204 protein-coding genes, 11 tRNA genes, 1 other RNA gene, 5 pseudogenes and 1 riboswitch (2 of these 222 cut by a window edge) are annotated in these 226,769 nt (G+C 70.3%); of the genes and pseudogenes, 122 read left to right on the top strand and 99 right to left on the bottom strand.

Annotated features, from left to right (window positions below; translation table 11 throughout):
- Positions 1-166, top strand: the final stretch of a protein-coding gene (locus tag ABZ939_RS06345; RefSeq protein ID WP_361849878.1) for a nuclear transport factor 2 family protein. 239 nt of this gene lie to the left of the window's left edge; the window shows 166 of its 405 coding nt (coding positions 240-405); its start codon lies off the left edge, out of view; the stop codon is at positions 164-166.
- Here the strand turns inward: ABZ939_RS06345 and ABZ939_RS06340 are convergent.
- From ABZ939_RS06340 to purS, 5 genes are all read right to left on the bottom strand, one after another.
- On the bottom strand, positions 154-984 hold the full coding sequence (locus ABZ939_RS06340; RefSeq protein WP_361849876.1) for a M23 family metallopeptidase: 831 nt from the start codon (positions 982-984) through the stop codon (positions 154-156). The genes ABZ939_RS06345 and ABZ939_RS06340 overlap by 13 nt on opposite strands.
- Before the next feature lie 24 nt (positions 985-1,008).
- Entirely contained in the window at positions 1,009-1,515 is a 507-nt protein-coding gene (locus ABZ939_RS06335) for a helix-turn-helix domain-containing protein (RefSeq protein ID WP_361849871.1), read from the bottom strand.
- Positions 1,516-1,628: 113 nt separating this feature from the next.
- A complete protein-coding gene (purL, locus tag ABZ939_RS06330) occupies positions 1,629-3,878 on the bottom strand; it encodes a phosphoribosylformylglycinamidine synthase subunit PurL (protein WP_361849869.1) in 2,250 nt (749 codons plus the stop codon).
- Positions 3,878-4,558, bottom strand: a complete 681-nt coding sequence (purQ, locus tag ABZ939_RS06325) for a phosphoribosylformylglycinamidine synthase subunit PurQ (protein ID WP_361849867.1) — start codon at positions 4,556-4,558, stop codon at positions 3,878-3,880. The genes purL and purQ overlap by 1 nt, the downstream gene beginning before the upstream one ends.
- The gene (gene purS, locus ABZ939_RS06320; protein ID WP_137994413.1) at positions 4,555-4,800 is read right to left on the bottom strand and encodes a phosphoribosylformylglycinamidine synthase subunit PurS; all 246 of its coding nucleotides are present in this window, start codon (positions 4,798-4,800) and stop codon (positions 4,555-4,557) included. The genes purQ and purS overlap by 4 nt, the downstream gene beginning before the upstream one ends.
- 324 nt (positions 4,801-5,124) lie before the next feature.
- Between purS and ABZ939_RS06315 the strand changes: the two genes are divergently transcribed.
- The 8 genes from ABZ939_RS06315 to ABZ939_RS06280 all read left to right on the top strand — a co-directional run bounded on the left by ABZ939_RS06315 (position 5,125) and on the right by ABZ939_RS06280 (position 9,607).
- Complete coding sequence (locus ABZ939_RS06315; RefSeq protein WP_361849865.1) at positions 5,125-5,478, top strand: Lsr2 family protein; 354 nt, start codon at positions 5,125-5,127, stop codon at positions 5,476-5,478.
- A 112-nt stretch (positions 5,479-5,590) separates the two neighbouring features.
- Positions 5,591-5,662: transfer RNA gene (locus ABZ939_RS06310), tRNA-Gly, on the top strand.
- Between the two features lie 79 nt (positions 5,663-5,741).
- Positions 5,742-5,817: transfer RNA gene (locus tag ABZ939_RS06305), tRNA-Gly, on the top strand.
- Positions 5,818-5,977: 160 nt separating this feature from the next.
- The gene (locus ABZ939_RS06300) at positions 5,978-6,898 is read left to right on the top strand and encodes an ABC transporter ATP-binding protein (protein WP_361849863.1); all 921 of its coding nucleotides are present in this window, start codon (positions 5,978-5,980) and stop codon (positions 6,896-6,898) included.
- Entirely contained in the window at positions 6,895-7,659 is a 765-nt protein-coding gene (locus ABZ939_RS06295; protein ID WP_361849861.1) for an ABC transporter permease, read from the top strand. The genes ABZ939_RS06300 and ABZ939_RS06295 overlap by 4 nt, the downstream gene beginning before the upstream one ends.
- An 18-nt stretch (positions 7,660-7,677) precedes the next feature.
- Positions 7,678-8,904 carry a histidine kinase gene (locus ABZ939_RS06290; RefSeq protein ID WP_361849859.1) on the top strand — a complete coding sequence of 409 codons (1,227 nt, stop codon included), beginning with the start codon at positions 7,678-7,680 and terminating at the stop codon, positions 8,902-8,904.
- The gene (locus ABZ939_RS06285; protein WP_361849857.1) at positions 8,901-9,509 is read left to right on the top strand and encodes a response regulator transcription factor; all 609 of its coding nucleotides are present in this window, start codon (positions 8,901-8,903) and stop codon (positions 9,507-9,509) included. Before ABZ939_RS06290 ends, ABZ939_RS06285 begins: the two co-directional genes overlap by 4 nt.
- A 22-nt stretch (positions 9,510-9,531) precedes the next feature.
- Positions 9,532-9,607 (top strand) — tRNA-Gly (locus tag ABZ939_RS06280).
- 44 nt (positions 9,608-9,651) lie between these two features.
- On the opposite strand, the gene ABZ939_RS06275 is transcribed toward ABZ939_RS06280, so the two are convergent.
- The 6 genes from ABZ939_RS06275 to ffs form a co-directional block, all read right to left on the bottom strand.
- Positions 9,652-10,563, bottom strand: a complete 912-nt coding sequence (locus ABZ939_RS06275) for a phosphoribosylaminoimidazolesuccinocarboxamide synthase (RefSeq protein WP_361849855.1) — start codon at positions 10,561-10,563, stop codon at positions 9,652-9,654.
- 103 nt (positions 10,564-10,666) lie between these two features.
- Entirely contained in the window at positions 10,667-12,127 is a 1,461-nt protein-coding gene (locus ABZ939_RS06270; RefSeq protein WP_361849853.1) for a N,N-dimethylformamidase beta subunit family domain-containing protein, read from the bottom strand.
- Positions 12,128-12,298: 171 nt separating this feature from the next.
- The gene (locus ABZ939_RS06265) at positions 12,299-14,227 is read right to left on the bottom strand and encodes a hypothetical protein (protein ID WP_361849851.1); all 1,929 of its coding nucleotides are present in this window, start codon (positions 14,225-14,227) and stop codon (positions 12,299-12,301) included.
- 216 nt (positions 14,228-14,443) lie between these two features.
- Positions 14,444-15,694 carry a phosphoribosylamine--glycine ligase gene (gene purD, locus ABZ939_RS06260; RefSeq protein ID WP_361849849.1) on the bottom strand — a complete coding sequence of 417 codons (1,251 nt, stop codon included), beginning with the start codon at positions 15,692-15,694 and terminating at the stop codon, positions 14,444-14,446.
- 61 nt (positions 15,695-15,755) lie between these two features.
- Entirely contained in the window at positions 15,756-17,885 is a 2,130-nt protein-coding gene (locus ABZ939_RS06255) for a DNA polymerase III subunit gamma and tau (protein ID WP_361849847.1), read from the bottom strand.
- Positions 17,886-17,930: 45 nt separating this feature from the next.
- Positions 17,931-18,029: signal recognition particle sRNA small type (gene ffs, locus ABZ939_RS06250), an RNA gene on the bottom strand.
- A 108-nt stretch (positions 18,030-18,137) separates the two neighbouring features.
- Between ffs and ABZ939_RS06245 the strand changes: the two genes are divergently transcribed.
- Positions 18,138-18,225 (top strand) — tRNA-Ser (locus ABZ939_RS06245).
- Between the two features lie 206 nt (positions 18,226-18,431).
- Complete coding sequence (locus ABZ939_RS06240) at positions 18,432-19,862, top strand: PA14 domain-containing protein (RefSeq protein WP_361849845.1); 1,431 nt, start codon at positions 18,432-18,434, stop codon at positions 19,860-19,862.
- A gap of 70 nt (positions 19,863-19,932) precedes the next feature.
- Here ABZ939_RS06240 and ABZ939_RS06235 read toward each other — a convergent pair whose 3' ends face one another.
- The 3 genes from ABZ939_RS06235 to ABZ939_RS06225 form a co-directional block, all read right to left on the bottom strand.
- Positions 19,933-21,630, bottom strand: a complete 1,698-nt coding sequence (locus ABZ939_RS06235) for a hypothetical protein (protein WP_361849843.1) — start codon at positions 21,628-21,630, stop codon at positions 19,933-19,935.
- Positions 21,631-21,998: 368 nt separating this feature from the next.
- Positions 21,999-22,928, bottom strand: a complete 930-nt coding sequence (locus ABZ939_RS06230; protein WP_361849841.1) for a hypothetical protein — start codon at positions 22,926-22,928, stop codon at positions 21,999-22,001.
- A gap of 151 nt (positions 22,929-23,079) precedes the next feature.
- Positions 23,080-24,321: a helix-turn-helix transcriptional regulator gene (locus tag ABZ939_RS06225; protein ID WP_361849839.1), complete on the bottom strand. Its 1,242-nt coding sequence runs from the start codon at positions 24,319-24,321 to the stop codon at positions 23,080-23,082.
- Between the two features lie 197 nt (positions 24,322-24,518).
- Here ABZ939_RS06225 and ABZ939_RS06220 point away from each other — a divergent pair, with 197 nt between their 5' ends.
- On the top strand, positions 24,519-25,283 hold the full coding sequence (locus ABZ939_RS06220; protein ID WP_361849837.1) for a DUF4232 domain-containing protein: 765 nt from the start codon (positions 24,519-24,521) through the stop codon (positions 25,281-25,283).
- Between the two features lie 31 nt (positions 25,284-25,314).
- On the opposite strand, the gene ABZ939_RS06215 is transcribed toward ABZ939_RS06220, so the two are convergent.
- Together ABZ939_RS06215 and ABZ939_RS06210 are read right to left on the bottom strand one after the other, a co-directional pair.
- Positions 25,315-25,878: a hypothetical protein gene (locus tag ABZ939_RS06215; RefSeq protein WP_361849835.1), complete on the bottom strand. Its 564-nt coding sequence runs from the start codon at positions 25,876-25,878 to the stop codon at positions 25,315-25,317.
- Positions 25,879-26,047: 169 nt separating this feature from the next.
- Positions 26,048-26,767 (bottom strand): TetR/AcrR family transcriptional regulator C-terminal domain-containing protein, encoded by a 720-nt coding sequence (locus tag ABZ939_RS06210; RefSeq protein WP_361849833.1) that lies wholly within the window; start codon positions 26,765-26,767, stop codon positions 26,048-26,050.
- A 127-nt stretch (positions 26,768-26,894) separates the two neighbouring features.
- On the opposite strand from ABZ939_RS06210, the gene ABZ939_RS06205 reads away from it, so the two are divergent.
- The 4 genes from ABZ939_RS06205 to ABZ939_RS06190 all read left to right on the top strand — a co-directional run bounded on the left by ABZ939_RS06205 (position 26,895) and on the right by ABZ939_RS06190 (position 32,052).
- Complete coding sequence (locus ABZ939_RS06205; protein WP_361849831.1) at positions 26,895-28,445, top strand: DHA2 family efflux MFS transporter permease subunit; 1,551 nt, start codon at positions 26,895-26,897, stop codon at positions 28,443-28,445.
- A gap of 293 nt (positions 28,446-28,738) precedes the next feature.
- Positions 28,739-29,086 carry a hypothetical protein gene (locus ABZ939_RS06200; protein ID WP_361849829.1) on the top strand — a complete coding sequence of 116 codons (348 nt, stop codon included), beginning with the start codon at positions 28,739-28,741 and terminating at the stop codon, positions 29,084-29,086.
- A 36-nt stretch (positions 29,087-29,122) separates the two neighbouring features.
- Entirely contained in the window at positions 29,123-29,782 is a 660-nt protein-coding gene (locus ABZ939_RS06195; protein ID WP_361849827.1) for an ABC transporter ATP-binding protein, read from the top strand.
- Positions 29,779-32,052: an FtsX-like permease family protein gene (locus ABZ939_RS06190; RefSeq protein WP_361849825.1), complete on the top strand. Its 2,274-nt coding sequence runs from the start codon at positions 29,779-29,781 to the stop codon at positions 32,050-32,052. The genes ABZ939_RS06195 and ABZ939_RS06190 overlap by 4 nt, the downstream gene beginning before the upstream one ends.
- A 77-nt stretch (positions 32,053-32,129) precedes the next feature.
- Here the strand turns inward: ABZ939_RS06190 and ABZ939_RS06185 are convergent, their stop codons facing one another.
- Positions 32,130-33,323: an MFS transporter gene (locus tag ABZ939_RS06185; protein ID WP_361849823.1), complete on the bottom strand. Its 1,194-nt coding sequence runs from the start codon at positions 33,321-33,323 to the stop codon at positions 32,130-32,132.
- An 89-nt stretch (positions 33,324-33,412) separates the two neighbouring features.
- Here ABZ939_RS06185 and ABZ939_RS06180 point away from each other — a divergent pair, with 89 nt between their 5' ends.
- The 5 genes from ABZ939_RS06180 to ABZ939_RS06160 all read left to right on the top strand — a co-directional run bounded on the left by ABZ939_RS06180 (position 33,413) and on the right by ABZ939_RS06160 (position 38,801).
- Positions 33,413-34,420, top strand: a complete 1,008-nt coding sequence (locus ABZ939_RS06180) for a DUF5937 family protein (RefSeq protein WP_361849821.1) — start codon at positions 33,413-33,415, stop codon at positions 34,418-34,420.
- Positions 34,421-34,615: 195 nt separating this feature from the next.
- Positions 34,616-35,668 (top strand): aldo/keto reductase, encoded by a 1,053-nt coding sequence (locus tag ABZ939_RS06175; protein ID WP_361849819.1) that lies wholly within the window; start codon positions 34,616-34,618, stop codon positions 35,666-35,668.
- Positions 35,669-35,819: 151 nt separating this feature from the next.
- Positions 35,820-37,010, top strand: coding sequence for a winged helix DNA-binding domain-containing protein (locus tag ABZ939_RS06170; protein WP_361849817.1), 1,191 nt, complete (start codon positions 35,820-35,822; stop codon positions 37,008-37,010).
- Between the two features lie 154 nt (positions 37,011-37,164).
- A complete protein-coding gene (locus ABZ939_RS06165; RefSeq protein ID WP_361849815.1) occupies positions 37,165-37,590 on the top strand; it encodes a YciI family protein in 426 nt (141 codons plus the stop codon).
- 2 nt (positions 37,591-37,592) lie between these two features.
- Positions 37,593-38,801 carry a sigma-70 family RNA polymerase sigma factor gene (locus tag ABZ939_RS06160; protein ID WP_361849813.1) on the top strand — a complete coding sequence of 403 codons (1,209 nt, stop codon included), beginning with the start codon at positions 37,593-37,595 and terminating at the stop codon, positions 38,799-38,801.
- Between the two features lie 87 nt (positions 38,802-38,888).
- On the opposite strand, the gene ABZ939_RS06155 is transcribed toward ABZ939_RS06160, so the two are convergent.
- Complete coding sequence (locus ABZ939_RS06155) at positions 38,889-40,349, bottom strand: MFS transporter (protein ID WP_361849811.1); 1,461 nt, start codon at positions 40,347-40,349, stop codon at positions 38,889-38,891.
- A gap of 64 nt (positions 40,350-40,413) precedes the next feature.
- On the opposite strand from ABZ939_RS06155, the gene ABZ939_RS06150 reads away from it, so the two are divergent.
- Positions 40,414-41,070 (top strand): TetR/AcrR family transcriptional regulator, encoded by a 657-nt coding sequence (locus ABZ939_RS06150; protein ID WP_361849809.1) that lies wholly within the window; start codon positions 40,414-40,416, stop codon positions 41,068-41,070.
- Here the strand turns inward: ABZ939_RS06150 and ABZ939_RS06145 are convergent.
- Both ABZ939_RS06145 and wrbA read right to left on the bottom strand, forming a co-directional pair.
- Positions 41,067-41,675, bottom strand: a complete 609-nt coding sequence (locus tag ABZ939_RS06145) for a rhodanese-like domain-containing protein (RefSeq protein WP_361849807.1) — start codon at positions 41,673-41,675, stop codon at positions 41,067-41,069. The two genes, ABZ939_RS06150 and ABZ939_RS06145, sit on opposite strands and share 4 nt — an antisense overlap.
- Before the next feature lie 170 nt (positions 41,676-41,845).
- Positions 41,846-42,454 (bottom strand): NAD(P)H:quinone oxidoreductase, encoded by a 609-nt coding sequence (gene wrbA / locus ABZ939_RS06140; RefSeq protein WP_361849805.1) that lies wholly within the window; start codon positions 42,452-42,454, stop codon positions 41,846-41,848.
- A gap of 164 nt (positions 42,455-42,618) precedes the next feature.
- Here wrbA and ABZ939_RS06135 point away from each other — a divergent pair, with 164 nt between their 5' ends.
- Positions 42,619-43,410 carry a TetR family transcriptional regulator gene (locus tag ABZ939_RS06135; protein WP_361849803.1) on the top strand — a complete coding sequence of 264 codons (792 nt, stop codon included), beginning with the start codon at positions 42,619-42,621 and terminating at the stop codon, positions 43,408-43,410.
- Here the strand turns inward: ABZ939_RS06135 and ABZ939_RS06130 are convergent.
- Positions 43,382-44,167, bottom strand: coding sequence for a TetR/AcrR family transcriptional regulator (locus ABZ939_RS06130; protein WP_361849801.1), 786 nt, complete (start codon positions 44,165-44,167; stop codon positions 43,382-43,384). The genes ABZ939_RS06135 and ABZ939_RS06130 overlap by 29 nt on opposite strands.
- Positions 44,168-44,323: 156 nt before the next feature.
- On the opposite strand from ABZ939_RS06130, the gene ABZ939_RS06125 reads away from it, so the two are divergent.
- From ABZ939_RS06125 to ABZ939_RS06110, 4 genes are all read left to right on the top strand, one after another.
- Positions 44,324-46,594, top strand: coding sequence for an excinuclease ABC subunit UvrA (locus tag ABZ939_RS06125; RefSeq protein ID WP_361849799.1), 2,271 nt, complete (start codon positions 44,324-44,326; stop codon positions 46,592-46,594).
- 358 nt (positions 46,595-46,952) lie between these two features.
- Positions 46,953-47,528 carry an alpha/beta hydrolase gene (locus ABZ939_RS06120; RefSeq protein ID WP_361849797.1) on the top strand — a complete coding sequence of 192 codons (576 nt, stop codon included), beginning with the start codon at positions 46,953-46,955 and terminating at the stop codon, positions 47,526-47,528.
- A gap of 222 nt (positions 47,529-47,750) precedes the next feature.
- A complete protein-coding gene (locus ABZ939_RS06115; RefSeq protein WP_361849796.1) occupies positions 47,751-48,344 on the top strand; it encodes an HhH-GPD-type base excision DNA repair protein in 594 nt (197 codons plus the stop codon).
- 115 nt (positions 48,345-48,459) lie between these two features.
- A complete protein-coding gene (locus tag ABZ939_RS06110; protein ID WP_361849794.1) occupies positions 48,460-50,022 on the top strand; it encodes a M28 family metallopeptidase in 1,563 nt (520 codons plus the stop codon).
- Between the two features lie 207 nt (positions 50,023-50,229).
- On the opposite strand, the gene ABZ939_RS06105 is transcribed toward ABZ939_RS06110, so the two are convergent.
- Positions 50,230-51,798: a helicase HerA-like domain-containing protein gene (locus ABZ939_RS06105; RefSeq protein ID WP_361849792.1), complete on the bottom strand. Its 1,569-nt coding sequence runs from the start codon at positions 51,796-51,798 to the stop codon at positions 50,230-50,232.
- 97 nt (positions 51,799-51,895) lie between these two features.
- On the opposite strand from ABZ939_RS06105, the gene ABZ939_RS06100 reads away from it, so the two are divergent.
- On the top strand, positions 51,896-52,192 hold the full coding sequence (locus ABZ939_RS06100) for a type II toxin-antitoxin system VapB family antitoxin (protein ID WP_009067182.1): 297 nt from the start codon (positions 51,896-51,898) through the stop codon (positions 52,190-52,192).
- A 115-nt stretch (positions 52,193-52,307) separates the two neighbouring features.
- Positions 52,308-52,940 carry a LytR C-terminal domain-containing protein gene (locus ABZ939_RS06095; RefSeq protein WP_361849790.1) on the top strand — a complete coding sequence of 211 codons (633 nt, stop codon included), beginning with the start codon at positions 52,308-52,310 and terminating at the stop codon, positions 52,938-52,940.
- 7 nt (positions 52,941-52,947) lie between these two features.
- Here ABZ939_RS06095 and upp read toward each other — a convergent pair whose 3' ends face one another.
- Positions 52,948-53,583 (bottom strand): uracil phosphoribosyltransferase, encoded by a 636-nt coding sequence (gene upp, locus ABZ939_RS06090; protein ID WP_361849788.1) that lies wholly within the window; start codon positions 53,581-53,583, stop codon positions 52,948-52,950.
- An 87-nt stretch (positions 53,584-53,670) separates the two neighbouring features.
- Between upp and ABZ939_RS06085 the strand changes: the two genes are divergently transcribed.
- The 8 genes from ABZ939_RS06085 to ABZ939_RS06050 all read left to right on the top strand — a co-directional run bounded on the left by ABZ939_RS06085 (position 53,671) and on the right by ABZ939_RS06050 (position 58,476).
- On the top strand, positions 53,671-53,868 hold the full coding sequence (locus ABZ939_RS06085) for a hypothetical protein (protein WP_361849786.1): 198 nt from the start codon (positions 53,671-53,673) through the stop codon (positions 53,866-53,868).
- A 229-nt stretch (positions 53,869-54,097) separates the two neighbouring features.
- Positions 54,098-54,631, top strand: a complete 534-nt coding sequence (locus tag ABZ939_RS06080; protein WP_361849784.1) for a hypothetical protein — start codon at positions 54,098-54,100, stop codon at positions 54,629-54,631.
- 155 nt (positions 54,632-54,786) lie between these two features.
- Positions 54,787-55,215, top strand: coding sequence for a tRNA adenosine(34) deaminase TadA (tadA, locus tag ABZ939_RS06075; RefSeq protein ID WP_361849993.1), 429 nt, complete (start codon positions 54,787-54,789; stop codon positions 55,213-55,215).
- A gap of 56 nt (positions 55,216-55,271) precedes the next feature.
- A tRNA-Ser gene (locus ABZ939_RS06070) sits at positions 55,272-55,356 on the top strand.
- A gap of 455 nt (positions 55,357-55,811) precedes the next feature.
- A complete protein-coding gene (locus ABZ939_RS06065) occupies positions 55,812-55,976 on the top strand; it encodes a hypothetical protein (RefSeq protein WP_175439350.1) in 165 nt (54 codons plus the stop codon).
- 23 nt (positions 55,977-55,999) lie between these two features.
- Positions 56,000-56,293, top strand: coding sequence for a Dabb family protein (locus ABZ939_RS06060; RefSeq protein ID WP_361849782.1), 294 nt, complete (start codon positions 56,000-56,002; stop codon positions 56,291-56,293).
- 159 nt (positions 56,294-56,452) lie between these two features.
- On the top strand, positions 56,453-57,328 hold the full coding sequence (locus ABZ939_RS06055; protein ID WP_361849780.1) for an RNA polymerase sigma factor SigF: 876 nt from the start codon (positions 56,453-56,455) through the stop codon (positions 57,326-57,328).
- 245 nt (positions 57,329-57,573) lie between these two features.
- Positions 57,574-58,476, top strand: coding sequence for an RNA polymerase sigma factor SigF (locus tag ABZ939_RS06050; protein ID WP_361849778.1), 903 nt, complete (start codon positions 57,574-57,576; stop codon positions 58,474-58,476).
- Between the two features lie 193 nt (positions 58,477-58,669).
- Here ABZ939_RS06050 and ABZ939_RS06045 read toward each other — a convergent pair whose 3' ends face one another.
- The gene (locus tag ABZ939_RS06045; protein WP_361849776.1) at positions 58,670-59,008 is read right to left on the bottom strand and encodes a hypothetical protein; all 339 of its coding nucleotides are present in this window, start codon (positions 59,006-59,008) and stop codon (positions 58,670-58,672) included.
- Positions 59,009-59,078: 70 nt separating this feature from the next.
- Here ABZ939_RS06045 and ABZ939_RS06040 point away from each other — a divergent pair, with 70 nt between their 5' ends.
- On the top strand, positions 59,079-59,357 hold the full coding sequence (locus tag ABZ939_RS06040; RefSeq protein WP_361849774.1) for a hypothetical protein: 279 nt from the start codon (positions 59,079-59,081) through the stop codon (positions 59,355-59,357).
- 55 nt (positions 59,358-59,412) lie between these two features.
- Here the strand turns inward: ABZ939_RS06040 and ABZ939_RS06035 are convergent, their stop codons facing one another.
- The gene (locus ABZ939_RS06035; protein WP_361849772.1) at positions 59,413-59,796 is read right to left on the bottom strand and encodes a hypothetical protein; all 384 of its coding nucleotides are present in this window, start codon (positions 59,794-59,796) and stop codon (positions 59,413-59,415) included.
- Positions 59,797-59,922: 126 nt separating this feature from the next.
- Here ABZ939_RS06035 and ABZ939_RS06030 point away from each other — a divergent pair, with 126 nt between their 5' ends.
- Genes ABZ939_RS06030 through ABZ939_RS06020 form a run of 3 tightly spaced genes read left to right on the top strand, consistent with a single transcriptional unit; the run spans position 59,923 to position 61,329 of the window.
- Positions 59,923-60,870 (top strand): helix-turn-helix transcriptional regulator, encoded by a 948-nt coding sequence (locus ABZ939_RS06030; protein ID WP_361849770.1) that lies wholly within the window; start codon positions 59,923-59,925, stop codon positions 60,868-60,870.
- Positions 60,833-60,943, top strand: coding sequence for a DUF397 domain-containing protein (locus tag ABZ939_RS06025; protein ID WP_361849768.1), 111 nt, complete (start codon positions 60,833-60,835; stop codon positions 60,941-60,943). Before ABZ939_RS06030 ends, ABZ939_RS06025 begins: the two co-directional genes overlap by 38 nt.
- Before the next feature lie 2 nt (positions 60,944-60,945).
- Positions 60,946-61,329: a hypothetical protein gene (locus ABZ939_RS06020; protein ID WP_361849766.1), complete on the top strand. Its 384-nt coding sequence runs from the start codon at positions 60,946-60,948 to the stop codon at positions 61,327-61,329.
- A 15-nt stretch (positions 61,330-61,344) separates the two neighbouring features.
- On the opposite strand, the gene ABZ939_RS06015 is transcribed toward ABZ939_RS06020, so the two are convergent.
- A complete protein-coding gene (locus ABZ939_RS06015) occupies positions 61,345-61,683 on the bottom strand; it encodes a DoxX family protein (RefSeq protein WP_361849764.1) in 339 nt (112 codons plus the stop codon).
- 1,223 nt (positions 61,684-62,906) lie between these two features.
- On the bottom strand, positions 62,907-63,137 hold the full coding sequence (locus ABZ939_RS06010) for a hypothetical protein (RefSeq protein ID WP_361849762.1): 231 nt from the start codon (positions 63,135-63,137) through the stop codon (positions 62,907-62,909).
- A gap of 276 nt (positions 63,138-63,413) precedes the next feature.
- Between ABZ939_RS06010 and ABZ939_RS06005 the strand changes: the two genes are divergently transcribed.
- The 3 genes from ABZ939_RS06005 to ABZ939_RS05995 all read left to right on the top strand — a co-directional run bounded on the left by ABZ939_RS06005 (position 63,414) and on the right by ABZ939_RS05995 (position 67,192).
- Entirely contained in the window at positions 63,414-63,857 is a 444-nt protein-coding gene (locus tag ABZ939_RS06005) for a MarR family transcriptional regulator (RefSeq protein ID WP_361849760.1), read from the top strand.
- A 15-nt stretch (positions 63,858-63,872) separates the two neighbouring features.
- Positions 63,873-66,287 (top strand): MFS transporter, encoded by a 2,415-nt coding sequence (locus ABZ939_RS06000; RefSeq protein ID WP_361849758.1) that lies wholly within the window; start codon positions 63,873-63,875, stop codon positions 66,285-66,287.
- 101 nt (positions 66,288-66,388) lie between these two features.
- Positions 66,389-67,192 (top strand): YceI family protein, encoded by an 804-nt coding sequence (locus tag ABZ939_RS05995; protein WP_361849756.1) that lies wholly within the window; start codon positions 66,389-66,391, stop codon positions 67,190-67,192.
- Positions 67,193-67,239: 47 nt separating this feature from the next.
- Here the strand turns inward: ABZ939_RS05995 and ABZ939_RS05990 are convergent, their stop codons facing one another.
- The 13 genes from ABZ939_RS05990 to ABZ939_RS05930 all read right to left on the bottom strand — a co-directional run bounded on the left by ABZ939_RS05990 (position 67,240) and on the right by ABZ939_RS05930 (position 81,852).
- On the bottom strand, positions 67,240-68,016 hold the full coding sequence (locus ABZ939_RS05990; protein WP_361849991.1) for a TetR/AcrR family transcriptional regulator C-terminal domain-containing protein: 777 nt from the start codon (positions 68,014-68,016) through the stop codon (positions 67,240-67,242).
- A gap of 42 nt (positions 68,017-68,058) precedes the next feature.
- Positions 68,059-69,582 (bottom strand): MFS transporter, encoded by a 1,524-nt coding sequence (locus tag ABZ939_RS05985; protein ID WP_361849754.1) that lies wholly within the window; start codon positions 69,580-69,582, stop codon positions 68,059-68,061.
- 77 nt (positions 69,583-69,659) lie between these two features.
- A complete protein-coding gene (locus tag ABZ939_RS05980) occupies positions 69,660-71,843 on the bottom strand; it encodes a glycosyltransferase family 39 protein (RefSeq protein WP_361849752.1) in 2,184 nt (727 codons plus the stop codon).
- Entirely contained in the window at positions 71,840-73,099 is a 1,260-nt protein-coding gene (locus ABZ939_RS05975; protein ID WP_361849750.1) for a bifunctional glycosyltransferase family 2/GtrA family protein, read from the bottom strand. The genes ABZ939_RS05980 and ABZ939_RS05975 overlap by 4 nt, the downstream gene beginning before the upstream one ends.
- Before the next feature lie 26 nt (positions 73,100-73,125).
- Complete coding sequence (locus tag ABZ939_RS05970) at positions 73,126-74,646, bottom strand: HAMP domain-containing sensor histidine kinase (RefSeq protein ID WP_361849748.1); 1,521 nt, start codon at positions 74,644-74,646, stop codon at positions 73,126-73,128.
- 7 nt (positions 74,647-74,653) lie between these two features.
- Complete coding sequence (locus tag ABZ939_RS05965; protein WP_361849746.1) at positions 74,654-75,391, bottom strand: response regulator transcription factor; 738 nt, start codon at positions 75,389-75,391, stop codon at positions 74,654-74,656.
- A gap of 40 nt (positions 75,392-75,431) precedes the next feature.
- Complete coding sequence (locus ABZ939_RS05960) at positions 75,432-76,331, bottom strand: amidohydrolase family protein (protein ID WP_361849744.1); 900 nt, start codon at positions 76,329-76,331, stop codon at positions 75,432-75,434.
- Positions 76,318-76,653 (bottom strand): antibiotic biosynthesis monooxygenase, encoded by a 336-nt coding sequence (locus ABZ939_RS05955; protein WP_361849742.1) that lies wholly within the window; start codon positions 76,651-76,653, stop codon positions 76,318-76,320. The genes ABZ939_RS05960 and ABZ939_RS05955 overlap by 14 nt, the downstream gene beginning before the upstream one ends.
- 65 nt (positions 76,654-76,718) lie before the next feature.
- Positions 76,719-77,564, bottom strand: a complete 846-nt coding sequence (locus ABZ939_RS05950; protein ID WP_361849740.1) for a DUF2797 domain-containing protein — start codon at positions 77,562-77,564, stop codon at positions 76,719-76,721.
- Positions 77,565-77,725: 161 nt separating this feature from the next.
- Entirely contained in the window at positions 77,726-78,637 is a 912-nt protein-coding gene (locus tag ABZ939_RS05945; protein ID WP_361849738.1) for a Bro-N domain-containing protein, read from the bottom strand.
- A gap of 128 nt (positions 78,638-78,765) precedes the next feature.
- Positions 78,766-79,131 (bottom strand): PH domain-containing protein, encoded by a 366-nt coding sequence (locus tag ABZ939_RS05940; RefSeq protein ID WP_361849736.1) that lies wholly within the window; start codon positions 79,129-79,131, stop codon positions 78,766-78,768.
- 86 nt (positions 79,132-79,217) lie between these two features.
- A complete protein-coding gene (locus ABZ939_RS05935) occupies positions 79,218-80,546 on the bottom strand; it encodes a hypothetical protein (protein WP_361849734.1) in 1,329 nt (442 codons plus the stop codon).
- Positions 80,547-81,438: 892 nt separating this feature from the next.
- Positions 81,439-81,852, bottom strand: coding sequence for a hypothetical protein (locus ABZ939_RS05930; protein ID WP_361849732.1), 414 nt, complete (start codon positions 81,850-81,852; stop codon positions 81,439-81,441).
- Positions 81,853-82,358: 506 nt separating this feature from the next.
- Between ABZ939_RS05930 and ABZ939_RS05925 the strand changes: the two are divergent.
- Positions 82,359-82,746: pseudogene (locus ABZ939_RS05925) on the top strand (site-specific integrase); the annotation flags it as partial.
- 66 nt (positions 82,747-82,812) lie between these two features.
- Here ABZ939_RS05925 and ABZ939_RS05920 read toward each other — a convergent pair.
- From ABZ939_RS05920 to ABZ939_RS05910, 3 genes are all read right to left on the bottom strand, one after another.
- Positions 82,813-83,307, bottom strand: a complete 495-nt coding sequence (locus ABZ939_RS05920) for a signal protein (RefSeq protein WP_361849730.1) — start codon at positions 83,305-83,307, stop codon at positions 82,813-82,815.
- A 349-nt stretch (positions 83,308-83,656) separates the two neighbouring features.
- Positions 83,657-83,729: transfer RNA gene (locus ABZ939_RS05915), tRNA-Arg, on the bottom strand.
- A gap of 229 nt (positions 83,730-83,958) precedes the next feature.
- Positions 83,959-84,049, bottom strand: a tRNA-Ser gene (locus ABZ939_RS05910).
- A 211-nt stretch (positions 84,050-84,260) separates the two neighbouring features.
- On the opposite strand from ABZ939_RS05910, the gene ABZ939_RS05905 reads away from it, so the two are divergent.
- Together ABZ939_RS05905 and ABZ939_RS05900 are read left to right on the top strand one after the other, a co-directional pair.
- On the top strand, positions 84,261-84,686 hold the full coding sequence (locus tag ABZ939_RS05905; protein ID WP_361849728.1) for an SSI family serine proteinase inhibitor: 426 nt from the start codon (positions 84,261-84,263) through the stop codon (positions 84,684-84,686).
- 159 nt (positions 84,687-84,845) lie between these two features.
- Positions 84,846-88,556, top strand: a complete 3,711-nt coding sequence (locus ABZ939_RS05900) for a PAS domain-containing protein (protein WP_361849726.1) — start codon at positions 84,846-84,848, stop codon at positions 88,554-88,556.
- A gap of 253 nt (positions 88,557-88,809) precedes the next feature.
- Here the strand turns inward: ABZ939_RS05900 and ABZ939_RS05895 are convergent, their stop codons facing one another.
- The 8 genes and pseudogenes from ABZ939_RS05895 to ABZ939_RS05860 form a co-directional block, all read right to left on the bottom strand.
- A complete protein-coding gene (locus ABZ939_RS05895; RefSeq protein ID WP_361849724.1) occupies positions 88,810-90,462 on the bottom strand; it encodes a long-chain fatty acid--CoA ligase in 1,653 nt (550 codons plus the stop codon).
- Between the two features lie 121 nt (positions 90,463-90,583).
- On the bottom strand, positions 90,584-91,129 hold the full coding sequence (locus ABZ939_RS05890) for a SigE family RNA polymerase sigma factor (protein WP_361849722.1): 546 nt from the start codon (positions 91,127-91,129) through the stop codon (positions 90,584-90,586).
- A gap of 214 nt (positions 91,130-91,343) precedes the next feature.
- Positions 91,344-92,510, bottom strand: coding sequence for a lipid-transfer protein (locus ABZ939_RS05885; RefSeq protein WP_361849720.1), 1,167 nt, complete (start codon positions 92,508-92,510; stop codon positions 91,344-91,346).
- Positions 92,511-92,701: 191 nt separating this feature from the next.
- A pseudogene (locus tag ABZ939_RS05880) lies at positions 92,702-93,082 on the bottom strand (MaoC family dehydratase); the annotation flags it as partial.
- Positions 93,079-94,107 carry an acyl-CoA dehydrogenase family protein gene (locus tag ABZ939_RS05875; protein ID WP_361849718.1) on the bottom strand — a complete coding sequence of 343 codons (1,029 nt, stop codon included), beginning with the start codon at positions 94,105-94,107 and terminating at the stop codon, positions 93,079-93,081. The gene ABZ939_RS05875 and the pseudogene ABZ939_RS05880, both read right to left, overlap by 4 nt.
- A 1-nt stretch (position 94,108) precedes the next feature.
- Positions 94,109-95,032 carry a bifunctional MaoC family dehydratase N-terminal/OB-fold nucleic acid binding domain-containing protein gene (locus tag ABZ939_RS05870; RefSeq protein WP_361849716.1) on the bottom strand — a complete coding sequence of 308 codons (924 nt, stop codon included), beginning with the start codon at positions 95,030-95,032 and terminating at the stop codon, positions 94,109-94,111.
- Complete coding sequence (locus ABZ939_RS05865; protein ID WP_361849714.1) at positions 95,029-96,207, bottom strand: acyl-CoA dehydrogenase family protein; 1,179 nt, start codon at positions 96,205-96,207, stop codon at positions 95,029-95,031. Before ABZ939_RS05865 ends, ABZ939_RS05870 begins: the two co-directional genes overlap by 4 nt.
- A gap of 232 nt (positions 96,208-96,439) precedes the next feature.
- Entirely contained in the window at positions 96,440-96,748 is a 309-nt protein-coding gene (locus ABZ939_RS05860; RefSeq protein WP_361849712.1) for a hypothetical protein, read from the bottom strand.
- Positions 96,749-97,088: 340 nt separating this feature from the next.
- Between ABZ939_RS05860 and ABZ939_RS05855 the strand changes: the two genes are divergently transcribed.
- From ABZ939_RS05855 to ABZ939_RS05845, 3 genes are all read left to right on the top strand, one after another.
- Entirely contained in the window at positions 97,089-97,961 is an 873-nt protein-coding gene (locus ABZ939_RS05855; protein ID WP_361849710.1) for a bifunctional DNA primase/polymerase, read from the top strand.
- 1,445 nt (positions 97,962-99,406) lie between these two features.
- Complete coding sequence (locus tag ABZ939_RS05850) at positions 99,407-100,306, top strand: ETEC_3214 domain-containing protein (RefSeq protein WP_361849708.1); 900 nt, start codon at positions 99,407-99,409, stop codon at positions 100,304-100,306.
- Positions 100,307-100,668: 362 nt separating this feature from the next.
- Positions 100,669-101,709, top strand: a complete 1,041-nt coding sequence (locus ABZ939_RS05845) for a hypothetical protein (protein ID WP_361849706.1) — start codon at positions 100,669-100,671, stop codon at positions 101,707-101,709.
- 144 nt (positions 101,710-101,853) lie between these two features.
- On the opposite strand, the gene ABZ939_RS05840 is transcribed toward ABZ939_RS05845, so the two are convergent.
- From ABZ939_RS05840 to ABZ939_RS05825, 4 genes are all read right to left on the bottom strand, one after another.
- The gene (locus ABZ939_RS05840) at positions 101,854-102,060 is read right to left on the bottom strand and encodes a hypothetical protein (protein WP_361849704.1); all 207 of its coding nucleotides are present in this window, start codon (positions 102,058-102,060) and stop codon (positions 101,854-101,856) included.
- Positions 102,061-102,108: 48 nt separating this feature from the next.
- Positions 102,109-102,222 carry a DUF6233 domain-containing protein gene (locus tag ABZ939_RS05835; RefSeq protein ID WP_361849702.1) on the bottom strand — a complete coding sequence of 38 codons (114 nt, stop codon included), beginning with the start codon at positions 102,220-102,222 and terminating at the stop codon, positions 102,109-102,111.
- A gap of 482 nt (positions 102,223-102,704) precedes the next feature.
- Positions 102,705-102,789, bottom strand: a tRNA-Ser gene (locus ABZ939_RS05830).
- A 123-nt stretch (positions 102,790-102,912) separates the two neighbouring features.
- The gene (locus ABZ939_RS05825; RefSeq protein WP_361849700.1) at positions 102,913-104,307 is read right to left on the bottom strand and encodes a trypsin-like peptidase domain-containing protein; all 1,395 of its coding nucleotides are present in this window, start codon (positions 104,305-104,307) and stop codon (positions 102,913-102,915) included.
- Between the two features lie 177 nt (positions 104,308-104,484).
- On the opposite strand from ABZ939_RS05825, the gene ABZ939_RS05820 reads away from it, so the two are divergent.
- From ABZ939_RS05820 to ABZ939_RS05810, 3 genes are all read left to right on the top strand, one after another.
- Positions 104,485-105,306: a glycerophosphodiester phosphodiesterase gene (locus tag ABZ939_RS05820; RefSeq protein WP_361849698.1), complete on the top strand. Its 822-nt coding sequence runs from the start codon at positions 104,485-104,487 to the stop codon at positions 105,304-105,306.
- A gap of 73 nt (positions 105,307-105,379) precedes the next feature.
- Positions 105,380-105,982, top strand: coding sequence for an ATP-binding protein (locus ABZ939_RS05815; RefSeq protein ID WP_361849696.1), 603 nt, complete (start codon positions 105,380-105,382; stop codon positions 105,980-105,982).
- Positions 105,983-106,371: 389 nt separating this feature from the next.
- The gene (locus tag ABZ939_RS05810; protein ID WP_361849694.1) at positions 106,372-107,340 is read left to right on the top strand and encodes a DUF5926 family protein; all 969 of its coding nucleotides are present in this window, start codon (positions 106,372-106,374) and stop codon (positions 107,338-107,340) included.
- Between the two features lie 213 nt (positions 107,341-107,553).
- Here the strand turns inward: ABZ939_RS05810 and ABZ939_RS05805 are convergent, their stop codons facing one another.
- Both ABZ939_RS05805 and ABZ939_RS05800 read right to left on the bottom strand, forming a co-directional pair.
- Positions 107,554-108,126 (bottom strand): hypothetical protein, encoded by a 573-nt coding sequence (locus tag ABZ939_RS05805; RefSeq protein ID WP_361849692.1) that lies wholly within the window; start codon positions 108,124-108,126, stop codon positions 107,554-107,556.
- 249 nt (positions 108,127-108,375) lie between these two features.
- Entirely contained in the window at positions 108,376-109,056 is a 681-nt protein-coding gene (locus ABZ939_RS05800) for a bifunctional DNA primase/polymerase (protein WP_361849690.1), read from the bottom strand.
- A 381-nt stretch (positions 109,057-109,437) separates the two neighbouring features.
- Between ABZ939_RS05800 and ABZ939_RS05795 the strand changes: the two genes are divergently transcribed.
- Both ABZ939_RS05795 and ABZ939_RS05790 read left to right on the top strand, forming a co-directional pair.
- The gene (locus ABZ939_RS05795; RefSeq protein ID WP_361849688.1) at positions 109,438-110,964 is read left to right on the top strand and encodes a PP2C family protein-serine/threonine phosphatase; all 1,527 of its coding nucleotides are present in this window, start codon (positions 109,438-109,440) and stop codon (positions 110,962-110,964) included.
- 103 nt (positions 110,965-111,067) lie between these two features.
- Positions 111,068-112,552, top strand: coding sequence for an aminopeptidase P family protein (locus ABZ939_RS05790; RefSeq protein ID WP_361849687.1), 1,485 nt, complete (start codon positions 111,068-111,070; stop codon positions 112,550-112,552).
- A 108-nt stretch (positions 112,553-112,660) separates the two neighbouring features.
- Here ABZ939_RS05790 and ABZ939_RS05785 read toward each other — a convergent pair whose 3' ends face one another.
- Positions 112,661-113,098, bottom strand: a complete 438-nt coding sequence (locus ABZ939_RS05785) for an ATP-binding protein (protein ID WP_361849685.1) — start codon at positions 113,096-113,098, stop codon at positions 112,661-112,663.
- A gap of 220 nt (positions 113,099-113,318) precedes the next feature.
- Here ABZ939_RS05785 and ABZ939_RS05780 point away from each other — a divergent pair, with 220 nt between their 5' ends.
- The 9 genes from ABZ939_RS05780 to ABZ939_RS05740 all read left to right on the top strand — a co-directional run bounded on the left by ABZ939_RS05780 (position 113,319) and on the right by ABZ939_RS05740 (position 123,168).
- The gene (locus ABZ939_RS05780; protein ID WP_361849683.1) at positions 113,319-114,122 is read left to right on the top strand and encodes a hypothetical protein; all 804 of its coding nucleotides are present in this window, start codon (positions 113,319-113,321) and stop codon (positions 114,120-114,122) included.
- A gap of 114 nt (positions 114,123-114,236) precedes the next feature.
- The gene (locus tag ABZ939_RS05775) at positions 114,237-114,989 is read left to right on the top strand and encodes a YcnI family protein (RefSeq protein WP_361849681.1); all 753 of its coding nucleotides are present in this window, start codon (positions 114,237-114,239) and stop codon (positions 114,987-114,989) included.
- 28 nt (positions 114,990-115,017) lie between these two features.
- Positions 115,018-115,749 carry an SCO family protein gene (locus ABZ939_RS05770; protein WP_361849679.1) on the top strand — a complete coding sequence of 244 codons (732 nt, stop codon included), beginning with the start codon at positions 115,018-115,020 and terminating at the stop codon, positions 115,747-115,749.
- The gene (locus ABZ939_RS05765) at positions 115,746-116,231 is read left to right on the top strand and encodes a copper chaperone PCu(A)C (protein WP_361849677.1); all 486 of its coding nucleotides are present in this window, start codon (positions 115,746-115,748) and stop codon (positions 116,229-116,231) included. The genes ABZ939_RS05770 and ABZ939_RS05765 overlap by 4 nt, the downstream gene beginning before the upstream one ends.
- A gap of 24 nt (positions 116,232-116,255) precedes the next feature.
- Positions 116,256-118,274: a copper resistance protein CopC gene (locus tag ABZ939_RS05760; RefSeq protein ID WP_361849675.1), complete on the top strand. Its 2,019-nt coding sequence runs from the start codon at positions 116,256-116,258 to the stop codon at positions 118,272-118,274.
- 44 nt (positions 118,275-118,318) lie between these two features.
- Positions 118,319-119,548 carry an iron uptake transporter deferrochelatase/peroxidase subunit gene (efeB, locus tag ABZ939_RS05755; protein WP_361849989.1) on the top strand — a complete coding sequence of 410 codons (1,230 nt, stop codon included), beginning with the start codon at positions 118,319-118,321 and terminating at the stop codon, positions 119,546-119,548.
- A gap of 28 nt (positions 119,549-119,576) precedes the next feature.
- Positions 119,577-120,512: a prephenate dehydratase gene (gene pheA, locus ABZ939_RS05750; protein ID WP_361849673.1), complete on the top strand. Its 936-nt coding sequence runs from the start codon at positions 119,577-119,579 to the stop codon at positions 120,510-120,512.
- Positions 120,513-121,075: 563 nt separating this feature from the next.
- Positions 121,076-122,365, top strand: coding sequence for a serine--tRNA ligase (gene serS, locus ABZ939_RS05745; RefSeq protein ID WP_361849671.1), 1,290 nt, complete (start codon positions 121,076-121,078; stop codon positions 122,363-122,365).
- Positions 122,362-123,168, top strand: coding sequence for an HAD family hydrolase (locus ABZ939_RS05740; protein ID WP_361849669.1), 807 nt, complete (start codon positions 122,362-122,364; stop codon positions 123,166-123,168). The genes serS and ABZ939_RS05740 overlap by 4 nt, the downstream gene beginning before the upstream one ends.
- A gap of 120 nt (positions 123,169-123,288) precedes the next feature.
- Here ABZ939_RS05740 and ABZ939_RS05735 read toward each other — a convergent pair.
- The 3 genes from ABZ939_RS05735 to lpdA form a co-directional block, all read right to left on the bottom strand.
- A tRNA-Ser gene (locus ABZ939_RS05735) sits at positions 123,289-123,373 on the bottom strand.
- Between the two features lie 165 nt (positions 123,374-123,538).
- On the bottom strand, positions 123,539-124,156 hold the full coding sequence (locus tag ABZ939_RS05730; RefSeq protein ID WP_361849667.1) for a rhomboid-like protein: 618 nt from the start codon (positions 124,154-124,156) through the stop codon (positions 123,539-123,541).
- A 95-nt stretch (positions 124,157-124,251) separates the two neighbouring features.
- On the bottom strand, positions 124,252-125,655 hold the full coding sequence (gene lpdA, locus ABZ939_RS05725; protein WP_361849665.1) for a dihydrolipoyl dehydrogenase: 1,404 nt from the start codon (positions 125,653-125,655) through the stop codon (positions 124,252-124,254).
- Between the two features lie 126 nt (positions 125,656-125,781).
- Here lpdA and ABZ939_RS05720 point away from each other — a divergent pair.
- Positions 125,782-126,444, top strand: a pseudogene (locus ABZ939_RS05720) (FCD domain-containing protein); the annotation flags it as partial.
- Between the two features lie 164 nt (positions 126,445-126,608).
- Positions 126,609-127,865: an MFS transporter gene (locus tag ABZ939_RS05715; protein ID WP_361849663.1), complete on the top strand. Its 1,257-nt coding sequence runs from the start codon at positions 126,609-126,611 to the stop codon at positions 127,863-127,865.
- A 126-nt stretch (positions 127,866-127,991) separates the two neighbouring features.
- Here the strand turns inward: ABZ939_RS05715 and ABZ939_RS05710 are convergent, their stop codons facing one another.
- From ABZ939_RS05710 to ABZ939_RS05695, 4 genes are read right to left on the bottom strand one after another with little or no spacing between them, the layout of a single operon-like run.
- Positions 127,992-128,711, bottom strand: a complete 720-nt coding sequence (locus tag ABZ939_RS05710; protein WP_361849661.1) for an ABC transporter permease subunit — start codon at positions 128,709-128,711, stop codon at positions 127,992-127,994.
- A gap of 14 nt (positions 128,712-128,725) precedes the next feature.
- Positions 128,726-129,637, bottom strand: coding sequence for an ABC transporter ATP-binding protein (locus tag ABZ939_RS05705; RefSeq protein WP_361849659.1), 912 nt, complete (start codon positions 129,635-129,637; stop codon positions 128,726-128,728).
- Entirely contained in the window at positions 129,634-130,530 is an 897-nt protein-coding gene (locus tag ABZ939_RS05700) for an ABC transporter permease (protein ID WP_361849657.1), read from the bottom strand. The genes ABZ939_RS05705 and ABZ939_RS05700 overlap by 4 nt, the downstream gene beginning before the upstream one ends.
- On the bottom strand, positions 130,527-131,492 hold the full coding sequence (locus ABZ939_RS05695; protein WP_361849988.1) for an ABC transporter ATP-binding protein: 966 nt from the start codon (positions 131,490-131,492) through the stop codon (positions 130,527-130,529). Before ABZ939_RS05695 ends, ABZ939_RS05700 begins: the two co-directional genes overlap by 4 nt.
- 248 nt (positions 131,493-131,740) lie before the next feature.
- On the opposite strand from ABZ939_RS05695, the gene ABZ939_RS05690 reads away from it, so the two are divergent.
- From ABZ939_RS05690 to ABZ939_RS05660, 7 genes and pseudogenes are all read left to right on the top strand, one after another.
- Positions 131,741-132,586: a M24 family metallopeptidase gene (locus ABZ939_RS05690; RefSeq protein ID WP_361849655.1), complete on the top strand. Its 846-nt coding sequence runs from the start codon at positions 131,741-131,743 to the stop codon at positions 132,584-132,586.
- On the top strand, positions 132,586-134,364 hold the full coding sequence (locus ABZ939_RS05685) for an SDR family oxidoreductase (protein ID WP_361849653.1): 1,779 nt from the start codon (positions 132,586-132,588) through the stop codon (positions 134,362-134,364). The genes ABZ939_RS05690 and ABZ939_RS05685 overlap by 1 nt, the downstream gene beginning before the upstream one ends.
- Before the next feature lie 32 nt (positions 134,365-134,396).
- Positions 134,397-134,573 (top strand): annotated as a pseudogene (locus ABZ939_RS05680) (metal-dependent hydrolase); the annotation flags it as partial.
- Positions 134,574-134,598: 25 nt separating this feature from the next.
- Positions 134,599-135,519: a MerR family transcriptional regulator gene (locus tag ABZ939_RS05675; RefSeq protein WP_361849651.1), complete on the top strand. Its 921-nt coding sequence runs from the start codon at positions 134,599-134,601 to the stop codon at positions 135,517-135,519.
- Between the two features lie 153 nt (positions 135,520-135,672).
- Entirely contained in the window at positions 135,673-136,215 is a 543-nt protein-coding gene (locus tag ABZ939_RS05670) for an RNA 2'-phosphotransferase (RefSeq protein ID WP_361849986.1), read from the top strand.
- 63 nt (positions 136,216-136,278) lie between these two features.
- Entirely contained in the window at positions 136,279-137,181 is a 903-nt protein-coding gene (locus ABZ939_RS05665; RefSeq protein ID WP_361849649.1) for an LLM class flavin-dependent oxidoreductase, read from the top strand.
- Positions 137,182-137,333: 152 nt separating this feature from the next.
- Positions 137,334-138,194, top strand: a complete 861-nt coding sequence (locus tag ABZ939_RS05660) for a Cof-type HAD-IIB family hydrolase (protein WP_361849647.1) — start codon at positions 137,334-137,336, stop codon at positions 138,192-138,194.
- A 45-nt stretch (positions 138,195-138,239) separates the two neighbouring features.
- On the opposite strand, the gene ABZ939_RS05655 is transcribed toward ABZ939_RS05660, so the two are convergent.
- From ABZ939_RS05655 to ABZ939_RS05640, 4 genes are read right to left on the bottom strand one after another with little or no spacing between them, the layout of a single operon-like run.
- Positions 138,240-139,952 carry a GAF domain-containing protein gene (locus ABZ939_RS05655; protein ID WP_361849645.1) on the bottom strand — a complete coding sequence of 571 codons (1,713 nt, stop codon included), beginning with the start codon at positions 139,950-139,952 and terminating at the stop codon, positions 138,240-138,242.
- 20 nt (positions 139,953-139,972) lie between these two features.
- Entirely contained in the window at positions 139,973-143,512 is a 3,540-nt protein-coding gene (cydD, locus tag ABZ939_RS05650) for a thiol reductant ABC exporter subunit CydD (protein WP_361849643.1), read from the bottom strand.
- Between the two features lie 15 nt (positions 143,513-143,527).
- Complete coding sequence (gene cydB / locus ABZ939_RS05645) at positions 143,528-144,532, bottom strand: cytochrome d ubiquinol oxidase subunit II (protein ID WP_361849641.1); 1,005 nt, start codon at positions 144,530-144,532, stop codon at positions 143,528-143,530.
- An 18-nt stretch (positions 144,533-144,550) separates the two neighbouring features.
- Positions 144,551-146,059, bottom strand: a complete 1,509-nt coding sequence (locus tag ABZ939_RS05640) for a cytochrome ubiquinol oxidase subunit I (protein ID WP_361849639.1) — start codon at positions 146,057-146,059, stop codon at positions 144,551-144,553.
- 207 nt (positions 146,060-146,266) lie between these two features.
- On the opposite strand from ABZ939_RS05640, the gene ABZ939_RS05635 reads away from it, so the two are divergent.
- A complete protein-coding gene (locus ABZ939_RS05635) occupies positions 146,267-146,647 on the top strand; it encodes a cyclophilin-like fold protein (protein WP_361849637.1) in 381 nt (126 codons plus the stop codon).
- Between the two features lie 51 nt (positions 146,648-146,698).
- Here ABZ939_RS05635 and hisC read toward each other — a convergent pair whose 3' ends face one another.
- A complete protein-coding gene (gene hisC, locus ABZ939_RS05630) occupies positions 146,699-147,796 on the bottom strand; it encodes a histidinol-phosphate transaminase (RefSeq protein WP_361849984.1) in 1,098 nt (365 codons plus the stop codon).
- Between the two features lie 378 nt (positions 147,797-148,174).
- On the opposite strand from hisC, the gene ABZ939_RS05625 reads away from it, so the two are divergent.
- The 3 genes from ABZ939_RS05625 (at position 148,175) to ABZ939_RS05615 (ending at position 151,720) form a co-directional block, all read left to right on the top strand.
- Positions 148,175-149,281: a LacI family DNA-binding transcriptional regulator gene (locus ABZ939_RS05625; RefSeq protein ID WP_361849635.1), complete on the top strand. Its 1,107-nt coding sequence runs from the start codon at positions 148,175-148,177 to the stop codon at positions 149,279-149,281.
- 252 nt (positions 149,282-149,533) lie between these two features.
- Positions 149,534-150,736 carry a metallophosphoesterase gene (locus ABZ939_RS05620; protein ID WP_361849633.1) on the top strand — a complete coding sequence of 401 codons (1,203 nt, stop codon included), beginning with the start codon at positions 149,534-149,536 and terminating at the stop codon, positions 150,734-150,736.
- 159 nt (positions 150,737-150,895) lie between these two features.
- A complete protein-coding gene (locus tag ABZ939_RS05615) occupies positions 150,896-151,720 on the top strand; it encodes a hypothetical protein (protein WP_361849631.1) in 825 nt (274 codons plus the stop codon).
- Positions 151,721-151,803: 83 nt separating this feature from the next.
- Here the strand turns inward: ABZ939_RS05615 and thiC are convergent, their stop codons facing one another.
- A complete protein-coding gene (gene thiC / locus ABZ939_RS05610) occupies positions 151,804-153,576 on the bottom strand; it encodes a phosphomethylpyrimidine synthase ThiC (protein WP_361849629.1) in 1,773 nt (590 codons plus the stop codon).
- A riboswitch (TPP riboswitch) is annotated at positions 153,570-153,717 on the bottom strand. It overlaps the preceding gene by 7 nt.
- Positions 153,718-153,788: 71 nt before the next feature.
- On the opposite strand from thiC, the gene ABZ939_RS05605 reads away from it, so the two are divergent.
- Positions 153,789-155,135, top strand: a complete 1,347-nt coding sequence (locus ABZ939_RS05605; protein ID WP_361849627.1) for a YibE/F family protein — start codon at positions 153,789-153,791, stop codon at positions 155,133-155,135.
- A gap of 42 nt (positions 155,136-155,177) precedes the next feature.
- On the opposite strand, the gene ABZ939_RS05600 is transcribed toward ABZ939_RS05605, so the two are convergent.
- The 4 genes from ABZ939_RS05600 to ABZ939_RS05585 all read right to left on the bottom strand — a co-directional run bounded on the left by ABZ939_RS05600 (position 155,178) and on the right by ABZ939_RS05585 (position 157,470).
- Positions 155,178-155,612, bottom strand: a complete 435-nt coding sequence (locus ABZ939_RS05600; protein ID WP_361849982.1) for an SsgA family sporulation/cell division regulator — start codon at positions 155,610-155,612, stop codon at positions 155,178-155,180.
- A gap of 138 nt (positions 155,613-155,750) precedes the next feature.
- Entirely contained in the window at positions 155,751-156,521 is a 771-nt protein-coding gene (locus ABZ939_RS05595; RefSeq protein WP_361849625.1) for a helix-turn-helix domain-containing protein, read from the bottom strand.
- 280 nt (positions 156,522-156,801) lie between these two features.
- Positions 156,802-157,020 (bottom strand): DUF5326 family protein, encoded by a 219-nt coding sequence (locus ABZ939_RS05590; protein ID WP_361849623.1) that lies wholly within the window; start codon positions 157,018-157,020, stop codon positions 156,802-156,804.
- Positions 157,021-157,152: 132 nt separating this feature from the next.
- Positions 157,153-157,470, bottom strand: a complete 318-nt coding sequence (locus ABZ939_RS05585; protein ID WP_361849621.1) for a cupin domain-containing protein — start codon at positions 157,468-157,470, stop codon at positions 157,153-157,155.
- A gap of 51 nt (positions 157,471-157,521) precedes the next feature.
- Here ABZ939_RS05585 and ABZ939_RS05580 point away from each other — a divergent pair, with 51 nt between their 5' ends.
- The 5 genes from ABZ939_RS05580 to ABZ939_RS05560 all read left to right on the top strand — a co-directional run bounded on the left by ABZ939_RS05580 (position 157,522) and on the right by ABZ939_RS05560 (position 161,377).
- The gene (locus ABZ939_RS05580; RefSeq protein ID WP_361849619.1) at positions 157,522-157,899 is read left to right on the top strand and encodes a phage holin family protein; all 378 of its coding nucleotides are present in this window, start codon (positions 157,522-157,524) and stop codon (positions 157,897-157,899) included.
- Positions 157,900-157,908: 9 nt separating this feature from the next.
- Positions 157,909-158,397: a low molecular weight protein-tyrosine-phosphatase gene (locus ABZ939_RS05575; RefSeq protein WP_361849617.1), complete on the top strand. Its 489-nt coding sequence runs from the start codon at positions 157,909-157,911 to the stop codon at positions 158,395-158,397.
- Positions 158,394-159,728: a cystathionine gamma-lyase gene (locus ABZ939_RS05570; protein WP_361849615.1), complete on the top strand. Its 1,335-nt coding sequence runs from the start codon at positions 158,394-158,396 to the stop codon at positions 159,726-159,728. Before ABZ939_RS05575 ends, ABZ939_RS05570 begins: the two co-directional genes overlap by 4 nt.
- Positions 159,729-159,965: 237 nt before the next feature.
- On the top strand, positions 159,966-160,862 hold the full coding sequence (locus ABZ939_RS05565; protein WP_361849613.1) for a LysR family transcriptional regulator: 897 nt from the start codon (positions 159,966-159,968) through the stop codon (positions 160,860-160,862).
- A gap of 35 nt (positions 160,863-160,897) precedes the next feature.
- Positions 160,898-161,377 (top strand): NUDIX hydrolase, encoded by a 480-nt coding sequence (locus ABZ939_RS05560; RefSeq protein WP_361849611.1) that lies wholly within the window; start codon positions 160,898-160,900, stop codon positions 161,375-161,377.
- Positions 161,378-161,471: 94 nt separating this feature from the next.
- Here ABZ939_RS05560 and ABZ939_RS05555 read toward each other — a convergent pair whose 3' ends face one another.
- Entirely contained in the window at positions 161,472-162,647 is a 1,176-nt protein-coding gene (locus ABZ939_RS05555) for a globin domain-containing protein (protein ID WP_361849609.1), read from the bottom strand.
- A 107-nt stretch (positions 162,648-162,754) separates the two neighbouring features.
- Positions 162,755-162,868: pseudogene (locus ABZ939_RS05550) on the bottom strand (hydrolase); the annotation flags it as partial.
- A 107-nt stretch (positions 162,869-162,975) separates the two neighbouring features.
- Between ABZ939_RS05550 and ABZ939_RS05545 the strand changes: the two are divergent.
- From ABZ939_RS05545 to ABZ939_RS05530, 4 genes are all read left to right on the top strand, one after another.
- Complete coding sequence (locus ABZ939_RS05545; protein ID WP_361849607.1) at positions 162,976-163,503, top strand: DUF2269 domain-containing protein; 528 nt, start codon at positions 162,976-162,978, stop codon at positions 163,501-163,503.
- Positions 163,504-163,508: 5 nt separating this feature from the next.
- Positions 163,509-164,372: a GNAT family N-acetyltransferase gene (locus ABZ939_RS05540; protein WP_361849605.1), complete on the top strand. Its 864-nt coding sequence runs from the start codon at positions 163,509-163,511 to the stop codon at positions 164,370-164,372.
- Positions 164,373-164,450: 78 nt separating this feature from the next.
- The gene (locus tag ABZ939_RS05535; protein WP_361849603.1) at positions 164,451-164,909 is read left to right on the top strand and encodes a MarR family transcriptional regulator; all 459 of its coding nucleotides are present in this window, start codon (positions 164,451-164,453) and stop codon (positions 164,907-164,909) included.
- Between the two features lie 31 nt (positions 164,910-164,940).
- Positions 164,941-165,393, top strand: coding sequence for a GNAT family N-acetyltransferase (locus ABZ939_RS05530; protein ID WP_361849601.1), 453 nt, complete (start codon positions 164,941-164,943; stop codon positions 165,391-165,393).
- A gap of 113 nt (positions 165,394-165,506) precedes the next feature.
- Here the strand turns inward: ABZ939_RS05530 and ABZ939_RS05525 are convergent, their stop codons facing one another.
- Together ABZ939_RS05525 and dnaB are read right to left on the bottom strand one after the other, a co-directional pair.
- Positions 165,507-166,889 carry a serine hydrolase domain-containing protein gene (locus ABZ939_RS05525; protein WP_361849599.1) on the bottom strand — a complete coding sequence of 461 codons (1,383 nt, stop codon included), beginning with the start codon at positions 166,887-166,889 and terminating at the stop codon, positions 165,507-165,509.
- Positions 166,890-166,967: 78 nt separating this feature from the next.
- The gene (dnaB, locus tag ABZ939_RS05520; protein WP_361849597.1) at positions 166,968-168,455 is read right to left on the bottom strand and encodes a replicative DNA helicase; all 1,488 of its coding nucleotides are present in this window, start codon (positions 168,453-168,455) and stop codon (positions 166,968-166,970) included.
- A 424-nt stretch (positions 168,456-168,879) separates the two neighbouring features.
- Between dnaB and ABZ939_RS05515 the strand changes: the two genes are divergently transcribed.
- Entirely contained in the window at positions 168,880-170,217 is a 1,338-nt protein-coding gene (locus ABZ939_RS05515; protein ID WP_361849595.1) for an MATE family efflux transporter, read from the top strand.
- A 72-nt stretch (positions 170,218-170,289) separates the two neighbouring features.
- Here the strand turns inward: ABZ939_RS05515 and rplI are convergent, their stop codons facing one another.
- The 4 genes from rplI to rpsF all read right to left on the bottom strand — a co-directional run bounded on the left by rplI (position 170,290) and on the right by rpsF (position 171,996).
- The gene (gene rplI, locus ABZ939_RS05510; RefSeq protein WP_315894947.1) at positions 170,290-170,736 is read right to left on the bottom strand and encodes a 50S ribosomal protein L9; all 447 of its coding nucleotides are present in this window, start codon (positions 170,734-170,736) and stop codon (positions 170,290-170,292) included.
- An 18-nt stretch (positions 170,737-170,754) separates the two neighbouring features.
- Complete coding sequence (gene rpsR / locus ABZ939_RS05505; RefSeq protein WP_005315025.1) at positions 170,755-170,991, bottom strand: 30S ribosomal protein S18; 237 nt, start codon at positions 170,989-170,991, stop codon at positions 170,755-170,757.
- A 58-nt stretch (positions 170,992-171,049) separates the two neighbouring features.
- The gene (locus ABZ939_RS05500; RefSeq protein ID WP_361849593.1) at positions 171,050-171,631 is read right to left on the bottom strand and encodes a single-stranded DNA-binding protein; all 582 of its coding nucleotides are present in this window, start codon (positions 171,629-171,631) and stop codon (positions 171,050-171,052) included.
- Positions 171,632-171,705: 74 nt separating this feature from the next.
- Positions 171,706-171,996: a 30S ribosomal protein S6 gene (gene rpsF / locus ABZ939_RS05495; RefSeq protein ID WP_004950685.1), complete on the bottom strand. Its 291-nt coding sequence runs from the start codon at positions 171,994-171,996 to the stop codon at positions 171,706-171,708.
- A gap of 284 nt (positions 171,997-172,280) precedes the next feature.
- On the opposite strand from rpsF, the gene ABZ939_RS05490 reads away from it, so the two are divergent.
- The 3 genes from ABZ939_RS05490 to ABZ939_RS05480 all read left to right on the top strand — a co-directional run bounded on the left by ABZ939_RS05490 (position 172,281) and on the right by ABZ939_RS05480 (position 174,956).
- Entirely contained in the window at positions 172,281-172,580 is a 300-nt protein-coding gene (locus tag ABZ939_RS05490; protein ID WP_361849591.1) for a hypothetical protein, read from the top strand.
- A 128-nt stretch (positions 172,581-172,708) separates the two neighbouring features.
- Positions 172,709-173,827, top strand: coding sequence for a peptidoglycan bridge formation glycyltransferase FemA/FemB family protein (locus ABZ939_RS05485; protein ID WP_361849589.1), 1,119 nt, complete (start codon positions 172,709-172,711; stop codon positions 173,825-173,827).
- A gap of 97 nt (positions 173,828-173,924) precedes the next feature.
- A complete protein-coding gene (locus tag ABZ939_RS05480; protein ID WP_361849587.1) occupies positions 173,925-174,956 on the top strand; it encodes an alanine racemase in 1,032 nt (343 codons plus the stop codon).
- A gap of 18 nt (positions 174,957-174,974) precedes the next feature.
- Here the strand turns inward: ABZ939_RS05480 and ABZ939_RS05475 are convergent, their stop codons facing one another.
- A complete protein-coding gene (locus ABZ939_RS05475; RefSeq protein ID WP_361849585.1) occupies positions 174,975-176,471 on the bottom strand; it encodes a glycosyltransferase 87 family protein in 1,497 nt (498 codons plus the stop codon).
- 124 nt (positions 176,472-176,595) lie between these two features.
- Positions 176,596-179,322 (bottom strand): transglycosylase domain-containing protein, encoded by a 2,727-nt coding sequence (locus ABZ939_RS05470; protein ID WP_361849583.1) that lies wholly within the window; start codon positions 179,320-179,322, stop codon positions 176,596-176,598.
- A 369-nt stretch (positions 179,323-179,691) separates the two neighbouring features.
- Here ABZ939_RS05470 and ABZ939_RS05465 point away from each other — a divergent pair, with 369 nt between their 5' ends.
- From ABZ939_RS05465 to ABZ939_RS05455, 3 genes are all read left to right on the top strand, one after another.
- Positions 179,692-180,381, top strand: a complete 690-nt coding sequence (locus tag ABZ939_RS05465; protein WP_329118437.1) for a helix-turn-helix transcriptional regulator — start codon at positions 179,692-179,694, stop codon at positions 180,379-180,381.
- 47 nt (positions 180,382-180,428) lie between these two features.
- Entirely contained in the window at positions 180,429-181,511 is a 1,083-nt protein-coding gene (locus ABZ939_RS05460) for an inositol-3-phosphate synthase (protein WP_361849581.1), read from the top strand.
- A 76-nt stretch (positions 181,512-181,587) separates the two neighbouring features.
- Positions 181,588-182,847 (top strand): MFS transporter, encoded by a 1,260-nt coding sequence (locus tag ABZ939_RS05455; protein WP_361849579.1) that lies wholly within the window; start codon positions 181,588-181,590, stop codon positions 182,845-182,847.
- 74 nt (positions 182,848-182,921) lie between these two features.
- On the opposite strand, the gene ABZ939_RS05450 is transcribed toward ABZ939_RS05455, so the two are convergent.
- Positions 182,922-184,364, bottom strand: coding sequence for a CCA tRNA nucleotidyltransferase (locus tag ABZ939_RS05450; RefSeq protein WP_361849577.1), 1,443 nt, complete (start codon positions 184,362-184,364; stop codon positions 182,922-182,924).
- A 179-nt stretch (positions 184,365-184,543) separates the two neighbouring features.
- Between ABZ939_RS05450 and ABZ939_RS05445 the strand changes: the two genes are divergently transcribed.
- The 7 genes from ABZ939_RS05445 to trxA all read left to right on the top strand — a co-directional run bounded on the left by ABZ939_RS05445 (position 184,544) and on the right by trxA (position 194,019).
- Entirely contained in the window at positions 184,544-186,826 is a 2,283-nt protein-coding gene (locus ABZ939_RS05445) for a DUF6049 family protein (protein ID WP_361849575.1), read from the top strand.
- A 45-nt stretch (positions 186,827-186,871) separates the two neighbouring features.
- Complete coding sequence (gene murJ / locus ABZ939_RS05440) at positions 186,872-189,079, top strand: murein biosynthesis integral membrane protein MurJ (RefSeq protein WP_361849573.1); 2,208 nt, start codon at positions 186,872-186,874, stop codon at positions 189,077-189,079.
- Positions 189,080-189,197: 118 nt separating this feature from the next.
- On the top strand, positions 189,198-190,901 hold the full coding sequence (locus ABZ939_RS05435) for a protein kinase family protein (protein ID WP_361849571.1): 1,704 nt from the start codon (positions 189,198-189,200) through the stop codon (positions 190,899-190,901).
- A 24-nt stretch (positions 190,902-190,925) separates the two neighbouring features.
- On the top strand, positions 190,926-191,630 hold the full coding sequence (sigM, locus tag ABZ939_RS05430) for an RNA polymerase sigma factor SigM (protein ID WP_361849569.1): 705 nt from the start codon (positions 190,926-190,928) through the stop codon (positions 191,628-191,630).
- Positions 191,627-192,532: an anti-sigma factor gene (locus ABZ939_RS05425; protein WP_361849567.1), complete on the top strand. Its 906-nt coding sequence runs from the start codon at positions 191,627-191,629 to the stop codon at positions 192,530-192,532. The genes sigM and ABZ939_RS05425 overlap by 4 nt, the downstream gene beginning before the upstream one ends.
- Before the next feature lie 127 nt (positions 192,533-192,659).
- On the top strand, positions 192,660-193,634 hold the full coding sequence (gene trxB, locus ABZ939_RS05420; RefSeq protein ID WP_361849565.1) for a thioredoxin-disulfide reductase: 975 nt from the start codon (positions 192,660-192,662) through the stop codon (positions 193,632-193,634).
- 49 nt (positions 193,635-193,683) lie between these two features.
- The gene (gene trxA, locus ABZ939_RS05415) at positions 193,684-194,019 is read left to right on the top strand and encodes a thioredoxin (RefSeq protein WP_361849563.1); all 336 of its coding nucleotides are present in this window, start codon (positions 193,684-193,686) and stop codon (positions 194,017-194,019) included.
- Between the two features lie 77 nt (positions 194,020-194,096).
- Here the strand turns inward: trxA and ABZ939_RS05410 are convergent, their stop codons facing one another.
- The 9 genes from ABZ939_RS05410 to rpmH form a co-directional block, all read right to left on the bottom strand.
- The gene (locus tag ABZ939_RS05410; protein WP_361849561.1) at positions 194,097-194,714 is read right to left on the bottom strand and encodes a GNAT family N-acetyltransferase; all 618 of its coding nucleotides are present in this window, start codon (positions 194,712-194,714) and stop codon (positions 194,097-194,099) included.
- 164 nt (positions 194,715-194,878) lie between these two features.
- Positions 194,879-195,994 carry a ParB/RepB/Spo0J family partition protein gene (locus tag ABZ939_RS05405; RefSeq protein ID WP_361849559.1) on the bottom strand — a complete coding sequence of 372 codons (1,116 nt, stop codon included), beginning with the start codon at positions 195,992-195,994 and terminating at the stop codon, positions 194,879-194,881.
- The gene (locus tag ABZ939_RS05400; RefSeq protein WP_361849980.1) at positions 195,991-197,067 is read right to left on the bottom strand and encodes a ParA family protein; all 1,077 of its coding nucleotides are present in this window, start codon (positions 197,065-197,067) and stop codon (positions 195,991-195,993) included. Before ABZ939_RS05400 ends, ABZ939_RS05405 begins: the two co-directional genes overlap by 4 nt.
- A 289-nt stretch (positions 197,068-197,356) precedes the next feature.
- Positions 197,357-198,073 (bottom strand): 16S rRNA (guanine(527)-N(7))-methyltransferase RsmG, encoded by a 717-nt coding sequence (gene rsmG / locus ABZ939_RS05395; protein WP_361849557.1) that lies wholly within the window; start codon positions 198,071-198,073, stop codon positions 197,357-197,359.
- A 115-nt stretch (positions 198,074-198,188) separates the two neighbouring features.
- Complete coding sequence (locus tag ABZ939_RS05390) at positions 198,189-198,701, bottom strand: R3H domain-containing nucleic acid-binding protein (protein WP_361849555.1); 513 nt, start codon at positions 198,699-198,701, stop codon at positions 198,189-198,191.
- A gap of 13 nt (positions 198,702-198,714) precedes the next feature.
- Positions 198,715-200,010 (bottom strand): membrane protein insertase YidC, encoded by a 1,296-nt coding sequence (gene yidC, locus ABZ939_RS05385; protein WP_361849553.1) that lies wholly within the window; start codon positions 200,008-200,010, stop codon positions 198,715-198,717.
- A 3-nt stretch (positions 200,011-200,013) separates the two neighbouring features.
- A complete protein-coding gene (gene yidD / locus ABZ939_RS05380) occupies positions 200,014-200,340 on the bottom strand; it encodes a membrane protein insertion efficiency factor YidD (RefSeq protein ID WP_361849551.1) in 327 nt (108 codons plus the stop codon).
- Positions 200,337-200,708, bottom strand: a complete 372-nt coding sequence (gene rnpA, locus ABZ939_RS05375) for a ribonuclease P protein component (protein ID WP_361849549.1) — start codon at positions 200,706-200,708, stop codon at positions 200,337-200,339. Before rnpA ends, yidD begins: the two co-directional genes overlap by 4 nt.
- A gap of 21 nt (positions 200,709-200,729) precedes the next feature.
- Positions 200,730-200,867: a 50S ribosomal protein L34 gene (gene rpmH, locus ABZ939_RS05370; protein WP_005482975.1), complete on the bottom strand. Its 138-nt coding sequence runs from the start codon at positions 200,865-200,867 to the stop codon at positions 200,730-200,732.
- Positions 200,868-201,251: 384 nt separating this feature from the next.
- On the opposite strand from rpmH, the gene dnaA reads away from it, so the two are divergent.
- From dnaA to ABZ939_RS05310, 12 genes are all read left to right on the top strand, one after another.
- Positions 201,252-203,030, top strand: a complete 1,779-nt coding sequence (dnaA, locus tag ABZ939_RS05365) for a chromosomal replication initiator protein DnaA (RefSeq protein WP_361849547.1) — start codon at positions 201,252-201,254, stop codon at positions 203,028-203,030.
- A gap of 840 nt (positions 203,031-203,870) precedes the next feature.
- Positions 203,871-205,001 (top strand): DNA polymerase III subunit beta, encoded by a 1,131-nt coding sequence (gene dnaN, locus ABZ939_RS05360; protein WP_015034855.1) that lies wholly within the window; start codon positions 203,871-203,873, stop codon positions 204,999-205,001.
- A 109-nt stretch (positions 205,002-205,110) separates the two neighbouring features.
- Entirely contained in the window at positions 205,111-205,989 is an 879-nt protein-coding gene (gnd, locus tag ABZ939_RS05355) for a phosphogluconate dehydrogenase (NAD(+)-dependent, decarboxylating) (RefSeq protein ID WP_361849545.1), read from the top strand.
- Positions 205,990-206,045: 56 nt separating this feature from the next.
- Positions 206,046-207,167, top strand: a complete 1,122-nt coding sequence (gene recF / locus ABZ939_RS05350) for a DNA replication/repair protein RecF (protein WP_361849543.1) — start codon at positions 206,046-206,048, stop codon at positions 207,165-207,167.
- A 4-nt stretch (positions 207,168-207,171) separates the two neighbouring features.
- Complete coding sequence (locus tag ABZ939_RS05345) at positions 207,172-207,723, top strand: DciA family protein (protein ID WP_361849541.1); 552 nt, start codon at positions 207,172-207,174, stop codon at positions 207,721-207,723.
- 357 nt (positions 207,724-208,080) lie between these two features.
- On the top strand, positions 208,081-210,129 hold the full coding sequence (gyrB, locus tag ABZ939_RS05340) for a DNA topoisomerase (ATP-hydrolyzing) subunit B (RefSeq protein ID WP_361849539.1): 2,049 nt from the start codon (positions 208,081-208,083) through the stop codon (positions 210,127-210,129).
- 41 nt (positions 210,130-210,170) lie between these two features.
- Positions 210,171-212,798, top strand: coding sequence for a DNA gyrase subunit A (gyrA, locus tag ABZ939_RS05335; RefSeq protein ID WP_361849537.1), 2,628 nt, complete (start codon positions 210,171-210,173; stop codon positions 212,796-212,798).
- Between the two features lie 105 nt (positions 212,799-212,903).
- A complete protein-coding gene (locus tag ABZ939_RS05330) occupies positions 212,904-213,485 on the top strand; it encodes a DUF3566 domain-containing protein (protein WP_361849535.1) in 582 nt (193 codons plus the stop codon).
- 95 nt (positions 213,486-213,580) lie between these two features.
- Positions 213,581-213,654 (top strand) — tRNA-Ile (locus ABZ939_RS05325).
- A 147-nt stretch (positions 213,655-213,801) separates the two neighbouring features.
- Complete coding sequence (locus ABZ939_RS05320; RefSeq protein ID WP_003958712.1) at positions 213,802-213,936, top strand: DLW-39 family protein; 135 nt, start codon at positions 213,802-213,804, stop codon at positions 213,934-213,936.
- A 156-nt stretch (positions 213,937-214,092) separates the two neighbouring features.
- Complete coding sequence (locus tag ABZ939_RS05315; RefSeq protein ID WP_361849533.1) at positions 214,093-216,006, top strand: VWA domain-containing protein; 1,914 nt, start codon at positions 214,093-214,095, stop codon at positions 216,004-216,006.
- Positions 216,003-217,358 carry a hypothetical protein gene (locus tag ABZ939_RS05310; RefSeq protein WP_361849531.1) on the top strand — a complete coding sequence of 452 codons (1,356 nt, stop codon included), beginning with the start codon at positions 216,003-216,005 and terminating at the stop codon, positions 217,356-217,358. Before ABZ939_RS05315 ends, ABZ939_RS05310 begins: the two co-directional genes overlap by 4 nt.
- Before the next feature lie 78 nt (positions 217,359-217,436).
- Here the strand turns inward: ABZ939_RS05310 and ABZ939_RS05305 are convergent, their stop codons facing one another.
- Together ABZ939_RS05305 and ABZ939_RS05300 are read right to left on the bottom strand one after the other, a co-directional pair.
- Positions 217,437-218,780: a serine/threonine-protein kinase gene (locus ABZ939_RS05305; protein WP_361849529.1), complete on the bottom strand. Its 1,344-nt coding sequence runs from the start codon at positions 218,778-218,780 to the stop codon at positions 217,437-217,439.
- Between the two features lie 60 nt (positions 218,781-218,840).
- A complete protein-coding gene (locus tag ABZ939_RS05300; RefSeq protein ID WP_361849527.1) occupies positions 218,841-219,389 on the bottom strand; it encodes a DNA-binding protein in 549 nt (182 codons plus the stop codon).
- Between the two features lie 129 nt (positions 219,390-219,518).
- On the opposite strand from ABZ939_RS05300, the gene ABZ939_RS05295 reads away from it, so the two are divergent.
- Together ABZ939_RS05295 and ABZ939_RS05290 are read left to right on the top strand one after the other, a co-directional pair.
- Positions 219,519-219,591: transfer RNA gene (locus ABZ939_RS05295), tRNA-Ala, on the top strand.
- A gap of 504 nt (positions 219,592-220,095) precedes the next feature.
- Positions 220,096-220,464 carry a DUF6344 domain-containing protein gene (locus tag ABZ939_RS05290; RefSeq protein WP_361849525.1) on the top strand — a complete coding sequence of 123 codons (369 nt, stop codon included), beginning with the start codon at positions 220,096-220,098 and terminating at the stop codon, positions 220,462-220,464.
- 75 nt (positions 220,465-220,539) lie between these two features.
- Here the strand turns inward: ABZ939_RS05290 and ABZ939_RS05285 are convergent, their stop codons facing one another.
- The gene (locus ABZ939_RS05285; protein WP_361849978.1) at positions 220,540-221,292 is read right to left on the bottom strand and encodes a DUF5324 family protein; all 753 of its coding nucleotides are present in this window, start codon (positions 221,290-221,292) and stop codon (positions 220,540-220,542) included.
- A 168-nt stretch (positions 221,293-221,460) separates the two neighbouring features.
- Here ABZ939_RS05285 and ABZ939_RS05280 point away from each other — a divergent pair, with 168 nt between their 5' ends.
- Positions 221,461-221,988: a peptidylprolyl isomerase gene (locus ABZ939_RS05280; protein ID WP_361849523.1), complete on the top strand. Its 528-nt coding sequence runs from the start codon at positions 221,461-221,463 to the stop codon at positions 221,986-221,988.
- A gap of 111 nt (positions 221,989-222,099) precedes the next feature.
- Positions 222,100-222,966, top strand: a complete 867-nt coding sequence (locus tag ABZ939_RS05275) for a rhomboid family intramembrane serine protease (protein ID WP_361849521.1) — start codon at positions 222,100-222,102, stop codon at positions 222,964-222,966.
- Positions 222,967-223,249: 283 nt separating this feature from the next.
- Here ABZ939_RS05275 and crgA read toward each other — a convergent pair whose 3' ends face one another.
- Positions 223,250-223,504 (bottom strand): cell division protein CrgA, encoded by a 255-nt coding sequence (crgA, locus tag ABZ939_RS05270; RefSeq protein WP_329118500.1) that lies wholly within the window; start codon positions 223,502-223,504, stop codon positions 223,250-223,252.
- 151 nt (positions 223,505-223,655) lie between these two features.
- Here crgA and ABZ939_RS05265 point away from each other — a divergent pair, with 151 nt between their 5' ends.
- The 5 genes in view from ABZ939_RS05265 to ABZ939_RS05245 are tightly spaced (at most 55 nt apart) and all read left to right on the top strand, a layout consistent with a single transcriptional unit that may run on beyond the window.
- Entirely contained in the window at positions 223,656-224,423 is a 768-nt protein-coding gene (locus tag ABZ939_RS05265; protein WP_361849519.1) for a DUF881 domain-containing protein, read from the top strand.
- 19 nt (positions 224,424-224,442) lie between these two features.
- Entirely contained in the window at positions 224,443-225,135 is a 693-nt protein-coding gene (locus ABZ939_RS05260; protein ID WP_361849517.1) for a class E sortase, read from the top strand.
- Positions 225,136-225,190: 55 nt separating this feature from the next.
- Entirely contained in the window at positions 225,191-225,358 is a 168-nt protein-coding gene (locus tag ABZ939_RS05255) for a hypothetical protein (RefSeq protein ID WP_361850007.1), read from the top strand.
- On the top strand, positions 225,358-225,996 hold the full coding sequence (locus ABZ939_RS05250) for an aminodeoxychorismate/anthranilate synthase component II (RefSeq protein WP_361849515.1): 639 nt from the start codon (positions 225,358-225,360) through the stop codon (positions 225,994-225,996). Before ABZ939_RS05255 ends, ABZ939_RS05250 begins: the two co-directional genes overlap by 1 nt.
- A protein-coding gene (locus ABZ939_RS05245; RefSeq protein WP_361849513.1) for a class E sortase crosses the window boundary here: on the top strand, positions 225,993-226,769 show its 5' portion. It continues 324 nt past the right edge of the window; 777 of the gene's 1,101 nt are visible here — the first part of the coding sequence; the start codon lies at positions 225,993-225,995; its stop codon lies beyond the right edge, outside the window. Before ABZ939_RS05250 ends, ABZ939_RS05245 begins: the two co-directional genes overlap by 4 nt.

The following is a 226,769-nucleotide window of genomic DNA, read 5'->3' as shown; positions in this document are numbered from 1 at the left end:
TGGGCACGTCATGGCGACGCACAAGTGGTACGGCGACCGCGGTGATCGGGGCATCGAGATGCACGGCGGGATCTTCTTCACCATCGTCGGCGGCAAGATCACCGACGGGGACGAGTGCGTGCAGGACATCGACGAGTCCGACGCCTTCTGGGGTCAGGCCGAATAGGCGGACTCCCGCCCCGCCACGAAGGTCTCACCGTTCCCCGGCACACCGACACCGCGCCAGGTGAACGGAATGCCCTGGGCCGTGTCCAGGTCCGGGCCGTCCATCAGCTGGAAGTGCACGTGCGGCTCGGTGGAGTTGCCGGAGTTCCCGCACCGGGCGAGTTCCTGACCGGTCACCACCCGGTCGCCCGCGCGCACGGTGAGCGAGCCGCGCTTCAGGTGCGCGTACATCGCGTACGTACCGTCGCCGAGGTCGAGGACGAGATGGTTCCCCGTGACGCGGCGCGCCCCGGACAGACCGCGAACGGTGGACTCGACCAGCATCAGGTAGACCAGGGCGAGCAGCGAGTTACGGCTGAGGTGGTCGCGCTGTCCGTCCTCGGCGTGCACGACGGTCGCGTCGGCGACCGCGAGCAGCGGCGCGCCGAAGCCCGGGAAGTCCTCGCTCCGGCGGAAGACCGGCCACAGCCGGGCGAAGGAGGGACGGGGACGCGCCTCGTCCTCCTCCACGATGTCGATGGCGTACGTCTGGCCGAACTGGTGCGTGCCGTGGCTGGGTGTCCGGTCCGCCGGACTGTTGAGCGCGGACCAGCGGCCGGTGACCGGCGGCGCCACCTCGACCGTGGCCCGCGGCGCCGCCGCGACCCGCCTCCCGGCGGTCCTGGCGAGCGTGATCCCGAGCGCCGCTCCGGCGATCGCCGGCAGCCAGCCCGCCCAGTACGGATACGGCAGGTCGACGAAGATCGAGGCCAGCGCCTGCACGACGAACACCAGCCACAGCATGCGGTGGAGGACCACCGCGGCCTTGCGCGAAGACATGAACGTTCCCCCTGTGAGTCCCGGTTACGGACGGGCGGCGGTGAGGACCACCAGGAGCGGGACGACCCGGGCTCCCGGCACCTCGTAGCGGCCGCGTCCGGTGGTGTGGAGCCAGCCCGCGCCGGTCAGTTGGCGCAGGTGGTGGTAGATCTGGCCGGTCGTGCCGATCTCCTCGAGCTCGGCCAGCTCGGCGGCCGTGCGCCGGCCGCCGAGGATCTCCCGCAGCAGCCGGAGCCGTACGGGATGACCGAGCGCGGCGAAGGACTCGGCGCTCTCGGCCCAGTCCTCGTCGAGCAGCCGCTCGGTGAAGGCGCCGAACTGCCACTCGTACCGCTCCTGGGTCGGCAGTCGGACCGACCCCGTGAACAGCACCGCGCCGTCCTCGCCCTGCGCGCCCGCCTCCGCGAGCTGCGCCTTGAGCCCCTCAAGCGCCCAGAAGGTGGTGTCGACGACCTCGGGCGCGGGGCGCCCCGCGCCCTCCAGGGCCGCCATCCGCCGTTCCAGCTCGGCGACCCGCTCTTCCAGCTCCATGTTTGCAGATTACGTAATTACGTAATCTCGCGCAAGAGAGGAACGACGAAGCCCCCGCCCGGACCAAGAAGATCCCGACGGGGGCTCCCGTACGCGATGCGTACCGCGCCGGCTCAGGCCAGCAGGCCCGGGATCGTCGCCTCGTGGACGGTGCGCAGCTCCTCCAGAGAGATGCTGAACTCGCCCTGCACGTCGACCTCTTCGCCGTCCACGACACCGATCCGGGTGGCGGGCAGACCCCGCGCGCCGCACATGTCGGTGAAGCGGAGCTCCTCGCTGCGCGGGACGGCCACGACCGCACGGCCGGCCGACTCGCTGAAGAGGAAGGTGAAGGCGTCCAGGCCGTCCGGCACGACCAGGCGCGCGCCGGTGCCGCCGCGCAGGCAGGACTCGACGACCGCCTGGACCAGACCGCCGTCGGACAGGTCGTGCGCCGCGTCGATCATGCCGTCGCGGGAGGCCGAGATCAGAATCTCGCCGAGCAGCTTCTCCCGGTCGAGGTCCACGGCCGGCGGCAGACCGCCGAGGTGCTGGTGGATCACCTCGGACCAGGCCGAGCCGCCGAACTCCTCACGCGTGTCGCCGAGCAGGTAGAGGAGCTGGCCCTCTTCCGCGAAGGCGATCGGCGTACGGCGGTTGACGTCGTCGATCACACCGAGCACGGCCACGACCGGCGTCGGGTGGATGGCGACCTCGCCCGTCTGGTTGTACAGCGACACGTTGCCACCGGTGACCGGGGTGCCCAGCTGGAGACAGCCGTCCGCGAGACCACGGGTGGCCTCGGCGAACTGCCACATCACGGCCGGGTCCTCGGGCGAACCGAAGTTCAGGCAGTCCGAGATCGCCAGCGGCTTGGCACCGGAGGCGGCGACATTGCGGTACGCCTCCGCGAGCGCGAGCTGCGCACCCGTGTACGGGTCGAGCTTCGCGTACCGGCCGTTGCCGTCCGTCGCCATCGCCACGCCGAGATTGGTCTCGGCGTCGATGCGGACCATGCCCGCGTCCTCGGGCTGCGCGAGGACGGTGTTGCCCTGCACGAACCGGTCGTACTGGTCCGTGATCCAGGACTTCGACGCCTGGTTCGGGGAGGAGACCAGCTTCAGGACCTGGTCCTTCAGCTCCTCGCCGTTCTGCGGCCGGGGCAGCTTGTTCGCGTCGTCGGCCTGGAGCGCGTCCTGCCACTCCGGGCGGGCGTACGGCCGGTGGTAGGTCGGGCCCTCGTGGGCGACCGACCGCGGCGGCACGTCGACGATCTGCTCGCCGTGCCAGAAGATCTCCAGGCGCTCGCCCTCGGTCACCTCACCGATGACGGTGGCGATGACGTCCCACTTCTCGCAGATCTCCAGGAAACGGTCGACGTGCTCGGGCTCGACGATCGCGCACATGCGCTCCTGCGACTCGCTCATGAGGATCTCCTCGGGCGAGAGCGTCGCGTCACGCAGGTGGACCCGGTCGAGCTCGACGCGCATACCGCCGGAGCCGGCGGAGGCCAGCTCGGAGGTGGCGCAGGAGAGGCCGGCGCCACCCAGGTCCTGGATGCCCGCGACCAGCTTCTCCTTGAAGATCTCCAGGGTGCACTCGATGAGGAGCTTCTCCTGGAAGGGGTCGCCGACCTGGACCGCGGGGCGCTTCGTCGGCTTCGTGTCGTCGAAGGTCTCCGAGGCGAGCACGGAGACGCCGCCGATGCCGTCGCCACCGGTACGGGCGCCGTAGAGGATCACCTTGTTGCCGGGGCCGGAGGCCTTGGCGAGGTGGATGTCCTCGTGCTTCATGACACCGATGCAGCCGGCGTTGACCAGCGGGTTGCCCTGGTAGCACTCGTCGAAGACGACCTCGCCACCGATGTTCGGCAGGCCCAGGCAGTTGCCGTAGCCGCCGATGCCCGCGACGACTCCGGGGAGCACGCGCTTGGTGTCGGGGTGGTCGGCCGCGCCGAAGCGCAGCGGGTCGACGACCGCGACCGGGCGGGCACCCATGGCGAGGATGTCGCGGACGATGCCGCCGACGCCGGTGGCCGCGCCCTGGTAGGGCTCGATGTACGAGGGGTGGTTGTGCGACTCGACCTTGAAGGTGACCGCGTACCCCTGGCCGACGTCGACGACGCCCGCGTTCTCACCGATGCCGACGAGCATGGCGTCGTTCTCGGGGGTCTTCTCGCCGAACTGCTTCAGGTGGACCTTGCTGCTCTTGTAGGAGCAGTGCTCGGACCACATGACGGAGTACATGGCGAGCTCGGCACCGGTGGGTCGGCGGCCGAGGATCTCGCGGATGCGGGCGTACTCGTCCTCCTTGAGGCCGAGCTCCTTCCAGGGCTGCTCGCTGTCCGGCGTCTCGGTCGCGTGCTTGACCGTGTCCAGAGTCATCAGGCGTTGACCAGCTTCTTGAGGATCGAGGTGAAGAAACCGAGACCGTCGGTACGGCCCGTACCGATCAGCGGCTCGACGGCGTGCTCGGGGTGCGGCATGAGGCCGACCACGTTGCCCGCGGCGTTGGTGATGCCCGCGATGTCACGGAGCGACCCGTTGGGGTTCATGTCCAGGTAGCGGAAGGCCACCCGCCCCTCGGCCTCCAGCTCGTCGAGCACACGCTCGTCGGCGACGTAGCGGCCGTCCATGTTCTTGAGCGGGACCTGGATCTCCTGGCCCTGCTCGTAGTCCACGGTCCAGGAAGTGTCCGCGTTCTCCACCCGCAGCTTCTGGTCGCGGCAGATGAAGTGCAGGTGGTTGTTGCGCAGCATCGCGCCCGGCAGCAGATGGGCCTCGGTGAGGATCTGGAAGCCGTTGCAGATACCGAGGACGGGCATGCCCGCCTTCGCCTGCTCGATGATCGTCTCCATCACCGGCGAGAAGCGGGAGATGGCTCCGGCCCGCAGGTAGTCGCCGTAGGAGAAGCCGCCGGCCAGGACCACGGCGTCGACCTGCTTGAGGTCCTTGTCGCGGTGCCAGAGCGAGACGGGCTCGGCGCCCGCGAGGCGGGCGGCGCGCAGCGCGTCCTGGTCGTCGAGCGTTCCGGGGAACGTGACGACGCCGATGCGTGCGGTCACGACTCCACCTTCACGGTGAAGTCTTCGATCACGGTGTTGGCAAGGAAGGTTTCGGCCATCTCATGGATGCGGGCGAGGGCGGCCTCGTCGACCGGTCCCTCCACCTCCAACTCGAAGCGCTTTCCCTGGCGGACGTCGGCGATTCCGTCGAATCCCAGGCGGGGCAGTGCACGCTGCACCGCCTGCCCCTGAGGGTCGAGGATCTCCGGCTTGAGCATGACGTCGACTACGACGCGTGCCACTGGCACTCCCGGTGGTGTGTTGCGTGGGCGGTTCCCTCAGCGTACCTGCCTCCAAATTCTACGCGGGTAGAAGTCTGGAGGACCCTACAAAGGGACCCAAAGACCCTCACGGAAAATTCAAGTGAAATATTGCGCGGCCCATTGCGGTGGGACACGCTGATGCAATTGGCTGGGCTTCACAATGCGACGCCTACCGCTGTACAAAGGAATACAGAGGAAAGCAGCATTGCGCCGGGGCAGCCGTAAAGCCGGTGTCGCCGCACGTCAGAGGCGTAACACACGCCGACACGACACGGCGGACCGACAGGGAAAGGACCGATATCCGTGGCTCAGCGAGTAGTGGTCACTCTCTTCGACGACATCGATGGCGGAGAAGCGGCGGAAACGGTTGCGTTCGGGCTCGACGGGAAGACGTACGAGATCGACCTGAATCCCGCCAATGCAAAGAAACTGCGCAAGGCGCTGGCGCCCTACCTCGCGGCGGGCCGGAAGCTGACGGGCAAGGCCGCGGCCGCCCGCGCCGGCGGCTCGACCGCCTCCGTGGCTTCGTACAAGCACACAGCCCTGGCCCCCGACCCGGCGGCGGTCCGCGCCTGGGCGCAGTCCAACAAGATGGACGTGCCCGCCCGCGGACGCATCCCGAAGCGGGTCTACGAAGCCTTCCGCGAAGCCAGTTGAGCCGGTGACCTGACACCCGGCCAGGAACCGAGTTGCGCTGCACCCCCGCCGATCGGCTAGAGTCTGGATCACGCCGAGGGGCGAGGCCGCAGGGCCGAACCTCACGCAGCGTGCGGGTGTAGTTCAGTAGCAGAACATCCCCCTTCCAGGGGGAAGGCGCAGTGTGCAATTCCTGTCACCCGCTCTGCATCGCATTACCGATCGCTCCAGAGGATCAGGTACAGTGGTGCTCGCACCGCCCGGTGAAAGCCGGTCGGAGGCATGCGGACGTGGCTCAGTTGGTAGAGCATCACCTTGCCAAGGTGAGGGTCGCGAGTTCGAATCTCGTCGTCCGCTCCAGATCGAAGGCCCGGTTCTCACGAACCGGGCCTTCGTCGTGTCCGCGCCCTCGACCGGGCCTTCGTCGTGTCCGCCCACGATCGGGCCTCCTGACATTTGTCATGCGCAGCGATGACAGCGCGCACTGCCGACCGGCTCCCTCCGCCGGAAGGCTGAAGTCATGACCAACGTGATCGAGGCCGAGGGCCTGCGCCGGAGCTACTCCGGCGGCTTCGAAGCCGTCAACGGAATCTCCTTCGCCGTCCCCCAGGGCGAGATCTTCGCCCTGCTCGGGACCAACGGAGCCGGCAAGACCTCCACCGTCGAGCTCCTGGAGGGCCTCGCCGCACCGAGCGGCGGCACCGTCCGGGTCCTCGGCCACGACCCGTACCGGGAGCGGGCCGCCGTCCGGCCCCGGATCGGAGTCATGCTCCAGGAGGGTGGCTTCCCCTCCGACCTGACCGTGGCCGAAACCGTACGGATGTGGGCGGGCTGCACCAGCGGCGCACGGCCGACGGCCGAGGCGCTGGACGAGGTCGGCCTCGGCTCCCGCGCCCGGGTGCGGATCAAGCAGCTCTCCGGCGGCGAGCGGCGGCGCCTCGATCTCGCGCTCGCGCTCCTCGGCCGCCCCGAGGTCCTCTTCCTCGACGAGCCGACCACCGGACTCGACGCCGAGGGCCGCCGCGACACCTGGGAGCTGGTGCGGGCGCTGCGGGACGGGGGCACCACCGTGCTCCTCACCACGCACTACCTGGAGGAGGCCGAGTCCCTCGCCGACCGGCTCGCGATCATGAACCAGGGCCGGATCGTGCTCTCCGGCACCCCGGCCGAGGTCACCGCCGCACGGCCCGCCCGCATCCGCTTCGTCCTCCCCGAGGGCGTGGCGCCCGGCCGGCTCCCGCTCTCGCTGAAGGCCGCGGCGGACGGGCAGCGCGTGGAGATCCGTACGCACGCCCTCCAGGACGCGCTCGGCGAACTCCTCGGCTGGGCCCGCGAGGCCGGAGTGCGGCTCGACGGACTCGACGCCCGCTCGGCCTCCCTCGAAGAGGCGTTCCTGGAGATCGCCTCCCGTACCGACGACGCCCTGGAGACTGCCCGATGAACGCGACCGCACGCCGGATGACCGCCCTGGGGCGGGCCGAACTCACCCTCCTCGGGCGGAACAAGAACAACCTCTTCATCGCCCTCCTGATGCCGCTGCTGATGATCTTCGTGCTGCGGTCCTCGCTCTCACAGATGGGCACGGACGAACTGCCGCTCGGCATGGCGGGCGCCACCCTTATCGGCGGGACCGGGATGGTCCTCGTCCTCGTCGTCTACATGGGCCTCGTCTCCGCCCTCGTGGCCCGGCGCGAGGAACTGGTCCTCAAGCGACTGCGTACGGGCGAGGCGACCGACCTGGAGATCCTCGCCGGCGCCGCGCTCCCGTCCGGCGCCATCGCACTCGCCCAGTGCGCCGTGCTGACCGTCGGCGGCGCCCTCGCCCTCGACGTACCCGCGCCGCGCCGCCCGGACCTGCTCGTGCTCGGACTGCTCGCCGCCGTCGCGCTGCTCGCCGGACTGGCCGCCGCGACCACCGCCATCACCCGCAACGTCGAGAGCGCGGGCCTCACCACCCTGCCGTTCTTCCTGATCTCCGCCATGGGCTCGGGGCTGATGGTCCCCCGCGACGTCCTTCCGGACCTGGCCGCCGATCTCTGCCAACTGCTGCCGCTCAGCGGGGTCATGGAGCTCGTCCGCGCCGGCTGGCTAGGCGTCGGCGACACCAAGGACCTGCTGACCGCCCTGCTCAACACGCTGGCCTGGGGCGTGATCACCGTGTTTGCTGTCCGACGGTGGTTCCGCTGGGAACCGCGGCGCTAACAGAGGGGGGCCGGACGGATGTCCAGGCTGACGGGGTGGTGGAGCGGCCGCAGCAGTGCGGCCAAGGTCGAGCTGTACACCCGGTGGAGCTTCCACTTCTTCGCGCTGATCGAGATCGGCGCCATCGGTCTGGTGCCGTTCTCGCACGCCGGGAACGACCCGCTCGCTACCCCCCTCGCCCTGGCGCTCTCGCTGCTGGTCTGCGGGCACGCCGTGCTGACCGCCGTGCTCTCCTCGCGCGCCCTGGACTGGGTCCTGGACCGGCGCGATCGGCCGGTACGCCTCGCGACCGCGCTGATCGCCCTGACGGCGGCCGGTTCGCTGATCGTGATCGCACTGCGGGCCACGGGGGTGCTCGCGGACATCGGGGTCGCCGCCGCCGCCGTCACCGGCCCGGTCACGTTCACCCTGGGCAGCCTCGCGCTGTGCGTGAGACGGCCCCGGCGGATGGTGTACGTGGCCCCGGCCGCCGCGCTCGCGACCGGCGCCGCCGTCGCGGCCATGGGGATCGACCCCGCGGAGGCGTTCGGCTACGCGGTCGGGATCCTCCTGGGCGGTGGCGGACTCGTCGCCGCCTGCGGATTCTCCGCCTGGCTGATGAAGATCGTCTGGGAGCTGGAGAGCTCCCGCGATCTGAAGGCCCGCCTCGCCGTCGCCGAGGAACGCCTCCGCTTCGGCCGCGACCTCCACGACGTCATGGGCCGCAACCTCTCGGTCATCGCCCTCAAGAGCGAACTCGCCGTCCAGCTCGCACGGCGCGAACGCCCGGAGGCCGTGGACCAGATGATCGAGGTGCAGCGGATCGCGCAGGAGTCCCAGCGGGAGGTACGGGACGTGGTGCGCGGCTACCGCGAGGCGGATCTGCGCGTCGAGCTGGAGGGCGCACGCGGGGTGCTCGGCGCCGCCGGGATCGACTGCGCGATCGATCCCGTGACGATCGAACTGCCCGGCACGGTCCAGTCGGTGCTCGGCTGGGTGGTCCGGGAGACCACGACGAACGTGCTGCGGCACGGGGATGCCCGGCAGTGCACCATCTCACTGCGGGAGAAGGACGGTTCGGTGCTGCTCACGGTGCGGAACGACGGCGTACGGGAAGGGGCGGCGATGGGACACGGCTCGGGCCTGACCGGGCTGCGGGAACGGCTCGCGACGGTGGACGGGACTTTGGAGGCGGGCCCGGACGACGGCGGCACGTTCCGCGTGGCGGCGCTGGTCCCCGTACCGCGACAGGGGGAGGCGTCGTGACCGTACGCGTACTCCTCGCCGACGACGAGCATCTGATCCGGGGCGCGCTCGCCGCGCTCCTCGCCCTGGAGGAGGATCTCGTCGTCGTCGCCCAGGCCGCCACCGGGCCCGAGGCGCTCGCCATGGCACGCGCCCATCGCCCCGACGTCGCCGTCCTCGACCTGCAGATGCCGGGCCTCGACGGTGTGAGGGTCGCCACATCACTGCGGGACGAACTGCCCGACTGCAGGACCATGATCGTGACCAGCCACGGCCGCCCCGGACACCTCAAGCGGGCGCTCGCGGCCGGCGTGCGGGGCTTCGTGCCCAAGACCGTCAGCGCCCAGCGACTGGCCGAACTCATCCGTGCCGTGCACGCCGGAAACCGCTATGTGGACCCGGAGTTGGCCGCCGACGCGATCGCCGCCGGGGACTCCCCGCTGACCGCGCGTGAGGCCGAGGTCCTGGAGCTCGCCGCCGACGGGGCGCCCGTCGCGGAGATCGCCGAGCGGGCCTCGCTGTCCCAGGGGACGGTCCGGAACTACCTCTCCTCGGCCGCCGCGAAGCTCGGCGCCGAGAACCGCCACACGGCGGTGCGTCTCGCCCGGGAGAAAGGTTGGGTATAGTTGGCTCCGCGCTACGGCGCATGCGGACGTGGCTCAGTTGGTAGAGCATCACCTTGCCAAGGTGAGGGTCGCGAGTTCGAATCTCGTCGTCCGCTCCATGAAAGAAGCCCCCGGTCGATCCGACCGGGGGCTTCTTCGTGTCCTACTGCCAGTGGTGGCCGGTCAGCAGCTCGTACGCCTCGATGTACTTGGCGCGCGTCGCGTCCACGATCTCCTGCGGGAGTGCCGGCGGCGGCTGCTCGCTCCTGCGGTCCCAGCCGGAGGCCGACGAGGTCAGCCAGTCGCGGACGAACTGCTTGTCGTACGAGGGCTGCGCGCGGCCCGGCTCCCAGCTCGCGGCCGGCCAGAAGCGCGAGGAGTCCGGGGTCAGGACCTCGTCGGCGATGATCAGCCGCTCGCCGTCCTCGGTCGACTCGAAACCGAACTCGAACTTGGTGTCCGCGAGGATGATCCCGCGCTCACGGGCGATGTCCCGGGCCCGGCCGTAGACCGCGAGGGTCGTCTGGCGCAGCAGGGCGGCGGTCTCCGCACCGACCTGGCGGGCGACCTCCTCGTAGCTCACGTTCTCGTCGTGGTCGCCGACCGCGGCCTTGGTGGCGGGCGTGAAGATCGGCGCGGGCAGCTCGGAGCCGTCGCTGAGGCCCTCGGGGAGCGCGAGGCCGCAGACCGTACGGGACTCCTTGTACTCGACGAGGCCGGAGCCGGTCAGATAGCCGCGGGCGACGCACTCGACCGGCACCATCTTCAGCGACTTGCAGACGAGGGTGCGGCCCTCCCAGTCGGCGGGGGCGCCGGCCGGGACGTCGGTGGAGATGACGTGGTTGGGGACCAGGTCGGCGAGCCGGTCGAACCACCACAGGGACAGCTTGGTGAGGACCCGCCCCTTGTCGGGGATCTCGGTCGGCAGCACCCAGTCGTACGCGGACATGCGGTCGCTGGCCACCATCACGAGGTCGCCCGCCTCGTTCTGGTAGAGCTCACGCACCTTGCCCGTGTGGAGGTGGGTCAGGCCCGGGACCTGAACAGGTTCGGGCTTTTCTACGAATCCGGACACGGTTCCTCCGCGTAGGTTGATCCAGGAACGGTTCGATTCTCTCGCACCGGGCGCGCCGCTCGGCGAGCGGCCCCTCGAACACCCTGGTCAGTCCCTCTTCTGATCAGTCCCTCTTACAGATCCGGTCGAGGAGATTCGCGGTGGCGCGCTGGATCCGCTGATCGACATGGCCCGGCCGGTCCAGAGCGGGCGACCAGGCGAAGGTGCCGGAGGCGAAGACCCAGGCTCCGGACGGCGCCCGGTAGAGGGAGGTCTCCTGGTGACGCAGGGCGCCGTCGCTGTCCTGGTAGGGCGAATGGGCGAGCAGGATGCGGCCCTGGTGCTCGGGGAGCGCGGTGCGCGGGAAGTAGCGGTCGGCCTCGCCCGCGACCAGGCCGGGGATCTCGTCACCGTCCCCGGCGCCGGTCGCGTCCCAGAGCCAGTGCTCCGCGTTCCGTACGACCAGAGGGTGCGGCTCCGGGACCCGTCCCGCGTACTGGATCCCCAGCAGCTGCTGCTCCGGGCGGTCGATCTCGCGCCAGAGGGTGGGGCGGCCGGGGCCGCGGCGCTTTCGGCAGGTGAGCAGACGGTCGGGGACGCCGGACGGCGAGGGGCCGAGCTCCACCTGCCAGTACATGGTGTTGGCGGAGAGGAAGACGAGCGACGTGCCCTGCTCACGGGCGAGTTCGACGGTCCGGCGCATGGGGACCGACCAGTACTCGTCATGGCCGGGGAAGACCAGACCCCGGTAGCGGGTCGGGTCGACGCGGCCGGCGTGCAGATCGCGCGTCTCGGCGTACGCGAGGTCGTAGCCGTACCGCTCGGCCCAGCGGATGAAGTCGTAGGCGTGACCGACGTGGAGCGGCAGTCCGGCGCCCGCGTAAGGGCGGTCGAAGGAGACCGTGATCGCCGCGTCCTCCTCCCCGAGGAGCCGGCCCTGCTCGTCCCACGCGTGGTAGAGGCTCGCGCCGGTGCGGCCGTCCTCCGGGTAGAGGTTGTACGCCTGCCAGGTCACGTCCGGGAGGACGAGGAGGAGGTCGGCGGGGTGGTTGTCGCGGACGGTGAAGGGGATGTGGGAGCGGTAGCCGTCGGCGGTGGTGAGCACGGCGACGTACGCGCCGATCGACCAGAGGGACGGGATCTGCAGGCGCCAGGACTGCCACCAGTGGTGACAGGAGACGGTCCGGTCGGCGGTGAGCGGGGCGGGCTGGACGATGCCGGAGAGGCGCGGGCTCGTGGTGATCTTGGCGGCGCCGTCGCCCGCGTAATGACCGATCCGGTAGATGTCGACCGAGAACTGCTGCGGCGGGTCCACCGTGATGTGGAAATCGATCGCCTCGCCGGGCGCGACGGCCCCGTTGGACGCGAAGCCCTTGATCTGGCTACGGACGTCGTCGGCGGTCCGGGGGCCGCCGCTGCCACCGCGGGCCAGGGTCTCGTCGGCGTACCAGGGGACGACCTGCCCGGTGTCGTCGAAGTAGTTCTCCGAACCGCGCAGCCAGGGCAGGGGTCCCTGCCCGAAGGGGTCCGAGACGGCGTGGGCGAGCGCGCCCGATTCCCACCGCCTGATCTGCTCCGCCCCCATGCCGCACCCCTCCCTCGACTCCCCCGCGCGTCGCTTGCCTTCGATGAACTGTCACATGCTGCTGTCAGTGCCGGTCCCCAGCACATCACATAACGCACGCACTCCGTCACCGTTCGTCGCGAATTGACGTGAACGGAACGCGAGCTTCCGGGGGCTGCGGGCCGGGGAACGTCAGACGAGGCGGACGGGCTTCTCGGGGCGGACGCCGGTCTCGGTGAGCCAGGTCCGCAGAGGCTCGGCGTCGCCGTCCTCGACGAGGGCGAGGACGCGGGCGGCCAGATCGGTGTTCCGCTCGCCGCCGACGAGGAGCGCGGGTCCGTCGAGCCAGTCGAGGCCGGGGGCGGCGCCGGCGGTGTCGACAGCGGCGCAGCAGACCATCGCCGTCACATGGTCGGCCAGCAGGTCCCGCCCGGTCCGGGGCGGCTGCAGCGGGAAGAGCGGCAGGGTGTCCATGCCCGGGGCGGCGGCGTGCGGCGCGGGTACGGGAACGGCGGGCCTGGCCGCCTCCTCGCGGGCCACATGAGCCGTGAGAGCGGCGGCGAGCGCATCGGCGGCCGGGTTGCCGACGCCGGGATCGGCGGCGTCGGGGTCGTCGGCGGAGCCGGGGGCGGGCTCGGCGGGGCCGGGCTCGGCGGGGCCGGGCTCGTCGGGACTGAGGGGCGCGGTGGGGCGCTCGACGGGGCCGGGGGCCGTGGGGCCGGGGCCGGGGGCCGTGGGGCCGGGGCCGGGGGCCGTGGGGCTGGGCTCGGCGGGGCCGGGGGCCGTGGGGCCGGGCTCGGCGGGGCCGGGGGCCGTCGTGGCTTTCGGGTGGGTCGAGAGGTGGGACATCACGCGGGTCAGGGTGGGGCCGTCGACGGCCGCGGGGCCGGTGCCGGCGCCCGTACTCGTACCCGTACCGGCAGGGAGGACGCCCAGTTCGTCGAGGACCTGATGGAGACGGGCCGCGTCGGCGCGCCACTTACGGTCGACAACCTCTTCCGGGTACTGGTCCCAGTCCACCGGGGCCCAGTCCGGGCCGGCCTCCGCCGGGCCGCCGTGGAAGAGACGGGCGGCGAGCAGCGAGGCGGCCTCGTCGACGGCGCCGGGCTCTTCGAGGAGATCGCAGGCCGGGCGCTCGCCGAGCCGGGAGGCGAAGCCCTCGGCGAGGCGGTCGCGGCGGGAGAGTTCGGTGAGGGCGGAGACCACGCCCACGTCCAGGCGCGCGGGCCAGCGGCCCATCCGCCAGGCCGGCAGTGCGACCCTCGTGAGCAGCCGGTCCCAGCCCGCGTAGGCGAGGCCGACCTGCTCCTGGGCGACGATCCGGACGCCGTAGTCCACAGCCTGTGCACGCTCGGAGCCGGCCACGGCGACACCCCGCTCCATCTCGGCGGCGTGCCCGCGACTGAGGCGCAGCAGCACCCGGGCGACGCGCCCGATCCCATGGGCGCCGAGCCTGCTGACCGGGTCGAGCCCGCTGCGGCGCGGTGCGGCCACGGCGGCGTCGAGGCCCTGCACGAAGCGGCGGGCCGCGGCTATGTCGGGGTGGGCGGCCGGAGCCGTACCAGCGACGACGGGGGCCAGGACCGCGCGCAGCTCGCCGACGCGCATCCACCACAGGAAGGGCGAGCCGATGACGAGGACGGGCGCGTCGGTGGAGCGCCGCAGTCCCGCCGTACGGCCGGAGCCGTGTGCCGGATGCGTGCGGTCCTCGAGCCAGCTGTCGCAGTCCGGCGTCAGGGCTATCGCGGAGGGCGCCGGGACGCCGAGCCGGTCGGCCAGGTCCCGGACCATCCGGTAGAGATCGGGGGCCGCGGTCTCGGCGAGCTCCACGGTCGGGGTGACGGCGGGCCGGGAGCGCGCGATCACCAGCGCGACGGCCGCCGTGGCGAGCAGGACGACCAGCGCGAGCGCGGTGGTCACCCAGCGGGCGGTGTCCCAGCCGGCCCCGGTCATGCGACCGGTGACCCCTCCCGCGTACAGGATCACGGCCGCGGCGGCCGGGAGCAGCGCGACGCCCAGTGCCCTGCCGCGGACCCGGAGGACGGCGAGGGCCCGGGTGCGCGCGGCGCGCGCACCCATCTCCTCGCCGACAACGGAACCAGTACCGGACACGCCGTACATCACCCCCTCCTGTCCTCGTCGGGACTGCCTGTGGCGGTGTTGCTCACTCCCCCACTGTGGCACCCGCCACTGACATCGCAATGCCGGTGGGCCAAGTGCCGGAACGCCTTCGCCGCACCCTAGTTGGGGCTTCGGCGGGCGTCATCCGGATGGCTCAGCCGTCACTCGATGGAATGGCTTTGGGTAAAGGTGATGACGTTCGGGGCGGTTAGAGGTTCACTCCCCCGCGGCCTTGCGCGCGATGTCCGTACGGTGCTGCGAGCCGTCCAGCCGGATCCGGCCGACCGCCTCGTACGCCCGCTCGCGGGCCTCCGCCAGGTCCTTGCCGGTCGCCGTGACCGACAGGACGCGGCCGCCGGCGCTCACGATCGCCTCGCCGTCCCGCTTCGTCCCGGCGTGCAGAACGTACGCGTGCGGGGCATCCTGCGCAGCGACCTCGTCGAGACCCTGGATCGGGTCACCCGTCCGCGGGGTCCCCGGGTAGTTGTGCGAGGCGACGACCACGGTCACGGCCGCGTCCTCGCGCCAGTTGAGCGGCGGCTCGTTGTCGAGGGTGCCGTTGGCGGCGTTCAGCAGGACGCCCGCCAGCGGGGTCTTGAGCCGGGCGAGAACGACCTGGGTCTCCGGGTCGCCGAACCGGGCGTTGAACTCGATGACCCGTACGCCACGGCTGGTCATCGCCAGACCCGCGTACAGCAGCCCCTGGAACGGCGTGCCGCGGCGGCGCAGCTCGTCGACGGTGGGCTGCAGGACGGTGTCCATGACCTCGTCGACCAGCTTGGGGTCGGCCCAGGGCAGCGGCGAGTAGGCGCCCATGCCCCCCGTGTTCGGGCCCTCGTCGCCGTCGAGCGCGCGCTTGAAGTCCTGCGCCGGGCTGAGCGGGAGGACGGTGACACCGTCGGTGATCGCGAAGAGGGAGACCTCGGGGCCGTCCAGGTACTCCTCGATGACAACCCGGCCGCAGGCGAGCGCGTGGGCCCTCGCCTCTTCCAGGTCGGAGGTGACCACGACACCCTTGCCGGCCGCCAGACCGTCGTCCTTGACGACGTAGGGAGCGCCGAAGGCGTCGAGCGCCTCGTCGATCTCCTCCGGGGTGGTGCAGACGTAGCTGCGGGCGGTCGGGACGTTGGCCCCGGCCATGACGTCCTTGGCGAACGCCTTGGAGCCCTCCAGCTGCGCCGCCTGCTCGGACGGGCCGAAGCAGGGGATGCCGGCCGCGCGCACGGCGTCGGCGACTCCCGCGACGAGCGGGGCCTCCGGGCCGACGACGACCAGGTCCGCCTGGAGACCGGCGGCGAGCCGTGCGACGGCGTCGCCGTCCAGCTGGTCGACGGGGTGCAGCTCGGCGACCTCCGCGATTCCGGCGTTGCCGGGCGCGCAGTGCAGAGCGGTGACGTCGGGATCGAGGGAGAGAGAGCGGCACAGGGCGTGTTCGCGGGCGCCGCCGCCGATGACGAGGACCTTCACGCCAGCCAGGGTAGCCCGCGTGGCCGGATGTCCCTTGTGCGGGCCACCGAGCGAGACGGTCCTACTCGTTCGTGTATTCCTCCACAACCGTGGCTCCGAGCTCGCGAACGATCAGCTCGTGGCCGGAGAGGGCGGAGTCGACGAGGTCGGGGTCGTCCTCCTCGGGCACGTCGTCCTCGGGCGCGACGGGCGGCGGCGCGTGGTGGACCGGCGCGGGGGCCTGGGGCTGGTTCTGCGGTACGGCGGCAGGCGCGGGCGCCTGCTGGACCGGCGGCGCGGGCGGCTGCGGACTCTGGTGCTGAGGCTGCTGCTGGGGCTGCTGCGCGGGAGCCCACTGCTGCTGCGGGGGCGCGGCCGAAGCGGGGGCCTGGGTCGGACGTCCGCCGCCGAAGTTGCCGGCGGCCGGGGGCGGCGTGGCGCCGCCCGAGGGGTCGATGATCGCCTCGATCTTCCACTGCACGTTGAACTGCTCGGCGAGCACCTGCCGCAGGACGTCCTCGCTGCCGCTGCTCGCGAAGTTGTCGCGGGCGCCGGCGTTGAGGAAGCCGAGCTGGAGGGTGGTGCCGTCGAACCCGGCGACCTGGGCGTTCTGGCTGAGCAGGATCCAGGTGAAGCGGCGCCGGTTCTTGACGGCGTCGAGGATCGGCTGCCACATGTTCCGCACCTGGGCGGCGCCCTGCGCCATGTCACCGGCGACGGGAGCCGGGGTCGGTGCCGGAGCGGCGGGGGCGGTCGGGGCGGCCGTCGGCCGGGGCGCGGGGGCGGAGGCTCCCGGCCAGGCGCCGGGGGCGGGGGCGGACGCGGGGGCGCCAGGCGTGGCGGCCCCGGGCCAGGCTCCGGGGCGGGGACCTTCGGCGACCGGCGCGGGCTGCTGTGCGGGAGCCGGCGGAGCGGCCGGGGCGGGCTGCGCGGGTGCGGGAGCCTGCTGGACCGGCGGGGGCGGGGCCACCGGAGTGTGGGCCTCGGGCCCGGGGACGTACCCCATGGCGGGCGCGGGCGCACCGGTGGTGAAGACGGGCGCCGGGGCGGCCGCGGCGCCGCGCTCCAGGCGGTCGAGCCGGGCCTGGAGCGACCGCTCGTCGTCGAAGGCGGCGGGCAGCAGCACGCGCGCGCAGATCAGCTCCAGCTGCAGCCGCGGCGACGTGGCCCCGCGCATCTCGGTCAACCCCGTGTTGACGAGGTCGGCCGCCCGGCTGAGCTCGGCCGCGCCGAACACAGACGCCTGCGCCTGCATGCGCTCCACGACGTCCACGGGGGCGTCGATGAGCCCCTTCTCGGCGGCGTCGGGCACGGCGGCGAGGATCACCAGGTCCCGCAGCCGCTCCAGGAGGTCGGCGACGAAGCGCCGGGGGTCGTTGCCGCCCTCGATGACCCGGTCCACGACCTCGAACGCGGCCGCACCGTCGCCGGCGGCGAACGCGTCCACCACCGAGTCGAGCAGGGACCCGTCCGTGTACCCGAGAAGAGAGGTCGCCATGGCGTATGTCACACCGTCGGAGGCGGCTCCGGCGAGCAGCTGGTCCATGACGGACATCGAGTCACGCACGGAGCCGGCGCCGGCGCGCACCACGAGCGGCAGCACGCCGTCCTCGACGGGGATGCCCTCGCGCCCGCAGACCTCGCCCAGGTAGTCCCGCAGGGTGCCGGGGGGCACGAGCCGGAACGGGTAGTGGTGCGTACGGGACCGGATCGTCCCGATGACCTTCTCGGGCTCGGTGGTGGCGAAGATGAACTTGAGGTGCTCCGGCGGCTCCTCGACCACCTTCAGCAGGGCGTTGAAGCCCGCCGAGGTGACCATGTGCGCCTCGTCGATGATGTAGATCTTGTACCGGCTCGCCGCGGGCCCGAAGAATGCCTTCTCCCGCAGGTCACGGGCGTCGTCCACACCACCGTGCGAGGCCGCGTCGATCTCGATGACATCGATCGACCCCGGCCCGTTCCGCGCCAGGTCACGGCAGGACTGGCACTCCCCGCAGGGCGTGGGAGTGGGACCCTGCTCACAGTTCAGACAGCGCGCGAGGATGCGCGCACTGGTCGTCTTGCCGCATCCGCGGGGCCCGCTGAACAGGTAGGCGTGATTGACCCGGTTGTTCCGCAGGGCCTGCTGCAACGGGTCGGTGACATGCTCCTGCCCAATGACCTCGGCGAAGGACTCGGGGCGGTAGCGGCGGTACAGCGCGAGAGACGACACGTATACGAGGTTATAGGCGCCCACCGACAACCCGGCCATCCCGGGAACGCAAGCGCCCCCCACGCACCCGCCAGAGCCGACCTACCCTTGCTGCCTTCCGGCCCTGGGGGAGTTCAGTCAGATAGCGCCACGTGAGGGGCTCCGCCAAGGGTACCCGATTCCGGGGGCCTCTCGATCCCCCGCTCCCGATCACGGGAAGCTCCTCTGGATCACGTTCGCGAGCACCCCTCAGCGTCTTGTATTGTTTGCCGCGGAGGATTCGCCTAGTGGCCTAGGGCGCACGCTTGGAAAGCGTGTTGGGGGCAACCCCTCACGAGTTCGAATCTCGTATCCTCCGCCAGTGCCTCACCGGGCACGATGTCGAAGGGCCCCACCGTTCGCGGTGGGGCCCTTCGACGTTTCCCGTCTCAGTCGGTGCGCGCCCTTCGACGTTTCCCGGCTCGGTTTCCTCCGGGCCCCTCATGTCGTCGGGCCCGCCGTGCAACCTTCATCCCGGCTCACGTGTCTCCACGCTGTACGTCTCCCCGCACAGCGTGAAAGGCCCCCGTGCACCAGAAGAGTCTCGTCGCCGCCCGGACCGGTGGCGCCATGGCCGCCGTCGTCCTCGGCAGCTTGCTGGTCGCCGCCCCCCAGGCGGCAGCCGCCGACGTCACCTGCTCGGCGAACGTCTTCAAGCGGACGTTCTACAAGAACACCTCGTTCTCCGGCTCCCCCGTGAAGACCGACTGCGACAGCGCCGTCAGCGAGAGCTGGTCCGGCAGCCCGGCCTACGGGGTGCCGTCGAACAACTTCAGTGTCCGCTGGTCGGTGACCCGCGACTTCGGCTCCGGCGGCCCCTTCACGTTCGCCGCCTCCGCCACCGACGGTGTCCGCGTCTACCTGGACGGCGTCCGCAAGATCGACCTGTGGAAGGGCACCGGCGACACCGCCCGCTCCCAGAGCGTCAACCTCACCGTCCCCGCCGGCAAGCACACCCTCCGCGTCGACTACCTGAACTGGACCGGCGCCGCGAAGGTCAAGTTCACGTACACGCCCAGGACCGCGGCCGTGTACGACAAGACGAAGCCACTCTTCCCCACCGGCGTGACGACCGCCTACAACACCACGACCCGCAAGACGACCGTCTCCTGGTACGCCAACAAGGAGATGGACCTGGCGAGTTACTCCCTGTACCGGCGGCCCGTCGGCTCCAGCACCTGGACGAAGGTCACCACGACCGCCGCCCGCAGCCACACCGACCCCCTCGTGAATCCCGACGACCGCACGCCCTACTACTACGCGGTTCGCGCCCACGACAAGGCGGGCAACGTCTCGCCGGGCAGCGCGGCGGTCATCGTCCGGCCACTGCCCGTCGTCACCTCACTGACCGGCACCTACGACAAGGCGACCGGCAAGGTCACCCTGAAGTGGCCCCTCAACACCGAGCCGCACTTCAGCCACTACACGGTCCTGAGCAACGACAAGGTGGAGGGCTCATACGTCTGGGTCCCGCTCGGCACCACCACGGGCAACACTTGGACCACCGGCCCCGTCACCCCCGACGGTGAGTGGCGTCACTACCGCGTCCTCGTCACCAACGACGGCGGCACCACCACCTACAACCCGCACTGGCTGGACGCCAACGCCCCCCATGAGCTCTGGCTCGGGATCCCCGACGGGATCGCCCCCGCCTACGCCCCCGACCTGACCCTGGGCACGTGCGCGGGCGGCGTCCGGGCGACCGCTTCCGACTCCACTCCGGCGCCGATCCGCGACTTCATCGGCCTCGAGATCGAGCGCCGCGAGGCGGGGACGGACACCTGGGCGGTCGCCCTGCACCAGGGCTACGACCCGCGCACCGCCACCGCCACGGCCACCGTCTGCGACCCGCTGCCCGCCGACGGGCGCACCTACGAGTACCGGGCCCGCACCTATGACGCGGCCGGGAACTACTCGCCGTACAGCGAGATCCGTGCCGTGACCGTGCCGGTCGGCTGACGCACGATGCCGAAGGGCCCCACCGTTCGCGGTGGGGCCCTTCGACGTTTCCCGTCTCGGTCAGTGCGCGCTACGGGTTGCAGCTGGTCCCCGCGGTGGGGTTGGTGCACGTGTCGGATCCCGAACCGCCGTCGTTCGTGTTCGTTCCGGGGCCGCCGTCGAGGTTGTCGCGGCCGGAGTTGCCGAACAGAGAATCGTTGTCGGCGCCGCCGGCCAGTGTGTCGTTGCCGCTGTCCCCGGAGAGGTTGTCGGCACCGCCCCCGCCGTCCACCTGGTCGTTTCCGCTGCCGGCAACGACCGTGTCGTCGCCGGACCCGCCGCAGACGAGGTCGTTGCCGCTACGGGCGTCCACGATGTCGTTGCCGGCGCCCGCGATGATCACATCGCGCCGTGAGGTGCCCTGGATCGTGTCGTTCCCGGACGTCCCCACGATCGTGGCGGGCTGACCGAGGCACGTCTGGGTGACGGTGGTGTCCTCCGTGTCGGTGTTGTTCACCGTGTTCGAGTCCGGCACGGACCCGGTCACCGATGCGGTGTCGGTGAATGTGCCCACGGCGGTGGCCGTCGCGGTGATGTGCACCGTCGTGCCGGTTCCGGACGCGAGCGTGCCGATCTCACAGGTGACCACTCCGGGACTGGTCTCGCTGCAGGCGTTGGAGTCCGCCGACGTGAAGTCGAGCTGCGCCGGAAGCGTATCGGTGAGAACGACGTCCTCGGCCTGGTCCGGGCCGTTGTTGGTGACGGTGAGCGCGTACGTCACGGTGTCGTTGATCGTGGCCGGGTCGCTGCCGGCGTCGGACTTCGTGACCGCCAGGTCGGCGTCCGGCGGGACGACGCCGGTCTCGATCTTCCCGATCTGGTTGGCCTGGTTCTCGGCGAACCACATGTTGGCGTCGGGCCCGGCGGCGATACCGCGCGGCGCGCTGTTCGCGGTGGGCGTGGCGTACTCCGTGATGGCCCCGGCCGTGGTGATCCGACCGACCCGGCTGCCGTCCGTCTCGGTGAACCACAGGTTCCCGTCGGGCCCGGCGGCAATACCCTGCGGGAAGGAGTTCGCCTGCGGCAGGGGGTACTCGGTGATGGCCCCGGCCGTGGTGATGTTCCCGATCCGATTGCCCTCGGTCTCGGTGAACCACAGGTTCCCGTCAGGCCCGGCAGCAATGGCGAACGGGTTGCTGCCCGCGTTGGGCAGGGGGTACTCGGTGATGGACCCGGCCGTGGTGATCTTCCCGATCCGTTGACCGAGTTGCTCGGTGAACCACATGTTCCCGTCCGGCCCGGCGGCAATACCGGTCGGGAGGCTGCCCGCGTTGGGCAGGAGGTACCTGGTGATGACCCCGGCCGTGGTGATCTTCCCGATCCGGTTGCCGCCGATCTCGGTGAACCACAGGTTCCCGTCAGGCCCGGCAGCGATGAAGGCCGGACTGCCCCCACTGGGCAGCGGGTACTCGGTGATGGCCCCGGCCGTGGTGATCTTCCCGATCCGGTTGCCCAGGATCTCGGTGAACCACAGGTTCCCGTCCGGCCCGGCAGCGATACCGGTCGGCCTGCTGTTCGCGTTGGGCAGGGGGTACTCGGTGATGGCCCCGGCCGTGGTGATCTTCCCGATCCGGTTGCTGTTCTGCTCGGTGAACCACAGGTTCCCGTCGGGCCCGGCAGCGATATCGATCGGCGTGCTGTTCACGGTGGGCACGGGGTACTCGGTGATGTCTCCGACCGCGGCCTGGGTGGGGGCCACGGCCATGGACAGGCTGATCAGAGCGCCCACGAGTACGGAACCCAGCCGGCGCGCCAAGTGGGGGCGCCGGCGTGGAACTGTCCGTGGCGGAGGATCGCCCAGGGTGGTCACGGGCATGGCAGCGGCACCTTTCGGCCAGGAGACGGAGGACGGGCCGCGAAGACGGGGTAGGGGTCCGAGCACAGCCCAGGGCGCCGCCGAGCGGTCCGCGGTCACGGCAGGGGCGGCATGCTGCGCTTGTGCGGCCATGACAGTCGTACCAAATCCCTGACGAACCATCAGCTCTCGGCGCGGGGATACGACGTAAGCGCCGACCGGCTTCCGTCGTCCGGAGCAACTGAACGAAGGGCCCCACCTTTCACGGGGGGCCCTTCGACGTCTGTCGGTGGAACGGTGGGTCAGGAGCCGCAGAACGACATCGTCCGTACGTATCCGCCGAGATTCTCGTCGTCGGTGCCCAGGAGGGCGTCGGTGGAGCCGGGCAGGCACTCCACCGCCTCGATCTTGTACTGCGGGAACGTCCCGAGCACGGTCGGGGAGGTGGCGAGCGCGACCCGTACCCGGCCCGTCGGCGAGACGGTCACCCGGCCCGCGTCGCTCACCGCGGAGTCGAACGGGCCGTCGTCGCCGGCGTCCGCCGCCGAGCTCGCGATGATGCGGCCGGAGCCGGTCACCGAGAGGTCGGAGATGTGCCGGGTGGCCCCATCGGTCGGGTACGGAGCCAGGTAGGACCGGCGCGTGACGGCGCCGAACAGCGGCTGACCCCACGGGGCGAACGTCAGAGGCGCCGCGTACAGCGTGGCCGGGCGGTCCGCGCCAGTGCCCCGGTCCGCCCACAGGGCGGCGAGCTTCCCGTTCTGGGCGACGAGCGCGAAGCTCTCGAAGTCGTCGCCCTCGCCGATGGCCGGCAGCGGCGTGTAGTCGACGACCGTCGCCGTCCCGCCGTCGACCTTCAGACGGAAGACGATGCCGCGGCCGGTCAGCGCCAGGTACTCCCCCGGCATCCCGGGGATGGACTCAATGGCCTCCAGGTCAACGGGCTCCGGACCGTCCCACGCGATCGGGGAGATGCCGTAGGAGCCCTCCCAGTGGGTGACCCGGGACAGCCGCTGCTGACCGGTCCGCTTGTTGTCGTGCACGACGAGCACGTGCACCCCCGTACCGTCGCCGGTCCGGCCCTCGTACGCGATACCGCTGACACCGCTGCGGGCGTCGACGCCGACCTTCTGCCAGGCGCCGTCCGCACCGGCCGGGGCGGTGCCGAGCACCACCGTCAGCGCGGCCGCCGCGGTCAGCCAGGCCGTGCGCCGCATCATCGGGAGTCTCACAGGGTCGCTCGCCTTCTTCGTACGGTCGGACGCGAGGTCACGCGCCGCCCGTCAGGCTATTGATCATGGTGAGCGCGCATCGGCGGCGCTTCCCCCGTTCGGCGGAGCGCGCGGGCGTACTCACGCCACCGACGCGCGCCCTGCCCCGTCGTCACCCGGCCTGGAACGGCTCCCAGGCGCTCGCACCGAGAGGGAACTGGTACGTCGGCAGCTTCGCCGCGGCGCTCGTGGTGAAGGGCCGTCCCTTGTCGTCCAGCCGGAGCAGGCCGCTGCGACCGCCGCTGCTCCACTCCAGCTCCAGGTACCACCGCACGCTTCGGCCGCGCGTGTGCGCGGTGATCCTCAGTACCTGCGGGTCGCTCGCGGACACCTTGAAGGGGAAGTCCGATGCCGGCACGAACCGGTCGCCCTGGTACCCCGCCACGGGGACGGGCCGGGGCCGGGCCGCGTCCAGGTTGATGTCCAGGCTCTGCAGGCGTGCGTCTCCGCCGCAGCCGACGCCCATCACGTAGGCGTTGCCCGCCAACGGCTCGGAGACGCCGACCGTCCGCACGTGCAGGGCCTTGAGGACGACCGTCTCGTCACCGATCCCCTGAAGGGCCACGTCGATCACCATGTCGCCCCCGGGAACCCCGGACAGCGCGGTGACCCAGCCCCGCGCCTCCAGCTCTGAGGGCGGTGGCGGCATGACCTTCGGCGGCTGGTCCACCACATAGACCTGGCTGCACGGGTCCTTCCAGACGTACGGGTCGACGTCCGCCGTCAGGGGGGCCTGGGGGGCCCGCGGCCTCGCGTCGAGCTGGTCACGGGCAGGGGGAGCGTCCGGCGCGCTGGACCAGAGGGTGGTGGCGGTGACGGCAGCGGTGACGGCGACGATGAGGGCGATTGCCGCCGCTGCGGCGGCGGCCAGCGGCCACCGACGACGCCGAGGGCGGGGCACGGTGGGGGCGGGGGTGGCGGGCTCCTGGGGCTCGGGGAGGTCCTGGGGCTCCTGGGGCTCGGGGAGGTCCTGGGGCTCTTGGAGGTCCTGGGACTCCTGGAGGTCTTGGAGGTCCTGGGACTTCTGGAGGGCCTGGGACTCCCGGAGGTCCTTCTTCTGGTCCTGCGGATCGCCGGGCTGCGCGTTCGCGGAGGCGGCCTTGGCCCGGCGCCGGGCTTCGTCCGCCACGATCCAGATCCGGTGCAGCCGCAGCAGTTCCTCACGGCTCGCCCCGCACCGCCGCGCGATCTTCTCCACCGGAGCGAAGTCCGTCGCCACGGCGTCGCTGTTGCAGTAGCGGTGCACGGTCGACGGACTCATGTGCAGCTGCTTGGCGAGGGCGCCGTAGCTGAGCCCGGACCGTTCCTTCAACTCCCGCAGGAAGCCCGCCAGGTCCTCGCCGTCCGTCCCCACCCCGAGTGGTCCCTTCCGTTCGCCGTGCCGTTCGACGTCCCAGGTGCGCGTTCCAGGGGGATCGTGTTTCCCGAGGTCAACCCTGCTGCCGGCATTCGCGCGTACGACATTGTCCCCAGCTGCTGGTGCGAATGCGAAGGCGGCGCACAGGGTGATCAATCGTCAGCATCACTCATTCAACGGGGGAACGACTCACCATGCGTACTTTCAGCATCCGCCGCACCGCCCTCGCCGTCGGCCTCATGGCCGCCGCACTAGCCACCTCCGCCTGCGGGGGTACGGAGACCGGCAAGGCTCTTTCGTCCGACACGTCGACGGCGACCGCTTCGCCCTCGGCCGCCGGTGGGTCGAGTGCCGGGGCCACCGACTCCGACGGTACGAACGGCGGAATGAACGCCGGTACGAACGGCGGTTCCAGCACCAGCGGCAAGCAGAGCACGGGCGCGAGCAGCGGCACGGGCGCGAGCAGCAGCACGGGCACCGGGGGTCGGCAGGCCACCGAGGGCGCTCAGCGGCCGAGCGGCAGCCAGGCCAGGGTGGTCACCTGCACCGGCGACAACACCAGGGTCGTCGTCAACCGGCCGGCCCGCCCCATCAACCACCTGCTGCTCACCGCCACCAACATGGGCTCCGTCGCCTGCGACCTCTACAGCGCACCGCTCCTGCGCTTCGACGACGAGCAGGCCGCCACCGCCATCGACGACAGCACCCGGCAGCAGAGCGTGATCCGGCTCGCCCCGGGCCAGTCCGCCTACGCCTCCGTCGTCCTGATGGCCGAGCGCACGGGCGACGATGTCCACGGCCGCACCACGGCCCGGCTCGGGGTGCACTTCGCCGCGCGCGACGCGTCCGGCTCCGTCGGCCGGTCGGTGCCCCTGGCCCTCCCGGCCGACACGTACAAGACCGACGACGCCAAGGTCACCCACTGGCTCAGCAGCCTCGACGAAGCGCTGGCCTACTGAGCCGCCCCATCGAGCCGACTATTGAGCCGACCTATTGAACCGGGCAGGGGCGGTACTCGAGGCTCAGTTCGCGGTCGACGGCGTAACTGGTGCGCATCGAGGCGTCGGTGACCTTCTCCCAGGAGCCGTACTTGGCGTGGAGCTGGTCCGCCGTGGGGCCGAGGGGGTTGCCGTACTTGGCGAGGTTCCGCTGCTCCAGGATGCGGACCTCCTCGGGCGTCATGCCGGCGCGGGTGATCTCCTTGGCCTGGTTGCGCATGTCGACCAGTTCTCGGGCGATCTCCTCCTCGGAGGCTCCCGCCGCACGCATGTTGGCCTCGGTGCGGTGCATGTCCTCCAGGAGGTCGTGGTACCGCATCCGGGTCCTCTGGGCCTCGACCTTTTCGTCCATGGGCAGGACACGGATACGGCACACGACCGGGTCCGTACTCGGACAGGGGTCGTCGGCGGCGACGGGGCGGGCGAGCGGGGCGGTGATGATCGAGCCGCAGCTCTCCCCCGCGGCGGCCACGGAGGAGGTGGCGATGGTCAGCAACGCGACGGCGGCCACGAACGGGACGAGGGCCCGGCGCGGCAGCGAAGTGGGAATGCGCATGCGCGCATCCTTGGGGGTGCGGCCGCGCCGGTTCACGCAGCCACACCGGTGATCACTCCTACGGGGCGGCCGGTGAGCCGGGGCGGTGTCAGCGCGGGGGCCGGGTCAGCCGGAGCGGGTCACCACAGGAGAGGATTCAGCACAGGAGCGGTGCCAGCACAGGAGCGTGTCAGCGCGCGAGTCGTAGGGCCAAGCCGTCCAGGACGACCTCCAGGCCGTAGGCGAACTTGGAGTCGCGGATCTGGACCGGATCGAGGGCCAAGGACGCCGCGTAGGCCTCGGTCAGGTGGTCGTGGCCTTCCGCCGCCTGCTGGGCGGCCGGGGTGAGGCGGGCGATGAAGTCCGCCTCCGTCCCGCCGGAGCGGGCGACCGTCGTGAGCCAGGCCGCCTCCGTCGTACTCATGCCGATGACGTACGTCAGGAGCGTGTCGATCGCCCGGTTCGGCTCGGGGAAGCCGATGTTGGTGAAGAGGGCGGCCAGTCGCTCGGAGTACGCCATGAGGTTGGGGCCCAGATAGGCGAGGCCCGCCTGGCCCAGGACCGAGGTCAGCCAGGGGTGACGCAGGGCCGTCGCGCGGAACGAACCGGCGGCCTCGGTCGCGGCGGCACGCCAGTCCGGGCTGTCGACGGGAGGTACGGCGATCTCGCCGACGACCTCGTCCACCGCGAGCTCCATCAGCTCGTCCTTCGTCGCGACGTGCCGGTAGAGGGACGTCGCGCCGGCGTTCAGGCGGGCGCCGAGCTTGCGCATGCTCAGCGCCTCGATGCCGTCGGCGTCCAGCATGACGATCGCCTCGCGGACGATCCCGGCGCGGCTGAGCGCGGGCTGCTCGGACGCGGCCTGCTGCCGGGCCCACACGGACGGGATCGGGTTCGTCTTGGCGGCCATGACCCTCCTTCGTAGTGCGTACAGCGTTCGCATCCAGCGTACAGGAGCGAGGGGTTGCGCACGGCGTACGCGTCTGCGTACAGTGTTCGCACCGAAGGAACACCGTGCGCAGCCGAGAGGAACCCCCATGGAAACCGTCCGTAATCCACGCCGCTGGTGGATCCTCGTCGTGCTGTGCCTCAGCACGCTGGTCCTTGTCGTCGACAGCATGGCGCTGACGGTCGCGGTGCCCTCGATGACCGAGGACATCGGCGCGAGCGCCCAGGACATCCAGTGGATCCTCGACTCCTACATCCTGGTCTTCGCCGGACTCCTGCTCACGTCCGGAAGCCTCGGCGACCGGTTCGGCCGGCGGAAGGTCATGATCATCGGCCTGCTGCTCTTCGGTCTGGCGTCACTGGCGGCGACCTTCTCCAACGACCCCGGTGAGGTCATCGCCGTACGCATCGCGATGGGCGTCGGCGGAGCGCTGATCATGCCCTCGACGCTGTCGATCCTCATCACCGTCTTCGAGGAGGACGAGCGCAGCAAGGCGATGGCGGCGTGGGGTTCGGTGTCCATGCTCGGCCTCGTCGGCAGCCCGGTGCTCGGCGGCGTGCTCATCGACCACTTCTCCTGGCAGTCGATCTTCCTCATCAACGTCCCGGTCGTCGTGCTGGCCGTCATCGCGGCCCTCACCCTCATGCCGGAGTCGAAGGGCCCGTGGCAGAAGCCGGACCCGCTCGGCGCGGTGCTGTCCGCGGTCGGCATGACCGCCCTGATCTGGTGGATCATCGAGATCCCGCAGCACGGCGCCTTCGAGGGCCGGTCGGCGATCACTCTGGTCGTGGCGGTCGCCTCCCTCGCCGGCTTCGTGATCTGGGAGAACGTCACCTCCTCCCCGATGGTCCCGCTGGTCCTCTTCAAGCACCGCAACTTCAGCGGCGGTTCGCTCTCGCTGACCCTCGTGCAGATCGGCAACGGCGGCCTGCTGCTGGTCCTCACCCAGTACCTGCAGTTCGTGCTCGGCTACTCGCCGGTGAAGGCGGGCCTCGCGTTCATGCCGCTGGCCGTCGCCGCCCTGATCGGCAACGCCGCCGGCGCCGGGCTCGCCGCGAAGATCGGCTACCGCTTCCTGGTCCTCGGCGGGCTGCTCACCATGGCCGGCTCGTTCGCCCTGCTGACCACGGTCGACGCCTCCTCCGGCTTCACCGTCCCGGCAGTCGCCCTCGGCCTCCTCGGCCTCGGCGCCGGCCTGGCGATGCCGGCCGCGGTGGGCGCCCTGATGGGCACCATCCCGGCGGAGAAGGCGGGCGTCGGCTCGGCCCTGAACGACACCATCCAGCAGGCCGGCACCGCGCTCGGCATCGCGATCCTCGGCTCGCTCCTGTCGAGCCGCTTCGCCACGGAGATGCCTGCTGGCGCCCCGGAGCAGGCGAAGCACTCGATCGGCGGCGCACTGGCCGCGGCCCAGGGCGACGCCGGCCTGATCAACGCGGCCCGCGAGGCCTTCACGACCTCGATGTCGGCGACCTTCACGATCAGCGCGATCGGCGTCCTGGCGGCGGCGGTACTGGCGGCGGTGGTCATGCGGGACACGAAGCCGGCGGCGAAGGAGACGGAGGCGGCGGCGGAGACGGCGGAGGCTTCGGAGGGCGCGGAAGCCGGTACGGCGCCCAAGGCGGAGCTCGTCGCCTGACGGCACCGGTCACCTCGACCGCCTCCGCGGACGCAGAACGCACGGACGCTTGCATGGCCCTGACCGGGAAACCGGCCGGGGCCTTCGGCGTTGTCAGGGCTTCCGGTGTGGTGATGTCACCGGTTCGGGGGTTCCGGGGCGGCAGAGACGTTACACCGGGTGATGCTCTCCGTAATCACTGCAACACTTTCCGCAACACCCGCGTTGGGTGCTCTCAAGCTGGAGGAAGCGTGCGGAAGTTGGCGACGGTTGCGGTGGCTGCGGGGTTGTTCTTGGGTGGGGCGGGGGTTGCTGTGGCGGATTCCTGGCACCACCCCGCCGCCCTCACGACGACCGGCGCGTGGTTCTCGGACTGGTCCTACACCTGGGAGCCCAAGGGGCGGAACCACGGCGGCTTCCACTTCAAGGGTGACCTCATCGACAGGAAGCCCGAAGACGGACACAACGTGTACGTGCAGGCCAAGGTCGAGGGCTACAGCTGGAATCGCTTCAACGGAACTCAGAAGAAGACCGTCCATCTGGACAAGACCGTCTACGACGGAGCGGCCCAGTACACGAGTACTGCGGACATTCGCGTCTGTCGCGATCGAGGCTCCCTGCGGCCGGACAACTGCTCGTACCTCAAGTCGTACCAGCGCTAGCAGTCGACAGCCACTGCACCCGGGAGTCGCACCACTATGAACGCCATTCTCCGCGCCAAGGGCGTGGATCTCTTCTACGGGACGCACCAAGCAGTCAGCGGTGCGGACTTCTCGCTGAGGCGCGGGGAGGTGACGGCGATCATGGGGAGCAGCGGCTCCGGGAAGTCATCACTGCTGTACTGCCTGGCCGGGGTGCTCGCACCCACGCGCGGCACCGTGGCTTTCGACGGAGTCGCGTTGCCCTCGCTGAGCGACGAAGAGCTGAGCACCCTACGTCGGGAACGGTTCGGATTCGTCTTTCAGTACGGGGAGTTGTTGCCCGAGCTGACGGTCGAGGAGAACGCCGCACTTCCGCTGCGGCTCGCCGGTCAGCGCAAGGCGCCCGCGCATGCGGCCGCCGGGGAGGTCCTCGGGCGGCTCGGGATGACCGAGCTGCTGCAACGCAGGACCTCCCAGCTCTCCGGCGGACAGAGCCAGCGGGTCGCCGTTGCCCGGGCTCTGGTACACCGGCCGGACGTGGTGTTCGCCGATGAGCCGACCGGCGCGCTCGACAGCGTCAACGCCTCTACCGTGCTGGAGGAGTTCCTGCGGCTCGCACGGGACCAGGGCACGGCCGTGGTCATCGTCACCCACGACGCGACGGTGGCCGAGCACGCCGACAGCCGATACACGATGGCTGACGGGATCTTGAAATGAACCCATTCGTGCTCGGAACGCGGCTGCTGTGGCGTGGCGGACGCAGGAGCCGGGTCCGGTTCCTGTTGATGACCATCGGCTGCGCGCTCGGAATCGCCTGCCTGGCCGCCGTCCTCACCATCCCGGCGATCCTCGCAGCCCACGACAACCGGGCTGCCGCCCGTCATCCGCAGGTGGTGCTCGAAGCGGAACGCCCACCGGCGGCCGACGAAACCTTCGCCATGGCCCCCCTCGTGGACTCTTACGGATCCCAGCCGCTCCGCCGGGTCTTCGTCGCCCGCCCGTCTTCCGGTCCTTCCCCGGTCCCCCCTGGCGTGGATCGCCTTCCCGCCCCCGGCGAAGTGCTTGTCTCACCCCGGCTACGGGACGAACTAGCGCACCATGCCACCCTGGCAGGGCTGCTGCCCGGCCGGGTCGCCGGGACGATCGGGCCAGCGGGCCTGACGGGACCAGACGAGCTCTTCGCATACATCGGCAGCACCCGTGCCCAACTTCCTAAGGCGCGGACGGTGGACTACTTCGGGTCCAGATGGCCGCCATACACGGTGGTGGATTCATCCACCCTCGACATCCTTCGGTTCACGCTCGCCTGTGTCGTCCTGCTGCCTCTCGCCGTGTTCCTCTCCGTGTGCGCCCGGCTCTCCGCCGAGTCCCGCGCCCGCAGACTCGCGGCGCTGCGGCTCGTAGGCATGAGCGTCAAGGACACCCTGCGGGTCAACGCCGGCGAGACGGTGTCGGCCGCCTTCCTCGGGGCGCTGCTCGGCGTCGGCGGCTACCTCGTCGTCAACGAGATCACGGCGAGGATCGGCCTGCCCGGTCTCCACTGGTACCCCGCTGACGGCCGTCCAGAGGCCACCACGCTCGCTGTCTGCCTGATCCTCTGCCCCGCCCTTGCCTGGCTCGTCGGACGCCATAGCGCCCGCGCGGCCGCGCTCACGCCGCTCAACGTCCGGCGCACCGCCGAACCGAAGCCGCCCCGGATGTATGGGATGCTGCTCCTCCTCCCCGGGCTCGGCGTCATCGGCGGCTACTGCCTCCTCAGTGTCCTGGGGAAGGATCCCTCCGGCGGTTCTGCCAACACCCTTCTCATTCCCGCCGCCGTGCTGCTGACCGGGGCCGGGCTGGTCTTCGGTCTGCCACCTATGACGATGTGGCTCGCCCGCCGACTCGCCCGCACCACACGGTCACTCCCGATGGCGCTCGCGATGCGCCGTGCCGAAGTGGAACCGGGTGCCTCCCTGCGCGTGGTCACTGGACTCGTCCTCCTTGTCTTCGCCACCTCTCTGACCCAGGGTGTACTGGTCGAGCTCGACCAAGTCAGCCGGCGTACGGCGCCGGTGCAGGAGTACGACGTGGCACGCGAGGCGCTCACAGAGGAGCAGACCAAGAGGATGACCCAAGCCGAAGGCGTGCGAGCCTACGCGGTCACTCTTTCCTCCTGGACACCCCCGGACAGCACCAGCCGGCCTTCGCTCCACGCCGTGGTCGCCACGTGTGCCCAACTGAATGCCTTTGTCGAGTGGTCGAGTGATTGCGTCGACGGAAAGGTTCTCCGCCTTCGCGACGCAACGCTCTCGACGAACGTGCATGCGCGACCCGGCAGCAGCTTCCCGTTCCACCTCAAGAGCAGGGTGCTCACCGTCAGCGTCCCAAGCGAGCAGGTGAGTCTCAGCGTGTTCGATCCTTCCGCCTTCGGGGCGGATGTACTGATCCCGCCTGCCCTCATTCCCGCCCACGAGCTCCCGGCTGACTCCACGCTCGTTCTCCTCAGCGACGCGGATCCCGGTGCCATCCGCACCACACTCGACGCAATCGGCACCATCGCCCCCCTCGCCGAGGTCCGACCCGTCGGCGTCGTCATCACGTCCCTCCACCAGCTCACCGTCATCCGCAGCCTCCTCGCCGCCGGCATGGTCCTCGGGCTCGTGATCAGCGTCGCCGCGTTCGTCGTCTCCGTTGCCGACCGGGCCATGGAGCGGCGGGGGCAGGTTGCCGCGCTTGCGTTGCTCGGGGCCAAGGCTGCGACGTTGAGGGCGGCGCAGTGTGTGCAGGTCGTCGTGCCGCTCGCGGTCGGGCTCGGGGCGGCCGTTGTCACCGGGTGGCTGGCCGAGTCGAGTTATCTGATCACCGGGGGCGGGGCCGTGCACTGGGACTGGAGTGGGCTGCCGCTGTTGCTCGTCTGCTGTCTCGGAGTCCTGCTCGCCGCCGCGGCCGCCTCGCTGCCGCTCGTACGGCGTCATGTCGACCCGGAGCACATCCGGCGCGATTGACCAGACAGCGGCCTTCGGCGGAAGTCGCCCTCCGGTGCCGGGAGCCCGCCGACTCCGGAGGCAACCGCGGGCCCCGCTCACGCCGCCAGTGCGTGGTCCGTGCGGGCGGTGACCCGGCCCGTCAGGGCCAGGGTCGCCGCCGCGGCCAGGACGCCCGCCACCAGGGCCGTCCACCAGAGGAACGCCGGGCCCAGGCCCGTGTAGAGCGTGACGCCCAAGGTGAGCGCGCCGAAGCGGGCGACGCCCCAGGTCCAGCTGAAGGCGCCCTGGTAGCGGCCGCGGGCGTGGGCCGGGGCCAGGTTGGCGATGATCGACGCGGCGATGCCCGCGACCACCACCTCGCCCAGGGACCAGACGACCACCGACACCGTGAAGCCCACGACCCCGTCCGCGAGACCCGTCAGAGCCACGCCGACCGCGATCAGCACACTGCCCGCGCACTGGACCCTGAGCTGGGGCAGGCGGGCCAGCCGGGCCGTGACGAAGGGCTGGAGGGCGACGACCAGGATCGCGTTGACCGCCGCCATCGCCCCGTACACCGCCGGAGAGAGACCGCTGTCGTGGACGGCGAGCGGCAGGGCGACCTCGGTGAGGGAGTAGACGAAGAGCTCGAGTCCGAAGAGGGGCATGAGCACGAGGGCCAGCCGGTCCCGGAACACCACGCCGTAGCCGATGCCGTCCTTCTCGCCCCCGGCCGCCGCCTTCGCGCGCGGCGGCTCGCTCAGCCGCGTCGCCACGACCAGCGCGTAGATCAGCATCGTCCCCGCGTCCACCGCGAACAGCAGCCAGTAGCCCTGCGCCGCCAGGAAGCCGCCGAGCACGCCCGCCACCGCCGTACCGATGTTGACGCCCCAGCCGAACAGGGCGTACGCGCGCTGCCTGCGCTCCGCGTCGACGGCGTCGGCCATCAGCGCGTACGCGGCGGGACCGACCAGCGCGCCCGTCGAGCTGATCAGCAGCGCCGCGGCGGCCATCGTCCACACACCCGGCGCCACGAAGAGCGCGCCCTGCGCCGCGGCCGAGCCGACGAGCCCGATCAGCATGGTCGGGCGGCGGCCGACGCGGTCGGCGAGGACCCCGCCCACCGCCGGGCCGAGCAGATTGCCGGCGCCCAGGGCTCCGAGGACGTACGTCGTCTCGGCGCCCGTGACCTCATGCGCGGCGAGGAAGAAGACGAGGAAGGGCGTGACCATGAAGCCGAGCCGGTTGATGACGGTGCCGGCGAAGACGGTCCACACGGTGGGCGGGAGTCCGCGGAAGGAGGAGAGCATGCGAGGACCATGCGCCCGGGACACCGCGACCAGGTATTGATTAAGCTCAGACCGAATCCATCAACGGTCTACGGTGTGGGGGCGCGCGCATGGAATCCGGGCTCAACTTCTCGGCGGCGGACCTGGCGCAGACCCGCTTCGCGGTCTCCCCCATGTGGGAGGTCGTCACCAGCTTCCGGCTGCTCAGAGACGCCACCGACCCTCCGCTGCACCGGCGTTGGGCCGCACAGGTACGACCCCGGCTCGCGCAGGCGGGACTCGACAGCGGCTGGCTGGCCGAACTGATCCCCGGCCACGGCTATCTCGCCGACTTCCTCAATCCGACCCCCGCCACCCCCTTCCCCACCCTCGCCGCCGAGCTGGACGCCATCCGCGCCTCCACCCCGGAACAGGTGCGCCAGGACCTGGACATCCTCCGGACCAAGGACCCGGCCGACCACCGCCCATCGCCCCGGCTCAGACTGCTGCGCGAGGCCCCGGACGTGGCCCTGGAAAAGGTGACCGCCGAGATCGAGACCTACTGGGAACTCGCCCTCGCCCCCTACTGGGCCCGCATCCGCCAGCTCCTCGAAGCCGATGTCTTCCACCGCGCCCGACAGGTCGCCGAGCACGGCTCGGCGCGCGTCCTGAGCGAACTCCACGAGACCGTCCGGTGGGACGACGACACCCTGCACCTGGTCCGCCGCCACTGCGCCACGATGACCCGCGATCAGGTCGGTTCGGGGCTGCTGCTCGTCCCGTCGGCGTTCGCCTGGCCCCGCGTACTGACCCGCGCGGTGGCGCCGGATCCGCCCCAGCTCGCCTATCCCGCCCGGGGTGTCGGCAACCTCTGGGAGCCGCGCACGAACGCCGCGACCGACGCCGTCGCCGCCGTGCTCGGCCGCTCCCGCACCCTGCTCCTCACCGAGCTCGACACTCCGTCCTCCACCACCCAACTCGCCGCCCACTGCGGCCTGTCGGCCGCCGGCGTCTCCCAGCACCTCACGGCGCTGCGCAACGCGGGCCTCGTCACCGCGCACCGCAGCGGCCGCTCCGTCCTCTACGCCCGCACCTCGGTCGCGGACGCCCTGCTGACGCCGTCGGGGGAGCCCGTGTGAGTCGTAGCTGAGTCGTATGAGCCGTGTGAGGCGTACGGCCCGTACGGCTCATACGACTCGTGCGGCCTGTGCGTACCCCGTCGTGCTACGGGACCGGGTGCGGTTGCCCTCCGTACTTCCTGGCGTCCACGCGACCCGGGCTTGCGCTGGAGTGGACTCCAACTCCTAGAGTCACGCGCCGAGAAGGAGGTCTACATGCGCTATCGCGTACTCGGCGGGACCGGCATCGAAGTGAGCACGTACTGCCTCGGCGCCATGATGTTCGGCTTCGTCGGCAACCCGGATCACGACGACTCCGTACGGATCATCCACGCCGCCCTCGACCAGGGCATCAACTTCGTCGACACCGCCGACATGTACTCCGCCGGCGAGTCCGAGGAGATCGTCGGCAAGGCGCTGCGCGACCCCCGGCGCCGGGAGGAGACCGTCCTCGCCACCAAGGTCCACTTCCAGATGGGCGAGGGCCGCAACCGCAGCGGCAACTCGCGCCGTTGGATCACCCGCGCCGTGGAGGACAGCCTGCGGCGGCTCGGCACCGACTGGATCGACCTCTACCAGGTGCACCGGCCCGATCACCGCACGGACGTCGAGGAGACGCTCGCCGTCCTCGGCGACCTCCAGACCCAGGGCAAGATCAGGGCGTTCGGCTGCTCCACCTTCCCCGCCGAGGAGATCGCGGAGGCGCACCACGTCGCCGAGCGGCGCGGGCTGCGCCGTTTCTGGACCGAGCAGCCGCCGTACTCGATCCTCGCGCGTGGTGTGGAGCGGTCGGTCCTGCCGACGGCGCAGCGGTACGGGATGGGCGTGCTGACCTGGAGCCCGCTGGCGTCCGGGTTCCTCACCGGGAAGTACCGCAAAGGGCAGCCGATCGACCTGGCCAACGGGCGTGCCGCGCTCGCCCCGCACCGCTTCGATCCGACGCTCCCCGAGAACGCCGCCAAGCTGGACGTCGTCGAGGAACTCATCGCCCTGGCCGAGGAGATCGGCTGCTCGCTGCCCGAGCTGGCGATGGCGTTCGCGGCCGCGCACCCGGCGGTCACGTCCGTGATCATCGGACCGCGGACGATGGAGCAGCTGCAGGGCCTGCTGAAGGGTGCGTCCCTGACGCTGACGGACGAGGTCCTGGACCGCATCGACGCGATCGTGCCGCCGGGGAAGGATCTCTACCACCCTGACGCGTGGAGCCCGGCGGTCCTGACGGACGCGTCCTTGCGGCGCCGGCCGGTGGCGGACCGCGCGGCGGGCTGAGCGGGGTAGCACTGCGCGGGGGGGGCGCGGGAGCGGTGACAGCGCGTACGTGGAGATCGACGCGGGGCACGTCGTGTTCTTCGAGAAGGAGGACGAGTTCGTCAAGCAGGTGACGGACTTCCTGTCGGTGTGAGGCGCCATGCTTACCCGCATGGCTGCGAAGAAGCGTGTGATCACGGCGGACGAACGAAGGGCCCGGCTCGCCGTACGGCACCGGCTGGCCGGGGCGGCGCGGGCGGAGAGCGTGGAAGAGGTGGCGGGGTCGCTGGTGGCCCTGCACGCGACCGACCCGGCGAGCGTGTTCCTCACGGTGGGGGCGCGGCTGCGCGGGAAGGCGGGCGCCGAAGGGCCGGTACGTGAGCTGGAACGGGCCCTGTACGAGGACCGGACGCTGACCCGGATGCACGGGATGCGGCACACGATCTTCGTCTTCCCGACCGACCTCGTCCCCGCCGTGCACGCCTCCACCACGCGTGACGTCGCCACCCGCGAACGCGCCATGCTGCTCAGGGACCTGCGCAAGGGCAGCGCGTACGACGAGGAGTGGCTGGCGGAGACCGAACGCCTGCTGACCGAGGAACTGGCGGCGCGGGGCGAGGCCACCGGCGCCGAGCTCGGCACGGCCGTCCCGCGGCTGCGCGTGCAATACGTCTACGGGGTCGGCACGCGCCAGGAGGGAGACCAGCCGCTCTCCAGCCGGCTGCTGCGGGTCCTCGGCATGGAGGGCCGGATCGCCCGCGGCCGGCCACAGGGCACCTGGACCTCCAGCCGCTTCCGCTGGACGCTCACCCCGGAACGCCCCGACCCGAGCGACGCGGACGCCCACGCCGAACTCGTACGGCGGTGGCTGGCGACCTGCGGGCCGGCGACCGAGGCCGACCTGAAGTGGTGGACGGGGTGGAAGGTCACCGACGTCCGCAAGGCGCTGGCCGCGATCGGCGCGGAGGCGGTGGAGCTGACGGAGGGCACCGGCTACGTCCTGCCGGACGACACCGCTCCCGTACCGGATCCGGAACCGTGGGCGGCGCTGCTGCCCTCGCTGGACCCGACGGCGATGGGCTGGCAGCACCGCGACTGGTACACCGATCCGGCCCACAAGACGGTGCTGTACGACCGCAGCGGGAACATCGGCCCGACGGTGTGGTGGAACGGCCGGGTCGTCGGCATGTGGGCCCAGCGCCCGGACGGCGAGATCGTCCACCGCCTGCTCTCCGACGTGGGCGCGGAGGCCGGTTCGGCGATCGCTGCGGAGGCGGAACGGCTGGCGGGCTGGGTCGGCGACGTACGGGTGACACCGCGCTTTCGCGCGCCGCTGGAAAAGGAGCTGTCGGCCGGCGGGTGAGACGCCGTTCCCGCCCCCAACCCGGGGGCGTGGTTCGTGCGGGTGGAATACGAGAAGAATTCGGAACGGACTCCGCGAGGTGTCGAGAATCGACGCCCGGCTCCGACGTCCCCTGTGAAAGGCAACGGAGAAGCCACGAGCGAAGGAGGACGTCATGAAGTACCTCGTCATGGTGCAGGGCTCCCAGGTCGACTACGACGCCATGACCGGCAAGGGCTCCGAACAGAGCCCCGTCTGGAGCGAGCAGGACCTGAAGGCGATGTTCGAGCACATGGGGTCGATCAACAACGACCTCGCCGAGTCCGGAGAGCTCGTCGACGCCCAAGGGCTCGTCGAGCCGGGGCGGACCCGCTTCGTGAGCGTCGACAAGGACGGCCGGCCGGTGATCACCGACGGCCCGTACGGGGAGACGAAGGAGCTGCTCGCCGGGTACTGGGTGCTCGACTGCGCCGACCTGGACAGGGTCACCGAGATCGCGGCACGCGTGGCCCGGTGTCCGCAGCCGGCCGGGGCCCCGGAGTACCCGGTGGTGATCCGTCAGATCGACGAGCGCCCCGCGTCCGAGTTCCTCACCACCTGAACGTGCACGAGGAGGACGCCGTCGAGGACCTGCTGCGCCGGCACGCGCCGCAGGTCCTCGGCGCGCTCGTGCGCCGGTACGGACACTTCGACGCCGCCGAGGACGCGGTGCAGGAGGCCCTGCTGGCCGCCGCCCGGCAGTGGCCGGAGTCGGGAACGCCCGCCAATCCGCGCGGCTGGCTGATCCGGGTGGCCGCACGGCGGCTGACCGACCAGCTGCGGGCGGACGAGGCGCGGGCCCGGCGAGAGGCGACGGCCGCACGCCTGGAACTCCGCGAGACCCGGGCCGCCCCGTCCGACGACGACACGCTGACGCTCCTCTTCCTCTGCTGCGACCCGGCGCTCCCACCGGCCGCGCGGATCGCGCTGACGCTGCGCGCGGTCGGCGGCCTCACGACCGCGGAGATCGCCCGGGCCCATCTCGTACCGGAGGCGACGATCGCGCAGCGGATCAGCCGGGCGAAGGCGAAGCTCCGCGACCACCCGTTCCACCCTCCCGGCCAGGACGACCGGGACGCCCGGCTGGCCACCGTCCTCCAGGTCCTCTACCTGATCTTCAACGAGGGCTACACCGCCACCTCGGGCCCCACGCTCCACCGCGCAGACCTGGCGCGCGAGGCGATCCGGCTGACCCGGGCCGTACGCCGACTGCTGCCCCGCGAGGGCGCGGTGACCGGTCTGCTGGCCCTGATGCTCCTGACGGAGGCCCGCAGCGCGGCCCGCACCGGTCCGCACGGCGAGCTGATCCCCCTGGACGAACAGGACCGCACGCGCTGGGACGCCGCCGCGATCAGCGAGGGCACGGCCCTGGTCGAGGAGGCCCTCACGGAGGGCCCGCCCGGCCCGTACCAGCTCCAGGCGGCGATCGCGGCCCTCCACGACGAGGCGGCACGCCCCGAGGACACGGACTGGCCGCAGATCCTCGCCCTCTACGACCTGCTGGTCGCCCAGGCCCCCGACCCGATGGCGGAACTCAGCCGCGCGGTGGCGGTCGCGATGGTCCACGGCCCCGAGTCCGGCCTCACCGAACTCGCCGCCCTGGAACCCCGCCTGAAGCACCACCACCGCCTCGCAGCGGTCCGCGCCCACCTCCTCGAACGCACCGGAGCGACCGAAGCCGCCCGCACCGCCTACGAGGAAGCGGCCCGCCTCACCCTCAGCATCCCGGAACGCCACTACCTCCGGACGAGGGCGGCCCGGCTCGGTTCGTGAACGGGTCCGAGAACGGGTCGGTGAACGGCTCTGAGAACGGGTCGGTGAACGGCTCTGAGAACGGGTCGGTGAACGTCCGAGAGCGGGTCAGTGAACGTGCGGGCCGCCGGTCAGGCGGGGCTTGCCTCGGGGGACGAGGGCGGGGGCCGTCAGGGCCGTCGCCGTGGCGAGTGCGGTGCAGAGGGTGAAGGCGGCTGTGAAGCCGGTCGTCCCGTGCCCCTGGATGCTGGTGGCCGCGAGGGTGGAGACCAGGGCCACGCCGATCGAGCCGCCCACCTCGTGGAAGGTGTTGACGATGCCGGAGGCGAGGCCGGCTTCGTGGGGTTCGATCAGGCCCAGGGCCGTGGTGGTGGCCGTGACGAAGACGGCGCCGAGGCCGAGGGCGGCGAACGAGAGGGCCGGGAGGAGCGTCGCCCAGGCGTTGGTGCCGGGGGTGACGAGGGCCAGGGGGAGGCAGCCGAGGGCGGCGATCGTCATGCCGGCGGTCGCGCAGGTGCGCGGGCCCGCCGAGCCCACCAGGCGGGAACCGAGGTGGGCGCCGACGGCCGTGGTGACGGCGACCGGGAGGAAGACCAGGCCGGTGCGGAAGGCGCTGAAGCCGTGGAGTCGCTGCAGCTGGACCGAGCCTAGGAAGAAGAAGGCGATCAGCAGCGCGGTCGCGACGAGCATCAGGAACGAGCCCGCGAGGACCGGGCGCCTGCCGAACATCCGCAGGTCCATCAGCGGGGCGCGGCTCGCCCGTTCGACCGCGGCGAAGATCCCGTACAGGAGGAGTGAGCCGAGCAGGGGCAGGAGCGTGGCCGTGGACGTCCAGCCGGTGTCGCCCGCCTGGACCAGGCCGTAGATGAGGGAGCCGGTGGCGGCCGTGACCAGCAACGCGCCCGGGATGTCGAGGCGGGCGGGGGTGCGGACGGAGGCGGGCACGATCGCCGGGAGTGCGGCCAGCAGGGCGAGGCCGACGGGGACGTTGACGTAGAAGATCCAGGGCCAGCCCGGTCCGTCGGTCAGCGCGCCGCCGAGCAGGACGCCGACGGCGGAGCCGGTGCCGCCGATGGCGGCCCACACGCCGAGGGCCTTGGCCCGTTCGGCGCCGTGGAAGGAGGTCGTGACCAGCGCGAGGGCGGCCGGGGAGAGCAGCGCGGCGCCGACGCCCTGGGCGATACGGCCGCCGATCAGCATCGGGGCGTTCACGGCCAGGCCGGACAGCAGGGACGCGGCGGTGAACAGGGCGAGTCCGGCGAGGAGGGTGCGGCGGGCGCCGAGGGCGTCGGCGAGCCGGCCGCCGAGCAGCATGAGCCCGCCGAAGCAGAGGGTGTACGCGGTGACCACCCAGGTCAGTGAGGTGCGGGCGAGGTCCAGGTCGGCGGCCATCTTCGGCAGCGCGACGTTCACGACGGTGACGTCGAGGATCAGCATGAACTGGGCCACGCAGATCAGCGCGAGGGCCGTCCAGCGGCGCGGATGCGCCGTGGCGTGATCGTGGGCATGGGCGTGATCGTGAGCATGGGGATAGGCGTGGGCGTGGGTATGAGGCTCGGCGTGAGTCATATGTGAACTGTACTGTTCAGTTCAGTTGAACTCAACGGTACAGTTGTTTCGGTACGCTCGGCTCATGAGTGACCGCACCTCGAAGCCCGCCCCCTCCGGGCCACGCGCCGCCCGCAAGAGGGAGGCGATCGTGCACGCCGCCCGCGGTCTCTTCCTCCGCGAGGGCTTTGGGGTCGGCATGGACGCCATCGCCGCCGAGGCGGGCGTCTCGAAGGTGACCGTCTACAACCACTTCGGCAGCAAGGAAGCACTCTTCACCGCCGTCGTCGCCGGCGCGCTCGACGAGCCCCTGCGGACCGGCACCGACGACACGGGACCGGACCTCGCACGCCTCGCCGACTCCGACGACCTGCGCGCCGCGTTCGTCGCGGCCGCCCACGCCTGGGTCCGGGCCGTCCGCGCGAACGACGAGGTCCGCGCGCTGCGCGCCCTCGTCGCGGCCGAGCTCCACCGCTTCCCCGAACTGGGCCGCGCCTGGCGCGAACACGGCCCGGCCGGCCACCACCCCGCCGTCGCCGACGCCCTGCGCACGCTCGCGGACCGGGGCCGGCTGGAGATCCCGGACCTGGAGGTCGCGGTCATCCAGCTCTACTCGCTCCTGGTCTTCCCGCAGATGGTCTTCGACCAGTACGGCACGGAGCTGAGCGAGGACCTCACCGAGCGGCTCGTCCGCGACGGGGTGGACATGTTCCTTCGCCGGTACGCGCCGACGAAGTCCTAGCGCCCGCTCAGCCGCTCCAGCGTCGCGTCGAGGCCGATCCCGCCCACCACGCCCCGGTTGTACGGGAGCTTCCCGAGCACCACCGCCATGCCGCAGGTGTTCGTGAGCGCCGAGAAGACGAGCCCGCCGGCGACGCCCGCCGACAGCAGCTGCCAGGCCGGGTGCAGAAGCAGCCCCAGGGCCAGGCCGATCAGCACCAGCGAACCGGCGACGAGCCGCACCTGGCGTTCCATCGCCCACACCGGCTTCGCCGGCGCGCCCGCCGGACGGACCAGCTCATGACCGCGCGCCGCCCAGCCGCCGGTGCCGCCGGCCAGGTCCAGCGTGGTGACGCCGCGCGCGGAGAGCTGGGCGCGGGCTGCTGCGGACCGGCCCCCCGACTGGCAGACGATCAGCAACTCGCCCCGCCCGGCCGCCTCCTGGAGCGCGGGCACGGCCCGGCCGAGCTGGTCGAGCGGCACGTTCAGCGCACCGGGCAGGTGGCCCGAGGCGTACTCGGCCGGGGTGCGGACGTCGACGACCGTCAGCTCGTCGAGGCGGGCGCGGGCCTGGTCGGCGTCGAGGGAGTCGGGAGTGGAGGAAGGGTTCGCGGCGGGAGGGTTCATCGGCAGGTGTCTTCCTTGCTCGTCGACGGCCCCCCGCACGAGAAGCAACGTACCCCCCGTACGCCCGCCTCCCCGACCGCGCAACAAGAACGCAAAGAAAGACCGGGACCCCGCGTCGCACGGAGTCCCGGCCCTCGTCGAGCAGAGAACGGCAGAGCCGCCCAGGGGCGTCAGTCGACCGCGAGGCCCTTCAGGCGCTTGGCGATCTTCGTGAGCCGGGCGCCCTGGTAGCGCGCGGCCTGGAGCACGTTCTCCTCCGGGGCGCCGTTCGCCCCCGGGTGCGCCGTGCCGTAGGGGTTGCCGCCCGCCGCGTAGACCGCCGGGTCGGTGAAGCCGGGCGAGACGATGACCGAGCCCCAGTGGTGGAAGGTGTTGTAGAGCGCGAGCAGCGTCGACTCGTTGCCGCCGTGCAGGTTGTGGGCGCTGGTGAAGGCGGTCGCCGGCTTGTCGGCCATGACGCCCTGCTGCCACAGGCCGCCCGTCGTGTCGACGAACTGCTTCAGCTGCGCGGCGACGTTGCCGAACCGGGTGGGCGAGCCGAGCGCGTAGGCGTCGGCCCACTCCAGGTCGTCGAGCGTGGCGATCTCGACGTCGCCGGTGGCGTCCACATGGGCGCGCCAGGCCGGGTTCGAGTCGATGGCGGCGTCGGGGGCGAGTTCGGGCACGCGGCGCAGCCGGACCTCCGCGCCGGACTTCTCGGCACCCTCGGCGACGGCCTGGGCGAGCTCGTGCACGTTCCCCGTGGCCGAGTAGTAGATGACAGCAACCTTGACGGACATGACGAGCCCCTTAAGCGGATTCTGTTCCGGTTCAACGAGTCAGAGCCTAAGTGGATACGGATCCACTTCGCAAGGGGAACCCGCGAAGAACCGGATAGCGCTCCGTTATGCTCGGTGTCACGGGCGGACCGAGGGGGCTTGGGAACGAAGGGCAGGCGGACGAGATGAGCGCGAAGAAACCAGGATCGGGATCAGGCCCGGAAGAGCCGGTACCGAGCGCACGACCGGAAGAGCCGGTACCAGGCGCAGGACCGGAAGAGCCGGGACCTAGCGCACGCCCGCAGGTCGAGCCCGTACCGGGCGCAGGACGGGGACACGTACCCGGACCGGGCCCGAGGCAGGGCGCCTCCGCCGGCCTCCCCGGGATCACCCTCCTCCCCACCACCGGCCGCGCCGCCCCCGAGCGCGCCGACGCCGCCCGCAACCGGCGCAAGATCCTCGACGCGGCGGCCCGGATCGTCGCCGAGGTGGGGCCGGGCGCCGTCACCATGAACCAGGTCGCCCACGCCAGCGGCATCGGCGTCGGCACGGTCTACCGCCGCTTCGGCGATGTGGCCCAGCTCCTGTGGGCCCTCCTCGACGACCGGGAACGGCAGTTCCAGGAGGCGTACATGGGCGGCCCGCCCCCGCTCGGCCCCGGCGCCCCCGCCGACGAGCGGCTGCACGCCTTCCTCGAGGCCCTCGTCGACCGGGTCATCGAGCAGCGCGAACTCCTGCTCGCCGCCCAGGCCGCCGCCCCCAGCGCGCGCTACACGAGCGGCGCGTACCTCGCCATGCACACGCATGTCGCCCTGCTGCTCTCGCGGCTGCGGCCCGAGGCGAACGGCGCGCTCCTCGCCCATCTCCTGCTCGCACCGTTCTCGCCGAGCCTCATGCACCACCTGTCGGTCGAGCAGGAGCTCTCCGCCGACGAGCTCAAGGCGGGGCTCAACGCGCTGCTGAACCTCGGGCGATGAGCGCGGCGAGCCCGTCCAGTACGCGCGCGAGGCCGAAGGCGTAGGCGTGCCCGGCGTCGTACAGACCCTGGTACGCCACAGCTGACGCCTCCCCCACCCGCGTCGCCAGCGGGAAGCGGTCCGGGTCGAGCATCCGGTTCAGCAGCGGCTCGTGCGCGGCCCACCACTCGTGGTCGGACAGCACGCTCTCCCGCTCGACGGCCCGCGCGTCCAGCTCCGTCCGCGCCACTGTCTGTACGAAGCCGAGGACGTGCGTCAGCGCCGAGTCCATGGCCACGTCGTCGAGCCCCAGGCCCTCGAAGGCGCCGAGCTCGTGCTCGTACTTGGTCATCACCCCCGGCCCGAGCGGCGGCCGGTGGACCCGCAGCTCGGCCAGCCACGGGTGGTTCAGATACAGCGCGCGGTTGGCGTCGGCGACCGCCGTCACGCGCTCCCGCCACGGCTCGTCCGCCGCGAAGGCGGCCCGCGGCATCCGCAGGAAGACGGCGTCCAGCATCAGGTCGAGCAGCTCGGCCTTGCCCGGAACGTAGGTGTAGAGCGTCATCGGGGTGACGCCGAGCCGCAGGGCGACCGCGCGCATGGTGAGCGCGTCGAGCCCACCCTCGTCGGCCAGACCGGTCGCCGCTTCGACGACCGCGTCGACGGTCAGTCCCTGCCGGGGCCCGCGCCGGCTTCCCGGAACCTCCGAGCCGTCCCGCCACAGCAGCTCCAAGGTCCGCGCCGGATCGCCCGCGCCGCTGCTCCGCTCCTTCGCCATGCCACCCATTTTCGCAGGTCAGAACCTGGCCAGAACCAGGTCAGAACCAGGTTGGGACGAGGTCAGCACGGGGCCAGGACCTCGATCCCACTTACTTTGTACGCTGTATAGAGTACCGTGTACGGAGATTGGGACCACCATCGGAGGGCGCACACCATGACCACCCCCGCCGCAGCGGACAGCCACCACGTCATCCAGGTCCGCGGAGCCCGGGAGAACAACCTCAAGGACGTCTCCGTCGACCTCCCCAAGCGCCGCCTCACCGTCTTCACCGGCGTCTCTGGCTCCGGGAAGTCCTCGCTCGTCTTCGGCACCATCGCCGCCGAGTCGCAGCGCCTCATCAACGAGACCTACAGCGCCTTCCTCCAGTCCTTCATGCCGAGCCTCGGCCGGCCGGACGTGGACGGACTGCACAACCTCAGCGCCGCGATCGTCGTCGACCAGGAGCGGATGGGCGCCAACTCCCGCTCCACGGTGGGCACGGCGACCGACGCGTACACGATGCTGCGCATCGTCTTCAGCCGCCTCGGCACCCCGCACATCGGCACCTCCGGCGCCTTCAGCTTCAACCTGCCCGAGGGAATGTGCCCGCGCTGCGAGGGCGCCGGTCAGATCTCCGACGTCGACGTGGACGAGCTCGTCGACCGGACCAAGTCCCTGAACGAGGGCGCCATCACCGTGCCGGGCTACGCGGTCGACTCCTGGATGTGGCAGATCATGGCCCACTCCGGTTTCTACGACCCCGACACGAAGCTGCGGGACTTCACCGAGCAGGAGTGGCAGGACCTCCTCCACAGGCCGTCCTGCAAGGTGAAGGTCGGCAGCAACAACTTCACCTACGAAGGCCTGGTGGTGAAACTCCAGCGGACGGTCTTGTCCAAGGACCCCGACGCCATGCAGGCCCACATCCGGGCCTTCGTGGACCGGGCCGTCGTCTTCCGCACCTGCCCCAAGTGCGAGGGCACCCGCCTCACCCGGGCCGCGCTGTCCTCCCGTATCGACGGGGTCAACATCGCCGAGTGCTCGGCGATGCAGATCAGCGACCTGGCGGAGTTCGTCCGCCGGATCGAGGACCCGTCCGTCGCCCCGCTCCTCGCGAATCTGCGCGAGCTCCTCGACTCACTCGTGGAGATCGGCCTCGGCTACCTGAGCCTGGACCGGGCCTCCGGCACGCTCTCCGGCGGCGAGGCACAGCGCGTGAAGATGGTGCGCCACCTGGGCTCCTCGCTCACCGACGTCACCTACGTCTTCGACGAGCCCACCACCGGACTGCACCCGCACGACATCCAGCGCATGAACGACCTGCTGCTGCGGCTGCGCGACAAGGGCAACACCGTGCTGGTCGTGGAGCACAAGCCGGAGGTCATCGAGATCGCCGACCATGTGGTGGACCTGGGCCCGCGGGCGGGCTCGGCGGGCGGCGAGATCTGCTACTCCGGCGACGTACCCGGCCTGCGCACCTCCGGGACGCTGACCGGCGACCACCTCGCGCACCGGGCGAAGCTGCGCCCCGAGGTACGGCCCCGGACCGGCTCGCTCTCCATCGAGGGGGCGACCCAGCACAACCTCCGGAACGTGAGTGTGGAGATCCCCACGGGCGTCCTGACGGTCGTCACGGGCGTGGCCGGCTCCGGCAAGTCCTCCCTCATCCACGGGAACCTGCCGGGCCGGGAGGGTGTAGTCGTCGCCGACCAGTCCCCGATCCGCGGCTCGCGCCGCTCGAACCCGGCGACGTACACGGGACTGCTGAACCCGATCCGTACCGCCTTCGCCAAGGCCAACGGGGTCAAGGCAGCGCTCTTCAGCGCCAATTCGGAGGGCGCGTGCCCGAAGTGCAACGGGCTCGGGCTCGTCTACACCGACCTGGCGATGATGGCGGGCGTCGCCTCGGTCTGCGAGGAGTGCGAGGGCCGGCGCTTCACCAGTGAGGTGCTCTCCTACACCCTCGACGGGAAGAACATCCACGAGGTGCTGTCGATGTCGATCGAGGAGGCGTACGAGTTCTTCACGGCGAAGGGCCAGGCGCGGACGATCCTCGGCCGCCTGAACGACGTCGGCCTCGGCTACCTCCGCCTCGGCCAGCCCCTCAACACCCTCTCCGGCGGCGAGCGCCAGCGCCTGAAGCTGGCGATCCACATGGCCGAGAAGGGCGCGGTCTACGTCCTCGACGAGCCGACCACGGGCCTCCACCTGGCGGACGTCGACCAGCTCCTGGCGCTCCTGGACCGGCTCGTGGAGGCGGGCAACACGGTGGTGGTGATCGAGCACCACCAGGCGGTCATGGCCCACGCGGACTGGCTGATCGACCTGGGGCCGGGCGCGGGCCACGACGGCGGCCGGATCGTCTTCGAGGGCACCCCGTCCGAACTGGTCGAGAAGGCCGACACCCTGACGGCACGTCACCTCAAGGCGTACGTCGGCGCCTGAGGCCCCACCGGGCCCGGCCACCTCCGGCCGGGCCCGAAAGGGCACGGGCCCCGCATGACACGTGCCTGAAGGAGCCCGCCCCGCGCGACGCGTGCCCGGAAGGCGCGTGCCCCGCATGACACGTGCCCGGAGGCGCGTGCCCCGCGCGACCATCACGCTGCCCGGAGGAACGTGCCCCGTATGGCACCTGCCCGGAGGCGCGTACCCCGCGCAACCCGTCCCGCCTGCCTGGAAGGCGCGTGCCCACGCGCGGCCCGTCCCGCGTGCCCGGAAGCCCCGCGCCCCGCGTGGCCCGTCACGCGTCCACGGGCTGGAATCACCTGGACCCGTCCCGGCCCCCCGTCGCACCATCACCCCCATGGCGACCTTCCTCCTCCTCCACGGCTTCCAGAACCATCGCCCGCCCGGCCACTGGCACCACTGGCTCGCCGGCCGCCTCGCCGAGCGCGGCCACGAGGTCCGCTACCCCCAGCTCCCCGAGCCGGACGCGCCGGTCCTGGAGGACTGGCTGGCCGCGCTGCGCGTGCAGCTCGACCCCCCGCGCAGCGGCGAGTTCGTCGTCGTCGCACACAGCCTGTCCGTCCTCCTCTGGCTGCACGCGGCGGCCCGCACCCCGGACGGCCTCCCCGTCGACCGGGTCCTGCTCGTCGCCCCGCCCTCCCCCGCCGTGACGGCCTCCATCCCGGAGATCGCCGCCTTCGCCGAGGGCCTCGACCTCGCCGCCGTACGGCTCAAGGCCCCGGCCCGGCTCGTGTACGCGGCCGGGGACCCGTACTGCCCCGAGGGCGCCGACGTGCACTACGGCACCCCGCTCGGCCTCGACACGGACGTCGTCCCGGGCGGCGCCCACCTCACCCCGGACTCCGGGTACGGGGAGTGGCCGTCTGTCCTCCAGTGGTGCGAGGACCCGGAGACGAGGCTGCGGGCGCGGTAGCCGCCTCGCCCTACCGCGCCCACCTGCCCTCCGGTCGGCCCTCACCACCGTGGTCGGCGGTGCGGCCGGCGGGGCGCCTTCCAGGCCGGAGCGGACAACAGCCCCCGCACCCTCCGCGAGAACGCCTGGTACTACGTCCGGCCCCTCTCCCGCTCCGCGCGCGGCTGACCGTATCGGGTGACCGGCCGTGCGGTGCCCCGGCGTGGGCGAGATCATCGATTCATGACCATCGAGATCCACCTCGCCCAGCAGCCCGAGGCCGACGAGTTGCTCGGCCGCTCCCCGCTCGCCGCGCTCGTCGGCATGCTGCTCGATCAGCAGGTGCCCATGGAGTGGGCGTTCTCCGGGCCGTACACGATCGCCCAGCGGCTCGGCGCGGACGACCTCGACGCGGGGCAGATCGCCGCGTACGACCCCGAGGCCTTCGGTGCGCTGCTGTCCGACAAGCCCGCCGTGCATCGCTATCCGGGATCGATGGCCAAGCGGATCCAGCAGCTGTGCCAGTTCCTCGTCGACGAGTACGGCGGTGACGCCGAGGCCGTCTGGGCGGACGCGGAGACCGGGAAGGAGCTGCTGGCCCGACTGAAGGCGCTGCCCGGTTTCGGCGTGCAGAAGGCGCAGATCTTCCTCGCGCTGCTCGGCAAGCAGTACGGCGTGCGCCCCCAGGGCTGGCGGGAGGCGGCGGGAGCGTACGGCGAGACCGGTTCGTACCGTTCGGCCGCCGACATCACCGGGCCGGAGTCGCTGGCGAAGGTCCGCGCCTTCAAGCAGGAGGCGAAGCGCGCCGCAAAAGAGACCAAATCGTCCGGTAATTGAGCGGCCCGGATGTCAATCCTGCTAAATGTGACATGAATTGTCGCAGGACTGTTCACAGGAAGCCCCCGAGATCGCTAACTTCCCCTCAACCTCGTTCGCATCGGGAAGGACCTCTGTGAACGCATCCTCTCGCAGAGCCGCGGCCACCCTGGCCGCAGCCGCACTCGCGACCCCGCTCCTGCTGGCCGCCGCTTCCCCCGCCACCGCCACTCCGGACCCCGGGGCCAAGCCCGCCCGGGACGCCGCGCAGCTGGCGAAGAAGCTGGTCCGCGAGACGTCCGGCAAGGACGCCTACAAGCACCTGCAGAAGTTCCAGGCGATTGCCGACTCGGCCGGCGGTCACCGCGCGGCCGGCTCGCTCGGGCACGACGCCTCCGCGGCGTACGTGTACCAGCAGCTCAAGAAGGCCGGATACAACGTCTCGTACCAGAAGTTCGACTTCATCTACACCGAGACGCTGGCCCAGAAGGCCGCCGTCATATCCCCGGCGCCCCGCGACATCGCGATCGCCGCGATGACGTACACCAAGTCGACGCCGGTCGGCGGCATCAAGGCCGACCTGGCCGCCGTCCCGGTCGACGCCGATGGCACCACCGGCTGTGAGCCGGGCGACTTCGCGTCCTCGACCTTCACCGGCAAGATCGCCCTGATCAAGCGCGGCGGCTGCACCTTCGCCGTGAAGCAGGAGAACGCCGCCGCGGCGGGCGCCGCGGGCGCGATGATCTACAACAACACCGACGGCGCGCTCTCCGGCACGCTCGGCGACCCGGCGGCCGGCAAGATCCCGACCGGTGGCATCACCAAGGCCGAGGGCGAGAAGCTCGCCGGCGACCTCGCCGCGGGCCCGGTGAACATCTCCTTCGAGATCCGTCAGCTCTCGGAGAAGCGCTCCACCAACAACGTCATCGCGGAGACGAAGGGCGGCAACGCCGCCAACACCGTGATGCTCGGCGCGCACCTCGACTCCGTGACCGCCGGCCCCGGAATCAACGACAACGGCTCCGGCTCCGCCGGTCTGCTCCAGGCCGCCCTGGAACTGGCCGAGTCGAAGTCGAAGGTCCGCAACAAGGTCCGCTTCGCCTGGTGGTCGGCCGAGGAGAACGGCCTGCTCGGCTCCGAGCACTACGTCGCGAACATGAGCGAGCTGGACAAGAAGGAAGTCAAGCTCTACCTCAACTTCGACATGATCGCCTCGCCGAACTACGGCCTGTTCGTGTACGACGGCGACAACTCGGACAACGTCGGCGCGGGCCCCGGCCCGGAGGGCTCCGCCCAGCTCGAGCGCGACATCAACGAGTTCATGGACAAGCGCGGCCTCCCGCACGAGGGCACCGACTTCACGGGGCGCTCGGACTACGGCCCGTTCATCGAGATCGGCATCCCCTCGGGCGGTACGTTCACGGGCGCCGAGGGCATCAAGACGGCGGCGCAGGCGGCCAAGTTCGGTGGAACGGCGGGTGTCGCGTACGACGTGAACTACCACGCGGCCGGTGACAACCTGTCGAACATCAACATGACGGCCTTCGACGCCAACATCGACATCATCGCCAACGCCGTGGGCACCTACGCCCACGACATCAGCTCCCTGAAGAAGCCGGTCGTCTCCACCCCGACGGACGGCGACGCCGGCAGCGGCGGCGGCCTCCACGACGGCCACGACCACGAGGTCACGGAGTAACACCGTTCGGACCCCGGCCCTCCAGGGGGCCGGGGCCCTAAGGGGCTGCGCGCGAAGCTGCCGCAGCGCAGGGGTCCGGGGCGCAGCCCCGTCCCGTCGTCCTCCGGCGCGAAGCTGCCGCAGGGCGGGGGTTCGGGGGCGCAGCCCCCGGTCTCGTCAGAGTTTCGGGAAGGGGCGGGGGGGAAATCCCCCACCCCGCCCCTTCCCCTACCTCCTCCGGCGCGCCGTGCCGAAGAGCGACCGGGAGATCTCCCGCCCCAGCTGCGTGCCGATCGACCGCGCCAGGGAGGTGAAGATCCCGCTCCCCACCACCTGCTCGGCGAGCGACTCGTCCTTCTTGGGAGCCGTACGGCCCCCCTTCGCGGCCTCCGCCTTCTCCGCCTCAGCCTTCTCCGCCGCCCCCACCGCCGCCGCCTCCGCGGCCCGCTGCTCCGCCGTCAGCTTCTCGTACGCCGACTCCCGGTCCACCGCCTCCGCGTACCGCCCGTACAGCGGCGACCCCTTCACCGCCGCCTCCAGCGCCCCCGCCTCGATCGGGCCCATCAGCGACTCCGGCGCCCGCAGCCGCGTCGCCGCCACCGGCGTCGGCGCGCCCGACTCGCTCAGCACGGTCACCACCGCCTCGCCCGTCCCGAGGCCCGTCAGGACCTCCTCCAGGTCGTAGGCCGAGTTCGGGAACGTCCGTACCGTCGCCTTCAGCGCCTTCGCGTCGTCCGGCGTGAACGCCCGCAGCGCGTGCTGCACCCGGTTGCCCAACTGCGCCAGCACGTCCGACGGCACGTCCTTCGGCGTCTGGGTCACGAAGAACACCCCGACCCCCTTCGAGCGGATCAGCCGCACCGTCTGCGTGATCGACTCCAGGAACGCCTTCGACGCCCCCTTGAACAGCAGATGCGCCTCGTCGAAGAAGAACACCAGCTTCGGCTTCTCCAGGTCCCCCACCTCCGGCAGATCCCCGTACAGATCCGCCAGCATCCACATCAGGAACGTCGAGAAGAGCTGCGGCTTGTCCTGCACGGCCGGCAGCTCCAGTACGGACACCACCCCGCGCCCGTCCGGCGCCGTCCGCAGGAACTCGCCCGTGTCGAACTCCGGCTCCCCGAAGAACCCGCCCGCGCCCTGCTGCTCGAACGCGGTGATCGCCCGCAGGATCACCCCGGCCGTCACCGTGGACAGCCCGCCGATCCCCTTCAGCTCCGGCTTACCGGTGTCCGAGACCAGGAAGGCCACCACCGCCCGCAGATCCTTCAGATCCACCAGCTCCAGGCCCTTGGAGTCCGCGTAGTGGAAGATCAGGCCGAGCGACTGCTCCTGCGTCTGGTTGAGCTGGAGCACCTTCGACAGCAGCACGGGACCGAAGCTGGTGACCGTCGCCCGCACCGGGATTCCCGCGCCGATGCCCCCGAGCCCGTAGAACTCGCAGGGGAAGCCCTTCGCCGCCCACTCCTGCCCCACCTCCCCGGCCCGTCCGCGGACCTTCTCCCCCTCCACGCCCGGCGCCGAGATCCCGGAGACGTCTCCCTTGATGTCGGCGAGGAAGACGGGCACCCCGTTCGCCGACAGCTGCTCGGCGATGAGCTGGAGCGTCTTCGTCTTGCCGGTGCCGGTCGCGCCGGCGACGAGGCCGTGGCGGTTGAGCATCGGGAGCGGGATACGGATCTGCGCGTCCGGGTGACACGTCCCGTCCCACAGCAGCGCCCCCAGATCGAGCGCGGCCCCGGTGAAGGCGTATCCCGCCGAGATCTCGGCGGCCGGAGACTGTTCGCTCACGCTCATCGGAGGACCCCATATCCGGGTTTGTGGCGTTTTGCCCCAGCATCCCACTGCGTTCGCGTGGCTGCGCCGGGAGCCGCTTGCCCGGTAGGCTTTCCGTGTGATCTTCAAGCGCATCGGAAACGGCCGGCCGTATCCCGACCACGGCCGGGAAAGCACCCGGCAGTGGGCGGACGTCGCCCCGCGCCCGGTCCGCCTCGATCAGCTGGTCACCACCAAGGGCCAGCTGGACCTGGAGACGCTGCTCGCCGAGGACTCCACCTTCTACGGCGACCTCTTCGCGCACGTCGTGAAGTGGCGGGGCGACCTCTACCTCGAGGACGGGCTGCACCGCGCGGTGCGCGCGGCGCTCCAGCAGCGGCAGGTGCTGCACGCCCGCGTCCTGGAGATGGACTGACGATCCGCCGGTCGGCCCCACAGGACCGACCCCTTTCGGGGACTCTTCCCCCATCCGGACGCGATCACATGATCATCCAGTAGGCAACCTCGACCAGCGGCATTACGCTGCGTCCATGAGCATGCTCACACCCCCCGGAATGGGCGGAAAGTACCGCATCACGGGGGACAAGTACCCTCGCATGCGCCGCCCTCGGCACCGGCGCAGGATCGTCCTCGCGGCCGGGGCCGCCGTGGTCGCGCTCGGCGCGGCCGGCTGGGGGACGCTGCAGCTCGTCGACGTGTTCTCGGGCGGCGACGACGACACGAGGACGACGGCCGGTCACCGCACCGACTGCAAGCCCGCCGCCAGGACGACGACGGCACCCGTCGCCGCGCTGCCCAAGCCCGCGCAGATCACGGTGAACGTCTACAACGCGACCCCGCGCAGCGGCCTCGCGAAGTCGACCGCCGACGAGCTCAAGAAGCGCGGCTTCGTCATCGGCAAGATCGGGAACGCCCCCGCCGCGTACGACAAGAAGGTCCCAGGGGCCGGGATACTGCTCGGCGCTCCCAAGGCCACCCAGGGCGCTTTCACCGTCCTGGGCACCCAGCTGAAGGGCGCCACGACCAAGACGGACACGCGCGCCACGGCGGACGTGGACCTGATCATCGGGACCGCGTTCAAGAACCTGGACCCGAAAGCGACGGCGGACGCGGCCCTGGTCGCTCTCAACAAGCCCAAGCCCGCGCCCACCGGTAAGTGCTGAAGCCGTACTAGTCGGCGGTGCCGTACATGCGGTCGCCCGCGTCACCGAGGCCCGGCACGATGTAGCCGTTCTCGTTGAGTCGCTCGTCGACCGAAGCCGTCACGACGGTCACCGGCGTGCCCGCCAGCTCGCGCTCCATGACCTCGACGCCCTCCGGGGCGGCGAGCAGCACGACCGCGGTCACATCGTCCGCGCCGCGCTTGATCAGCTCCTGGATCGCCGCGACGAGCGTGCCGCCGGTCGCCAGCATCGGGTCCAGGACGTACACCTGGCGGCCCGAGAGGTCCTCCGGCATCCGCGTCGCGTAGGTCGACGCCTCCAGCGTCTCCTCGTTGCGGATCATGCCGAGGAAACCGACCTCGGCGGTCGGCAGGAGCCGCACCATGCCGTCGAGCATGCCCAGGCCGGCGCGGAGGATCGGGACCACCAGCGGCCGCGGGTACGACAGCTTCACGCCGGTCGTCGGCGTCACGGGGGTCTCGATGTCGACCTGCTCGGTGCGCACGTCCCTGGTGGCCTCGTAGGCGAGCAGGGTGACCAGCTCGTCGGCCAGCCGGCGGAAGGTCGGGGAATCGGTGCGCTTGTCGCGCAGCGTGGTGAGCTTGTGGGCGACCAGCGGGTGATCGACGACGTGGAGACGCATGGGTCCAACAGTAGCCCGCACTGGCTTCAACCCACGCCGTGGAGGGAAGGTGGTGGCACAGGACCCGTCCGTGGGGTGGTGTGGCCCATGCCCGACCCGCAAGACCCGGCCGACGCACAGGGCGGCGAGACGCCGCCGGAGACCGACGCGGAGCGCCGCAGGCGCCGCGCCCAGTTCCTGCGCGAGCTGCACGAGGCGAAGGCGCTGCGCGAGCGCGTCCAGCCCCGGCGCGCGCGGGCGGCCAGGATGCGCCAAGCCATGCGGATGCGGACCTTCCGCTGGTGACGGCCGCGGCGCCCGCCCACCGCGCGTGCGCCGTCTGTGCGCCGGGGCCGTGCGCCGGTGCCACGCGCTGTTCGGGCGTCCACCCGTTCGCCGTCTCGATCAGACTGATGCACGACGCAAGAGCCGAAGACCTCTCCTGAAGCCGCTGTTTCTGCCACGATGCCGATTGGGCGGGGCACCAGGAGCGCACCGCCGGATCGTCACACCTCTGATCAGTGGGAGAGTCACGGTGTACTTCGCCGCACTGCTCGCGCGCACCGAAGACGGGTGGGAAGCGAGCGACACAGAGCTCGACGATGTGGAGACCCTGTCGGATCTGACCGAACTGGCCCGCGAGGCCGCGGTCGACGACGACACGGTGATCGTCTTCATCGAGGAGGAGGACGCCTGGTTCGGGCTCCTCCGGATCGAGGGCGAGGACGACCCTCGCATCTACGTGTCGGACGGGGCGGCCGCCGCCCGCTCCTCGTACGGGGAGATCCTCACCAAGGAACTGCTCGGCGACGACCAGGACGGCGACGCCGACGACCTGGACGCGCTCGACCTCGACGGTACGGAGGACGGCGAGCCTCTCGACCGTGAGGACGACGACGAGGACACGGGCCCGGCCGCCGACGCCGTGCCGGCCGCGCCGGTCGGCGACCGGCTGATCCTCGCGGATCTCGGCCTGTCCGAGAAGAGACTGCTGGCGCTGGAGAGCGACGTGCTGGCGGAGATCGCGGACGCGCTGGGCGCCGCGGAGGTGCTGGAGACCGTTCGCTAGTGACAGAGGCAGTACCCGACCCCGTATCCACCCCCGACTCCGGCCCCGACCCCGTATCCACCCCCGACCCCGACCCCGGTCCGGGACACGGCCCCGGGCCCGGTCCCGTACCGGATCGGACGCCCGATCCCGTACGGGACCCCTGGCGGGAGACCATGCGGCTCGCTCTCGCCCAGGCCGAACAGGCCGTGCCGACCGGTGACGTACCGGTCGGCGCGGTCGTGCTGGCCCCGGACGGCACGGTCCTCGCCGTCGGGCACAACGAGCGCGAGGCAACCGGCGACCCGACCGCCCACGCCGAGATCCTGGCCCTGCGCCGGGCCGCGGCGAAGACCGGCGAGTGGCGGCTGACCGGCTGCACGCTCGTCGTGACCCTGGAGCCCTGCGTGATGTGCGCGGGGGCGCTCGTGCAGTCCAGGGTCGACCGGGTGGTGTTCGGCGCGCTCGACGAGAAGGCGGGCGCGGCCGGTTCGCTCTGGGACCTCGTACGGGACCGGCGGCTCAACCACCGTCCCGAGGTGATCCACGGCGTTCTCGGCGAGGAGTGCTCGGCGCAGCTCACGGCCTTCTTCCGCACCCGCTGACCTGCACGGCGATATGGATTTCATCGCTGGGGCCTCTTTGGGCTAAGCTCTCTCTCGGTAGCGTGTCCGAGCGGCCGAAGGAGCTCGCCTCGAAAGCGAGTGTGGCGCAAGTCACCGAGGGTTCAAATCCCTCCGCTACCGCTTCGATCGAAGGGCCCGGTGCGATGCACCGGGCCCTTCGGCGTACTCCCCTTCGGACGGACCTCCTGACAGGTCCCCTGACAGGTCTCCTGACGGACAGAAGGCCCCGGCCGCGCCTGTGCGCGCGGCCGGGGCCTCTTCGTCGGACGGGGGGAGCGGCATCGGGGGGACAAGCCGCTCCCCCCGATGAGAACCGGTCCTGCAAGTCCTGCGCCGCGGTCAGGGGGGAAGCTCGCGGCGTGGACCCCGCAGTGAGGGCCGGTTCCTCGGCCCCGCGGATTCCTGCCAGATCCGCCGGGCTCGACATCCATACTGCTCTGCCGTCACCCTTCCGGGGGGCGGCAAAAGGCCCCGATCTCAGGGTCCTTGGTCCATAAAGACCCGGTGAAGTGGCTGAAGTGGCTCGGTTAGACTCACGCGTCCACGCAGGGGTGCAGACAGGGGAGGCGCGGCAGATGGCGCAAGCGAAGAAGGTCGCGCTGTACGCGCTCGTGGTCTTTGTGCTGTACACGATCATCAATTCCCCCGACAGGGCCGCCGATCTCGTCCAGGTAGGGTTCGAGGGCATATCGTCCGCCGCACAGGGCGTCGGCGAGTTCATGACCGAACTCGTCAACTAGAACCACCGACGAGGAGTCCTGCTGTGATCCGCCATCTGGTCCTGTTCAAGCTCAACGAGGGCATCGCGAAGGACGACCCGCGTGCCGTGGCCGCCGCGGAGGCGTTCGACGGGCTGGAGAAGGAGATCCCGGAGCTGAGCTTCTGGGAGTGCGGCTGGAACGTCTCCGAGCGGCCGATCGCGTACGACTTCGCCATCAACTCCGCCGTCGACGACGCCGATGCGCTCCAGCGCTACCTGGACCACCCGGCCCACCAGGCGGGCGTCGCCCTGTGGCGTGAGATCGCCACGTGGGTGATCGCGGATTACGCGTTCTAGCCCTCCGCCTTCCAGCCCCCCGCCGTTCACGGCGGGGGGCTTTTTGTCGCCAACACGAGGCTATGCGGTGCTTGCACACAGTGGACATGTCTTGTGATGCTATGACCGCTTTTGACGGATGAGTTGACCGTAGTTGACCAGCTAAGGGGTGGCGTGAACGTGCCGGCCAGTACAGCGCCTCAGGTCCCGCCCCAGAACGAGGCCGGCGACCCGGACGCCCCGCGCCCGCGGCCGCAGCCCACTCGGCCCCAGAGCACCCGGCCCCAGTCCAGCCGGGGCGCCGACACCCGCGCGCTCACCCAGGTGCTCTTCGGGCAGCTCAAGGGGCTCGAGCCGGGCAGTCCGGAGCACGACCGGGTGCGCGGGGCGCTGATCGAGGCGAACCTCCCGCTCGTGCGCTACGCGGCCGCCCGCTTCCGTTCCCGCAACGAGCCGATGGAGGACGTCGTCCAGGTCGGCACCATCGGCCTGATCAACGCCATCGACCGCTTCGACCCGGACCGCGGCGTCCAGTTCCCGACCTTCGCCATGCCCACCGTCGTCGGCGAGATCAAGCGCTACTTCCGCGACAACGTGCGGACCGTGCACGTACCGCGCCGACTCCACGAACTGTGGGTCCAGGTCAACGGAGCCACCGAGGATCTGACGACCGCTCACGGGCGCTCCCCCACCACCGCCGAGATCGCCGCGCGGCTGAAGATCGGCGAGGACGAGGTACTGGCCTGCATCGAGGCGGGGCGGTCGTACCACGCCACCTCGCTGGAGGCCGCCCAGGAGGGCGACGGGCTGCCCGGACTGCTCGACAGGCTCGGCTACGAGGACCCGGCGCTCGCCGGCGTCGAACACCGGGATCTCGTACGGCATCTGCTCGTCCAGCTGCCCGAGCGCGAGCAGCGGATCCTGATGCTCCGTTACTACAGCAACCTGACGCAGTCCCAGATCAGTCAGGAACTCGGCGTCTCGCAGATGCATGTGTCAAGGCTCCTCGCCCGGAGCTTCGCCCGATTGAGATCCGCAAACAGGATCGAGGCGTAGCTGAAACGGGTAGACCGGTTCGGAGCAGTTCTGACGGGCTTTCCGGCGGCCCAAATGCCGTACACCCCTTGTTTCCTGCGGATATTCACCCACGCCATGTCGACATGTCACTACAGCGTGTTGCCGACATGTGACATTCTGCTGGAACCGCGTTTGCCGCAGCCCCGCCTCCGGTATTCAGGTGGAGGCTGCGTTCCTCCGATGGTCGTGGCCGCCGCGACCGTCCGCGACCTCAAGGGGGTGGCATGTCCGCAGAACAGGGCAGCTCGAAGGTGCTTACGCTCACGCCCGCGCAGACGCCGGTACCGATGCCGGTCCAGCCGACGGCTGAGAGTGCCGAGCCCGCCGCGCCGCTTGTTGTCACGCCGGAAGCCATCGACACCCGCACGCTCTCCCGCTCCCTCTTCCTCCGGCTGCGCGCCCTGGACGACGCAGGCGCCGCCGCGGACAGCCCGGAGCGGACGTACGTCCGCGACACCCTGATCGAGCTCAACCTGCCGCTCGTTCGGTACGCGGCCGCCCGGTTCCGCTCCCGCAACGAGCCGATGGAGGACATCGTCCAGGTCGGCACCATCGGCCTGATCAAGGCGATCGACCGCTTCGACTGCGAACGCGGCGTGGAGTTCCCGACGTTCGCGATGCCCACGGTCGTCGGAGAGATCAAGCGCTTCTTCCGCGACACCTCGTGGTCCGTGCGCGTCCCGCGCCGGCTCCAGGAGCTGCGCCTCGCGCTGACCAAGGCGAGCGACGAGCTCGCCCAGAAGCTGGACCGCTCCCCGACCGTTCCCGAACTCGCCGCGGTGCTCGGGGTGTCGGAGGAGGACGTCGTCGACGGCCTGGCCGTCGGCAACGCGTACACCGCCTCCTCGCTCGACTCGCCCTCCCCGGAGGACGACGGCGGCGAGGGCTCCCTGGCGGACCGGCTCGGGTACGAGGACACGGCCCTGGAGGGGGTCGAGTACCGCGAGTCCCTGAAGCCCCTGCTGGCCAAACTCCCACCCCGGGAGCGGCAGATCATCATGCTGCGGTTCTTCGCCAACATGACGCAGTCGCAGATCGGCGAGGAGGTCGGCATCTCGCAGATGCACGTCTCGCGCCTGCTCACGCGGACGCTGGCGCAGCTGCGGCAGGGCCTGATCGCCGACTGAGAGGTTCGCCGGCTGAGGTTCAGCCACTGAGATTCTCCAGCTGAGGTTCACCGGCGAAGTTCGCTGTTCCCGTTCCAAACTGACGACTCGTCAGCAAGACTGGCGCCATGCGGCGACAGAGGTCACTTCTGACAGTGGTCGCGCTCTGCCTCGGTGGGGCGCTGACCGCGTGCGGCGGAGGAGAGGGCGAGGGCTACGCGGCGGTCGGCGCGGGCTCCACCCCGAAGGACGCAGTGCGGCCGTCGGGATCGGTCACGCTGATCCCACTGGACGGCAGCCCGTCTGCGAGCGGCACGACCTCCAGCACGTCGTCGCCGTCACCACGACCACCCGGTACGACCCCGGGCGCGACCCCGGCACCGCCCGGCAGCGGTACGGGGACGGACTCGGGCGCGGGCGCGGGTACGGGTACGGACACGGGTACGGGCAGGGGCACGGGTACGGGTACGACCCCTGGGACCTCGCGCCCCGGTACGACGCCCGGCACACCCCCGCCGCGCACCGCGACCGCGCCGCCCCCGGGTACGACCACACCGGCGCCGCCTCCTTCCCCCGCGCCCAGCACTCCCGGCACCCCCGCCACGCTCGCCCTCTCCGCTCCCGTGCTCGCGGACACGGACAAGCGGTGGTGCGAGCGGGTTACCACGACGTTCCGCAACACCGGAGGCACAGCGGCCACTTCGGGCACCGTCACCTTCGCCACCCACATCATCGGCGCGCTCGGCATCGACTGGGCGACGATCGAGTCGGCCCAGCCCCTGCCCGCGCCCATCGCGCCCGGAACGGCGAAGACCCAGACGTATACGGTCTGCGTGGACTCCTGGCGGGTGCCGCTGGGCATGCACGTCGACACCCAGAAGGTCACCGCGACCTGGAAGTGACCCCGGCTCCGTCGAACACCGACAGCAGCAGCTCGGCGACCTCACGCAGTCGTCTTCACCGGTCCGGCGGGCCACCATGTCGCTCCCCCAGATGCCGCCTCAGCAGCACGTTCGCGTCCGTCTCCGCGCTCCAGTCGAACCGCAGCCGGGCGGCGGTCCGCTGCTCGGCCAGCTCGGCACACTCCGCACAGTCGGGTACGGGGACGGGCGGCCGACTCAGCTCGTACGCCGCGCCGGCCCGCTCATTGGCGGCCCGCACCCCCGCGCTCAGCCGCTCGGCCGCCGTGGCCGGGCGGACCCGCTCGGGATCCGCCTGCCACTCCCGCCCGCCGCCGACGGGGCGGAGCATCGCGTAGGGCCCCGCGTTGCCCCGGTACTCGCCGACCTTGCGGGCGGCGGGGTCGTAGACGAACCCCCCGCATTCCATGTGCCCTGCCATTCCTCAGCTCCTCACCCGATCGGGCGACTACTCTCTGTGCCCCAAGCGTTGCTCAATGGGAAGACCGGCCACAACGCTGATCGCGTGCCACTGGCCCACTGTCACGAGGGACATGAGGGGGACGGAGTGAGCCGACGCAACGCCACCGGGGGTACGGCCGCCACGACGGCGGGCGTCTTCGGCGAACTGCTCAAGCACTACCGGGAGTCGGCCGGCCTCACCCAGGACGGCCTGGCACGCCAGATCCCGTGCGACCGCTCGCACGTGGCCCGGGTGGAGGCGGGGACGCGGGTCCCGCAGGACACGTTCGCGAAGGCGTGCGACGAACTGCTGGGGACGGGAGGGGTGTTACTGCGGCTGTGGGGGCGGATCGACTGGTATCCGCAGGTGGAGCACCCGGATTGGTTCGAGCGCCGGGCTCGGATGGATGCCGAGGCGGTGGCAGTACGTGCGTACCAAACGCAGGTGATGCCCGGCCTGTTGCAGACGCCGGAGTACGCGAACGCTCTGTTCGCCCGTCGCCTCAGGGCCGCCGATGAGGTGAACGAGCGTGTTCGGGCGAGGCTGAGCCGCCAGCAGCGCTTCCTCGACCCTGACGGTCCGCTGTACATCGCGGTTCTGGACGAGAGCTGCCTGCGCAACGTCGTGGGGGGTGCGAGCGTGATGCGCGACCAGTGCGCGTATCTGCTGACTGTTGGTCAACTAGGGAACATCCGCGTCCAGATCGCTCCGTCCGACCGGCCCGGCATCGATCGTCCCGACGCCTCGATGTCTCTGATCCACCTGCCAGGCGGGCAGCAATGGGTCTACTCGGAATCGCTCGACCGTGGCCATCTCAGCGATGATCCGACCCTCTATACGCGGCACGCCCAGACCTATGATGTGCTCAGGGCGGACTCGCTGTCGGCCCGCGAATCTGCCGCTCTGATCAGCGACATGATGGAAGGGTACGGGCACCATGCAGAAGCACGATCTGACTGCACCGACCTGGGTGAAGAGCAGCTACAGCGGCGCCAACGGCGGCGATTGCGTCGAGGTGGCCCCCGGATTCCCCGGCCTCGTCCCCGTGCGTGACAGCAAGGTTCCGGACGGGCCCGCCCTCGTCTTCGAGCGTGCGGCGTGGGACTCCTTCGTGAGCGCCCTCTGATCATGGAGAGCACGAAGGTCCTCTCCATCGGGCTGCACCCCCGCTCCCTCGACTACAGCACGCTGCCCGACGGCGTCGACGAGGTGTCGCTCACCGCACGGATCGAGGCCGGGAACGCCGCGCTGCACGAGGCGGGGTTCGATGTCGTGACCTGCCTCGTCGAGCCCTCCCCGGACGGCGCCGAGGCCGCGGTGCGGGAGCAGCTGAAGAACGGGTCGTTCGGACTGGCGATGATCGGTGGTGGCGTGCGCATGATTCCCGAGCACACCCTGCTGTTCGAGCGGCTCGTGAACGTCCTCACCGAGGCCGTGCCCGGCATCCGGCTCTGCTTCAACACATCGCCGGAGACCACGATCGACGCGTTGCGGCGCTGGATCGAGCCGTAGTCGGGCACCTCGGGCTCAGGCGAGGAGCAGGGCGGCGACGACCGGGGCCACGTACATCAGCGGCCAGGCGACGTGCGGGTACGAGCGGGCGCGGATCACGGTGATGACGGCTCCGGCGAAGTAGAGGACGATGCCGATCCCGGCCGCCAGGCCGATCGCCGGGACCCACAGGCCCACCACAAGGCCCGCCGCGCCGGCTGCCTTGGCGAGTCCGAGCCAGGTCCACCAGCTGCGGGGGACGCCGTACTCGGTCAGCGGCTCGACGACCCACGGGGCCTTGATGAAGATCGAGAGGGCCGAGAAGCCGACCATGAACGCGGCGACGGCGGTGACGACGATGTAGGTGGTGGACATCGGGAACGCTCCTCGGTTCGGATGGCTGCGAGCGTTTCTCGCTCGCACACCCCACTGACGGAGCGCGCCGCACACGTGTGACAGGTCGGGCGCCTTTTCTTCGGGGGCTTTCCGTCGCTCGGGGCCCACGGGCCGAACGCCCTGGCGAGCTTCTGGCTCGGCCGCCCTCGCTCCGAGTGTGGCGGGCTCCACCGGCCCCTCAAGGGCGCTCCTTCGTCGCGTCGCTGCGCGATGGCCTCCGGCCACCCTTGACCGTCCGGCTCCACCCGCCTTTTCACACTCGGAGGGCGGCCGGGGGGCGTGGCCACGCGGGAGCACGGTTCATGGCCGGGCAGGGATCGGCGCGTGCGGCCGCGTGGGTGGGACTGCGCGGCAGTTGAATGGGGCGGCCCGGCGGCGCTCAGCGTCCGACGGCCGGTGGGCGGCCGGGCCTCATGCCCCGCTGGTCACTGCCCGGTGGGGGGTGGAATTGCCCCCTAAACCTGAAGGGAGCCGAGGGCTGGGGCGGGCGCGTGTGAGCTGGAGAGCGTGCAGCTTCCGGGATCGGAGCGGCAATGCCCGGGAGGAGCCGGGCTCAGAGTTTGCGGGGTCGCGGGGGTCAGGTGTCCCTGCGGGCGGATTCCCGGCTGTCGGTGTGTGCATAACTGCGCCCTACTCGCGGTAACTTCCCCGGATCGGGGCTCACGAGGCTCTTTCGGGTCCTGCTGAGCGAACTCGGCGGACTTAGTGTCGCTCCAGGCGGCAACTCCGCCCTTTCCGTCCCGGCGGGCCGGTAAGGGGGAATTCCACCCACCGAGAATGACCAGCGGGGCATGAGGCCCGGCTGCCCACCCGCCGTCGGACGCTGAGCCGGTGCCGGGCCGCCCCATTCAACTGCCGCGCAACCCCACCCCACGCCCGCAGGCGCCAAGCAGAGCCGCACCGCCCCCGGGCTGGACGCGTGGCCACGCCCCCCGGCCGCCCTCCGAGTGTGAAAAGGCGCCCGTCCTCGGGCGGTCAAGGGTGGAGCGCAGCGGAATCGGCGGAGCCGACGCGACGTAGGAGCGCCCTTGACGGCCCGGGGACGGGCGCCACACTCGGAGCGAGGGCGGCCGACCCAGAAGCCCACAGGGGCCATGCCCCCGACCGCCCCGGAAACCCGAAGCCCACGAGGGCCAGGCGCACGGCCAGACCCCGTCAGCCCAGGCTCCCGTCAGCCCAGGCCGCGCCCAGCCCAGGCCCCCTCAGCCCAGGGCCAGCCAGGCCACTGCCGCCAGGACCACGATCGCGGCGATCACGCCGACGATGAGGCCCACCCGGGGGCCGGAGGACTGGGGTGCCGCCGCCTGGCGGCCGCCGCCCTGCGGGGCGCCCTCGTCGACGAAGGCGCGGAACATCTGGGTGCTGCCGGCGGGGTCGTAGTTGCCCTCGGAGCCGGGGCCCTGACCGTACGGAGCTTGGGGGTTGTGTGCCATGAGCCAGGACCCTAGCGAACCCCGGGTTCAGGCCCCAAGCCCCGGCCCCGCCCGAGCCCGTTCCGGCACCGATCCCCCGCACGGCCCCACTCCCCTCCCCACCGCTTCCTCACCGCCCCTACTCCCCTCCCCACCCTCCCGCGCTCCCACCCCACCGCCCCCTTTGCCGATTCTTTAGCGCCGTTTGACCGATTTAGTTTGCCTGAAGCAACCATCCATCTCTATGGTTGCCCTAAGCAACAAGATGCATCGGGTCATCGGGGTCATGGGGTCACAGTGGACAAGCCGAACCGGTACGAGAACCTCGCCCGTCAGGTGAGCGCCATCGGCGCGGTCAAACGCGGCATGGCCCGCTCCCTCCCCGCCGACTGCCCCGGCGGCTCGGCCATCGTCCTCGCCCTGCTCAAGCAGGACGGGGACATGCGGATGAGCCGGCTCTCGGAGCGGATGGGCGTCGACATGTCGGTCAGCAGCCGGCACGTCTCCCACGTCGTCGACCGCGGCTGGGTCGAGCGGCTGCCCGACCCGGCCGACCGGCGGTCCCGCATCCTGCACCTCACCGCCGAGGGCAGGGAGAAGCTCGCCGAGCTCGACCGCCGGCTGACCGCCATGCTCACCCGCAACCTCGCGGACTGGTCCGACGAAGACGTCGAACTGCTCACCACCCTGCTCGCCCGCCTCCGCGACTCCTTCGGGGACTGTCGGGCCCACCACGCGTAGAAGCAAAGGAAGTTCATGGCCACGACCACCCCTGCCCCGCCGAAGGAGGCGGGCGGCCACGCCCCCGCCGGGGCGCCCATGACGCACCGGCAGATCATGGAGGCGCTCTCCGGGCTGCTGCTCGGCATGTTCGTCGCCATCCTGTCCTCGACGATCGTCTCCAACGCCCTCCCGCAGATCATCACCGACCTCGGGGGCGGCCAGTCCGCCTACACCTGGGTCGTCACGGCCGCTCTTCTGTCGATGACCGCGACCACCCCCCTGTGGGGCAAGCTCGCGGACCTCTTCTCCAAGAAGCTGCTGGTCCAGATAGCTCTGGTCATCTACGTCGCCGGGTCGGTCGTCGCCGGTCTCTCCCAGAACACCGGCATGCTCATCGCCTGCCGCGTCGTCCAGGGCATCGGGGTCGGCGGTCTGACCGCCCTCTCCCAGATCATCCTGGCCGCCATGATCGCCCCGCGTGAGCGCGGCCGGTACAGCGGCTACCTCGGCGCCACCTTCGCCGTCGCCACCGTCGGCGGACCGCTGCTCGGCGGTGTCATCACCGACACCGACTGGCTCGGCTGGCGCTGGTGCTTCTACGTCGGCGTGCCCTTCGCGCTGATCGCGCTCCTCGTCCTGCAGAAGACCCTGAAGCTCCCCGTCGTGAGGCGCAAGGTCAAGGTCGACTGGGCCGGTGCCTTCGTCATCAGCGCCGCGGTCTCCCTCCTCCTGCTCTGGGTGACGTTCGCGGGCGACAAGTACGACTGGATGTCCTGGCAGACGGCCGCCATGGTCGGCGGCTCCGTCGTCCTCGGCGCGCTCTTCGTGTTCGTCGAGTCGAAGGCCGACGAGCCGATCATCCCGCTGCGCCTCTTCCGTAACCGCACCATCACCCTGGCCTCGGTCGCCTCGCTCTTCGTGGGCGTCGCGATGTTCGCGGGCACGGTCTTCTTCAGCCAGTACTTCCAGCTGGCCCGCAACGAGTCGCCGACCATGTCCGGTGTCCTCACCATCCCGATGATCGCGGGCCTGTTCGTCTCGTCGACCGTCTCCGGCATGGTCATCACCAAGACCGGCAAGTGGAAGGCCTGGCTGGTCAGTGGCGGTGCGCTGACGACCGGCGGGCTGGGTCTGCTCGGCACGATCCGCTACGACACGGAGTACTGGCACATCGCGCTCTTCATGGGCGTGATGGGTCTCGGCCTCGGCATGATGATGCAGAACCTGGTGCTGTGCACGCAGAACCAGGTGGCCCCGGCCGACCTCGGCTCCGCCTCCTCCGTCGTCACCTTCTTCCGCTCGCTCGGCGGCGCGATCGGCGTCTCGGCGCTCGGCGCGGTGCTGGCCCACCGGGTCACGAACTACGTCCAGGACGGCATGGCCGCGCTCGGCCCGAAGGCCGCGGGCATGAGCGGCGGCGGTTCGGGCGGCGGAATCCCGGACATGGACAAGCTGCCGGCGCCGATCCGTACCGTCATGGAGGACGCCTACGGCCACGGTGTCGCCGACGTCTTCCTCTACTCGGCGCCGTTCGCGCTGCTCGCCTTCCTGGTGACGCTGTTCATCAAGGAGGTCGCCCTGAAGAGCAGTTCGAGTGACTCGGCCGACGCGGTCGATGCGACGGACGCGACCCCCGTGACGGCTGAGCAGCCGGCCACCAAGGCGGCCGTCGCCGTCTCCACCGGCCTCACCATCAGCGGCACGGTCCGTACGGCCGAGGGCACGGACGTCGCCGGTGCGACGCTCACCCTGATCTCGCTCGGCGGGCAGCAGCTCGGCCGCGCGGTCGTCGGCGGCGAGGGCCGGTACGCCTTCGACGCCCCGGGCGCCGGATCGTACGTACTCATCGCCTCCGCCGACGGCTTCCAGCCGCAGGCGTCGACGGTCGTCGTGACCGACGGTCCGCTCGCCCACGACGTGCTCCTGACCGGCACCAGCGGGCTGACCGGCTCGGTGACCGCCGCGGACGGCGGCGCGCCCGTGGACGGCGCGATGGTCGTGATCACGGATGTACGGGGCGAGGTGCTGGCCACCGGGAAGTCCGGCGCGGACGGCGGCTTCGCCTTCGGCGAGCTGGTGCCGGGCGCGGTCACGGTCGCGGTCACCGCGGCCGGTCACCGCCCGCAGGCGCTGCCCGTCGAGATCGGCGGCCAGGGCGTGACCCGGCTCGACGTGGCCCTCGCGGCCGGGGCGGTCGTCCACGGGACGGTCCGCGCGGGTCTCGACCACCGTCCGCTGGCGGACGCGCGGGTGACCCTGGTCGACGCCGCCGGGAACGTGAAGGCGTCGGCGACGACGGACGCGGAGGGCGCGTACGCCTTCGCGGACCTGGACACCGGCGAGTACACGCTCATCGCGACCGGCTATCCGCCGGTGGCGGGACGGCTGACCGTGACCGGCGCCGGGGTCGACGGCCACGACATCGAACTCGCCCACCCGGGCGAGTGACCGACCCCCGGCCGCGCTTCGAGCGGAGGCGCGACCGGGTCCGGGGCGGCAGGCAGGGGACGGCCTGCCGCCCCGTTGTTCTTGGAAGAGTGAGGGTACGGATGGGACTGCACGCACAGGTACGGACCCGCGACGGGTGGCCGGTCCAACACGCGGTGGTGACCGTGACGGACGGATCGGGCGGACAGGTCCTGCGGGCGGCGGCGGACGGGGACGGAGTCGTCCGGGCGGAGGCCGCGCTGGCTCCGGGCCCGTACACGGTGGTGGTGACCGCGCTCGGCTACGCGCCGGACGCGCGCACGGCCCTGGTGGGCGGCGCCGGGCGGGCGGAGGTGGGGACGGTCGTGCTGGCCCGCTCGGGCGGTACGGAGCTGCCGCCGCCGGGCACGTGGACTCTGGACGCGGCGCACTCGTCGGTGGGGGCGGTGGCCCAGCACCTGGGGATCTCCAGCGTCCACGGCCGGTTCACGGAGTTCACCGGCCGGGTCGAGATCGCGCCGGACGTCCTGGCGTCACGGGTGGAGGCGGTGATCGCGGCCGGGTCCGTCGACACGGGCAACGGCCTGCGGGACAAGCACCTGAGGTCCGAGGACTTCCTGGACGTCGACCGCTTCCCGGAGATCACGTACCGCAGCTGGGCGCTGAAGGCGGCGGGCCCGGACCGGTGGACCGTGGAGGGCGAGCTGTCCCTGCGGGGCGTCACGCGGGACGTGCCCCTGGATCTCACCTACCTGGGCACGGGCGCCGATCCGTGGGGCGGGGTGCGGGCGGCGTTCCGCGCGGAGGCCGAACTGCGGCGCGAGGACTTCGCGATGAACTACAACCAGGTGGTGTCGGCGGGCATCGCGGCGATCGGCGCGACGCTGCGGGTGACCCTGGACATCCAGGCGGTACGGGAGGACTGAGGCCTCCCCGCGACATCAGGAGAGGTCGCCCGCCCGCACGCGCGACGTCAGGAGAGGTCGCCCGCCTCGCGCGCGACCATGACCTCGATGCCGGCGACCAGCACCTCCAGGGCGTAGTCGAAGTCGCGGTCCCAGATGTCGCTGACGCTGCCGTGCGAGGCCCGTTCGTCGAGGATCTCCGCCATCGGTTCGAGCACCTCGACGAACTGCGGATCGTCGCGGAAGGCCTTGATCGACTCACCGTAGAAGTCGTCCTGCGACATGCCCGCCTCGGTAGCCCGGCGCTCGAATTGCGCCTCGATCGTCCCGTAGCCGTACACGAACTGGAAGACCGCCGACATCGCGCTCGGCTGCCGGTGCAGCGGCAGGCCGGTGTCCCTGACAGCGTCCTGGATCTTCGTGCCCACGGCGATCGCGTTCGGACCGATGTTCAGGTACTGGCCCGCGCACGGCGACATCCACGGGTGGCGCACCAGCATCCGCCGGTAGTCCAGGGCGAGCACCCGGACCCGGTCCTGCCACCCCCCGGCGGCGTCGACCGCGTCGAGGTCGATCTCCCCGTACACGGAGTCGACGGCGTACTCGATGATGTCGTCCTTGGTGTCCACGTACCAGTACAGCGACATCGCCGTGACGCCCAGCTCCGTCGCCAGCTTGCGCATCGAGAGGCCGGCCAGGCCGTCCTCGTCCAGCATCCGGATCGAGGTCGTCACGATCCGGTCGCGGTCGAGGCCGGCCGGGCCGCCTCCGCTGCGCGGGGTCCGCTGTTCGAGCCACACGCTGGAACCCGCCGGGTTCTTGGCCCGGTCGGCGGCCTTGACCATCGCGTTCCTCCGTGAGCTCACCTGTCGCGGTCCGTCACCATGCTATGCAGCCGCTGCCTTCTTCTCGGACCGCTCCGCCCTCCGCAGCAGCGCCGCCGCGAGCAGGCCGCCCGCGAAGACGGCGATCGCGCCGACCAGCTGGCTGGTCTGGAGTCCGGAGGCGAAGGCGTCGGAGATCTCCGCCCGTTCGGCGTCGCTTCCGGCCGCCGCGAGGGCCGCGGGCAGCGAGGTCGCGGTGACGGTGACGAGCGCGGCGAACCGGGCGTTGAGCACGGCGCCGAGGACGGCGACACCGAGGCCGTTGCCGAACTCGGCGAGGGTGCCGTTGATGCCGGCGCCCACGCCCGCCTTCTCCGGCGGGATCGCGCTCATGATCGCGTTGGCCATGGCCGGGGAGGAGACGGCGATGCCGCCGCCCATCAGGACGAGGCCGAGGAGCATGCCCCAGTAGCTGCCGTCCGTACCGCCGCCGAGGACCGCGATCGAGGTGAGACCGCCGGCGACCAGGGTCATGCCCAGGACGACGGCCGCCGGGGTGCCGATCTTCATGACCAGCTTCGGGCCGACACCGGTCAGGTTGAGGCCCACGATCGTCAGCGCGAGGGGCGCCATCCGGAGACCCGCCTCCAGCGGCTCGTAGCCGAGGACGAACTGCAGGTGCTGGGTGAGCAGGAAGAGCGAGCCGCCCATGCCGAACACGACCAGGAGCGAGCCGCCGATGGCGCCGATGAACTTCTGGTTGCGGAAGAAGTGCATGTCGAGCATCGGGTACGGGGTGCGCAGCTCCCAGAGAGCGAAGGCGCCGAGGACGAGGGCACCGATGGCGGCCGGGACCAGCACCTCGGCGGAGGTCCAGCCGTGCTCGGGGCCGGTGATGATCGCGTACACGACGGCGGTCATACCGATCGTGGAGAGCAGCGCGCCGAGCAGGTCGGGGCGCTCGCCCTGCGGGTTCTTGGACTCCGGTACGAGCTTGAGGACGGCGACCAGGCCGATCAGCGCCACCGGGATGTTGATGAGGAAGATCATTCCCCACCAGAAGTGGTTCAGGATCACGCCGCCGATGAGCGGTCCTGCGGCGAAGCCGAGCGAGCTGACGGTGGACCAGAGCGCGATGGCCTTGACCCGCTCGGAGTCGTCGAAGATCTGCATGACGACGGCGAGGGTGGTGGTCATGAGCAGCGCGCCACCGACGCCCATGCCGGCCCGGGCCGCGATCAGCTGCGCGGTGGAGTCGGCGAGTCCGGCGGCGAGGGAGCCGAGGCCGAAGAGCGCGAGTCCGACGGCGAGGAGCTTCTTGCGGCCGTAGCGGTCGGCGGCGTTGCCCGCGGTGAGCAGCAGGCCGGACTGGACGAGCGAGTACGCGTTGATCATCCACTGGATGTCGGTGGTGGACGCGTGGAGTTCGGAGGTGAGTGAGGGGATCGCGACGCTCAGGACGGTGTTGTCGAGCAGCACGGTGAGCTGGGCGAGGCAGATGACGCCGAGGATCAGCCAGCGCTGCGGATGTCCGCCGGGGGTGGCCTTCCCGGCGGTGGGTTCGTTCGCGGCGGTCGTCGCCGTCATGGGACAGCACTCCTTGTACGGTGTACGGGACTAGGTCTCGTACACCGTACAAGGCTCTCTCTTACGCTGTATAGCGATTACTTCTTCTGCGTCAGGTCGTACAGCGTGGTGCCGTCGACGGTGACCTGCTCGAAGGTGGCCGTGACCCACGCGGAGATCTCCGAGTTGCCACCCATTCCGCCGCCGCCACCGCCACCACCACCGCCGACGAAGTAGTGGATCTTCCCCTCGGCCACGTACTGCTTGAACTGGGCGAGGGTCGGGGACGGGTCGCTGCCGTTGAAGCCACCGATCGCCATCACCGGCTTTCCGGTGGCGAGCTGATAACTGGCCGCGTTCTGCGCGCCGATGGCCGCCGCGACCCAGGTGTAGTCGTCGGCGCCCTCGAGGAGGGCGGCCTTGGTCCTGGAACCTACGGTCGCGCCGTTGAGCAGACCGCCCATGCCGCCGCCACCGCCACCCTCCATGCCCGGACGACCGGTGCCCTGAGGCGCGTTGCCCTGAGGTGCCGTGCCCAGGGGCGGCGTACCGCCGGGAGCACCACCGGGCATCTGGCCACCCTGGCCTCCAGGCATCTGACCGCCCTGACCGCCGGGGGCCTGACCCCCCTGGCCACCCTGGCCGCCCTGGCCGCCCGGCATCTGGCCGCCCTGACCGCCGGGGCCGCCGCCCGCCTGGCCGCCGTCGGGCATCCCGTACATCGCGCGCGGCCCGCCGCGCCCGCCGCCGGGGCCGCCCATCGCGCCGCCCGCCGGACCCGCCGTCACGATCGACCCCTGGTGGCCGGTGCCCAGCGTCTCCAGCGTGTACGCGAACGGTCCCGCGAGCCCCGCCGCGATCCCGAGCCCCGCGATCCCGAGCCCGATCCGCCGGTCGAGGCGTCCGGCGAGCAGCAGCCCGAGCGCGGCGGCCGAGCCCGCGATCAGGACCGCCCAGCGCAGCCAGGGCATCCAGTCCGGTGTCCGGCCGAGCAGGACGTACCCCCACACCGCCGTCCCCGCGACCGTCACCGCGAGCGCCGCGGAGGCCAGGAACCGCGAGCGCTCCTCCCACAGGACGCTCGCGCCCATGCCGACGAGCGCCGCGACGTACGGGGCCAGGGCCACCGTGTAGTACTCGTGGAAGATGCCGGCCATGAAGCTGAACACGCCCACGGTCATCAGCAGCGAACCACCCCAGACCAGGAACGCGGACCTGGCCGTGTCCGTGCGCGCCGCACGCCAGGTGATCACCAGGCCGGCCACCAGCAGGATCAGCGCGGCCGGGAGCAGCCAGGAGATCTGACCGCCGACGGCGTCGTTGAACATCCGCCCGACGCCCGTCTCGCCCCAGCCGCCGCCCTGGCCTCCGCCACCGCGGCCCCCGCCGCCGACGCTTCCGGTCTCGTTGCCGTTGATCCGGCCCAGACCGTTGTAGCCGAAGGTGAGCTCCAGGAAGCTGTTGTTCTGCGAGCCGCCGATGTACGGGCGGGAGGACGCCGGCCACAGTTCGACGACGGCCACCCACCATCCGGCGGAGACGATCATCGCGAGCCCGCCGAGGGCCAGTTGGCCGATCCGGCGGCCGAACCCGGCCGGTGCGCACACCGCGTACACGAGCGCGAGCGGCGGCAGGATCAGGAACGCCTGGAGCGTCTTGGCGAGGAAGGCGAGACCGAAGGCGACGCCCGCCCACACCAGCCACTTCGTCGCACCCTGCTCGAGCGCCCGCAGGACGCAGTACACGGCGACCGTCATCAGCAGGGCCAGCAGCGCGTCCGGGTTGTTGAAGCGGAACATCAGCGCGGCGACCGGGGTGAGCGCGAGCACCACGCCCGCGAGCAGCCCGGCTCCCGCGCCGAACCGGCGCCGCACCGCACCGTAGAGGACGGCGACGGTCGCCACCCCCATCAGCACCTCGGGCAGCAGGATCTGCCATGACCCGAGCCCGAAGAGCCGCACGGACAGCGCCATCGGCCAGAGCGCAGCCGGCGGCTTGTCGACGGTGATGGCGTTCGCCGCGTCGAGCGAGCCGAAGAAGAACGCCTTCCAGCTCTCGCTGCCGGCCTGGACGGCGGCGGAGTAGAAGGAGTTGGCGTAACCGGAGGCGCTCAGGTTCCAGAGGTAGAGCAGGGCGGTGGCAAGGAGGAGGGCGAGGAACGCGGGGCGCACCCAGGGCGCGTCCTCGGCCCGCCCGCGCCAGAGGCGGGTGAGACGGCCGGGCGGCGCGGCATGGGCCGCCGGCGCGCCCGGCGCGGAAGGCAGGTCGTAGGTGGTGGTCATCGGGTGTTCCTTGAGAGGGAGGTGTCCGGGAAGACCCAGAGCCGGAAGAGGAGGAAGCGCACGACGGTCGCGGCGAGGTTCGCCACGATCAGCACGGCGAGTTCGGTGGAGTGGGCGGGATCGCCGGTGGCCGCGCCGAGCGCGGCGAGCGAGCCGCTGGTCAGGGCGAGGCCGATGCCGAAGACGACGAGCCCCTGCGCCTGATGGCGGACGGCCCGGTCCCGGCCCCGCACGCCGAACGTGAGCCGCCGGTTGGCGGCGGTGTTGGCGACGGCGGACACCAAAAGGGCGGTCGCGTTGGCGAGTTGGGAGCCGATGCCGAGCCGGAACGCCGAGTACAGCGCCACGTAGAACAGCGTGGACAGCGCGCCCACGACACAGAAGCCGACCAGCTGCCGGGCCAACCCGCGCGGCACTCCCGCGAGTTCACGGTCCCGGGGGTCGTCGCCGAAGGGCCGGGCGAGCCGGTCGAGCGGCAGCGAGCCGGTGGCGAGCGCCCGCCCCACCCGCCAGACGCCCTTCAGGTCGTCAGTGGCCGTCCGCACGAGGTGGACGGTGGAGTCGGGATCGTCGACCCAGTCGACGGGCACCTCGTGGATGCGCAGCCCGGCCCGCTCGGCGAGCACGAGCATCTCGGTGTCGAAGAACCAGCCGGTGTCCTCGACCATCGGCAGCAGACGCTGCGCGACCTCCCCGCGTATCGCCTTGAACCCGCACTGCGCGTCGGAGAACCGGGCGGCGAGCGAGCCCCGCAGGATCAGGTTGTACGCCCGCGAGATGAACTCCCGCTTCGGCCCGCGCACGACGCGCGAGGAGCGGGCGAGCCGGGAGCCGATCGCCAGATCGGAGTGGCCGGAGATGAGCGGTGCCACGAGCGGCAGCAGGGCGTTCAGATCGGTGGACAGATCCACGTCCATGTAGGCGAGGACGGGCGCGTCCGAGTGCGACCAGACGGCACGCAGCGCCCGCCCCCGCCCTTTCTGCTCCAGCCGTACCGAGCGCACCTCGGGCAGCGACCCGGCGAGGGTCGCGGCCACCTCGGGGGTCCGGTCGGTGGAGGCGTTGTCGGCGACCGTGATGCGGAAGCCGTACGGGAAGGTGCGGGAGAGGTGGTCGTGGAGCCGCAGGACGCACGGCTCCAGGTCCTTCTCCTCGTTGTAGACGGGAATCACCACATCGAGGACGGGCCGCCCGGCCATGCCCACCGGCAGATGCTCCCGGGCGGGGAGGGCGCCCGCGATCGTTTGGGTTCGCATGGCACAGACACTCGCCGGGCCCGCTGTCACGGCTGTGTGATGAGCCTGTGCCCCGCCTGTGAGTCGGACTGCGCGTCGAGCGGCAGACGCACGACGAAGACGGTCCGCCCCGGGACACTGGTGACGTCGACGTCCCCACCGTGGGCCGTGGCGACCGCGCGGACGATGGCGAGGCCGAGCCCCGTGCTGCCGGCGTGCCGTGAGCGGGAGGCGTCTCCCCGCGCGAACCGTTCGAACACGGAGGGGAGGAGCTCGGGCGGGATGCCGGGCCCGTCGTCCTCGATCTCGACGAGGGCGCGGCCGTCCTCCGCGCGCACGCGTGCGGTGACGGTCGTGCCCGGTGGCGTGTGGGTCCGGGCATTCGCCAGCAGGTTGACCAGGACCTGGTGAAGACGGGCGCCGTCGCCGCGTACCGTCGCCGGAACCCCGCCCTCGCCGGAGAGGTGGAGCCGCCACTTGTGATCGGGACCGGCCGCGCGGGCATCGGACAGCGCGTCCACGACCAGGGGAACGAGATCGGTGCTCTCGTACGAGAGCGGGCGTCCTGCGTCGAGCCGGGCGAGGAGCAGGAGGTCCTCCACCAGACCCGTCATCCGGGTCGCCTCGGACTCGATCCTTCCCAGCGCGTGCCGGGTGTCGGGCCCGCACTCCTCCCGGCCGCGCCGGGTCAGCTCCGCGTACCCCCGGATCGAGGCGAGCGGCGTGCGCAGCTCGTGGCTGGCGTCCGCGACGAACTGCCGTACCCGTGTCTCGCTCTGCTGACGGGAGTGGAGCGCGGAGTGGACATGGTCGAGCATCCGGTTGATGGCCGCGCCGACCTGCCCGACCTCGGTCCGCGGATCGGCCTCCTCGACCCGGTGGTGGAGGGCCACCTCCCCGCTGTGGAGGGGGAGTTCGGAGACCTGGGTGGCGGTCGCGGCGACCCGCCGCAGCGGCCGGAGCGCGATCCCGACCAGTGCGCCGCCGGCGAGCGAGGCGGCGACGAGGCCGGCTCCGGTCACGCTCACCTCGACGAGGATCAGGGTGGAGAGGGAGCCCTGGAGCTCGCTCAGCGGCAGCCCGACGAGGAAGTCGCCGTTGCCCCCGGAGACGTACTCCACCCGGTAGTCGCCCAGGCCGGGCAGCTCGACGGTGTGCGGCCGGCCGTCGCGCGGGGTGGTGGCCAGGGCGGCGCGCTGCGCCTCGTCGAGCGGGCTGCTGGTGTCCTTCGGCCCGTACCCGTCCTGCTCGACCTCGGCGAAACGGTCGGCCTCGCCCAGCGTGCCGCCGTCCACGACCACCGCGCCGACCGTACCGAGCGGGGCGCCGGGCCCGAGGACGAAGGCGAGCGGGTCGCGGCCGGGATCCTGGGCGGTGGCGCGCAGGGAGGGAGGCGGGCCCATGGCCCGGGCCGACACGTTCCGCAGCTGCCCGTCGGCCTGGTCGTAGAGGTACGAGCGGTACGCGATCGTCGTCACCGTCCCGATCACGGCCGCGACGATCGCGATCAGGGCGACGGCGGAGACGACGAGCCGGGTACGGAGCGACCAGGAGCGGGGTCGGCGCATCTGCGTGCTACTCCCCCGGCTTGATGAGATAGCCCGCCCCGCGCCGGGTGTGGATCATGGAGGGCCGCCCCGCGTCGATCTTCCGCCGCAGGTAGGAGATGTACAGCTCGACGACATTGGCCTGGCCGCCGAAGTCGTACGACCAGACCCGGTCGAGGATCTGCGCCTTGCTCAGCACCCGGCGCGGATTGCGCATGAGGTAGCGCAACAGCTCGAACTCGGTCGCGGTGAGATGGATCGACTCGCCACCGCGGGTGACCTCGTGGCTGTCCTCGTCCAGGGTCAGATCCCCGACGACGAGGAGCGACTCGCTGCGCGCCTGCGCCGCGCCGGAACGCCGGATCAGCCCGCGCAGCCGCGCCACGACCTCCTCCAGACTGAACGGCTTGGTGACGTAGTCGTCGCCGCCCGCCGTCAGACCGGCGATACGGTCCTCGACGGCGTCCTTGGCAGTGAGGAACAGCACCGGCACGTCCGGCTGCTCGCGCCGCAGCCGCCCGAGCACGGAGAGCCCGTCCATGTCGGGCAGCATCACGTCGAGGATCACCGCGTCGGGCCGGAACTCCCGCGCCGCGCGCAGGGCCCCGGCCCCGTCGCCCGCGCTGTGCACCTGCCAGCCCTCGTACCGCAGGGCCATGGAGAGGAGCTCGGCGAGCGACGCCTCGTCGTCCACGACGAGAACGCGGACGGCAGAGCCGTCGGGCCGGAGCATGTCGGTACGCCCGCGGGGCTTGGTCGCAGTCATACGGCCACGCTCGCCGGGCGTACTGAGAGGCCCCTTTCCCTTACCTGTGAATTCCCTGAGAAACCTGAGGGAAGAGCGCGGCGCCGTTCGCGCACAGCACCCGGCGCATCCAGTCGTCCCCGAGCCCGAGCCGTTCGAGGGCGTGGAGCTGGTGGGCGTACGGATAGGGAATGTTCGGGAAGTCGGAGCCGAGGAGGATCCGGTCCCCGAGATCACGCAGCCGCGGGAGTTCGGCGACGGGGAAGGGCGCGAAGCGTTCGCCGAAGTCGGTGAAGGCCATGGTGGTGTCGAGGTGGACGCCGTCGTACCGCTCGGCGAGGTCGAGGAAGTCGGCGTACTCGGGCATCCCCATGTGCGCGATGATCAGCCGCAGCCGGGGATGGCGAGCGAGCAGCCGTCCGACGGGCCCGGGCCCGGTGAACTTCCCGGGGGCGGGCCCGGAGCCGCAGTGGATGACGACCGGCACGCCGGCCTCCGCGATCAGGCCCCAGCTCTCGTCGAGGAGCGGATCGTTGGGATCGAAGTCCCCGACCTGAAGATGCACTTTGAAGACGCGTGCCCCGCCGTCGATCGCCCGGCGGACGTATCCGGCCGCGGTCCCGTCCGGCTCCGGGTAGAGAGTGGCGGTGTGCAGACAGCCGGGCGTACGGGCGGCGAAGTCGGCGGCCCAGCCGTTGAGCCACGGGGCCATGCCGGCCTTGTGCGGGTAGAGCATCGAGGTGAAGGCGAGGACGCCGAACTCGCGGAGCAGGTCGACCCGGCGGTCCTCCTCCTCGCGGTAGGTGATGGGCCACTCCGTGCCGGTCAGAGGGCCGACGGCGTCGAAGTACGCCCAGACCTTGTCGAGGACGTTCTGGGGCATGAAGTGGGTGTGGACGTCGACGAGCCCGGGAATCCCGAGCCGCCGGACGAACTCCCGGGGGTCGTCATCCCTTGTCAAAGCCGTAACTCCGCTCGACCTTCCCAATGTGGACGCTGTAGCTCTCGTACCAGTGCTTCCGGCCGTGCCGCTTGGCCTCCTGGTGCTCGGCGTTGTCCCGCCAGGCGTCCAGGGACTCGAGGTCGCGGAAGTAGGCGACGGTGATGCCGATGCCGCCGGGCGTGCGGGCGGCCTCGTAGCCGAGGAAGCCCGGGAGGCCCTTGACGATCTCCTGCATACGGGCGCTGGTCTCGGCGTATCCCTCGGGGGCGTCGGGACGGATCGAGGTGAAGACAGCGGTGTAGTAAGGCGGTTCGAGGCCCGCCACCAGGTTCGGGGTCATGTGGATCACCCTGCGCCGGCCGGACGGGGCGTGTCCATACGGATCCCCGGAAGGGATCCAAGTCTTTACTCCGGGAACAGTCCGTCCTGGACGTCGTTGTTCGCCTTCTTCACGAGCACGGTGACGGACGTCCCGCCGGGGTCCGCCGCGACGAGCCGCCATCCGCGGACGAGACGGGTGTCGAGCGCGAGGCAGCGCCCTTCGGAGTCGAGAAGGTGCAGGTCGGGCCCGGCGGCGGCGAGCAGACGCCCGGCGACGACACCCTCGTCGTGGAGCTCGGTGACGGTTCCGTAGAGCGGGGCGAGACCCTCGAGCCCGAACGCTTCACCGTGGTCGTACGCCCGGAACTCCAGCCGCTCCAGGGTCTCGGCCCATCCGGCGAGCCCGGTGGCCCGCCCGTACAGCTCCTCGATCTCCCGGCGGCGCGCGTCGGGGGCGGGCAGGGCGTGCCGTACGGCGCGCTTCTGGGCGTACGGGATCCGGTCGGGCACCTTCAGGGCGTGCCGCAGCAGCTCCTCGGTCCGCCGGGCGGCCATGAGCGGCCCGCGCCCGAGCCAGCTGAAGGCGACGGCCCCCTGCTCCAGGAGCCTGGCGTCGCCCCGCTCCTCGGCGGTGATCCCGACCTTGGTCATCCCGGGCCCGAACCAGGCGAGGTACACGCGGTACGTCCGCGGATCGTCGGCGATCGTGTCGGCGGCGACCGAGTGGGCCCGGTCGAGCCGCGCGCATTCGGGGCACTGCCCGCCGGTGGCGCGGGCGGGCACGGTCGCGGCGAGGGGGCAGGGGTTCCCTCTGGCCCCGGGACACAGCCGCTGCCCGACGGCCCGGAAGGCGATCTGCTGCCCGTACGCGAGCACGGACACCCGGCCGCCCTCCCAGCGGAGCCCGGGCACACCCCCGCTCCACCGCATGCCGGCACACCGCCACACCACGTGCTCGCTCCACCCCCTCTGTCGTCGGCTGCCCAGTCTGGCAGTCCGCTAGGGCAGCCGGGGGCTGGCAGTCCCCCACGGCAGCCGGGGGCCGACCAGGGCCTGTCCCGCGGACCCGGCCATGATCCGCCGGGCAGGCCCTAGGGCAGCACGAAGATCCTCGCCCCGTCGCCGGCGACCCCGCTCTGCCGCATGCACCCGCGCTCGACGAGCAGCCCGACGCAGTCCCGCACGCGCTCGACAGCGAGCCCGGTCCGCTGCGCGATCTCCTCCAGCCGATACCGCGCCCCACCGCGCACGAGCGCGGGCGCGAGATACGCGGCGACGGCGTGCACGTCACCGGTGACGGCGAGGCTGTCGGCCTGCCAGGAGGCGAGGAGCTCCTGGGGGGTCATCGCGGGCCGGGTGCGCTGGGCGGGAACGGCTAGCTGCTCGAGGGAGTCGGCGATGCGGGAGAGCGCTTGGGCGGCGGCCTGCTGCGAGCGGTTGGTCTCCCGCATGAGCGCGATGCGCTCGCTCTCACGAGCGGCGAACTCCTCGTCCATCCGCAGGTTCCGCTCCTCGAGCCGCACGAGGATGTCGGCGACGGCCTGGGGCATGACGTATCCGGAGTGCACGGGAGACGCTTCGAGGGCGTAGGAACCGTCACGCTGGATGGTGGCGATGACGTCGGAGACCCAGGCTTTGAAGGGGGCGCACTCGGGCTTGGTGCAGGCGTTGACAAGCTGGACCAGGCCCTGCAGGTCCACTACCTTCATTGATTTCTTAAGCCCGTGACCTGCGATGTTGCGGGCGGCGTCTGCTCCACAGACGGCGCTTGCAAGATCGCCCAGCACTCGCTGGCGTCCCTCTTCCACATGCGCGAGAACCGCCTGGCGGGTGTTCACGTATCCCAGATGCCTGGCGGCATCGACGGCCGGGAACCAGTGCGTCCCGTCCGGCATCGTCAGCCTCCGTACACGCGCGCCCGTCGCCGCGTACACGAAGTCGTTGATGTCGATCGCGTCCTTCTTCTGCCCGTACTGCTCGTCCTGCCTGTACTGCTCGTCCATCGAGCATCACCTCCACGGGGGAAGCTAGGCCGATGGCATATTCAATTGTCATGAAATCAGGGGACGTTCACCCAAAAGAGAAGGCCCCCGGGAACCCCGGGGGCCTCACGCTCCTCGCGCCCGTAGGACTACCGCGCGACGAACTGCGTCAGGATCGCCTGCACTTCGTAGATGTCCACGCCCTTGGTGAAGGTCTTCTGGACGGGGACGGAGTTGCCGGAGATCCAGATCTTCAGCTCGGCGTCCAGGTCGAACGTGCCGGCCGTCTCCACGGCGAAGTGGGTGATGCTCCGGTACGGGATCGAGTGGTACTCGACCTTCTTGCCGGTGATGCCCTGCTTGTCGACGAGGACCAGCCGGCGGTCGGTGAAGAAGATGGTGTCGCGGATCAGCAGATACGCGGCGTGGATCTGCTCCCCCTGGCCGAGCAGTCGCGCGTACTCCTGCTGCGCCTGCGCCGGATCGATCTTGTGCGCGTTCCCGAACAGCGCCATACCCAACCCCCACGATCAGAAGAGAGAACGATCTTCAGACTTTATCCCGCACGGACGTTCGGCCGCCCCGGGCCTTCCGAACCCGGTCAGCGGCTCGCCTTCACGACGTTCGACGTCGCCCCGCGGAACGAGTCGGTCGCCTCGAAGTGGGCGCGGAAGTATCCGCGCCGCGCATCGGCGATGTCGGCCGAGAACGCGTGGCCGCTGCCGGACCAGTGGGCCTCCGTCGTGACCAGGTCCGTCCACTTCACGCCGTCACGGGAGAACTGGATGTGCACCGGGATCGTGGCGGGCGTCCAGCCGTCGGGGAAGTCCATCGCACCCTCGACGTGAACGCCGCGGTCCTGCGTGCGAGTGGCCGAGAACGAGGTGAAGACCGAGGCGCGGAGAACCTTGATCTGGGCGCTGCTCGTGGAGGCGGGGGCGACGAACGGGTCGTCGCTGTGCGACGACACGCGGAAGGTGCCTGTCTCGTACGGCGCGTGGGTGAAGGTGACCTTGCCGTCCTCACCCGTGGTGAAGTAGCCGACGCCGGCCGACTGACCGCCGGCGGAAGGCTCGAAGAGCACCCCACCGCTCTGGCCCGCGAAGGGCATCCAGCCCTGCGGGGTCTCACGCTCCAGCGTCGCCGTGAGGGTGACTTCCTGTCCGAAGTCGATCGTCCGGGCCTCCGCCGGACTCTGGACGACCCAGCGCGTGGCCGCTTGCCGGACGTCGATCTGGATCGGCGCGGCCTCGCCGTACAGCACGGACGGGCGCTCGTTGACGTACCGGTAGACGGCCTGGACCGGCGCCACGGAGTTCACGGTGACCGTGCCGGAGAAACGTCCCTCCGCGTCTGTGCGGACGGTGTTCTCCGTCCAGTAGTCGACGTCGAGGTCCACCGGGTGGTCCACCAGGGGCTTCAGCTCCCGGGTTGCCGGCCAGCGGCCCTTCAGGACTCCGTCCACCCGCACCTGACGGTGGTCGATGTCGATCTCCGTGCGATCCGTGCGCACGTCCTCGAGCACCGCCGCGACGTAGTAGGCCAGAGTGCCCGCGGAGTTCTTCGTGATGCGGTCGCCGTCGGCGTCCGTGGCCTCGATATGGACGGTGTACTGCCCCAGCTCGGCAAGGCTCAGCGGCTGCTTCGTGTGCCACACGCCGTTGTCCGGGGTACCGGAGGCGAGGCCGAACGCGTCGTTCTCCACGACGGCGACCTCCTGCTGCGTGGCGGCGGAGACGATCCGGGCCCTGATCCCCGTGATGGCACTGTCGGAGCCGATGCCGACGGCCAGCGTGCCCAGGTCGTCCGAGACACTGCTCGCCCACCGGACGTCCGGAGCCTGCCCCTCGGCGGCGTGCGCCGTCGTGGTGCCGCCCAACAGGAATGCGGCGGCGCCGACGGCGGCCCAGGCCGCGCGTGTTCTGAACATCAAATCCCCCCAGGGATGCGTCGAAAGACCGCGCCCCTCCACAGCTCTGCGGTGGCGGTCGCGGTTCAACGGCATTCCTATCGCACGGCTGCGACATCGATCCCGCGAGTTTCCGCCGGACGCCGGCGCTGCGTCGCCGCTGCAGGGACCCAACGCAAGAGGCCCCGGACAATCGTCCGGGGCCTCTCAGGCTGTGCACTCGGCAGGATTCGAACCTGCAACCTTCTGATCCGTAGCTCTAGCGGGTTCGGTCAGTGACGGCTATTCCGGCCGCTACCGAGCCCCGGAGGGGCCCTACCGGACGCGGGCGATTGCTGGGGTTGCGGTACCTGGCTGCTGTACCGCAGGATCCAGACGGGGGTGACCATGGAACGGCATGTGCTGGAATCGCTGTTGGCTGGTGACGACGAGGCGTCCGTGATAGCTCTGGCCCTCCTCCGCAGCGGCGCCACCTACAGCGTGGGAGACCGGGCACAACCCGCTGGCGCGCATGCTGGAGTCTTCAAGCGCCGACTTCAGCGCATGCGGATGCACGGATTCGAACCTCTTGGGCTGGAACGAGCAGTGCAGCTCGTCCGCGAACATGGCCAGCCCGTGCGCACAGGGCTGATCGATACTGCCGATCGGACATGGACCTCCCTGCTCTTCCTCACCGAGGACGGCAGCGCACTGGTGGCCTGCGCCAGCTGGCCCCGGTTTGTCAGGGAACCACCGCTTTTAGGAGAGCGGTAGACCCATTGTTGGCCCAACCTGCGTACGGGCATGGGGCGTTGCGCCAGAGTGCGGGCCTCGCCGATACCCCTCGTTCCCCGTGCGTCCCCGCCCGATCTGGCACGCGTGTGGGACGCGACCGTGGAGCTGCCGCCCAGGTTTTCACGTTCAACTCGTCTACCTAGGGCTGATCCTTCTGAATCTGGTTCCACAGCTCTCGCATCTGAGTGAAGGGTGGCTTGGGGTTTGGGATCCTTTCTTGGCGCTGCCAGGCTCCTAACCATTCCAGTGCATGCCTGACGGCCTCTCGCATGGAGTTGCGGTTCATCAAGCCGGGCTCGAATGTATTCAGGGCCCACCAGAAGCCCAAAATTTCGAGGACATCGAGCAGGCGAGTCCGCAGAATTTCATCGCGGAGAGAGCGGGCAGCCACCTCGGCCGGACCAAAGAAGTCATCAAACGTAGCGTTCCACTCGCTATGCTTGGCCGCCGCCATGGTCCCGGTCCACGCGATGCGGTCTCTGCCGCGGACGTTATTGAACTCATCCGGCATAATGCTCAAGTGGTGGCGGATTCGGATCAGCTCGCTCGCCAATGAGGCGACCGCGTCAGTCTCCGCCAGCTCACGCCGCGCGCTCGCGGATTTCTTCTGCTGATAAATGGTGGCAATGAACGATAGGGCCGCCCCAATAAGGGCGCCCCCTAGGCCAAAGGCTGCAGTGATCCAGTCACACAGTCACGAGGATCCCGTCCAGCTACTGCAGTGCGTACCGCTGAACGGGTGCCCCTCCAGATCAGCGGGTGGCCCATCGGTTGGCCAGAACTTCCACCTGTATCCACCCTGGCCCCCAACTCCCATCCCGTCTGCCGGCACCCGCGTACGGAGCCCCCGCCATCCCGGAGCCTGAGCGCCCCCGCCGGAGGCATGTCGGTGACAGACGGAACCGCGGGCCGTTGGGGCTCGACTCATGCCCTTGGGCCTATCCCGCCTTGCAGGGGCGGGCGTCGGCGCAGCGCGCGCGGAGCGGGCAGAAGGCAGGAGCGGCGCCCCGGGCGGAGCCGGGAAGCCCGCCCGGCGGAGCGGAACGCGAAGCCGGGTGCGATTTCCTGCCGCTGCCCGCTGTCTGTCTCAAGGCGCTCCGGATGCGCCGTGCTCAGCAGCTCGGGGACCAGAAGGCCGCCGGGGAGCTGTGGCAGGACACCCGCGGGCTCGTCTTCACGACGAAGCACGGCCCCCCGATCGAGCCGAGGAACCTGACCCGGATGTGCGCCCTGCAGGCCCGTCGCGCCGGCCTCCGCGCGATCCCGCTCCGGAACACCCGGCACACGTGCAACTCGCTCCTGGTCGCGCTCAAGGTCCACCCGAAGGTGGCGCATCCTTCGGCATTCACAGAGCGCGATGACGATGGAGGTCTACGCCGAGGCGAGCGAGGAAGAAGTTCGATCCGCTATCGGCAAGCTGTCCGACGCAATGCGCGGCACCGGCTGAGCCGCCCAAAGCCGCCGCAGCGCAAGACCCCGTGGAGCGTCCCCGAGGTCTTCGCTTTACGCTGGCCTACTTCGATGAGGCCGCGACAGTCAGCGTGTAGTCCACACCGGTCGAGAAGTCACCCGACTGCCCGCGGATCGCCAGTGAATGCGTCCCGGGAGCCAGCGGGGGCAGTTGGACCCACAAGCCGCACCCCGTCGTTATGAAGCGGCCTTCCTCTCCGGTGACCGCGTTGCCTTGAGCGCTCTCCACCGTGATCGAGTCGCCTGTGTAGGTCGACGGCTCGACCGCCTTGCCGTCCAGGAGCACCGTCCCCTCCGCCCTGAAAATGAAGGCCGCACAGTCAGAACGGTCTCCGATGAGATTCACGACGGGGAAAGCGATGGGACGACCGCCGGGAACGGCGCACACGCGCTCGACCTGACTTCCGAAGGTCCCAGCCAGGAACCACACATCCTGCGGTTGGTTGCGCTCGCACTCACTTCCGTCCTGGTCGGCAACAGGGTTGGTCACCTCGGGCTCCGACGCTGCCCATGTCCACCATCGGCCCTGCAGTTCCACGCGAGAGAGGCGAGCGTTCGCCGTCGCTGTCGCCGTCGCCGAGGACGCGGGGGCGGCAGGCCGTGCCGATGCCTGCCCCACCACATCCACCGGGGCTGCGGTGGTCTTCGTCCCGCACCCCGCCAACGCCGCCAGCACTACGGCGGTCATCCCTGCCAATCCAGCCCTGAACCTCATACGAGCCCCTCCCCACCGTGTGCGCCGCCTTGTCTCCATAGCCAGCGCGACATGAGCGGACACCCTATCCACGGGCGGGACCGGGCTCCCGGGTGAGCCCCGTTGCTGTACTTCACTGCTGTACCGCCCAACGCAAGAGGCCCCGGACTCTCGTCCGGGGCCTCTCAGGCTGTGCACTCGGCAGGATTCGAACCTGCAACCTTCTGATCCGTAGTCAGATGCTCTATCCGTTAAGCTACGAGTGCTTGTGCTTCCCGGCTTTTTTTCTTGCCGGTCGGCGTTGCGTGGACAACATTACATGACCTGCGCCGTAGCGCGAAATCCATTAGCCAGACCCCCTCTGACCTGCGAAAACGCCACCTGGGGGCTTCTCCCTGGCTTCGCCCTGTCCGCCGGTCGGGTGACCCCTGCGGGCCCACCAGGAGCGGAAACGGCCGAAGCCCCGGCCGTGTGGGCCGGGGCTTCGGGGTGGGGCGGAGGCGGAGGGATTTGAACCCTCGATGGGCTTTAAGACCCAAACCGCATTAGCAGTGCGGCGCCATAGACCGGACTAGGCGACGCCTCCATGCACCTCGCGCGCCGCGCGGGCGCGAGTGGTGCGTGCAGATGATGACACAGGCGAGCCGCGCGTCACCAATCGCTTCTCACCGTACTAGCCCTCCGGGGCCGAGAGCAAAGCCCCTCGGCCCATCCCGGTTGCGCAACGAACGGCAGTACGGAGCGTTAGAGGAGTCGGGCCCGAGCCCACGGCCCCCACCCGTCTCCCTGGAGTTCGCATGCTGCGCCGCCTCGTACTCGCCACCCTCGCCACCACCGCCGCGGGCGCCGCCGGGATCGGGCCGGTGCCGCCGCTCCCCCTGCTGTCGGCGCCCGACGCGCTCACCGTGACGATCAGCAAGAGCGGGCACCCGGGCGCCGACGGTACGTACCGGCTCGACTGCGACGGCACGCCCGGCGGCGACCACCCGGCCGCCGCCCGCGCCTGCGCGCGCCTCGCCACGCTCGCGAAGGAGGGGAAGGACCCCTTCAAGCCGGTCGCCAAGGATGCCCTCTGCGCACAGAAGTACGGCGGACCCGTCCTCGCCCGCGTCACCGGCGACTGGCGGGGACGCGCCGTCGACGCCCGCTTCTCCCGGGCCGACGGGTGCGAGATCGACCGCTGGGAGAACCTGGAGCCCGTACTACCCCGCGTGCGGGGATGAGGTGAGGATGACGTTCGGATGTTGCCGGGGGCATGAGACCTCCCCCCGGGACCACCTGGGCTGCCCTTAGACTCCTTCCAGTGACAGGCTGCGGCCCGAGGGGCAAGATGGGGCCGGCCAGCCGGGCAAGGTGCAGTGGGTCAGGGAGGAAGCGTCGTCGTGAGCAGCAGGCCATCCCGAGGCGCTGCTCGCCTCGCAGCCATACTTGACGCCCTCCCCGACGGCCTCGTGCTCGTCAACTGCAACGGCACGGTCGTCAACGCCAACACCATCGCCCTCGGCATGTTCGAGACCCCCGGCACCGCCCTCGTCGGGCGCGGGCTGCTCGATCTGCTGCCCGGCTTCGACTCGCGGCTGATCCCCGGCTCCATGCGGCGCCCCGAGGGCGCCGACGAGCAGGGCCGCACCAAGCCGACCCGGATGATCGCCCGGCGTACCGACGGCAGCGAGTTCGCCGTCGAGGTGACGAGCGCCAGCCTGGAGGACGGGCGCGAGGCATACGACTCGTACACCGCCTACACCGGCGACGAGCTCCTCATGCTCGTCGTCCGCGACCTCACCGGCACGCTCGACACCGAGGCCGAACTCGCCCGCTCGCAGCGCCAGACCGAGATGATCCTGCGCGCCGCGGCCGAGGGAGTCGTCGGCACGGACACCGACGGGCGGGTCGTCCTCGTCAACCCCGCCGCCGCGCAGATCCTCGGCTTCCGCGCCAGCGATCTCGGCGGCAAGGAGCTGCACCCGCTGATCCTGCACTCGCGGGCGGACGGCGAACCGTTCGCGTACGAGGACTCGCCGCTCGCCGACACTCTCAAGTCGGGGCGCAAGCACCGCGTCCGCGGACAGGTGCTGTGGGCGAAGAACGGTTCGCGGGTGCCGGTCGACCTGACGACCGCGCCGGTACGGGACGGGGACCAGCTCGTCGGCGCGGTGATGACCTTCACCGACCGCCGGCCGTACGAGCAGCTCACCGAGGAGCACGCGGCCGAGCTGGCCGGCCTCACCGAGAAGCACGCCGCCGAGCTCGCCGAACTCACCGAGAAGCACGCCACGGAGGCGGAGCGGCAGAAGGAGCGGTACGAGGCCCTGGCCGCCCGGCACGAGCAGCTCACGGCCGTCCTCGGCGAGTCCCTGCGCGGGCCCCTGGAGGAGCTGCGTACGGAGCTCTCCACGCTCGCCGCCGACGACGCGGGCCAGCTGTGGCCGGAGGCCAACCAGCTCCTGCACCATCTCGCGGCCGGGTACGCCCGGATGACCACCCTCGTGGACAACGTCCTCGGCTATCAGCGGCTGAACGCCGGCGCCGAGACCCTCGGCAAGTCCGTCGTCCTGCTCGACGGGGTCGTCACCGCGGGTGTCGACGGGGCCGTGGAGCTCATCGGGCCGGGCCGGGCCCAGTTCGCCGTGCACGCGCCGCCGATCGAGGCCGAGGTGGACGCGGCACGGCTCGCGACCGCGCTCGCGCATCTCGTCGCGGACGTGGCCGGGGTCGACTCCACCGGCAAGGCCCGGGTCGTGCCGGGCGCGGGATACGCCGACTCGACGATCGTGGTGGCGGCGGCGCAGCGCGGCGACGTCGTACGGATCGAGGTGCGCGGGCCGTACGCCGGCGGCGACCCGGTCCACCAGCCCATCGTCCGCGGAATCGTGGCCGCGCACGGCGGTGTGGTGCAGACGCACGAGGTGCCGGGGACGAGCGGCAGCGCCTACGTCCTGGAGGTGCCGCTCGGCGCCGGCAAGGGCACGGTGGCCGCGCCGCCCGCCCCCGAACCGCAGCCCGAGTCCGACGGCGCTCAGGCCGGTGGGGCGCTCGCGCTGCCCGCGCAGGCCTCGGACACCCAGGGCGGCGGACGACGGCGCGCCCGGCGGGCGTCCACCGATGCCTTCCTGGAGAGCGCGGTGGCCCCGGATGCTGGTGCTGTCGAGCCGACCGGCCGTCGCCGCGGCCGTACGGAGGAGGCTCCGGCCGCCCCCGCCGAGCTGATCCCCGCCCAGAGCGCGGGCGCCACCAGTGGCGTCGAGCCGACCGGGCGCCGACGCGGCCGGCCCGCCGAGGGCTCTGTCGTGACGGCCGCCGAAGGCGCGCAGGGACGTGCCGCGCTCGGGGACGCCGTTCCGCCCCAGGGCGTTCCCGTACCCGCCCAGGGCGCTCCCGCCGAGGCCACCGCCCTCGCCCGGGCGGCCCTGCCCGCGGTGGCGAGTGGCGATCAGGCGACCGAGGACCGGCCCACCGGCCGGCGGGCGCGTCGGGCGCTGGCCGCGCAGGAGCGGACCGCGGCTGCCGAGGCCGGGCCGCGTACGCCGTTCGCGCTGCCCCCGGCCGACGCGGACCGCGCTCCGGAGGCCCAGCCGCAGGCCGTACCCGCACCGCAGCCCATGCCCGCACCGCAGGCGATGCCTCTCCCCCAGCCGATGCCGGTCAGCGACGAGGGACAGCACGACGCCGCGCGGTCGGCGCCGGACGCCGACCACACGCCGCCACAACCCCACCCGCTGCCCGCGGCGCCGACCGGTCGTCGCCGGGGGCCCGGCGTCGCCGACGAGACGCGTACCGGCACCGGATCCGTACCGCTGCCTCCGGAGGTCCCCGCACCCGCCGCGCCGAAGGACGCGACGCAGAACGGGCGGGCCTTCAGCGTCCGGACGCTCGGGCAGGGCGTGCCCTTCGCCCAGCAGATCGCCGTGCAGCAGAACGGTGCGCAGCAGACCGGCGGTGCGCAGACCGGCGGTGCGCAGGCCGGCGGTGCGCAGGCCGGCGGGGTACAGCAGCAGACCGGCCAGAGCAACGGCTCCGGGCGGCGGCGCAAGCTCGCCACCCCGCCCGAGGGCGACCGTCCGGTCCCGGCCTCCGCGCCCGTAACAGCGACTCCGGCCCCGGCCGGGGCCCCGGCTCACCCTTCGACTCAGACTCCGGCTTCGGCGCCGACTTCGGCTTCGACTGCGGCTGCGGCTTCGGCGGAACCGGTCGCGAAGCCGCACCCACAGTCCAAGCTCGCCCCGCTCGCTCCGGCGGCCCCCGAGGGCCGTGCCTACGCCATAGGAGCGCCCGCCGAGGGCGCCGCCGAGGGCCCCGAGCCGCTCGACGGTCCCGGCGGGGCGGTCGAGGTCGCCAACAGGCCGCTGCCGCAGCCCATCGACGACGAACTGCCCCCGGAGCCGCTGGACAACCCGCGCCGACTGCTCGTCTGGCCGGCGCCCGACGTCTCCACGCAGCAGGCGCTGAGCGACCGCGGCTACCGCCCAGTGATCGTCCACTCCCGCGAGGAGGTCGACGCCCAGATCGCCGCCTTCCCGGCCGCGCTCTTCGTCGACCCGCTGACCGGGCCCATCACCCGGACCGCGCTCCAGTCGCTCCGCCAGGCCGCCGTCGCCGCCGAGGTGCCCGTGCTGCTCGCGGCCGGGCTCGGACAGGCGACGCGGGAAGCGGCGTACGGCGCCGACCCCGCCGTACTCCTCAAGGCGCTGGCGCCCCGCGACAGCGAGCAGCACCCGTCGCGGGTGCTGCTCATCGAGGAGAACGAGGACATCGCGCAGGCACTCGCGGCGACCCTGGAGCGGCGCGGCATGCAGGTGGCGCGGGCGGCGACGGACACCGAAGCGGTCACGATGGCTGCCCAGATCCGGCCGAACCTGGTGGTGATGGACCTGATGCAGGTACGCCGCCGCCGGGCCGGAATCATCGACTGGCTGCGGGCGAACGGTCAGTTGAACCGCACGCCGCTCGTCGTCTACACCTCCGCCGGACTGGACGAGGAGGAGCTCCCGAAGCTGTCCTCGGGCGAGACGGTCCTCTTCCTCGCGGAACGCTCCACGAGCAACGAGGTGCAGGCTCGAATCGTCGACCTGCTCGCAAAGATCGGCACCAACTAGCCCCGTAGGGCCAGTTGGTGCCGATGAGGGGCCAGAGCTCGGGTCAGTGCTCGGGCCAGGACTCGGGTCGTGCTCACGCCGGGGCCCGCGTCTCGCTCGGGCCAGGGCCCGGGTCGGGGACCCCGGTCTCGCTCGGGCCAGGACCCGGGTCTCGCTCGGGCCAGGACTCGGGTCGTGCTCGGGCCGGGGCCCGGGTCGGTGCTCAAGCCAGAGGTCGCGCCCGAGCGTCGGCCAGAGCCGCGTCAGAGCTGGGTCAGAGCTGGGTGACGTCCAGCTCGCCCTCCGCGTACTGCCTGCGGATCACCTTCTTGTCGAACTTGCCCACGCTCGTCTTCGGCACGGCGGGCACGATCGCCCAGCGCTCCGGGAGCTGCCACTTGGCGATCCCGCCCTCGGTGGCGAGGAAGTCCTTCAGCGCCTCGTAGTCCGCCGTGGCGCCGTCCTTCAGGACGACGGTCGCGAGCGGGCGCTCGCCCCACTTCTCGTCCGGTACCGCGACGACCGCGGCCTCGGCGACCTCGGGGTGAGCCATGATCGCGTTCTCGAGCTCGACGCTCGAGATCCATTCGCCACCGGACTTGATGACGTCCTTGGCGCGGTCGGTGAGCGTGAGGAAGCCTTCCGGGCTGATGACGCCGACGTCGCCGGTCTTCAGCCAGCCGTCCTCGCTGAACTTGTCGGCGGGGCGGATCGGCTCGCCGTCGACGCCGCCGAAGTACGAGCCCGCGATCCAGGTGCCGCGCACCTCCAGCTCACCGGCCGACTCGCCGTCCCAGGGCAGGTGTTCGCCGCCGGGGCCGACCAGCCGGGCCTCGACGCCCGCCGGGAAGCGGCCCTGCGTGACGCGGTACGGCCACTGCTGCTCCTCGGTCAGGCCGGCCGGCGGGTGGGCCATGGTGCCGAGCGGGGAGGTCTCCGTCATGCCCCAGGCGTGGCAGAGGCGGACGCCGAGCTTGTCGTACGCCTCCATGAGGGAGGGCGGACAGGCCGCGCCGCCGATGGTGACCTGCTTCATGGAGGAGAGGTCGCGCGGGTTGGCGGTGACCTCGGCGAGCAGGCCCTGCCAGATGGTGGGGACGGCGGCCGCGTGGCTCGGCTTCTCGCGCTCGATCATCTCGGCGAGCGGGGCGGGCTGCAGGAACCGGTCCGGCATCAGCATGTTGATGCCGGTCATGAAGGTCGCGTGCGGCAGACCCCAGGCGTTGACGTGGAACTGCGGGACGACGACGAGGGTCGTGTCCTTGTCCGTCAGGCCCATCGACTCGGCCATGTTGACCTGCATGGAGTGCAGATAGATGGAGCGGTGGGAGTAGACGACACCCTTCGGGTCGCCGGTGGTGCCGGAGGTGTAGCACATGGCGGCGGCCGAACGCTCGTCCAGCTCGGGCCAGTCGAAGGTCGTCGGACGGCCCGCGATCAGCTCGTCGTAGTCGTGCACGCGGGGCGCCACGCCGTCCAGGACGGAGCGGTCGCCCGGGCCCGCGACCACGATGTGCTCGATCGTCGGCAGGTGCGGCAGCAGCGGCGCGAGGAGGGGGAGCAGGGAGCCGTTGACGAGGACGACCCGGTCGGCGGCGTGGTTGACGATGAAGACCAGCTGCTCGGGGGGAAGCCGCAGGTTGAGGGTGTGCAGCACCGCGCCCATGGAGGGGATCGCGAAGTACGCCTCGACATGCTCGGCGTTGTTCCACATGAGGGTGGCGACACGCTGGTCGCCGGTCACACCGAGCTCGTCGCGCAGGGCGTTCGCCAGCTGGGTCGCGCGGGCTCCCGTCTCCGCGAAGGTGCGGCGCTGCGGCTCGGGCTCACCGGTCCAGGTGGTGATCAGTGACTTCCCGTGGATCGTCATCCCGTGCTTCAGGATGCGGGTCACGGTCAGCTGTACGTCCTGCATGGTGCTCAGCACGGCGTCCTCCCGGTGGGCGCTACGTGGCAGTAAGGGTGTGGAGATTCTGCGCACGTACCGCGCGGTATGTCACTACCCGGGAGTACGAAAATTGCCAGTGACTACTGGCAGAGGCCGGCCGTCACCGTACGGGGGCAAGCTCGGGGTCCTCACGGAGCTTGCCCAGCGCACGGGACACGGCGCTCTTGACCGTGCCGATCGATACGCCGAGCACCTCCGCCGTCTGTGCCTCGCTGAGGTCCTCGTAGTACCGCAGGACGACCATCGCCCGCTGGCGGTCGGGGAGCTTCATGACCGCGCGCCACATGGCGTCGTGCAGCACCTGCTGCTCGGCCGGGTCCGGCTCGGGCAGCCCGGCGGGCTCCGGCAGCTCCTCGCAGGCGAACTCGTCGACCTTGCGCTTGCGCCACTGGGACGTCCGGGTGTTCACCAGGGCCCGGCGGACGTAGCCGTCCAGGGCCCGGTGGTCCTCGATCCGCTCCCACGCGACGAACGTCTTGGTGAGGGCCGTCTGCAGCAGGTCCTCGGCGTCGCTCGGGTTGGCGGTGAGCGAGCGCGCCGTGCGCAGGAGAACGGGCCCGCGGGCCCGTACGTACGAGGAGAACGACGGGTAGCGGGCGGCCGTGGAGGCGCCGACGCAGACGGGGCCGGAGGGTGGCGGAGTCATGACTCCACGCTAGGAGTGGGTACTGGGCGGCGGATCGGCCCCAGGTCCCGAACCGCACTCCCCCTCAGGTTGTAGGGGTGGGGATGGCTGGACCTCCTGAAGGTGGAGGCCCGGGGAGGGGGAACTCAGGGTCGATGGGGGGACCCGGGGGCGGCCCGGCCCGGCGCCGGCGGCGGGCGGCGGTTGGCGGCGACGGGCGGCGGTCGGCGGCGGCTCAGTCGTCCGTGCCCAGGATCAGTCCGGACGTGGGGACCCCGGTGCCCGCCGTGACCAGTGTCCTGGCCACGCCGGGTATCTGGTTCACGGACGTGCCCCGCACCTGCCGCACGGCCTCCGCGATGCCGTTCATCCCGTGCAGATACGCCTCCCCCAACTGGCCCCCGTGGGTGTTCAGCGGCAGCGCGTCCGCCGCGACGAAGTCGGCCGCCTCGCCCCGCCCGCAGAAGCCGAACTCCTCCAGCTGCATGAGCACGAACGGGGTGAAGTGGTCGTAGAGGATGCCCACGTCGATGTCGCCGGGTGCGAGGCCCGAGGTCCGCCACAGCTGCCCGGCCACCACTCCCATCTCCGGCAGACCGGTCAGGTCGTCGCGGTAGAAGCTGGTCATCGCCTCCTGGTTGCGGCCGGCGCCCTGGGCGGCGGCGACGATCACCGCGGGTGGATGGCGCAGGTCGCGGGCGCGCTCGGCCGAGGTGACGACGATCGCCTGTCCGCCGTCGGTCTCCTGGCAGCAGTCGAGGAGCCGGAGCGGCTCGACGATCCAGCGCGAGGCGGCATGGTCGGCGAGGGTGATCGGTTTGCCGTAGAAGTAGGCGGCGGGGTTACGGGCCGCGTACCGGCGGTCGGTGACGGCGACGTGGCCGAAGGCGTCCGGGGTCAGCCCGTAGGTGTGGAGGTAGCGCTGGGCGATCATGGCGACCCAGGAGGCCGGAGTGAGCAGTCCGAAGGGAAGCTGCCAGCCGAGCGCGGCGCCTTCGGCGGAGGGCTCGCGCTGCTGGACCCCGGAGCCGAAGCGGCGCCCCGAGCGTTCGTTGAACGCCCGGTAGCAGACCACGACGTCGGCGACCCCGGCGGCGACGGCGAGGGCTGCCTGCTGGACGGTGGCGCAGGCGGCCCCGCCTCCGTAGTGGATGCGGGAGAAGAAGGACAGCTCGCCGATGCCGGCCGCCTGGGCGACGGTGATCTCGGGGCTGGTGTCCATCGTGAACGTGACCATGCCGTCGACGTCGGCGGGGGTGAGCCCGGCGTCGTCGAGGGCCGCGTGCACGGCCTCGACGGCGAGCGTGAGCTCACTGCGGCCGGAGTCCTTGGAGAACTCGGTCGCCCCGATGCCGGCGATGGCGGCCCGGCCGCCGAGACGGTCGGCCTTGCGGATACTCATGCGCCCGCCCCTTTCGGCTCCGGTCGCGACGTCGACTTCGGGTCCGACTTCGGGTCCGACTCCGGCTGCGACTTCAGGTCCGACTTCGGGTCCGAATCCGGGTCCGACTCCGGGTCCGACTCCGGCTGCGACTTCAGGTCCGGCGTCGACCCCGTCGTCATCGACCCCATCGTCATCCGCCCCGGCGCCGAGCCCGGCAGGTCGAGCGTCACCGTGCCCGTGACGTGGTGACCGAGGCCGTTCGCGCCGATCACCCGCACTTCGGCCGTGGCCCCGTCGACCTCCGTCACCGTCCCCGTCAACGTCATCGTGTCACCCGGATAGTTGGGCGCACCCAGCCGTATCGCCACCTTCCGGAGCACGGCCCCCGGACCGAAGTGGTCGGTGATGTACCGCCCCACCAGGCCGTTGGTCGTCAGGATGTTCATGAAGATGTCCGGAGAGCCCTTCTCCCTCGCCAACTCCGCGTCGTGGTGCACGTCCTGGTAGTCGCGTGAGGCGACCGCCCCGGCGACGATGAGGGTGCGGGTGATCGGAATGGTCAGCGGTGGCAGCTCGTCCCCGGCCTTCACGACATGTCTCCGTTCGCGATCATGTCGCCGAGTTCGGCGAGGAGTTCGGTGCCGCAGCCGAGATACGCGTCGAGCTGCCTGCCCCACAGGAAGTGCCGGTGGACGGGGTGGTCGAGGTCGGCGCCCATGCCGCCGTGCAGATGCTGTCCCGCGTGGACGACCCGTCTGCCCGCCTCCGACGCCCACCAGGCGGCGGTCAGCGCGTGTTCGGCCGCCGGCAGGCCCTGGTCGTGGCGCCAGGCCGCCTCGTAGGCGGTGACCCGGATCGCCTCCGTGTCCATGTAGGCGTCTGCGGCACGGAGTTGGACGGCCTGACGGGTGGCCAGCGGGCGCCCGAACTGCTCCCGTACCGAGGTGTACGCGACGGCCCGGGCCAGGGACCCGGCGCAGACCCCGGCCTGCAGCCCGGCGAACGCAACCCGGGCCGCGGTCAGCACGTCCGCGCAGGCTCCGGCGCCGCCGATCCGCTCGCCGCGGGCGCCGTCGAGCTCGAGCCGCCCGGCGGCCCACGGGGCGGTGAGCTCGACGGGCACCACCGTGACCTCGGCCGTCGGGACGAGGCGGAGGGTTCCGTCCTCGTCCGGTACGAGGACGTGCGTGGCGTCCCTGAGCCAGGGCACCCACTCCACGCTCCCGCTCAGAGTGCCGTCCTCCTCGGCACGCACATGTCCGGCGGGCGGGAAGGCCCCGGTCACCACCGTCGTACCGTCCCGGAGCCCGGGCAGCAGCCGCTCGCGCTGCTCGTCCGTGCCGTGCCGGGCGACAGCGAGGAGGCCGTACACACAGCTCGCGGTGAATGGCACCTGCGCCGTCGTCCGCCCCTGCTCCTCGGCGATCAGCACCAGCCCGAGGAGCCCGGTCTCCTCGACCGCGCCCGGCAGTCCGGCCGCGCACAGGGCCTTCCACAGCTCGGCGTCCGTGCCCGCGCCGGCCGCCGTGAGGCGCTCGTGCGTGGCGAGATCGCCGAAGATCCGAGCCGCCAGCTCCTGGGCCGCGGCCTGCTCCTCCGTCGGCGTGAAGTCCATCTCAGCCCTCGCCCCCGTCCTGCGCCCGGAACACCGGCAGCTCCAGCTCCGCGTCCACGCGGAGGAACTCCAGCCGGACCGGCATCCCGATCCGGACCTTGTCGTACGGCACCCCAACCACGTTGCTGACCATCCGAACGCCCTCGGCCAGTTCGATCAGGCCCACCGCGTACGGGCCCGCCGCGTCAGCGGCATGCTCGGGCAGAGTGAAGGCGGGGAAGGGCGGGTGGTGCATCACCACATACGAGAAGACGGTGCCGGAGCCGCTCGCCTCGACGGTGTCCCATGCGCGCGAGCCGCAGGCGTTGCAGCCCGGCAGCCAGGGGAAGCGGAGGGTCGCGCAGTCGCCGCAGCGCTGGATGAGCAGCCGGTGCGCGGCTACGTCTTCCCAGAACCCGGCGTTGTCCCGGTTGATCACGGGGCGGGGCCGCTTCCCCTTCGGTTTCGGTGCCCCGGGCGTGTACTTGAGGATGCGGAAGCGGTGGGTGCCCGCGAGCTCGCCGTCCGCCCGGACGTCCATCCGGGTCGTGACGAAGTACCCCGTCCCGAGCTTGGTGGTCTTGCGCTCCGACACCGACTCGATCACCGCGTCGAAGGTGATCGCGTCGCCGGGCCGCAGCGGCCGCAGATACTCCTGCTCGCAGTCGGTGGCGACCACGGAGGTGTATCCGGCGCCGTCGAGAAGGGCGAGCAGCTCGTCGTACGCGTCGGAGCGGCCGGTGTGCCCGGACAGGCCGCCCATCGTCCACGCCTGGAGCATGGTCGGCGGGGCGACGGCCTCCGGTCCGGCGTAGGCCGGGTTCGTGTCGCCCATGGCCTCGCACCAGTGCCTGATCATGGGCTCGTTGACCAGGTCCTTGCCGGTGCCCGCGGTGGCGGCCGCCCGCCCCTCGTACGTCTTCAGCCGGTCGTGGATGTCGTTCACCGCCGCCCCCGATCCCTCTTCGTACCGCTCATGCCGAGCCGCATCGTCGCGACGATCTCGCGCTGCACCTCGCTCACCCCTCCCCCGAAGGTGTTGATCTGCGCGGCGCGGTTCATCCGCTCGAGCTCACCGCCGTCGAACTCCCCCGGCGACCCCGCCCTCACCAGTCCCGCCCCGCCCGCGATCTCCTGACATATTCGGTACACCTCCACCGCCGATTCGGTTCCCGCGAACTTCACGCCGCTCGCGTCGCCGGGGGCCAGCCGGCCGGCCCCCACATCCCCCACCAAACGCCAGTTGAGCAGGCGCGTTGCCGCGAGCCTGGCATGCGCTTCGGCGGCCCGGATCCGTATCCACGGCTCGTCAATGCGGCGCCGCCCCGTCACCGGATCGGGTGTGGCGGCCCGGCGGAGCGCGGACGTGTAGAAGTCCTCGGCCTGCATGCCGATCGCGGCGAGCGCGACCCGCTCGTGGTTGAGCTGGTTGGTGATCAGTCCCCAGCCGCCGTTCTCCTCCCCGACCAGGTTCCCGGCCGGGACGCGGATCCCGTCGTAGTACGTCGCCGTCGTCGTGAGTCCGCCGACGGTCTCGATCGGCGTCCACGAGAACCCCGGGGCGTCCGTCGGGACCAGGACGATGGAGATGCCCCGGTGCTTGGGGGCGTCGGGGTCGGTGCGGCAGGCGAGCCAGATCCAGTCGGCGTTCTGGGCGTTGGAGGTGAAGATCTTCTGCCCGTCGATGCGCCAGGAGTCGCCGTCCCGTACCGCCTTCGTACGGAGCGAGGCCAGATCGGTGCCGGCCTCCGGCTCGCTGTACCCGATGGCGAAGACGGTCTCGCCCCGCAGGATCCGGGGCAGGATGGTCGCCTTCTGCTCCTCGGTGCCGTACCGCATCAGAGTCGGGCCGACGGTGTTGAGCGTGACCATGGAGACGGGCGCGCCGGCCCGGTAGGCCTCGTCGAAGAAGACGAACTGCTCGTCGGGGCCGCGGCCCTGCCCGCCGTACTCCTCAGGCCAGCCGAGCCCGAGTAGGCCGTCGGCGCCGATCCGGCGGAGGAGCCGGCGCTGGCCGGCCGTATCGGTGGGGGAGGGTGGGCCGTCGGGCATCACGTCGCGGAAGTACGCGCGGAGTTCGGCGCGCAGCCGGAGCTGCCGCTCGGTCGGGGCGAGGTGCACGGCGACGGCCTCCCGGGGGAACGACTAAGTTTTCTGACTGTCCGTCAGATGCGGGAGTCGTGTCAAGGTCACGGACGCGGAGGCGGAACGGCCGGCGGGCAGGGAACGCCCCCGAACACCCGGAACACCCGAAACATGCGGAACGGCCTGTACGGCGGCACCGAAGTGCCGCCGTACAGGCCGTCGTTCACCCCTCAGTCATCCCCCCCGTCGGGCCGGCCCCAGCCGCCGGCTAGCCCCACCAGGGGTAGAAGTTGACGACCGCGTTCGACTGGTCGATGGCGGTGAACCCGGAGCCGTTCACACTCGCCGTGTTGTTCTGGTTCGAGGCACCCGAGCCGGTGGCCACCTGCTGCGTAGTGGTCGAGTTGCCGAAGTTGTCGCCACCCACGCCGCTGCCGACGATGCCGGCGACGCTCGTGTTCGATCCGTCGTCCGCGAAGCCGCCGTTGTCGGCGTGCGCCACACCGGTGAAGAGCGCGGCAGCCAGGGGCAGCGCGGCGGCAGCGGCGAGAACGCGGGCGGTACGGATGCTTGCCATGTGTTTTCCTCCAGGAACGGAAGTGCGGCTGAAGTGCTGAAGCACTGAAGTACGGCTTGCTCCAAGGCAGTTGGCCGACCGCCCCGGTCGTTGTGCTCGACGTCGCGACTCCAGAGTTGCCCACACAATCCCCGGCGAACCACCCTTCAGCAGCCGATTCCCCCTCAAGCGTGATGACAAGTCGATAAACCCCCTTCGCGCCCACAAAGGCGCAGCTCACGGCGGCCGGGGCGGGGCCGCTCCGCCGAAACCGCGCACCGCAAGGGGGGAAGCGTTCCGGCAGATTTTCAGCCAATCTGCCCCTCTTCCCTTCTTCGAACGCATGTACGAAACTGAAGCCATGGCCACCTCCGACCGGCGCTCCGCCACCCTGGCCCTTGCCCACGCGCTGTCCGCGGCAGAGCGCGGGCTCCCTGTCATCCCCCTGTCCGCCACGAAGCTCCCCGCCCTGCGCTCACCCCACCGGGACGACCCGCACCCGGTCGCCTGCCACGGGGAGTGCGGCCGGCCGGGGCACGGCGTACACGACGCGACCACCGACCCCGCCGCCGTACGGGCCCTGTTCGCCGCCGCGCCCTGGGCCACCGGCTACGGCATCGCGTGCGGGCGCCCGCCGCACCACCTCATCGGCGTCGACCTCGACGTCAAACACGCGGACGCACCCGCGGACGCCACGGCCGAACTGCGCCACCTGGCGCTCCAGCACCTGTTCACCCTCCCGCCCACGGTCACGGTCCTCACCCCGAGCGGCGGCCGTCACCTGTGGCTGACCGGCCCACCGGACGTCGTGGTCCCGAACTCGGCGAGCCGTCTCGCCCCCGGCATCGACATCCGCGGCGCCGGCGGCTACCTGGTCGGACCGGGCTCGGTGACGGCCAGGGGCGCGTACCGGCTCGCCCCGGGCAGCGCGGACCTCGACCCGGCGCCCTGCCCACGCACCCTCCTGAACCTGATCGCGCCCCCCACACCACCCCCACGCCCCCACCACGACCCCGCCGGCCCACGCCACGGCCGGGGCCTGATCCACTTCGTCCTGACGGCCCACGAGGGCCAGCGCAACACGCGCCTGTTCTGGGCGGCCTGCCGGGCCTACGAGAACGGCCTCGGCGACTCACTCACCGACGCGCTCACGACGGCGGCGATCCGCACAGGCCTGACCGAACGCGAGGCCCGCGCCACAATCCTCTCGGCGGCCCGCCTCTCGGGCGCGTGATCCGGGGCCCTCTCGGGCGGCCGATCCGGGGCCCCTCTTGGGGGGACCGGGGGGCCGCCCGTCCGGCGCATGATCTGGGGCCCTCTGCGCGCGTGATCCGGAACGAACGCGGAGGGCGGGCCCCGGAATCCGGGGCCCGCCCTCTGACCTGCTACTTCTCTGACCTGCAAGCGGTGGGTGTGGGATTTGAACCCACGGTGACTCGCGCCACGACGGTTGGAGACGTCCAGCACTCGATCGAGCACGGCAAGCGGCGATGGCCATCCGGCTGGACACAGCCGGAACAGCGGCAGTGCGGGAGAAGCTGGGTATCGCACCGTCGGCTACGGCGGGCGTACGTGAGTCGGTGCGGGCGTTCCACCGAGCGCGGCACCTACCCAGCCTTGCCGAGCGGATCGCGGCTATGTACGTGCTCGCGGTGGGCTTCGTGCTGTGAGTGAACGCCGTGCAAGCTGCGGCCCCAGTGCTGCCAAGAGCCATGGCCCGGAAAGCGCAGAACCTCATCGCCCACGTGACACAGGCGCCGTCACTGAGCGCGCCGATCAAGATCGCCGAAGCGACAGCGCTCACGTTGATCGCTCTCATGATGGCGGCCGTGATCTGCGCGGTGGCGATTCAGCTCTTCCGCTTCGCTTTCCTGCGGGGCGCGTGCACCTTCCGCCCCGCGGTTGCATCCCTGGCCGTGATCAGGGCTTGTAGGTCCGTATTCGGGGCTGTTGGCCCTCAGCGGACCGAGGGTCTGTGGGACATCGCCTCCTCAATGGAAATCGTCAGGAAGGAGGTGCGCCGAGCCCACCGCGTCCGGGGGCAGCCTGCTGCGCCGCGGCGGCCGAGTACGCATGGCACGGGCCCATGCGCTGAGCGTCATCAAGCGCTTGGACGCTGCAGAGGCCCGGAGCGACGTGGACGGCGATTGAGCGCTCCCAGAACTCGTCGCGCTCCTGGACCAGGTCGCCGAACGCTACGTGGAGGGGCGGCTCGGCGGGCTCCTCGATGAGGAGAGGCTCAAGGACTTTCCCGCAGGCCGCGATAGGGAGGCTCTGCGCCTTGGGCTGCTTGCTGTCGCTGGGCTCGGTTCCGTCGGTGCAGGGCTCCTCGCATTGTCGGATCTGGTGACGGCTGTCCTGATCGTGAGTGTGGGCATTCTGGGTGTGGCGCTGCCCTACCGCCGCAACCCAAGGGGTGGGATCGAACTGCTCGGGCTGTGGCGGCCGTGACCGCATGCTTCCCAATGGAGCGAGGGCTGCAGGGCGTCAGTGAACCGCGGCCGTGGGTGGGTCGGGCGGTCCGCTGAGCTAGCAACTTTCGGCCGGCCGGGCAGCCTTGTCCCTGGCACCACACGCCGCATACCCAGCCCGATGCAACCCTCCGGCCCCATTCGCCCGCCACGCCAAGCTTGGGCCGAGTGGCCTACGCCGAAGCGGGGAGTGCGGCACTCTTCAGCGATGAACCCCGATCCTGGCCCCTGGTACAGCACCACGCTCAACGTCTGGACGCTGGCGGGAACCCTTGTCGCTGTCATCACTCTCTTCAAGGCGGTCCCTGCGGGGTGGCGTCTCACCCTCGGGCGCCGCCGGCACCTGATAGCCCAGCTCCGGAAAATCGCCCCGGGAGTCCGACACGACTACGTGGAGGGCCTGCTTGGACAGCCGAAGTGGCAGTCCACCATGACCTGTACACGGTTGGGCACCCCGCTCAATGAGGAGGCGGACGAGGAGGACCGGGACGTCGAGGTCACCGTCCGAACCTGGCCTCTTTCAAGGCTGGGCTATTTGGTCACCTGGTCCGAGAACGACGCGGTGGTCATGTACGGCATCACGACGACGAGCTGGTGGTTCCGTCCTCGCGTCGTCATCGGCGAAACCCGTATCCGCCTCGGCAAGTCGCCCCTTTCCGACCTCGGCCAGCCGCTGCATCACCGCGCATGGCTGGGGAACCGCAGGTTCGGCTACCTGGAGGAGCACTACTTCGGCAACCCGGGCGGGTATCGGAGCTGGTACGTGGGAGTCAACGACATCGGCGTCCGTCCCGTGGCTCCCAGGCTCGGTGACATCGAGCCCGAGGACAACCAACTGCCGGAGCAGAAGCGGGACGCTTACCGAGCCGCAGCAACGATCAACACCGTCGTCATCAGCGGTGTCGCCCTCTACGAGGAGCTGCAGGAGGCCACGTTCTCGTTCTTCGGCACCTCGCTCGGAGTCAACCAAGACCTGGTCCGGCTGACGGATCCTAGCTACTACGTGATCGACAGCCGGATCAGCCGGTTCTACGTCCTCGTACAGAACTGGTGGTGGGGCCGTCGGCTCAACCGTTTGGAGCAGCGGACGCACACGTCGCTCAGATGAGAAACAACCGTCCCACCAGCGTGGTCGGGACGCGTTGGCGAGTAGCCGTATGTCGGGCGGCGTGAGGCCCGGCGACCATCCTTGCGGCGTGGCATGCGCCGCGACTCCAGTCGCCCGGCCAGTCCTCGAGAGGAGATGCCTTCCGCACCCTGCGCTCCACCCCGTGCCTCGGTCGGCGATCAGATCGGTTACTGAGTAGGACCGAGCTGAACCTGCCGCCATCAGGACGGGGTTGGGCTGAGTGCGATGGTGTCCGGGCTCGCAGTTGAGTTCAAGTCACTGTCCTGGAAGCAACGTTGAGCGGCGAGCAGAAGATCTGCTAGAAAATCGACTTCGCAGTCCGTTGGACCCCTGGGGGAACGATGACCTCAGCACCGCCGCCGCCCGTTCCACCGCCCTACGGTGATGTCCCCCCGCCGCAGGCCCTGCCGCCGGCCAGAGTGCCCTGGTATCGAAACTCGACCATCATTGCCGCCTTGATCCCGACAGTAATCTTCGGCGGTATCACGGTATGGCAGAACGGACAGAACAACGAGTCGAATGCCAAGAGTGCCGACATGGCGTCATCCGGCGAGGCACGCGAGAAGCGCGACGAAGACAAGGAAAAAGCAATTGCGGCTGGGCCGCCGGTCTCCATCACGGCAGGCGAGTCCGAATGGCTACCCGTTCAGTATGTCTTTCCTCAACCCACGCGCAACTTGGGGGAGATGGATGGTCACGCCAAATGGGATGCCAAGTACGGCGAGTGGCTCCGGAAGAACCAGGCTCGACCGATTGGCCTCTATTCTGTGCGGCTCACCATTGCCGCACTTCGAGACGAAACAACCATCATTCAGGACTTCAAGCTGAAGGACCGTGACTGCCCCAACACGGTCCACAACACGGTTGAGGATGCGCTCAACGCACCGCCGAACATCCATGGCACGCTGGTCGACCCGCTGCCGGTGGGCGGATCGGGAGAGGACGTGCAACGGACCGTCATCGGGTTCGAGGTAAGCCAGTACGACACGGTCGCACGCTCGGTATGGAAAGGCTACCCGGAGCCAATCACTTCAGACACCGGGATGACCGGCTATGAGATCAAATTCGGAAAGAGGGTCTCCGAGCGTCCAGTGGTGCTGGAGCAGAAGGATGCGCGCACTTTCGACATCTATTTCGCCTCCGGTGCGGATTGCACCTTTGGCGTAGAAGTCAATGTTACGAGTGGCTCAGACGATGTCTGGATTCCCCTCAAGGTCGGCGCGTTCGGCCAGCTTCGAGCCTCTATCGGGGGCGGGCACTCTTCGTATGAGACCTTCGCCAGACCGAAGCCCTCCGGACGGGGAATGGAACTGGCAAACCCGAAGGAAGGCTATGTTCCGGTAATTGAGGTAACTGGAGATGACGTTTCCCCTGGCGCATAGGCCGCCTGCTTCGACCTACCTGCGGAGGGGTTCACCACCCATCAACCCGAGCTTCAGGCGGGCGGGCTGGAGCGAGGTAGAGAGACGGGCCGCACGCCGCGCCGGCCTTGATGAAGTAGGGCGAGCGTTACCGCGCGCTGAGGATCAGTCGGTTGCGGGCGGCTCCGGGTGCCGGACGCGCTTCTTCAGCTCCTTCTCGACGTCATACCGAGGCTGCTCGGTCGCCTCGGCATGCGCCGTGATCGCGGCCTGTACCGCGACCGCGGTCTCCATAGTCAGCTCCTTGGCCTGGATCTCCGTCCACGCCATCTCTTCCAGCTGGATCAACTCGTCACTCAGTTCGATCGCCACGGCCGGATCGTAGAACCAGGCTCTGACATTCCAGCGGATTGGCGCGGCTCAGTCGAGGACACCGAGGTCGGAGTCTGGCCGGCAGATCTCGCACGCCCGGATCCCGCCCGACGCGATGGCCTGGAGGGCCTGCTCGCGGGTGAGGGGCTGGGTGCTGAGCAACGCTCTCCGGTACGCCGTGGAGCGCGGCACCCTTCCGGCCAATCCCTTGGGGCGGGTCGACTGGACTGCTCCCGACAAGGACGACGAAGTCGACCTCCGCTACGTCCCCAACCCGGACCAGGCCGCCAAGGAAGCCAAGACGCCCCTCGCCGACGTGCCGTACTACCTCCGCCACGCTGGAGTGTCCCTCTGGATCAATTCGGGCGTCGACCCGATGGAGGTCGCTCAGCGAGCTGGTCACAGTCTCACGGTGCCTTCCGCTTCTACGCCAAGATCCTCAAGGGTCAGCAGTCCCGGGCGAACGAGCTGATCGAGAAGGGGCTGAGTGGCGGGTGAGCCCCAGGATCCTGGCCCACAGATGGCCCATACGCACTGGTCAGCGCCGGGATTCCGCCGATCCAGGGTGAGACAGGCTGAGCACAGAGAGCGGGCCCCGGATTCCGGGGCCCGCCCTCTGACCTGCTACTTCTCTGACCTGCAAGCGGTGGGTGTGGGATTTGAACCCACGGTGACTCGCGCCACGACGGTTTTCAAGACCGTTCCCTTAGGCCGCTCGGGCAACCCACCCACGCCCCGCCTCACCTGCTGCGGAGCGGGCAACAGCCTACCGGCTGGCCGCTCCGGGCGTGGAGGGCCCGCGAAAGGGGCTGCCGAGTCGCTCGGCAGCCCCGGGGAACCGGTCGGTCGCGGTCAGTTGTCGCCCGTGCGTTCGCCGAGGGTGACCGTGGTCTTCGCCGTCTTGCCGTCACGCTCGTAGGTGATCTCCACCGAGTCGCCCGGCTGGTGCGTCCAGATCTCGCTGATCAGCGTCGGGCCGCTGTCGATCTGGCGGTCTCCGAAGCCGGTGATCACGTCGCCCGCCTTCAGGCCGGCCTTCGCCGCCGGGCCGCCCGCGGTGACGGAAGGAGTGCCACCCGCGCCCTCGTCCGCGATCGTCGCCCCCTCGCCCTTGTCGGCCATGTTCACGGTCGCACCGATCACCGGGTACACCGGCTTGCCCGTCTTGATCAGCTGCTCGGCCACGTTCTTGGCCTGGTTGACCGGGATCGCGAAGCCGAGGCCGATCGAGCCCGCCTGGGACTGGCCGAAGCCGCTGCCGGTCGACTGGATCGCCGAGTTGATGCCGATCACCGCGCCGCTCGCGTCGAGCAGCGGGCCGCCGGAGTTGCCCGGGTTGATCGAGGCATCCGTCTGCAGGGCGCTCATGTACGAGTTCTTGCCGCCGGAGCCGTCGCCCGAGGCGACCGGACGGTTCTTGGCGCTGATGATGCCGGTCGTGACCGTGTTCGACAGACCGAAAGGCGCACCGATCGCGATCGTCGAGTCGCCGACCGCCACCTTGTCGGAGTTGCCGAGCGGCAGCGGAGTCAGCCCCTCCGGTGCCTTCTTCAGCTTCAGGACGGCCACGTCGTAGCCCTCCGCCCGGCCCACGACCTCCGCGTCGTACGTCTTGCCGTTCGAGAAGGTCGCCGAGAGCGTGCCGCCCTCCGCCGCCGACGCCACCACGTGGTTGTTGGTGACGATGTGGCCTTCCTTGTCGTAGACGAAGCCGGTGCCCGTACCGCCCTCGCCCTCGCTCTCGCCGCCGCTGCCGCCGGACTTCGCCTGGATGGTCACGACGCTCGGCAGCGCCTTGTTCGCCACCGCGGCGACCGTGCCCGGGTCACGCTTGAAGGCCGCCGGGGAGTCCCCCGCGGAGACCGTCGTCGAGCTGATCCCCTCGTCACCGCGCTCGGCCGCCCAGTAGCCGATGCCGCCGCCCACACCGCCGGCCACCAGTGCGGCCACGAGGACCGCCGCCACGAGACCGCCGGTCCTCTTCCGCGGGGCCGCCGGTGCCGGAGGAACGGGCTCGCCCCAGGACGGCACGGCCGGCGGGGGCGGAGGCCAGCCACCCGCGCCCGCCGGGGCGCCGGCACCGACCGGGACCTCCGCCGGAGGGGGCACGGGCAGCGGCGCGGTGGCCGGCTCGGAGGCGTCCACGGCAGGAGGTACGGCAGGGGCGGGAGGCGTCGGAGGGGCGGGAGGGACGGACGGGGCATTCGGGTCCGCCGGAACCGCGCTGCCCTCGTTCTCGGTGCTCACAGCTCTCTCCTCGTTCACTGCACAGGTGGATGCCATCACTAGGGTGCTGCGAACAGCTTTTCCCACAGGGCGTCAGGCCACTGTAAGCCGGAGCTGTGTGTCCGCACCCAATTCTTTATATACGGACAGAACGGACGCGATCCCGTACGGCCGCCCCGCCAATGGCACCATGACGCGGTGACCCACGCACGGCAGCACACGAACCGCGTCCCCGTCCAGGTGATCGCCCACCGCGGAGCCTCCGAGGACGCCCCGGAACACACCCTGGCCGCTTATGTGAAGGCCATCGAGGACGGCGCCGACGCCCTCGAGTGCGATGTCCGGCTCACCGCCGACGGCCACCTCGTCTGCGTCCACGACCGACGCGTCGACCGCACCTCCAACGGCCGCGGCGCCGTCTCCGCCCTGGAGCTCGCGGACCTCGCCGCGCTCGACTTCGGCACCTGGAAGGGGCGCGAGGAGGCGGGCGAGAGCCCGGACTGGAGGGACCCCGAGCTCACCTCCGTACTCACCCTGGAACGTCTCCTGGAGCTGGTCTCGGACGCGGGACGGCGCGTCGAGCTCGCCATCGAGACCAAGCACCCCACTCGCTGGGCGGGCCAGGTGGAGGAGCGGCTGCTCCACCTCCTCAAGCGCTTCGGCCTCGCGGAGCCGGCCGCCCCCGAAGACTCCCCGGTACGCGTCATGAGCTTCTCGCCGCGCTCGCTCAGCCGGATCGCGGCCGCCGCGCCGACCCTGCCCATCGTCTCGCTGTCGCAGTTCGTCACCCCACGCCTGCGCGACGGACGGCTGCCGGCGGGCGCGCGGATCGCCGGACCGTCGATCCGGATCGTCCGCCACCACCCCACCGTGATCCTTCGGCTCCAGAAGGCCGGACACCAGGTCCACGTGTGGACTGTGGACGATCCGGAGGACGTGGAGCTGTGCGAGCGGCTCGGCGTGGACGCGATCATCACCAATCGCCCGAAGCAGGTGCTGTCCCAGTTGGGCCGCGTTTGACCCGTTCTCCCCACCCGTATCGGGCCTTACAGGGAGTGCACCGGCGCGTTCGGCTCGTACTCGATCGTCACGAGTGCGTCACCGGAGGCTCATTGGCCGGTTTCCGGTCCAGGCCATTGGGGCATTCACACCGTGGCGTGGGGCAAAGGAGGTCTCGGGGGTGGCGTTGGTGGTGGCACAGGAGGTGCCCACGTCGTCGAGCATGGCCGTACCCCATGGCCCTGCGGGCGTGGGTAAGGCGCGACACCGTATGCGGGAGCAGTTGAGCCGCAGCGGGATGTCCGAATCGGTCGTCGACGATGCGGTACTGATCCTTTCCGAGCTGCTCAGCAATGCCTGCCGGCACGGCAGGCCGCTGGGACGGGCCGATGTGGGTGACGGGGATGTCCGAGCCGCGTGGCGCGTCGACGCGGCGGGTGGCCTGACGGTCGAGGTGACGGACGGCGGTGGTCCTACGCGACCTGTTCCGTCGACGCCCTCGGTCACCGCTCGCGGCGGCCGTGGGCTGAACATCATCAGCGCGCTGGCTCAGGACTGGGGCGTACGGGACAGCGCGACGGGCGAGGTCACGGTCTGGGTGGTCGTCACCGAGGGCCATCGGCGCGAGGACTTCGCGGCGAGGGTCGGCGGCGGCTCGGGCTTCGAGTTCCTGGACGCGTACGACGACCTGGACTGAAGAAACCGAAGACCGGACAGCCCGCTCCGACAGGACCAGGACCAGGACCAGCCGCAGGCCCGGCAGCGGGCAGCGGGCAGCGGGCAGCGGGCAGCGGGCAGCGGGCAGCGGGCAGCGGGCAGCGCAACAGGCCGGGCCGCGGCCCGGACACGGACTGCGCGAACAGGCCGGGCGACGGACCGGACACCGGGCAGGGCGAACAGGGCGGCCAGCCGCCCCGACAGCCCGCGCGAACAGGCCGGACATCGGACCGCGCAGCGGCCCGGACAGCGAACTGCCCCGGCCTGAGCCCCACATCGCTTCCGTACGGCTAGGCTCGCCCGACACAGAGCCGTGCATCGAGCACGGCCCTGCACCAAGCACTGCCGCTATCGGGAGAAAGCCACACCATGGCCAAGAAGCGCCCCCAGACGAAGGCCGCCAAGGCACAGGTCACGAACGGGGAGATCCCGGTCGTCGGTGCGCGCGAGCCGTGCCCGTGCGGTTCGGGCCGCCGCTACAAGGCGTGTCACGGCCGGGCCGCCGCACACGCCGTGACCGAGCTCGTCCAGCGTCCCTTCGAGGGACTGCCCGGCGAGTGCGACTGGGTCGCGCTGCGCGAGCTGGTGCCCGCCGCCACCGTCCCGCTCACCCTGAAGGACGGGCTGCCCGAGGGCGTGCCGTCCGTGACGCTCGCGACCGTGCTGCCGATGGCGTGGCCGGCGCTGCGCCGCGACGACGGCTCCGTGCTGCTCGCGCTGCAGAACGACTCCTCCTCCGGCGATCTCGCCCGCGATCTCGCCGACACCCTGCAGCGCGCCCTGGAGGCGGAGCCCGGCACCCCGGTCGCCGGTCGCCGCGTGCCCGCCGAGGGTCCCCGCCTGCAGGACCTGCTCGACCCGAACGGCGATTTTGCGCCGGTCGTGCACGAGGGCTTCGAATTCTGGATTCCGGAGTCCGCCGACAACTCCAACCCCGAGGTCACCGCCTCCCTGGAGCGCGCCAACGCCGCCGCGATCCCCACCGTCAAGCTGACCGGTGTGGACTCCGCGTATTGGTGCGAGACCCCGGACAAGAACCACCTGCGCTGGGTCATGCCGCACCCCGAGGAGAAGCTCCTCGACGCGCTCGCCCGCCTGCACGCGGCCGGCACCTCCTCCCTCGGCGACGGCACGCGGCTGGTCGGCTCCTTCCGGGCCCACGGCCTGATGGTCCCCGTCTGGGACCTGCCGACGTCGATGGGCGCCGACGAGTGCGAGAAGCCGGCCGCCGAGTTCGCCGAGCGGCTGGCCGCGGCGCTCGCCTCGGACGCCCCGCTGACCCCGGAGGAGCGCCGGGCGCGCGGCGGTCTCACCAACCGTCAGGTCACTCTCAGCTGACCTCCGGGGTGGCTGTGGTGACTGACAGACCGATCAGTCGGTGACTTCCGCCACAACTCTCCGGCGCGGTCAGGTAAATCCCTGTCCGAATAACCGAGATCGAATTTGCGAACCGCAGATCTCTTGTTACGGTTCTAGAAGCCCGGTCGCTGGTGCATCCCCCGTCGCCAGCGATCGGGCCTTCTCATGCCCGGACGGATCCCGTCCCGCGGCTCAACTGCCGCCCGCACCCGCCGCATTGCTCCCCGACCGCAGCAACAGCGGAGTACTGTCGCCCTCTCCCGCGCCCGCGAATTCTGCCACCGCCGAATACGCCGAAGCCGCACCCCGGGCGCGTTCCCTGGGCGTCTCGCAGGCCCCCGGTTCGTCCTGTGCGGGAACGGCGCAGCGCACTTGTACGGTCCGCCCGGCGGGGCCCATCAGGGTGAGTACGGCGTCCAGCCGCTGGCCGGTGGCGTTGCGGTAGTACGTACGCGCCCAGGTGTCGGGCTCCTCCGTGAGGACGCAGGTCTGCGCCTCGATCCCGTCGGGGGAGGTCAGTTCGGGTCCGCAAAGCGAGGTGCGACGGGGAAGCTCCGCGGGCGAGGGCTGCGTCACGGCCGTGGGCGGGGCGGTGGGCTGCTCCGCGGGTGCGCCGAGGCCGAGCCCCGGCAGCAGGCCGCCGTCGGCCTTCGGCTTCGCGTCGTCGCCGGGCACCGGGCCGGCCGCCTGACCCGCCAGGGCGACCAGCGGCAGCAGCGTGGCACACACCACGGCGGCCCCGAGCCCGATCATGCGGAGATTCATGGGACCCACCTGCCCGGCTGGCTGCGACTCGTGAACGGTGGGCCGAAGATATCGGCGGATCCGGGGCGCGCGGCGCGCCGCGCGCCCATATCCCGTACAAGTCGGGCAGCCTCACACCCGTTCGGGTGATGGGGGCGCGTCGGCTACGACTCCGGCGCCCGCCTGTCAGTCGGCACGCGCCCGCCCGCCGGTCAGCGCCCGCCCGCCGGTCAGCGCCCGTCCACCGGCCAGCACGCGCCCGTCCACCGGTCAGTACGCGAGCCTGCTGCCGCCGCCCGGCGCGCCCGTGCTCGCCTCCACCAGCGCGTCCACCACCGCCTCCACGTCCGGCAGCCACGGCCTGGCCGAGCCCGCCAGCGGGGCGCGCTCCCAGCGCACCTGCCCCGTCCCCGCGACCGAGGGCGGCAGCAGGAGGTAGCCGCCCTCGCCGTGGAAGCGCAGCGAGCTGGGCACGCTGTCCTTCGCGTAGAGGAGTTCACCGAGCTGTTCGAGGCTGTACGGGGCGACCAGCAGCGACCAGCGGGTCGGCGTCGCCACCACAGGGCCGAGCCGCATGCCCATGATGTCGAGGGCGGCCAGGGCGCGTGCGCCCGCGACGGCCGGCAGGCTCACCGCGCAGGGCGCCGTGCCGCCGGTGGCCAGGACGACCGGAGCCTCCGGGCGCCGGGTCCACCACCAGCGGATCATGCGCTCGTCGGTGGTGGCCGCGAGCAGTCCGGGGTCGAAGGGGTGTGCGCCGGGGACGACGCACTCAGGGTCGGGGCAGGCGCAGCCGACCCCTCCGGACGTACGCGTCGTCGTCTTCAGCCCCACGCCGGGCAGTACGGGCCAGCCCCATTCGGTGGCGCAGGTGAGCGCCGCGTCGAGCTGGACGGTCCTTTCCTTGCGCCGGAACCGGAACCTGCGTCGCCTTCCGAGGATCTCGCGCATGAGCGCTCGTTCCTTTCCGTTGAACGCCGAATCCACATCACACCACGTGCAGATCTCTTCACCGTGCGTATCAGCGCGTACAAGGTCGGCGGTTCACCGCCCCGTGCGGTGGGGCGGGAGGGGCCGAGCTGAGGCTCGTCGTCCACTCGAGGGGCGCGGCCTGCGGCGGTGAGGACGCCCAGGCACCCTGCCAGGTTCCGGGGCTGCTTCAACTGCCCCTGGCCATCACCGTCTACGTACCCATCACGTTCAAATCAACGCGCTTTCAAACGACGCCAGTCGACCGCAAATGGTGCACGGTGGGGGTAATTTTCAGCCAACTTGGCCTGCACTTCAACCCTTCTGTCAAACACCACAGACACCACAAGTCCCGTGGGGACAATGCTGGACATCGCTCCTCTTGTGCGTGTACATGTGGATGCATTGCTAGCGGCGCAGATTGACATGGGGGTTTGCGATGCTAATGAGCGAAACGCACCGGTCGGAAAGCCGGTCGACATGAGCGCCCCACACCTGCCGAAAGTGGCCGGAATCGATTCCACGGTTCCTTCGCCCGCGCACACTACCGCGCCCGTTCCGCCCGTCATCCCGACCGCCGCGCCCCTCCCTGGCATCCCCGGCGAGATGATCCAGGACCGGCTGGCCAGCTGGGTCTCCGATCTCACCACCCTCCACGAACTCACCGAACGCCTGGTCACGACCGGTTCGCTCGACGAGGCACTGCGCGAGGTGCTCCGCGCCGGCGCCGCCCTCGTCGGAGCCCGCCGCGGCATGGCCGTCCTCGAACCCGCCGACGGACTCGGCCCGGCCTCCACCGTCGGCCTCGGACTCGCCCACGCCGAGCTCGGCACCATCGAGACCGTGCCGCGCAGCGCCACCTCCTACGGCCGCATCCTCGACGGCCTCCCCGAACCGGCCGGCTCCCGGACGGTCCCCGACCCGATCGCGGTCCCCGACCTCCTCGGCGAGGCCGAGCTCGACCCGCGCCACCGCGAGGTCGCCGCCAGGCTCGGTTACGCCGCCAGCTACGCCCTCCCCCTCGCCACCGAGGCCGCCGGCAAACTCGGCGCCGTCGTCTGGCTGTACGACGAACCCGCCGAACCCGTCGAACGCCAGCGCCACCTCGTCGGCCTCTACGGCCGGTACGCCACCGAACACCTCGCCCGCCTCCTGGAGCTGGAACGCGCCCGCGTCCAGGTCGCCACCGTCGCCGAGGAGTTGCTGCCCAGCCGCCTCCCCCGGGTCCCCGGCGTCCAGCTCGCCGCCCGCCACCGCACCGGCCCCCAGGGCGGTGGCGACTGGTACGACGCGCTGCCGCTGCCCGAGGGCGCCCTCGGGCTCGCCGTCGGCTCCGTGTCCGGGACCGGACCGAGTGCGCTCGCCGCCATGGGACGACTGCGCGCCTCCCTGCGCGCGTACGCGGTCATGGAGGGCGAGGACCCCGTCGCCGTCCTCTCCGACCTGGAACTCCTGCTCCGGCTGACCGAGCCCGCCCGCTCGGCCACCGCGCTCTTCGCCTACTCCGAGCCGAAGCAGCGCAAGCTCGTCCTCGCCGGAGCCGGACACACCCCGCCGCTGATCATCGGCGACCACCGCACCGAGTTCGTCGAGACCTCCCTGTCCGCGCCCCTCGGGATGCTCGCCTGCTGGGAGGCGCCCAGCATCGAGATCGCCCCAGCCCCCGGAGAAACGGTGCTGCTGTACACCGACGGGCTGCTGCGCCGGACCGGCGACCCGATGGACCGGGCCTTCGCGCGGCTCCACGCGGCCGCCGCGAGTGTGCCGAAGGCGGACCGCACCGACCCGGGCGCCATCGCCGACCACGTACTGCGGACCCTGCTGCCCGAGGGCCTCGACACCGCCGGGGCCGGGGAGGACGTGGTCCTGCTCGCCGCCCGCTTCGAGTGACCGGTATGTGACTCAGCGGTAATGGGTCTTCCGGCCCTGGGCCCCCTTCCGTACGACCGTACGATGGTGGGGGTTCAGTGTCGTACCAAGAGGAGGCAGACCCGTGGCCGAGGAGCTCACCCCGGAGACCCCGGAAGCTGAGTTGAACCTTGCTGCTGACGCAGCGGGCGAGGAACCGATCAAGCAGCGCAAGAACGGCCTGTACCAGGGCGTCTCCGACGAGCTCGCCGAGAACATGAAGTCCGGCTGGGCCGACACCGAGCTGCACGACCTGCGGCCGATCGCGCAGGCCGAACACACCGCCGCCCGCCGCGCCGCCCTGTCCGCCCGTTTCCCGGGCGAGCGCCTGGTGATCCCGGCCGGCAACCTGAAGACCCGCTCGAACGACACCGAGTACAGCTTCCGCGCCTCCACCGAGTACGCCTACCTCACCGGCGACCAGACCCAGGACGGCGTCCTCGTCCTGGAGCCCGTCAAGAGCGGCCACCAGGCGACGATCTACCTGCTGCCCCGCTCCGACCGCGAGAACGGCGAGTTCTGGCTCGACGGCCAGGGCGAGCTCTGGGTCGGCCGCCGCCACTCCCTGACCGAGGCCGAGCAGCTGCTCGGCATCCCGGCCAAGGACGTCCGCGAGCTGACCGCCGCCCTCAAGGAGGCCACCGGCCCGGTCCGCAACGTCCGCGGCCACGACGCCGGCATCGAGGCGGCGCTGACCGACAAGGTCACCGCCGAACGCGACGAGGAACTGCGGGTCTACCTCTCCGAGGCCCGCCTCATCAAGGACGCGTTCGAGATCGCCGAGCTGCAGAAGGCCTGCGACTCCACCGCCCGCGGCTTCGAGGACGTCGTCAAGGTCCTCGACAAGGCCGAGGCCACCAGCGAGCGCTACATCGAGGGCACCTTCTTCCTGCGCGCCCGCGTCGAGGGCAACGACGTCGGCTACGGCTCCATCTGCGCCGCCGGCCCGCACGCCACCACCCTGCACTGGGTCCGCAACGACGGCCCGGTCCGCTCCGGCGACCTGCTGCTCCTCGACGCCGGCGTGGAGACCAACGAGCTCTACACCGCCGACGTCACCCGCACCCTGCCGATCAACGGCCGCTACACCGAGCTCCAGCGCAAGATCTACGACGCCGTCTACGAGGCGCAGGAGGCCGGCATCGCCGCGGTCAAGCCCGGCGCCGGCTACCGCGACTTCCACGACGCCGCCCAGCGCGTGCTCGCGGAGAAGCTCGTCGAGTGGGGCCTGGTCGAGGGCCCGGTCGAGCGCGTCCTGGAGCTCGGCCTCCAGCGCCGCTGGACCCTGCACGGCACCGGCCACATGCTCGGCATGGACGTCCACGACTGCGCCGCCGCGCGCACCGAGGCCTACGTCGACACCACCCTCGAGCCGGGCATGTGCCTGACCGTCGAGCCGGGCCTGTACTTCCAGGCCGACGACCTGACCGTGCCGCAGGAGTACCGCGGCATCGGCGTCCGCATCGAGGACGACATCCTCGTCACCGAGGACGGCAACCGGAACCTCTCCGACTCGCTGCCGCGCCAGGCCGACGAGGTCGAGGCGTGGATGGCCGCCCTGAAGGGCTGACCTCTTCATCCGTACGAGAACGGCCCCCGTCGACGCGATCGGCGGGGGCCCTTCTCGTACGAACGTCACTCGTCACTCGTCACCGTCACAGGTCACAGCTCGCAGGTCTCAGGTCAGCGCGAGAGGGGCGTCGGCCCGCCATTTGACGATCTTGTCGAAGCTGACGAGCGCCCCGCCCCGGCCCGTACGGCCGAAGTGGACATGGTCGGCCAACTCCTCGATCAGCCGCAGCCCGCGGCCGTTCTCCGCATCCGGGGCGGCCGGAAGCGGCGAGCCGGAAAAGCCGGGACCCGAGTCCGCCACCTCGATCCGACAGGTCTCGCCGTCCAGATAGGCGGTGACCCGGTACGCCTCCGACGCCATGCCCGAACCGGTGTCACCACCGTGCTCGACGGCGTTCGCGCACGCCTCTGTCAGGGCGACCGACAACTCGTACGACACGTCCGGATCGACGCCCGCGGTCTCCATCGTGCCGAGAAGGAGTCGCCGGGCGAGCGGAACGCTCGCAGCCTCACGCCGCAGATGGAGAGACCACCAGATGCTCATGCTTCAGCCTCCTGGCTGCGGCTCGACATGCTGCGGCGCGACATACCGATACCTATTGCCGCCCTAAGGGGTCCGTAAGCCCCTGGGGAGCACAAGAGCCCTCATTCGGCGGATGTGGGCACGCCGTAGGCCGGTGTATGTCAGGCCCGAAGGCAACAAAGGGTGATCTTCCGGACCTGCCGTATGGCGGGCGCGGGCCTGGTGCGATGATGGGCCCGCCATGTCTGCCCCCGCGCTCGCACCACGCCTGCTGAGGGCCGCGGTGTTCACCGCGGTCTGCGTCGTGCTGTCCGGGCTCGGACACGCCCTCGCCGCGTGCGCGGGCATCGCACTGTGGACCGTGGTCGCCGGATTCCTCGGGATCTTCGGGATCACCGTGCTCTTCACCGGGCGCGAGCGCTCGCTGCCGGTCATCGTCACGGCGCTGGCCGGCGGACAGCTCGGACTGCACGTCCTGTTCGGCCTCGGACAGCGTCCGCTCACGGCCTCCGGCCTCGGCCCGGCCTCCGACGACGCGCTGATCCGCATGGCCGCCAAGCTCGTCTGCGGCGCGGGCGCCGCGGCGATCAGTCCCGCGGACGCGACCCGGATCATCACCGACGCCGGCCTCGACCCGGCCGACGCCGCCGCCCACGCGCACCCCACCCACGCCGCCCACCTGGCGACCGGGGCAGCGCAGAACGCCGGCCTCCTGCCCGACCTGCCGATGGTGCTCGGCCACCTGCTGGCCGCGCTCGCCACCGGCTGGCTGCTGCGCCGCGGCGACCTCGCCCTCGGCCGGCTCGTCCGACTCTCCGCCCAGGGGGCGACCGAGCTCGCGGAAGGCGCCCTCGTCCGCTCCCTGCGCGCCGCACTGGCTCTCGTACGGGCGCTGCTCGCCGGCCTTCCCGGGGTTCCGGCGGCCGGGCCGCGCCATGCCGCCCGTACCGCGGCCGACAACACTCCGCCGCCCGCCGCGGCGGCACTCCAGCACACGGTGATCCGGCGCGGCCCGCCGGCCGCCGCCTGCGTCCTCGCAGCCTGACGCGGACCGCTCACCGGGAGCGGGCCGCGGTGATCCGCGCGCGCCCGACCGATCGTCCTGCGGTCCGGCGTGCCCGCCTCTCCCTATCTCTCCCGAGCTGGAGTGTCTTCTGCCATGAACGTTTCCCGTATCGCCCTCGCCGGTGGCATCGCCCTCTCCTCCGTGGTCCTGCTCTCCGGCACCGCCTTCGCGCACGTCAGCGTGCAGCCGCAGGGCGAGGCCGCGAAGGGCGGCTACGCGACCGTCAACATCAAGGTCCCCAACGAGCGCGACAACGCCTCCACCGTCAAGGTCGAGGTCAACTTCCCCACCGACCACCCGCTCGCGTCCGTGATGCCGCAGCCGGTGCCGGGCTGGAAGGCCGAGGTCACCAAGGCCAAGCTGGCCAAGCCGCTTGAGCTGCACGGCAAGAAGATCAACGAGGCCGTCTCCAAGGTCACCTGGACCGCGGACGGTTCGAAGATCGGCCCCGGCCAGTTCCAGCAGTTCCCGCTCTCCCTCGGCCAGCTGCCGGAGGACACCGACCAGCTCGTCCTCAAGGCCATCCAGACCTACGACAACAACGAGGTCGTCCGCTGGATCGAGGAGTCGAAGGAGGGCGCGGACGAGCCGCAGAACCCGGCTCCCGTCCTGAAGCTGTCCGCCGCGACCGGTGACCACCACGGCGGCGGGGCCGCCAAGGCGGACGACAAGGCCGGCCACGACAAGGCCGGCCACGACGAGAAGTCCCACACCGAGGCCGCCGGCTCCCACGCCGACTCCGGCTCCAGCGACACCACCGCGCGGGTGCTCGGCATCGTCGGCATCCTCGTGGGCATCGCGGGTGTCGCCTTCGGTGTCCTCGCCGGCCGTCGCCGCTCGGCCTGACCCCCTTCCCGCAGAGAGAACGCCAGACATGTCAGTCCAGAAGTCGACCGACCCGAAGACCGATGAGCAGGGCCGGCCGAGCCGTCGCGCCCCGCTGATCGCCGCGGCCGTCGCGGTCGTCGCCGCCCTCGCGGTGACGGCCGTCGTCGGCCTCGGCGGAGGCGACGGCAAGGCGAAGGGCTCCGGCACCGGAGCGGTCGCCGAGGTCTCCACCGAGAGCGACAGCACCAAGGCGGCGACGGTCCTCGACCGGCCGTTCACCAAGCCCGACCTCGTCCTCACGGACACCAAGGGCCAGAAGTTCGACCTGCGCGAGCGGACCAAGGGCAAGCCGACGCTGATCTACTTCGGCTACACGCACTGCCCCGACGTCTGCCCGCTGACGATGAGCAACATCGCCATCGCCAAGAAGCAGCTCCCCAAGGCGGACCAGGACAAGCTCCAGGTCGTCTTCGTCACCACCGACCCCGAGCGGGACACCGCGGCCGAACTGGCCAAGTGGCTGCCGGCCGCCGGTGACCCCTCCTTCACCGGTCTCACCGGCGACTTCTCCACGATCCAGGCGGGCGCCCGCCAGATCGGCATCGGCATCGACCCGCCGAAGAAGGAGAAGGACGGCTCGGTCGTCTCCATGCACGGAGCCCAGGTGATCGCGTTCTCGCCCACGACCGACCAGGGCTACGTCCTGTACGGCGAGGACACGACCATCGACGACTACGCCAAGGACCTGCCGAAGATCATCAAGGGGGAGAACCCGTGAACCGCCGCACCACCCGCACCACCACCCTGATCGCCGCCATAGCTCTGACCGGGGGCCTGGCACTGACGGGGTGCTCGTCCGACAGCTCAGACGGCTCCGAAGGCTCCGACGGCAAGCCCGAACTGAAGGTCTCCGGCGCGTTCATGCCGCAGCCCGTGATGGACATGGCCGGCGGCTTCCTGACCATCAAGAACGACAGCACCACCGCGGACAAGCTCACCTCCGTCACCAGCCCGATCTCGGACGACGTCCAGATCCACGAGACGAAGAACCAGAAGATGCAGCAGGTGAAGTCCTTCGACATCCCTGCCAACGGTGAGCTGAAGCTCGAACGCGGCGGCAGCCACATCATGTTCATGGGGCTGAAGACCAAGCCGAAGCAGGGCGAGAAGGTCAGCATCGAGCTGCACTTCGAGAAGGCCGACCCCATCAAGGTCGACCTTCCCGTCGAGGCCGCCACCCACAACCCGAAGCAGCACTGAGCTACTTGAGGGACTGACACACTCATGCCAGCCACCGCCCCGCGCCTCGGAACCGCCCTGACCCGGCTGCTGCTCGTCGCGGCCGCGCTCCTCGGCACACTGCTCGCCGGCGCCGCCCCCGCGTCCGCGCATGCCGCGCTCACCGGCAGCGACCCGAAGGACGGGGCGGTGGTCGCCACCGCCCCCAAGGACGTCCACCTCACCTTCTCCGAACAGGTCGCCATGAGCGCCGACTCGATCCGGGTCCTCGACCCGGCGGGGAAGAGGGTCGACACCGGAGAGATCCGCGACCTGTGCAGCGGATCGATCGTCAAGTACGGAGTAGGGCTCCGCTCCGGTCTGCCGGAAGGCACCTACACCGTCGCCTGGCAGACCGTCTCCGCCGACAGCCACCCCATCGCGGGCGCCTTCACCTTCTCCATCGGCGCCCCCTCCCAGACCTCCGTGGCCCTGCCCGACCAGGAAGCCGGCGGCGGGCTCGTCGGCACGCTGTACGGCATCGCCCGCTACCTCTCCTACGCCGGCTTCGTCGTCCTCGTCGGCGGCGGGGCCTTCGTCCTCGCCTGCTGGCCGCGCGGCGCCGCCGTGCGTCCGGTGCAGCGGCTCGTGGTCAGGGGCTGGCTGACCCTCACCGCGGCCACCCTGGTCATGCTGCTGCTGCGCAACCCGTACACCGGCTCCGGCGAACTCGGCGACGCCTTCGACCTCGGCGGACTGAAGTCCGTCCTGGAGACGAAGACCGGCGCCGCGCTCATCTCCCGCCTGATGCTCCTGGGCGCGGCCGCGCTCTTCGTCGCCGTGCTGTTCGGTGCGTACACGAAGCGGACCGACGAGAAGGAGAAGAAGGACCTCACCTTCGGCCTCGCGATCGGCGGCACCGTGGTGGCCGCCGGCATCGCGGGCACCTGGGCCCTCGCCGAGCACGCCTCGACCGGCCTGCAGCCGGGGATCGCGATGCCCGTCGACATCCTGCATCTGCTGGCGGTGGCGGCCTGGCTCGGCGGTCTGACCGCCCTGCTCGTCTCGCTCTACCGGGCACCCGGCATCGAACGGGCGGCCGTCGAGCGCTTCTCGAAGGTCGCCTTCGGGTCGGTGGTCGTCCTGGCGGCGACCGGGATCTACCAGTCCTGGCGACAGGTCGGCTCCTGGTCGGCCCTGACCGGCACGGCCTACGGACAGCTGCTGCTGGTCAAGGTCGGACTCGTGGCCGTGCTCGTGGGCATCGCCTGGATCTCCCGCCGGTGGACCCAGCGGCTCGGCGCACCGGCCGAGACCGAGGCTTCCGCCGACGACGCCGTGAACACCGAGAACACAGAGAACGCGGAGAACACCGCGAACACCGCGAACACCGAAGACACCGAAGGCGCCGAGAACACCGAAGCCGAAGGCATCGACGAAGCCGACGACGAGGCCGTAGAGGCCACCGGCACCGGCACCTCCGCCGCCGAGGGGGCGGATGTCGACCCCGTGCGGGCCGCGCAGCTCGCCCGGCAGCGGGCCGCCGTCGCCACCGCCCGCAAGAAGCGCGACCGCGACGCCGACCCCGAGCGGACCGGCCTGCGCCGCTCGGTCCTGACCGAGGCCGTCGTCGCCGTCGTCCTGCTCGCCGTGACCACCGTCCTGACCTCGACCGAACCGGGTCGCACGGAGGAAGAGGCGGGGCGCTCCCAGTCCGCGTCCGGATCGACCGCCGTACCCGAGCGGCCCGTGGACATCCGGCTGCCCTTCGACACCGGGGGCGTGGACGGCAAGGGCACGGTACGGCTCAGCCTCGACCCCGGCCGTACCGGCGCCAACGCCCTGCACATCTATGTCGACCGGCCCAACGGCCGCCCGCTGGACGTCCCCGAGATCAAGGTCGCCTTCACCCTGAAGGAGAAGAACGTCGGCCCGCTGCCGGTCGTACCCGACCGGATCCAGACCGGACACTGGAGCGCGAACGGCGTCCAGATCCCGATGGCCGGCGAATGGCAGATCCAGGTGACGGTCCGTACCTCCGACATCGACCAGACCACCATCGACAAGAACGTGAAGATCGGCTGACCCACGTGAGCAACGACGACAACCTTGAGATCTCCCGGCGGCGGATGCTCGGCACGGTCGGCGCCGCGGGCGCGGCCGGAATCGCACTCGGTGCCGCCGGTGGCGCCGGGGTGTACGCGGCGGTCGCCGACTCCGGCCCCTCCGCCGGCGATGCGAAGGCGCTGACGACGGTCGGGGCGACGCAGGCGATGTTTCACGGGAAACATCAGGCGGGGATCACCACTCCGCTTCAGTCGCGGGGTCATCTGATCGCCTTCGACCTCACGCCGGGCGCCGGCCGGAAAGAGGCCGCCGCACTGCTGCGCCGCTGGTCGGCGACTGCCAAGGCGCTGATGGCGGGCAAGCCGTCGACCGACGACACCGGCATCGCCCTGGACGCGGGTCCCTCCTCCCTGACGGTCACCTTCGGCTTCGGTCACTCCTTCTTCTCCCGTACGGGACTCACCGCGCGCCGCCCGACGCAGCTCGACCCGCTGCCCGCCTTCTCGGCCGACGCGCTCGACCCGAAGAGGTCGGAGGGCGACCTGTGGGTGCAGATCGGTGCGGACGACGCGCTGGTCGCCTTCCACGCACTGCGCGCACTGCAGAAGGACGCGGGCTCGGCGGCCAGGGTCCGCTGGCAGATGAACGGCTTCAACCGGTCCGCCGGTGCCACCGCCAAGCCGATGACGGCCCGGAACCTGATGGGTCAGGTGGACGGCACCGGCAACCCGAAGCCCACCGATCCCGACTTCGACCGGCGGATCTTCGTCCCGGCCGGTGCCTCAGGAGCCTCTGGGGCCCAGGAGTGGATGGCCGGGGGCTCGTACGCCGTCGTACGCCGGATCCGCATGCTGCTCGACGACTGGGAGCAGCTCCCCCTCGACAAGCAGGAGAAGGTCATCGGTCGGCGGAAGTCGGACGGCGCGCCGCTGACCGGCGGGAGCGAGACGACCGAACTCGATCTGAACAAGGTCGGACCGGACGGGAAGCTGGTCATCCCGGACAACGCCCACTCCCGTATCTCCGCCCCCGAACAGAACGGCGGAGCGGCGATGCTCCGCAGGCCGTTCTCCTTCCACGACGGCATCGGACCGGACGGCACACCCGACGCGGGGCTGCTCTTCATCTGCTGGCAGGCCGATCCGCTGAGGGGCTTCGTCCCCGTGCAGCGCAAGCTCGACCGGGGCGACGCGCTGTCCGCGTTCATCCGCCACGAGGCCAGCGGCCTGTTCGCCGTACCGGGCGGGGCGGCCGAGGGCGAGTACGTGGGCCAGCGGCTGCTGGAGGCCTGAGGGGCCCGGCGCCTATTAGGGTGACCGTATGTCAGCCACCCGGTATACGTATCTCGGTCCCGAAGGCACTTTCACGGAGGCCGCGCTGCGTACGCTGCCCGAGGCCGCGACCAGGGAGCTCGTCCCGATGGTCTCCGTCCCGGCCGCGCTGGACGCCGTACGCAACGGGGAGGCCGCCGCCGCCCTCGTACCGATCGAGAACTCGGTGGAGGGCGGGGTCACCGCCACCCTGGACGAGCTGGCCTCCGGCGAGCCGCTGATGATCTACCGCGAGGTGGTCCTGCCGATCGCCTTCGCCCTGCTCGTCCGGCCGGGCACCAAGCTGTCCGAGGTCAAGACGGTCACCGGTCACCCGGTGGCCCAGCCGCAGGTACGGAACTGGCTGCGCGCCCACCTGCCCGACGCCCTGTGGGAGTCGGCCGCGTCGAACGCGGACGGGGCCCGGCTCGTGCAGGAGGGCCGTTTCGACGCGGCCTTCGCCGGCGAGTTCGCTGCGGCGACCTATGGCCTGGAGGCCCTGGTCACCGAGATCCACGACGCGGAGAACGCAGAGACCCGGTTCGTCCTGGTGGGTCGGCCGGCCCGGCCGGCGGCCCCGACGGGCGCGGACAAGACCTCGGTCGTGCTGTGGCTGGGTGATGACCATCCGGGTGCCCTCCTCGAGCTGCTCCAGGAATTCGCGGTGCGTGGGGTCAACCTGATGCTGATCCAGTCCCGCCCGACGGGCGCGGGCATCGGCAACTACTGCTTCGCCGTGGACGCCGAGGGCCATATCTCCGACCGGCGCGTGGGCGAGGCGCTCATGGGTCTGAAGCGCATCTGTCCGAAGGTGCGGTTCCTCGGGTCGTATCCGCGGGCGGGTGTCGCGGTGAAGGACGTGCGGGCGCTGCGGCGCGGGACGTCGGACGGGGAGTTCATGGCGGCCTCCGATTGGCTGGCGAGGGCCCAGGACGGTCGGGCCTGATCCGATCGTGGCCCATCGCCCCTTTTGCCGAGGCCGGTCGTCCACAGGTTTGAACCACTAGTCCTACCTGCATATTTTCCGTTCGGCCCCATAGTTATCCACAGGCGACCGGCTCGACCTGGGGACAAGTCGATATCGCGCTCGGGCAAGGTCGACAAATCGCCCCGGTCACCTTGCGTCCGCCCACAGGGTCGATGTCGACCCGCGTCACCCCAATTCCCTTGATCAACTCTATAGAGCGAGGAATTCCCACTCGGAAGAGTGGGCGAGGCGGGTTTGATCGCGATTGCCCCCAGGAATGCGTTCACGATCCACAGACCTTTCGCACAGGCTGTGGAAAACTCTCGGCGGCGCGCACCGCTGTGGAGAAGTCGAGGGAAGTCCCTTGATCCACTGGGCGGTTCGGTCAAGCCGTGGGTGTCGATCCGCCCCTTTTCGGGGGCTCGCGGCCGGTTTATTGACGAAAAGCGTAAGCATTGTTCAATCCCGGCAATTCGGGCAAAGCGACACGCAAGGCTATATCCGGTTGGGGTGTCACGAGCCCGCACCGGTAGCCTGGTGGGGTGATTGACCTTCGCCTGCTCCGTGAGGACCCCGACCGTGTTCGCGCCTCCCAGCGCGCCCGTGGAGAGGACGTCGCGCTCGTCGACGCCCTGCTCTCCGCCGATGAGCGGCGCAGGTCGTCCGGCGTCCGCTTCGACGAGCTCCGTTCCGAGCAGAAGGCGCTCGGCAAGCTGATCCCCAAGGCCACGCCCGAGGAGCGCGCCGAGCTCCTGCAGCGGGCCGAGCAGCTCAAGACCGACGTCAAGTCTGCCGAGGCCGAGCAGAACGAGGCCGACGAGACCGCCCGCGCGCTCCTGCTCCAACTCGGCAACATCGTCCACGCGGACGTGCCCGTGGGCGGCGAGGAGGACTTCGTCGTCCTCGAGACGCACGGCACCATCCGCGACTTCGCGGCCGAGGGCTTCGAGCCCAAGGACCACCTGGAGCTGGGCGAGGCGCTGGGCGCCATCGACGTCGAGCGGGGCGCCAAGGTCTCCGGCTCGCGCTTCTACTACCTGACGGGTGTCGGCGCCCTGCTGGAGCTGGCCCTCGTCAACGCGGCGATCGCCCAGGCGACCGAGGCCGGGTTCATCCCGATGCTGACGCCGGCGCTGGTCCGCCCGCGTGCCATGGAGGGCACCGGCTTCCTCGGCCAGGCCGCGGAGAACGTGTACCACCTGGAGCGGGACGACTACTACCTCGTCGGTACGTCCGAGGTCCCCCTCGCCGCGTACCACATGGACGAGATCATCGACGCCGACAAGCTCCCGCTGCGCTACGCCGGCTTCTCGCCGTGCTTCCGCCGCGAGGCCGGCACGTACGGCAAGGACACCCGGGGCATCTTCCGCGTCCACCAGTTCGACAAGGTCGAGATGTTCTCGTACGTCGCTCCGGAGGACGCCGAGAACGAGCACAAGCGGCTCCTCGACTGGGAGAAGCAGTGGCTGACCAGCCTCGAGCTGCCCTTCCAGGTCATCGACGTGGCCACCGGCGACCTCGGTGCCTCCGCCTCGCGCAAGTTCGACTGCGAGGCGTGGATCCCGACGCAGGGCAAGTACCGCGAGCTGACCTCGGCGTCGAACTGCGACGGCTTCCAGGCACGTCGCCTGTCCGTGCGGATGCGTGACGAGCGGAACGGCAAGAAGGTCGTGCAGCCGCTGGCGACGCTGAACGGCACGCTCTGCGCCGTACCGCGCACGATCGTGGCGATCCTGGAGAACCACCAGCTGCCGGACGGTTCGGTGCGGGTGCCCGAGGTGCTGCGGCCGTACCTGGGTGGCCGCGAGGTCCTGGAGCCGATCTCCAAGTGAGCCCGTTCCCGTACAAGCTCGTCGCGACGGACCTCGACGGCACGCTGCTGCGGGCCGACGAGTCGGTCTCGGAACGTACGCGAGACGCCCTCGCCGCCGTGGTGGCGGCGGGGGCGGCACACATCATCGTCACCGGCCGGTCCGTGCCCTGGACCCGGCACATCCTCGACGACCTCGGCTACGAGGGGCTCGCGGTGTGCGGTCAGGGCGCGCAGGTCTACCACGCGGGCGAGCACCGGCTGCTGACCTCGGTGACCCTGGACCGGCAGCTGGCCGGCCTGGCGCTGTCGAAGATCGAGGCCGAGGTCGGGCCGCTGGCAATCGCCGCCAGCCGCGACGGCCTGGACGGCGAAGTGCTGGTCAGCGCCGACTACCGGCTCCAGGAGGGGCCGCTGCCGGTGGTCCTCTTCAAGGACCCGACGGAGCTGTGGTCCGCCCCGCTGAACAAGCTCTACATCCAGCACCCCACGCTGTCGGACGACGAGCTGGCGGGTGCCGCCCGGCAGACCGTCGGCAGCCTGGTGGACGTGGTCATGGCCGGTGCCGGGATCGTGGAGATCCTTCCGCTGGGTCTGACCAAGGCCACGGGCCTGTCGCTCGCGGCGCGCAGGCTGGGTGTGAAGGCGGCGGAGACGATCGCCTTCGGCGACATGCCGAACGACATCCCGATGTTCGGCTGGGCGGCGCGGGGTGTGGCGATGGCCAACGCGCACGACGCCCTGAAGGCGGTCGCGGACGAGGTGACGGCGTCGAACGAGGAGGACGGCATCGCGGTCGTCCTGGAGCGTCTGCTCGCGGCGTAGGGGCGGGTTGCTGCTACGCGGGTGTTCCCGGTCTGCGGGTGTTCCCAGTCTGCGGGTGTTCCCAGTCTGCGGGTGTTCCCGGTCTGCGGGTGCTTGCGGTCTGCGGGTGTTCGCGGTCTGCGGAGGATGCGCGAATCGAACGCGCGCGGGGGTGACCCCGACCATGGCTTAGCAAGCCAGTGCCTTACCGCTCGGCCAATCCTCCGGGTGGGCGGCCCGCGCGGAGAACCCGCGCGCTCGAAGCGGCCGCCCCGGCGGCGCTAGGGGGCGCCGCCCTGCAGGGAGCTCGACGGACTCGAACTCCGGCTCGAACTGGTGTCGGTCATCGTCGTGCTCCTCCCCGGTCTCACGGCGGGCATCTCCCGCGCAACTAGTGTGCGTGCGGCGGAGGTTCGGCAGCCACCGGTTTTCCGCGCGGCACACCGCGCGTCAACGGCCAACATGCCAGCCCGATCGCCAGCGAGACCGCGTGCCCCAGATCCGTGTACGTATGGCTCGTACAGAGCGGTACGGCGACGAAGGCCACCGCCCCCGCCAGATAGAGCCACCGCCAGGGCCGTGGGATCCGGTACGTCAGGATCCCGACCGACGCCGCGAGCCCGTAGCTCACGCCGATGTCCACCACATGCGCCATGCTGCGCGGCACGTCATGGTCCTGGATCGCCTGCAGGACGACCTTCTGGCTGATGAGCGTCGCCGCGATGTGGGCCGTGGCGACCGTGAAGAGCCACTTCGGCATGCCGAGCCACCGCTCCACGGGCGCGTGGAAGACCTCGAACAGCACCGCGTACGGGACGAAGGTGGAGGGGTTCTCGATCCAGAACGCGCTGCCGACCAGGGCCTGGAGCGGGTGGTGGGAGAGCTGGTGCAGATTGCTGCTGTTGCGGTGCAGGAGGTAGTGCTCCAGGCCGGCGGAGGACAGCGCGATGACGATGCTGGTGATCGCGATGACGAGCAGCCAGACATGCGTACCGGGTGACGAACGCACCCACGACCTGATCGGTCGGGACGGTTCGCCACCCGGCGGGCAGGGTTCCAAGGTCGGCACTCTTCCGTGCCTACCACCCCGAGGTGGGAGAAACCTCAGAAATTGATCATGTGTCCGGCAAGGCCGTGGATCGCTTCCTTCACGGCCTCGCCCAGCGTCGGGTGCGCGTGGACGTTCCGCGCGACCTCGTGGACCGTCAGGTCCCACTGCTGCGCCAGCGTCAGCTCGGGCAGCAGCTCGGTGACGTCGGGACCGATCAGGTGGGCGCCGATGATCTCGCCGTACTTCCCGTCGCTGATGATCTTCACGAAGCCGGTGGAGTCGCCGAGGCCGTGCGCCTTGCCGTTGGCCGTGAAGGGGAACTTGGCGACCTTGACGTCGTACCCCTGCTCCCGCGCCTGCGCCTCGGTCCAGCCGAAGCTGGCGATCTGCGGCTGGCAGTAGGTGGCGCGCGGGATCATCGGGTAGTCGAGCTCCATGGTCTCGGTGTCCCCGATGGTCTCGGCGGCGACGACACCCATGGACTCGGCGGTGTGCGCGAGCATCAGCTTCGCGGTCACGTCGCCGATGGCGTAGATGTGCGGCACGGAGGTGCGGCAACGGCCGTCGACGTCGATGGCACCACGGTCGGTCAGCGCGACGCCGGTGTTCTCCAGGCCGTAGCCGGAGACGTTGGGGGCGAAGCCGATGGCCTGCAGGACCTTGTCGGCCTCCAGGACCTTCTGCGCGCCGTCCTTGCCGGTGACGGTGACGCGGACCTGCGGGCCCGACTCGTCGATCGTCTCGACACGGGTCGAGGTCAGGACGTCGATGCCGAGCTTGCGGTACTGCTTGGCCAGCTCCTTGGAGACGTCCGCGTCCTCCAGCGGAGCGATCCGGTCCAGGAACTCGACGACGGTGACCTTCACGCCGTAGTTGTGGAGCACGTACGCGAACTCGATGCCGATCGCGCCCGCGCCGGCGATGATGATCGACTGCGGAACGTCCTCGGCGAGGATCTGCTCCTCGAACGTCACGACGCGCTCGCTGCGGGCCGTGCCGGGCAGCAGGCGCGGGGTGGCGCCGGTGGCGATGATGCAGTTGTCGAACGTGATCGTCTGCGTGGTGCCGTCGGACTTGGCGACCTGCATCGTGTTCGCGTCGACGAAGGTGCCGCGGCCGTCGAACTCCGTGATGCCGTTCTTCTTCATCAGGAAGTGGACGCCCTTGACCCGGCCGTCCGCGACCGTGCGGCTGCGGCGGAACGCCTCGCCGTAGTCGAAGGAGACCGTGCCGTCGACCTTGATGCCGAAGGTCTTCGCCTCGTGGTTGAAGATGTGGGCGAGCTCCGCGTTGCGCAGCAGCGCCTTGGTGGGGATGCAGCCGACGTTCAGGCAGACACCGCCCCAGTACTTCTCTTCGACGACCGCGACCCGCTTGCCCAGCTGGGCGGCGCGGATGGCGGCGACGTAGCCGCCGGGGCCAGCTCCGAGTACGACGACGTCGAAGCGGTCTGACATGACTGACTCCCGAAGGTGGTGAGGGTGTTCGTGTCCGCGTACGGGCCCACAGTAGTCCGGTGCCTCTCGGCCCGTCAGTTGTAGGATGACCGGGCAACCGGGCGAATATCTCTTCGTGGAGTGGTGATGGCGCTGAAGGCGGCGGGGCGGACCTCCTTGGTGGACTCCGTGGTGGAGCAGCTGCGCGAGCAGCTCGCGGAGGGCGAGTGGGGTGTCGGGGACCGCATTCCGACCGAGCACGAGCTCGCCGAGCAGCTGGGCGTGGGGCGCAACACGGTCCGCGAGGCGGTACGGGTTCTGGTCCACGCGGGTCTCCTGGAGTCCCGCCAGGGCCACGGCACCTTTGTCAGGTCGACCGCCGATCCGGCAGCCGTCCTGCGCGGAGTGCGCCATGCGGGTGCACGGGACGTCACGGAGCTGCGGATGGCCCTGGAGGCGGAGGCGGCGCGCCTCGCGGCGGTACGGCGGGACACGCACGACCTGCTGCGGTTGCGGGCGGCGCTGACGACCCTCCGCGAGGAGGGCGACCGGGCCGCGGACGCGGACATGGCCTTCCACCTCGCCGTTGTCGAGGCCACGCACAACACGGCCCTCATCGAGGTGTACCGCTTCTTCTCCACGCAGGTGCACGAGGTGCTGGTGGAGGCGCTCGGCGACCGGGAGATGCCGCCGGTCGACATCGACGCCCACGAGACGCTGGTCGCGGCCATCGAGGCGGGGGACGCCGAGGCCGCTGAGGCGGGGGCGCGGGAGCTGCTGCGGGTGCCGCTGGAGACGATCACGGCGCTGACGGAAGAGGCGCCGGCGGACGGGAAGCCGACGGGCGAGGCCCCTGTGGGCGGGACACCGGCGGACGGGAAGCGGGCCGGTGAGGCGCGGGCGGGTGAGGCGTCGCCGGGTGAGGCGTCGGCGAGTGGAGCTCGGGCGGGCGAGGCGCGGACGGGTGAGGCCCGGTGAGGACCGAGTCCCGGCCACCGGTCCTCGACGCCGAGGCCGGTGTCCTCCCCTCGGCCCAGGGGGCGGCGGGGCGGCGGGCGCTGCTCGCCCACCCGGCCCTCCTGCTGGCCGGGATCGTGCTGGCCTCGCTCAACATGCGGGCCGCGCTGGCGAGCGTGTCACCGCTGGTGGGCGAGATCGCGGCGGCCTTCGGCCTGTCGTCGACGGCCAGTTCGCTGGTCACGTCCGTGCCGGTGCTCTTCCTGGGCGTCGGCGCGCTGGTGGCGCCATGGCTCGGGCGGCGCTTCGGCGCCGAACCGGTACTGCTCGCGGCGCTCGTCCTGCTCGGCGCCGGCATCCTGGTGCGCGTCCTGCCGTCCGTGTACGCCTTGTACGGCGGCGGCGTCCTGGTCGGCACGGCGATCGCCCTGCTCAACGTCCTGATGCCGGGCCTGATCAAGCGGGACTTCCCCGACCGGGCCGCGTCGATGACCTCGCTCTACACGGGCGCGATGATCGCAGGCGCGACGGTGGTCGCGGCGGCGTCGGTGCCGCTGGAGCAGGCCCTCGGCGGCGGCTGGGAGGCGTCCCTGGGGTTCTGGTCGCTGCTCGCGGCGCTCGCCGCGCTGGCCTGGCTGCCGCAGGTCCTGACAGCCCGGGGCCGTACGGGACATGAGGTACGGGCCGTCCCGGCGGCGCCCGCCAGGAGCGTCTGGCGCTCGGCGCTGGCGTGGCAGGTGACGCTGTTCATGGGGCTGCAGTCGCTCTGGTCGTACGTCCTGATCGCCTGGATGCCCACGATCTTCACGGACCATGGGATGAGCCGCTCGACGGCCGGCGTGATCTTCGCCTTCAACAACCTGATCCAGGTGGCGGGGGCGTTCGCGGTGCCGCTGCTCGCGGGCCGGATGCGGACGCAGCGCCCGTTGGTCGTCCTCGTCACGACGCTGGTCGCGGCGGGTTACGCGGGGCTGATGACCGCCCCGGTGCAGGGGGCCTGGCTGTGGTCCGCACTGCTCGGCGTCGGGCAGGGCGGGGCGGTGGGCCTCGCCCTGACCCTGATCGTGCTGCGGTCGGGCGACGCGGCCACCGCGTCCCGGCTCTCCGGCATGGCCCAGACCGTCGGCTATCTGCTCGCCGCGGCCGGGCCTCTGGCCGCCGGCGCGGTCCACCAGGCGACCGGCTCCTGGACGGTGCCGATCGTGCTGGTGCTGTGTGTCTGCGCGGCGGCCCTGGGGGTCGGACTGCTGGCGGCCAGGGACGCCAAGGTCTGAGCCTCATCGGCGAATCTCTTCGGCGCTGAACTCATCGGCACTGAGCCTCTTCGCGTCCCCGGCCCCGGGCCCCCGACCCCGGCGTCTGCTCGCCGGCGTCTGCTCGCCGGTTCCGCCCCTCGGTTTCTACTCCTCGCCCGCCAGCTTCAGCGTCCGCAGCTTCTGGCCCGCGTACCAGGTCGCCAGGACCGTCACACCGATCAGCAGCGCCACCGCCGTCGGCAGGGCGACGTCCGAGGTGACCAGGCCCTCGCCGCTGACCTTCTGGGCCACCGCGAGCGCCCACTGCTGCACGCTGAGCGTCTTCGCGCCGGCGATCAGGGAGCCGAACAGGGCCTCCCAGACCAGCGCATAGACCAGCCCGATGACCACCGCGTGGCGGCTGACCGTGCCGAGCAGCAGGAAGAGCGCGCTGTACGCGATGGAGGCGACCAGCGCCGCGACGGTGTACGCCACCGCCACCTGCTGGCCGTTGCCGTTGAGGATCAGGCCCGCGAGGAACGTGGGCACCGCCGAGAAGACCATGGTCACGGCGATCGCCACGATCAGCTTGGTGAAGATGATCGTGGGCCGCTTCACCGGCTTGGACAGCAGATAGACGATCGAACCGTCGTCGATCTCCGGGCCGATCGCGCCCGTTCCGGCGATGACACCGATCAGCGGCACCATCGTGGCGAGCGCGAAACCGCCGAGGACGTCGGCGGCGATCTGGTCGTCCGCGCCGTTGAACGCCCGTACCGCGGCGGCGATCACCAGCAGGAGCGCGGGCAGCGCGAAGAGGATCAGCGCCCGCCGGCGGCCGAGCAGGGCCCGGTAGGTGAGCCGGGCGACTGTGGGGTTGTACATCGGTCAGGCTCCTTTCAGGCCGCTACGAGGTACGAGAAGACCGATTCGAGGGACTCGTCCGACGGCGAGACCGTCAGCAGTCGGATCCCCTGCTCCCGGGCGACCCGGGGCAGCAGTTCCGTGAACCGTCCGAAGTCCACCGCCTGGATGCGCAGGGCGCCTTCGGCGAGGTCGACCTCGATGCCGGCCGTGGACGGGTCGGCGATGAGCGCGGCCGCGAGCGCCCGGTCGTCGCTGGACCGTACGAGATAGCGGTGCGGCCGGTCCGTCATGAGCCGGCGGATCTTGCGGAAGTCGCCGGAGGCGGCATGGCGCCCGGCCACGATCACCTCGATGTGCGAGGCGAGCTGCTCGACCTCCTCCAGGATGTGCGAGGAGAACAGCACCGTGCGGCCCACGGAGCCCATCCGGCGCAGCAGGTCCATCAACTGCATGCGCTGGCGCGGGTCCATGCCGTTGAACGGCTCGTCCAGCAGGAGCACGGACGGATCGTGGACGAGGGCCGAGGCCATCTTCACGCGCTGCCGCATGCCCTTGCTGTACGTGGCGATCTTGCGGTCCTGCGCGTACTCCATCTCGACCGTGGCGAGGGCCACTTGGGCCTCCTTGGCGCCGAGGCCGTGCAACTCGGCGTTGGCGACGACGAATTCGCGCCCGGTGAGGAAGTCGTACATCGCCTCACGCTCGGGGACGACGCCGATCTTCCGGTAGACGGACTCGTTGCGCCAGATCGCCTCGCCGTCGAGGGTGACCGTGCCGGTGGACGGGGCGAGGAAGCCGCCCATCATGTTGATGAGGGTCGACTTCCCGGCGCCGTTGGGGCCGAGGAGGCCGGTGACACCCGGGCCGATGGTCATGGTGACGTCGTTGACGGCCACGACGTTGCCGAACCACCGCGAGGCGTGGTCGATGTTGAGCGTAGTCACAGCCCGACCTTTCGGTAGCGGCGCATCAGGACTCCGTACGAGCCGGCGATGAGCGCGAGGACGACCAGCAGGTACACGACGCCGACTCCGGCGCCCGGTCCCGCTCCTTCCCCTCCGGGGAAGGAGGTGGTGGCGCCGAGGAAGGCGGTCTGCACCCCGTCGATGAGCGTGATCGGCGAGAACAGGCCCATCCACTGGATGGCGTCGATGTTGTCCGTGCCGTAGGCGATGCCCTGCAGCGTGGAGACCGCGCCGTAGGAGATCACCAGCGTGGCGATGACGGCGGCGACGCCGAAGCCGCGCCGCGGGGTGAGCGCGGCCATGACCAGGCCGATGCCACCGAACAGCAGCGAGAGCAGCGCCACGGAGACGAGCCCCTGGCCGAAGCCCGCCGCCTGGTCGGCGAAGTCCAGCTTCGCGAGCAGCGAGCCGATGAAGAGGATCAGCAGCGGCGCGGCGGTCAGGATGAAGAGCGCCGAGGCCATCGCGCCGTACTTGGCGAGGACGTAGTCGATCCGCTCGATCGGCCGCGAGAAGTACAGCGGCACCGTCCTGAACCGCAGGTCGCGGGAGACGGACTGGGGCGCCTGGGCGGCCAGGTAGATGCAGATCACGAGCTGGAGGTAGATCGCGTAGGCCGTGTAGTCGACCGGCAGCTTCGACGCCTTGGTGACGACCGCCACGGCCACGATGATCAGCGCGGGAACGCACATCACCGCGAAGAGGATCATCGGCAGCACCTTGGACTTGGCGCTGCGGCCCAGTCCGTACGCTCCGCGCAGCGACTGCGAGAACAGTGCCCGGCGCGCGTACGCGCGGCCGAGGCGCGGCCCGTCGTAGTTGCGGTAGCCGATGTTGTGGATCTGGGTGGTCTCGGGAGCCTGGGAGCTCATCGCGCCGGCACCTCCTCCTGCTGCTTCTGGGCGTCGGGGCGGAAGACCTCGGCGATGTGGTGCCGCCGCTGCTCCATCCGTACGAGACCGAGGCCGAGGTCGGCGACGGTGTCGCGGACGAGGTCGTACGTCTCCTCGCCCGCCGCCTCCAGCAGGAGGACGTGCCCGGCGCCCGGCAGTCCGTCCTCCACACCCTCGTGCAGGGTGACGCCCGCCGCGGCGAGCGCGCCGCGCAGGGCGTGGGCGCCGTCGGGGTGCGTGTCGGAGTCGGTGACCTCGACCGCGAGGGTCGTGGTGGTCTGGGTGAAGTCGCTGGTGGAGCTGGAGCGCAGCAGCCGTCCGCCGTCGATGACGACGACGTGGTCGCAGGTGCGCTCGAGCTCGCCGAGGAGGTGGGAGGTGACGAGGACCGAGATGCCGAAGTCCGTCCAGATGCGTCGGATCAGGCCGAGCATCTCGTCGCGGCCCACCGGGTCGAGGCCGTTGGTGGGCTCGTCGAGGAGGACCAGCTGCGGGTCGTGGACCAGCGCCTGGGCCAGCTTCACCCGTTGTTTCATGCCGGTCGAGTAGCCGCCGATGGGGCGGTACCGCTCCTCGTACAGACCGACATGGCGCAGGGTGTCGGCCGTCCGCTCACGGGCGGCGGTGGCGGGCAGGCCCGACATCCGCGCCATGTGGACGACGAGCTCGGTGGCCGAGACGTCCGGCGGGAGGCAGTCGTGCTCGGGCATGTACCCCACGCGTTCACGGATCTGGGCGCCGGAGGTGGCGACGTCCAGGCCGAGCACTTCGGCGCGGCCTTCCGTGGCGGGGGACAGGCCCAGCAGGATTTTGATCATCGTGGACTTGCCGGCTCCGTTGGCACCCACCAGTCCGGTCACACCGGGCCCGATGTCCAGGGAGAGCCGGTCGAGAGCGGTCACCCGGGGGAACCGCTTGCTGAGGCTTTCGGTGGCGATCACAGTCACGCTTCGACGGTAGTGGCGCACGCCACAGCAGTCGTCAGCCCAACGGCTCGTTCCGTATCCGACTCCAGGTGTACGAACCCGTAGGGGAGTCGAGACCAAAGTCGTTTTCCACAGGAACGCGCCTGCGCTTTTCCACAGGCTCGCGCACGACCCTTGACGCAGCCGCCGGGCATTGTCACATTCATCAGTGTCAAGTTACGGGCACGTAGCGCACACGGATGTTCACGGGACGGACGGGTGGGATGACCTCAGCGGTGACAAGCGAACTGACCGCGGAACTGCGCGGGTTCAGAGAAGTGCAGCGCCTGTCGTACGAGTGCGCGGAAGCCGTCGCGGCCCAGCTCAAGCCGGGGGTGACCGAGCGCGAGGCCGCGAAGATGCAGCGCGACTGGCTGTACGAGCGGGGCGTGCGGGACTGGTTCCACCGGCCCTTCGCCTGGTTCGGCGACCGCACGGCCTTCGTCGACTTCAAGATCCCGCTGCAGTTCTTCCCCACGAACCGGCGCCTCGAGGCGGGGATGCCGTTCATCCTCGACATGGCCCCGGTGCACAAGGGCTACACCTCGGACATCGGGTACTCCGGTTGCCTGGGCCTCAATCCGGTGCACGACAAGCTGCTCGCCGATCTGAAGGCGCACCGCGAGCTGATCCTGAGCGAGGTGCGCGAGCGCCGCTCCCTGCGCGAGATCTACGAGAACGTGGACCGGCTCATGGTCCGCCAGGGGTACGCCAACCGGCACCGCGCGTATCCCTTCGGTGTGATCGCGCACAAGATCGACCGGGTGAAGGAGCGCCGCTGGTCGCCCACGCTCTTCGGCTTCGGCACCCAGTCACTCAAGGGGCTGGCGAGCGATGCGATCCACGGCCACCGCGACGGCTGGTCGCCGCTCTGGTCGCCGTACAAGTTCTCCGACCATCCGCCCCGGCCGGGGCTGTGGGCGGTCGAGCCGCACCTCGGATTCCGGGGTACGGGCGGGAAGTTCGAGGAGATCCTGGTCGTCACCGACTCCAAGGACCCCGAGCAGAGCGCGTTCTGGCTGGACGACGACCTGCCGCACGTGCGGCGCTGGAACGAGAGGGACGTGTGATGGCCGGGCTGAAGGGGGCGCGGGAGCGCTGGGTCCGTACGGGCGGGATCGAGCTGTGCGTCGCCGAACTGGGCGACGAGAGCCGGCCGACCGTGCTGCTCGTGCACGGATATCCGGACTCGAAGGAGGTCTGGTCGGAGGTCGCGCACCGGCTCGCCGAGCGGTTCCACGTGGTGCTGTACGACGTCCGCGGCCACGGCCGATCCACGGCGCCGGCCCCGCTGCGCGGCGGGTTCACCCTGGAGAAGCTGACGGACGACTTCCTGGCCGTCGCAGACGCGGTCAGCCCGGACCGGCCCGTCCACCTGGTGGGCCACGACTGGGGTTCGGTGCAGTCCTGGGAGTTCGTGACCGTCCCGCGCACCGAGGGCCGGATCGCCTCCTTCACCTCGATGTCGGGCCCCTCCCTCGACCACTTCGGTCACTGGATCAAGCAGCGGATGTCCCGGCCCACCCCGCGCCGGGTCGGCCAGCTCCTCGGCCAGGGCGCCAAGTCCTGGTACGTGTACATGCTGCACACCCCCGTCCTGCCCGAGCTCGCCTGGCGCGGACCGCTGGGCAAGCAGTGGCCGAAGATCCTCCAGCGGGTCGAGAAGATCCCGGCGGGCACCTATCCGACGCCTTCCCTGCCCAACGACGCGGCGCACGGCGCCTGGCTCTACCGGGACAACGTCCGCGCTCGGCTGAGCCGTCCGCGAGCCGACGCGTACGCGCACACGCCGGTCCAGCTGATCACCCCGACCGGCGACGCCTTCCTGTCGGAGCGGCTCTACGACGACCTCGCCACGTGGGTGCCGGACCTGACCCGGCGCTCTCTGCCGGCCAAGCACTGGGTGCCCCGTACCCGCCCCCACCAGCTCGCCGCCTGGATCACCGAGTTCGTGGACAGGAACGAGGACCCGTCGCTGAAGGCGCCCGCGCCGGCCGCGAAGAGCCCGGCGAAGCCGGAGTACGCCGAGCGGTTCGGCGGCCAGCTGGTCCTGGTGACCGGCGCCGCCAGCGGTATCGGCCGGGCCACCGCCTTCGCCTTCGCCGAGGCGGGCGCGCGGATCGTCGCCGTCGACCGGGACGCCGAGGGCGCGGCGCGGACGGCGGAGATGTCGCGGCTGATCGGCGCGCCCGAGGCCTGGGGCGAGACCGCCGACGTCAGCGACGAGCAGGCCATGGAGAAGCTCGCCGCGAAGGTGGCGAGCGACTACGGAGTCGTCGACGTCCTCGTCAACAACGCCGGCATCGGTCTGTCCGGCTCCTTCTTCGAGACGACCACCGAGGAGTGGAAGAAGGTCCTGGACGTCAATCTCTGGGGCGTCATCCACGGCTGCCGGATCTTCGGCGGGCAGATGGCCGAGCGCGGCCAGGGCGGGCACATCGTGAACACCGCTTCCGCCGCGGCCTTCCAGCCCTCCCGGGCCCTGCCCGCGTACAGCACGTCCAAGGCGGCCGTGCTGATGCTGAGCGAGTGCCTGCGCGCCGAACTGGCCGGCCAGGGCATCGGGGTCTCGGCGATCTGCCCCGGCATCGTGAACACCAACATCACCGCGACGGCACGGTTCGCCGGAGCCGGCGAGGAGGAGCAGAAGCGCCGCCAGAAGGAGGCCTCCCGCCTCTACGGCCTGCGCAACTACCCGCCGGAGAAGGTCGCGGACGCGATCCTGCGCGCCGTGGTGCGGAACCAGGCCGTCGTCCCCGTCACCCCGGAGGCGCGCGGCGCCCACTTCATGTCCCGATTCGCCCCCAGGACCCTGCGGGCGATAGCCCGATGGGAGCCGCCGGCGTGAGCGTCATCGAGGGCATGGCCGTCACCGCACCCGTCGCCAAGGGGCCGCTGCCGAACCGGCGCGAGCTGGGCGCGGCCGTACCCCGCCACTTCCGGCGGTCGTACCATCCCTCGCAGGAGGGGTCCCTGCGCAAGGCCGTCGAATACCTCGCGTCCTCTCCCGCGGCCAGGGCCGCTGCGGGTGCGGTGGGTCGCGCCGCGATCGGGTAGCCGGAGCGAGTGGGTGGGAGCGGGTTTGTCGGAGCAGTCGACGGAGTACCGGATCGAGGATCTGGCCCACCACAGCGGAGCCACGGTCCGGACGATCCGCGCCTACCAGGACCGCGGCCTGCTGCCCCGGCCGGAGCGCCGGGGCAGGTCCAACGTGTACGGGGACACGCATCTGGCCCGGCTGCGGCAGATCGCGGACCTGTTGGACCGCGGCTACACCCTGGCCTCCATCAAGGAACTCCTGGAGGCCTGGGACGCGGGCCGCGGGCTGGGCGGTGTGCTGGGTCTGGTAGCCGAGGTCGACGGGCCGTGGACGGACGAGAAGGCCGACCGGATCTCCCGCGAGGAGCTCGACGCCACGTTCGGCGGCACGCCCGACGAGGACGCGATCCGGGAGGCGATCGAGCTCGGGGTCCTGGAGCGGGTCCCGGACCGGGACGACGAGTTCCTGGTTCCGAGCCCCCAAGAGCTGGCGGTCGCAGCCGAGTTGCACGAGGCCGGCGTGCCGCTCTCGGCAATCTCCGGCCATCTGCGGGAGCTTCGCGTCCAGGTCGAGCACATCGCCTCGCGTTTCCTGGAGTTCACCACCGAGCATGTCTTCGCACGCTATCTGGAGCATCGGCCGCCGACGGACGCCGATGCGGCCGCGGCGGCGACGATGGTGCGCCGGCTCCGGCCGCTCGCCCAGCAGACCGTCGACGCCGAACTCGCGCGTGCGATGCGGCTGTTCGCCACCCGCCATCTGCAGCACCATCTGTCGGTCGACCCTCCGCCGGTTCGGCAGGACGAGCCGCGGCCGGTGACACTGCCGTCCGGAACGATTCGGGCCGTTCAGCGGCTCGTTGGCGTGGAGAACGTGGCGGCGTTCATCACGGCCGCAGCAGAACGCGAGGTACAGACAAGGACATTGGACGCACTCGCGTCAAATGGTTTGGAAGGCAGTTGAATAGCGCAATACGCCTTATATCGTAGGGGTGTTATCCACAGAATCGCCAATTCGCCTGTGGATAAACCAAGTTGGTTGTGGATCAAACATCCGTACCGCAATTCAATGGTCCGCCGGGCCGCCCTCCGGCATCCTTGCGCCATGAACAGACCGATGGACGAGAGACGCACCGTGAAGGTGTCGAAGTACCTCTCGAAGCATCTGCGTCATCAGCCCGAACGCATCGGGCTGGTTCTCGATGCGAACGGCTGGACCGAGATCGACACGCTCCTGCGGGCGGCGGCCGCGCACGGCTTCCCGATCAGCCGCGCCGAGCTGGACCATGTCGTCGCCGCCAACGACAAGAAGCGCTTCGCGATCGAGGGCACACGGATCCGGGCCAGCCAGGGTCACACCGTCGCGGTGGACCTGGACCTTCCGCCGGCCGAGCCACCCGCGTACCTCTACCACGGTACGGTCGCCTCCCGCCTGGACGCCATCCGGGCCGAGGGCCTGCGGCCCATGGCCCGCCACCATGTCCACCTCTCGCCCGACCGCGAGACCGCGACCCGGGTCGGCGCACGTCGTGGCCGCCCGGTCGTCCTGAGCGTGGACGCCGGCGCGATGCACCGGGCCGGGTACGTCTTCCATGTCAGCGCCAACGGCGTCTGGCTGACCGACACCGTTCCCCCGGAGTTCCTCCGCTTCCCCGGCTGAGGCAGCCGGGCGCGTGCTTCGTACGGGACGAGGGTCCCGCGGGGCCGTCGTAGGCTCGAGTGCATGACCCTGCGCCTGAGCACCGTGATCCTTCCCGTCCACCGCTGGCACGACGGCGGCCGCGAGCGCTGGCGACGTGCCGAGGAGCTCGGCTTCCACGCCGGCTACACCTACGACCACCTGTCCTGGCGGACCTTCCGCGACGGCCCCTGGTTCGGCGCGCTGCCCACGCTCACCGCCGCCGCGACGGCCACCGAGCGGATGCGCCTCGGAACCCTGGTCACCTCGCCGAACTTCCGCCACCCCGTGACCCTCGCCAAGGAGCTCATCTCCCTGGACGACATCTCGGGCGGCAGGGTCACGCTCGGCATCGGCGCGGGCGGCAACGGCTTCGACGCCACGGTGCTCGGCCAGGAGGCGTGGACGCCGAAGGAGCGGGCGGACCGGTTCGGCGAGTTCCTGCCACTGCTCGACCGGCTGCTCACCGAGGATGCGGTGACCCAGCGGGGCGCCCACTACTCCGCGGACGAGGCCCGCAACATCCCCGGCTGCGTCCAGCGCCCGCGGCTGCCGTTCGCCGTGGCCGCCACCGGCCCGCGCGGCCTGAAGCTCGCCGCACGTCACGGGCAGGCATGGGTGACCACCGGCGACCCGAGGCTGTTCGAGGAGGGCACGCCGGAGCAGTCCGTCGAGGCGATCCGCGGGCAGGTCGAGAAGCTGGGCAAGGCGTGCGCGGACATCGGCCGCGACGTGTCCGAGCTGGACAAGGTGCTGCTCACCGGCTTCACCCCGGACCGCGGACGGCCGCTCGCGTCCCTGGACGCCTTCGTCGACTTCGCCGGCCGCCACCAGGAGCTCGGCTTCACCGAGATCGTGATCCACTGGCCCATCCCCGACTCGGACTTCGCCGCCGATCAGGCCGTCTTCGAGAAGATCGCGACCGAGGCCACCGCACAGCTCGGCTGACCACGGACACGGCCGGGGCGGCGAGGCGGGGCGAGACGGCAGGCGAGGCGGGGCGGCGAGCGAGCCGGGGCGCCAGGCGAGGGCGGGCAAACATCCCTCTCAGATGTGCGCCCTCTCGCACGCCCGTGCACGCGGTACGGAAGAATGGATCGGTGACCTCACCCCATTCCCCGCGCCCCGCCGCCCCGGCCCCCCGACTGATCGCCACCGACCTCGACGGCACCCTGCTGCGCGACGACAAGTCCGTCTCGGAGCGCACGGTCGCGGCGCTCGCCGCCGCCGAGCGGGCCGGCATCGAGGTCTTCTTCGTCACCGGCCGCCCGGCGCGCTGGATGGACGTCGTCAGCGACCACGTCCACGGCCACGGCCTCGCGATCTGCGCCAACGGCGCGGCCGTCGTCGACCTGCACGCGGGCGGAACGTTCCTGGAGGTACGCCCCCTGGAGCGGGACGTCGCGCTCGACGTCGTGCGGACGCTGCGCGCCGCCGCCCCGGGCACCTCGTTCGCGGTCGAGCTCACCACCGGCATCCACTACGAGCCGCAGTACCCGCCCTTCTTCCTGGACCCGGGCGCGACCGTCGCCACGGCCGAGAAGCTGCTCTTCGAGGAGGAGCCCGGCGCGGCCGCCCCGGTGCTCAAGCTGCTCGCCCAGCACCCGGAGCTCGACCCCGACGTCTTCCTGTCCACGGCCCGCGCGGCCGCCGGCGGGCTGGCCTCGTTCACCCGCTCCAGCCCGACCGCGCTCCTGGAGATCAGCGGCCTCGGCGTCTCCAAGGCGTCCACCCTGGCCCTCTGCTGCGCCGAGCGGGGCATCTCCGCCGACGAGGTCGTCGCCTTCGGCGACATGCCCAACGACATCGAGATGCTCGGCTGGGCCGGCCGCTCGTACGCGATGGGCAACGCCCACCCGGCCGTGATCGCCGCCGCCTCCGGCCGTACGGTCGCCAACAACGAGGACGGCGTGGCCGTCGTCATCGAACAGATCCTCGCGGGCACCATCGACGACGCCTGACGGGTCGCCGACGGAGTCACGGCGGGCCCGTGACGCGACCAGGGCCTACAGCGGGACCTGCCACACCACCGTCGTACCGCCGCCGTCCTCCCCGAGGCCCGGACCGCACCAGCTCGACCCGCCCAGGGATTCGGCGCGTCGCGTCAGGTTGCGCAGTCCGCTGCGCCGGCCGCCCTCGGGGATGCCGACGCCGTCGTCCGCGACCGAGAGCCGGACCCCGGCGGTGCCGTCGGGGAGTTCGGCACCCGCGTCGACGACAACCTCGATCCGGGTGGCCTCCGCGTGCCGGAAGGCGTTGGACAGGGCTTCGCGCAGGGCGGCGATGAGGTTCTTGCCGGTGAGTTCGCCGACCGTCGAGTCGATCGCGCCGAGGAAGCGGTGCGCGGGTTTGAAGCCCAGCGGCACGGCCGCCATGTTGATCTCCCGCAGCACGCGGGTGCGCAGTCCGGACGGGGCCTCGGCGGGTCCCTGCTGGAGCGCGAAGATCGCGGTACGGATCTCCTGGATGGTCACGTCCAGTTCGTCCACGGCCTTGCCGACGCCCTCGCGCACCGCCGGCACGATCGACTTGCGCTGGGCGCTCTCCAGCATCATCCCGGTGGCGAACAGCCGCTGGATGACGAGGTCGTGCAGGTCGCGGGCGATCCGGTCGCGATCCTCGTAGACGGCGAGCCGCTCCCGGTCGCGCTGCGCGTCGGCCATCATCAGCGCGAGCGCGGCCTGGGAGGCGAACTGGGTGGCCAGGGTCCGCTCCGCCTCCGTGAACTGCCGACCGCCCCGCGCGCGGGGCATGGCGAGCGCGCCGAGCACCTTGCCACCGCTGTGCAGGGGCAGCAGCATGGTCGGTCCGTACTGGGCCGCCAGTCGGCTGATCATGCGCGGATCGCCGGAGGCGTCGTCCACGAAGACCGCCTCGCCTTCCAGCAGCCGCCGCACCACGGTGCTCTCGGGCGGGATCACCACGCCCAGCGACGTGCTCGGCCGGTCGGCGGAGACGGCGACGATCTCCAGGCCGCCGTCCTGGGCGGGCAGCAGCACGATCCCCGCGGCCGCGTCGGCGAGTCTGCGGGCCTGCTCGGCGACCACCGCGAGGGCGTCGTCCGCGTCACCGCCGGAGAGCAGAGCGGTGGTGACCGCGACCGAGCCGTCGATCCAGCGCTCCCGCTGGCGGGCCGCCTCGTAGAGGCGGGCGTTGCCGATGGCGATCCCTGCCTCGGTGGCGAGCACCCGGACCATGTGGACGTCGTAGTCGCTGAACTCGCCGCCGCCGCTCTTCTCGGCGAGATAGAGGTTGCCGAAGATCTCCCCCTGGACCCTGATCGGGACACCGAGGAAGGTCCGCATCGGAGGGTGTCCGGGCGGGAACCCGGCGGCACGTGGGTCGGTGGACAGATCGTCCAGCCGGATCGTCTCGGGTTCGCGGATCAGCGCGCCGAGCAGCCCCGCGTGCCCGTCGGGCCGCCGCCCGATCCGGCGGGCGATCATCTCGTCGACACCGAAGGTGACGAAGTCGGAGAGCCCGTCGCCCTCGTCGTCGACGACGCCGATCGCGGCATAGCGGGCGTCGGCGAGCTCGGCCGCGGTCTCGCAGATCCGGTCGAGGGTCGAGTGGAGTTCGAGTCCCGTGCCGACGGAGCGCATGGCCTCGAGGAGCTGCGGCACCCGCGCCGTGAGCTCCGTCGAGAGGCCCTGGAGGCTGCGGGTGGCCAGGGTCGCGACTTCCAGGGGGTCGGGGACGTCGGGCACGGCGGCGGTCATGACCTTGAGCCTAGTAAGTCCTATTTGGCGAGAAAAGTCGGGCCTCCCGTCCTGCTCCCCGCGGCGAGCAGGAGATCGCTCTCCCGCTCCTGCTCCAGCATCCGGCGCAAGGGGCCTTCGGCCTGCGCGAGCTCGCCGTACGGCCCGCGCTGAACGGTCCGGCCCTCGTCCAGGACCACCACCTCGTCGACGGCGTCGAGGCCGCGCAACCGGTGGGTGATCAGGAGAGTGGTGCGGCCCTCGGTCGCCCGCAGCAGGTCGTCCGTGAGCGCGTCCGCCGTGGCCAGGTCGAGGTGTTCGGCCGGTTCGTCGAGGACGAGGACGGGGAAGTCGGCGAGGAGCGCCCGGGCGAGCGCGAGGCGCTGCCGCTGACCGCCGGAGATCCGTGAGCCGTGCTCGCCGACCTGTGTGTCGAGGCCGTCCGGCAGCCCGTCCACCCAGTCGAGGAGCCGGGCCCGGCCGAGGGCGGCCCGCAGTTCGTCGTCGTCGGCGCCGGTACGCGCCAGGCGCAGGTTCTCGCGGATGGTGCTGTCGAACGTGTGGGCGTCCTGGGCGCAGAGGCCGACGAAGCGACGGACGTCGTCGCCGTCGAGTTCCGCCGCGTCCACACCGCCGAGCCGGTACGAGCCGGCGTCGGCGTCCAGGAAGCGCAGCAGCACCTGGGCCAGGGTGGTCTTCCCCGATCCGGAGGCGCCGACGACGGCGACCCGGCGGCCGGCCTCCAGGGTGAGGGTGAAGTCACCGAGGGCATCCCGCTCCTGCCCCGCGTGGCGGGCGGAGAGGCCGGTGACCTCCAGGGGGAAGGGGCTCTGCGGAGGTGCGACCGGCGCCGCGGGCTCGTGTACGGGGACGGGGGCGTCGAGCACCTCGTACACCCGCTCGGCGCTGCGCTTGACGCGCTGGCGGTACTGGACGGCCAGCGGAAGTCCGGTGACGGCCTCGAAGGCGGCGAGTGGGGTGAGGACGACGACGGCGAGCGTGACGCCGTCGAGGCGCCCGTCGCGGACGGCCTGGACGCCGACGAACGCGGCGGCGGCGACCGTCACTCCGCAGGCGAGCGCGGACAGCCCGGCCCCGAGCGCGGTGGCGGCGGCCTGCCGGGAGGCGATGGAGGTGAGCGTACGGTCGGCAGTCCTGGCCCGCTCGATACGGTCCCTCAGCGCCCCGGCGACCGTCAGTTCGGCGCAGCCGCGCAGCAGGTCGAGGACCGTGACGGCGAGCGCGCCACGGGCGGGTGCGAGCCGTCGTTCGGCCCGGCGTGCCAGGGCGCCGCTCAGCAGCGGGACGGTCACTCCCGCGGCCAGCAGCCCGGCGGCGAGCACGGCGCCGGCCTCGGGCAGCAGCCAGGCGGTGAATCCGACGGAGCCGGCCCCCACGACGAGCGCGGCGGCCGCGGGCAGCAGCCAGCGCAGCCAGTAGTCCTGGAGGGCGTCGACGTCCTGGACGAGCCGGGAGAGCAGGTCGCCCCGGCGGGTGCTGCGCAGTCCGGCGGGGGCGATGCGCTCCAGGCGCCGGTAGACCGACACGCGCAGTTCGGCGAGCATCCGCAGCACGGCGTCGTGGGACACGATCCGCTCCGCGTACCGGAACACCGCCCGCCCGATGCCGAACGCCCGCGTGGCGGTGACGGCCACCATCAGATGGAGCACGGGCGGCTGTTCGGACGCCCGCGAGATGAGCCACCCGGACACCGCCATGAGCCCCACGGCGGACCCCAGCGCCAGACTCCCGAGCAGCAGGGCCAGGCCCATCCGGCCCCTGAGTTCTCCCGCCATGGCGCGGACACGCCCGAAGACCGAACGCCCGGCCCCTGCGGACTCCGTCTCCGTCCCGACCGTGCCGTGGACTGCGGTCGGGCCGTCGGGTGTGGACGGGACGGCGGACACCTGCGGGGCCGCGCCGGGCTCCGCCGCGTCGACGGCGGTGGTCCGCCGGAGCTCCACCACGCGGTCCGCGACCGCGAGCAGCGCCGGGCGGTGAACGACCAGAAGCACCGTGCGGCCGGCGGCGAGACGGCGGACCGCGTCGACCACGGCGGCTTCCGTCTCACCGTCCAGCGCGGCCGTGGGCTCGTCCAGGAGAAGCAGTGGCCGGTCGGCGAGGAACGCGCGGGCCAGGGCGAGACGTTGGCGCTGGCCCGCGGAGAGGCCCACCCCGTCCTCGCCCAGCGGCGTCTCGACGCCCTCCGGCAGGCCTGCCACGAACTCATCGGCCCCGGCGTCCCGAAGCGCCTCCCGTACCGCCTCGTCGGAGGCGTCCGGGCGGGCCAGGCGGACGTTCTCCGCGATGGTGCCCGCGAAGAGATACGGACGCTGCGGCACCCAGGCGATCCGTGACCGCCACTCTTCCACGTCCAGCGCACTGAGCTCCACACCGCCGACGCGGACCGAGCCGCCCGGCTCCGGCGCCGCGAACCCCAGCACCACATCGAGCAGCGTCGACTTGCCCACTCCGCTCGGGCCCACCAGGGCCACCGTCTCGCCCGGTTCCACGACGAGCGAGGCCGCGTCCAGCGAGGGTTCCGTGCGGCACGCGTGCCGCACGGTCACGTTCTCCAGCTCGATGCGCGGCGACGACGGCACGGCCTCCGCGCCACGCTCCGCTGCCGGGGCCTCGAGGACTTCGAAGATCTCCTCGGCGGCGGCCAACCCCTCCGCCGCCGCGTGGTACTGCGCCCCCACCTGCCGGATCGGGAGGTATGCCTCAGGTGCGAGCACCAGAATGACCAGACCGGTGTACAGGTCGAGGTCCCCGTGGACCAGCCGCATTCCGATGCCGACCGCGACCAGCGCCACCGACAGCGTCGACAGCAGCTCCAGGGCGAAGGACGACAGGAACGCGATGCGCAGCGTCTTCATCGTCGCCCGGCGGTACTCCGACGTGATGGCGCGGATCGACTCGGCCTGCGCCTTCGCCCGTCCGAACACCTTGAGTGTCGGCAGTCCGGCCACCACATCGAGGAAGTGTCCCGAAAGCCGGGAGAGCAGCTTCCACTGACGGTCCATCCGGGCCTGGGTGTACCAGCCGATGAGGATCATGAAGAGCGGGATGAGCGGCAGGGTCACGACGATGACGGCCGCCGAGATCCAGTCCTCGGTGACGATCCTCGCCAGGACCGCCACGGGCACCACCACCGCGAGCCCCAGCTGCGGGAGATACCGCGAGAAGTACTCGTCGAGCGCGTCCACTCCCCGAGTCGCCAGCGCGGCCAGCGAGCCGGCCTTCTGCCCGCTGAGCCAGCCCGGCCCCAGCGTGGCCGCCTGCGCAAGGAGCCGTCCACGGAGTTCCGACTTGACCGCCGCGCTCGCCCGGTGGGCGGCCAGCTCGGTCAGCCAGGAGACCAGCCCCCGCCCCACCGCGACTCCGGCGAGCAGCAGCAGCGGCGTGGTCAGGTCGGAAACCGACAGGCCCTTCTGGAAGGCCCCGACCACCACCTCGGCGATGAGCATCGCCTGGGCGACGACCAGCGCCGCCCCGGCCAGGCCGAGCACCACCACCGCCGTCAGGAAGAGACGGGTGGCCTGGGCGTACCGGAGCAGACGCGGATCGATCGGTTTCACGTGAAACATCCCCCACTAGTGAGCGGCGTCGGCGATGTGCTGCGTACCGATCCGCTTACGGAACACCCAGTAGGTCCAGCCCTGGTAGAGCAGCACCAGCGGCGTCGCGATCGCCGCACACCACGTCATGATCTTCAGCGTGTACGGGCTCGACGACGCGTTCGTCACCGTAAGGCTCCACTCGGGGTTGAGCGAAGACGGCATGACATTGGGGAAGAGCGTCAGGAAGAGCATCGCCACCGTCGCGGCGATCGTGATACCCGAGAGCGCGAACGACCAGCCCTCGCGCCCCGCCTTGATCGCTCCGATCGCACCGACCAGCGTCGCCACGGCGAGGATCATGGCGACCAGGCTGCCGCCGTCGCCCTTGTCCGTCTGGGTCCAGATCAGGAACCCGAGGGCGAGGACGGCGGTGACGAGACCCAGTTTCAGCGCGAGCGCCCGGGCGCGCACCCGGATGTCGCCGACCGTCTTGAGGGCCGCGAAGACCGTCCCGTGGAAGGTGAAGAGGGCGAGGGTGACCAGGCCGCCGAGGATCGCGTACGGGTTGAGCAGGTCCCCGAAGGTGCCGACGTACTCCTTCTCCGCGTCGATCTTCACTCCGCGCACGATGTTGCCGAAGGCGACGCCCCACAGCACGGCGGGGATCAGGGAGGTCCAGAAGATGGCCTCCTCCCAGTTGCGCTGCCAGTTCTCCTCGGGCCGCTTCACCCGGTACTCGAAGGCGACACCGCGCACGATCAGGCAGACCAGGATGATCAGCAGCGGCAGGTAGAAGCCGGAGAAGAGCGTCGCGTACCACTCGGGGAACGCGGCGAAGGTCGCGCCGCCGGCGGTCAGCAGCCACACCTCGTTGCCGTCCCAGACGGGACCGATGGTGTTGATCAGGACCCGCTTCTCGGGGCGGCCCCGGGCGAGCAGCTTGGTCAGGACGCCGACTCCGAAGTCGAACCCTTCGAGGAAGAAGTAGCCGGTCCAGAGGACGGCGATGAGTACGAACCAGACGTTGTGGAGTTCCATGCCTCGATCTCCTGAGCCTCAGTACGAGAAGGCCATGGGCCGGTCGGGGTCACGGTCGTCCCCGCCGATCTTGGTGGGCGGGTTGAGGTCGTCCTCGGTGAGCTCGGGAGGTCCGGCCTTGACGTACTTGACCAGCAGCTTGACCTCGATCACCGCGAGTACGGCGTAGAGCAGGGTGAAGACGGTCATCGAAGCCAGGACCTCGCCCTGCGAGACACCGGGGGAGACCGCGTCCCTGGTGCGCAGCACGCCGTAGACGACCCAGGGCTGGCGTCCCATCTCCGTGAAGATCCAGCCCCAGGAGTTGGCGATCAGCGGGAAGGCCATGGTCCAGAGGGCGACGATCCAGTACCACTTGGCCAGGCGGGGGCTCAGGGCCTTCCGCTTGAACAGGACCAGATTCGGCACCTCGTCCTCACCGGTCCGCAACCCCGGCGCCAGCATGAACTTCTTGCGGGTCAGCCAGAGCCCGACCATGCCGATGGTGAGCGAGGCCATGCCGAAGCCGATCATCCAGCGGAAGCCCCAGTAGGCGACGGGGATGTTGGGGCGGTAGTCGCCGGGTCCGAACTTCTCCTGCTCGGCCTTGTTGATGTCGTTGATACCCGGGACGTAGGAGCTGAAGTCGTCGTTCGCCAGGAACGACAGCAGTCCCGGGATCTCTATGGCCACCGAGTTGTGGCCCTTGTCGACGTCGCCGTAGGCGAAGACCGAGAAGGGCGCCGGGGCTTCGCCGTCCCAGAGGGCCTCGGCGGCGGCCATCTTCATCGGCTGCTGCTTGAACATGACCTTGCCGAGCAGGTCGCCGCTGATGGCCGTGCCGAGCCCGGCGATGATCAGCGTGATCAGGCCGAGCCGCAGGGAGGTCCGCATGACCGGGACGTGCCTCTTGCGCGCCAGGTGGAAGGCGGAGATGCCCACCATGAACGCGCCGCCGACCAGGAACGCGGCCGTCATGGTGTGGAAGAACTGGGTGAGCGCCGTGTTCTGCGTCAGCACCAGCCAGAAGTCGGTCAGCTCGGCCCGGCCCCGCTCCTCGTTGATGCGGTAGCCGACGGGGTGCTGCATCCAGGAGTTGGCCGCCAGGATGAAGTACGCGGAGAGGATGGTGCCTATCGACACCATCCACATGCAGGCCAGGTGGATCTTCTTGGGGAGCTTGTCCCAGCCGAAGATCCACAGGCCGATGAACGTGGACTCGAAGAAGAACGCGATCAGGGCCTCGAAGGCCAGCGGTGCACCGAAGACGTCACCGACGAAGCGGGAGTAGTCGGACCAGTTCATGCCGAACTGGAACTCCTGCACGATGCCGGTGACGACGCCCATCGCGATGTTGATCAGGAAGAGCTTGCCCCAGAACTTCGTCGCCTTGAGGTACTTCTCCTTCTCCGTGCGCACCCAGGCGGTCTGAAGGCCGGCGGTGAGAGCGGCGAGAGAGATCGTCAGTGGAACGAAGAGGAAGTGGTAGACGGTGGTGATGCCGAACTGCCATCGCGCCAGAGTCTCTGGCGCCAGAGCTAGGTCCACGTCGTCATTCTCCTTACATCGCCGTGGTCACAGGGGGCAGTTTGCCCCTTCATTCCCACCCATCTCGGGATGAACTGTGACACGCTTGTGAACGCGTTCACATTCACAAGCATTATGGCTCATACGAAATCCGTACGTAAGACCGGGGGTCCCCTACTCGAAGGTCACCCCTTCCCCAAGCCTTCAACATATTGTTGAATCGGGGGCATGACCCTTCGTATCCGCATCTCCTGGCCGGCCGGTCACACCACGGCCACCCTCGACGAAACCCCCACGAGCAAGGCGCTCGTGGGGGCTCTCCCGATCTCCTCCACCGCCCGGACCTGGGGCGAGGAGGTCTACTTCGACACTCCGGTCTCCACCGCGGTCGAGTCCGACGCGCAGCAGGTGGTGGAGCCGGGCACGGTCGCCTTCTGGACCGAGGGCGACGCGCTCGCGCTCCCCTACGGCCCCACCCCGATATCCCGGGGTTCCGAATGCCGGCTCGCGAGCCCGTGCAACCTCCTGGGCTCGCTCGACGGCGATGCGCGCGTCCTGGCCACCGTCAGGGACGGCGACCCGATCCGCGTCGAGCGCGTCGAGGACTGACCGGCCGCCCTCGACACACTCCCCCCGGGCCGATCGGCCCGACCGGCATGATCAGCTTTCCTTGCGGAAGCCCTCCGCCGTCTTCAGGAACAGGTCGTTCGCCTCGCACTCACCGATCGTGACGCGCACGCCCTCACCCGCGAACGGCCGCACCACCACGCCGTGCCGCTCGCACTCCGCCGCGAAGTCCATCGTCCGCTCACCGAGCCGCAGCCAGACGAAGTTCGCCTGGGTGTCCGGCACGGTCCAGCCCTGGGCCACGAGCCCGGCGTGGACCCGCTCGCGCTCGGCCACCAACGAGCCGACCCGCCCGAGCAGTTCGTCCTCGGCCTGCAGCGAGGCCACCGCCGCGTCCTGCGCCAGCTGGCTCACGCCGAACGGCACCGCCGTCTTGCGCAGCGCCGCCGCCACCGGCTCATGGGCGATCGCGAAACCGACCCGCAGCCCGGCCAGGCCGTACGCCTTGGAGAACGTCCGCAGCACGGCGACGTTCGGGCGGTCGCGGTAGAGCTCGATGCCGTCCGGGATGTCGGCGTCGCGGACGAACTCGCGGTACGCCTCGTCGATCACCACCAGAACGTCGGAGGGCACCCGGTCCAGGAACCGCTCCAGCTCGGCCCGGCGCACCGCCGTGCCGGTGGGGTTGTTCGGGTTGCAGACGAAGATCAGCCGGGTCCGGTCGGTGATCGCCTCGGCCATCGCGTCGAGGTCGTGCACCTCGCCCTCGGTCAGCGGCACCTGCACCGAGGTGGCCCCGCTGATCTGCGTGATGATCGGGTACGCCTCGAAGGACCGCCAGGCGTAGATGACCTCGTCACCCGGGCCCGAGGTCGCCTGGAGCAGCGACTGGGCGACGCCGACCGAGCCGGTGCCGGTGGCCAGGTGCGAGAGGGGGACGCCGAAGCGGTCGGCGAGCTCCGCCATCAGACCGGTGCAGGCCATGTCCGGGTACCGGTTGAAGTTCGAGGCCGCGGCCAGCGTGCGCTCCATCACGCCCGGCAGCGGCGGATACGGGTTCTCGTTGGAGGACAGCTTGAAGGCGACCGGACCGCCCGCGGCGGCCGGCTTGCCCGGCTTGTAGGTGGGGATGCCGTCCAGCACGGCGCGCAGCTTCGGGCTGCCCGCGCTCGTCCCGCCGGTCTCGCTCACTGAGCTCACTGTGGTCCTCCTCGACCGTCCGTACCACCAATACTCCTCACCTTATGAGGATTCGCCTCCGCTGCGAATGGGCTGTGGACAACGGGTGGGACACGCTGTGGACAACGAGGGGAGCGCGGGCTCGGGTGGCGCGCGCCGGTGGCGGGCGCCGTGGCGCGCATCCCCCGTAGAGGTGAGTTGAGACCTCTTCGAGACATCCTCTCCGTGGCAGGCCCATGCGTGTCGACAACCCTAGATCACACCCGAACCGCATTAACTCCCTTGATTTCCCAGGCAATTGAGCGCTCTTGATCATGCAGAAACGTGCCTGTCAACGAGTGAATATGCGACCGGCCCAACCACCCGCCCTCGCCCTACTATCGGCTCGCCATGACAGCAGCAGGGAAGCACCAGGTGAGCCGGGCACAGACCCGGGGAAGCCGGCAGGGCCGAGCGGGCATCCGGGACGTGGCCGCCGCCGCCGGGGTCTCCATCACGACTGTCTCCGACGCGCTCAACGGCAAGGGCCGGCTCCCGGACGCCACCCGCCGCCACGTCCGCGAGGTCGCAGACCGGCTGGGCTACCGCCCATCCGCGGCGGCCCGCACGCTCCGTACCGGCAAGTCGGGCCTCATCGGCCTGACCGTGACGACCTACGGGGATGAACCTTTCACCTTCACCGAATTCGCGTACTTCGCGGAGATGGCCAGAGCCGCCACATCGGCCGCACTCGCGCGCGGCTATGCCCTGGTCATCCTGCCCGCCACCTCCCGCCATGACGTCTGGTCGAACGTCGCCCTCGACGGCACCGTCGTCATCGACCCCTCCGACCACGACCCGGTGGTCACCGAACTCGTCCGCCAGGGCCTGCCCGTCGTCTCCGACGGACGCCCTGCCGGCACCCTCCCGGTGACCGCCTGGGTCGACAACGACCACGAAGCCGCCGTCCTCGACCTCCTCGACCACCTCGCCGACGCCGGCGCCCGCCGGATCGGCCTCCTCACCGGCACGACCACCGACACCTACACCCGCCTGTCCACCACCGCGTACCTCAACTGGTGCGAGCGGGTCGGACAGGACCCCGTCTACGAGGCCTATCCGGCGCACGATCCGTGCGCGGGCGCCGTCGCGGCCGACCGGCTGCTCGCCCGCCCGGACCGACCCGACGCCGTCTACGGACTCTTCGACCCCAACGGAACCGATCTGCTGGCGGCCGCCCGCCGCTACGGACTGCGCGTCCCGGAGGATCTGCTGCTGGTCTGCTGCAGCGAGTCGACCGTCTATGCCAACACCGAACCACCCATCACGACACTCTCGCTCAAGCCCCGACGGATCGGCACGGCCGTCGTCCAGCTCCTCATCGACGCCATCGAGGGGATCGACACCGACGGACCGGTCGAGCAGGTCATACCGACGGAACTCATCGTCCGGACGTCCTCCCAGAGGCGTTCGCCACGCACGACGGTCAGCCCGCCCCGGTCACCTTCGAAGGACTAGCGAACGACCAGTACGCGCCGGATGCCCGGCTCGGGCCGGGCACAAACCCGGCCCGACCCGGCTCCGGCCCTGGCCTAGACCTTCTCAATTCGGGCGAAACAACCGGTGAACCCGGAGTGGACCCGGATTCACCACCCCTGGTGCGTCACACAGGCGGACCCTCATTCCTATGATGGGCGCACGACACCGCGGACCACCCCGACCAGGCCGGTCCGCGATGTGCAGGGCATCGCGACGGTGGTGGAGGGGTCGATGACTCAGGGGGCCGGGCAGGAACCCGTGGTGCGCACGGCGACATTGCGTGACTTCCGCGTACCGCCGTACGCCCGGGTGCCCGTGCAGGGCCATGCCACCGAGCCGCCCTCCGAGGCGTCAGGTGGTCCGGTCGGCGCCCTCCCCGAGCCCGGCGCCCCGGTCGGGCCGCTCGACCCCACCCTCCACCTCCCTCTCGCAGGCGGCATGTCGTCCATCGTCGCCGTCGCGACCGGCCACCCGGGCAACGCCTTCCCCGACGAGGGGCTGCCCGAGGGCTACACCCCCACCGAGCGCGACCTCCCGGTCATCAACCGGGGAGACACGGTGCAGGTCCAGGTCGACCCGGTTCCGGCCCCCGCGCCCGTCCCCGCGGGCGAAGGTCCCGGCCCGCTCTACGTCGTCGGCGACGTCCACGGCTATCTCGACGAACTCCTCGCCGCCCTGCGCGAGCAGGGCCTCATCGACGAGAACGGCTCCTGGTCCGCCGGCAACGCCCGCCTCTGGTTCCTCGGCGACTTCACCGACCGCGGCCCCGACGGCATCGGCGTCATCGATCTCGTCATGCGGCTGTCCGCGGAGGCCGCGGCCGCCGGCGGCTACTGCAAGGCCCTGATGGGCAACCACGAGCTGCTCCTGATCGGCGCCAAACGTTTCGCCGACACCCCGGTCAACTCCGGTGCGGGCACCGCCACGTTCCAGGCCGCCTGGCTGCTCAACGGCGGCCAGAAGCACGACATGGACCGCCTCCAGGACGTCCACCTCCAGTGGATGTCCCGGCTCGACGCCGTGGTGGAGGAGGACGGGCACCTCCTGATGCACTCCGACACCACCGCCTACCTCGAGTACGGCGGCACCATCGAGGACGTCAACGAGACCGTCCACGAGATCATCAACCGGAACGACGCCGACGAGGTCTGGGACCTGTTCCGGAAGTTCACCAAGCGCTTCGCGTTCCGCGACGACGCCGGCCCCCAGGCCGTCCAGGAGCTGCTCGCCACCTACGGCGGCCGCCGGGTCGTGCACGGCCACAGCCCCATCCCGTACCTTCTCGGGCAGGTCGGAACCGAGGACGGCGAGGACGGTTCCGGTCCGGTCGTCGACGGTCCGCATGTGTACGCGGACGGCCTCGCGATCGCCATGGACGGCGGAGTGACCATGGCCGGAAAGCTGCTGGTCGTCCAACTCCCCCTGGATGGCTGACGCATAACCCTGTGCATCCGGGGAAGTCGATTTCGGGAAACCCCCTGTCACCCTGTGCCGTAACCGCAATACCATCGGATCATCCGTAGCAGGCTCTCCTCCGTTTCCGCCCAACTGCCCGTTTTCCACGGTCAATCCGGCCTTACGGAGCATCGGGGGATGCACATGAACGTGGCTCCGCACCTGCTGACCGAGGACCGCGCCGAGTACGAGCGCATCCTCGACGATGCACTGCGTCACGCGCACGACCGTCCGGATCTCGCCGAGATCGGGAAGCGGCTCACGCCCGAACAGCTGCGCACGATGGCGCTGAGCGCGACAGCGCTGATCACCGCCGCCGCCGCGGTGGAGTACGACCACTTCGTCAAGATCCGCGCGGAGGGCCGTTCATCGAGCGGTACGAGCGTGATGGACGCCGTCCTCGCGACGGACGGGGACGGGGCGGGCGGAGGCCCGGGCGCGGGCATCGTCGCGGTCGTCACCGTCCTCGCACCGGTGCTCTCGGGCACGGCCGCGGTGATCTTCCTGCTGGTCGGGGCTGTTCTGAAGGTGGTGGCCCCCACCCTCGTGTTCGCCGACACGCTGCTGACTGCGGCCGGGTTCTTCGGGGCCGTCGCCGCCGCGGGACTGCTCTGCGCGGCCGTCGGTCTCCTCCTGACGGCGCTGCGCAACCGCTCCACCGAAGTGGCCGCGGGCGCCGTGGCGTCCGGCGAGCAGGACGACGAACTCTCCCTGGCCCGCGATGCCTGGCGCCGCGCCCTGCTGGAACGGGGCATCCTGCCGTTCCTGCGGGACGCCCTGGCCGATCCCGCCTCGCCCCTGCCGCCGCAGCGCTCGGAGCGTACGGACCGCATGCCGAAGATCGGCTACAGCGGACCGGACTTCTCGAGCCCGAACGAGGGCGCCTCGGGCACCCGCCCGAGATTCAGCAGCCCGGACTTCACCAGCCCGGAGTTCGGCCCCCCGGAACACCGTCCCGAGTGATCCGGCCGAGCGCGGACGACCGGCGACTCCCCCGAGGGTCGCCGGTCGGTCGCGCTCACACCGGTCGGTCGCGCTCCCGCGCGTCAGTCCGCCAGCGGGAGGTACACGCGGTTGCCGGCGGCCGCGAACTCCTTGGACTTCTCGGCCATACCGGCCTCGATCTCGTCCGACTGCAGGTCGCCGCCGTGCTCACGCCGGATGTCCTGCGAGATCTTCATCGAGCAGAACTTCGGACCGCACATCGAGCAGAAGTGCGCGGTCTTCGCGGGCTCCGCCGGCAGCGTCTCGTCGTGGAACTCACGGGCCGTGTCCGGGTCGAGCGCCAGGTTGAACTGGTCCTCCCAGCGGAACTCGAACCGCGCGTCCGACAGGGCGTCGTCCCACTCCTGCGCCCCCGGGTGCCCCTTGGCCAGGTCGGCCGCGTGCGCCGCGATCTTGTAGGTGATGACGCCGGTCTTCACGTCGTCGCGGTTGGGCAGGCCCAGGTGCTCCTTGGGCGTGACGTAGCAGAGCATCGCCGTGCCCCACCAGGCGATCATCGCGGCGCCGATGCCCGAGGTGATGTGGTCGTACGCCGGAGCGACGTCCGTGGTCAGCGGGCCGAGGGTGTAGAACGGCGCCTCCTCGCAGATCTCCTGCTGAAGGTCGATGTTCTCCTTGATCTTGTGCATCGGGACGTGGCCCGGGCCCTCGATCATCGTCTGCACGTTGTGGCGCTTGGCGATCGTGTTCAGCTCACCGAGCGTCTTCAGCTCCGCGAACTGCGCCGCGTCGTTGGCGTCCGCGATCGAACCGGGGCGCAGACCGTCGCCCAGCGAGTACGTGACGTCGTACGTCGCGAGGATCTCGCAGAGCTCCTCGAAGTTCGTGTAGAGGAAGTTCTCCTTGTGGTGCGCCAGGCACCAGGCGGCCATGATCGAGCCGCCGCGCGAGACGATGCCGGTCTTGCGGCGGGCGGTCAGCGGCACGTACGGCAGCAGCACGCCGGCGTGCACCGTCATGTAGTCGACGCCCTGCTCGGCCTGCTCGATGACCGTGTCCTTGTAGATCTCCCAGGTCAGCTCCTCGGCCTTGCCGTCGACCTTCTCCAGGGCCTGGTAGAGCGGCACGGTGCCGATCGGCACGGGGGAGTTGCGCAGCACCCACTCGCGGGTGGTGTGGATGTTGCGACCGGTGGACAGGTCCATGACCGTGTCGGCGCCCCACTTGGTCGCCCACGTCATCTTCTCCACCTCCTCCTCGATCGAGGAGGTCACGGCGGAGTTGCCGATGTTGGCGTTGACCTTCACCAGGAACCGCTTGCCGATGATCATCGGCTCGATCTCCGGGTGGTTGACGTTCGCCGGGAGCACCGCGCGACCTGCGGCGATCTCCTCCCGTACGACCTCGGGGGAGACGTTCTCGCGGATCGCGACGTACTCCATCTCCGGGGTGATCTCGCCCCGGCGGGCGTACGCGAGCTGCGTCACCGCCGCCCCGTCGCGGCCCCGGCGGGGCTGGCGCGGGCGGCCGGGGAAGACGGCGTCGAGGTTCTTCAGGCCCCCGCGCGGCGAGGTGTGCTTGATGCCGTCGTCCTCGGGGCGGACCGGCCGGCCCGCGTACTCCTCGGTGTCCCCGCGGCCGATGATCCAGTTCTCGCGCAGCGGCGGAAGGCCCCGCCGTACGTCGGTGTCGATGGTGGGGTCGGTGTACGGACCGGACGTGTCGTACAGCGTCACGTCCTTGCCGTTGGTGAGGTGCACCTGTCGGACGGGCACTCGGAGGTCGGGGCGCGAGCCCTCGACATATCCCTTGTGCCAGCCCGGCTTGCGCTCGTCCTGGCTGGTGGCAGGCGTGCGTGCATCCTGAATGGTCATGAGACCGATCTCCCTACGCCGGCATTACCCGGTAACAGGTTCGGCGGTCGGCGCAGCCTCCTCCCGTACGTACGTCATGTACGCGCGTACGGTGATCAGCGCCCTCTCAGCCCGGTGCTCCGAGCTCCCGCGTGTGCAAAGGTGCCACCACGCTAGCGTCAATCCGGCCGTGCTGAACAGTGGGCCCCCACCGTTCTTGCGATGATCGGTCGGTGACTTCCTCGCAGCAGACCCCAGAACCCGACGGCCACGACGGACATGGTGACGCGGGCCACGGGCACGGCCATACCCACAGCCATGGGCCGGCCGCGCCTGTCTCGCGGCATCTGCGCAGGGTCATCGCCGCCGTCCTGATCCCGTTCGCCACGGCCGTGGTGGTCGGTCTCGTCGTCCTGTGGCCGGGGGGCGCCCCGGAACACGAGCGCACCGGCGTCGGCTTCGATCGGCAGACGTACCAGGGCGAGGTCGTCTCGGTCGAGCAGGTCGACTGCAAGGATGTGAACGCCGCCCAGGTCCCGCCGACCGGGGACACCTCCACCCCCGAGGGCCGCGAGGCCGTCGACGCCCAGCAGGGGCAGTGCGAGAAGGCGACGATCGAGGTCACCAGCGGCCCGGACAAGGGACGTACCTTCACGGAGATCGTGCAGCCGGACGCGCCGCGCCAACTGGACCAGGGGCAGGGCGTGGTGGTGGCGTACGCCCCCGACGCCCCGCGCGATCTGCAGTACTCGGTGACGGATGTGAACCGCAAGGTTCCGCTGACGGTCCTCGCTCTGATCTTCGCGGTCGTGGTCGTGCTCGTCGGCCGGATGCGCGGAGTGATGGCACTGATCTCGCTCGCCTTGAGCTTCCTGATCCTGACCTTCTTCATCCTCCCGGCGATTCTTCAGGGTTCGAATCCGCTGGTGGTCGCCGTGATCGGATCGAGCGCGATCATGCTGATCGCGCTCTACATGTGCCACGGCCTGTCGGCCCGCACCTCGGTCGCGGTGCTCGGAACGCTGATCTCGCTGCTTCTGATCGGACTGCTCGGCTCGCTCTTCATCGGCTGGGCCTCGCTGAGCGGCAACACGGACGACAACACCGGTCTGATCCACGGCCTCTACCCGGACATCGACATGTCCGGTCTGCTGCTCGCGGGCATCATCATCGGATCGCTCGGTGTCCTCGACGATGTGACGGTGACCCAGACCTCGGCGGTGTGGGAGCTGCACCAGGCCGACCCCCGGATGGGGCCCCGCGCGCTGTACCGGGCCGGGATCCGGATCGGTCGCGACCACATCGCGTCCGTGGTGAACACCCTGGTGCTCGCCTACGCCGGTGCGGCCCTGCCCCTGTTGCTGCTCTTCTCCATCGCGCAGAGCAGCGTGGGGACGGTGGCCAACAGCGAGCTGGTCGCGGAGGAGATCGTCCGGACGCTGGTGGGATCGATCGGTCTGGTCGCCTCGGTACCCGTCACCACCGCGCTCGCCGCCCTGGTGGTCTCCGCCGACCGGCCGGGCGACCGGGCTCCGGAGAAGCGTTCATCCAGGGGTGGACGCCGCCGCCGGGCCAAGTGATCTCCCCCGGTCCCCTCCTCGACGGGGTGCCTGGGGAGCCACTCAGCCCGCGTTCTCCTCTGCCAGAATCCGGCCGAGCGCGGCTTCCAGATTGTCCTCGAAGTCGCCCAGTGTCCGTTCCTGACCGAGAGGAACCAACCTGTCCGTACGGTCGAGGAAGGCGACGAGCGGCGGGGCGCTGGCACGGAACAGCGCCCGGTCACTGCCGACCTGGAGCCGGATGGAGACGTCCGACAGCACCTCGGCATCGGTCGGCGCGATGTGCACATCGCCGTCCCCGCTCGGTCGGTTGATCCCGTCCAGCAGCAGCTCTCTCCCGAACGCCCAGGTCACAGGCGCATCTCCGGGGAGATGGAAGGTCATTCGCACCGCGTAGGGATCCCGGGTCTCGTATCGGAGTTCCACCGGGATCCTGAAGGAGAGCTCCTCGGAGACGAGGAAGCTCATCAGGACCTCGGCCTGGACCGACTCTCGCATCATGTACCCCGCAGTGAAGGAAGCAGTTGTGTAAACACGGCTGCTGAAAGCTGTGATCAAAACGGCCAGGAATGATCCCCGATGGCCCTCTTGACGCAATCGTGCTGGAAGGGCTAGCAGATCACAAGGAGTGATTTTTCAGATACTGATAGAGAACGCGAAGGAACTGAAGAGCCTCCCGATCTCGTTGCGTAGCCGATCGACTGCGGGCAGCAACCGTTCTTCCTGGTGAAGGGGGAGGGAAATCGCCATGGCGGCCGCCGTCGACCCCGCGGTGATGGGGATCGCAGCGCAAACTGTGCCGAGCGCATATTCCTGACGCTCCACCAGGGGCTCCATTCGCCCCATACCGCCCAAACGCTCCAAAAGCACCCGCCGGTTACGCACCGTATACGGAGTGATGGCTTCCACCGGATGGCGGTCGAGGTGGTCTTGACGGCTCTTCAGATCGAGTTGACTGAGCAGACACTGACCGATCGCATGGGCGTGGCCCGTCTCGCGGAAGTCGGCCCACTCGTCCACGGCGGGAGCGGAGGGGGTGTCGGCGACGGCGACGAGCTCGATCTCGCCCTCGCGGTAGATGGCGAAGTAGACGGGAACGCCGATCTCGTCGCGCCAGTGCGCGAGGGAGTCTTCGATCTTGGTGCGACGATTCTGCAGATCTCCGCCGCCGGCGAGTCGACCCGCCGCGTCGCCGAACACGAACACACCCTTCTCGCGGCGCAGATAGCCCTCGTGCGTCAGGGTGCGGAGCAGGTGGTACGCGGTGGGAAGCGGGAGCCCCGCCTCGCGCGCGAGCTGTTTGGCGGGGGCACCGTCCTCATGGGAGCCCACGGCCTCCAGAAGTCTCAGCGCCCGCTGCACGGAGCCGATCAGGGTAGGGACGGCGGACTGCGAAGCCGTGGCCAAAGGTCACCCCCAGGCGTGTCGCCGGGTGCCGTGCACCCGCCCGCGGGGGCCGCCCCCGCGCGACCGCCGCGGCCTGGGAACCGGTGGGGTCCGGTGGCGGACCCGCCCGGGACTGGTGAAGAACCGCAGGTCAACGCGGATGTCTACGCCAGTTTTCCCCGGGGGCGGCAGTTGATTGCCACTCTAATGGCAGCCCCCAGGCGTGAACGCGGTTTCAACCGCCGCGTCCCTCGGCCGGGCTAACACCGGACAGCCGGTCCATACCGATGGGTAGCTTGTGCTACCAATCCTCGCGCGAGGTCGAGGAGGAGGTGAACTTCCGTACGACGTAGATCAGTCCACCGACGAGGGCGACGAAGACCAGCACCTTGAAGAGCAGACCGATCACGAACGTCGCGATGCTGGTGATCAGGCCACCGAAGACGAGCAGCGCGATGACGGGTATGGCCACCCACTTCACCCACCAGGGCATCCCCGCGAGAATCTCTCGTACCGCCATAGCGCTTACCTCATCTCCCGAAGACTCCGTTCCGCGCGCTCTGCGCCGAACACCTTCGATGCTAGGGGCGCCACGGGGGCCGGCGGGGCCCTCGCGGCCCTTGATCTCCCCTGATCCGACCCCTAGGGGAGTTCAGGACTCCGGCGGGGAGAAGACCACCATGACCCGCAGGTCCTCGGTGATGTGGTGGAACTTGTGGGCCACCCCGGCGGGCACGTAGACCACGCTGCCGCGCGCCACCTGCGTCGTCTCCATCCCGACCGTGATCGCCGCACGGCCGCTCACGACGAAGTACACCTCGTCCTGGTGGTGCGGCTGCTGCGGGTCGAGCGAGCCCGCGTCGAGCGCGTACAGGCCGACCGACATGTTCCGCTCCCGCAGGAACTGGAGGTACGCGCCGTCGTTGGCGGCGCGCTCCGCCTCCAGCTCGTCCAGTCGGAATGCCTTCATCGTGCGTCCGCCCCTGCCATTGGCCCGATCGTGTCTGCCACGATCAGACACATGAAGAATTTTGTAGTCAAGACGCTCGCGAACGCGGGCGCATTGGGAGTGGCCATCTGGCTGCTCCAGGACATCACCTTGACCGGTGACAGCACCGGCAAGAAGGCCTGGACGCTCATTCTTGTCGCTCTGGTTTTCGGGCTGGTGAACTTCTTGGTCAAGCCGATCGTGAAGCTGCTCACGCTTCCCGTGTTCATCCTCACGCTCGGCCTGATCACGCTCGTGGTCAACGCCCTGATGCTGCTGCTGACCTCCTGGCTGGCCGACCAGCTGAACCTCAGCTTCCACGTCGAGGGCTTCTGGACCGCGGTCCTCGGCGGCCTGATCATCTCCGTCGTGTCCTGGGCGCTCAACGTCGTTCTCCCCGACGGGGACTGAGTGCGTCCGATGACGTACCGCGTCTGTTTCGTCTGCACCGGCAACATCTGCCGCTCGCCGATGGCCGAGTCCGTCTTCCGCGCCCGCGTGGAGGAGGCCGGCCTGGCGCACGCGGTGGAGGTCGACAGCGCGGGGACCGGGGGCTGGTACGAGGGCTACCCCGCCGATCCGCGCACGGTCGCCGTCCTGGAGGATCACGGCTACGACCCCGACCACACGGCCCGCCGGTTCCGTGCCTCGTGGTTCCCGGCGCTCGATCTGGTGATCGCCCTCGACGAGGGACATCTGCGGGACCTCCGGGCGCTCGCCCCGACCCCGGCCGACGCGGCGAAGGTACGGCTGCTGCGCGCGTACGACCCGGCGGCCGACGCCCTCGACGTGCCCGACCCGTACTACGGCGGGACGGAAGACTTCGAGGAGTGCCTGGAGATGGTGGAGGCCGCGAGCGAGGGGCTGCTCGCCGCGGTACGCGAGAGTGTGGAGGAACGAGCGGTATGAGCACGGACGCGCGGGACAGCCGGCTGGACGACGACGGCGAGCCCGGCGAGGGTCGGGTCGGCGACGGGCCCGGCGAGGGTCGGGTCGGCGACGGGCCCGGCGAGGGTCGGGTCGGCGACGACCCCGGCGAGGGTCGGTCCGGCGACGGGCCCGGCGAGGGTCGGGTCGGCGACGGTCGGGCCGGCAAGGGTCGGGACGGTGGGCTCGGCGAGGGGACGCGGGCGGTGCGCGCCGGACTTCCCGAGCCGGTCAAGTACGAACCGACCCTGCCGGGGCCGGTGTTCGCCGCCCACTTCCACCTGCCGGGCGACCCCACCGGCCCCTATACGTACGGGCGGGACGAGAACCCCACCTGGACCCATCTGGAACGCGCCATCGGCGAACTGGAGGCACCGGGGGAGCCGGACGTCGAGACGCTCGTCTTCGCCTCGGGCATGGCCGCCATCTCCGCCGTCCTCTTCTCCCAGCTCAAGGCCGGCGACACGGTCGTCGTTCCGGACGACGGCTACCAGGCGCTGCCGCTGCTCCACGAGCAGCTCAGGGCGTACGGGATCGAGGTCCGCACCGCGCCGACCGGCGGCGACGCCCAGCTGTCCGTCCTGGACGGAGCGCGGCTGCTGTGGATCGAGACGCCCTCCAACCCCGGCCTCGACGTCTGCGACATCCGTCGTCTGGTGCGGGCGGCGCACGAGGGCGGAGCGCTCGTCGCCGTCGACAACACCCTGGCCACCCCGCTCGGCCAGCGGCCCCTGGAGCTCGGCGCGGACTTCTCCGTCGCGAGCGACACCAAGGGCATGACCGGGCACGGCGACATCCTGCTCGGCCATGTCAGCTGCCGTGATCCGCGGCGGGCCGCGGAGGTACGGCGCTGGCGCAAGATCGTGGGCGCGATCCCCGGCCCCATGGAGGCCTGGCTCGCGCACCGCTCCCTGGCCACGCTCCAGCTCCGCCTCGACCGGCAGTGCACCTCGGCCCTCGCCCTCGCGGAGGCCCTGGGCGGACGACCCGAGGTGGCCGGGCTGCGGTATCCGGGACTGCCCGGCGACCCCTCGTACGCGGTGGCGTCCCGGCAGATGCGGCGCTTCGGGCCCGTGGTGTCCTTCGTCCTTCCCGACCGGTCCTGGGCCGAGCGGTTCCTCGACGGGCTGCGCCTCGTGGACGACGCCACCAGCTTCGGAGGTGTGCGCTCCACGGCCGAGCGGCGCGGACGGTGGGGAGGCGACTCCGTCCCGGAGGGCTTCATCCGCTTCTCCGTCGGTGCGGAGGACCCGGAGGACCTGATCGCGGATGTGCTGCACGCGCTCGACGAGGCCCAGAAGGCCGCCGGCTGACCCAGGCCGCGCAGCCCACGGCACACGGAACGGGGCGCTCCGAGCCTCCCCCCTCATGGCTCGGAACGCCCCGGTTCCACGCGCGGAGAACCGCCTGACCAAGGCTAGTTGACTCTGCGTCAGTGTCCAATCACGGTAGCGACAGAGACCTATCGACTTATTTATAGTTGGACGGTCCTGAGGCGCCGTCAGCCGACCGCCTGAGTCGAACGGCCACGTGGCCGGGAGGGGGCGGACATGGATCTCGCCCTGCTGCGCACATTCGTCACGGTGCACCGGGCCGGCTCATTCACGCGCGCCGCTGCGCTCCTCGGGCTCTCTCAGCCCGCGGTCACCAGCCAGATCCGTACGCTGGAACGACAGCTGGGCCGCCCGCTCTTCCTCAGACAGGCCCGTGGTGTCACCCCCACCACCATCGGCGACGAACTCGCCCACCGAGCCGCCCCGCATCTGGACGCGCTCGTCGAGATCGCCGAGACCGGCCTGGACGAGGAGAGCGGCATTCGCACGCTCCATCTCGCCGGGCCCCCCGAGTTCACCTCGTTACGCGCCCTGCCCGCCCTCACGCCCCTCGTCGCCCAGGGACTCGCCGTACGGGCCGCCTTCCCGGGGAACACCGAGGAGATCCTCGACGGCCTCGCCGCGGGCCACCACGATCTGGCCATCGCCACCGCCCGTCCGCGCGGCGGCCTGCTCACGTCCACCCCGCTCTGCGACGAGGAGCATGTGCTCGTCGCCGCCCCGCGGTGGGCCGCTCGGCTCGTACCGGAGGTGCTGCTGCGCAAGGGCGCCGTCGTCCTGGAACAGCTACCGGTGGTGGAGGTCCACGAGTCGCTGCCGTTCGTCTCCCGCTACTGGGCGGCCGTCTTCGAGACCAAGCCGGCCGCCGCCGCCACCGTCATAGCGCCCGATCTGCGGGCGGTGCTGGAATCGGCGGCCTCCGGGGCCGGCCTTGCCGTGCTGCCCCGCTATCTGTGCGAGGACGCCCTGGAACAGGGGCGTCTCGTGGCACTGCTCGACCCGCCGGTTCCCCCACTGCGGACATACTTCCTCGTCGTCCGGGCCGGCACCCTCGCACTGCCGCACATCGCCCGGGCTCACGAGTGGCTCCTGCGCTCCTCCGGAGACTGGTGAGTTTCAGGACACCTTTGGCGGGCCATTTTCTTCCCATGACCGAACGTCCTGTGGTCAAGCGCACCGCACGCGCCATCCTGCTCGATGGAAACGACCTCATCCTCATCAAGCGCACAAAGCCGGGGATGGATCCCTACTGGCTGACGCCCGGCGGCGGGGTCGAGCCTTCGGACACCACCGTCGTGCAGGCCCTCCACCGCGAGGTGCACGAGGAGCTCGGGGCCAAGATCACCGATGTGGTCCCCTGCTTCGTCGACACCGTGGAGCACATCGTCGACGGCGGCGTCTCGGGGGTGAAGGTCCAGCACTTCTTCGTCTGCCGGCTCGAGTCGATGGACACCTCGTTGCGCCACGGACCCGAGATCGAGGAACCGGTCGGCGAGTACGAGATCGTCCGGGTGCCGTTCACGCGGGTCGGCATCGCGGCCGTCCATCTCGTACCGCTGTCCCTGCGTCACTACCTGGACGGCAACATCGAGGGCGTCCGCGCCATGCACGCCCCCGACCTGGGCTGATCCGGCCATAGCTGATCCCGGCCTGAGTCGATCCAGCCTGAGTCGATCCCGCCCGGGCCGGTCTCGGCCGGGGCTGCCCGTGGCTGTGGGCGGACTACGTGCCGCCCACGGCCACCAAGTCCTCCAGGGAATCGTGGCGGATCCTTTCGGCAGGGATCCCGATCCCCCGCAGAGTGTCGATCCCGCGGCGGATCATGCCGGGCGGCCCCGACAGATAGGCCTCGTACTCGTTCCACGGGCCGTACTGGCGAACGGCGTCCGGCAGCTGCGCCTGGTCCTCGGTGACCGGCCGCACCGACAGCCAGGGGAAGGTCTTCTGGAGCCGCATCATCGTGTCGATGTCGTAGAGGTCATGGCCGCTGCGTGCCCCGTAGAACACCTCCACCGGGCGCCGGTCCCCGTGTTCGGCGACGTCCTCGACCAGCGCCTTGATCGGGGCGATCCCGGTGCCGCCACCCAGGCAGAGGAGTCCGTTGTCCGTGGAGTGATCCACCGTCATCGACCCGGCCGGCGGGCCGAGGCGGAGGACGTCACCGGGGCGGGCGTGGTGGACCAGGGCGTTGGAGACCCAGCCGGCCGGGACCGCCTTGACGTGCAGGGAGAGCAGTCCGTCGGGGCGGGGCGCGGAGGCGAAGGAGTAGTGCCGCCATACGCGCGGCCACCACGGTGTCTCCAGCGTCGTGTACTGACCGGCGAGGAAGGAGTACGGCTGGTCGGGACGGAGCGTGATCACGGCGATGTCCGGGGTCCGCAGATCGTGCGAGACGACCTCGGCCTGCCACCAGGCGGGGGCGTGCCGCTCGTTCTCGTCCGCCGCGTCGATCATGATCTGGGAGATCGTGGTGTACGTCCGCACCCAGGCGGCCTCGGTCTCCTCGCCCCAGGTGACCGTGGCGTACCGGATCAACGCCCCGATCAGGGCCTCGCCGACGGCCGGGTAGTGGGCCGCCTGCGTGCCGTACTTGCGGTGCCCACGGCCCAGGTTCTGGAGGTACTCGGTGAGCACGGAGGCGTTGTCCATGTGCTCGGCCGCCGTCAGCAGAGCCTTGAGGAGCCGGTCCCGCTGGGTGTCCATGGCCGCGGGGAACATCTGGCGCAGCTCTGGGTGGCGTACGAAGAGCAGCGCGTAGAAGTACGAGGTCACCTTGTCGGCCACGGGGGCGATCTCCGCCAGTGTGCGGCGGATGAGGACCGCGTCGGGAGAAGGTTCCGAGGGTATTCGGGGTGGGGTCTCGTCCTCAGCGGCCGAATGGGGGGTCGGAGCGTCCATCGTGTGCCTCGCCTCGCGCAAGCGGCTCTTGTCGGCGCAGCTTGACAGGTTCGACGACCGGTTCGGACAGAAAGTGGAATTCTCGGGCATTAGCCCCGGTAGTACGGCTAGGCTGCACTCTTTCGGACAAGTTCATACGCCTCTCGCAGATCGCCGTTCGAGCAGGCGTGGCGGGAGAGTTCGGCCAGATGACGGTCGGCGCTAACGGCCACCGACACGGGACCGCGGCGACCTCACGGTTCCCGGGTCGTGTACGCCGAGGCTAGTACGTGGGGTTACTCCCCCCGTCAGACGCGGGACCACAGGGCCGGACGGCACGGTGTTTCACGTGAAACATCTCAAGCGTCCCGCTCGGCGGGCTCTCCTCGTCCTCCATGTCGCCGTCTCCGTGTCGTGGCTCGGGCTCAGCGTGGGACTGCTGACGCTCGGCATCACGGCCTGGACGACGGGCGACCCCTCCCTCACGGAAGCCTCCTACCGCGCGATGAAGGTATTCGCCGACTGGCTCCTGGCTCCGGTCGCCGTGGTGACCCTGGTGAGCGGCCTGGTGCTGTCGCTGGGCACACCCTGGGGTCTCGCCCAGCATCGCTGGGTCTGGATCAAGTTCTGGATCACCCTGGCCACCGCAGCCGCGACCGTCTTCGCGCTGCGCCCGGAGATCGAGCACGCGGCAGCGGCCGGGGTGGCGGATCCGAGCCTGGTGGCGGCGCCGACGGTGTCGACCACGGCCTATCTCTTCATGACGGCCATCTCGGTACTGAAGCCGTGGGGACTGACGCGCAGGGGTCGCCGCCTGCGGGCACGAACCAGTTCCCGTAAAGCGGTGGACGGACGATCAGTACGTCAGACAGCCTGAGCTCCATGCCGACCTCGCTCGCCCCGCTCGACCAGCTCCCCATCAGATGTCTCACGGCGGACGACCTCACCGCCTGCGCCGATCTTTCCGAGGACCGGGGCTGGCCCCGCGAGGAACACAAGTGGAGCCTGCTGCTCACCGCCGGGACCGGCTACGGCATCGACGATCCGGCCGGCAAGGGGCTGCTCGCGGCCTGTGTGGTCACGTCGTACGGGCCGGGGCTGGCCGCGATCGGCATGGTGCTGGTCGCCGAGCGGTATGCCCGCCAGGGCGTGGGGCGACGCCTGATGGTCCATGTGCTGGAGGAGGCCGGGGTCACCCCGCTGACGCTGCACGCCACACCGAACGGGCAGCCCCTGTACGAGCAGCTCGGCTTCATCGAGACGGGCCGCGCGGAGATGGTCATGGGCCGCTTCACTGCGACGGAACCGGCCCCGGACATCCCCACTCGCCCCGCCACCGCGGAGGACCTTCAGGCGATCCTGCGCCTGGACACCGAGATCTTCGGTCTCGATCGCACCCACATGATCACCCGCCTGCCCGCCTTCGCGGACCAGCTGCGCGTCACCGAGGCGGACGGAGAGATCACCGGCTTCGCGGCGGCCTGGCCGAACATGGACACCCATGTCATCGGCCCCCTGATCGCCCGCGACACGGCGACGGCACAGGCCCTCGTGGCCTCGCTGGCCACTGCCACGGACCGCCCCCTGCGCACGGACATCGATGTACGCCATGAGTCGCTGCTGCGCTGGCTCAAGGCGAACGGTCTCGCCCCGATCGCGTTCAACGCGGTCATGGTGCGCTCGCTTGCCGGGTTGCCGGGCGACTGGAGCCGCCGATTCGCCCCTCTCACAGTGGCGGCGGGATAAGCCCCAAGTAATTGCAAACGCGGGCTATTGCAGCCATCGTCTACTCTGGGAGGAGCAGCTCCGGACCGAGGAGAGACCATGACGGCGACCGACCCCGCACTCACCGCCCTCTCCCAAGGCTGGTGCGCCCTCTCGTTGCTGCACGGCAGGATCGAGTCCCACATCGAGCGCGCGTTGGAAGCCAAGCACGGCCTGAGCATGCGCGAGTACTCGCTGCTCGACGTGCTCAGCCGCCAGCACAATGGTCCCGGCGGGCATCTCCAGATGAAGCAGGTCGCGGACGCCGTCGTCCTCAGCCAGAGCGCCACCACACGACTGGTGACCCGACTGGAGGACCGCGGCCTGCTCACCCGCTACCTCTGCGCCACCGACCGACGCGGCATCTACACCGATGTCACCGAAGCCGGCATGGAGCTGCTCGAAGAGGCACGGCCCACCAATGACGGGGCACTGCGCGAGGCACTCGACGAGGCCGCGAAGAATCCGGAGCTGGCTCCCCTGGTTCGCGTCGTCGAGGGGCTGCGCGTTCCGGCCTAACCGGAACAGGTCTCGGGCGTAGTCTGCGCCCATGAGCGATCTTGAGATACGGCCCGCCACCGCCGAGGATCTCCCGGACATCGTCGCGATGTTGGCCGACGACCCCCTGGGCGCCCAGCGCGAGTCCCCCGACGACCTCACTCCGTACACCGCGGCCTTCGAACGACTGGCGCAGGACCCGAACCAGCATCTGGTCGTCGCCGTGCGTGGGAGCAAGGTCGTCGGCACCCTTCAGCTCACGATCATTCCCGGGCTCTCCCGACGCGGGTCCACGCGGTCGATCATCGAAGGCGTCCGCATCCACGCGGAGGAACGGGGCAGCGGCCTGGGCACCGAGCTCATCGAATGGGCCGTCGAGGAATCCCGGCGCCAGGACTGCCAGTTGGTGCAGCTGACCTCCGACGCCACCCGCACGGACGCCCATCGCTTCTACGAGCGGCTGGGGTTCGAGGCCTCGCATCTGGGCTTCAAGCTGAGCCTCTGAAGGTCCGCAGGGTCACCGCCACGATCGAACGAAGCGCAGGACGCCGAGGGCACGCACCCTCGGCGTCCTGTTTCACGTGCCCCCGGCGTCCTGTTTCACGTGAAACAGCCGGCTCAGAGGCCGCGCCAGCCCGCCTCGTCGACTCCGCCGGGGACCGCGTCACCCTGCTCGTACGGCTCACGGGTGAAGACGAAGGAAGCAAGATCGAGATGGCTCACCGAGCCGTCTTCCCGCCGGACCACGCGCAGCGTCTCCCCCGCGTAGTAGCCGTTGAGACCGATCCACCCGCCGTCGGGCAGCGCCCGGAAGGTCGCCTTCCGTCCTACGCCGCGCAGGGGTTCGAGAACCACACTCCGGTTGGAGGCCAGACGCAGCCCGAACGCGTACGTTCCCCAGTACCAGGGCCCGGTCAGCTCCAGCAGCTCCTGGTCCACCTCGGCCTCGGGCAGCGGCCGCCACGGCTCGGGGAACCTCGGCTCGGCATCTGCCACGATCCGCACGAGGTCCGCGGCCACCAGTGGAGTCAGCGGCCCCGAGGTGGCGTTGGCGAGCGCGACCGACGCCACCCCGTCCTCCACGCTCACCCAGAGACAGGCGACGAAACCGGGCAGCGAACCGGTGTGGCCGATCAGGGTCCGGCCGTCCTTGCGCAGCAGTTGGACACCGAGGCCGTAGCCGCCCTCCCACTCACCCGCTCCCGGCGGCGCCGCCGGCGTTCGCATCTCCGCGACGGAAGCCGCGCTCAGAACCCGGTCGTCGCCCTGAGCGAGGAATCCGGCGAAGCGGCAGAGGTCCTCGGCGGTCGACCAGAGCTGCCCGGCCGGCGCCATCACCCCCAGGTGCTCGGACGGTTCGGGCAGCATCACATCGGCCCAGGGGTGCACGGCCCAGCCACCGGCGTGGGGGGCCACCGGCTGCACGGTCGTACGGACCATCCCCAGCGGCTCCAGGATCTCGCCGCGCAGCGCCTCCTCCCAGGACACTCCACGGAGCTGCTCCACCAGCGAACCGAGCAGGGTATAGCCGGGGTTGGAGTAGTGATGCAGACGCCCCACAGGGTGGACGAGCGGCTCGTCGCCCAGCACATCGGCCAGATCCGGCCGGACGGTCCCGGGGGTCCGCTCCCACCACGGCCCCGGCGTCTCGGCCGCCAGCCCGGCGGTGTGCCCGAGGAGTTGGGCGATGGTCACGTCGCCCACACCCGTCCCCGAAAGATGCTTTTCCAAGGGGTCGTTGAGATCCAGCCGTCCCTCGTCCCGGAGCCGCATCACCAGCACGGCGGTGAACACCTTGGTGAGGGAACCGATCCGGTACTGCGTGTCGGCGTCCGGGGCGTGGCCGTCGACACAGCTGCGCGACCCGCTCCACACCATCGTCCCTTCGCGGGCCACCGCCCCGACGAAGGAGGGTGCCCTCCCTTCGGACTGGGCGACGGCGACGCGGTGAAGGAGGGCTCGTTCGGTACTGGGGAGCAGAACGTCGAAGGGTGAGGTCATGTACCGATCCAACGCCCTGACTTCGCCGGAGTCGACCGCGTTCACGCGGAGCGGACACCCCGGACGCCCCTCACCTCGTCAGGTCTGCGCCATGTCGACGAAGCGGGAGTAGTGACCCTGGAAGGCCACCGTGATCGTCGCCGTCGGGCCGTTTCGGTGCTTGCCCACGATGATGTCCGCCTCGCCCGCGCGCGGTGACTCCTTCTCGTAGGCGTCCTCGCGGTGCAGCAGGATCACCATGTCCGCGTCCTGCTCGATCGAGCCGGATTCACGCAGGTCGGAGACCATCGGCTTCTTGTCGGTGCGCTGCTCGGGGCCACGGTTCAGCTGCGAGAGCGCGATCACCGGCAGTTCGAGCTCCTTGGCCAGAAGCTTCAGGTTTCGCGACATGTCCGAGACCTCCTGCTGTCGGCTCTCGGCCCGCTTGGAGCCGCCCGACTGCATCAGTTGGAGGTAGTCGATGACCACGAGCTTGAGGCCGGCCCGCTGCTTGAGCCGGCGGCACTTGGCGCGGATCTCCATCATCGACAGGTTCGGGGAGTCGTCGATGTAGAGCGGTGCCTGCGAGACGTCCGGCATCCGGCGGGCCAGCCGGGTCCAGTCCTCGTCCGTCATGGTTCCGGAGCGCATGTGGTGCAGTGCGACCCGGGCTTCGGCCGAGAGGAGGCGCATCGCGATCTCGTTGCGGCCCATTTCGAGGGAGAAGATGACGCTCGGCAGGTTGTGCTTGATGGAGCAGGCCCGGGCGAAGTCCAGGGCCAGGGTCGACTTACCCATGGCGGGACGGGCCGCGATGATGATCATCTGGCCCGGGTGCAGTCCGTTGGTGAGCTGGTCGAGGTCGGTGAAGCCGGTCGGCACACCCGTCATCTCGCCGCTGCGGGAGCCGATCGCCTCGATCTCGTCGAGCGCGCCCTCCATGATGTCGCCGAGCGGCAGATAGTCCTCGGTGGTGCGCTGCTCGGTGACCGCGTAGATCTCGGCCTGGGCCGAGTTCACGATCTCGTCGACGTCTCCGTCGGCCGCGTATCCCATCTGCGTGATCTTGGTGCCGGCCTCCACGAGCCGCCGCAGCACGGCGCGCTCATGGACGATCTCCGCGTAGTACGCGGCGTTGGCCGCCGTCGGCACCGACTGGACGAGCGTGTGCAGATAGGAGGCACCGCCGACGCGGGTGATCTCGCCGCGCTTGGTGAGCTCGGCGCCGACCGTGATCGGGTCGGCGGGCTCGCCCTTGGCATACAGGTCGAGGATGGCCGCGTAGACCGTCTCATGGGCGGGCTTGTAGAAGTCATGGCCCTTGATGATCTCCACGACGTCCGCGATGGCGTCCTTGGAAAGCAACATGCCGCCGAGGACGGACTGCTCGGCGTCGAGGTCCTGCGGGGGCACCCGCTCGAAGCCGGAGAGCCCGCTGTCCCAGGGCCCGCTGTCGCTGCCGCGGTCGTGCTGATCATCACGGCCCCGACCGCGCCCACGACTCTCGCCGCGGGGTCGTGCGACGGGCAGCCGGTCACTCGGTCCGCTGTCGGCCCAGGGGTCGTCCAAAGGCTCGGGAATGCTCATCAAGCCACCTCCTCCCGTCCGCTCCGCGGACCTATCCGTGCCACTCTTTCTTACGCCACGGCTCGGACAAACAAGAGGCTTTGACTCCGCTTCTGGCGCGTCGGGCGCCGGACCACGGTAGGCCCGCGGGCACCGTCAGCCAATCTGGTTATCCACAGGGCCTGTGGGTGAACGACCAGATGCTGTGGAGAACCCCGCAGAACCTGTGCACGGACCGGGGGACAGCCATGTGGACAAACTCATACCCCCACCCCCTGCGCGCCTCTGACCTGGGCTTTTTCCATCCACGGGCTGTGGGGGAGAAAAACTTCTCGCTCCGGATCAAGATCAGAACAAACGGCGCACACCCGAAGGTCGGAGCGCCCCACTTGTAAGGACCCATGACCCATTGCATCTCTTACCTGTGGAAGATTAGATTGGCCCCATGACCCAGGCTCCCCCGGCCCCCAAGGCCACCCGTCGAGAGCACGACCGAGAGATCATCTCGCTCGCCGTCCCGGCCTTCGGAGCGCTCGTCGCCGAGCCGCTCTTCCTCATGGTCGACAGCGCCATTGTCGGCCACCTCGGCACCCCACAGCTCGCCGGTCTCGCCATCGCGGCGGCCCTGCTCGCCACCGCCGTCAGCGTCTTCGTCTTCCTCGCGTACGCCACGACGGCCGCGGTCGCCCGCCGCGTAGGAGCCGGCGACCTCCAGGCCGCCATCCGACAGGGCATGGACGGCATCTGGCTCGCGCTCCTCCTGGGTGGAGCCGTCGTCGCCCTCACGCTGCCGGCCGCCCCCTGGCTGGTCGACGTCTTCGGCGCCTCCGACACCGCCGCCCCGTACGCCATCACCTATCTGCGCATATCCAGCCTCGGCATCCCCGCGATGCTCGTCGTCCTGGCCGCCACCGGTGTCCTGCGCGGCCTCCAGGACACCCGTACACCGCTGTACGTGGCCATCGGCGGCTTCGCGGCCAACGCACTCCTCAACGTGGGCCTGGTGTACGGCGCAGGCATGGGCATCGCCGGCTCCGCGTGGGGCACGGTGATGGCCCAGTGCGGCATGGCCGCCGCCTACCTCGTCGTGGTCGTCCGGGGCGCCAGGCGCCACGGCGCCTCCCTGCGTCCGGACGCGGCCGGCATACGCGCCAGCGCCCAGGCGGGCGCCCCGCTCCTCGTCCGTACGCTCTCCCTGCGCGCGGTCCTGCTGATCGCCACGGCCGTCGCGGCCCGGCTCGGCGACGCCGAGGTCGCCGCCCACCAGATCATCCTGTCCCTGTGGAGCCTGATGGCCTTCGCCCTCGACGCGATCGCCATCGCGGGACAGGCCATCATCGGTCGCTACCTCGGCGCGGACGACGCCGAAGGGGCACGCCAGGTCTGCCGGCGGATGGTCCAGTGGGGAGTGGTCTCCGGCATCGTGCTGGGCGCCCTGATCGTGATCGCCCGCCCGCTCTTCATCCCGCTCTTCACCAGCGACACCACGGTCCAGGACACCCTGCTCCCGGCCCTTCTGGTCGTAGCGGTGTCCCAGCCGATCTCCGGAGTGGTCTTCGTCCTCGACGGCGTCCTCATGGGCGCGGGCGACGGCCCCTACCTGGCCTGGGCGATGCTCCTCACGTTGGCCGTCTTCGCCCCGGTCGCGCTCCTGGTACCCGCCCTCGGCGGTGGGCTGACGGCCCTGTGGTGGGCGATGACGCTCATGATGACCGTCCGGATGCTGACGCTCTGGCTGCGCTCCCGCTCCGGCCGGTGGATCGTCACAGGGGCCACACGGTGAGGTGTTTCACGTGAAACGGCGGAAGGGCCGCACCCCGAGGGGTGCGGCCCTTCCGTACTGCTGAGAGCAGCGTTACGCGGCGACGACCTCGACGCCGAGCTTCGCGGCAACCTCGGGGTGCAGACGCACGGACACCTGGTGCGAGCCCAGGGTCTTGATCGGCGAACCGAGCTCGACGCGACGCTTGTCGACGTCGGGGCCACCCGCGGACTTGATCGCCGTGGCGATGTCGGCCGGGGTCACGGAGCCGAAGAGGCGGCCGGCGTCGCCGGAGCGAACGGCCAGACGCACCTTCACGCCCTCGAGCTGGGCCTTGATCTCGTTGGCCTGCTCGATGGTCGCGATCTCGTGGATCTTGCGGGCGCGGCGGATCTGCGCCACGTCCTTCTCGCCACCCTTGGTCCAGCGGATCGCGAAACCACGCGGGACCAGGTAGTTGCGAGCGTAACCGTCCTTGACGTCGACGACATCGCCGGCGGCACCGAGGCCAGAGACCTCGTGGGTCAGGATGATCTTCATTTTTCGGTCACCCTTCCCTTATCGCGCGGTGGACGTGTAGGGCAGCAGCGCCATCTCACGGCTGTTCTTGACGGCCGTGGCGACGTCACGCTGGTGCTGCGTGCAGTTGCCGGTAACGCGGCGGGCACGGATCTTGCCGCGGTCGGAAATGAACTTCCGCAGCATGTTCGTGTCCTTGTAGTCCACGTACGCGGTCTTGTCCTTGCAGAACGCGCAGACCTTCTTCTTAGGCTTGCGCACAGGCGGCTTCGCCATGGTGTTTCTCCTGTGTGATCAAGAAGTTTGGGTACGAGCTGCCTTCGAGGGGAGTGCCCTAGAAGGGGGGCTCGTCCGAGTAGCCGCCGCTGGAGTTTCCACCCCAGCCGCCTCCGCCGCCCTGCTGCTGGCCGCCACCGGCCGGCGCGCTGGTCGCCCACGGGTCGTCGGCGGGAGCACCGCCGCCACCCTGCTGGCCACCACCGGAGCTTCCGCCCCAGCTGCCGCCGCCCTGCTGGCCGCCGCCGCCGCCGTAGCCACCCTGGCCACCGCGACCAGTGGTCTTCGTGACCTTGGCCGTGGCGTTCTTGAGGCTGGGGCCGACTTCCTCGACGTCCAGCTCGTAGACCGTGCGCTTGACGCCCTCGCGGTCCTCGTAGGACCGCTGCTTCAGCCGGCCCTGCACGACGACGCGCATGCCTCGCTGGAGCGACTCGGCGACGTTCTCCGCCGCCTGACGCCAGACCGAGCAGGTCAGGAACAGGCTCTCGCCGTCCTTCCACTCATTGGTCTGACGGTCGAAGGTGCGGGGGGTGGACGCGATACGGAACTTCGCGACCGCCGCACCGGACGGGGTGAAGCGCAGCTCGGGGTCGTCGACAAGATTGCCGACGACCGTGATGACGGTCTCGCCTGCCATTGGGTGAACCTCTCGGCGGGATTGCTTCTGGCTGCTTACTGCTACTCGAACCCGATGACCTCTGAGCTAGATGCTCAGTGGGTCTCGGGACGGAGGACCTTGGTCCGGAGGACCGACTCGTTCAGGTTCATCTGGCGGTCGAGCTCCTTGACGACCGCAGGCTCGGCCTGCAGGTCGATGACCGAGTAGATGCCCTCGGGCTTCTTCTTGATCTCGTAGGCGAGACGACGACGGCCCCAGGTGTCGACCTTCTCAACCTTTCCGTTGCCCTCACGGACGACGGAGAGGAAGTTCTCGATCAGCGGGGAGACAGCGCGCTCCTCGAGATCGGGGTCGAGGATGACCATCACCTCGTAGTGACGCATGTGGAACCCACCTCCTTTGGACTCAGCGGCCACGGTCGTTCCGTGGCAGGAGGGTCGTGATGCGTAAGCAACGGTATCGGCCGCCACTGACAATCCCCCTCGGCGAGCGAGGAGGCCGTCGGGGTCCTGGGTGGACCTGGGCAGACACCGGTGCAGACCGTACAGACTACCCGCACACCGGCTTCCGGTTGAAATCCGGTGGTGGGGGGACGCAATCTGTACACAACGGAAGTCGGCGGCGCTAAGATGCGCCGCCTTCCGGCAGGCACGCCAGGAGGTGCTCCATGGCACAGGCAATGCGACCCGACCCCGGACATTCCCTTCTCGCCACCGACGGCAAGGCCCACCCGCTCCAGGACACGCTGGTCGGGGTGACGCTCTTCCTCGGAGTCCTCTCGTTCATCACCGCGCAGTTCCACGACCTGCACGTGCTGGCTTCATGGGCCGGGCTGATCGGCATCATGGCGGGCGCGTTCGGACAGTTCATCTCGGTGACCACGAGGGAACGCTTCGCCTTGATCGTCGGACTCGGCGCCTCGGCGGTGGGGTTCTATCTCGGCATGTTCTACGGGGGCCTCGCCTGAGGCATCCGGGGTCGGCCGCCGGCCAAGGGACACACGACAATCGGGGCGCTCCCCGGTCGCAGTAGGCTTCGGCGCGAGAGCCGGAGCCCCTGTACCGATGGGGACACACCTGCCGAGGAGCGCCCCGCATGAGCCTGACCCTGAGGACCATCAGCCGTGAGCAGCATCTGGCATTCATCCAGAGCCAGCCTGCGGCGAGCCACTGCCAGGTCCCGGCGTGGGCGGATGTGAAGACCGAGTGGCGCTCGGAGAACCTGGGTTGGTTCGACAAGTCGGGCGAACTCGTCGGTACGGGCCTCGTGCTCTACCGCCAGCTTCCGAAGATCAAGCGCTACCTGGCCTATCTGCCCGAGGGCCCGGTCATCAACTGGTACGCCCCCAACCTCGACGACTGGCTGCAGCCGATGCTCGCGCATCTCAAGCAGCAGGGCGCCTTCTCCGTGAAGATGGGCCCGCCGGTCGTCATCCGGCGCTGGGACTCCGCCGCCATCAAGTCCGGTATCCAGGACCCGGACGTGAAGCGCCTGAAGGACGTCGAGGCGACGCACATCGAGCCGCGCGCCTTCGAAGTGGCCGACCGGCTGCGGAAGATGGGCTGGCAGCAGGGTGAGGACGGCGGCGCCGGCTTCGGCGACGTCCAGCCCCGCTACGTCTTCCAGGTGCCCCTCGCCAACCGCTCCCTCGACGACGTCCTCAAGGGCTTCAACCAGCTGTGGCGCCGCAACATCAAGAAGGCCGACAAGGCCGGCGTCGAGGTCGTCCAGGGCGGCTACGAGGACCTCGCCGAGTGGCAGCGGCTCTACGAGATCACGGCCGTCCGCGACCACTTCCGCCCGCGCCCGCTCTCGTACTTCCAGCGCATGTGGACCGTCCTCAACAACGAGGACCCCAACCGGATGCGGCTGTACTTCGCACGCCATGACGGGGTGAACCTGTCCGCGGCCACCATGCTCGTGGTCGGCGGCCACGTCTGGTACTCCTACGGAGCCTCGGACAACATCGGCCGCGAGGTCCGGCCCTCGAACGCGATGCAGTGGCGGATGCTGCGGGACGCCTACGCGATGGGCGCCACCGTCTACGACCTGCGGGGCATCTCGGACTCGCTCGACGAGACCGACCACCTCTTCGGCCTGATCCAGTTCAAGGTGGGCACGGGCGGCGAGGCGGTGGAGTACGTCGGCGAATGGGACTTCCCGCTCAACAAGCTCCTGCACAAGGCGCTCGACATCTACATGTCGCGCCGCTGACGGTTGCGGCGTCTCGCCCGTAACCTCGTACGTAATCTCGTAGGTCTCGTACATACCTTTGATACACCGCAGCCATCAGAAAGGTTCCGGGCCGGCCATGGCGCTCTCCCTCTACGTCGACACCGCTCGCTGGCGGGCGCACCAGAAGACCGTGATCGACCAGTTCCCCGGACTGATCCCGGTCTGCAAGGGCAACGGCTACGGCTTCGGCCATGAGCGGCTCGCCGACGAGGCGGCCCGCTTCGGCTCGGACATGCTCGCCGTCGGCACCACGTACGAGGCCGCGAAGATCAAGGACTGGTTCGGCGGCGACCTGCTCGTCCTGACCCCGTTCCGGCGGGGCGAGGAGCCGGTGCCGCTGCCGGACCGGGTGATCCGCTCCGTGTCCTCCGTGGACGGCGTGCACGCCCTCGTGGGCGCCCGCGTCGTCATCGAGTGCATGAGCTCGATGAAGCGCCACGGCATCCTCGAGGAGGACCTCGGCCGGCTGCACTCCGCCATCGAGGACGTGCGGCTGGAGGGCTTCGCCCTCCACCTGCCCCTGGACCGCACGGACGGCACCGACGCGGTCGAGGAGGTCATCGCCTGGATGGACCGGCTGCGGGCCGCCCGGCTGCCGCTCCACACCATGTTCGTGAGCCATCTGCGGGCCGAGGAGCAGGCCCGGCTCCAGCAGCAGTTCCCGCAGACCCGGTTCCGCGCCCGGATCGGCACCCGGCTCTGGCTGGGCGACCACGAGGCCACCGAGTACCGCGGCGCCGTGCTTGACGTCACCCGTGTCGCCAAGGGCGACCGCTTCGGCTACCGCCAGCAGAAGGCCGCCTCCGACGGCTGGCTGGTGGTCGTCGCCGGCGGCACGTCGCACGGGGTGGGCCTGGAGGCCCCCAAGGCGATGCACGGCGTGATGCCGCGTGCGAAGGGCGTGGCCCGCGCCGGCCTGGCGACCGTCAACCGGAACCTTTCGCCGTTCGTCTGGGCCGGCAAGCAGCGCTGGTTCGCCGAGCCGCCCCACATGCAGGTGTCGATCCTGTTCGTCCCCGCCGACGCCCAGGAGCCGAAGGTCGGCGACGAACTGGTGGCGCACCTGCGGCACACCACCACGCAGTTCGACCGCCTCGTCGAGCGCTGAGCCGCCGGGAGTCTCGCGCTACTCCCGCGGGACTCCCCAGTCCACCCGTGGCCCCTCCGCGGCGGCCATGGCCGCGTGCCGGGCCGGGTGCGCGGCCCTGCCCCGTACGAACACGTCCTCCGCGCCGTCCAGGACGCCCCCTGAGGGGTCGTCCGAGCCGTCCTGCCGCACCACGTCCCGTTCGGGCGCCAGGATGTCCCGCACGATCACGGCGCACAGGTACAGCGTGCCCAGCAGGTGCAGCACGACCACGAAGTGGTAGCCGTCCGTCGGAAGCCCCTGCTTGTTGCCGCTCATGGTGAAGGCCAGGTACATCCAGATGCCCAGGAAGTACATGACCTCGCAGGCCTGCCAGATCAGGAAGTCGCGCCACTTCGGCCGGGCCAGCGCGGCGAGGGGGATGAGCCACAGGACGTACTGCGGCGAGTACACCTTGTTGGTCAGCACGAACGCGGCCACGACCAGGAACGCGAGCTGGACGAAGCGGGGCCGGCGGGGCGCCGTGAGCGTCAGGAAACCGAGGCCCACGCAGGCGAGGAACATCAGCAGTATCGCGAAGGTGTTCGCCGTGTCCGGCGCGATCGGCTCGCCGGTGCGCTGGCTGATCAGCAGCCAGACCGAACCGAAGTCGATGTTCCGCTCGGTGCTGAAGGTGTAGAACTGCTTCCACCCCTCGGGCGCGAGCAGCATGATCGGCAGATTCACCACGAGCCAGGCGCCCGCCGCGCCGAGCAGCGCCGCCCCGTACTCCCGCCACCGCCCGGCCCGCCAGCACAGCAGCAGCAGCGGACCGAGGAGCAGGACCGGGTAGAGCTTGGCAGCGGTCGCCAGGCCGATCAGGATGCCGAACGCGAGCGGGCGGCTGCGCGACCACATCAGCACGGCGGCGGAGGTCAGCGCGACGGCCAGCAGATCCCAGTTCACGGTGGCGGTGAGCGCGAACGCGGGGGCCAGGGCGACGAGCAACCCGTCCCAGGGCCGGCGGCGGTGGGTGCGCGCGACACAGACGGCCATGACGGCGGCGCAGGCCAGCAGCATGGCCGCGTTGACCATCCAGTAGGTCTGCTCACGCTGCATCAGATCGCTGCCACCGGGCGTGAGCCACGCCGCGACCTGCATGAACAGACCGGTCAGGACCGGGTACTCCAGGAACTCTATGTCGCCGCTCAGGCGGTCGAAGTACGGCACCATGCCGTCGGCGAACCCGCGCCCGGCGAAGAGGTGCGGGATGTCGGAGTAGCAGGCGTGGGTGTACTGGGACGTGGTGCCCCGGAACCAGGCCCAGTCGTAGCACGGGATCTTCTGCACCATCCCGAGGGCAAACATCCCGATGGCCACCAGTGCGATCACCCCCACCGGGGTGAGGGGGCCGGTACCGAGCAGCGCCCGGCGGCCGATCGGCCCGCCGATCAGTTCGCTGCCCGCCGCGGCGACCTCGTCGCGGCGGGTGGGGCACACCACCGGCGGGTCCTGTGGCCGGTCCTGATGCGGACTCGTCTTGTGGAGGCTCGGCATGGGGGACATCCTGCCGTACGCCTCCCGGGAAACGGGGAGGGCCGCCGTACCCGGCGTCGTACGTGGGGTACGTGTCGGGTACGGCGGCCCTCGGGACCGTGCCAGGCGGAGCCCGGTGGGCGGGTCAGCCGCCGCTCAGCCAGCCTGTTCCACCGTTGGGTTTGCCCCCACCGCTGGCGTCGGTGGCTGTCGGCGTGGGTGTCGTCGGCGTCGAGGTCACACCGCCGTCGGAGGCCCCGCCGCTGTCGTTGCCCGAAGTGGCACCACCGTCCTGGCCACCGTCGGTGTTGCAGTTCCAGTCCCACACACCACAGGTCTTGCCCGGCTTGCCCGGCGTCCCGCTGGGCGTGGAGGAAGGCGTCGAAGAGGGGGTGGACGACGGGGTCGACGACGGCGTCTGCGTCGGCGTGGGAGTCGGGCTGGAGGCACCGCCGCCGAAGACGGCCTCGGCGTCCAGGTCCTCGGGCTCCGGGAAGGGAATGACCTTCGCACCGTCGAGGGCGGTGGTCATGTAGTCGTTCCAGATACGGGACGGGAACGACGAACCGTGGATCTTCGGCTGATCACCGGTGCCGTACATGGACTCGAACTTGCGGCTCGTGTTCTTCGCGTTGTCGTCGAAGCGGTACATGTCGATCGCGGTCGACAGCTGGGGGGTGTACCCCACGAACCACGCGGAGTTGTTGCCGTCGGTGGTACCCGTCTTGCCGGCCACCTCGCGGCCCTCGATGGCGGCCTTCCTACCGGTGCCCTTCGGGTGCTCGACCACGTCCCGGAGGACGTCCGTGACGTTGCTGGCGACGGCCGTGGAGAAGGCCCGCTTGGGCGCCGCCTCGTGCTTGTAGATCTCCACACCCTTCTCCACCACCTTGGTGACGGAGTACGGGTCGTTGCGCTCGCCGTTGTTGGCGAACGTCGCGTACGAGCCGGCCATGCGGATCGCGCTCGGGTCGGAGATACCGAGGGAGAACGACGGCACGTTCGACTTCACGAGCGAGCCGTCCAGCAGACCGGCGTCGATGGCAGCCTGCCGGACCTTGTCGATACCGACGTCCATGCCGAGCTGCACGTACGGCGAGTTGGCCGACCTGACCATCGCGTAGCGCAGGCTGATGGGGCCGTAGTCGGCGTCGTCGTCATTGACCTGCAGCCACTCCTCGCCCTTCTCGTTGCGCCAGATCGAGCCGTCGTAATTCTTGATCTTCAGCTCGTTCTTGCCGCTGTACCGGCTCTTGTCCGGATCGACGAGGGTGCGGGTGGAGGCGTCCTGGACGCTGTCCCCCTTGGGGTCGCGCACGCCGTCCCGCATCGCCGCGGCCAGCACGAAGGGCTTGAAGGTCGATCCGACCTGCGCACCGGTCTGGTCCGCGTTGTTGGTGAAGTGCTTGGTCGCGTCCGTGCCGCCGTAGATGGCGACGATCGCCCCGGTGCTCGGGTCCACCGAGGCACCGCCGAACTGGACATGGGTGTCCGTCTTCGGGCGCTTCTTCGGGTCGATGTATTCCTTGTAGATCTTCTGGACGGACTTCTCCAGAGCGTTGACCTTCTTCTTGTCGAAGGTCGTGTGGATCTCGAAGCCACCGCGGGCGAGATCCTCCGCGTCGTAGCCCTTGTCGTTGTTGTTGATGAAGTACGCCTTGGCGAGGCTCACCAGGTAGCCGGTCTGTCCCGACAGCGCCGCGTTCTTCTTGGGCTCCAACGGCATCGGGAACTTGTCGTACTTCGCCCGCTCGGCGGCGTCGAGGTGCTTCTGCTCGACCATCGCGTCGAGGATCGCGTTCCACCGGATCGTGGCCCGCCGGGTGTTCTCGGACGCGGTCGCCTTCGTGTCGATCTCGGGCGAGCCCGCGGGGTCGTAGTACGTCGCGCCCTTGAGGAGCGAGGCGAGGAAGGCGGACTCGCTGGCGTTGAGCTTGCCCGCGTCCTTGCCGTAGTACGTACGGGCCGCGGCCTGGATGCCGTAGGCGCCGCGGCCGTAGTACGCGGTGTTCAGGTAGCCCGCCATGATGTCGGGCTTGTCCATCTCGGCGCCGACCTTTATGGAGATGAAGAGTTCCTTCACCTTCCGGGTCAGCGTCTGCGACTGGTCGGCGAGGATGTTGTTCTTCACGTACTGCTGGGTGATGGTCGAGCCACCCTGGGTGTCCTCGCCCTTGGCCATGTTCCACACGGCTCGCGCGATACCCATCGGGTCGATGCCGGAGTCCTCGCGGAACGTCTTGTTCTCGGCCGCGATCACCGCGTTCTGCATGTCCATGGGGATCTGACCGATCCCGATGATCTGGCGGTTGACCTCACCACCGGTCGCGGCCATCTGCGTGCCGTCGGCCCAGTAGTAGACGTTGTTCTGCGCCTTGGCGGCCTCGTCCTCCTTGGGGATCGTCACCTGGGAGTACGCGATCGTCGCCGCGCCCATCAGGCTGCCGATGAAGGCGAGGAAGAGCCCGGTGACGAGCTTCCACGAGGGCACCCAGCGGCGCCAGCCGTACTTGCCGTACCGCGGGTAGTCGATGAGCCTCTTCTTGCCCGGCGGACGGCCACCACCGCGGCCGCGGCCGGGACCTCCCTGGCCGCCGCCACCGCCACCGCGCCGGCCGCCACCGGGGCCGCCGGGGCCGCCGCCTCCGTCAGGGGCTCGCCGACGGCTGCCGCCGCGCTGCGCCGCGCGACGGGCCTCGGCCCGACCTCCGTAGGGTCGCTCCTCTTCGTACCCGGACGAAGGGGATCCCGTACCGACATCCCGCGCCTGGGCCGACCTGCGGCCCATGGGCTGCTGGGCAGCGCGCCGGGCCGCCGCGCGACCGCCACTCGGCGGCTGCGACTGCGGCATCTTGCGACGGTGCTCGCTCATCGAACGACTACTCCTCGGGCAGGCGTGTACGCCTGGAAGCGGCAGTTGAGTTCCGGTCCCCCCGAAATGCGGACGGCCGAGCCTCATCGAAGACTCCTCCGTACCGCAGCCGGTCACCCGCAGCACTGACGCCCTGCGGCGTCGCTCGGTTCCCGGTGCTCTGCATGCCGCACAGACTACGCACGGTCAAAACCTGCCTAGGGGCGAACTTCACCCCAAATCAGGCAAGTCAATTGCTGTGAATTGACGATGTGACGCCGGTCACTGCAGCCCCACTTGTCGCAGGAGAGTGGCCGTTCTATCGTCATGATGTATCGAGTCGATACATCAGTGCGGCATAAGGGGCCCTGGAGACGGAGGAGGAGGCGGATGAGCAGACGCTCGGGAATCCTCGAGTTCGCCGTCCTCGGCCTGCTTCGTGAAGCCCCGATGCACGGGTACGAGCTGCGGAAGCGGCTCAATACCTCGCTGGGCATCTTCCGGGCTTTCAGCTACGGGACCCTCTATCCCTGCCTCAAGACGCTGGTCGCCAACGGCTGGTTGATCGAGGAGCCGGGAAGCGCCCCTGAGGACGCTCTCGCCGCTTCACTCGCAGGGCGCCGCGCCAAGATCGTCTACCGGTTGACGGCCGAAGGTAAGGAGCACTTCGAAGAGCTCCTCTCCCACACCGGCCCGGACACCTGGGAGGACGAACACTTCGCCGCCCGCTTCGCCTTCTTCGGTCAGACCGAGCGCGAGGTGCGGATGCGGGTACTGGAAGGCCGCCGCAGTCGGCTGGAGGAGCGCCTGGAGAAGATGCGCGCCTCTCTGGCCCGGACGCGCGAGCGCCTCGACGACTACACGCTTGAGCTGCAGCGCCACGGCATGGAGTCCGTGGAGCGCGAAGTGCGCTGGCTGAACGAGCTCATCGAGAGCGAGCGGGCGGGGCGGGATCAGCGATCCGGCCCCGACGCCCCTGAGGGCGCCGCTCGGCATGACAACGATTCTGGAGAAACGGGCGGCCTGCCCCGGCACGGGGGCAGTACCCGGCCGGATCCGTCCGACGACACCGCCAAGTGAAACCCTGCAGCCGCAGGGCTTCCACGATCACACAGGGAGCAACCGGAATGGGTTCGGTTCGCGTAGCCATCGTCGGCGTGGGCAACTGCGCCGCCTCGCTGGTGCAGGGCGTCGAGTACTACAAGGACGCCGACCCGGCGACCAAGGTGCCCGGCCTGATGCACGTCCAGTTCGGCGACTACCACGTCGGTGACGTCGAGTTCGTCGCCGCCTTCGACGTCGACGCGAAGAAGGTCGGCCTCGACCTCTCCGACGCCATCGGCGCCAGCGAGAACAACACCATCAAGATCTGCGACGTCCCGAACAAGGGCGTCACGGTCCAGCGCGGCCACACCCTCGACGGCCTCGGCAAGTACTACCGCATGACCATCGAGGAGTCCGCCGAGGCTCCCGTGGACGTCGTCCAGGTCCTCAAGGACAAGCAGGTCGACGTGCTCGTCTGCTACCTGCCCGTGGGCTCCGAGGACGCCGCGAAGTTCTACGCGCAGTGCGCCATCGACGCCAAGGTCGCGTTCGTCAACGCTCTCCCGGTCTTCATCGCCGGCACCAAGGAGTGGGCGGACAAGTTCACCGAGGCCGGGGTCCCGATCGTCGGTGACGACATCAAGTCCCAGGTCGGCGCGACCATCACGCACCGCGTGATGGCGAAGCTGTTCGAGGACCGCGGTGTCCGTCTTGAGCGCACCATGCAGCTCAACGTCGGCGGCAACATGGACTTCAAGAACATGCTCGAGCGCGACCGCCTCGAGTCGAAGAAGATCTCGAAGACGCAGGCCGTCACCTCGCAGATCCCGGACCGCGAGCTGGGCGAGAAGAACGTCCACATCGGTCCGTCGGACTACGTGGCCTGGCTGGACGACCGCAAGTGGGCGTACGTCCGCCTGGAGGGTCGCGCCTTCGGTGACGTTCCGCTGAACCTGGAGTACAAGCTCGAGGTGTGGGACTCCCCGAACTCGGCCGGTGTCATCATCGACGCCCTGCGCGCCGCGAAGATCGCCAAGGACCGCGGCATCGGTGGCCCGATCCTCTCCGCGTCCTCGTACTTCATGAAGTCCCCGCCGGTGCAGTACTTCGACGACGAGGCCCTCGCCAACGTCGAGAAGTTCATCAAGGGCGAGGTCGAGCGCTAAGCGCTGATCGAGTTCGTCGATCGAGGGTCCCCGGTCTTCCGCCCGGGGGCCCTCTTCGTATGTGAGTCTTGCTGCCATGCCTGTCGTACGTGATCTGCGCGTACTCCTGCGCCTGACGAACTTCCGCCGGCTCCTCGCCGTCCGCCTGCTCTCCCAGTGCGCCGACGGGGTCTACCAGGTGGCGCTGGCCACGTACGTCGTCTTCTCCCCCGAGAAGGAGACTTCCCCTGCCGCCATCGCCTCCGCCATGGCCGTGCTCCTGCTCCCGTACTCCCTCGTCGGCCCGTTCGCCGGGGTCCTCCTGGACCGCTGGCAGCGACGCCAGGTGTTCCTCTACGGGAATCTGCTGCGGACGCTCCTCGCCTGCGGCACGGCGGTGCTGATGCTGATCTCGGTGCCCGACTGGCTCTTTTACGCCTCCGCCCTCTCGGTGACCGCGGTCAACCGCTTCGTCCTCGCGGGCCTCTCGGCCGCGCTGCCCCGGGTCGTCGACGCCGACCGGCTGGTCGTGGCCAATTCCCTCTCGCCGACCGCCGGCACCGTGGCCGCGACGGTGGGCGGAGGACTGGCCTTCGGCGTGCGACTGATCTCCGAGGACTCCGACGCGGCGATCGTGGCGCTGGGCGCCCTCCTCTATCTTTGCTCCGCCCTCTCCTCCTTGCGGATGCCCCGAGAGCTCCTCGGCCCCGACCCGGACGTGATCCAGCCCCGGCTGCGCGCCGCACTGGCCTCGACGGCCCGCGGCCTCGTCAGCGGGCTGCGCCATCTGGCCGAGCGGCGGCCCGCGGTCCGCGCTCTGGCCGCGGTGAGCCTGATGCGCTTCTGCTACGGCGCGCTGACAGTGACCGTGCTGATGCTCTGCCGCTACGCCTGGAGCTCCACGGAGTCGGAAGGACTCGCGCTCCTGGGGCTGGCCGTCGGTATCTCCGGAGCGGGCTTCTTCACAGCCGCCGTCGTCTCCCCCTGGGCGATCGGGCGCTTCGGCGTCTTTGGCTGGATGGCCGTGTGCGCGGGTTCCGCCGCTGTCCTGGAGCTCGCCCTGGGGCTGCCCTTCGCACAGACCCCTCTCCTGATCGCGGCCTTCGTCCTGGGGCTCACCACCCAGGGAGTCAAGATCGCGACGGACACCGTCGTGCAGACGTCCGTGGACGATGCCTACCGCGGGCGGGTCTTCGCCCTCTACGACGTCCTCTTCAACGTGGCGTTCGTCGGCGCCGCCGCTGTCGCGGCGCTGATGCTCCCACCGGACGGCCGCTCCGCCCCGCTCGTCGTCCTGGTCGCCGTTCTCTACGCCTCGATCGCACTGATGCTGGTGCGCGGACGGAAGGAGGGGTGATGTTTCACGTGAAACATCACCCCTCTCGCTCTCCATGCCGTCGATGTTTCACGTGAAACATCGACGGATCCGGCTCAGCCCTGAGCCGCCCACCACTCCTTGAGCGCCGCGACAGCCGCCTCGTGCTCCATCGGGCCGTTCTCCAGGCGCAGCTCCAGCAGGAACTTGTACGCCTGCCCGACGGCCGGCCCCGGCCGGATGCCAAGGATCTCCTGGATCTGGTTGCCGTCCAGGTCGGGCCGGATCGCGTCCAGCTCCTCCTGCTCCTGGAGCTGCGCGATCCGCTCCTCCAGACCGTCATAGGCGCGCGAGAGAGCCCCGGCCTTGCGCTTGTTCCGCGTCGTGCAGTCCGAGCGGGTCAGCTTGTGCAGCCGCGAGAGCAGCGGGCCGGCATCGCGCACATAGCGGCGCACCGCCGAGTCGGTCCATTCGCCGGTCCCATATCCATGGAAGCGGAGATGCAGCTCCACCAGGCGCGAGACGTCCTTGATCATCTCGTTGGAGTACTTCAGCGCCGTCATGCGCTTCTTGGTCATCTTCGCGCCGACCACCTCGTGGTGGTGGAACGAGACCCGACCGTCCTTCTCGAAGCGGCGGGTCCGCGGCTTGCCGATGTCGTGCAGCAGGGCCGCCAGCCTCAGCACGAGATCGGGCCCGTTCTCCTCCAGGTCGATCGCCTGGTCCAGGACGGTCAGGGAGTGCTCGTAGACATCCTTGTGCCGATGGTGCTCGTCACTTTCGAGCCGCAGGGCCGGCAGCTCGGGCAGGACACGATCGGCAAGGCCGGTGCCGACCAGCAGACCGAGGCCCTTCCGGGGGTGGGCGGAGAGCAGCAGCTTGTTGAACTCCTCACGGACCCGCTCGGCGGAGACGATCTCCAGGCGGCCGGCCATGTCCGTCATCGCCGTGACGACCTCGGGGGCCACCTCGAAGTCGAGCTGGGCGGCGAAACGAGCGGCGCGCATCATGCGCAGCGGGTCGTCGGAGAAGGACTCCTCCGGCGTTCCGGGCGTCCGCAGCACCCGCTCGGCGAGGTCGTCGAGACCGCCGTGCGGGTCGATGAACTCCTTCTCCGGGAGGGCGACGGCCATGGCGTTGACCGTGAAGTCACGCCGGACGAGGTCCTCCTCGATGGAGTCGCCGTAGGACACCTCGGGCTTGCGTGAGGTCCGGTCGTACGCCTCGGAGCGGTACGTCGTCACCTCGATCTGGTAGCCGCTCTTCTGGCAACCGACCGTGCCGAAGGCGATCCCGACCTCCCAGACCGCGTCGGCCCACGGGCGGACGATCTTGAGTACGTCCTCGGGGCGGGCGTCGGTGGTGAAGTCGAGGTCGTTACCGAGCCGGCCGAGCAACGCGTCCCGTACCGAGCCGCCGACCAGCGCGAGGCTGAACCCTGCGTCCTGGAAACGGACGGCGAGGTCGTCGGCGACAGGGGATACGCGCAGTAGTTCACTGACCGCGCGGCGTTGCACCTGGCTCAGTGCAGTCGGGTTGTCTTCGTTGGCGTTCGGCACAACAGAAAAGGGTACGTGCCCGGGCCCACGGCAGCGTCCTCGTTTTCCCCAGGCCGGCCCACTCGCCCGATCAGCTGGAGCAGTCCCCGGCACTTGGCCACAGCGTGCCTCGTTACCATGCGTGGACACAGCAACGGGGAACCACCGACACCACTGATACGACGAGGACGGGCGAGCGCGTGGCCGAGGCGGCAGACATCCAGGGGACCCATCCCTCACCTGCCCGTCGTTGGCTGCGGCGCACGGCGTCCCTCCTCGCCGGGGCGCCCCTGCTCGCCGGCCTGCTGCACGGCGTCTCACCGACGGCGGCAGCGGCGGATACCGGCACCGGCTCCCGAACCGTCGATGTGTCTCTCGACACGCTCACCCCGAGCGCGCCGATGGAGGGTGACACGCTCACCGTCTCCGGAACGGTGACCAACCAGAGCAAGCAGACGGTCACCGATGCCACGGTGGACGTCAGGGTCGGCCCCCGGATGACGAGCCGGAGTCAGATCGACGCCGTCTCGGGCCGTACCGGCTTCCTCCCGGACAGCGACCCCGCGCCCCTGGGGGGCGGCTACAAGGTCGCGATCCCCCGGCTGGCAGCCGGACTGAGCACGGAGTTCAAGCTCTCCGTACCGGTGGACAAGCTCGGGCTCGAGGACGGGGGCGTCTACCAGCTGGGCGTCTCCCTCACGGGGCAGACCGCCCAGGCAGGGGAGCAGGTCCTCGGGATCGAACGGACCTTCCTGCCGTACCAGCCCGAGGCGACGGAGAAGAAGACACAGCTCACCTACCTCTGGCCGCTGATCTCCTCGGCCCATGTGTCGGCGGAGACCGGCACGGACGACCAGCAGACGCCTGTCTTCGAGAACGACGAGCTGGCCGCGGAGCTCGCTCCGGGCGGGCGCCTGGACCACATGGTCACGCTGGGCAGGGAGCTTCCCGTCACCTGGGTGATCGACCCGGACCTGCTGGCCACCGTCGACGCCATGACGAGGAGCTATCGAGTCAAGAGCGGGACGGACACCGTGCCCGGCAGGAACCAGGCCGTCGCCGAGCGGTGGCTGGGCGCGCTGGAGAAGGCGGTGGTGGGACGCAAGGTCGTCGCCCTGCCGTTCGCCGACCCGGACATCGCCTCGCTCGCCCACCGGGGCAAGGACGTCCCCGGCTCCCTGAGCCATCTTCAGCCCGCGACGGAACTGGCCGGGACGACCGTGGAGACCATCCTCCATGTGAAGCCGTCCACCGACTTCTCCTGGCCCGTCGACGGAGCCGTCGACCCCTCGATCATGGATGTCGCGACCTCGGCCGGTGCCCGCAAGGTCATCGCCCGATCGGACAGCTTCCAGGACGACCTTCCGTACACCCCGACGGCGGCGCGGCCCATCGGCGGCGGCACCACCGCCGTCGTCAGCGACGCGTATCTGTCGACGGCGTTCGAGGGCGACATGCTCCCCGCCGGGAACTCGACGCTCGCCATCCAGGAGTTCCTGGCCCAGTCGCTCGCGGTGACCCTGGAACAGCCCGACCAGCAGCGCAGCATCGTGGTCGCGCCGCAGCGGATGCCGACCACGGCCCAGGCGCAGACCATGGCCGTCGCGCTGCGCGGCCTGTCGGCCCAGCGGTGGACGCAGTCCCTGGACCTGATCGCGGCCTCCGCGGTGAAGCCGGACCCGGACGCGAGCACCAAGGTGCCCAGCGCCTCCCGCTACCCCCAGAAGCTGCGCAAGCAGGAACTGCCGGTGCAGGCCTTCCGTGACATGCAGGACACCCGTGGGGAGCTGGACGACTTCAAGGTCATCCTGACCCAGCCGGACCGCGTGGTGACCCCGTTCGGCAACGCGATCAGCCGCGAGATGTCCACGTCCTGGCGCGGGCAGGCGCCCGCGGCGTCGCTCTACCGGATCACGGTGCAGCAGTACCTGAAGAGCCTCTCCAAGGGGGTTCAGCTGATCGACAAGTCGGATCTCACGCTCTCCGGCCGCAGCGCCACCATTCCGGTGACCGTCCAGAACAAGCTGCTGCAGGGCGTGGACCACTTGGTTCTGCGGCTGACCTCCGGCAACAAGACCCGGCTGAAGCTCAACGGCGGTGATGCCGTCGCCGAACTGCCGGTCAGGATCGACGGCGGGCACAGCCAGTCGGTGAAGTTCACCGCCTCGGCCAACGCCAACGGCCCGGTACCGATGACGGCCCAGCTGTTCACCGAGGACGGCACGCCGTACGGACAGCCGATGACCTTCACGGTGAAGGTCTCCGAGATCACTCCGACCGTGATGCTCGTCATCGCCGGCGGTGTCCTGCTCCTGGTCCTTGCGGGAGCGCGGATGTACACCCAGCGCAAGCGCGCGGCGGCCAGGAACGCCGAAGCGGAGGCCGCGGAGGACGACGATCCCGAGCAGCCGAGTGACCCGACGCCGGACACCGGTCCCGAAAGCGGCGACCCGTCGGGCGCGGGTGAGAAAGTGGACCGTTGAGCGATGTCGTGGCCGGTCGGCCGGGGACGATGAGGTGGGGTAACCATGAACGCGCCGTACGACGGTGACCGCGGCCAGGGCGCGGGCGGCACCGAGCCGTCCGGTGGCACGCCCGCGGCGACCCCGGGACCCGGACAGGGGCCGGTTCCGTCACCGCAGCAGCCCGCCCCTGACCCCTACGCCCAGAACCAGTACGCCCAGGACCCCTATGTCGAGGACGCGTACACCCACGATCCCTACCGTGCTCAGGATCTGTCGGCACAGGACCCGGTGAACGAGGCGCTGTACGACCGCGCCGCCCACCCTCCGCCCCCTCCGGGTACCTACCAGGAGCCTCAGCCGCTCTACCAGCAGCCGGCCGCTCCTCAGCATGCCCCGGACCCCCGGGTCTGGGCCCAGACCCCGGCGCCCGAGCCGGACGGCCCCTCGCGTCATCTGCCGTACGGCGACGACGCCCGCACGGTCCAGTTCACCGGCGTGGACGACCTGGTGACCCGGGCCGGCGACGAGAAGCCCGAGCCGGACGCCTTCGCGCACCTCTACCGGGACCAGCAGACCCCCGGTCAGGTGCCCCCGCCCGCTCCGGAGCCGAATCCGATGCCCGCCCCCGCCCCGAAGAAGCCCGGTCGTGCCGCCGGACTGCTGAAGTCGAGCGCCGTGATGGCGGCCGGCACGCTGGTCTCCCGTCTCACCGGCTTCGTCCGCAGCCTGGTGATCACCGGCGCGCTGGGCGCCGCACTGCTCGGTGACACCTTCACCGTCGCGTACACCCTGCCGACGATGATCTACATCCTGACGGTCGGTGGCGGTCTCAACTCGGTCTTCGTGCCGCAGCTGGTCCGCTCGATGAAGAACGACGAGGACGGCGGCGAGGCCTACGCAAACCGGCTGCTGACGCTGGTCATGGTGGCGCTCGGCGCGATCGTGGTCGTCGCCGTCTTCGCGGCCCCGCTGTTGATCCGGCTGATGTCGAACACCATCGCCGACGACGCGGCGGCCAACAGCGTCGCCGTCACCTTCGCCCGCTACTGCCTGCCCACGATCTTCTTCATGGGCGTGCATGTGGTGATGGGTCAGATCCTGAACGCCCGCGGCAAGTTCGGCGCGATGATGTGGACCCCGGTCCTCAACAACATCGTCATGATCGTCACGTTCGGCCTGTTCATCTGGGTGTACGGCACGTCCGGCGAGTCCCACATGGGCGTCCAGACCATCCCGGACGACGGCATCCGGCTGCTCGGCATCGGCACCCTGCTCGGCCTCGTCGTCCAGGCGCTGGCGATGATTCCCTACCTCCGCGAGACGGGCTTCCGCTTCCGCCCGCGCTTCGACTGGAAGGGCCACGGCCTCGGCAAGACCGTCAAACTGGCCAAGTGGACCGTGCTGTTCGTGCTGGCCAACCAGGCCGGTGTGCTGGTCGTGACCCAGCTCGCCACCGCCGCCGGCGAGGAGTCCGGCAGGGACGGTGCCGGCTTCCTCGCGTACTCCAACGCCCAGCTGATCTGGGGCATGCCGCAGGCCATCATCACCGTCTCGGTCATGGCGGCACTGCTGCCGCGTATCTCCCGCGCGGCCCACGACGACGACCCCGGCGCCGTGCGCGACGACATCTCGCAGGGCCTGCGCAACTCCGCCGTCGCGATCGTCCCGGTCGCCTTCGCGTTCCTCGCTCTGGGCGTCCCGATGAGCACCCTGCTCTACGCCTCCAGCGGCATCCAGGCGGCTCAGGGCATGGGCTTCATCCTGATGGCCTTCGGACTCGGCCTCATCCCGTACTCGGTCCAGTACGTCGTCCTGCGCGGCTTCTACGCCTACGAGGACACCCGGACGCCGTTCTACAACACGGTCATCGTCGCCGCCGTCAACGCGGCTGCCTCGGCGGCCTGTTACTTCGTGCTTCCCGCCCGATGGGCCGTCGTCGGCATGGCGGCCTCGTACGGCCTGGCCTACGCGGTCGGCGTCGGCGTCGCCTGGCGTCGCCTGCGCAACCGGCTGGGCGGCGACCTGGACGGCGCCCACGTCATGCGCACCTACGCCCGTCTCTGCCTGGCCTCGCTGCCCGCAGCGATCGTGGCCGGCGCGGTGGGCTTCGGTCTCCTGAAGCTCGTCGGGGACGGCGCTCTCGGCTCCCTCGTGGCCCTGCTCGTCGGCGGCGTGGTACTGCTCGGCATCTTCTTCGTGGCGGCCAAGCGGATGCGGATCGCGGAGCTGAACTCCCTGGTCGGTATGGTCCGTGGGCGCCTGGGACGATAACGAAACCGGTCCCGCACAACCATCGTCGGCCGCCGCGTGTCGTGCAGAGCGGCCGACTGTGGGCACAATTGGCATGGCTGTTGGATGTGGCGCAACGGATGGGGAGGCAGGAACGACGGTGGCGGAACGTAGCACGGCTGCCGTCGACGTGGCCGACAACAGCGGTGACGACCCGCTGACCGCCAAGGCGGAGGCCGCGACCGACGGGGTGGCGGAAGCGCAGGACACGGCGGAGAAGTCCGCCGAGGTCGCAGAGGACAAGGCCGGTAACCGGCAGAACGGCGAACAGCCCTCCATCGAGACACCCGAACTGCACAGCGGGCACAAATTGGCCAGGCGTTACCGCCTGGAGGAGTGCGTCACTCGTCTGGACGGTTTCAGCAGTTGGCGCGCCGTCGACGAGAAACTGCGACGTGCCGTCGGAGTCCATCTGCTGCCGGCCGACCACCCCCGGGCGCGTTCGGTCCTGGCCGCGGCCCGTTCCTCGGCGCTGCTCGGCGACCCCCGGTTCATCCAGGTCCTCGACGCCGTCGAGGAGAACGACCTCGTGTACGTCGTGCACGAGTGGCTTCCCGACTCCACCGAGCTGACGACGCTGCTCGCCGCGGGCCCGCTGGAGCCGCACGACGCCTATCAGCTCGTCAGCCAGGTCTCTCAGGCGATGGCAGCCGCCCACCGTGAGGGCCTCGCTCACCTGCGTCTCACCCCGAGCGCCGTGCTGCGCAGTTCCACCGGCCAGTACCGGATCCGCGGCCTCGCCGTGAACGCCGCGCTGCGCGGCATCAGCGCCGAGCGCCCCCAGCGCACCGACACCGAGGCGATCGGCGCCCTGCTGTACGCGGCGCTGACCCAGCGCTGGCCGTACGACAGCGATGCCTATGGCCTCTCCGGGCTCCCCAAGGGCGTGGGGCTGCTCCCTCCCGACCAGGTGAGGGCCGGCGTCCACCGCGGCCTCTCCGAGATCGCCATGCGCGCCCTGGCCAACGACGGCGCCACCGCCTCGCGCCAGGAGCCGCCCTGCACCACCCCGGACGAGCTCGCCAAGGCCGTGGCGGCGATGCCCCGCATCCGCCCGCCGGAGCCCGAGTTCCCCACCCCGCCCGAGTACCAGCGCACCACCTACCAGCAGGGCACCTACGGCCGTCCGCAGCAGCGGCCGGGCGTCGGGGTCACCCAGCCCGTGATGGCACCTCCGGCCCCGCTGGAGAGCCGTACCGGCAGGGCCCTGAAGTGGGCCGTGTCGGCGCTCCTCATCGCCGCCCTGGGCCTGGGCAGCTGGCAGATCGCCGACCGGCTGCTCGACCAGGACAAGACCACCGAGACCCCGCGGACCACCCAGCCGCAGGACACCGAGGACAAGAAGCAGCCGACAACGGGCAAGCCCGTCGCGATCGTCGGCGCTCACGACTTCGACCCGGAGGGCGACGGCGCCGAGACTCCCTCGGAGATAGGGAATGCCTACGACGGCAACCCCTCCACCTCGTGGCAGACGTCCATCTACTACGGGTACTCGAACTTCGGCAGGCTGAAGGAGGGCGTGGGTCTCGTTCTGGACCTCGGCTCGGTCCAGCAGGTCTCCAAGGTCGAGGTCACCTTCCAGGGCACCACCTCGGTGCAGCTGCGGACGGCGCCCGAGAGTGCCTCGTCCCAGCCCGCATCGGCCGGCGCCTACACCACCCTGGCCTCGGGCTCCGGTACGCAGGTCGCACTCACGGCCGACAAGCCCGTGAAGACGCGCTACGTTCTCGTCTGGCTGACCGACCTGCCCAGCAGCGGGGGCGGTTACCGCGGCAAGGTCACGGACATCAAGATCACCAGCTGACGGCATGGGGGAGGGGGCTCACCGTTGGACGAAGCCATAGGTAGCGGCATCAGCGACCAGGATCTCCTGGCGCGCCATGTCGCCGGCGATCCCGACGCCTTCGGTGAGCTTGTGCGGCGTCACCGCGATCGGCTGTGGGCGGTGGCCCTGCGGACGCTGGGAGACCGCGAGGAGGCCGCTGACGCCGTCCAGGACGCCCTCGTCTCGGCGTTCCGGGCCGCGCATACCTTCCGCGGTCAGTCGGCGGTCACGACCTGGCTCCACCGCATCACGGTGAACGCCTGTCTCGACCGCGCCCGCAAGACCGCCTCCCGCAAGACCTCGCCCATGGACGACCCGGCGCGCTTCGAGCAGCTCCTCGAACCCGCCGAGTCCGCCGAGGCCCCCGTCGAGCGCCAGGACCTCCACCGTGAGCTGCTGGCAGCCCTCGCCAAGCTCCCCGAGGACCAGCGGGCCGCCCTCGTGCTGGTCGACATGCAGGGCTACCCCGTGGCGGAGGCCGCCCGCATCCTGGATGTCCCCACCGGAACGGTGAAGAGCCGCTGTGCACGCGGGCGGGCCCGGCTGCTGCCGATGCTCATCCATCTGCGCGCCGATACAGGGGGTAACGAAGCCCCTGACCGGGGAAGGAACCGGACGCCGGGGACATCCGTCCCACCGGTGTCGGGGCCAACGGATAACGGATCGAATGGTCCGGCTGCTGTGAAGGGCGGAGGTGGGCGCGCGTGACTTCCACGACCGGCAGGGCCGACACAACCCAGCACCCGGACGTCTCGGAGATCTCCGACCTCACCGAGGGGCTGCTCTCACCCTCCCGCACCGCAGCCCTCCGCCGGCACCTCGACGGCTGCTCGTTGTGCGCGGACGTACGGACCTCTCTGGAGGAGATCCGGGGGCTCCTCGGCACCCTTCCCGGGCCGCCGCGGATGCCGGCCGAGATCGCCGGCCGCATCGACGCCGCCCTGGCTGCCGAAGCGCTCCTGAACGCCACCACGCTGGACGTCGACGCGCATGTTTCACGTGAAACAGCGAGCGCCCACCCTGATACCCACCCCAGCGCGACACCTGTCGCCGCCGACCGTCCTGCCGGCCGTCCTCGCGCCGCCACCGGTCCGGGCCGCCCCAAGACCCGGCGCCGCCGGATCGCTGCCCTCGGCGCGGTGTTCGGTGCCGCAGCGCTGGGCATGAGCCTGTTCTTCGTCCAGGGCGGCGTACAGACGCTCGGTGGCGAGTCGGGTGACAAGAAGACCGACAGCGCCGCCAGTGGAATGGTCGGGGGTGAATTCGACGGCCGGCCGGTCGAAGACCAGGTCCAAGAGCTCCTGCAGGGTGACAGCCTCAAGACTCCCAAGGGCACCCAGCCGGAATCGCTGTCTACCGAAGGTGACACCCCGAAGCGAGGCGTGGCCGAGTCCCTCCCCAGCTGCGTCAAGGCCGGAACGGGCCGGACCGATACGGTCCTCGCCTTCCAGAGGGGTAACTACCAGGGCACTCCTGCCTATCTCGTCGTCCTGCCCCAGGGAACCGACGGCACCCGTGTGCAGGCCTTTGTGCTGGACGCCTCCTGCGCCGAGGGCGGCGGACAGGCCGAAGCCGAGGTTCTGATGACACAGGCCTACCCCCTCTCCTGAACACGACGCCGTGCCGCGCGGCGGTCTCGGGAATGCTCGCCCCGTAGGATCCGTTGGGTGGGGTGAGAGTCACCGACCGACCGCCCCCGTAGGCAGTAGGCAGTCTGCAGAGACGAGGAAGAAACCCGTGAGCGACGTCCGTAACGTGATCATCATCGGCTCCGGGCCCGCGGGTTACACCGCTGCGCTCTACACGGCGCGCGCGTCGCTGAAGCCGCTGGTCTTCGAGGGGGCTGTCACCGCTGGTGGCGCCCTGATGAACACGACCGACGTGGAGAACTTCCCCGGCTTCCGTGACGGCATCATGGGCCCGGACCTGATGGACAACATGCGCGCCCAGGCCGAGCGCTTCGGCGCCGAGCTGGTCCCCGACGATGTCGTCGCCGTGGACCTGACCGGCGAGATCAAGACCGTCACCGACACCGCCGGCACCGTGCACCGCGCGAAGGCCGTCATCGTCACGACCGGCTCCCAGCACCGCAAGCTCGGTCTGCCCAAGGAGGACGAGCTCTCCGGCCGCGGCGTCTCCTGGTGCGCCACCTGCGACGGGTTCTTCTTCAAGGACCAGGACATCGCCGTCGTCGGCGGCGGCGACACCGCGATGGAGGAGGCCACCTTCCTCTCGCGCTTCGCCAAGTCCGTCACGATCGTCCACCGCCGGGACTCGCTGCGCGCCTCCAAGGCGATGCAGGAGCGCGCCTTCGCCGACCCGAAGATCAAGTTCGCCTGGGACAGCGAGGTCGCCGAGATCCACGGTGACCAGAAGCTCTCCGGTCTGACCCTGCGCAACACCAAGACGGGCGAGACCAGCGAGCTGCCGGTGACCGGCCTCTTCATCGCCGTGGGCCACGACCCGCGTACCGAGCTCTTCAAGGGCCAGCTGGAGCTGGACGAGGAGGGCTACCTCAAGGTCGACGCCCCGTCGACGCGCACGAACCTCTCCGGTGTCTTCGGCGCCGGTGACGTCGTCGACCACACCTACCGCCAGGCGATCACCGCCGCCGGCACCGGCTGCTCCTCCGCCCTCGACGCCGAGCGCTTCCTGGCCGCCCTTGCCGACAGCGAGAAGGTCGCCGAGCCGGCGACGACCCCTGTGGTCTGACCCACCCGGCTTTCCCCACCCCACACCCCGCGAAGTTAAGGAGGTCGCCGTGGCCGGCGCCCTGAAGAACGTGACCGACGCTTCCTTCGAGGACGACGTCCTCAAGAGCGACAAGCCCGTCCTGGTGGACTTCTGGGCCGCCTGGTGCGGTCCGTGCCGCCAGATCGCCCCGTCGCTGGAGGCCATCGCCGCCGAGCACGGCGAGATCGAGGTTGTGAAGCTCAACATCGACGAGAACCCGGCCACGGCTGCCAAGTACGGCGTCATGTCCATCCCGACGCTGAACGTCTACCAGAACGGCGAGGTCGTGAAGACCATCGTCGGCGCCAAGCCGAAGGCCGCGATCCTCCGCGACCTCGAGGGCTTCGTCGAGGCCAACGCCTGACGCCTCTGTTTCACGTGAAACGTGAAACACCTACGGCCCGCCTCCGGATGGAGGCGGGCCGTCGTCGTCTCAAGGTGTCAGAGCGGCCGCAGCGCCGGCTCCTTCTGGACGGCGCCCAGGAGCCGGTCAAGTGCCAGCTCGACGTCTTCCTTCCACGAAAGTGTCGTCCGGAGCTCCAGCCTCAGCCGTGGGTATGTGGGGTGCGGGCGTACGGTCTTGAAGCCCACCGCCGTGAGATGGTCTGCCGGCAGTACACAGGCCGGCTCCTTCCACCGGGCATCACCGAACGCCTCGATCGCCTTGAAGCCGCGCCGCAACAGATCCTTGGCGACGGTCTGCACCACCGTCCGACCGAGTCCCTGCCCCTGATAACCGGGCATGATCCAGGCCGTCATCAGCTGCACCGCGTCCGCGGAGACCGGGCTCGTGGGGAAGGCCATGGAGCGCGGCACATACGCCGGGGGTGCGTAGAGCACGTAGCCGACGGGGACTTCGTCCACATAGACCACCCGACCGCAGGACCCCCACTCCAGCAGCACCGCGGAGATCCATGCCTCCTTCTCCAGCTCCGGCCTTCCGGCTTTCACCGCGGCCTCCCCACTCACGGGGTCGAGCTCCCAGAAGACGCAGGAGCGACACCGCTTGGGGAGGTCCGGAAGATTGTCCAGAGTGAGCGGTACGAGCCGACGCCCCACGGCTGTTCCTCGCTTCCCACGACCCTCGCAGTACGGATACGCCCTCACAGAATCGTATCCATGGGGCGATCAGGGCGATACCGCGCGCAGGCAAAGGGCGGGCCGTGTTCCGGAGTTCACCGGAACACGGCCCGCCCTTCGGCACGGAGGAACCTCACGAGAGCTCAGCTCTCGGCGTCGTCCTCGCTCTGCTCGGAGTGTGCCTGGTCCATGACCCGGCCCTCACCGGGAGCGAGAGTCGAGAGAATCCGGTCCAGATCCTCTATCGAGGCGAACTCGACGACGATCTTGCCCTTCTTCTGCCCCAGGTCGACCTTCACCCGGGTCTCGAAGCGATCGGAGAGACGGGAAGCCAGATCGGTCAGAGCCGGGGAGACACGCGCCCCCGCCCTCGGACCCTTCGGCTTCGTCGTGGCGCTGGGCTCCGAGGCCATCAGCGTCACGATCTCTTCGACAGCACGCACCGAGAGACCCTCGGCCACGATCCGGTACGCCAGCTTGTCCTGAGTCTCCGGGTCCTCCACGGAGAGCAGGGCGCGGGCATGGCCGGCCGACAGGACACCGGCCGCGACCCGTCGCTGGACCGGAGGCGACAGCCGCAGCAGACGCAGCGTGTTGGAGACCTGCGGGCGCGAGCGCCCGATGCGGTCGGCCAGCTGGTCGTGGGTGCAGTTGAAGTCCTTGAGCAGCTGGTCGTAGGCGGCGGCCTCTTCCAGCGGGTTCAGCTGCGCCCGGTGAAGGTTCTCCAGGAGGGCATCCAGGAGAAGCTTCTCGTCCTCCGTGGCGCGAACGATCGCGGGGATCCGCTCCAGGCCGGCCTCACGGCACGCCCTCCAGCGACGCTCACCCATGATCAGCTCGTAGCGCTCGGCGCCCAGCTGCCGTACGACGACCGGCTGCAGCAGACCGACCTCCTTGATGGAGGTGACCAGCTCTGCCAGAGCGTCCTCGTCGAAGACCTCACGCGGCTGCTTCGGGTTGGGCGTGATGAAGTCGAGCGGCAGCTCGGCGAAGTGCGCCCCTGCGGGGGACTCCGGCTCCACGACCAGCGCGGCCTCGAGCACCGGACCCGTCGACGTCACCACGTCCGGGGACTGCGGGCTCTGCGGCAGGGTCGCCACCTTCGCGGCAGCCACACCTCGCTCCGAGGCCATGGCCGGAACAGCTCCGGTGGGGGCGGAGCCCGCCCCCGCACCGACAGCCGGCGCCTGCCGCTCCTGGGGAGCAGCGGGGATCAGCGCACCGAGCCCACGCCCCAACCCCCTACGTCGCTCACTCACTGGATCCCCTCCGACATGCTTCGCTGGCTGTTCTGGTGGCCCACATGGGCGTGCTGCGGGTCGTAGTTGATACCGACGCCCCGCAACGCGATCTCACGGGCCGCCTCGAGATACGACAGCGAACCACTGGAGCCCGGGTCGTACGTGAGGACGGTCTGTCCGTAGCTCGGCGCCTCCGAGATACGCACGGACCTCGGAATGCTGGTCCGCAGCACCTCCTCGCCGAAGTGGCTGCGCACCTCGTCGGCGACCTGCGAGGCGAGCCTCGTCCGGCCGTCGTACATGGTGAGCAGGATCGTCGAGACATGAAGCGTGGGGTTGAGATGCCCACGCACCAGGTCCACGTTCCGCAGGAGCTGGCCCAGACCCTCCAGTGCGTAGTACTCGCACTGGATCGGGATGAGCACCTCGGCCCCCGCCACCAGGGCGTTGACCGTCAGCAGTCCGAGCGAGGGCGGGCAGTCGATCAGGATGTAGTCCAGCGGCTGCTCATATGCCTGGATCGCTCGCTGCAGTCGACTCTCCCGCGCCACCAGCGACACCAGCTCGATCTCCGCACCGGCGAGATCGATGGTGGCGGGGGCGCAGAAGAGACCTTCGACATCCTGGACGGGCTGCACCACGTCGGAGAGCGGCTTGCTCTCCACCAGGACGTCATAGATCGAGGGAACTTCGGCGTGGTGGTCGATGCCCAGTGCCGTCGAGGCATTGCCCTGCGGGTCGAGGTCGATGACCAGGACGCGGGCGCCGTGCAGCGCCAGGGAGGCGGCAAGGTTGACGGTCGTGGTCGTCTTGCCCACGCCGCCCTTCTGGTTGGCGACCACCATCACGCGTGTCTGGGCAGGCCGGGGAAGACCCTCGCCGGCACGCCCCAGCGCCTCTACTGCCAGTTGGGCAGCACGACCAATGGGGGTGTCGTCCATCGGGGGCGGTGTTTCACGTGAAACATCCTCCCCCACCGATTCGGTTCGGGGACCGGGGACCGGATCGGTCATCGGTCCCGCGATGTTGGCGTCGGACCGCAAGGATTCACTCTCCTCGGCTTCAGGCTCGCGATGAACAGAGCCTGCCATGCTTTCGGGGTCGTGAACCAGCGAGGCCCGTGGTTCTGTGGATGAATCCACCTCTGTGGACAATCCCGTACCCCTCGCGAGGGGCTTCGCGAGGGGTTTCCGGTCGCGGGGCGTGGCAGCCGCGCGGCCGCGGCTGATGATCCCCTGCAGCAGTGAGCGACGTTTCACGTGAAACACGATGCACGCGCCGCCCACTCAGGACTGCTCGACACTCCGAAATACGTACGTATGGCAGCTTGTACGGATCAGTTGCGGCGCGTTGACGGCTCACTCGCGCCGTGTTGACGGCTCAGCGACGACGCCGTGTCCTGCTGGGACGGGCGGCCTTGGCCCGCTTTGCGGCGAACCTCACACCACCGGGGCTCTCGCCGACTTCCACCCGTACGACGGTCGACAAGGGGTCCACGATGCCCTCGCCGACCTGAAGCACCGAAGTCTCCACCACACCGAGCTTGGAGAGCGCGGCGCGGGCACCGTCGAGCTCCTCCTCCGCCGTGTCGCCCTTGAGCGCCAGCATCTCTCCGTACGGACGCAGCAGCGGGACACCCCAGCCGGCCAGTCGGTCCAGCGGCGCCACGGCGCGGGCGGTCACGACGTGCACGGGCGGGAGCTTGCCGAGCATCTCCTCGGCACGGCCGCGGACCACGGTGACATGGTCCAGGCCCAGCAGCTCCACGACCTCCTGGAGGAAGTTCGTACGACGGAGCAGCGGCTCCAGGAGCGTGATCTTCAGGTCCGGCCGTACCAGCGCCAGCGGGATTCCGGGCAGCCCGGCGCCCGAGCCGACGTCGCACACGGTGACGCCCTCGGGCACCACCTCGGAGAGCACCGCGCAGTTCAGCAGGTGCCTCTCCCACAGCCGGGGGACCTCACGCGGGCCGATCAGCCCGCGCTTGACGCCCGCGTCCGCGAGGAGCTCCGCGTATCGGACGGCCTCCGGGAAGTACTCGCCGAATACCGTCCGCGCCTGTTCGGGCGCAGGGGGGAGCTCCGCTGCCTCCGTCACGGGAACCGTCCTTCCGCACCGCACACAAAGGTGCGAGCGCACTGTGGTGGCTGACTATCAGGCTGACAAGATCGGCCCCGCCTGCGAGCAGACGGGGCCGACACTGCGAGAGGGGTCAGGCAGGGAGAACGACGACGAAGCGCTGCGGCTCCTCGCCCTCGGACTCGCTGCGCAGACCGGCCGCGGCGACCGCGTCGTGCACGACCTTGCGCTCGAACGGCGTCATCGGGTCCAGCTTGACCGGCTCACCGGTCGACTTCACCTCGGACGCGGCCTTGGCACCGATCTCGGCGAGCTCCGCGCGCTTCTTGGCGCGGAACCCGGCGATGTCGAGCATCAGCCGGCTGCGGTCACCGGTCTCCCGGTGCACGGCCAGGCGGGTCAGCTCCTGGAGCGCCTCCAGCACCTCGCCGTCGCGACCCACGAGCTTCTGCAGGTCACGGCTGCTCGAGTCGCTGACGATCGAGACCGCGGCCCGGTCCGCCTCGACGTCCATGTCGATGTCGCCGTCGAGGTCGGCGATGTCGAGCAGACCCTCGAGGTAGTCGGCCGCGATCTCACCCTCCTGCTCCAGGCGGGTCAGGGTGTCGCCCCCCTCGGCGGCGGCGGGGATGGTGCCTTCCGTCACGGATGGACTCCTTCTACTTCTTGGACGACGGGTGCTTCGGGCGCTGCTGGCCCTTGCGCTGACCGGACTTGGCCTGACGGGAACCCCCGGAGTTGGCCCGGCTCGGACGCGAGGGCTTGTCGCCCTGCGTCGAGTCCTTGGCCTCGTCCTGCGGCTTCTTCTCCAGCGAGGTGGTGGGCTTCTCGCCGGACGTGTCGGAGACCGCGTCCTCGGCCTTCGCCGTGGAGTGCTGGGCCGCGGCCTGCCGCTTCGCCTTGGTCTGGCGCTTGGGCTGCTGGCGCTTGGCCGCGGCAGCGCCCTCGGCCTCGGCGGCGACGGTGTCGCCCTTGATCACGGTGCCGTCGGCCTGGGCGGCGAAGCCGGCCTTGGCCAGGCCCGAGAAGAAGCGACGCTCGTTCTCGTTGCGGTCGGTGCCCTTGGCGACGATGGCCTTGACCACGTTCTTCCGGCGACGGCCGCGGACCTCACCGTGCGCATCGACGCTCTTCAGCAGGCGCTGGAGGTAGGCGTCCTGGGCCTTGCTTCCCGGGGTGGGGTTCTGGCTGATCACGTACATCTGCTGGCCCATGGTCCACACGTTCGTGGTCAGCCAGTAGACGAGGACACCGACGGGGAAGTTGATACCCATGACGGCGAAGATCACCGGGAAGATGTACATGAGCATCTTCTGCTGCTGCATGTACGGGGTCTTCACCGAGAGGTCGACGTTCTTCATCATCAGCTGGCGCTGCGTGTAGAACTGCGAGGCCGACATCAGGACGATCATGACCGCGGTGACGATGCGGACCGAGGTCAGCGACGCGTCGAGAGCGGCGACATCGGCGGCGCTGTCCGTGAACGTCGACGCCAGCGGGGCGCCGAAGATGTGCGCCTGACGAGCGCTGTCGAGCAGCGACTGGTTGATGACACCGATCGTCTTGCCCTCGGCGATGTGGGAGAGCACCGCGTACAGAGCGAAGAAGAACGGCGACTGCGCCAGGATGGGAAGGCACGAGGAGAGCGGGTTGGTGCCCGTCTCCTTGTACAGCTTCATCATCTCTTCGGACTGACGCTGCTTGTCGCTCTTGTAGCGCTCCTGGATCGCCTTCATCTTCGGCTGGAGCGCCTGCATGTTCCGCGTCGACTTGATCTGCTTCACGAAGAGCGGGATCAGACAGATACGGATCAGCACCACGAGGGACACGATCGAGAGGCCCCAGGCCCAGCCCGTGTCAGGGCCGAAGATCGCCCCGTACAGCTTGTGGAACTGGACGATCACCCATGAGACAGGTGTGGTGATGAAGCTGAAAAAATTGGCAATCGTGTCCACTAATCAGGCTCCTTGAGCATTGGGCGAGGTCTCTGTGGCCGGGCTCGTCTCGGCGGTGGACCCGCCCTTGTCGCCACGCAGCGCGTTCCGCAGCAGTTCGTGCCAGCGAGGACGCTTGCGCGGAGGCACGTGGTCCACGCCGCCGGGCGACCACGGATTGCACCGCAGAATGCGCCAGGCGGTCAGGGCAGTGCCCTTGATCGCGCCATGCCGGTCGATGGCCGTGAATCCATAGTGGGAACACGACGGGTAGTACCGGCAGACGGGCCCGAGAAGCGGGCTGATCGTCCACTGGTACAGCTTGATGAGAGCCAGCAGCGGGTACTTCATCGCGTGCCCCCTCCCAGGAGCCGCTGAAGAGCGGTGTCCAGGTCTCGGGCCAGCTGTGCGTGATCGGCGTCGCCGGCTCCGGGCAACGCCCGTACGACCACCAGGCTACCGGGGGGCAGCTCGGACAGCCGTTCGCGGACGAGATGGCGCAGTCGACGCTTCACCTGGTTGCGTACGACCGCACCGCCCACGGCCTTGCTCACGACGAAACCCGCACGCGTCGGGGAAGCGCTCTCCCCAGGCGCGTGCGGGTCCGTTGCACCGCTGCGTAGGTGGACGACGAGGAGCGGGCGACCGGCCCGGCGCCCTCGGCGTACCGCGGTTGCGAAGTCCTCGCGCCGCCTCAGCCGATTCTCGGTAGGCAGCACGTCATGACCTGTTTAGGCGGATCAGGCGGACAGGCTCGCGCGACCCTTGGAACGGCGGTTCGCCAGGATGGCGCGACCGGCACGCGTACGCATCCGCAGGCGGAAGCCGTGGGTCTTGGCGCGACGACGGTTGTTCGGCTGGAAGGTGCGCTTGCTCACTCGGGGGCTCCAGAAATGATTCGTTGGTGGCGGGACATCGCCTGGCTGTCACCGTGCGCCCACGAGTAGCTCGCAATACGCCCGAGTGCACCGCTTCACGATCACAGACCGTGATCTTTGCCCATCGGAGGCAGGCGGCAGCAGCCATCGACAACTCGACCTGGTTACGGTACGCGCGGCTACGCCATCCGGTCAAACCGACCGATCACCGGGGTCCATTGTGCACAGGCTGTGGACAACAACTTGAACGAGGTCAGCCGCCGCGACTACCGTGGCTGGACTCCTCAATCTTTTTCCGTTCTGTCCTTACCTGTCCTAGACGGACCTTCGACACCCCCGTCCCGAGAACCACACATTCGTGGGACCTGCGAGAAAGCGTGCCCTGTGGCTGACGTACCTGCCGATCTTGCCGCAGTGTGGCCACGCGTGCTCGAGCAGCTCCTCGGAGAAGGCCAGCAGGGCATCGAGCCCAAGGACAAGCAGTGGATCGAGCGCTGCCAGCCTCTCGCACTGGTGGCCGACACCGCACTGCTCGCCGTCCCCAATGAATGGGGCAAGCGGGTCCTCGAAGGCCGGCTGGCACCGCTGATCAGCGAGACCCTGAGCCGCGAGTGCGGCCGCCCGATCCGGATCGCGATCACGGTCGACGACTCCGTCGGCGAACCGACCCCCCTCGCACCCCCGGTCCAGCAGCAGCCGCCGCGCTACGACGAGCGGCCGCCGGCGGAGTCCTACGACACGTACGACGGCTACGGTCACCGGCCCATGCCGGACGACGGGCTGCCCACCGCGCGCCCCGCCTACCCGGACTACCAGCAGCCGCGGCCCGACCCGGGCTCCTGGCCGCGCACCCAGGAGGACCTCTCCTGGCAGCAGCCGCGGCTCGGCTCCTATCAGGAGCGCGACCCGTACGCGGGTCCGCGGCCTCAGCAGTCCCAGCAGCCCCGGTACGACGAGCGGCCGTCCGCCTACGACCAGCCGCAGCGGCCGGAGCGGGCCGACCTGCCCGACGCGCAGCGGCCCGACGCCGGCCCGGGTCTCCGGCCGGGCGGACCGGTGCCGGGTCCCGTGGGTGGCGGCGCCGTCTCCTCCACCGGGCAGGCTTCCGCGGCCGGCGCACCCGGCGAGCAGCACGCACGGCTGAACCCCCGATACCTCTTCGACACCTTCGTCATCGGTTCCTCGAACCGGTTCGCGCACGCCGCCGCGGTCGCGGTGGCCGAGGCGCCGGCGAAGGCGTACAACCCGCTCTTCATCTACGGCGAGTCGGGTCTCGGCAAGACCCACCTGCTGCACGCGATCGGGCACTACGCGCGCAGCCTCTACCCGGGCACGCGCGTGCGGTACGTGAGCTCCGAGGAGTTCACCAACGAGTTCATCAACTCGATCCGCGACGGCAAGGGCGACACCTTCCGCAAGCGCTACCGCGACGTGGACATCCTCCTGGTCGACGACATCCAGTTCCTCGCGAGCAAGGAGTCGACGCAGGAGGAGTTCTTCCACACCTTCAACACGCTCCACAACGCGAACAAGCAGATCGTGCTCTCCTCCGACCGGCCGCCCCGGCAGCTGGTGACCCTGGAGGACCGGCTCCGCAACCGCTTCGAGTGGGGCCTCACCACCGACGTGCAGCCGCCGGAGCTGGAGACGCGGATCGCGATCCTCCGCAAGAAGGCGGTGCAGGAGCAGCTCAACGCCCCGCCGGAGGTACTGGAGTTCATCGCGTCCCGCATCTCGCGGAACATCCGTGAGCTGGAGGGCGCGCTGATCCGGGTGACGGCCTTCGCGTCGCTCAACCGGCAGCCGGTGGACCTGGGGCTGACCGAGATCGTCCTCAAGGATCTGATCCCGGGCGGCGAGGACTCGGCGCCGGAGATCACCGCCCCCGCGATCATGGCGTCCACGGCCGACTACTTCGGGCTCACGGTGGAGGACCTCTGCGGGTCCTCGCGCAGCCGGGTCCTGGTGACGGCCCGCCAGATCGCCATGTACCTGTGCCGGGAGCTCACGGATCTGTCGCTGCCGAAGATCGGCGCGCAGTTCGGCGGCCGCGACCACACGACGGTGATGCACGCGGACCGGAAGATCCGCGCGCTGATGGCCGAGCGGCGCTCGATCTACAACCAGGTCACCGAGCTGACCAACCGCATCAAGAACGGCTGAGCGGAGCCGGCCGAGAGCCGCTCCGCACCCTCCGAAGGGCGCCCCGGGAGACCTCCTGGGGCGCCCTTCGGCGTTCCCGGGTCCCTCGGCGCGGCCCTTCCACACGCCTGTGCACGGCGGCGCTGTTCGAATACGAGGAGCGGGTGGTCAGTTCTCCACAGATTGGGGGATGATCTTCCATCCACAGGGTGGGGACTGCCGAGTTATCCGGATCGCATCCACAGGCCGGGCAGCTGAAGGCCCATCACTCCAGGTCAGGCGGGTGTGGATTTGTTGGCAACCTTGATCCACAGGTTGTGGACGAAATCCTCGTCCACAGGAGGGCTCCTTCGTTGTCCACCGGCAACCCACAGGGTGCCGTCGGTTGCCCACAGCTTCTCCACACCGCTGTCCACTGTTCGGCAACGAAACGCCCGGGCTCACCGCGTCGAGTGAAAGCGGTCACACCAAGGGAGACGATTGGGCTGTGGGGAACGTGGGTAAAGCTGGGGACAGCACTGGGGAGAACTCCCCATGGCCTGTGTACCGGGTGTGCAGAACTTTCGGGTGTCCACAGAACACCCCGGTTGTCCACTGGGTCCACCCACAGGGTCGGTGGACAAAAAACCTGTGTTGACCTGCGCATACGGCGTTATCCACGGTTTCCACAGGCCCTACTACTACTCCCACATAGAGTTAGCCCGGAATCCGCTTCGAAGTGGGACCTGTGCACAACTCGGCGCCGGAGCCTCGGCGGCCTCTTGTCGCGACTTGACCCCGAGCCGCACCGAGTGTCGGTGGCGTACGTCAGACTGGTTCCCGCAGTCGACGAAGAGCCAGCAACAGCAGGAGGCGGTTCCGGTGAAGATCCGGGTGGAGCGCGATGTACTCGCGGAGGCGGTGGCCTGGGTGGCCCGCAGCCTCCCGGCCCGTCCGCCGGCGCCCGTACTCGCGGGCCTTCTGCTGAAGGCCGAGGACGGCGCGCTGAGCTTCTCGAGCTTCGACTACGAGGTCTCGGCCCGGGTGTCCGTCGAGGCGGAGGTCGAGGAGGACGGGACCGTCCTGGTCTCCGGCCGCCTGCTCGCCGACATCTGCCGCGCCCTGCCCAACCGCCCGGTGGAGATTTCCACAGACGGTGTACGGGCGACCGTGGTCTGCGGCTCCTCCCGCTTCACCCTCCACACCCTGCCTGTGGAGGAGTACCCGGCGCTGCCGGAGATGCCCACCGCGACCGGCACCGTGCCCGGTGAGGTCTTCGCCTCCGCCGCCGCCCAGGTCGCCATCGCGGCCGGCCGCGACGACACGCTGCCCGTCCTCACCGGTGTGCGCATCGAGATCGAGGGCGACACGGTCACCCTGGCCTCCACCGACCGCTACCGCTTCGCGGTCCGCGAGTTCCTGTGGAAGCCGGAGTCCCCGGACGCCTCCGCGGTCGCCCTGGTGCCCGCCAAGACCCTCCTGGACACCGCCAAGGCACTGACCAGTGGCGACACGGTCACCCTGGCGCTCTCGGGCTCCGGCAAGGGCGAGGGCCTGATCGGCTTCGAGGGCGCGGGCCGCCGCACCACCACCCGGCTGCTCGAAGGCGACCTGCCGAAGTACCGCACGCTCTTCCCCACCGAGTTCAACTCGGTCGCGGTGATCGAGACCGCCCCGTTCGTCGAGGCCGTCAAGCGTGTGGCCCTGGTGGCCGAGCGCAACACCCCGGTCCGGCTCAGCTTCGAGCAGGGCGTGCTGATCCTCGAGGCCGGCTCCAGCGACGATGCACAGGCTGTGGAGCGTGTGGACGCGCAGCTCGAGGGCGACGACATCTCGATCGCCTTCAACCCGACCTTCCTGCTGGACGGCCTGAGCGCGATCGACTCCCCGGTCGCCCAGCTCTCGTTCACCACGTCCACCAAGCCGGCTCTGCTGAGCGGCAAGCCGGCCCTGGATGCCGAGGCGGACGAGGCGTACAAGTACCTGATCATGCCGGTCCGCCTGAGCGGCTGACCGCTCATGGGAGGCCGTCGACTGAGCGGCTGACCCCACAGGTGTGCACCCGGGTCCGGGCGTAGGCTCGGACCCGGGTAAACCGCACACGACGCTTAAGGAATCTCTGATGGAGCTCGGTCTCGTCGGTCTCGGCAAGATGGGCGGCAACATGCGTGAGCGCATCCGCCGCGCAGGCCACACCGTCATCGGATACGACCGCAACCCGGACCTCGCCGATGTCCACAGCCTGGAAGAGCTTGTGGGCAAGCTCAAGGGTCCGCGCGTCGTGTGGGTCATGGTCCCGGCGGGCGCCGCGACCCAGTCCACCATCGACGAGCTGGCGGACCTGCTCGCTCCCGGCGACATCGTCGTGGACGGCGGAAACTCCCGCTGGACCGACGACGAGAAGCACGCCGAGGAGCTCGCCGCCAAGGGCATCGGCTTCGTCGACTGTGGCGTCTCCGGCGGTGTCTGGGGCCTGGAGAACGGCTACGCGCTGATGTACGGCGGCGACGCCGAGCACGTGGCGCGGGTCCAGCCGATCTTCGACGCGCTCAAGCCCGAGGGCGAGTTCGGCTCGGTCCACGCGGGCAAGGTCGGCGCGGGCCACTTCGCGAAGATGGTCCACAACGGCATCGAGTACGCGATGATGCAGGCGTACGCCGAGGGCTGGGAGCTCCTGGAGAAGGTCGACTCCGTCACCGACGTGCGCGAGGTCTTCCGCTCCTGGCAGGAGGGCACGGTCATCCGCTCCTGGCTGCTCGACCTGGCGGTCAACGCCCTGGACGAGGACGAGCACCTGGAGAAGCTCCGCGGTTACGCACAGGACTCCGGCGAGGGCCGCTGGACCGTGGAAGCCGCCATCGACAACGCGGTGCCGCTGCCCGCGATCACCGCGTCGCTGTTCGCGCGGTTCGCGTCCCGTCAGGACGACTCCCCGCAGATGAAGATGATCGCCGCGCTGCGCAACCAGTTCGGTGGCCACGCGGTCGAGTCCAAGAAGTAATCCACAGGCTGTGCACCCTTCGGTGCACAGCAGCCGGGGGAAGGTCGGCGCACACCATGCATGTCACGCATCTGTCGCTGGCCGACTTCCGCTCCTACGCCCGGGTCGAGGTCCCGCTCGATCCGGGCGTCACCGCTTTCGTGGGCGCGAACGGCCAGGGCAAGACCAATCTGGTCGAGGCCGTCGGCTACCTCGCGACCCTCGGCAGCCATCGCGTCGCCTCGGACGCCCCCCTCGTACGGATGGGGGCGGACCGGGCGATCATCCGTGCCGCGGTCACCCAGGGCGAGCGTTCCCAGCTCGTCGAGCTCGAGCTCAACCCGGGCCGCGCCAATCGCGCCCGTATCAACAGGTCCTCGCAGGTCAAACCACGTGACGTGCTGGGGATCGTACGGACCGTGCTGTTCGCGCCGGAGGATCTGGCCCTGGTCAAGGGCGATCCCGGGGAGCGCCGGCGCTTCCTCGACGAGCTGATCACGGCGCGCGCGCCGCGCATGGCGGGCGTGCGCTCCGACTACGAGCGCGTGCTGAAGCAGCGCAACACCCTGCTGAAGTCCGCCGCCATGGCCAGGCGGCACGGCGGTCGTGGCATGGACCTGTCGACCCTGGACGTGTGGGACCAGCATCTGGCGAGGGCGGGCGCCGAACTGCTGGCGCAGCGGCTGGATCTGATCGCCGTACTGCAGCCGCTGGCCGACAAGGCGTACGAGCAGCTGGCCCCGGGCGGCGGACCGATCCTGCTGGAGTACCGGCCGTCCGCGCCGGGTCCCGGGCACACGCGCGAGGAGCTGTACGAGCAGCTGATCGCCGCGCTCGCGGAGGTGCGCAAGCAGGAGATCGAGCGCGGTGTGACGCTGGTCGGCCCGCACCGGGACGAGCTGCTGCTCAAGCTCGGTGACCTGCCGGCGAAGGGGTACGCGAGCCACGGGGAGTCCTGGTCGTACGCGCTGGCGCTGCGGCTGGCCTCGTACGACCTGCTGCGGGCGGAGGGGAACGAGCCCGTGCTGGTCCTCGACGACGTCTTCGCCGAGCTGGACGCGCGGCGCCGGGAGCGGCTCGCGGAGCTGGTGGCCCCGGGCGAGCAGGTGCTGGTGACGGCGGCGGTGGACGACGACGTGCCAGGGGTGCTCGCCGGGGTCCGGTACGGGGTCGCGGGCGGTTCGGTGGAGAGGCTGTGAGGTCGTGAGCGAGAACGAGACGCCCGACGCCGGCGCGAAGATCCCCGAGCCGTCGGGTGTGGATCTCGCGCGGGTCGCGCTGCGCGCGGCCAAGGAGCAGGCGAAGGCCCGGGGCGCCGCGGCCCAGCAGAAGAAGCAGGCCCGGCGGGGCGGCGGGCTGCGCTCGGGCGCCCACGCCGACGGACGTGACCCGGTCGGGCTCGGCGCCGCGATCAACCGGCTCATCACCGAGCGCGGCTGGGAGACGCCGGCGGCGGTGGGCGGGGTCATGGGGCGCTGGCCGCAGATCGTGGGCGAGGACCTGGCGAAGCACTGCGTACCGCTGAAGTACGAGGAGGACCCGGAGTCGCGGGTGCTGACGGTGCAGTGCGACTCGACGGCATGGGCGACGCAGCTGCGGCTGCTCGCGCCGAGGCTGGTGGCGCGGCTGAACGAGGATCTGGGGCACGGGACGGTACGGGTGATCAAGGTGCTGGGGCCGTCCGCCGGGCCGCGGCGGGGGTACGGGCCGCTTCGGGCGCCCGGGTCCGTCGGGCCTGGGGACACGTACGGCTGACGGTGCCGTGGACGCCGGGCGCCTGTGGTGCGGGTCCGGGCAAGGGTGCCGATCTTGTGCGTCGTGCCCACCCGTTCCGCCCCGGCGGAGCGATTGCCCACAACGCCGGGTCGTGGGCGCGGAGCGATTGCCCACAGCTGGTAACAGCCCGAAGCGCTGGGTGGCCGTCAGAGCCCTTTGGAGCCCCTGTCTGGATATGGGGAGTCGTCTCGCTCCCGCTCAGGGCGGCACATGCGGACTCAGGTACCGGCAAACCCCCATTCGTGTCGGCGCTACCGGTAGACTGGTAGACAATCCCGCCACCCTGCGGAACATGTCGAACGACGCAGCCGCTCCCGTATGCCCGGAGAACGGCCTGTGCTGTGCCAGAAAGGGCGCTTCGTGGCCGATTCCGGCAACCCCAACGAGAACATTCCGTCCGCCACCGCTGCGTCGTACGACGCCAGCGCGATCACCGTCCTCGAGGGTCTGGACGCGGTCCGCAAGCGACCCGGCATGTACATCGGCTCGACCGGTGAACGGGGACTGCACCACATGGTGCAGGAGGTCGTCGACAACTCTGTCGACGAGGCCCTGGCCGGCCACGCGGACACCATCGACGTGACGATCCTGGCCGACGGCGGCGTGCGCGTCGTCGACAACGGGCGTGGTATCCCCGTCGGCATCGTCCCGTCCGAGGGCAAGCCGGCCGTCGAGGTCGTGCTGACGGTGCTCCACGCGGGCGGCAAGTTCGGCGGCGGCGGCTACGCGGTCTCCGGCGGTCTGCACGGCGTCGGCGTCTCCGTCGTCAACGCCCTCTCCACCAAGGTCTCGGTGGAGATCAAGACGGACGGCCACCGCTGGACCCAGGACTACAAGCTGGGCGTCCCCACCGCGCCCCTCGCGAAGCACGAGGAGACCGACGAGACCGGCACCTCGGTCACGTTCTGGTCGGACCCGGACATTTTCGAGACGACCGAGTACTCCTTCGAGACGCTCTCGCGCCGCTTCCAGGAGATGGCCTTCCTCAACAAGGGCCTCACCATCGCCCTGACCGACGAGCGTGAGTCCGCGAAGGCGACCGTCGGCGCCGACGACCCGGACGCCGAGGCGGCGGCCGAGCCCACGGCGCGCACGGTGAAGTACCACTACGAGGGCGGCATCGTCGACTTCGTGAAGTACCTCAACTCGCGCAAGGGCGAGCTGATCCACCCGACCGTCATCGACGTCGAGGCCGAGGACAAGGAGCGCACGCTCTCGGTCGAGATCGCGATGCAGTGGAACTCGCAGTACAGCGAGGGTGTGTACTCCTTCGCGAACACGATCCACACGCATGAGGGCGGTACGCACGAGGAGGGCTTCCGGGCCGCGCTGACGGGTCTGGTGAACCGCTACGCGCGGGACAAGAAGCTGCTGCGCGAGAAGGACGACAACCTCACGGGTGAGGACATCCGCGAGGGTCTGACGGCGATCATCTCGGTCAAGCTGGGCGAGCCGCAGTTCGAGGGCCAGACGAAGACGAAGCTGGGCAACACGGAGGCCAAGACCTTCGTCCAGAAGATCGTCCACGAGCACCTCAGCGACTGGTTCGACCGCAACCCGGTCGAGGCCGCGGACATCATCCGTAAGTCGATCCAGGCGGCCACCGCGCGCGTGGCGGCCCGCAAGGCGCGCGACCTGACCCGCCGCAAGGGCCTGCTGGAGAGCGCCTCGCTGCCGGGCAAGCTGTCGGACTGCCAGTCCAACGACCCGACCAAGTGCGAGATCTTCATCGTCGAGGGTGACTCCGCCGGCGGCTCGGCGAAGTCCGGCCGTAACCCGATGTACCAGGCCATCCTGCCGATCCGCGGCAAGATCCTGAACGTCGAGAAGGCCCGGATCGACAAGATCCTGCAGAACACCGAGGTCCAGGCGCTGATCTCGGCCTTCGGCACCGGAGTCCATGAGGACTTCGACATCGAGAAGCTCCGCTATCACAAGATCATTCTGATGGCGGACGCCGACGTCGACGGCCAGCACATCAACACCCTGCTGCTGACCTTCCTCTTCCGCTTCATGCGTCCGCTGGTCGAGGCCGGTCACGTCTACCTCTCCCGTCCGCCGCTCTACAAGATCAAGTGGGGTCGGGACGACTTCGAGTACGCGTACTCGGACCGTGAGCGCGACGCCCTGGTCGAGCTGGGCAAGCGGAACGGCAAGCGGATCAAGGAAGACTCGATCCAGCGCTTCAAGGGTCTGGGCGAGATGAACGCCGAGGAGCTGCGCGTCACCACCATGGACGTGGACCACCGTGTCCTCGGCCAGGTGACCCTGGACGACGCGGCCCAGGCGGACGACCTGTTCTCGGTGCTGATGGGTGAGGACGTCGAGGCCCGGCGCTCCTTCATCCAGCGCAACGCCAAGGACGTTCGCTTCCTCGACATCTGAGTCGGTCTCAGCTGACCGTACGAAAGGACTGACGACCAGCAATGGCCGACGAGAACCCCCCCGTGACGACCGAAGAAGAAGAGCCGGTGCTGCGGATCGAGCCCGTCGGGCTCGAGACCGAGATGCAGCGGTCCTACCTCGACTACGCGATGTCCGTCATCGTGTCGCGTGCGCTGCCCGACGTGCGGGACGGCCTGAAGCCCGTCCACCGCCGTGTGCTGTACGCGATGTACGACGGCGGCTACCGGCCCGAGAAGGGCTTCTACAAGTGCGCCCGCGTCGTCGGCGACGTCATGGGTACGTACCACCCGCACGGCGACTCCTCGATCTACGACGCCCTGGTCCGCCTGGCCCAGCCGTGGTCGATGCGGCTGCCGCTGGTGGACTCCAACGGCAACTTCGGTTCCCCGGGCAACGACCCGGCCGCCGCCATGCGGTACACCGAGTGCAAGATGATGCCGCTGGCCATGGAGATGCTCCGGGACATCGACGAGGAGACCGTCGACTTCCAGGACAACTACGACGGCCGGAACCAGGAGCCGACGGTTCTGCCGGCGCGCTTCCCGAACCTGCTGGTCAACGGCTCGGCCGGTATCGCGGTCGGTATGGCGACCAACATCCCGCCGCACAACCTGCGCGAGGTCGCGGCCGGTGCCCAGTGGGCGCTGGAGCACCCCGAGGCCACGCACGAGGAGCTGCTCGACGCGCTCATCGAGCGGATCAAGGGCCCGGACTTCCCGACCGGCGCGCTGGTCGTGGGCCGCAAGGGCATCGAGGAGGCGTACCGCACCGGCCGTGGCTCCATCACGATGCGCGCGGTCGTCGAGGTCGAGGAGATCCAGAACCGCCAGTGCCTGGTGGTCACGGAGCTGCCGTACCAGACCAACCCGGACAACCTCGCGCAGAAGATCGCCGACCTGGTGAAGGACGGCAAGATCGGCGGCATCGCCGACGTCCGCGACGAGACCTCGTCCCGTACCGGCCAGCGCCTCGTCATCGTGCTCAAGCGCGACGCCGTCGCCAAGGTCGTCCTCAACAACCTGTACAAGCACACCGACCTGCAGACGAACTTCGGCGCGAACATGCTGGCGCTCGTCGACGGTGTGCCGCGCACGCTCTCCCTGGACGCGTTCATCCGTCACTGGGTGACGCACCAGATCGAGGTCATCGTCCGCCGGACCCGCTTCCGGCTGCGCAAGGCCGAGGAGCGCGCCCACATCCTGCGCGGTCTGCTGAAGGCGCTGGACGCGATCGACGAGGTCATCGCGCTCATCCGCCGCAGCGACACGGTCGAGGTCGCGCGCGAGGGCCTGATGGGCCTGCTGCAGATCGACGAGATCCAGGCCAACGCCATCCTCGAGATGCAGCTGCGCCGGCTCGCCGCCCTGGAGCGCCAGAAGATCGTCGCCGAGCACGACGAGCTCCAGGCGAAGATCAACGAGTACAACGCGATCCTCGCCTCCGAGGAGCGTCAGCGCGCCATCGTCAGCGAGGAGCTGGCGCTGCTCGTCGAGAAGTTCGGCGACGACCGCCGCTCCAAGCTGGTGCCCTTCGACGGTGACATGTCCATCGAGGACCTGATCGCCGAGGAGGACATCGTCGTCACCATCACGCGTGGCGGCTATGTGAAGCGGACGAAGACCGAGGACTACCGCTCGCAGAAGCGCGGCGGCAAGGGCGTGCGCGGCACGAAGCTGAAGCAGGACGACATCGTCGACCACTTCTTCGTGTCAACCACCCACCACTGGCTGCTCTTCTTCACCAACAAGGGCCGGGTCTACCGGGCCAAGGCGTACGAGCTCCCGGACGCCGGGCGGGACGCGCGCGGCCAGCACGTCGCCAACCTGCTGGCATTCCAGCCGGACGAGCAGATCGCCGAGATCCTGGCGATCCGCGACTACGAGGCCGCGCCGTACCTGGTGCTCGCCACGAAGGCCGGTCTGGTGAAGAAGACCGCGCTGAAGGACTACGACTCGCCGCGATCGGGCGGTGTCATCGCGATCAACCTCCGGGAGACCGAGGACGGCAGCGACGACGAGCTGATCGGCGCCGAGCTGGTCTCGGCGGAGGACGATCTGCTGCTCATCAGCAAGAAGGCGCAGTCGATCCGGTTCACCGCGACGGACGACGCGCTGCGCCCGATGGGACGGGCGACGTCCGGCGTCAAGGGGATGAGTTTCCGCGAAGGCGACGAACTGCTCTCGATGAATGTCGTCCGGCCGGGTACGTTCGTCTTCACCGCCACCGACGGTGGGTACGCGAAGCGGACCAACGTCGACGAGTACCGCGTCCAGGGTCGCGGTGGCCTCGGTATCAAGGCCGCCAAGATCGTGGAGGACCGGGGTTCGCTCGTGGGCGCGCTGGTGGTCGAGGAGACGGACGAGATCCTCGCCATCACGCTGTCCGGCGGTGTGATTCGTACGCGAGTCAACGAAGTCAGGGAGACCGGCCGTGACACCATGGGCGTCCAGCTGATCAACCTGGGCAAGCGGGATGCCGTCGTCGGTATCGCACGGAACGCCGAGGCGGGCAGCGAGGCCGAGGAGGTCGCGGATGCCGAGTACGCCGACGGTGCGACCGGTGTCGAGGGCACGGAAGGCGTCGAGGCCGCGACCGCGGTCGAAGCAGCCGAGGGCACCCAGCCCTCGGCCGGGGAGCACGAGGAGTAGAGCGTGAGTGGAGCCACGGGCGCCGGTTCGGCGGCTGCCGGAGCTTCTGCTGGTGCTGGAGCGAACGGTGCCCGTGGTTCCGCCACGGACTCCCAGGGGGTTGCGGTGACGGACACCCGAGGGCAGAAGCCCTCGTACGAGACGTACAACGGGCCGCTGCCCGGCGAGCGCGCGGGAGCGCAGCAGCCGAGCGGGCCGTACCACCCACCGCAGGCGTACGGCGCTCAGGCGCCGGCCGCCGGGGTGGCGGGCGGTATGGGCGGCCAGAACACGGGCGCCGTGCGCCGCCCGCGTACCGGGGCCCGCACCACGCCCCGTACGCGCAAGGCGCGGCTGCGGGTGGCCAAGGCCGACCCGTGGTCGGTGATGAAGGTGAGCTTCCTGCTCTCCATCGCGCTGGGCATCTGCACGGTCGTGGCTGCGTCGGTGCTGTGGATGGTCATGGACGCCATGGGCGTCTTCTCGACCGTCGGCGGCACGATCAGCGAGGCGACGGGCTCGAACGAGTCCAACGGCTTCGATCTGCAGTCGTTCCTCTCGCTGCCGCGGGTGCTCATGTTCACCTCGGTGATCGCCGTGATCGACGTGGTCCTGATGACCGCGCTGGCGACCCTGGGGGCGTTCATCTACAACCTGTCGGCCGGTTTCGTGGGCGGTGTGGAGCTCACGCTGGCGGAGGACGAATGAGCTGCGTGGGGGCCTGAAGGAACCGATTTTGGGACTGGCCCCCACGTGCGCTAATCTTCAGGAGTCAGCGCGCGGGACACCCCGCAAAGCGCGGCGGGGCTATAGCTCAGTTGGTTAGAGCGCATCCCTGATAAGGATGAGGCCACAGGTTCAAATCCTGTTAGCCCCACAGTGCAGATCGGCCCGGACGGTTCTCCGTCCGGGCCGATTGCTTTGTACGGGGGACGGCGGCCCGGGTAGGTCACCGATCGGTATCGGTCGGTGTGTAGAGTGGGCGTCAGAAGTCTCCTACGTCAACGAAAGACGAGGTCGCGCGGTGAAGAAGCTTCTCCTGGTCGCACTGGCCGCCATCGGCGGGCTCCTCGTGTACCGCCAGATCCAGGCGGATCGCGCCGAGCAGGATCTGTGGACGGAGGCGACCGACTCCGTGCCCGCAGGTTCGGGTGTCTGAGACGCAGCACGTCTGAGCGTGAAGCCCCGGCCGCGATCGAGCGGCCGGGGCTTCACGCTGTTTCAGGACCGTGACACCACTCCTCTTGAGTTCACCTCCGCAAATCATTAAGTTGCGAGAGCAAAGTTGAGTGATCGCGGTCAAGGGGGACGGTGCATGAGAACACGACGGACAACGGGGGCGGTCGTGGCAGCGGGGGCGTTGCTCGCGCTGCTGCTCACGCCGGCGCAGACAGCCCAGGCGGCCGTCGCGGCCGATCAGGAGGGAACGGCCACCGGCAGCCTGGTGATGGTGCTCGACTCGTCCGGCTCCATGGGCGACGACGACGGCTCGGGGCGTACGAGGATGGAAGCGGCCCGCACGGCCGTCGGCACCGTCGTCGACGGCCTGCCCGACGGTCACCCCACCGGCCTGCGGGTCTACGGCGCCGACCGGCCCAAGGGATGCACCGACACCCGGCTCGTCCGGCCGGTCGCCCCGCTGGACCGGGCCGGGCTCAAGGCCGCCGTCGCGGCGCTGAGGCCCACGGGAGACACCCCCATCGGGCTCTCCCTCCAGAAGGCCGCGCAGGACCTTCCCGAGCCCTCCGGCGGGACCATCGGGACGCGCACGATCCTGCTGATCTCCGACGGAGAGGACAATTGCGGCAGCCCCAAGCCCTGCGAGGTCGCCGCCCAGCTCGCCAAGGACGGCATCGGACTGCGGATCGACACCGTCGGCTTCCAGGTGAAGGGCGCGGCGCGGGAGCAGTTGGAGTGCATCGCCGAGGCGGGCAACGGGCGTTACTACGACGCGCCCGACGCCGACGCGCTCGCCCGGCAGCTGCAGCGGGCCTCCCGGCTCTCCGCGGACGGCTACCGGCTGCGCGGCAAGCAGATCACGGGCACACCGACGAGCGACCGGGCGCCGGGACTCGTACCGGGGCAGTACCTGGACACCATCGGGCCCGGTGAGAAGCGGTACTACGCGGCCGATCTGGACGACGTCTCCACGGTGAACCTCTCGGCGACGGCCGTGCCGCAGCCCGGAGCGGCCGTGGACACCGTCGACAAGCTGAGCACCAGCCTGGTCTACGCCCACGCCGGCGGCGAGGGCACCTGCGCCACCAACAGCGAGATCTTCCACCAGGACGAGGGGGCGGTCCCGCTGACCTCGGCCGTCGCCCGCATCCCGACCGAGAAGCGGTACTCGACCTGCGACGACGCCGACCGCTACTGGTTCGTCGTCGAGCGCACCAGCAAGCCCGCGTCCGACGCGGCCCGTTGGCCGCTGGAGCTGGTCCTCGGCGTCGAGACACCTCTGCGGCCCGGCGTCACCCCGGCGCAGTCCCAGCCGGAGTATGGGGCCGGCGGCAAGGACGTCGTCCTGCCCACCGGTGACCCGAAGGACGTCCGCGGCGGCACCGGCTTCAACGACGCCCGGGAGCTCGGACGCGGCGTGTGGCGCGACCGGATCCTGCCCTCCCAGACCCTCTGGTACAAGGTGCCGGTCGGCTGGGGGCAGCAGCTGCGCTACGACGTCGAGTTCGCCAACGAGCCGACCGTCGACGGCTCTTCGTCGGTGACGTCGTACGGCGGCACGCAGGTCTACACCCCCGCCCGCCACCCCGTCGGCGGCGGAACGGGCGAGTTCGGCTCCGAGACCAGCTACACCGGGCGTCCCACCGCACTGAGCATGGGCACGGTGCCCGTCGCCTGGACCAACCGGTACGAGAGCAACCCCAACGTCGTCCCGGTGCACACCACCGGTGGCTTCTACATCGCGGTCACGCTCGGCGCCGAGACCGCCGAGATCGCCCGGAACCCGCAGATCGCCGTGGTCCTGCGCGTAGCGGTCCTCGGCAAGGAGCTCGCCGGGCCGGAGCACGGTGCGGCGCCGGTGGCCGGAAAGGCCGACAAGCAGGGCGAATCGTCCGCGCGCGCAGACAGCAGCGGGACGGGCGGGGCAGGATGGACCGTCACCGGGGCCGCAGGGGCGGGCGGCGGAGCCGTCGTACTGATCGCGGCGGCGGTGTTCGCCGTGAAGCGGGTACGGCGCGGGACGGCTACGGACACGAGGAGAGGCGCGTGAAGACGCAGCGCGTGAAGACGCGGCACGGGAGGACGCGGGCGGCCGGGTCCCTGGTCGCGGCGGCGGGTGCGGCGGCGGTGTTCACGGCCGCGGTGCTGCCGGGCGTGGCATGGGCGGCCGGGGAGAGCCCGTTCACCTTCGACACCGCGGCCACGCCGGTCGAGGGAGCCGCATCCAGCCTGGACGCCCAGCAGTTGAAGGCCGGTCAGAGCTACCGCGACAGCATCAAGAAGGACGGCAAGCTCTACTACCGGGTCGATCTCGACGCGAAGCAGAACGCGTACGTGTCGGTGGTCGCCGTGCCGAAGCCCGGCGGCAAGACGGAGTACGGCGACGGCATCAAGGTCAGCCTGCAGGACGGCTCCGGCTCGCAATGCGGCTACCAGGACGCGGCGTTCGAGTCCGCCGGGTTCACCCGGCCCATCACCGCGTACGCCCACCGCACCATCGAGACCGACAGCTCGACCTGCCAGCGGGCCGGCGCGTACTACGTGCTGGTCGAGCGGACCTCCAAGGCCGTCTCCACGCCCGACGACTGGGAGCTGGAGATCCGGTACCTCGCCGAGCCGGGGGTGAAGCAGACCGGCCCCACCGAGCTGCCCGAGAACTGGCCCTCCTCCTCGCCCCAGCCGCCCGCCGGCGGCCCGCAGAAGCGCCAGGGCGGCGCGGGGTTCCACGACGCCACCTCGCTGAAGCAGGGCGAGTGGCGCGCCGACATCAAGCCCGGTCAGACGCTCTTCTACCGGGTGCCCGTCGACTGGGGACAGCAGATCTTCGCCACCGCGGAGCTCGGCAGCAGCCCCTCGGGCGGCACCGAGTACGTGAGCAACGCGCTGGTGCTGTCGCTCGACAACCCGGCCCGCGGCCATGTCGACCAGGACACCGTCAGCTACGACGGCAAGCCGGCGACGCTGGCGCTCGATCCGCACCGGCCGGTCGCCTTCGAGAACCGTTACTCCTCCAACAGCTACACGAACGCCCTGCGGTTCGCGGGCTGGTACTACCTGTCGGCCACGCTCAGTCCGGAGGTCGCCAAGGAGTACGGGGACAAGCCGGTGCCGCTCACCCTGCGGGTGAACGTCACAGGCACGGCCAAGGCGGGTCCCGCGTACGACGGGGACGCCGGGGTCTTCAAGGTCACCGACGACGACCGGGACGCGGCGGCCAGCGGTGCGAGCGGGCCGCAGGCGCAGAAGAGCGACAGCATGGCCCTGGTCGCGGCGGCCGGGATCGGCGCCGGAACCGTCCTGATCGTCGGGCTCGGCCTGTGGATGCTCGCCGGGCGGCGCCGGGCGGCGCGGGAGGCGGCGCAGGGCGGGCCGCCGCAGTTCGGACCGCCGACGGCCTGGTAGGCCGACGGCCGGGCCAGGCGGCCCGATCAGGCGGGGCGAGCGGTCGACCAGGTCGAGCGGGCCGGTCGGGCCGAGCGGTCAGGTCTGGGTGAGCGCCCAGATGCCGACCGCGAAGCAGAGCAGCGCGACGACCAGGACCGGGATCGCCACCTTCGGGGGCGGTCCCGGTCGCTTTGCCGGGGCCTGGGCGGACTGTGCCGCGGGGGCGGTCGGCGACGCGTGGGCGGGAACCTGTTCGGCGTGAGCGGTGTATTGACGAGTAGAGGCTTGTTGGTACGACACCGCGGCCGTCGGGGCCTGGGCGAAGTCCGGCGCGGCGGCGGGATGGGGGGAGGCCGTATGCGCGGACGAAGCGGGGACCGGGGGCTGCGTGGGGGCGGCGGCCGGCTGAGGGGGCGGGGGCAGGTGGAAGCTGCCCGTCTCGGAGGGGCTCGGCACCGGCTGCTGCGCCTGTGCCTGAGTCTGTGTGTGTGGCTGTACGGGTGCGGGGGCGGCCGAGGTCTGCGGCGCGGGGGCCGGGGCCTGGGGGGCCTGGGCCGGGGCCTCGGGGCCGTTCGGGCCGAAACCGGCGGGCAGCGGGCCGATCTGGTCGAAGACCTCGACCGGCTCCTCGTCCGGGCGGGCCTCGGGCAGCATCTCGACCGCCGAGGTCAGCGCCTTGCGCACGCCCGTCGCCGTCTTGAAACGGGCCTGCGGGTCAGGCTGGAGCAGGCCCGCGAGGACCTGCCACAGCGGCTCCGGAATGCCCTCAGGGGCACCCGGGGTCCCGTGCGCCATGAAGTACTCGATCAGGGCGCGGGAGTCGGGCTTCTGGCCCTGGAGCAGATAGAGCGCCACCAGGCCGACCGCGAAGAGGTCGGCCGGGAAGTCCGGTTCCGCGCCCAACATCTGCTCGGGCGCGAAGTAACCGGGCGTCCCCACCACGTAGTTGGTCTCCGTGAGGCGGGGCTCCCCCTTGCGCATCGAGATGCCGAAATCGGACAGCCGCAGATGCGGCCGCCCGGTTCCGGTGACGTCGAGCAGGATGTTCGCCGGCTTGATGTCGCGATGCACGACCCCCTCCGCGTGCACCGCGGCCAATCCGGCGAGCAGCTGGTCCAGCAGGGTGCATACGAAACGCGGCGGCAGCGGGCCGTAGTCGCCGATGACGTGCGCAAGAGACCCGCCGGCCACCAGATCCATGGTGAACAGCACCTTGTCGTCGTCGGCGGCCCAGCTGGCCGGGGCGAGGACATGGGGGTGGTCGATCCGGAGCGCCTGCTCCCGGACGAAGCGGAGCAGCGTGTGGGCGTCGCTCTGCTGGAGCACCTTGGCCGCCACATAGCGGCGGCGCCGGTGGTCCCAGGCACGCCACACCGCGCCGACGCCACCGCGTCCGATCGGGTCGATCAGCTCGTACCGACCAGCGAAGACCTCACCCATTGCGCTGTGCCCGCTCCCCGTCGTCCGGGTCCGTACTGCCGGACCGGCTGCTGCTCTGCGTCAGTTCTGGTGCGACTCGTAGTGCGCGACCGCGTCGGCGGTGCGCCCGGCGCCGTACACCCGGAGGAACTCTGCCAGTTCCGGGTGGGCCGGGGCGAGGGAGTCCGCCGCATCGATGATGTCGCCGGCGGCCGCGACCGAGCGCAGCAGCGACTGGATCTCCCGGACCACGCGGCGCACGGTCGGCGCGCCCGAGCTGGTCGTGGTCTGGGTGGTGCCGGTCAGCACGGAGCCGCCCTGCGACTTCTTGATCTCGTCCATGCGGTCCGTGGCCTCGGCCGCGCTGACGCTGCCGTCCGCGACCTGTCCGGCGAGCTCCTGGAGGGCCTGGACACGCTGGACGACGGCCGGGTTGCCGATCTTGGCCCGCTGGCCGCTCATCAGCTGGGAGAGCATGGGTGCCGAGAGACCGAGCACGGCCGCCAGCCTGGCCTGATTCAGCCCGAGATCGTCGATCAGTCGACGGAAGAGCGCCCCCAACGGCTCTCCGTACCAACTGCGCTGAAGCTCTCTGGCTCTTGCCGTGGCTTCCTGCTGCGCTGCGTCCATTGCTTCTCCCCATCCCTGCGGTTCGCCACTGCGAACCTCGATCAGCATCTTACGGAGCGTGGTCGCCGACCGGGAGTCCCAATCCTTTTGCGGGAAAGAGGGTGTGACCCGGTACTCTGTTCTCGTTCCGGGGCCTTAGCTCAGTTGGTAGAGCGCTGTCTTTGCATGGCAGATGTCAGGGGTTCGACTCCCCTAGGCTCCACCGGACAAGCCCCTCTGACCTGCGGAAACGCAGTTCAGAGGGGCTTTTTGCGGTTCCGTGCCCCGCCGGCAGGACCCAGCGGACCGGGAGGGTGCGCGGGCGAGGGTGCGGGCAGGGCGTGCGGGCGGTGGGCCGCCGACCAGGCGAGGGGGCCTGGCGCGCCTCAAGTGGCCCGGTCTCGCGGCCACTTAATGGATGTCTCACTCCTGGTGACCTGGGGCATGCCCGGCCGGCTCGTTCTCGGGGCGATTTTCCTGGTGGCCGCCGCGGTGACGAAGCCCGCAGTCCGGTGGGCCGAGAGCACGCGCGCGCAGGCGCCGGTCACCGACGGAGTCACGGGACTCGTCGGCGCTCACTGAGCCGTACGAGTGGTGTTCATCGGAAGAACTGCGCGGTGGCGGCGTCGCTCCGAGGAATCCCGGCGCTCGTCCACATCATGAGGAAGGTACGAAAAGCGCGCAATTCGAAATGAACCATCCGAGAACGTCACGAAAGCGAGGGGCCATGGCCACCGCCAAGGTCAAGCAGTTCTGGACCGCCTTCATCTCCGTCTTCTTCGCCCTGCTCGCCTCCGTCGGTCTGGCGAGCACCGCCACCGCCGCGCAGGCTCCCGCCGTTCAGCAGCCGGAGGAGCCGGCCTCCACCGCCACCACGGGTGCGCGCACCCTGGCTGCCGTACCGGCGCAGCGAACGGCGTATCAGTGGCCCGCGGTGCGCGACCGCGCCCTGCCGCCCACGATCAAGCAGCGCATCCGCGCCGAGGCGCACAACTCCTCGCCGTCCGTCCGCCACCTGCGCGCCGACTCCCCGGTCGAGACCGCTCTCGCGGACCAGACGGAGCTGTCCGGCCGCGCGCTCGCCGCGACGGCGTAGGGCGCAGGGAGTCGACATGCTCCCCGCGCCCCATTGCACGACCGGCCCACCGCACGACGCGGAGGCAGCCCACGGTCAGCGACGCTCGTCGCGCCCCGTATCGGTATCCCCTTCGGCTTCGGCCTCCTTGGCCTCCACCTCAGGATCGAGAGCCCCACTGCCGTCGACGGACGACAGCGGCGACGTCCGGGACGACGGTTCCGACGCCCCCTCATCGACCTCGGTAGGAGCAGGCGGTTCGACCAGCCAGTCCGGGTTGGCCTGCTTGTCCCACCACTTCCACACGACGAAGGCGCCGCCGGCCAGCACGCCGAGGATCACGAATCCCTTGGCGGCGCGTCCGGCCCTGGCCCGACGCCGGTGCCTCCTCACGATCTTCTGAACGTCCTTCGGTGTCACCTGTCCGCGCAGCGCGGCCCAGGCGGCCACCGAACGCGAACCCGCCTCATCGAGGACGGGACCGGTCGCGGCAACCGCGGTCTCGACACGCGGAACGGTGTAGTCGGCCGCCTGACGGGCGGCCTTGCGGGTGACGATCGCGGCGCGATGCGCGGCCTCGTCGACCCGCGGCGGTACATGCGGTGCGACATAGCACAGGTACTGCACACGAGCTTGCTTACGGGCCTGCTGAGCGGCCTTCGAGACTTTCGGCGCGAGCCGGACGCGTGCCTCGTGCGCATAGTGCGCGGCGTGGTCCTTGGCAGTGCCGGCGTACTGCGCGGCCTGATCCTTGGCCGTGCCGGCATAGGGCGCCACCACGTCCGCGGCGTGCAGCACGCTGTCCCTGGCCGAATCGGTCGCGGCGCGCACGCTGTCCATCCGGGTCACGAGATCCTCCTCCTCGGTGGCGGTGTCGGTTTTTCGCCTTTCCACCCATTTCGAAATCATGCCTGTCCGATCGCGGTCCGGCATGCGGGGCGGGCATCCGGGGCATTCCCCTGTCTCTTCCGTGCGAGGATGCGATGCGCGTCAGTGGAGACTTACGGAAGGCGGACCGTGGCCGAGCAGCTCTACGCCACCCTCAAGACCAGCCTGGGCGACATCGAGATTCGGCTGCTGCCGAACCACGCCCCGAAGACGGTCAGAAACTTCACCGAACTCGCGCGGGGTGAGCGCGAGTGGACGCACCCGGCCACCGGCAAGGTCGCCGCGGACCGCCTGTACGACGGCACCGTCTTCCACCGGGTCATCGAGGGCTTCATGATCCAGGGCGGCGACCCGCTGGGGAACGGAACGGGCGGGCCGGGGTACGAGTTCGCCGACGAGTTCCACCCGGAGCTCTTCTTCGACCGCCCCTACCTGCTGGCGATGGCCAACGCGGGCCCGGGCACCAACGGCTCGCAGTTCTTCATCACGGTCGGCGCCACGACCTGGCTCAACCGCAAGCACACGATCTTCGGCGAGGTCGTCGGCGCGGCGAGCAAGAAGGTCGTCGACGCGATCGCCGCGACGCCGGTCAACGCGAACACGAAGCGCCCCCTCGACGACGTGGTCCTGGAGTCCGTCGTCATCGAGACCCGCTGACCGTCCGCCGCCATACGGCCTTCGGCCGCCAGGGAACCTTTCCGCCCCGCCCGTCCGTATCAGGAGGGCGGGGCGATGCCTCGCCGCCCCATCTCCTCGGGAGGGACCTCCATGGAGCCGCAGTCCGGCCTGCCGCGCTGTTACCGCCACCCGGACGTCGAGACAGGCATCCGCTGCACCCGCTGCGACAAGCCGATCTGCCCGCAGTGCATGGTCTCCGCCTCCGTCGGCTTCCAGTGCCCCGACTGTGTACGGAACGGTTCGGGCACGGGCCACGCGCCCGACGCCAACCAGCCGCGCACGCTCGCCGGCGGCCGGATGGCGTCCGACGGGCGCTTCGTCACCAAGATCCTCATCGCGATCAACCTCGCCCTGTTCATCGCCGTGCAGGTGGCGGGCGACCGGGTCGTGGAGGAGCTGTCGCTGATCGGCTACGCCTACAGCCCGCCGCTCGGCGAGCTGGTGGGGGTCGCGGACGGCGAGTGGTACCGGCTGCTGACCTCCGCCTTCCTCCATCAGGAGATCCCGCACTTCGTCTTCAACATGCTGGGCCTGTGGGTCATCGGCGGGATCGTGGAGCCGGAGCTCGGCCGGATCCGCTACGCCACGCTCTGTCTGCTCTCCGGACTCTCCGGCTCCGCGCTCGCCTATCTGCTGTCCGCGGCGAACCAGCCCTCGCTGGGCGCCTCGGGCGTCGTGTTCGGCCTGATCGGCGCCTGGGCGGTGCTCACCCGCCGGCAGCGGTACGACATGCGGCCGGTGATCCTCTTCGTGGGCCTGTCGCTGCTGCTGACCTTCACCCGCCCCGGCATCTCCTGGGAGGCGCACATCGGCGGCCTCGTCGGCGGCGCCCTGGTGACCTACGGTCTGCTGCACGCGCCCCGGGCCCGGCGGAACGTGATCCAGTACACGGCCTGTGGACTGGTGCTCCTGATCGACCTGGGGATGGTCCTCGCCCGCTCGGCCGCGCTCACCTGAGCGACGAGGGCTGTGGACGAGCTTCTCGGAAAGCTTTCCCCAGAGTTATCCACAGCGCGTGGTGGATCTTGCGCATCCGGTGGAGAACGACTGCGCCCCTCACCCCTGAGCTGGGCTTTTCCAGCGGGGGTGAGGGGCGGGGTGCTCTCCAGGCGGAGGCGCAGCAGTCACACCGGTGTCAACCTGCCTGGAGTTATCCACAGATCTTCGTAAGTTATCCAGTGCTGTGCACAACGCTGTGGATAAGTTCAGGGCAAGGCTTGACGAGTCTGACGCGGAGAAGCTACTTCCACTGCGTGGAGACGCCGAACCCCGCCGCGATGAAGCCGAAGCCCACCACGATGTTCCAGTTGTTGATGGACTTCACCGGCAGCGTGCCGTCGGTGACGTAGAAGACGACGATCCACACCAGCCCGATCGCGAACAGCGCCAGCATCACGGGAGCCACCCAGCTGCGGTTGGTCAGCTTGATGTTGGTGGCCTGCTTGGCGGGCGGGGGCGTGAAGTCGGCCTTCTTGCGGATACGTGACTTCGGCACGAGGGACTCTCCTGTCGATGCGCTGCGTGACCGCGCAGGGAACTGTGGCTGGCGCCGGGGCGGGACGGCTGGGTGACGTAGGAGGACCACTGCGTCCCCCGGGCGTCCGTTAGCGTAGTGGTTCCGCGGCACCGAAGGGGATCAGGGTACGTTGAGCAATTCCGCCGACTCTTCCCCCGGGCCGGGCCGACCCACCAGGTGGCGCCCCGTCCGGGTGCTGACCGCTGCCGTCTTCGCCCTCGCCGGACTGATCTTCGTGACCAGTTTCAACACCGCGAAGGGCACCAACATCCGGACGGACGCCTCCCTGCTGAGGCTCTCCGACCTGATCGAGGAGCGCAGCCACAAGAACGCCGGCCTGGACGAGTCCACCGCAGCCCTGCGCGGACAGGTCGACGCCCTCGCCGCCCGCGACGACGGCTCCACCAGCGCCGAGGACGCGAAGCTGCGCGCCCTGGAGGCGGCCGCCGGGACCACCGAGACATCCGGGCCCGGCCTGACCGTCACCCTCAACGACGCCCCGCCGAACGCCCAGGCCGCCCCCGGCTACCCCGAACCGCAGGCCAACGACCTCGTCATCCACCAGCAGGACCTCCAGGCCGTCGTGAACGCCCTGTGGAAGGGCGGGGCCCAGGGCATCAAGGTCATGGACCAGCGGCTCATCTCCACCAGCGCCGTGCGCTGCGTGGGCAACACCCTGATCCTCCAGGGCCGCGTCTACTCACCCCCGTACAAGATCACCGCCGTGGGTGACCGGGCGAAGCTGAGCAAGGCCCTCGCCGACTCGCCCGCCGTCCAGAACTACCAGCTGTACGTGCAGGCGTACGGGCTCGGCTGGAAAGTGGACGAGCACAGGGCGGTGACTCTTCCCGGCTACTCCGGCACAGTGGATCTCCACTACGCGAAGCCTGTGAGCTGACTGCGGGGAGGCCCGGCCGGTGGCGGTGCGACTGATCGTCAGAACGTTCAGCGAACTGTGCATCACCGCCGGGACCCTGATCGTCCTCTTCGTCGTGTACGTGATGTTCTGGACGGGCGTCCAGGCCGAGAGCGCCACGGCCGGCCAGATCGACTCCCTCGAACAGGAGTGGGTCGAGCAGCCCGTCCCCGACACCACGGCGGCCACACCGCCCCCCAAGGCCTACACGCCCGGCCGGGGCATCGCCGTCATGTACATCCCCCGACTCGGCGGGACATGGGAGTGGCCCGTCCTGGAGGGCACCTCCGCGACCATCCTGAAGAAGGGCCTCGGCCACTACGCCGCCACCGCCCGCCTCGGCGAGACCGGCAACTTCTCCGTGGCAGGCCACCGGCGCACCTACGGAGATCCGTTCAAGGACTTCCCCCGGCTGCGCCCGGGTGACGCGGTCGTCCTCACCGACGGCACGACCTGGTACACGTATCGCATCAAGACGAAGCCGTACCGGACCGTCCCCACCGACATCGGCGTGATCGACCCCGTACCGCGGCCCCTGAAGAAGAACGCCGCCGCCTTCGACGGACCGGGCCGCTATCTCACCCTCACCACCTGCGAGCCCGAGTGGGGCAGCAGCCACCGGCTGATCGCCTGGGCGCACCTGGACGCCACCCAGCCTGTGACGCAGGGCAAGCCACCGGCTTTGACCGGCTGACCCCTGACAGCCCCGATGCCCCGTACTCTGGTGCCCGTAACGAACGGAAGGGGCAGTGGACGTCATGTACGGCTGGATCTGGCGGCATCTGCCGGGCAACGCGTGGGTCAGGGCGATCATCTCGCTCGTCCTCGTCCTCGGGGTCGTCTACGCCCTCTTCCAGTACGTCTTCCCCTGGGCGGAGCCGCTGCTTCCGTTCAACGATGTGACGGTGGACCGATAGTGAGCGCGCGGATTCTCGTCGTCGACAACTACGACAGCTTCGTCTTCAACCTCGTTCAGTACCTCTACCAGCTCGGCGCCGAGTGCGAGGTGCTGCGCAACGACGAGGTCGAACTGAGCCACGCGCAGGACGGTTTCGACGGCGTCCTGCTCTCGCCCGGACCCGGCGCGCCCGAACAGGCCGGTGTCTGCATCGACATGGTGCGCCACTGCGCCACGACCGGCGTGCCCGTGTTCGGCGTCTGCCTGGGGATGCAGTCGATGGCGGTGGCGTACGGCGGTGTCGTCGACCGCGCCCCCGAACTGCTGCACGGCAAGACCTCGCTCGTCACGCACGAGGGCAAGGGCGTCTTCGCGGGCCTTCCCTCGCCGTTCACCGCGACGCGCTACCACTCGCTGGCCGCCGAGCCCGCCGCGCTCCCGGCCGAACTGGAGGTCACGGCGCGGACGGACGACGGCATCATCATGGGGCTGCGCCACCGTGATCTGGCCGTCGAGGGCGTGCAGTTCCACCCCGAGTCGGTGCTCACCGAGCACGGCCACCTGATGCTCGCCAACTGGCTGGAGCAGTGCGGCGACAAGGGGGCGGTGGGCCGGTCGGCGGGGCTCGCGCCGGTGGTGGGCAAGGCCGTCGCGTGACGGCGGGGTCGCCGTGGTTCCGGGCGACGAACCTGCCGGAACCGGAGGACGAGCCGATACCTGTACAGGCGGGGTACGAGGAAACGGCGTACGAGGCCGCGTACGAGCCTGCGTACGGGTACGAGGCGCCGGCGTACGAGACGACGGCGTACGAGCCCCTACCGGAGCCTGAGCCGCCCTTGCAGGCGCATGACCAGACGTACGGCGACACGTACGACGAACCGCGCGACGCACCGCACGACGAGACGATGGCGCTGCGCACCGTGGAGCCGTCTCCCGCGCCCGTTCCCGGCCCCGGCAGGGCCGAGCGCCGCCGCGCCGCCAAAGGCAGGGGCAAGGGGCGCCGTGGCGCGCCCGAGCCGGCCGCCGAGACGCCCGCCGCCCCGCTCTCGCGCGTCGAGGCCCGTCGCGCTGCCCGGGCCCGTAAGGAGAGCGTCGGAGTCGTCGCCAGCCGCGTGGTGGGCGAGCTGTTCATCACCTTCGGCGTGGTCATGCTGCTCTTCGTCACGTACCAGCTGTGGTGGACGAACGTACGGGCCGGACAGCAGACGAACCAGGCCAAGGAGCAGATCGAGGACGCCTGGGCCAAGGGGCGGGCACCGGGCGCCTTCGAGCCGGGGCAGGGCTTCGCCATCATGTACATCCCCAAGCTGGACGTGGTCGTCCCGGTCGCCGAGGGCATCAGCAAGCCCAAGGTCCTGGACCGGGGCATGGTGGGCCACTACTCCGAGGGCACCCTGAAGACGGCCATGCCCTCCGACAAGCAGGGCAAC

The sequence above is a fragment of the Streptomyces sp. NPDC046712 genome (genome assembly GCF_040645695.1).
Classification (GTDB): Bacteria; Actinomycetota; Actinomycetes; order Streptomycetales; family Streptomycetaceae; genus Streptomyces.
Note: the sequence above shows the minus strand (reverse complement) of the source record. Positions and strands in the feature narration are given on the sequence as shown.

What these genes read in the sequence shown, in the direction of transcription:
- ABZ939_RS05570 (WP_361849615.1), top strand. Translation starts at nt 158,394, where the DNA reads ATGAGCACGGACGCGCGGGACAGCCGGCTGGACGACGACGGCGAGCCC.
- ABZ939_RS05775 (WP_361849681.1), top strand. Translation starts at nt 114,237, where the DNA reads ATGAACGTTTCCCGTATCGCCCTCGCCGGTGGCATCGCCCTCTCCTCC.
- ABZ939_RS05625 (WP_361849635.1), top strand. Translation starts at nt 148,175, where the DNA reads ATGACAGCAGCAGGGAAGCACCAGGTGAGCCGGGCACAGACCCGGGGA.
- ABZ939_RS06155 (WP_361849811.1), bottom strand. Translation starts at nt 40,349, where the DNA reads ATGACTCACGCCGAGCCTCATACCCACGCCCACGCCTATCCCCATGCT.
- ABZ939_RS05665 (WP_361849649.1), top strand. Translation starts at nt 136,279, where the DNA reads ATGACCCTGCGCCTGAGCACCGTGATCCTTCCCGTCCACCGCTGGCAC.
- ABZ939_RS05855 (WP_361849710.1), top strand. Translation starts at nt 97,089, where the DNA reads ATGGCCACCTCCGACCGGCGCTCCGCCACCCTGGCCCTTGCCCACGCG.
- ABZ939_RS06265 (WP_361849851.1), bottom strand. Translation starts at nt 14,227, where the DNA reads ATGTACGGCGTGTCCGGTACTGGTTCCGTTGTCGGCGAGGAGATGGGT.
- recF (WP_361849543.1), top strand. Translation starts at nt 206,046, where the DNA reads ATGCATGTCACGCATCTGTCGCTGGCCGACTTCCGCTCCTACGCCCGG.
- ABZ939_RS05515 (WP_361849595.1), top strand. Translation starts at nt 168,880, where the DNA reads ATGACCCAGGCTCCCCCGGCCCCCAAGGCCACCCGTCGAGAGCACGAC.
- ABZ939_RS06000 (WP_361849758.1), top strand. Translation starts at nt 63,873, where the DNA reads ATGGCCACGACCACCCCTGCCCCGCCGAAGGAGGCGGGCGGCCACGCC.
- ABZ939_RS05600 (WP_361849982.1), bottom strand. Translation starts at nt 155,612, where the DNA reads ATGCGAGAGTCGGTCCAGGCCGAGGTCCTGATGAGCTTCCTCGTCTCC.
- ABZ939_RS05805 (WP_361849692.1), bottom strand. Translation starts at nt 108,126, where the DNA reads ATGAATCTCCGCATGATCGGGCTCGGGGCCGCCGTGGTGTGTGCCACG.
- ABZ939_RS05620 (WP_361849633.1), top strand. Translation starts at nt 149,534, where the DNA reads ATGACTCAGGGGGCCGGGCAGGAACCCGTGGTGCGCACGGCGACATTG.
- wrbA (WP_361849805.1), bottom strand. Translation starts at nt 42,454, where the DNA reads ATGTCCGTCAAGGTTGCTGTCATCTACTACTCGGCCACGGGGAACGTG.
- ABZ939_RS05975 (WP_361849750.1), bottom strand. Translation starts at nt 73,099, where the DNA reads ATGCGAACCCAAACGATCGCGGGCGCCCTCCCCGCCCGGGAGCATCTG.
- ABZ939_RS05460 (WP_361849581.1), top strand. Translation starts at nt 180,429, where the DNA reads ATGGGTTCGGTTCGCGTAGCCATCGTCGGCGTGGGCAACTGCGCCGCC.
- rpsF (WP_004950685.1), bottom strand. Translation starts at nt 171,996, where the DNA reads ATGCGTCACTACGAGGTGATGGTCATCCTCGACCCCGATCTCGAGGAG.
- ABZ939_RS06150 (WP_361849809.1), top strand. Translation starts at nt 40,414, where the DNA reads ATGAGTGACCGCACCTCGAAGCCCGCCCCCTCCGGGCCACGCGCCGCC.
- ABZ939_RS05300 (WP_361849527.1), bottom strand. Translation starts at nt 219,389, where the DNA reads ATGGACGCAGCGCAGCAGGAAGCCACGGCAAGAGCCAGAGAGCTTCAG.
- ABZ939_RS06170 (WP_361849817.1), top strand. Translation starts at nt 35,820, where the DNA reads ATGGCTGCGAAGAAGCGTGTGATCACGGCGGACGAACGAAGGGCCCGG.
- ABZ939_RS06095 (WP_361849790.1), top strand. Translation starts at nt 52,308, where the DNA reads ATGAGCATGCTCACACCCCCCGGAATGGGCGGAAAGTACCGCATCACG.
- ABZ939_RS06180 (WP_361849821.1), top strand. Translation starts at nt 33,413, where the DNA reads ATGGAATCCGGGCTCAACTTCTCGGCGGCGGACCTGGCGCAGACCCGC.
- ABZ939_RS06010 (WP_361849762.1), bottom strand. Translation starts at nt 63,137, where the DNA reads ATGGCACACAACCCCCAAGCTCCGTACGGTCAGGGCCCCGGCTCCGAG.
- ABZ939_RS05585 (WP_361849621.1), bottom strand. Translation starts at nt 157,470, where the DNA reads ATGAAGGCATTCCGACTGGACGAGCTGGAGGCGGAGCGCGCCGCCAAC.
- ABZ939_RS05955 (WP_361849742.1), bottom strand. Translation starts at nt 76,653, where the DNA reads ATGACCCCGAACCTGGTGGCGGGCCTCGAACCGCCTTACTACACCGCT.
- ABZ939_RS06195 (WP_361849827.1), top strand. Translation starts at nt 29,123, where the DNA reads ATGAACGCCATTCTCCGCGCCAAGGGCGTGGATCTCTTCTACGGGACG.
- ABZ939_RS05700 (WP_361849657.1), bottom strand. Translation starts at nt 130,530, where the DNA reads ATGAGCTCCCAGGCTCCCGAGACCACCCAGATCCACAACATCGGCTAC.
- ABZ939_RS05990 (WP_361849991.1), bottom strand. Translation starts at nt 68,016, where the DNA reads ATGGTCAAGGCCGCCGACCGGGCCAAGAACCCGGCGGGTTCCAGCGTG.
- ABZ939_RS06335 (WP_361849871.1), bottom strand. Translation starts at nt 1,515, where the DNA reads ATGGAGCTGGAAGAGCGGGTCGCCGAGCTGGAACGGCGGATGGCGGCC.
- ABZ939_RS05905 (WP_361849728.1), top strand. Translation starts at nt 84,261, where the DNA reads ATGCTGCGCCGCCTCGTACTCGCCACCCTCGCCACCACCGCCGCGGGC.
- ABZ939_RS06135 (WP_361849803.1), top strand. Translation starts at nt 42,619, where the DNA reads ATGAGCGCGAAGAAACCAGGATCGGGATCAGGCCCGGAAGAGCCGGTA.
- upp (WP_361849788.1), bottom strand. Translation starts at nt 53,583, where the DNA reads ATGCGTCTCCACGTCGTCGATCACCCGCTGGTCGCCCACAAGCTCACC.
- efeB (WP_361849989.1), top strand. Translation starts at nt 118,319, where the DNA reads ATGCTCGGCACGGTCGGCGCCGCGGGCGCGGCCGGAATCGCACTCGGT.
- ABZ939_RS06035 (WP_361849772.1), bottom strand. Translation starts at nt 59,796, where the DNA reads ATGGCAGGGCACATGGAATGCGGGGGGTTCGTCTACGACCCCGCCGCC.
- ABZ939_RS06125 (WP_361849799.1), top strand. Translation starts at nt 44,324, where the DNA reads ATGACCACCCCCGCCGCAGCGGACAGCCACCACGTCATCCAGGTCCGC.
- ABZ939_RS06020 (WP_361849766.1), top strand. Translation starts at nt 60,946, where the DNA reads ATGGAGAGCACGAAGGTCCTCTCCATCGGGCTGCACCCCCGCTCCCTC.
- ABZ939_RS05565 (WP_361849613.1), top strand. Translation starts at nt 159,966, where the DNA reads ATGGATCTCGCCCTGCTGCGCACATTCGTCACGGTGCACCGGGCCGGC.
- ABZ939_RS06290 (WP_361849859.1), top strand. Translation starts at nt 7,678, where the DNA reads ATGTCCAGGCTGACGGGGTGGTGGAGCGGCCGCAGCAGTGCGGCCAAG.
- ABZ939_RS06085 (WP_361849786.1), top strand. Translation starts at nt 53,671, where the DNA reads ATGCCCGACCCGCAAGACCCGGCCGACGCACAGGGCGGCGAGACGCCG.
- ABZ939_RS05555 (WP_361849609.1), bottom strand. Translation starts at nt 162,647, where the DNA reads ATGGACGCTCCGACCCCCCATTCGGCCGCTGAGGACGAGACCCCACCC.
- ABZ939_RS05945 (WP_361849738.1), bottom strand. Translation starts at nt 78,637, where the DNA reads ATGGACGAGCAGTACAGGCAGGACGAGCAGTACGGGCAGAAGAAGGAC.
- ABZ939_RS05500 (WP_361849593.1), bottom strand. Translation starts at nt 171,631, where the DNA reads ATGGCAGGCGAGACCGTCATCACGGTCGTCGGCAATCTTGTCGACGAC.
- ABZ939_RS06220 (WP_361849837.1), top strand. Translation starts at nt 24,519, where the DNA reads ATGCGTACTTTCAGCATCCGCCGCACCGCCCTCGCCGTCGGCCTCATG.
- ABZ939_RS05980 (WP_361849752.1), bottom strand. Translation starts at nt 71,843, where the DNA reads ATGACCACCACCTACGACCTGCCTTCCGCGCCGGGCGCGCCGGCGGCC.
- yidD (WP_361849551.1), bottom strand. Translation starts at nt 200,340, where the DNA reads ATGAAGTACCCGCTGCTGGCTCTCATCAAGCTGTACCAGTGGACGATC.
- ABZ939_RS05890 (WP_361849722.1), bottom strand. Translation starts at nt 91,129, where the DNA reads ATGACTCCGCCACCCTCCGGCCCCGTCTGCGTCGGCGCCTCCACGGCC.
- ABZ939_RS06295 (WP_361849861.1), top strand. Translation starts at nt 6,895, where the DNA reads ATGAACGCGACCGCACGCCGGATGACCGCCCTGGGGCGGGCCGAACTC.
- ABZ939_RS05995 (WP_361849756.1), top strand. Translation starts at nt 66,389, where the DNA reads ATGGGACTGCACGCACAGGTACGGACCCGCGACGGGTGGCCGGTCCAA.
- ABZ939_RS05540 (WP_361849605.1), top strand. Translation starts at nt 163,509, where the DNA reads ATGCCGACCTCGCTCGCCCCGCTCGACCAGCTCCCCATCAGATGTCTC.
- dnaB (WP_361849597.1), bottom strand. Translation starts at nt 168,455, where the DNA reads ATGAGCATTCCCGAGCCTTTGGACGACCCCTGGGCCGACAGCGGACCG.
- ABZ939_RS06210 (WP_361849833.1), bottom strand. Translation starts at nt 26,767, where the DNA reads ATGGCCGCCAAGACGAACCCGATCCCGTCCGTGTGGGCCCGGCAGCAG.
- ABZ939_RS06270 (WP_361849853.1), bottom strand. Translation starts at nt 12,127, where the DNA reads ATGGGGGCGGAGCAGATCAGGCGGTGGGAATCGGGCGCGCTCGCCCAC.
- lpdA (WP_361849665.1), bottom strand. Translation starts at nt 125,655, where the DNA reads ATGTCAGACCGCTTCGACGTCGTCGTACTCGGAGCTGGCCCCGGCGGC.
- ABZ939_RS05810 (WP_361849694.1), top strand. Translation starts at nt 106,372, where the DNA reads ATGGCCAAGAAGCGCCCCCAGACGAAGGCCGCCAAGGCACAGGTCACG.
- ABZ939_RS05580 (WP_361849619.1), top strand. Translation starts at nt 157,522, where the DNA reads ATGAAGAATTTTGTAGTCAAGACGCTCGCGAACGCGGGCGCATTGGGA.
- ABZ939_RS05275 (WP_361849521.1), top strand. Translation starts at nt 222,100, where the DNA reads ATGGAGCCGCAGTCCGGCCTGCCGCGCTGTTACCGCCACCCGGACGTC.
- tadA (WP_361849993.1), top strand. Translation starts at nt 54,787, where the DNA reads ATGCGGCTCGCTCTCGCCCAGGCCGAACAGGCCGTGCCGACCGGTGAC.
- rpsR (WP_005315025.1), bottom strand. Translation starts at nt 170,991, where the DNA reads ATGGCGAAGCCGCCTGTGCGCAAGCCTAAGAAGAAGGTCTGCGCGTTC.
- ABZ939_RS05670 (WP_361849986.1), top strand. Translation starts at nt 135,673, where the DNA reads ATGGACGAGAGACGCACCGTGAAGGTGTCGAAGTACCTCTCGAAGCAT.
- ABZ939_RS05950 (WP_361849740.1), bottom strand. Translation starts at nt 77,564, where the DNA reads ATGCGGTGGAGCGGGGGTGTGCCCGGGCTCCGCTGGGAGGGCGGCCGG.
- ABZ939_RS06120 (WP_361849797.1), top strand. Translation starts at nt 46,953, where the DNA reads ATGGCGACCTTCCTCCTCCTCCACGGCTTCCAGAACCATCGCCCGCCC.
- ABZ939_RS05710 (WP_361849661.1), bottom strand. Translation starts at nt 128,711, where the DNA reads ATGTACAACCCCACAGTCGCCCGGCTCACCTACCGGGCCCTGCTCGGC.
- pheA (WP_361849673.1), top strand. Translation starts at nt 119,577, where the DNA reads ATGTCAGCCACCCGGTATACGTATCTCGGTCCCGAAGGCACTTTCACG.
- ABZ939_RS05785 (WP_361849685.1), bottom strand. Translation starts at nt 113,098, where the DNA reads ATGAGCATCTGGTGGTCTCTCCATCTGCGGCGTGAGGCTGCGAGCGTT.
- ABZ939_RS05655 (WP_361849645.1), bottom strand. Translation starts at nt 139,952, where the DNA reads ATGACCGCCGCCGTGCCCGACGTCCCCGACCCCCTGGAAGTCGCGACC.
- ABZ939_RS05690 (WP_361849655.1), top strand. Translation starts at nt 131,741, where the DNA reads ATGACCTCAGCGGTGACAAGCGAACTGACCGCGGAACTGCGCGGGTTC.
- ABZ939_RS06300 (WP_361849863.1), top strand. Translation starts at nt 5,978, where the DNA reads ATGACCAACGTGATCGAGGCCGAGGGCCTGCGCCGGAGCTACTCCGGC.
- ABZ939_RS06130 (WP_361849801.1), bottom strand. Translation starts at nt 44,167, where the DNA reads ATGGCGAAGGAGCGGAGCAGCGGCGCGGGCGATCCGGCGCGGACCTTG.
- ABZ939_RS05875 (WP_361849718.1), bottom strand. Translation starts at nt 94,107, where the DNA reads ATGGACTTCACGCCGACGGAGGAGCAGGCCGCGGCCCAGGAGCTGGCG.
- gnd (WP_361849545.1), top strand. Translation starts at nt 205,111, where the DNA reads ATGGAGCTCGGTCTCGTCGGTCTCGGCAAGATGGGCGGCAACATGCGT.
- ABZ939_RS05850 (WP_361849708.1), top strand. Translation starts at nt 99,407, where the DNA reads ATGAACCCCGATCCTGGCCCCTGGTACAGCACCACGCTCAACGTCTGG.
- ABZ939_RS05485 (WP_361849589.1), top strand. Translation starts at nt 172,709, where the DNA reads ATGAGCCTGACCCTGAGGACCATCAGCCGTGAGCAGCATCTGGCATTC.
- ABZ939_RS05530 (WP_361849601.1), top strand. Translation starts at nt 164,941, where the DNA reads ATGAGCGATCTTGAGATACGGCCCGCCACCGCCGAGGATCTCCCGGAC.
- ABZ939_RS05475 (WP_361849585.1), bottom strand. Translation starts at nt 176,471, where the DNA reads ATGCCGAGCCTCCACAAGACGAGTCCGCATCAGGACCGGCCACAGGAC.
- ABZ939_RS05525 (WP_361849599.1), bottom strand. Translation starts at nt 166,889, where the DNA reads ATGACCTCACCCTTCGACGTTCTGCTCCCCAGTACCGAACGAGCCCTC.
- ABZ939_RS06115 (WP_361849796.1), top strand. Translation starts at nt 47,751, where the DNA reads ATGACCATCGAGATCCACCTCGCCCAGCAGCCCGAGGCCGACGAGTTG.
- ABZ939_RS06145 (WP_361849807.1), bottom strand. Translation starts at nt 41,675, where the DNA reads ATGAACCCTCCCGCCGCGAACCCTTCCTCCACTCCCGACTCCCTCGAC.
- ABZ939_RS06015 (WP_361849764.1), bottom strand. Translation starts at nt 61,683, where the DNA reads ATGTCCACCACCTACATCGTCGTCACCGCCGTCGCCGCGTTCATGGTC.
- ABZ939_RS06340 (WP_361849876.1), bottom strand. Translation starts at nt 984, where the DNA reads ATGTCTTCGCGCAAGGCCGCGGTGGTCCTCCACCGCATGCTGTGGCTG.
- ABZ939_RS05965 (WP_361849746.1), bottom strand. Translation starts at nt 75,391, where the DNA reads ATGACTGCGACCAAGCCCCGCGGGCGTACCGACATGCTCCGGCCCGAC.
- ABZ939_RS06175 (WP_361849819.1), top strand. Translation starts at nt 34,616, where the DNA reads ATGCGCTATCGCGTACTCGGCGGGACCGGCATCGAAGTGAGCACGTAC.
- rplI (WP_315894947.1), bottom strand. Translation starts at nt 170,736, where the DNA reads ATGAAGATCATCCTGACCCACGAGGTCTCTGGCCTCGGTGCCGCCGGC.
- ABZ939_RS05860 (WP_361849712.1), bottom strand. Translation starts at nt 96,748, where the DNA reads ATGGCAAGCATCCGTACCGCCCGCGTTCTCGCCGCTGCCGCCGCGCTG.
- ABZ939_RS05780 (WP_361849683.1), top strand. Translation starts at nt 113,319, where the DNA reads ATGTCTGCCCCCGCGCTCGCACCACGCCTGCTGAGGGCCGCGGTGTTC.
- ABZ939_RS05970 (WP_361849748.1), bottom strand. Translation starts at nt 74,646, where the DNA reads ATGCGCCGACCCCGCTCCTGGTCGCTCCGTACCCGGCTCGTCGTCTCC.
- gyrA (WP_361849537.1), top strand. Translation starts at nt 210,171, where the DNA reads ATGGCCGACGAGAACCCCCCCGTGACGACCGAAGAAGAAGAGCCGGTG.
- purL (WP_361849869.1), bottom strand. Translation starts at nt 3,878, where the DNA reads ATGACTCTGGACACGGTCAAGCACGCGACCGAGACGCCGGACAGCGAG.
- murJ (WP_361849573.1), top strand. Translation starts at nt 186,872, where the DNA reads ATGAACGCGCCGTACGACGGTGACCGCGGCCAGGGCGCGGGCGGCACC.
- ABZ939_RS05470 (WP_361849583.1), bottom strand. Translation starts at nt 179,322, where the DNA reads ATGAGCGAGCACCGTCGCAAGATGCCGCAGTCGCAGCCGCCGAGTGGC.
- ABZ939_RS06190 (WP_361849825.1), top strand. Translation starts at nt 29,779, where the DNA reads ATGAACCCATTCGTGCTCGGAACGCGGCTGCTGTGGCGTGGCGGACGC.
- ABZ939_RS05770 (WP_361849679.1), top strand. Translation starts at nt 115,018, where the DNA reads ATGTCAGTCCAGAAGTCGACCGACCCGAAGACCGATGAGCAGGGCCGG.
- ABZ939_RS06215 (WP_361849835.1), bottom strand. Translation starts at nt 25,878, where the DNA reads ATGCGCATTCCCACTTCGCTGCCGCGCCGGGCCCTCGTCCCGTTCGTG.
- ABZ939_RS05845 (WP_361849706.1), top strand. Translation starts at nt 100,669, where the DNA reads ATGACCTCAGCACCGCCGCCGCCCGTTCCACCGCCCTACGGTGATGTC.
- ABZ939_RS06205 (WP_361849831.1), top strand. Translation starts at nt 26,895, where the DNA reads ATGGAAACCGTCCGTAATCCACGCCGCTGGTGGATCCTCGTCGTGCTG.
- ABZ939_RS05940 (WP_361849736.1), bottom strand. Translation starts at nt 79,131, where the DNA reads ATGGCGCTGTTCGGGAACGCGCACAAGATCGATCCGGCGCAGGCGCAG.
- ABZ939_RS05590 (WP_361849623.1), bottom strand. Translation starts at nt 157,020, where the DNA reads ATGGCGGTACGAGAGATTCTCGCGGGGATGCCCTGGTGGGTGAAGTGG.
- ABZ939_RS05490 (WP_361849591.1), top strand. Translation starts at nt 172,281, where the DNA reads ATGGCACAGGCAATGCGACCCGACCCCGGACATTCCCTTCTCGCCACC.
- ABZ939_RS06165 (WP_361849815.1), top strand. Translation starts at nt 37,165, where the DNA reads ATGAAGTACCTCGTCATGGTGCAGGGCTCCCAGGTCGACTACGACGCC.
- ABZ939_RS05575 (WP_361849617.1), top strand. Translation starts at nt 157,909, where the DNA reads ATGACGTACCGCGTCTGTTTCGTCTGCACCGGCAACATCTGCCGCTCG.
- ABZ939_RS06065 (WP_175439350.1), top strand. Translation starts at nt 55,812, where the DNA reads ATGGCGCAAGCGAAGAAGGTCGCGCTGTACGCGCTCGTGGTCTTTGTG.
- ABZ939_RS05535 (WP_361849603.1), top strand. Translation starts at nt 164,451, where the DNA reads ATGACGGCGACCGACCCCGCACTCACCGCCCTCTCCCAAGGCTGGTGC.
- ABZ939_RS05795 (WP_361849688.1), top strand. Translation starts at nt 109,438, where the DNA reads ATGCTGGACATCGCTCCTCTTGTGCGTGTACATGTGGATGCATTGCTA.
- ABZ939_RS05305 (WP_361849529.1), bottom strand. Translation starts at nt 218,780, where the DNA reads ATGGGTGAGGTCTTCGCTGGTCGGTACGAGCTGATCGACCCGATCGGA.
- ABZ939_RS05885 (WP_361849720.1), bottom strand. Translation starts at nt 92,510, where the DNA reads ATGAGTATCCGCAAGGCCGACCGTCTCGGCGGCCGGGCCGCCATCGCC.
- ABZ939_RS05465 (WP_329118437.1), top strand. Translation starts at nt 179,692, where the DNA reads ATGAGCAGACGCTCGGGAATCCTCGAGTTCGCCGTCCTCGGCCTGCTT.
- ABZ939_RS05290 (WP_361849525.1), top strand. Translation starts at nt 220,096, where the DNA reads ATGGCCACCGCCAAGGTCAAGCAGTTCTGGACCGCCTTCATCTCCGTC.
- ABZ939_RS05400 (WP_361849980.1), bottom strand. Translation starts at nt 197,067, where the DNA reads ATGGCAGGCTCTGTTCATCGCGAGCCTGAAGCCGAGGAGAGTGAATCC.
- cydB (WP_361849641.1), bottom strand. Translation starts at nt 144,532, where the DNA reads ATGGAACTCCACAACGTCTGGTTCGTACTCATCGCCGTCCTCTGGACC.
- ABZ939_RS05935 (WP_361849734.1), bottom strand. Translation starts at nt 80,546, where the DNA reads ATGTTCAGAACACGCGCGGCCTGGGCCGCCGTCGGCGCCGCCGCATTC.
- ABZ939_RS05985 (WP_361849754.1), bottom strand. Translation starts at nt 69,582, where the DNA reads ATGACGGCGACGACCGCCGCGAACGAACCCACCGCCGGGAAGGCCACC.
- ABZ939_RS06050 (WP_361849778.1), top strand. Translation starts at nt 57,574, where the DNA reads ATGTCCGCAGAACAGGGCAGCTCGAAGGTGCTTACGCTCACGCCCGCG.
- ABZ939_RS05685 (WP_361849653.1), top strand. Translation starts at nt 132,586, where the DNA reads ATGGCCGGGCTGAAGGGGGCGCGGGAGCGCTGGGTCCGTACGGGCGGG.
- ABZ939_RS06105 (WP_361849792.1), bottom strand. Translation starts at nt 51,798, where the DNA reads ATGAGCGTGAGCGAACAGTCTCCGGCCGCCGAGATCTCGGCGGGATAC.
- ABZ939_RS05635 (WP_361849637.1), top strand. Translation starts at nt 146,267, where the DNA reads ATGACCCTTCGTATCCGCATCTCCTGGCCGGCCGGTCACACCACGGCC.
- ABZ939_RS05760 (WP_361849675.1), top strand. Translation starts at nt 116,256, where the DNA reads ATGCCAGCCACCGCCCCGCGCCTCGGAACCGCCCTGACCCGGCTGCTG.
- ABZ939_RS05315 (WP_361849533.1), top strand. Translation starts at nt 214,093, where the DNA reads ATGAGAACACGACGGACAACGGGGGCGGTCGTGGCAGCGGGGGCGTTG.
- ABZ939_RS06185 (WP_361849823.1), bottom strand. Translation starts at nt 33,323, where the DNA reads ATGCTCTCCTCCTTCCGCGGACTCCCGCCCACCGTGTGGACCGTCTTC.
- thiC (WP_361849629.1), bottom strand. Translation starts at nt 153,576, where the DNA reads ATGACCATTCAGGATGCACGCACGCCTGCCACCAGCCAGGACGAGCGC.
- ABZ939_RS05560 (WP_361849611.1), top strand. Translation starts at nt 160,898, where the DNA reads ATGACCGAACGTCCTGTGGTCAAGCGCACCGCACGCGCCATCCTGCTC.
- ABZ939_RS05455 (WP_361849579.1), top strand. Translation starts at nt 181,588, where the DNA reads ATGCCTGTCGTACGTGATCTGCGCGTACTCCTGCGCCTGACGAACTTC.
- ABZ939_RS05615 (WP_361849631.1), top strand. Translation starts at nt 150,896, where the DNA reads ATGCACATGAACGTGGCTCCGCACCTGCTGACCGAGGACCGCGCCGAG.
- ABZ939_RS05480 (WP_361849587.1), top strand. Translation starts at nt 173,925, where the DNA reads ATGGCGCTCTCCCTCTACGTCGACACCGCTCGCTGGCGGGCGCACCAG.
- ABZ939_RS05800 (WP_361849690.1), bottom strand. Translation starts at nt 109,056, where the DNA reads ATGCGCGAGATCCTCGGAAGGCGACGCAGGTTCCGGTTCCGGCGCAAG.